We start from the raw sequence: 230,686 nt of genomic DNA, 5'->3' as shown, positions 1-230,686 counted from the left end.
TCGATCATATGTATTTTTTCACCGTCTATAGTTCGGTCTATTCTTTTAGTGATATATGCGAGTTCGCCAGATGCCAGTCTGATTAAACTTGATGGAACAGTCCGTATCCCAAATGCGTTTTCGGCTATTCGCATAGTCACATGTTCGTTTGCAGGCATTTCCGGGTAATGCGTAGACGGCGGTTTTAAAATGTAATTACCACCTAACGCACCAACAACAGTAAGCCTGCCACGCGGACCATTTGCCATGGCATCCTTAACAATCGTCAGTGATAATTTGGGTTGCACGCCTGGAACCGCTATGCTACGTTCTATTACGTTTTTAGCCAGATCTGTCATTTGATCCATGGTATAACTAAACTCCGGTGGTGTTTTGGTTCCAAAAAATTTCAAGCTACACCGTTCATGATAGTCGCTGTCTTCCTGCTCATTAAGCGGCTGGTAGCAATATAAACACTTCCTACTCATATTCTTTCTCCGTTGGTATAACGCTTACGGCTCCGATACAATTCCGGCAGCAGGCTAATAAAAGCCCCATACGGTCATTTGTGTTAATTTTCCAACTGGTTATGGCGATATCTAATAACCAACCTTCAGGTATAAGGCCTTCGAAAAAAGCAAACAACCTTTTGTCAGTATACACCTTGTCACTAACCGGCATAGTAAATGTGATAAACTGCCCGGGGTATGTCTTTATGTATTCGGGCAGGTATCGAAATTCATATAATCCGTCATCGGTTTCGGTCAATTTACCGGCCTCTACTTCTTTATAAAATATGCTCGCCTCTCTCATGGTTGCAAGTTTTTATCTGCCTGTAAAAGTTCCCTGCTATTAATTGGGGCCAGCTCGTGACCAAACATTTTTAGTACTTGATTTGCTTTTTCTAAATTTAAGTTACCCTTACCTTGTTCTATTTTCCTGATGACTGTTAATGCAACACCCGCCTTTAAAGCGAAGTCTTCTTGTGTTAGCCTTGCTTCTTTTCGCTTTTGTTTAACAAAATTCGCTAAAGTCTCCATATTTGATTGGTTATATGTAAATGCATATAGTTAATCAAATATAATATTTTCTATATGCAATTACATATAATTGTTTCATTTTTAACTTAGTTATATGTAATTACATATAATTATTTAGTTTTATTAAATTTATATGCAATTACATATAATTACAAACATCTAAATAAGAGGGCTTAAAGTAGGACTTTTACAAGGATCATGGAGCATAATCTTGGAGGGATCACTTTCAAAAAAATCAGTAAATGTGGGGCTTTTGCCTTATAATTATCTACAATCTGTTGATTTTACATTTTGCAATAATCAATTTAAATACTTAGCTTTAAGTGTCTTATATCAGTGTGGCTTATCTTTTCTTTATTGACAAATATAAATGTTTATTTATGAAAAAGGTTTTGTACTTGCTCTGTTTCCTTATTGCACTTACGGTTACTAATACCGCCACGTCGCAAGGATTTTTTAAGAAGATCAAAGACAAGGTGAATAAAACTGTAGATAAAGCAGTAGATAAGGAAGTAGACAAAAAGGTCGGCATTCCTCCTGAAACCGGATCGGGCAATAGTAACTCCGGCACATCCGGTAACCCCTCCAATAAAGGCGGTGGCGGATTAAGTAATACCACTCCGCCTGATGTAAAAGCGCAAATGACAGAAGCCGAAACGGCCCATGCGGCTAAGAATTACAGCGATGTACGGTATTCGTTACAGCAGGCGCTCATGGGGGTAGAGCTTCAATTGGGTCGGCAGATTCTGAAATCTTTACCCGCTTCGGTAGCCGCTTTAAAAGTAGATACACTACAGGACATAGTAATGAGTACCCAATGGGGCTGGAGTAACCTGAACATTCACCGGGTGTGGAAAAACAACGCCGATAAACAGTTGACAATTACTATTGGAAATGCAGGGATCTATGCAGGTTTAGCTGCTTTATATTTTTCAAATGCCGGTATGATCGAAGCCAATGGCGCTAAACAAAATTTTAAACAAGTAAGAGTTAAAGGCAACAAGGCAATCATTCAATACGAAGACAGTAAGGGATATACATTGATAGTGTCCATTGGCCAAGCTTCCATGATTGTTTGGGAATGTATCAACTTTGCCAACGAGCAGGAAGTGATGACTGCCGCTAATACTTTTGATATTGACGGAATAAAAAAGATGCTTGGGGAACAATAATTTTAATCTCAACATAAAAATTCATGAAGGCTTTTATAACATTAATCGCAGTCATCGCCTTTGTAAGTACTGGCGTTGCACAGGATTTCACTAAAGCAATGAGCACTGCTAAAACTGCCTACGGTGCAGGCAAACTGGAAGATACACATTTTACGCTGCAGCAAGCCATGCAGGAAGTTGACCTGGTAATTGGTAAGGAAGTGCTAAAATTGTTGCCAACTAAAATGGATGCAATGGAAATTATTGCAAGGGAAGATAATGTTGCTTCCAATGTTGGTTACGTTGGCGCTACTATACACCGCTCCTATGAGAAAAGCGGGAGGAAAGCCGATATTTCTATCATTAGTAATTCCCCTTTGGTTGCTATGACGAACACGGTATTAAATACACCTCTTTTAGGTGGAATGATGAGTGATGGTAAGAGCAAAACTGTAAAAGTACAAGGTTATAAAGCAAGGCTTGAAAAGCAGGCAGGTAGCGCAAATGACAAAAATGATTACGAGTTACAAATACCTTTAGGAAGTGCTTTAATTACTTTTAAGGTAGATGATTGCACAGATACACAAATACTGGAATTTGCAGAAACAATTCCGTTGCAAAAGATAGCTAAACTGATTCAATAATGATTTGGCCAGTCCGGTAAAAAACACATTTCTCAAATATAGCCAGCCATTTTTCTTAAAAATTTCAATACAGGTTAGTTCAACCTAAAATAAAGTTATCGGTAAGCAGCTATTAGCCCTCCCAGTGTTTTAACGGCAATTTCAATTTTATTATTCCACAATGGGCAGCAGTTTAACCGAATGTAATGGTGATAGCTATTTGAAGAAGAAAAGATATGGCCCGGGCAAATACCTATTCCTTTACCGAGTGCTTTTTTTTGGAGATCGAATGTATCAACAGCAGTGGGAAGTTCGATCCAGATACTTAAGCCACCCATGGGGACAGCAAGTTTAATCCCCTCTGGAAAGTATGTTGTGATTGCACCAACATATTTGATTACCTGGCCCTGTAGTTCGAGACGCATCCTTCTGATATGTTTATTATATTGCCCGCTTTCGAGATACCTCCCAATTGCATCTTGAAGGACAGCATTTGTAGAGATATTGGATCCGAATTTTAATTTTTCAATTTGCCTATGGTGTTTCGCAGCTGACACCCAACCAATACGAAATCCAGGGGCAAGCGTTTTAGAAAATGAACTACAGTAAAGTACATTGTCATACTTGTCATAGGCTTTTGCGGGAAATCCGTTCAACACCTTAAAATTTAATTCGCCGAGCGTGTCGTCTTCGATTAACGGTATATTTCGTTTGCCTAATAATTCAACAAGCCTGATCTTATTTTCTTCAGGCATGGAGCATCCTGTTGGATTATGGCAACGCGGCATAAAAATACATGCCGCTACCTGATTGGTATCTAAAGCCATCTTCAAATCATCTATGCATAATCCTGTACTCAAATTTACATTAACCTCCAGAGCCTTTAACCCTCTGCTTTCCAGACTTTGAAGGATGCCGTGATAAGTGGGCGATTCAACTGCTACAATATCCCCTCGAACGGTAACTGCGTCTAACGCCAAATTTATGGCCTCCATACCACCGTTGGTTACCATTATTTTTTCTTGTGATAGCGGTGTCGACCATTCAAGTGAAAGCCTGGCAATTTGTTTGAGCAAACGAGGGTGCCCATCTACCAGGGGATATTGAAAATTGTCATTCTTTGTTTCGCCAAGTGATGCCCTGACCGCTTTGTTCAGACTTATTACAGGAAGGAACTCATTAATGGGTGCAAGGATGGAAAAATTAACGATCCCGTTTTCTTTGGCATTTTTCATCATTGCAGCAGCCATCGTGGTGATTTCTACTTTAGCCGGAAGCATCGGACGTGATTTTGTTTCGGGAACTTTCAGCGATGTTCCGAAACAATTGATAATATATCCTGACCGCGGACGGGATACAATAAGCCCCTTGGCTTCAAGCAGCGAGTAAGCTTGGAAAACCGTGTTCAAACTTACCTTTAAGTCTCGCCCAACCTGACGTACTGATGGAACTTTGTCACCGGGCTTAAGTTGAAGGATCCTTATAGTTTCCTCCAGTTTTTCCGAAACCTGCTCATATCGGAAACTTTTACTTGTCACCATAATAAACTACGATTATTAATTGCGGACCAAAAATACGCAAACTGATCTCATTTTTTTTATCAAATCTGAATCTGTTTTCGCATTTGTTTTAACTACATCTTTGCCTTAAATAAAACGATCATGTCAGAAATAAATAGAACAATGAAAGCTTGGCAGCTTCATGCTTTTGGGCTGAATAATTTAAGCTTAGATACAATTGCTATACCAGTTCCAAAAACACACGAAATCTTAATTAAAGTAGGCGCAGTTTCTTTGAACTTTAGGGATAAGGCAATCGTTGATGGAATTTATGAACCTGAAATGATCCCGAAACCACTCATTCCAGTATCAGATGCGGCAGGAACTGTGGTTGCCGTAGGTTCCGATGTTACCAAATTCCAGATCGGTGACCGCGTTATATCTCACTTATATTCTCATTGGATCGATGGTGCTCCGGCTCCTAACGAACCGGACTTTTGCCTTGGTGCTCCTTATCCGGGCGGACTGGCAGAATATATGATCCTTGAAGCTGAATCGGCTGTACTTGCCCCGGCAACAATAACAGATGAAGAAGCCTCAACTTTACCAATTGCTGCCTTAACTGCATGGTTCTCACTTGTTACCTACGGCAATTTAAAAGCAGGTGAAACGGTTGTGATTCAAGGTACAGGTGGCGTTTCCATATTTGGTTTACAGATCGCTCATGCGCTGGGTGCGCGTGTGATATTGACTACAAGCAACGATGCTAAAGGAGATAAAGCGAAAGAATTAGGTGCCGATGAAATCATCAATTATATCACAACCCCTGATTGGGCCAAAGAAGTGCAACGCCTAACAAATGGTAAGGGCGCTGATCAATTATTGGAGGTTGTTGGCGGTGAAGGCTTAAACGATTCCGTGGAGGCTACCAAAGTAACAGGCCAAATAGCAGTGATTGGCTTTTTAGCCGGACAGACCACTAATCTTGACCTGATGCGGGTAATATTTAAGCAAACAAAAATACAGGGTATCGCTGTAGGCCACCTGACCGCATTTGAAGAAATGAACAAAGCGTTTGACACATACAACATTAAACCGGTTATCGAAAAAGTTTATCCGTTTGAACAGGCAATAGAAGCCTACCAGCATTTGGCTAAAGGCGCATTTGGAAAGCTTGTTATAAAAGTATCTTAACTAACATTTTAAATTTATTCGATATGAACGATTCAACAGAAACAAATAAAGCAAATCTCCAAAGAGTGGTTTGCTTCAAATTTAAATACGGTATATCGCCGGAAACAATTCAAGGACATATTGCAGGATTTGACGCTTTAAAGAAAACCATTCCTTATATCTTATCGCATCAGGCTGGCATGACTATTCAAGGCGAATTAAAAGACAAGCCTGAATATGACGTCATGCATTATATGACCTTCCGGAATGAGTACGATATTCAGTTGTATTATGATCATCCGACTCACTTGCAGTTTTTCGAAAAGTATGGTGAGACTTGGGAGAAATTCTTTGTTGTTAATTCTCGGTTAGTTTAAATCAGCAATATAATTTCCCTTAAAAAATCAAAATAATATGTTGAACGTCCGCCTATTTGTTATTCCAAAGTCATATAACGGGCAAAACAGCGAAAAAAACTAATAAGGTGTTCTTTTTTCGAACAGTGTTCTGTATCTTTGTTCTGTATTAATTAACAAGATGTCAATAGCAATCAGAAAAGTCAAGGAAAAAGAGGAGATGCGTAAGCTGATCCTCGATGGTGCCCGAAGAGTTTTTTTGGAAAAAGGCTATGAAATGGCAAGTATCCGCAACATAGCTGAAGCAATTAATTATAGTCCCAGCAGCATCTATTTTTATTTCAAAGAAAAAGGCGAAATATTTCACGAACTGCATGAGGAAGGTTTCAGATTGCTTTTGTCAGAGCTGCAGGCGTTTGAACATAATGAGGATCCATTTGAACGCTTGAAAGCGATGGGCTACGCATTTTTAGACTTTGCCATTAATAACAGGGATTTTTATAACCTGATGTTCATAGTAGATGAACCGCTGAAAAAGAAATCAGAGACCGATCCCTGGCGTATGGGGGTAAAGACACTAAATTATCTCATTGATGTGATAAAAATTTGTATGGAGAATGGCCATTTTAAAGGCATGGATGCCGAAGACCTGGCATTTACATTCCTTTCTTCACTTCATGGCATAAGCGCCCTTTTTTGTAAAGACAGAACGAGCACATTTAAAGGCAAAACCTCAGAGGAGTTGATGAAAAAAGGCTATGAAAATTTAATTTACATGATGGAAAAAATCTGATTTTTTTTAACACATTTTCGAACACTGTTCTATTTTAAATCATTGTTCTTTTTTATGGATAATATGTTCATTACAAATTAGATACCTGGAAACAGGAAAAAATAAGGACTAAATAATCACTAACAAATAATTAAAAAACATAAATAAATAATATCATGAATACTAAAGTTTTGGTTACAGGCGCCACAGGCGCAACAGGAAGCAGCGTTATAGAAAAATTATTGGAGCTGAACATACCGGTCAGAGCGCTGGTTCACAAAATAGATGAGCGTACCGCACATTTAACAGAGCAAGGGGTAGAAATTGTAGAGGGAGATCTTTCAAATTTTAATTCTGTAAGTGCGGCGTTAAAGGGTATTGGCAGCGCTTATTACATGTACCCTATTCAGGTAGATGGGTTGGTAGAAGGAACTGCTTATTTTGCCCAGGCTGCAGTTGATGAGGGTTTAACACATATCGTCAATATGTCGCAGGTTGCTGCCCGTAGGGACGCGAAGAGCAATGCATCTCAAAACCATTGGATAGCAGAAAGAGTGCTTGACCGTACCGGCATTACTGTTACTCACGTACGCCCGACCTTTTTTGCGGAATGGCTGAAATATTTTGCTAAAGAAATTAAGGAAAACAACCGTATTGTGCTTCCATTCGGTGAGGCCCGTTATGCGCCTATTGCAGGGGAAGATTCCGGAAGGGTTATTGCATCTATCCTGGCTAACCCGGAAGGCCACGCCGGTAAAATTTATCCTTTGTACGGTTCTACAGAACTTACCCAATATGAAATAGCCGAAATATTATCTGGGGAACTTGGCCGGAAGATCACCTATGTAGCTGCTGATATTGATAAGTTTGCTGAGTTGATGAAGGCGAGATATACCCCATATTTTATACAGCATGTTGAATCGGTTGCACAGGATAGCCGGGACGGTGTATTCTCCGGAACAAATGATTTTGTAGAAAAAATATCCGGCTCAAAGCCATTGCATATTGTCGACTATATCCGTAAAAATATTGAACTATTTAAATGATCAATTTAAATTCGGAAAAAGCACTTTTGGGCTTTTTGTCAAAAATAAAAGATCATCACAAATTAATTCGAATCAAGCTAACTGGTGCCTTATTTAATCCTGGGCACCAGTTGGTTTTTTCACCCCATAGGTGATCATTTTTTTGACTTTTCCATTCAGCAGTTCGTAGATATCGCAATAATACATATCAAATACCTTTCCGTCACGGTTCTGGCATTGCACTTCGCCGCTTACGGATGCCTGGTCGCCGTCAATCAAAAAGTGATCCTGAGTGCAGGTGATCACTTTGATCTCCGGATTCTTAGAAAAAAAATGGCCGATGTTTTCCTTACCCGATATGACATCATCACCTAACATATGCCACTCCACATCATCGGCCATATATTTTAATATCGTTTCGTCATCATTATCATTAAAAGCTTTAGTGATAGTCTCTATAATTTGCCTGTTTTCCATACCTGTATATTTTAAAGATTCATATACAAATATAGTACTGCCATAAAGTAAACCGGGTGTTATTAAGCGACATTGTACAGGGCTGTAAGCGACAAATTATGCTGATTGCCCGGTCGTCAATCACCTATCTTTATCGGATCATAACAACTTATTGGCTGCTCCATTTTATTTGCATTTTTATTGTTTAAATAAGGCAGATAGTATTGCTGATAAAATTGCTTTTTAGCATCCTTATAATGGCTCACCGCACCAAGCATACTCATTAGCTTAATGTAATACCATGCAAAATCTATCTGAAAGGGTTTAAAACCACTCCTGGCACTCTTTGGAAACAGATGATGATTGTTATGCCACTCGCCGGCTACAATACCCGGCCATAGCTGGTTAATTGATTTGTCTTTTTGGTTATAGTCTGTACCCTCATGCTGTTTCTCTTTACCTTTTGCATGCCCTTCGTAGTTAAACGTACGTACTCCAACTGCCCAAAAGCCGGCGGCGCCAAATAAACTACAAGCCAGCGCATGACCACCTACCAGGTAAAATACCACATACCAGAAAGACCAGTTTAATATCCATGACATAACCGCGCGCCAGGGATTTACATAAGAGCCCCAGTGCTGATATTGCACATAAGTATTTGCTTTAACACCTGTATGTTTCATTAATCGTTTTATCCGGTTGTAATCACCCTCACTTAAATATTTGGCAATCGGCTGGTGGTTAACATCGGCTAAAAAGCAATATAAAAACCCGGCCTGGGCATTATAAGGGTCGCCGGGCTGATCAGATTTGGAATGATGCACATGATGCGATATCACGTAGATCTCTTCGGGGATAACATTTAAAGTGAGATTCTGCGTAACAAAACGCCAGAATTTGTTGGTAAAAGCATAAGCGCCATGCGTGCAATAGCGGTGGTGCCAGATGGTGCCATGTGTGCCCATGATAATCATTCCATAAATAAAGGCCGCCAGTATGGTCCACCAGCTTAAAAAATAAATGATGAAGAGTACAAAAAAAGGAATAAGGCATAAAACTTTTAGCCAACTAAAAAATGGCAACCAGTTTTTACGGTTTGCAATCGGGTTTAATCTCGAGAAAAACTCGGTTAATATTTGTAGTACAGTCGGCTTTATCAAAGCTCCCTGTTCGTCCTTCCAACCATAAGAAGGCGTTTGCAGTACGTAATCTAAAAAGGGCATCGGCTAAAAATTAAAGGTGATGGGCACGTATAAAAATGGGTGATTATTTAAGATCGTTGCCTGTTTGGATTAAAGGCAATGAGGTATTGTATGTTGTTTTTAATGATCGTATCAGTATTCAGGGTGTTTTCAACGTTGGCATGTACAATGGCTGATCTTTTTTTGACCAATCCATACAATTCTGCCAATTGCTCGGGTAAAACTTTTATAGAAACGGTTGGAAAATATTTCTTTTCCATAGCTAATTTTTCATCATTTGTGGCCAGGCTAACCTCCCATGTTTCTTCTGTTTTAAACCAATGTTCTTTGGCGCTATTGCCCAGGTCAAACAAAAACATGCTGGCCTGTAAATCAACTGTCTTTCCGGCCATGTTAGTTGTGTTTTTTATTGGTGGATACAACCTCGGTTTTATATTCCGGGGATTTGCCCGCCTGGTAATCAGATATCTCCTTTTTACCGTTTAGGCTTGGCGTTTTTTTGATGGCTTTACTGCCTTTATCTTTACTCATTGTTTTGTTGTTTAATATCAGTGGCTCATCTGCAAATCCAGGTTTAATTGCCAGTGCGTAAAAGTTAATACGCTTTCCTAAGTTTAATAATTCGCATCCAGTGCATCAGTTTCATAACCGGGTATACCGGATCTATCTCAAACCATTTTTTGCCAAAGTTGGCGCTATTGGGGTGTTTGTGGTGATTGTTTTGAAACAGTTCGCCCAGCATCAGGAAGTCGAAAGGTGTGGTGTTTTTTGATTTATCCTTGTTGTCGAAATTAGTGTAGCCATATTTGTGCCCGCACCAGTTTACAATGGCGCCATGGATAGGTCCCATTAAAAAATGAATAGGCAACAGTAGAAACATCCACCAATGGGCAGCAAAAAATATATAGAAGCAGGTATATGCTGCGCCAAATAACAGTCGGGATAGTATCGAAGACCCCATCCGGTCTATTAACGGCCATTCGGGGTAGTTACCGGCAAAGCGGGCTTCCGGATCTTTTGTTCTTTGCAGATGATCGCCAAATGTTTTAAAGGTAGCTTTTGTCATTTGGAAAATGTCTGTAAAAAAATGTGGCGAGTGCGGGTCCTTTTCCGTGTCGCTATAGGCATGGTGTTCCCGGTGCATTAAGGCATAAGCCCTGGGATTTAAAAATGAAGCGCCTTCAAACAAGTAGGCCATAATGTAAAATACACGTTCCCAGAATTTATTGGTTGTGAACATCCGGTGCGAAGCATAGCGGTGTTGGAAGAAGGTTTGGAAAAACAGGGATAAAAACCAGTGCGCAATAAAGAAAATCAGGATCGGCATAAAAAAAGTATTAATAGCAATTACAATAAAATAGATACATGGTTACCCCTTTAAAGGAATCATGCATTTTAGATGGGGTGGAAACAGATGAAGTGTTGCTCTCTGTGGCCTGAATCTGCCTGATGAGATACAAGCTTGAAATTTAAGATGCGCTTGAGATCAACGGGTAAAATGTTGTGGTATTAAACCAGAAACTGCAGGTACTTTGTAGTATAATTTAAAATACTATAATATAATAACTGATGATTAAACAATTTGTTACGCTGTTTGCAATATTTATTTTGGTATGATTTCAGGCTGGGTGATAACAAAGGATAGGGGGACAGCATCATAGCCTAATCATTTCTTAGATTGTTTAAGAATATTTTAATGACCACTTGTGCACAAAAAGTAACGGTTTGCGAACAAAGATTTAATGGATTACGGTAAATTTCCTGTTAATAATGCACAATTGGATTTCTGGAATAGTTTTATTCTTTAAATTGGCTGGCTGTTAACAAGCAATTATAAATTGCTGTTACCGGCCCAATAATCTAAATTAATATGCTTGTTGTTTTAAATGTAATTTTTGTGGTTTCGTTTTTGGCTTTTGCCTATGTAAACTTGAATGATGTTGACTGGTACTTATGGGTGCCCATATACCTGAGTGCTACCATATGTTGTGGACTGGCCGCCATGGGTAAATTTTATCCGCTTGTTGATATTTTGCTTATAGCCTTTTACCTGGTTTACGCGGTTATACTTTTTTTTCAGAAAGATGGTGTGCGCGACTGGATAACCAAATACAATAAACCCAGCCTGGTAGAAAGCATGCAGGCAACCAAACCATACATTGAAAAAACAAGGGAGTTTTTTGGTTTACTTATTATTGCCGGGGCATTGCTCATTAATTACTTTGCAGTTTAACAAAAAGTTATGGTTACTTACAATACAGAGGAATTAAACGCGGTAATTGCTGACATAACAAAAAATAATATCACTGCTGAGGCCTGGACCTGGCTTAATGCGGATAGTAATACCAGTAGCAATTTGGCTTTAAATACCGCCTTTGCAATTATACCGCGTAAAACGGGCAAAGCAGTTATAAGGGTAGCTCATGAGCAGGAAGAGTTATTAAAATCCATCAGGCCGGGCTTCGCAATCGATAACTGGACCGCCGATAGGCTGAGCAGGGTTTGGTTGTTGATGAGGTATAAGGATGTTGACGAAGGCCATTATTTTAAGGCGATTGAAAACCTTTTTTCGGCAGCCGAAATGAATGAACAGGTTGCATTATACACCGCCCTGCCGGTACTGCAGTACCCTAAATTATGGGTTAAACGCTGTGCCGAGGGGATTAGGAGTAACATAGGTACGGTGCTGGAGGCTATTATGTACAATAATCCTTATCCGGCAGAGAACCTGGAGGAAGCGGCATGGAACCAAATGGTTTTAAAAGCCTTTTTTACAGAAAAACAAGTGAACAAGTTATTCGGTTTGGATAACAGGGCAAACCAGGAGCTTGCCCGTATATTAATTGATTATGCTAAGGAACGCCAGGCAGCCAACCGTAAAGTTGAGGATATGCTTTGGTACATTGTTGGCAAATTTGTTAACGATGAACAATTGGATGGTATGAAGCAAGGGAAGTTTTAGCAGTAATAAATCGTTGATCATAAAAAATAAAAAAAATGTGTTGCAGTCATAATCCAGAAGAGAGAAGTTTACCCGCTGAACAATCAACAGAGGCATTTGATATAGGTGTAATAAAGGGCATGAAGTTTTTTGATCCGCATGTGCACATGACGTCACGCACTACCGATGACTACCAGGCTATGGCCGATGCCGGCATAGTGGCGCTTATAGAGCCTTCCTTTTGGCTGGGCCAGCCGCGTACCGGTGTTGATAGCTTTAAAGATTATTACAGCAGCCTGGTTGGCTGGGAAAGGTTCCGTTCATCGCAATTTGGAATAAAGCATTACTGTACTATAGGGCTTAACTCAAGAGAAGCCAATAACGAACCATTGGCCGAGCAGGTAATGGAAATGCTACCCCTATTTATGTATAAAGATGGTGTGGTTGGTATTGGCGAAATAGGGTTTGACGATCAAACCGCTGCCGAAGAAAAATATTATCGGCTGCAGCTTGAACTGGCTAAGGCAGCCGGCTTACCCGTGCAGGTTCATACCCCGCACCGCGATAAAAAACGCGGAACGCAGCGCAGTATGGATATTGCCATTGAACATGGGCTTGCCCCGGATATGGTAATTATTGACCATAACAACGAGGAAACTGTAAAGGAAGTACTTGACAGGGGCTTTTGGACAGCCTTTACCATTTACCCCTTTACCAAAATGGGCAACCAGCGCATGGTGGAAATTACAAAGCAATATGGCCCCGAAAGGATCATGGTTAATTCTGCCGCCGACTGGGGGATCAGTGATCCGCTGGCGGTACCAAAAACCGCGGCTTTAATGAAGCTTAACGGAATAAGTGATGCAGATATTGAACTGGTTACCTATCGCAACGCCATAACAGCGTTTGCACAAAGCGGGCAAATCAACGAGGCCGATTTTATTGGAACCATTGATCAAAGCGCCAGGTTTGAAGGAAATAGCATCTTACGTGGTGGTCAGCAGCCGCGCATCAATAAGTCTTCAATTATTATCAGCTAAGCGCATTGGAGAAAATAATTGTTTACTTGCGTATGATGAGGCCGGCTAATGTTGTAACCTCGGTTGCCGATGTGCTGGCGGGTGCCGCCATAGCCGGAGCTTTTTCTGAAGTTGCCTACAAAGGGTATTTGCAAAGTGTTTTAATGCTTTGTTTTTCAACAGCTTGCCTGTATGGCGGCGGCATAGTTTTTAATGATGTTTTTGATGCCGATCTGGATAGGGTTGAACGCCCGGAGCGTGCCATACCAAGTGGCAGGGTTAGTTTGCGGCAAGCGGCAATATTTGGTAGTATACTGTTACTTGCGGGTATTATAAGCGCGGGCATGGTTAGCCTGGTATCTGCTTTATTGGCAGCAGCAATCAGCTTTTTTGCGCTGTTGTATAATAAAATAGGTAAGCATCATCCTTTTTTTGGTCCGCTGAACATGGGTTTTTGCCGGGGCTTAAATTTACTTTTAGGGGTGAGCATAATAACAAGCGCACTGCCACAATGGTACTTTTTGGCAATTGTGCCCATTATTTATATCTTTTCAATCACCATGATTAGCCGGGGCGAAGTGCATGGTGGTAGCAAAGGTAATTTATACATCGCGGCGCTTTTATATATTATAGTGGCAGGCTTAATATTCTTCATTTCCTATCGCAATAAAAAGCTGCTTTTATCTGGCATTATCCTGATCCCGTTTTTGCGGATGATATTTACGCCGCTGTTTAAGGCAATTCAGGATCCGATAGGTAAAAATATAGGCAAGGCAGTAAAAGCCGGCGTTATTTCATTGATATTGATGGATGCGGCATGGGCGGCAACATTCAGTACTATTTACGCGGCGCTGATCATAGCCTGTTTACTGCCATTATCTATCTGGCTGGCAAAGATTTTTGCCGTTACGTAATTACATTTATTTAAAAACGTTCTTTAGTTTATACATGAAGCATTTATCCCAATCTTTTACTGTGAAGTTTGAGTACCAGGTTTACTTTACAACCGGTATTTTTAATATAACCAATACCCTTTTTAACGATTTTTTATTGAGCGCCGGCACACCGGCATCATTACGGAAAATACTTTTTGTGGCCGATAAGGGTGTTATAGATGCACATCCAAATTTAATAAACGAAATAAAAAATTACTTTTCCATTTACCCTACAGTTCAACTCATTCCGGATGTTTTAATAGTAACCGGGGGAGAGGATGCTAAAAATGATGTGGCTCACTTTAACCAGGTTGTTGAAGCGGTAAATACTTACGGTATTGACAGGCACTCTTATATAGCGGCTATTGGCGGCGGTTCGGTGCTTGATATGGTGGGTTATGCCGCCGCGGTATCTCATCGCGGCATTAAACATATCCGCATACCCACTACGGTACTATCTCAAAATGATTCGGGCATCGGGGTTAAAAATGGTATTAACTTTTTTTCGAAGAAAAACTTTTTAGGGACATTTATGCCTCCCGTTGCTGTTTTTAATGATGAAAAGTTTTTAGAAACCCTCAGCGACCGCGATTGGCGCTCGGGAATGTCAGAAGCGGTTAAGGTTGCTTTATTGAAAGATGCGGAGTTTTTTAATTGGATAGAGCATAATGCCGGCGCTTTGGTTCAACGCGATAGGGCAACAATGAATTACCTGATCTGGAAGTGCGCGCAACTCCATATGGAGCATATTGCCGGCACAGATCCTTTTGAAAGCGGCTCATCCCGGCCACTTGATTTCGGGCACTGGAGCGCTCATAAACTGGAATACCTGAGCAATTTTGAAGTGCGCCACGGCGAGGCCGTAGCCATGGGCATTGCCCTTGATACCGTTTATTCCGAACTTTCGGGCCGTTTGCCAGCTGCAGATAGCAAAAGAATTGTACAAACTTTGCTAAACCTTGGCTTTGATGTTTCGCACCCCTTGTTGCAGGTTGATAAAGAGGATAGCCCAATATTGGCCGGTTTGGAAGAATTTCGCGAGCATTTAGGTGGCCAGCTAACTATTATGCTTCTTAACTCAATTGGCGAAGGCGAAGAAGTACATGAAATTGATGCCGGTTTATTAAAGCAAGCCGCTAAAAAGCTGGGTGAATTGCAACAACATCAATTGCAATAATCTAATACACTTATGAAACTTACAGCAGGACATTTAAGCTATTGCACCAATATACACGCCGGCGAAAACTGGGCCGATCATTTCAATGCCCTGGAACTTAGCTTTCCGCAAATAAAGGCACAACTATCTCCTGATGCACCCATGGGTATTGGTTTGCGCTTATCTAACATAGCCAGTATCGAACTGCTCCAGGGCGATAACCTGGCCCAATTTAAACAATGGTTACAACTGAACGATGCCTATGTGTTTACCATGAATGGTTTTCCGTATGGCGGGTTTCACAATGTAATAGTTAAAGACCAGGTACATGCCCCCGACTGGACAACCGCCGATAGGCTGGCCTATACGCTAAGGCTTTTTAACATATTAGCGCTTTTACTGCCCCAGGGCATGGATGGTGGTATATCAACTTCGCCTTTAAGCTATAAACATTGGTTTAATAATAAAGAGGCAATGGATGAAGCTAAGCAGGAAGCCACTAAAAATATACTGCAGGTAGCTGCCGAACTCCATTCAATAAAGCAAAAAACAGGTATTAAATTACATTTGGATATTGAGCCCGAGCCTGATGGTGTGTTAGAAACCGGAAGGGAATTTATAGAATGGTTTGAGACCGATCTGTTACCGCAAGGCATCAGCTATTTTCGGGATAATTTTATTATACCGGCTGCAGAAGCGGAAATCCTCATAAAAGAACATGTGAATTTATGCTATGATGTTTGCCATTTTGCAATAGGGTATGAGCCACATGAAGCTATCATTGATGAACTGGCGCAAAAAGGAATAAAAGTAGGCAAGATACAGATCAGTGCCGCCCTCAAGGCCTCATTTGATCACACACCAGGCAATAAGCAGGCAATATTAACTGAATTTAAAAAGTTTAATGAACCCACTTACCTGCACCAGGTTATTGCCCGGCTTGCCGATGGTAATTTGCTGCGATATGCTGATTTGCCCGAAGCATTAATGGCAACAGATGATGCTGAAGAATGGCGCGCCCATTTTCATGTTCCGGTATTTTTGGAAGATTTTGGCCTGTTACAATCCACACAAGCCGACATTGTAAAGGTATTAGGCATCCAAAAAAACAGTCCTTTCACCAATCATCTGGAAGTAGAAACTTATACATGGGGAGTATTGCCGGATGCCATGAGGATCCCGCTTACCCAATCGATAATAAGAGAGCTGGAATGGGTTAAATACGAGTTAACAAATTAAGTGCTGTTATGAATAAAACGGTTGTTATTGATATTGTGGGGTTATCTACCTCGGTAATTGGTGAGCATACGCCTTTTTTAAAAAAGTATATAGCCTCAAAAAATTTAACCACCATTGAACCGCTTTTGCCTGCAGTAACTACTGCGGTACAATCGGCCTATCTTACAGGGACATACCCGGCGGCAAATGGCATAGTGGGTAACGGTTGGTATGATCGTATTGACAGTGAAGTTAAATTCTGGAAACAATCAAACAAGCTGGTTTCCGGAGATAAGATATGGGATAAGGCAAAAAAAGAAGATCCGTCTTTTACCTCATCTATGATGTTTTGGTGGTACAATATGTATTCAACTGCCGATTATTCTGTAACACCAAGGCCAAATTACCTGGCCGATGGCCGAAAGATGCCGGATTGCTATACACACCCTGCCGAATTGCGTGATATTTTGCAGGAAAAATTGGGGCAGTTTCCGCTGTTTCAATTCTGGGGGCCTGGAGCAAACATTAAATCGAGCAAATGGATAGCAGATGCATCTATGTATACCGATGATCTTCACGATCCTACACTTACGCTTATCTATCTTCCGCATTTGGATTACTGCCTTCAAAAGTTTGGACCAGATGAATCAAAAATAGCTAACGAGCTTAAAGAGGTTGACGCTTTGGTGGAGGAGCTGGTTGCATTTTACGAAAAGAAGGGTGCAAGTATTATCCTTTTATCTGAATATGGTATCGCTCCCGTTAATAATCCTATCCATTTAAACCGCTTATTTCGCCAGCATAACTTATTACAGATTAGGGTAGAGCGTGGCCTGGAACTGCTTGATCCGGGAGCCTCAAAGGCATTTGTTGTTGCCGATCATCAGATAGCCCATGTATATATCAATGATCCGGCGGTAACTGAGCAGGTAGAGGCTTTACTAAAAACGGTTCCGGGCATTGAGTTGGTGCTTGATCGTGCTGAACAGGCTGCTTATCATATAGATCATGAACGTGCCGGCGAACTGGTTTTAATGGCAGATGAGCATAGCTGGTTTACCTACTACTTTTGGCTCGACGATGCCAAAGCGCCTGATTATGCCCGCGTAGTTGATATTCATAAAAAGCCGGGTTACGATCCTGTAGAAATGTTTATGACCTCAAAAGCCAGGGCCGGCTACAAGCTGTTGCGTAAAAAAGCCGGCTTTAGGTATGTAATGGATGTTATACCGCTGGATGCCACCCTTATTAAAGGTTCACATGGCCGCATTGGCATTCCTGCTAAATATAAGCCTGTATTGATAACCAATGATAAGGTATTGCAGGATAAGGTTGCCCCGGTTGATGTTTTTAATATTATTTGGAAGCATCTAAAAAACGAATAAACGGAAATTAAGAAACGTTACCGGCTTCTGGTGAAAGTTTAACTTAGGTCCCTGTCAATACAGCGTGTACATCTGCTTTGTATTTGCTTGGATTTTTCTTTAAACGCTATTGGAAATGAGTGTATTTGTGCTTATATTAGTATACCAATTGTAAAGAAACCTTAAAACCGGAGGAGTCACCATGAAGAAGAAAACTGTAATAGTTAATCAGCCTGAGAAGACTGAAACTAATAAATCGGAACTGCTGACCAATCAACATCTTACTCAAAAAACGTATCGCGATCATACTCATTGTGATCACGCATATGGCAGGGTTAATAAATTCCCTTTCGGAAGTAACCACGGGCCATTTTCATTTTAAGGCTATAAATTTTTAGCCACGTACGGGTTCGGGTTGAGGGACGCTTGAACTTATTTAATTTAAGTGCCATGCTTAAAAGTAATGTAAGTATGGACACTTACTATTAGCTGCTACCTTCAGGTAAAAAGCCTTGAAAATAGCCGGGAAAAATTATCAGTGGCCCTCGCATTAAAGTTTAATTAGGTTCTGCAGAACAAAGTATTGACAAATATATTGCCACCAGTGGTGTGCAATCTGAATTGTTTTGGCCCGGACCAAGCTACCTGCAAATTGCAGCTGAGCTTTAGCCGCGCTAAAGGAAGCGCTGTTTTTAATTTTATGTACAGTATTGTTTAGAGATCCTAACTTAATTGGAATCGCTTAGCTGTGCCACATTGAAAATTTCCATTATTTTTTCTGAATACAGAGGCTTGGTAATAAATTCCTTTATCAATGGGTATTTGCTTGCTTTGCTAACATCGTCTTTATGGATCGATGAGGTTAAAAGAAATAGGTTGCTTTTAACTGTAGGGTCAATTTTTAAAAAAGTATACTGATCCAGAAACTCCCACCCATTCATCACCGGCATATTCAAATCAAGAAAAATATAGTCATAGTTAAATTCGGGTTGCTTTGCTTTATTATCCGCTAACAGATCTATGGCAATTTTCCCGTTTAAACAAGAGGTTATATTTGAATTGGTAAAATACCTTTGAATGAATTTAGTTGAAATATAATTGTTCAAAAAGTCATCATCAATTAATAAAACATTTAGTGGGTTAGCAATCATGGCGTTAGGTTTGTGGTTATATTTAATTAAGACGGAAACGGGATATAAACCTAACGAAGTTACTTGTTAAAAAATACCTGCTAAGGGTCAAAAAATACCTGTAGAAGGTATTTAAAAATATCTTATTAGGTAACTAAGTAATAAGGATAGGTCAATTTCTAAAGCTAAAGTTAAACAAAATGTTCACATACATGATTTTTTAAACAATTTAATAAATAATAATTTACCGCAGATTTAATCAATCAAAACATTTTGATTGTTGTTCTAATTAAATGTGCGGTAAATTAAAAAGAGACTTTTGTTTGTTAATGAAGAAACAATCACTTTCCAAACCAATAACTGTAACCTATGGTAACTGTGGCCGCGCCAACTTCATTCTTTCCGTTTTGTGTGCCTTTTTGGATATTCAGAAATCCATAATTGCCACCCCCTTCAATAAATAAGTTACAGGATCCCATACGGTAGTTAAGGCCTATATTACCTTCAATGCCTGTATTGAATTTATGAAGCTGATCTTTTATATCTTCATTATTATCAAAGGATTGCGCGCCTCCTGGCAGGGTCTGTTGCCCGGATGCATCGGTGAAAAATTCGCTTTTGCCGCTGGTAACCTGGTGAGCAGAGACCAGGAGCCCAACAAACGGACCTGCATCAACATAAACACGAAATGGTGATTTTTTAATATTCCATCCAAATTTGGCCAGTAATGGCAGCATCAGGTAGTTTAATTTTGCCTTACTATTGTAATTGGCATAAAGGTAGGGAGGGGCTTGCCCGGGAGGAAACATCGCAGCTAAAGCATCGGGAGTAGTAAACGCCTGAAACCCATTTTTTTTACCTCCCTGCGAAGAATATTCTATCATGGGTTGTATTGAAAAAAGAGTTGAGATTTTATATTCAACAAATATACCTGCGTCCAGCCCTAAGCGCGAACTATAACCAGTATTCAGTGGATTTTGACTACCAGCCCCGCCGGTTAAATTAGGAATACTAATGCCCCCCCGAACACCCAAAGCAAAATTCTGGGCCTTTGCGCAAAAACCAAAAAGCAGGAAACCTGCTACCAAAAAGTAAAAAGTTAAATTTTTCATAAGAGTTTGCTTTAAGTAAAAAAATAACCAGGAACTAAGAGTCTGTCTAAATTTGATTTATTAATTTTTTTACTTCTAATGAAGCCCATATCCACGCGTCATTGCGAGGCACGAAGCAATCCCCACCTTACAGGGGAGGTTTGCAAATCCGATCTGCATAGTTCGGGGATTGCTTCGTGCCTCGCAATGACGGTTGGTTTATTTACTTTTAGACAGCCTGTTAGGTAAATCAGGTTTAAGTACTATTTGATCTATACAAAGCTTAATAATTTTTTCCTGCAAAAAAATGACCGCTATCATGAAGCTGTTATTGCCCCGTCGTGTTTTTTTCGGGTAAATGACCGGTGTTTTCCGGTACCCCATAATTTTGAGGGCTATTCAGATCTGTTATTTATATGCAGATATTTTTAATGGTTCAAAAACAATATCCACACTCTTTCCTTTCATCTTTGACATTAGAGTATCTGAACAGGAAAAATAACCTGAAAATGATTTTATACTTTATAAAGTTACCGTTCGTTAATGTTTCTGATTGATTTTGAAGTTCTTCTGAAAATTTGTTGTCGTTTAATGGTTGTCCGGCTCATGAGTTTTAGTCATACATCATGCTTTCGGGCCGGCCTTCTTCAGAAACAAAACAGAATTATAATTTATTTTAGACATAGTTGAAACTTCACAGTTAAAAAAGATATGGCTAAATGTTACTTTGCTTTAGGTTCATTTTTACTCTTAACTCTTAATTTAATTTGTTACTTATTTTTTGGAATCTCATTATAAAATTAGCTTCGCGGAAGCAGGTTATATCCCCGCTTTTTAAGTTTTCGACTCTTTCCGGGCTAAAAAGAATTATTTATTTATCGTTGCTTTTATCTCCTTTATACAGTGAAGCCCAGCAGCCGGATAGTACTATTGCCGGGAAAAAGCAATTGAATGTACAAACGGTAACAACTGTGAACGGATTGGTTGTTGATGATGTATCTGGCCGGCCACTGCCTTTTGTCGGCGTAAACTTTAATGGCAGCAGGTATGGCTCCAGTACAGATAGGGTGGGGCGATTTATATTGAGTGCCACAGGCTCTTATAGCCGGGTAACATTTTCTTATATGGGCTACCAGTCGGTTACCAAAATTATTAAACCGGGCCAGGTTAATGAATTGCAAATTCGGCTGCATAGCAGTCAAACCCAGTTAAAAGAAGTTTCGGTTGTTTCTGGCAAAAAAAAGAAATACACCAATAAAGGAAACCCAGCCGTTGAACTTATTCAGCAGATTATTGACCATAAGGAGCAGAACCGGATGGAAAGTGCCGACTATCTTCAATATGATCAATATGAAAAGATAGGCTTATCCTTGTTTCATCTCCCACAAAAACTCATCAATAGTCATTTTTTTAGTAAATACAAGTTCATGCTTGATACTACTCAAAAAATAAACGGCCAACAGGAAACTTCCCTTCCGGTTTATTTCAGCGAAAAGCTATTTCAAAACTATTACCGCAAAAATCCATCAAAATCTATAAGGGTATTAAATGCGCAAAAGGAAACCAACATCATCAAATTTGTGGATACCGTTGGGTTGGATACGTACCTTAACCGGCTCTACGGTAATAATATAGATATATACGACAATAATATTTTTATTATCACCAACCAGTTTCTGAGCCCTATTGCTAATCATGCCCCGGAGTTTTATAAGTTTTTTATAACCGATACCATACAAACGGATAAAGGAAAATTAGTGGAGGTCAGTTTTATACCCCGCAATAAAGGTGATCTGCTTTTTGAAGGTAAGTTAATGGTAACCCTGGATGGGCATTATGCTGTTGAAGCTTGTGAGCTTAACGTAAATAAACAGATCAATATCAATTTTATGCGCAGCCTTAAAATTCGCCTGGATTTTGAACAATATCCCGGTGGACGCTATTACCTGAACAAAAGTGATGTAAAAGCAGATTTTGGTATTTTAAAAAATAAGGGAACCGGTGTTTTTGGCGAACGGATGGTGCTTTATGACCACTATAAATTAAATTCACCGCTCCCGGAGGAATTTTACCAGGGTAAAAGTTTGCAAACCGCTGTAAATTCCCAGAAACAAGATACTGCCTACTGGATGAAAAACAGGGCAGATACATTGAGTACACAGCAGAAACAGTTGTATGGGCGTATTAGCAAGCTGGAAAGTATGCCGTCTTTTAAAAGATTATCGTGGATTGCATCAACATTTACAGGAGGATATGGCGATTTTGGCCCGGTACAAATAGGCCCCATAGGCTCTATTTATGCTTTTGATAATGTAGAAGGGGCACGCTTCCAGTTGGGCGGGCGAACTACGCCAAAGTTTAACCGATCCATTTACCTGGAAGGTTTTACAGCCTACGGAACGAGGGATACTAAAGCAAAATTTAATTTAAGCACTTATTTTTCATTAAATCAAACGCCGCCTTATCGTTTCCCTAACGATTATTTTAAAGTTAGCTACCAGTATGATATTGATAAACCAGGAAAGATTTATTCAATAAATAACTCGCAGGCTACGCTCGCCTCATTCCAAACGGGCAAAACGGATTACTGGCTTTATAATAAAATTTTCAGGGTTGATTATGTGAAAGATTTTGAGAATCATTTTTCATATAATGTTACTTTCAAAAACTGGAACCAACAAGCCGCCGGAACCTTGTTATTTGAGGAAAATGATGCAAATAACACCATCATACATGATTTAACCACTACCGAAGTTGGCCTTGGGTTGAGGTATGCGCCTCATGAACAAATTTTACAGGGAACGCAGTCCCGCCATACTATTTATAGCAAATACCCCATTTTTAACTTGCAGATAAACCATGGTTTTGAAGGGCTGCTCAACGGAGCTTACAGTTATAACAATATAAGCGCGAATATTTTTAAACGGTTTTATTTATCACAGTTGGGTTACTCGGATGTTACGCTGCTGGGTAATCTGTTAACCGGCAAGGTGCCATTTCCGCTGCTGAATATCAGTCCGGCCAATCAATCTTTTGGTTATGAACCCGATGCCTATAATAAGATGAATTACCTGGAGTTTGTGAGCGATCATTATGTGGGCTTAAATATTACACACAGTTTTAATGGCTTTTTTCTTAATAAAATACCATTAATAGAGCATTTAAAATGGCGGGAGTTTTTATCATTTAAAGTTTTATACGGGGGCTTGCGTAACGAAAATAATCCCCTTTACTCAAAAAATTTATACAAATTTCCAGTAGGTTCAAATGGTGCAAACGGTACTTATGCCTTAGGCAGCACACCCTATGTGGAAGCGGGAGTTGGTGTTGGAAATATTTTTAAGTTGTTGCGTATAGATGTGATTAAACGGTTTAATTACCTTGATCATTCAGGTATCTCGGCGTATGGCATTAAGTTTAGCATAAATCCTGATTTTTAATCTGTAGCCCGGGTTCTTGAAGCTTCAAATTATATTACAAACAAAATCCCTGCCTCTTTTCGGAGGTAGGGATTTTTGTTTCGATATAAAGGAAGTAAATCAATAATAGTATACATTCTCCTGCGTATGCGCGCTAATCTTTTTTACATCAGTGGCGGCTGCCAATCCCTGTAACCATATGGTATTAATGGTGTTTCTTTTTAATGTAACATCAGTAAGTGTGAATAGTACAGTGGTTGTTCCGGCTTTGCGGATTTCGAACGTATAAGGGGTAGCGCCATCAACAGGGATGAATGCAGAATACTTTTTATAAGTTAAGCCTGTGGCCAGTACTGCACCGCCTTTTATTGCCAGGTCGGCAGCGCCTGCATCGGGGCTCAGATTAATAAATCTTACGGTGGCTTTTCCTTCAGCAGGCCGGCTAACAGAATCGGCTATCAGCAAAAAATCGGGTGTACTCACCTGGTTAGCCAGGAACAGCGAATATAGTTTATCGGCCTTAAGCGTAATTGTGTCGCTTTTTATTTTCTGCTGGCTTCCTCCTACATAGAATGTTGCGGTTCTTTTGCCGGTATAGGCCCTGATGTAATCAAGACTTTCGCCGCTTTTGATAGAGAAGTTGTTTGCCCTGTTCTGATCAAGGTAGAAATCAACAGGCTGGGCATCCGGCGAGGCATTGATGGCAGAGATGAGCGCTACAGGCGGTACCACATAATGGTTGTTGTCATTATTCTTAAGGCATGAGGTTAACAGGCCGCTGAGCAAACACATCATCACGAACATGGCTGCCCCTTGTGTAAAGAATTTTTTCATAGTTGGTTATTATTATTTATTCTACCAATACGGTGAGCAATAGCAAAACGCTACGGCAAATAGTTTTTTTTAATGTTAAAATGTATTTCGGCCCATTTTTATAGGCCACATACTGTACTGCTTTTAACGGGAAAGCCGTGTAAAATAAATTTATATAAAACCAAAGTTTAAACTAAGCGGAGGATAGCCACGGAACAATTTCAATAACTTGAAACAAGTTTTTGGACTTTTTTTTATTTTTTTAACAGGCAGGAGTGGTGATAGATAAATGATAATAATTTAACGTTATATGCTGTAAGATAGCGTATTATCGAACTTGTCTTGCTTTTTACACAACGTGTAATTGCTGCTTTTATTGCCACTACAATACCACTACTTTAATTTAATGTTATGAATTGCGAAAATTTACTCTTTATATTTATAAACCAATTTATAAATAGTAAAAGTGCACCAGGAAATTAGCAGCAGTTATATTCAGCAATTGATTGCGGGCGATGAAGCCGCTTTTGATATGATCTATGAAACATACTGCGGTAAGGTTTACAGGCTGGCATTTAGGTTTTTAAAGGATGCTGCGCAAAGCCAGGAAATTGTGCAGGAATGCTTCATAAACCTTTGGATTAACCGGCAAAAGCTAAATCCGGAAGGAAATATATGGCTGTATTTGTATGTAATTGCTAAAAGGCTATCACTAAATGCACTGAGGCAAATTTGCCAGTCGAGAGAGCTTAGCGAAAAATTAATTGATCATATCACTACCGTACATAATGGTACCGAAGAGGATGTGCTGGTACATGACCTTGAACATTTTACCGAACAGATCATCAATAAACTGCCTAAACAACAGCAACTCATCTTCAGACTAAGCAGGGTAGAGCACCTTACGCATAAAGAGATTGCAGAACAGTTACAGATATCACCAAATACTGTAAAAAATCACATGGTTGAGGCGCTTAAAACTTTAAAATCCCACCTGCAATATTCTGACCTGATCTATTTTTTAGCCCTGTTTTTTTGGGTTTAACAAAAAACGTTGATTATAGCGTTTTTATCAATATGCCGATGATTGCGGCAATACCAATGATATATGGCTCCTGTAATTTTTTGATATAAATAAGGGCCAATACAGCTGCAATTGCGATGAGTACGGTAGGTATATCAATGATTGACCGCAGAGCAATCACAATTACAGAGCCTACCAAAGCTCCAATCACAGCCGCTGTAATCCCATCAACAAAAGCTTTAATGCTGGTATTCTTAGCAATTTTTTTAAAAGATGGCGCTAAGGCAACTGTAAATAGATAACATGGCAGGAAAGTAGCCAATGCAGCAACGCAAGCACCGGGAAAACCCGCAACCAGGTAGCCGATGAAGCCAACGGTAATTACCACCGGGCCCGGTGTGATCATTGCCACGGCAACCGCATCCACAAACTGGTGCTCATTCAACCAACCAAATTCTTTCACCACACCGCCGTGCAGGAAAGGCACAATGGCCAGCCCGCTGCCGAAGACGAAAGCCCCTGCTTTGGCAAAGAACCAGGCAATTTGTTCCAGGGTTTTGCCTTCATATTTCCAAAAGCCCGTGCTGATCATTATACCCGCAGGTAATACCGCAGGTTTTTTGAGCCATTGCGGCGGCGCCTTGATAACCATGTATAAAATGCCGCAAGCGATAAACAAAAGGATCTCTTCCCGCTCGGTAATAACGGTGATAACGATGCCCGCTATATAAAACAGCCACAAAGGCCATTTGGATTTCATAGCAGCCGGCTCAAATTTGCTAATGGATTTTATAGTGAGTTTGTAAGCACTCATCGCGATGATACCAATCACGGCTGCACCAACGCCATAAAACACAGCCTGCATCCAGGGCAGTCCCCCGTAAAGCTGGTAAGCCATCCCTAATAATACTACCATGATAAACGAAGGCAGTACAAAAGCCAGCCCTGTTAACGTGGCGCCTATCAGTCCATAATGTACAAAGCCAATATAGATGCCTAATTGCGCTGCTAAAGGTCCTGGCGCAAGCTGCGCCAATGCCAGGCCCTCCTTGTATTCTTCCTCGGTTAGCCAGCCTTTTTTGTCTACCAGGTCACGCTGCATGTAGCCAACTAAGGCCACCGGACCACCGAACCCCCAGGTGCCGAGCTTTAGGAAGTACTTTGTAATATCCGCCAAAGAATAAGCGGGGCGTAGTTTTATCAATTGTTCTTCCATGTGTGTATTTCCGTTTGTACATATTTAGCCCAGCTATACAGGGCATCATAAATGATCAGCCCATAAGCCAGTTGCTCCTGATCATTTTTAAAGTTGTAGGATAAACCGGCGGAGATGGCCCAAAGGCCGGCTGCCTGTTGTGCCAGGTCAAAGCGGTTGGTGTCTGCGCCCCGAACGATATCTGCCATCTGCAAAAGCGCTGAATCTGTTAAGCCATGTTTTTTGATGATATAGTCAAACGTGCAGCGCTCGCCCTCATGAGAGTATTCCACTCCGGCAATATCGTACGGTATCGCGTTAAGCGATTTTGCCAGTTCGATAACCTGTTCCTTAGGCACAAATAGAAACTCGGCTGATGGGTCGACAAAGTTTTTAATGAGCCAGGGGCAGGCGATACGGTCAATTTTTGGCCGTTCACGGGTGATCCATTTCATAACAATCGGGTTTAAAGGTTCATGGATAATTACATCTTCATACTTTCCATTTTTTTTGCTTGTTTTCCTAAAACATCCAAAGCAGCACGGAAACCTTGCGCCAATGTAGCCGCATTGCCACGGCCATAATAATGCAGGAAAATCATGTGCGGATCATCGCCCAGCATGTGGTTGTGTACTGCAACTACTTCCAGGTTATGCGCCCGTAAGGTTTTGATCACACCATTTACTTCACTTTGCAGCATAGCAATGTCACCGGCAATATGTGCATCATCATGTTTACCAGCGAAAGAGGCCCAGCTATTCAGGCCGATGTTGGTTGTCATTTCCACGCCCATTGCCACAACGTTCAGGTCGGCCCGGCCAATAGTATATTTATAGGTCGGCCCGTTCACCGTGCCGGTATATTTCACAATGGCGTCCAATGCGGGCAGGTCAAAGTTTTCCTTTCCGGTAACCGTTGGCGGTGCTGATGGTGCTGGCTGGTTAGATGGGAAGAGTTTGCTGTCGCGGATGGTATCCGCATATTTTTTAGCCAGTTCAGCCACGCTCCCCATCCCGTGAATATGCATGTAGAATATGCGGGGCTCTTCGTAAAAAAAGTGATTGTGTATGGCGGCTATTTCCAGCCCGTTGGCATGGGCTGCGGAGATCAATGGATTAACTTCCTCCATTTGCAATACCGTATCACTCATCACCATGGCCGATTTTCCATCAATGGTCTTTTTGAATGATACCCAACCACCAAAACCAAAAGGAATTGGTACGGGCTCACCTTTAATTTTCATTTTAAGATCGTTGCGGGGCAATGGAGTGGTGTAAACAGCTTCAGCATCTTTATAGCTACCTTTTTTACCCAAAGCTGTATCAATGGCGGCCATTTCCTCTGCCGTTAAGGCGGGTGTTTTACCCTGCGGCATGGGAAGGGCTTTTAACTGATCAATGGGTAACAGTAAAGCTGCACTGGCAAGTGCGGTAGTTTGTAAAAATTGCCTGCGGTTATTATTTGGTGTTTTCATAGATAGTGGAATTTCATCTATGCAATACTACCAACAAAGCCTTGCTGTAAATAGAATGGATTTAACTATTAGTATTCTTTTTACTTTTTTCGCTGTTTTTTTTATAGAGGGTAGGCGTTTGGCCGGTCTGTTTTTTGAATATGCGGGTAAAATGGCTCTGATCAGAAAAGCCGGTGAGGTAAGCTATCTCGGTTAAGGAGTAATCCGTGCTGCCCATCAGGTGCATGGCTTTTTCAATGCGTAGTTTCCGGATGTATTCTCCAAAAGAAAGGTTTTCGAAGTATTTGGAAAATTCTCTTGATAAATAGGTTGGGTTGATCTCCAGCTCATCGGATACCTGCTGCAGGCTTAAAGCCATATTGGTATCCAGCTGATCCTGTATCATTTCTTTCAGCTCTTTTGCCCATTCAGGCGCTTTTTTAGATTTGTTTTCTTTGATGTATTTATGGTATACCTCCAGCAGCATTTGTTCCACAGGCCCGGCCTGGGTATGTTTCAACTGGTGGAGATGTTTCGCCCAGCTATACAGGCCATCGTAAATGGTCATGCCCAGGTTCAGCAGTTCCTGATCATTTTTAATATTATACGCCAGCCCCGAAAATATCGCTTCCAGCCCCGCTGCCTGTGGGGCAAAGTCATGTCGGTCGGTATCCGCACCGCGAACGATGGTCGCCACCCGGTCAAGCGCGGCATCTTTCAATTGATGTTTTTTGATAAAATAATCAAAAGTGCAATGGTCGTCATAATGCGTGTATTCCACGCCAGGCAAGTCAAAGGGTGTGGCGTTTAACTCGCCGGCCTTTATCAACACCTGGTCAAATGGTACAAAGATGATCTCCGCATCAGCATCAATAAACCTTTTGATTAGCCAGGGGCAGGCGATGCGGTCAATCTTAGGGCGTTCACGGGTGATCCATTTCATTTGTTGTAATTCGAGCTGTAAATGTAATCAAGAACCTTTAGTGTCTCACTAAAAGTAAAAAAACACTGGCATGAAAAGAGAAAATTCGCACGCAATAAAAAAAACTTTATTCTCAACTAGTCCTATGGTAGTTTCTGCGTGTTCTCTACATAATTAACCCCTTCCGGGTTTTGTTATAAACCAATTATATGAACAACAACAGGCTAAAGTATTTGCTGCAGCAATATTTTGATGATACTATAAGTAGGGCTGATTGTACAGAGCTACTCAACTATCTGAAAGAGAACCCTGCCGAAATAGCCGACCTTGTTGATGAAGAATCATTAAAGCTTGATGCTGACCCCGAGTTTAACCAAATACAGGCCCGCAAGGTGTTGGATAATATTAAAACCGACCCAAGGTTTAATCAAGCTCCGCTGGCTGTTAAGCCCAAAACAAAAATAGTAAGTCTGTTTGGTAGCCTGGCAAAAGTTGCGGCGGTAATTGCTGTTTTTACCGCTGTTGGATTTTACTTTATACATAAACACAAGCCCGCTGATAACCAGGTTGCGATAGTGAAGTCGTCAAGAATTTTACCGGGGAGTAATAAGGCGGTATTAACACTGGCCAATGGCAAAGCCATAGTGCTGGATAATAAAGCTAACGGCACGCTTGCAAAAGCCGGCCAGGTTCAGGTAAATAAAGTGGCCAACGGAAAGTTAGTGTATGATGCTTTACCAACTGATGTTAAGGCAAAAGTTATTGATAACGCCTTAGTGTACAATACGCTATCTACCCCGCGCGGCGGCGAATACGAGGTGGTGCTGCCCGATGGCACCCACGTATGGTTAAACTCTGCATCGTCATTAAGCTATCCTGTTGAGTTTGCTGGTAACGAAAGACGGGTTAAGCTAACCGGCGAGGCCTATTTTGAAGTGGCTAAAAATAAAGACAAGCCTTTTTATGTAAACAGCAACAACGTGCAGGTAAGGGTATTGGGTACACATTTCAATATTTCGGCCTATAATGATGATGACGAGCTTAAAGCTACTTTATTGGAAGGATCGGTTCAGGTGAGTAAGAATAATAGCCAGAGTTTGTTAAAGCCCGGTCAGCAGGCAGTGATAAACAATGGCGCCGATATGATCCGGGTTTCGCAAGCCAATATCAACGAGGTAATGGCCTGGAAAAACGGCTATTTCATATTTAATGATGATAACATTGCCACCATACTAAAAAAGGTATCGCGCTGGTATGATGTTGATGTGGAGCAAAAGGGAAATTTTGAAGGGCAGCATTTTGGCGGCACATTTTACCGCACAAAGGGTATTGATGAATTATTGAAAAACCTTGAAAAAATTGGGAAAGTTCACTTTAAGGTCACAGGAAGGAGGGTTACTGCTATGGAATAGTTTTACACTCTCCTTTTCTATACCAGTAATTATCTGCATAAAATAAAAACCAGGAGCGTTCGTACCGCCCCTGGCCTCAGCCGTGTTATGGCTGCGTCAGATAATGAAAATAATTGCAGCGAATACAACCACTTATTAATAAACTGACATTCAAATGTATAAAATTTTTACTGCATTTACTTGCGGCAAACAACGTGGGCGCCTATATAAACCTGTGCTTATCATGAAGCTAACTCTTATTTTGTTAACGGCAACTTTTTTACAGGTAACTGCTGCAACTTACGCGCAGAAAGTTACTATAAAAGTAAAACAGGCTACTTTAAAAGAAGTTTTTGAGGAGATACGGAATCAAACCAATTATGATTTCCTGTATAACTCAGACGATATTAAATTAGCCAAACCCGTTACAATTGATCTTAACAATGTAACCATAAAACAGGCCATGGACGCTTGTATGGGTAAACAGGCTTTAACCTATTCAATTGAGGATAAAACCATACTCATCCAAAAAAAATCAACCAATCAAAACAACAGCAATGCTCCGCCTAAAAAAATAACCGGTAAAATAACCGATAAATTGGGTTTACCTGTACCCGGTGTAACCGTTAAAGAAAAAGGAGGCAAGGCTATTGCGGTAACAGGTACCGACGGTACTTATGCCATTAATGTATCAGATGCCAATGCCACATTAACATTCTCTTTCATTGGGTTTACCACTAAAGAAGTAGCGCTCAACGGCGGTTCGGAACTAAACGTAATACTCGAAGATACCCAGCAGGGGCTTAACGAGGTTGTTGTGGTAGGTTACGGTACGCAAAAAAAGGAATCCATTACCGGTGCTATTTCTACTATCGGCACTAAGGATCTTACGCAATCGCCTGTTGCCAATTTAAGTAATGCTTTGGCTGGTAGGTTATCTGGTTTAACAGCTATCCAAACATCGGGCAAGCCGGGCGATGATAACTCAACCCTGTATATCAGGGGGGTAGGTACTTACACCGGCCAAACTGCCCCATTAATTATGGTTGATGGTATTGTGCGGGATAGTTATAACGATATTGATGCCAACGAAGTAGAAACCATCAGCATACTAAAAGATGCATCGGCTACGGCTGTCTATGGTGTGCGTGGTGCCAACGGTGTAATATTAATTACCACCAAGCGTGGTAAAGAAGGAGCGCCAAAGGTTAGTGCAACTGCCCAAACCGCCATATCGCAGTTTTCAAGGATGCCTAATTTTGTTAACTCCTATCAATATGCTTCCTTGCTGAATGAGCAGAGTTATGAAAATTACTGGATTCAGCATGCTAAAGATGCGGACATCAAAACCTGGAATGATTTTGCCCAAAAAAGGGATGCTAACTGGATTAAAGAGGCTACTATTTATTACTCGCCCGAGGATCTGAAATATTATCAGAACGCGCATACGCCTACTTTAAACGGGCAAACCAATCCTTATTATGACCCTTATGGTCACCCAGACCAGGATTGGAAAAAGCAGATCTTTAAAAATTTCGCGCCTCAAACCCAGTATAATGCCAACATCACCGGCGGTACCGAATCTGTAAAATACTTTGTTTCTTTAGGTTACCTTACCCAGGGCGGTTTATTTAATACCGATTATATGCCTTTCTCTGATGAGATGCAGTTTAAAAAGAAACGCTACAATTTGCGCGGCAACCTGGATTTTGATGTAAACAAAAATTTCAGGATCTCGGTAGATGTAGGTACCCAGTTTGTTACCATCACCGGGATGGATAATGATGGCTACACCTGGGAGAAGCGTATCCTGTGGTCATCTCCGCTTGGGTCGCCGGGAATGATTAATGGCAAATTTGTGGTGCCATTTAGTAACCAAAACGATCAGCTGAACCCCTTATATGCTATTGCCAGCAGCAATAACTATAATATTACCAATAACAGTACACTAAACTCGGCCATCAGGTTAAGCCATAAGCTTGATTTTATTACCGAAGGTTTATCGGTAAATGCCAAAGGAGCTTATGATAGCTATTTCAGCAGCCGTACTGGTGGTGGTTACAAGCCATTGTTGTATGGCGTAAGGGCAAATCCCAATGGCAATAAGCTGGACCCCATCCTGGTACAGCTAAATGATGATACCCCGCCGCAAAGATGGTCTGATTGGAACAATGGTAAATGGCGCAAGGTTTATGGCGAGTTCTCCATTAACTACAACCGCACGTTTGCTAAAAAACACGCGGTAACCGGCCTTTTGCTGTACAATGCCGAGAAAAAATACGACCCGAATTTAGCCTATGATCTTCCTCATGCTTATATGGGTGTGGCCGGCAGGGTTACCTACGCCTATGATAACCGATATTTTGCCGAGTATAACATGGGATATAACGGATCAGAAAACTTCCCCGAAGGTAAACGGTTTGGCTTTTTGCCTGCCTATTCATTAGGCTGGGTAGCCAGTAATGAATCTTTCTTCCCTAAAAACGATTACGTAACCTATTTAAAGGTACGCGGTAGTTTGGGTAAGGTTGGTAATGATAATATAGGCGGCGCCCGTTATTTGTACTTGCCGGATACCTGGCAATATGGACAGGGCTACAACAACGGTGGTGGTTACACCTTTGGTACCCTTAATGATCGTAATACCATCAGCGGCGCTTATGAAAGTGTTATCGGTAACCCTGATGTTACCTGGGAAACCGCTACAAAATCAAACATCGGTTTAGAAGCCCATTTATTTAATGATAGGGTAACCGTTGTTTTTGATCATTACAATGAACACCGTATCAACATCCTCTCCTATAAAGGCACAGTGCCTCAAATTGTACAGGCCACTTTGCCGCCTTATAACCTGGGCGAGGTTAAAAACTGGGGTAACGAGCTTGAATTAACCTACAACAGCACCCCCGGCAAATTTACCTGGTGGGTAAAAGGCAATGCCTCAACCAATAAAAACAAAATCATTTTCAGGGATGAAGCCATTGTGCCGGGCTTAGAGTACCAGGCTGCAACAGGGCGTCCAATTAATCAACCTTTAATGTTACAAGCCAATGGGTTGTATACATCATGGTCAACCCTGTATGCAATTGATGGTAATGGTAACCCGGTGTTATCAAACCCTGTAAGGGCGCTTAACAAAGCGGGCCAGCCTTATGTAAACGCCGCAGGCCAGCCGGTTTATCAAAAAGACCTGGGTTATGCCGGGGCGGCATTGCAACCGGGCGAAGTTCGTTTGGTTGATATTAATGAAGATGGCGTGATCAACGAAAAAGATTATACCAGGACCGGCAAAACAGATATTCCGGAATTAAGCTATGGTCTATCATTTGGCTTTAGCTTTAAGGGATTTGATTTTTCGGCCCTATTACAGGGAGTAGCCGGTGTAGCCAAGTTTGCTAACAGCACCATCCATTTTAATAAACAACAATCGCTTTTTGAGGTAGATGCAAACCGTTTTACCCAGGAACGGTACAATGCCGGCGAGCGGATAGATTTCCCTATCGCAGCATATAACCAGGCAGCTACCTACAATACCTTTTTCCTTAAAAATACTTCCTATACAAGGTTAAAAAACATGGAGATAGGCTACACATTTAAACCCGCCTTTTTAAAACGGGCAGGTATCCGCACGGCACGCCTGTATGTGAACGGAGCCAACCTTTATACCTGGTCGCCAAACAAAATCTGGGGCGATCCCGAGAATTTGGGCTACGTGGGCTACCCGCTTACCAAAACCTACAACATTGGCTTAAATGTTAATTTTTAATTAATTAAAGCGAGAAAAGATGAAAACAAAAAATATAATTATACTGCTTTTTGCATGCTTAATTGGCGGTATACTTTCACCAGGATGTAAAAAGAGTTTTCTTGAAAAACCAAAAGGTGGTTCGGTAACGGTTGATACTATTTTTCATACTAAAAACCAGGCGCAATACGCTGTGGCGCAAATGTACATGCTATGTATCCGGGGCTATTTCCCCGAAACGTATGACGGCTGCCGCCCCGAAGCTATCACAGATCAGCTTTATATTATCCATCCGGCGTATGATTGGGCTTCAAACACTATTGGTACAGGTACCTATATTACCGGTAACATGAGCGCCAACGCTACGTGTGATTATGGCTTCGGTTCCGATAATGGCAACGGCTTTGGCTGGCATTATAAAGGTATCCGCCAGGCCAACCTGGTATTAAAAAATATCAACATGGTTACTGATGCCGATAACAGCTGGAAACAGGATGTAAAAGGGCAGGCTTTATTTTGCCGCGCCATGCAGCACTATGAGTTGTTTAGGTATTACGGAGGCATCCCCATTGTAAATAAACCGTTGGATGGTACAGGTAAAATATCTGTACCCCGTAGTTCGGTGCAATCGGTGGTTGATAGTGTAGTTAAATGGTGCGATCAGGCTGCGGCTTTATTGCCGGCCACACGCCCATCGGCAGATTATGGCCGGATAACAAAACTGGCAGCATTAGCCCTTAAATCAAGAATCCTGTTGTATGCGGCAAGCCCCTTGTATAATACACCGGCCAATCTTAAATCAGAAGTTACCGGAGCCCGTTATGGAGATGGCCGCGATTCTGTATTGGCTTATCCTGCCTATGATCCCGAGCGTTGGAACAAGGCTGCAAAAGCTGCTAAAGATGTGATTGATGCCGCCGGTGCATCGGCAGTATCGCTTTACAACACAGGCAAAGCGGTAACTACCGGCGAAACCTATGCAACAATTGGCGATTATGAATCTGTTTGGAATGTGTTTGCCAACCAGGAACTGATATTGGTAAATACCTCAAACCAGGTACCAAGCGGTAATGCCTGGGGCGATGGATCTGCATGGGGCCAGTACCTGTCATCAAAACTGCGTTTGGCCCAATGGGGGGTTAAAAATAATGTGCCCATTGAGTTTATGCAGCAGTATGAAAAAAAGGATGGTACAAAATGGACACTACCCGCCAGCGGAACCGATTTGCCAGCCGATATTAAGGCGCTTGACCTCGACCCGCGTTTTTACCAAACCATTGCTTATGATGGTATGTACTATAGCAGCCAGAGAGGTACATTGGCCTACTACAAAAAAGGCGATTACAGTACCGATGGTAACCTGGCCAGCAGCGATGCCGGTGTTGATGGGTATGCCATGGAAACCTACAAGTTTGTTGCCCGAGTTGATAACATGAGCGATAATCATTTTGCATGGCCGGTGTTTCGCCTTGCAGAGTTTTATTTAAACTATGCCGAAGCTATCAACGAGTACCAGGGCCCTACAGGTGATGCTACCAACTACCTTAACCTCATCAGGAAAAGAGCCGGAATGCCCGAGAAACATCCCGTTGATGCAGGCGCTTTCAGAGATGCGGTACATAGTGAGCGTACTATTGAATTTGCTTATGAGGGTCACAGGTATAATGATCTTAATCGTTGGTTAAAAGCCAAATCTGTATTAAACGGAACCTTGCATGGCATTGTAACTACAGCCCGTAATGTTGGCGGTACTTTAAAACGTACCTGGCAAACTACCTCGTTTGTTACACGGGTTTTCCCGGCAAGGTACTATTACGTTCCATTCCCTAATGATGAAGTAAGTAAGCGTTACCTGGGTAATGCTAAGGGCTGGGATGGACAAAATCCAGGATGGTAATTGGCTTTTACACATTTTAACTAATGAAAAAAATGAAAAAAGAATATATAAAACTTTTTGCCTGGATTTTTTCATTCTGTAGTTTTTCTGTCGCGAACGCGCAAACTAAGAATGTAATTTCAGCAGATTCCATTAAAACTGATCAGAATAAAACCAACACAGTTGACTATGGATTAAGGACTGAAAAATCATGGAGAAATACGGGCGCTGTTTTTACGCTTAAAGGCGAGGAACTAACCCATATGATGGCCGGTAATTTATTAAATACGCTGCAGGGCGTATTCCGGGTTTAACGGTAGTAACCGGCTCTGGCGAGCCCGGCTATGATAACCCCACACTTTATGTACGCGGGCAAAGTAGCTGGAATGTTGCCGGTAACCAGGTAGTGATTTACCTTGATGGTTTCCAGGTAGATATGGGTGCTATCAGCTCATTGGCGGCATATGAAATTGAATCGGTAACGCTTTTAAAAGATGCCGCCGCTACAGCTATATATGGCTTGCAGGGTGGGGCAGGTGTACTAAGTATCCGCACCAAAAAGGGTGGCAATTTGCCTAAAACCCAGATAACCGTTAACGGCAGGTACGGCATATTAAGCGCGGTACAGTTGCCAACTGTTATGAATGCCTATGATTATACCCGCTTGTACAACCAGGCGTTGCAAAATGATGGCTTTCCAGCTAAGTACAAAAATCCCGACTTGTATAAAGCAACTAATGATCCTTTTCATCCAAACGTGAACTGGTATGATGAAGTGCTAAAAAAGAATTCAACCATACAGGATTATAACTTCTCGTTTCGTGGCGGTAATGATATGGCTAAGTTTTTTGTGTTGATGAACTATACCGATTTTGAAGGTTTATACAAAAACGCCAACGCCATTGATAAGGATTTTGGTACCAATGCACGTTACAACAAAATTAACCTGCGTGCCAATGTGGAATTGCAGCTAAGTAAAAGCTTATCTGTTGAGGCCAACATCACCGGTATAACCGAGGATAAAAATACCCCCGCGGGTTTTACGGCTACATCATTGTTCAACAATCTGTTAGGCTTGCCACCGGCTGCGTTTCCTGTAAAAAACCCTAACGGTACCTGGGGAAACAGCTCGGTTTATAATTTTAACCCTGTTGAACTTTTACAGCAAAATGGTGTTTATAACTCGCATACCCGTAACCTGCAAACCAACTTTGGCTTTGTTGAAAAATTGGATGTAATAACTCCGGGCCTGGCCTTAAACGGATCGTTATCATTCAGCAATCAATACGTTGGTACCTATCAAAAGATTTTTACGGTGCCATCTTATGAAATTGTTAAGGATGCTAATGATATGCCCGTAATGGATGCCGGAAACGTTGTTTACAAAACCATAGGCACAGTTAGCCAGGGGATAATTGATGGAGGCAACCAACACTGGAACAGGAATGCCATTAAAGTTGGGTTTGATTATAACCGCAGCTTTGGCAAAAGTACTTTTAGTGGTATGGTGCTGGCGCAAAGGCAGGGTTATAGCCATGATGGGCTGGTTTACCAGGTTCGTACCCAGGGCCTGTCGGGTAATGTAACTTATGATTATGATCAAAAATACATTGTTGACCTGTCTGCCGCCTACAACGGATCGGCTGATTTTGCCCAGGGGCATCGCTACGGATTTTTCCCGGCAGCAGGTTTAGGCTGGATAGCATCAAAAGAAGATTTCCTGAAGGATAATACCGTGATCAGCTTTTTAAAAGTAAGGGCTTCTTATGGTACTACGGGTAATATCAATGAAAATTTTCGCTTCATAAATGAGCAATGGGCAGTAGGGGCCAATGGCTATATAGTTGGAACCAGCAATACTTATAAAAACGGGATGACCGAAGGTTCGTTTGCTAATATCAATGCGTCATGGGAACAAAAAACAACGCTGAATTTTGGTGTCGATCTGAAACTATGGAAAAAACTATCGGCAACGATTGATGTATTTAGCGAAAAACGCACCGGTATTTTAGAGATCCCATCGGCTGATGTGCCCTACTTTACCGGCTTTAATTTGCAGTATGCCAATACCGGCGAAGTAAAGAATAAAGGTTTTGAAGCGGCGCTTAATTTCAATGATCAGGTTAATTCTTTTCAATATAATTTGGGCGGCTCGGTAGCTTTTGCCCGCAATAAAATATCCAAACGATCAGAAAACGCCCAGCCTTATAATTACCTGTACACCCAGGGTTACAGGCTTGATCAAATGAAAGGCCTGGTTTACAAAGGATTTTACCAGCAATCTGATTTTGATGCCAGCGGTAATTTAAAACAAGGTGTTGTTTCATCTTCATATGCAAATGTGAAACCCGGCGATTTGAAATTTGCCGATCAGGATGGCAACGGTATCATCAATGATTATGATAAAATACCTATGGAATACGCTAAACTACCCGAGATCACTTTAGGTTTTAACCTTGGGTTTAGATACATGGGTTTTGATTTTGATGCCTATTTAGAAGGTGTGCTGCACCGCACGGTAAGCCTGCTTGATGATGCTTATTTGTATACTCATCCTTTTGTAAACAGCAATTCCATTACGCCATTTTCTGCCAATAGCTGGACACCCGAAACGGCAAATACTGCCACAACGCCACGCCTGTCAACATTAAGCAATGCCAATAACAACCAGCAATCTGATTTTTGGTTACGTAACGGTAATTTCTTTAAGCTGCGCAGTATTGAGCTGGGTTATACTTTGCCACGAAAGAGCTTTTTAAAGAAACTTGATGCCATCAGGCTATTTGTAAATGGTACCAACCTCATAACCTGGGATAAAATAGATAACCTGGAGGCCGAACGGCTTTCTATGGGCTATCCTTTAATGAAGGTTGTAAGCTTTGGATTGAGAGTGAAATTGTAATAGTAAACTATTAGTAATTACCAAGAAATGAAAAGAAATCATTATATAATAACCGTGTTGGTGCTGAGCACTCTGCTGTACTCCTGTAAAAAGGATTACCTGGATGTAAAGACGATAAAGGCTGATATTTCTGTAGAAAAACTATATGCCAATTACACTTACGTACAGCAGGTAGTTTGGAATACGTACAGCTACCTGCCGGATGGATTTGCTAATCTTGACCTGGAATCGGCCTCGGATAATGCCGAAAGTACCAATGTGAACTCCAGATCGCAAGCCTTTAATTACGGTATCTGGAACCAGTATAATAACCCGGATGATGTGTGGGCAACTAATTTTAACGGGATAAGGCAGGCTAATGAATACCTTAAAAACAAGGATAAGGTTGATATCTCCTACATTAAAGGCAAGATAACATCAACAGATTCAACGGCTTATTTTAATGCCCGGGATAACGTGAAATTTATGCAGGGGGAAGTGCTTTTTTTGAAAGCTTTCTTTTATTTCGAACTGGTTAAACGCTATGGCGGTATGCCCATACTTGAAGAGCCGCTTGATTACAGTAATAAAAGCAACTGGGATAATATTCCAAGAAATTCTGTTGATCAGTGTATAAAATATATAGCTACTTTATGTGACAAAGCCGGCGCAATAATTCCCGCCGATCTTTCGCCCTATTCATGGTACGATGATGGCCGGGTAACACAAGGCGCCATCAGGGCTTTAAAAGCTAAAGTTTTGCTGTATGGTGCAAGTCCGCTGTTTAAAGATAACGGATCAACCACTACATGGGCACAGGCAGCAAAAGCTGCGCATGATGTTATTGCATTAGGCAAATATCAGCTTGACGGCAGCTACACCAACCTGTTTGGCTCCAATAATGCTGCATCAAAGGAGTTTATTTTTTACCGCCGGTATGGCGCTATAAATTATGTGGAGTATTATAATTTCCCCATTGTTTTTCAAAACAGCGTTGGTAACAGTATTACGCCAAGCCAAAATTTTGTAGATGATTACGAAGTTGTTACCGGTGGTAATGCTGTTCCGTTTGATTGGAATAATCCGACCCATGCTGCAAATCCCTATGCAAGCCGCGATCCGCGTTTTGCCGCAACGGTGGTTTATAACGGTAAATTGTTTAAAGCAACCACCATTGAAACCTTTACCGGTGGCAATAGCGGCCTGCCAAAGCAAAATGCCTCCAAAACAGGCTACTACCTGTCCAAATGGGTAAACCAATCTGTCGATCTTGTAAACGCCACTACAGCTAATCATACGTGGAGCTATTTCAGGTACGGCGAAGTGCTTTTGAACTATGCGGAAGCAATGTACAATGCCTATGGTGCCGATGCTGATCCGGAAGGATATGGTATCACGGCCCTTAAAGCTATCAATATGGTAAGGCAGCGTGCGGCAATGCCCGTAATAACAGCGGTACAATTAAACCAGGCACGTATTGAGCATGAGCGCAATGTGGAGTTAAGTTTTGAAAACAACCGCTTATGGGATGTGCGCCGCTGGAAAAAAGGGGTGGCTTATTTTAACAAACCTGTAAACCGGATAGAGATCACCAACACTGGCGCTACCAATACCTATGTTGTTAAACAATTAGAAAACAGAGTGTTTTACGATAAGATGAACTGGTACCCTATACCGCAAAGCGAAATTGCAAAAACACATTGGGCACAAAATCCGGGCTGGTAATAATATAAACGGATCATTGCATCACCCGGTGCAATGATCCTTCATGATTTGAATTATTAACGTAAAAAATATTTATGAAAACTCATGCATCAACAATACTAAAGTTGTCGGTTTGCTTTATGCTGACAATGGTGTTATCCTGTAAGCAGGAATATCTGCAGGGACCAAAAACTACAGAAACGGTTAAGGTTTATTTGCCGCAAGCAGAAAAACCCAACGGCCTTGTTGCCGCCCTAAACGATTCAAAGCTGGCTGTGGATACAATAGCGCATACCGCTAATTTTGCTATCCCGGTTTACCGGGGCGGAGAATCGGGATTTGATCCCTTAACCGTAGATGTAAGCGTTGATAACAGCAACATCGCCGCTTTGGTTACATCAGGGGCACTACCTGCCAATACCATCCCAATGGACCCAGCCGATTTTACTTTGGCGACAAAGGACTCCGTTGTTTTTGATAATAACATTATGAAAGGCAACATTGTACCCAAAATTAAAATAGCTAACCTGGATAAGTATAGCGGCAAGGTTTTGGCGTTGGGTGTTAAGATCAGTAATTCATCAAAACAGGAAATTAATGCGGATATGAATAAGGTGGTTATCTACTTTGATGCAGATGCACTGATAGACGCGGTAACCCCCAAAACAAACATGGTTGATAAAACCAAATGGAGTATTGTGAAATATGGCGACGGCGTTACCTTTAAAGTGAACGATGATGGCAGTATACTGGCAACAGGTGGCAATTGGGGGCAGCAGGGCGTTATACAAACCTTTGAGGTAAGAGCCAACAAACAGTATAAAATTGATATGCACGTAGCAGGTTCTGGCGCTACCGACTGCTGGTTTGAGGTTTACGTTGGTAAAGCTGCACCCGTGGCCGGCAAGGATTATAGCGACGGCGGAACCCGTATCGCCTTAAACACCTGGAATGGTTGCGGTAAAACGCCTTTTGATGCATTACTGTCATCACTATCATGTGCAGGCACAGGCAATGTTGTTTCGTTCCCAACTGCTGGTACGGTTTACCTGGTTATCCGTTCGGGTGGCTCAAGCCTGGGAACAACAGGCATCAAGCTTACCAGTATCGATTTTAGAAGAGTAAATTAAGGTGATTAGAGATGGAAATCATGTGATTTTGAGTGACAAATTTTCGCGAAATGATGAAGGAGAAATGACTTGAGGAATCTGCCAAGTATACCTCGTGGAATCCCAGACTTACGAAGTTTTTAAAACTTCGTAAGTCTTTCGTCGCTTGTCATTTATTCTTCGGAGGATCGTGGTTTTAAATCCAAAATATTAAACGACTTGAGATCTCTCCATATATCTTGAGATTTAGTTGAATAGTATGTGCGTACTATGAGGCGTCCCCGTAATGAGATACGGGGCGCTTTTTTAGTTTAAGGGGGGCATCATCGGGCTGCGAAATAGTTATGCTATTGAACGCCGGGATTGCTCATAATAAGGCAAAAAAATAGTTTTTTTTCAGGAAAATGAACACTTGTTTTAAACTCTTTTTTCGTTGAAATTTGCTATAAGTAATTTATTTACAGTGTGATAGGTGTTCCAATAGTTTGATTTTTAAAAATAGCTAATTTGTTGATTATCAGTGTGTATAGAGTTTCATCCGTTCCGTTTTTCGGAGGCGTTCCAGTGGAACACTTTTATGCCTGTTACGTCCTGAAAGGTTGATGCTCTGGTTGATTAATTACCTAAACTATCTTCATATTCTCTGCATCCCAATGGATCACCTTGTTTTCAAAATAGCTATCGTTACAGGCTAAACAAGGCGCTGCCGCCCTAAACCCGAATACCGCATCCTCAACAACAGGCTTACCCGTCCTGATGGAATCAAAGAAGTTGGCGAAATGGTCATTTGAGGTATTGTAACCCTCAGGAGCCCTGTAGGTAATGCCGGGGATAGCAGGCGCTTGCTGATCGGCTTGCGAAAAGCGTTTATTATAATCATTAGTTAAAGCTTTCTGTTGCGCTTCGGTAAAGGTTGATAGCGAATCCCAGCCGCCAATGCCGGTGGCTACCGGCATTTTACTTTTGGTGATGGTAAAGCTATCGTCGCCCATAAGGTCCATCACACCTTCCGAGCCTACAATTTTGGTGGTACTATGATCACCCTCACCGCTGATGAAATTAACCCGGAGCGTTACCTGGAAAGCAGGGTGCTCTTTTGTTTCACCATAATGGATCACCGCGCTCATTACATCGGGTACATTACGGCCATCTTTCCAATAAGCCAGATCGCCAATAGAATATATCCTTTCGGGTCCTTTTGAGCCGGTTATAAAATGGATTCCGCTGAGCAGGTGGACAAATAGGTCGCCTGCAACACCAGTACCATATTCGCGATAGTTTCTCCACCTGAAGAAACGTTTGCTATCATAATCATACTTCATTTTGGCGTTTGACTGAAACCGGGCCCAATCCACACTTTGTGGCGACGCATCCAGGGGAATAGTGTATTGCCAGGCACCTAAAGCGCTTTGCCGGTTAAATGAAGCCTCGATAGAATTGATCTTGCCGATAGCGCCCGCATCATATAGCTCTTTAGCCTTTTTATAGGCAATACTGCTTACCCGCTGGCTGCCCACCTGGAAAACCATTTTGGTATCCAGCTGTGCTTTTATTTCGGCAAGGCCCTGGCTTATTTTGTGCACCATGGGCTTTTCGCTGTAAACGGCTTTGCCGCTATGCATGGCATCAATAGCTATCTGGCTATGCCAGTTATCGCTGGTGGCAATAATCACTGCATCCACATCCTTACGGGCCAATATTTCACGATAATCGCCGGTGGTAAAGAGGCTTGATCCGTAAACTTCCTTTGCCCTGTCCAGCCGTCCCTTGTATAAATCGCAGCAGCCAACCAGCTCCACACCGGGAACGCTTAATGCTGCCTGGGTATCATTAAATCCCATAATACCCATACCTATGGTTGCTATGCGGATCTTATCATTTGGTGAGATGCGTTTCTCGGCGCGCAATATTCTAAGTTCATTTTCTTCCCTGGCTGCTAAACTGCTGAGGGATGCGGAAGTTAACAAAACGGAAGTGCCCAGGTGTTTTAGGAATTTTCTGCGATCGGTAGACATAGCTGTAAGTTAAGTTTCAATAATTGGTTATTATGTTGACGGCAAGGCGCGGCCACTAAGGTTTACAGCAGGCAATTTAATAAAGGGAAATGAGAATACCAGTGATTATCAAAAATAAGGTAGGGGATATGGGATGGTTCCGGGAACTTAACTACCGCTGATCAAGTCAACGCTTTTTTAGGAAGCCCTCCATTTAAAGGAGGTATTGTCAATAGCTCTCATGGTGCACAAAACGCCGTTTAAGTGGTCGTACTCATGCTGCAGCAATTCGGAAAGACTGCCGTCCATTATCCATTGCTGTGGCTGCCATTGCTCGTCAAGATAGTTTACGGTTATTTTTTGATGCCTTTTTACTTTAACCAGCAAGTTTGGGAAACTCATGCAATCATCCCATAATTCAAAAAGGTCTGCACTTGGGTCAATAATTTCTGGGTTTATAAACACTACAGGCTTATCAATATTCATATAAATAAGCCTTTTCATTATGCCTAACTGGGGCGCTGCAATGGCCCTGCCAAAATGATATTTATTCCTGATCTGCTCCATCACGTTGTGCATATCAGCAACCCAGTCCTTTACAAACTCAAGCTCTGTTTTTAAAACCGGCGTTGAGGTTTGATACAGACGTTCATCTCCAAGCATTAACAGATCATCCAGTGTTTTCATTTGCTTATTATTAATCAGGGATCCCAGCCACAATTTTAATGAATTTTAACCGAAGCAACACACTCGCAACAGCTATTTGCACCTTCAGCATTAACAAAGCTTCTATAAACAAAACGACCTCTGCAAATTTGCAGAGGTCGTTTTGTTTATCTTAAACCTTTCTCTTTTAAAAACTTCACCAAGGCTGCGGGGTGATCGGTTTGTAAACCTCTCAGCCCTTTGTTCAGTGCCTTGTTCCAATCAGCCGGGCCTTCACCTGCACTTTGAATATCAGGCCAAACCGGGATGTGGTATTTATCGGCCAGTGCAACCATATCATTAGTATATTGATTGTATGAACCGTCAAGTATATCGGGATGGTATTTGTCAATAAAGCTATCCATACCTGCCACAGTTTTAACGCTATCGGGTAAGCTTAGCATTAACGGCATTTGCGGTGCTGCCTTGCGCCAGCCGGTAAACTGAGGCGCACTGTTTATATAAACCAATACCTGCTTTTCCATACCGTATTCTTTTATCACCTGGTAGGCCAGCTCCGGATCGGCCGCTTTAAAATCCAGGTAGATATTGATATTGTTTTTACATAATGAGAGGATCTGTTTAAAGGTTGGAATATGGAAAACTTCCGTAGTACTTGTGTCCTTACTTTTTACCTTTAACTCCAGTAATTGAGCAAGTGTAAAATCGTTAACATTGCCTTTGCCATCAGTCATGCGGTTGATGCTGCCGTCATGCATACTCACCAGTTCACCATCTTTGGTGGTGCGGAGGTCAATCTCCACATAATCGGCTTCGTTTTTGATGGCTTGGCGGTAGGCTTCCAGCGTGTTTTCGGGATATATCACATGATCTCCCCGGTGGGCTGCTACTATAAACTTATGTTTTGATTTTGGGGCAGGGTTTGGGTTGAAAACCCCTGTGCTTAAAATGAAAGCTATGAATGAAATAAATGAAAATTGCATTTGTTTTTAGGTAGATAAAAGGTTTTTAATTAACTATAGTGCCCGATGTTTTTTTTCCTTTTTGCTGTTTGTAATGATCTTCGCGTTCGCGATCCTCATCATCCATCTCGGGGCCCTTTTCAATTTTGCGCCAGTTGATGGTTTTGTTGTAACGGCTCATTGCTTTCTGCGGATCAAATACACGGGTATCGCTCTTTACAAAAGTGTAAGGGGTATAATCAGGCTTGTCAGTAAAGAAATCCTGCAGTAATGATGCGGTAACATCATATTGGTTTACATACGGGACATCAAGGATATTATAAATGGTTTTTAATATCGATCCAAAATTGGCATGCGTATGGCTCACATACCCTTTTTTAACATAAGGCCCGGCCAGCATCAGTATAGAACGGTGCGCATCTACATGGTCAACTCCACCTTGCGGGTCATCCTCTGTAACAATTACCAACATGTTTTTCCAGTACTTGGTACGCGATAAAAAGTGAAGGATGCGGCCAACGGCCAGGTCATTATCAGCCATGTACGATTGCCTGTAGGAATAACCATCCTTGGGCCTAATATCGGCTCCGTGATCATTGGGTACCTGCATGGTAATAAGCGAAGGCATTTTCTTTTTGCCCTTTATCCACATTTTGGTGAATTCACCTTCAAATTGATCCATTCTAAACTGGTCGGGAATGTTGGTGTTAAAGCCCGCGTAATTGTGGCTGGTACGGGTAAATAAGGCCTTTTGCATGGGTACCATAACAAGGTGAGCGGCGCCGGTGTTTAAATCCTGCCAATCTTCGCGAACATGTGCGGTTTCATTAGCTTCGCCAAAATTGTAAAACTCTACATGTTTACGTTCCAAAGCTTCCCATAAACCACCTGTTTCTGCATAATCCTCAGGATCCATGCTTCCGGTTGAACCGGGAAAACGGCGGCCCGGAGCTTTTGAGAAAAGCTTAGCTGTTTTGCTTACGTTTGAATTAGCTTCAACCCATTCGTTAGGGATAACGCCCATCATCCAGTGATGCCCGTGTATGGATGCATCGCTATCGCAATAGTAGTTATCAGAAAACGCAAACTGTTTGGCTGCTTTTATATGGTTTGGTGAAACATCAAGATTTGGGAATTTTACCTTTAAGGCATCTGGTAAAGTATATTCGCAATGCACGCCAAACCGGGCTAAGGTGCTGTCGCCATCGGCATTTTTTAGCTGCCCTAAAACCTCATCATAAGTGCGGTTTTCTTTAGTAATGTAAACGATGTATTTTATTGGGGTAGGTGACGAACCTGGCAATACCGGCAAAGGGTTTTTTGTAACTGCGGATATTGGTTCACTTACAAAAGTATTTCCTATAACCTGCTTAGTGTACGCAGCGAGTTGCGCATCGGTAGGCATGGTCACTTTTTGAAAAGTGCCCAATTGAATATCGCCAATATAGGTACCCTGCGGTGGGGCTACAAAGCCATGCCCGCCATTAGGGCCGGCACCGTAACCGCGACATGATGTTATGTACATTTCGCTTTCATCGGCAGATAATTTTACCCTTGACGTTCCCCAACCCGTAGGGATAAGGCCTCTGGTACTTTTGGTAGGTATATCAATTACCGCCACGGCATTAAAGCCTAAAAGGGCGACATAAAGTGTTTTTTCATCTTTGCTTATGCTGATACCGAAAGGCAATAATCCTCTGAATTTATCAATACGATTATCAACCTTAATCGGGATATCGCCTAACAACTTATGGTTTTTGTAATCAATAATGGTAATATTATCATTGGTGGCATTGGTAACATAGGCGTATTGACTGCCTACAGCTATTGAATTTGGACTTGCGCCACCTGTTACTTCGGCATCCTCCAGCATTTGGCCAATCTGGTGACCGGTTTTAAATTTATCTGTAACCTGGTTGCTGGCCAAATCAATGGTGAAAACACTCATCGCTTCGGGCGATAACGGATCACCAACTCCCGGGATCTTTCTGCCTTCAATTACCGTTCCCTCGCGCGATTCTTTGGTATTATCGCCATAAGGGTGCTGCGATATCATGATTGAATCGGCATTTTGGGGTGTTGCGCCGCTGATGAGCGGGTAGGCATACCTGCCAACGTTGGCAACAAAAGCAGTTTTTTTATCCGGACTTAAAGCCAGGCCAAATGGTTGTCTGCCTGCATTAATTGATGCCGTTATTTTTTTTGTGCCCAGATCAATCCTTACCAAACGGAAGTTACCACGATCAAGTACCAGCAGTTCATTTTTATCGGTATTAAAAAGCAGGTCGGATGTAAAGCTGTCATCATATTCCTTGCCGCCAACATTACCGTTGAGGGATAAGGAATCTGTTTTAACAAACTTTTCGGCATCATAAACAATTACCGCTCCATTATCGCCGCCACTAAGGTATAAGGTTTTTGAATCGGGAGAAAAAGCAACGCCTAAAAATGAGCCATTGGGTAGAGGCGAGACGATTTTTTTACCATAAGCGGGTACCCTGATTCCATTCATGGAGGCAATGTCAATGAGTGTAATAACCCCATTATGCAGGGTTACTGCCTTTTTGCCATCGGGAGAAACAGAGAGGCCAAATGGATCATGTGTAATGCGGATGGTTTTGCCTGCAGGTGTTATAAACCTGCCACTTGGTAAAACAGAGGTGCCGGCGGTATCAATTTTACTATATCGGTTAATACCGGGTACCTGCAAAATATTTACCTGTTTTTGAGCCAACGCAAAATTGCCTGCGCCTAATAACATGAGTAAGGTTAATAGATTACTTTTCATAGGGTACAAATTAATAATTAAAATTATTTAGTTTGGGTAACACTGCCAATTGCATCGCCAACTTCATGACCTGCGGCAGCCTTAAAATCAAATCCAAGCAGGTTGGCTATGGTTTGTGCAAGTTGTTTATGATAAATGGTAGTTGGTGTTTTTATTACGCCTGTTGGTGGAGTATCGGGGCCGATTACAGCAAACCATGTTTGTTCTGAGTTGGGCGTATCGGTGCCGTGGGTGCGCCAGTTTTCTAAAGGTACATCGCCCCGGCCATGGTCACAGGTAATTAGCAAGGTCGTTTTGTCTTTGTACTGCGGGTCGGATTGTATGTACTGCCATAACTGACTTAAAAAGCCATCCTCTTTATGGGCAGATTGCAAATAAAACTTGTAGTTACCTTCATGAGCCAAATCGTCTGTTTCATCAAACCCTAAAACCAGCACACGCGGTTTATATTGTTTCAGATATTCAAAGCCAAATTCAAAGGTTAAAAAATCAAGCCGCTCATCGGGGCCTATAACCTCTGGCACTTTATGTTGAATTTCGTTCAAATATTTTAAACGCTCGCTTGCCTTAGGATCATTAAAATTAGTATAACCCGAGTTTACCATTAAACCGGAACGATTTGCATTAAGTATAAAAGGAAAAAGCTGCCATGAGGAAAATACGGCCACCTGGTTCTTAAATCCTTTTTGCTTGCTCAGGTATTCAAATATGTTAACGTTGGGATTAAATACCTCATCGTTAGAATTTATCTTTACATCCGGGAAACCGGTGAATATTTCGTTATAGCCAGGGTACGAAAAATGATATGGGTTAGCAACCTCATCTTTGTTGCCCTCGTCCCTGTTGCCATAAAGCTGGCCTTCTTGCCCTATAACATTCCAAAAAAATGGAAGCAGCGACTTGCGGCGTTCCTGAGGGGTTGGTGCCCAGAATTTCTTGGTAACACCTCCTTTATCGCTGGTAAATTTTGAATTGATAATGGCCGAATCGGCGCCGCGATAAAGTTCTTGCCAACGAAAGCCATCAAGTGTAACAACTATTATATTTTGAGTTTTATGCTTCTGTGCTAATAAGGTGCTGAACGAGGCACCGAACAATAATAATGCAATAAACTTTTTCATGGTTTTTTTGAGTTAAAAATAAAGGCCCCATTAAAGGAGCCTTTATTGATATTAATATAAAAATGTTTAACTATTTTAAAATGTACATAACACCATTTATATCATCGTTACCACCGTATTGGCTGGCCAATGCTTTGTTATAATTAATAGCATTTGAAGTACGCTCTGATCCCGGATATTGGAAACGTGAAGCTATACGACCGCTGTTACCTGTACCTGGGCCAGTGGTGAAATTTGGCACACCGGTACGGCGGTACGTAAAGTATGACTCCAAACCTGAGTGACGGAACAACGCCAGGTATTTTTGTTGTAATATTTTGGTTAAACCTGCTGCATCGGCAGTATACTTAACGCTCGGTTGTGCATAGTAAGTAGTCCAGTTAACGTTAATTGTATAATTATCATAATTGCTAAGATCAGCAGTGCTTTTTGATCCCGGGCGGTAAAAATAAGCGGTAAATGTACCTGTACCGGTTGGAATTCCATAATAATCAAAAGAAGCCTGGATACCTTTTTTGTAGTAACTCTCTGCATCACCTGTTGCCCAGCCGCGGTTAATACCTTCGGCAATGTTAAACATTAGTTCAGCATAACCTACCTGGATGCTTGGTTCGCCGGTGAAGGTAGAGTAGTAGCGTTTACGGTTAAGGAAAGAATATTTTTGTAAAGCCGCGTTGTTATACATATCACCCAAATCTAAACCCGGATCAGCACCAACAAATGATGAAAATGCAGTTGGGCTTTGGTGTAAATTATCAACCTTATCGCGCTGAGGCTCAGCTGTTACATACACCCTTGGATCCTGTAAGCTTGTTAACAAGCCGATATAGGTAGATGAGGTATTTTGACGGCCGCCGTTTTGACCATAGTTATCAGGTGTTTGCGGATAGTAATTGCTTGGCACAACAAAAATATACTGTAAATTATCAGCTGCACTTTGCATTATAGGATATTTGGTAGGGTTGTTAACTATTGCAGCAAACTGGGCAACAACATCTATGTCGCTTGTTTTTTTGCTTAATTGCACCAGTAACCTTATCCTGAAAGTATTGACAACCTGTTGCCATTTCAATAAATCACCGGAAAAATAAATATCCCCTTTAAGCGGCTCGCTTTTTGATGCAATAAGTGATGCCAGATCGCTATTAGCACTCTCTAACCAGGCTAATGATTGTACCATAACCGCTTTTTGGGTATCATAAGCAGGCGTAAGGTTTTTTAGGCCCTGAAGCGCCTGCGTCATCGGAATATCGCCTTCTTCCATGCTCATTTTACTAAAGAAATAAGCTTTGAAAAATTTAGCAATAGCGCTATATTGATTTAAAGCAGGCTGACCAGCTTTTAAAGCCTGGTCTTCCATAGCTACAACATTTTTAAGGGCGGTGTAATAATTATCGCCGCTACCAAAATCGTAACGATTGTTACCATAATAGTCATAATTGTAGATGTAGTACTGGCAATAAATTTCTTTTGAATTATCAGGAAATTCAACCATGCTGCTTAATATACCTGTAAAAAGTAGTGCCGCAGGAACAGCATTTGGTACGTTTTGGTTAACCGTTAATTCCTGGAAACTCTTTTTACAGCTGGTTACTGTCAGTATCATGAATACCGGCAGTAAATAAATTTTAAATATCTTTTTCATATTCATCTGTAGTTTAGAATGATAAATTTAAGTTGAAGCCGTAGCTGCGTACAGTTGGCGATTGCAATACAGTTTGAGCCTGGGCACCGTTATATTGGTCAAGATCCACATCCTTAAAGCGTTTGTCTTTGTAGAAGTACAACAGGTTACGACCGTAAAGCGATGCAGAGATTTTTTGGATAAAGCTTTTTTGCAACCATGCTTTAGGGAAATCGTAGCTAAACGTTACTTCGCGCAGTTTGGTGAAGGTTTTATCCATCAGGTTTGACTCATCAACATTGTAATATTTACTTACATAATCCTGAACGAATGCCTTTTGCTTATTACCTGAAAACTGTAATGCGCTGTAGTTTAATATGGCACCTGTTTTTGAATCAAGGTTGATAGGAACAGGTTTGTTATCGGCACCAAGGTTTGATACATAAACACCCGGACCAACATAAGTACCGTTGTAACCAGTTACACCAAAGTTTTTCCAATCCTGGTAACGGGCATCACCAAGGGCACCGGTAGCCGTTTCGATATTAGCACCACCGCGCATGGTTTTATTATGCATGTAGTCAATAATAACACCACCTACAGCACCATCAAACTGGAAACCCATGCTAAAGCTTTTGTAACGGATTTTGTTGGCAATACTCCAGTTGTAATTAGCATTTTCGTGACCTAATACCTGGCCACCAACTGAAAGTGGTTTACCTGCCGCGTCATTAATGATCTGGCCATCTTTTGTTCTTAAAAATTTACTGCCGCGCAATATGTCGGTACGGTCGCCTACACTGTAGTAACCCTGGTAGGTACCATTTTGGCCAGGAGGCAATTCTTTAAATACCTCTTTGTTGTTTGCAACGTTTACTAAAATATTCCAGGTAAAGCCACCCATGTTTTTAATTGGAGTACCTTCTAATGATCCTTCATAACCTGAACGTTTGGTTTTTAAAGCGTTTAAGTATAATGTGGTGTAACCAGAAGCAGTTGAGATTGCACTTGGGAAAATCCTCGGCCCGTCAATGTATTGGAACGCGCTACCGCTGAAGCCTAAACGGTTTTGCAGAAATTTAATATCAAAGCCTTCTTCGTAGTTTACACGGGTAGATGTTTTGATATTGGGAGCATACAGGTAATCTGTTGCGTAACCTGCGGCTTGGCTATTGTAAGGCTTATTTATTTGGAATGATGTATTCAATGAATAATCAGGACCGTTGTATGGCGATGTATAAGTAGAGCCATAACCCAGCGGGTTGTTAAATAATGACGCACCTGTGCTGCCACCGAAAGCGGTGATAGAGCTGAAAGGGGCCGGGCCAATTGTTGAGCTTGAAGCATCAGCCTTTACGTTAGCGTATGATCCGCGTAATTTCAAAAATGAAATTACCTCTGGCAACTTAATGTAATCTGAAACCACGGTAGCTACCGATACACTTGGATAAGTGTAAGTAGTTGGCACCTGGAATGCGCTGGTATGGTCGCTACGGTAAGTTGCTGATAACGTTGCATATTTACCAAATGACATATCTAACGAAGCATAGTAGCTAAATACACGCTCAGATGATTGGAAGCTGGTTGCCTGGATTGGGTTTTTTGAGTTGCTGAAAGCATAAACTTCGGGCACGTTCAAATAATCTGTAGATACCCAGCTTGAATTATAGTTCATGGTCCGCAAGTTTGAACCTACTAAGCCCGAAAGATTTAAGAAATTCTTAATGGTATAGTTGTAGTTCAAAATCAACTCGGTGTTGTTATCAAACAAATCACGGCGATCTTCGCGGTAATCTCCCTGGTTACCTTCACGACCGTAAGGGTGAGCAGAGAATGGAAGATCTTCGGTACGTAAAATGTTATAAGTATCAATTTGCGAACGTAACCTTAAATTCAGGTTATCATTAAATTTATAGGTACCACCCAAATAACCGTAAGTGTCATTTTTGTAATGGCCACGGGTCCATTTCTGAGTTAACAGGTAAGGGTTATGGTAGCGCTGATACTCGGCAAATTGCGATTGAACACCAACTTTACCTGGCTGCCAAATGGCTTTGATATCAGGAGCGTTAACATCCCAGTCGGCACCGGTCCATACAGAGATGTTGTAGATAATACTGTTAGGACCGTATTGAACATCAGGGAAATTATCAGTTGACTGCCTGTTGAAATCAATATTACCTTCAAATGTCAATTTCGGAGTTGGCGTAAATGACGCGTAAAAGTTGGCATTTGCAATATTTAAATACTGTGAAGGGATATAGCTGGTTTGGTGTTGTTGTGAAACCGAAAAGCGGGTTGTATAGGTATCGCCAACAACGCCTAATGCAACGTTATTATTGGTTTGCGAACCTACTTTTAAAAAGTTTTTCAGGTTATCCTTGCCACGGGCTAACCAAGGGGTTCCCTGGCGCACACCATTAATAATTGGGCTATCGTATTGTGGGATTAACTGTCCGTTAAAATACGGGCCCCAAACGTCATAGTCACCATCCACACCACCTGGTGCGCCACCTTTACCATCAACAAAGGTATAAAAGGTATTTTCACCTGGCCCGAAAGTGTTTTGAGTACGCGGGAATGCTAAAAAGCCTGAGTTTAATACAGTACTGCTGTTGATATCAACAGTTAAGCCTTTTTTGTTTTTATCACCTTTTTTTGTGGTGATCAGGATAGCGCCATATTGTGCACGGCTACCGTAAAGCGCTGCCGCAGCAGGACCTTTTAGCACGGTATAAGTTTCGATATCATCCGGGCTGATATTATAGGTATCAGTGTTGATTGGAAAACCATCCACAACATATAATGATACCTGGTTACCACGGATCAATACGTTAGGGTTACCCAATAACTCGGCAGATGGACCAACCGATACACCGGCAACCTTACCTATTAAACCTGCAATTGGGTTAGGGTCACGTGCTGTAGTTAAGGCATCACCCTGAACTGTTTGTACAGCGTAACCAACACGCCTGGTTTCCTTTTTAATACCCAAAGCGGTTACAACAACTTCGTTTAATGTTTTGTTGTCGCCGGTTAGGCTTATATTGATCACCGCTTTATCACCAACAACTGCTGATTGTGAAGTGTAACCAATAAATGAAAACGAAAGAGTTTGACCTGCACTTGCAGAAATGATGTAACGGCCTTCAATATCTGTAACCGTTCCTTTATTTTGTTCTTTAATTCTCACACTTACCCCGGGTAATGGTAAATGATTCTCGTCGGTAACTGTACCGCTTATTTTGCTTTGTGCTAATAAAATAGATGGCGCAATACAAAATAACAAAACCGTAATAACGGTTTTTAATTTCTGGTAAAACTTATTCATCTGCTAAAATTTAAGGGTGAAAGATTTGCTTTTTTCATACAGCAATACTAAACTTTGTTTATTATTAGTAAACCAATTTAATATTAAGCTATACTTAAGCTTTTGTTCACCCTGTGTTAAGCAGTGAGTTTTTGTAACGGAAATATCACACGTCCGTTACAAAAACTTAATATGAGGGTTTAAGCGTTAACCTGTTGTAAATGAGTAAGTGCAATAGTTTTTAAATAGGCAATGTTATCAACAGGGACATTCATCTCCTTAGCCATATCATCCCAGTAACGCAATCTGATAATCAGTTCGGCATCCGGACTAAGCTCAAAATCAGCAGCTTCATCAGCAGTCATCACGCCACCCTGGAAATTCAGCGTTGCTTTGCTTGCATCTGATAGCCGGTTATAATACTCCGGGTATTTATAAGTAAGGTACCTTTTGGCAATTACGTGCCCCTGTACCAGGTTGGCTACCCGCTCAGAAAATCCGCGTTCCAGCAAATAGTCGGCTCCAATTTGTTCATGGTCAACATTGCCCATGCCATCCATACTTTCTGCTTCACCGGCTTCGGCACATAAATGACCAATGTCATGAAAAAAGGCAGCCAAAATTACTTCATCGTCATGTCCTTCTGCCTTTGCCAATGCAGCGGCCTGCGACATATGCTCCAGCTGCGAAACCGGTTCGCCTATATAGTCTTCGTCGCCAAATTTTTCATAAAGTGAAAATACCTCTTTCACTACAGCCTGCGGGTCATAAGATGGAAATGTCATATTGTTAGGTTTTTATTGCAAATTAAAGCGATTAAGGTTATGGTATTATTAAATGTTTATGAAATATTTTAAACTCAATCTTTTGATTGGTAATTAAATTAACCCTTTAGTTAAAATTTAACCTTTATTAACAAAAAAATCATTTTGTATAAGATGTGTTATTAATTACTTTGCAAAAGTTTATTAATACTAAACAGGATGGAAGAAGATATACTGATACAGATCAGTAACCGTATAAAAGAACGTAGAAGAGAGAAAAATATAACTGTGCAGGAGTTGGCCGTAAGGGCCAATGTAAGTAAAGGGCTAATATCGCAAATAGAGAATAGTCGTACCGTACCATCACTTATTGTTTTAATAGATATAATTCAGGCGCTTGAAATTGATCTTAACGAGTTTTTTAAAGATATCAGGTCAAAAGATAGTCCGGTGCCGATATTGATAAAACGCAAAAGCGAATACGAACATTTTGAAAAAGAATATGCCGATGGTTTTCATTACCAAAGGATATTTACTCAATCTATAACACAATCAACCGTTGATATTGTAATACTTGAACTGGAGCCTGATGCATCGCGGCCTATGGTTGAAACAGAAGCGTTTGAGTATAAGTATATTTTAAACGGCGAGGTAGAATACCGCTTTAATGACGAAAAAATAATACTTCACCAGGGAGATTCGATGCTGTTTGATGGGCGTATCCCGCATACACCCAAAAACCTGGGTATTACAACAGCAAGTATGCTGGTTATTTATTTTTTTGAGGAAAAGAAATGAATTTGAAAATGACTAACAACAGGATTTGTTAGTTTGCAAAGGCGGGCATTTGTGCGTGCCATAGCTGCAAAATACACAGCAGTCGCCTTGTTTTGGTTTTAACACCACCTTGCAGTTATTACACTGGTAAAAAAACTGACAGGCATCAACCGGCATTTCTTCTTCTGATTTAAAACCACATTCCGGACATGTAATTTCAGAAATCAATGTAACTTGCATTTATAAAGTTAAGTCGTGATTATCAAAATCCAAAGCGATATTTTCAAATCCTCAAATTTTTTTAATTGTATCCCTTAACTAAACCTTAACATAAATTTAGTTTGGTATTAATAAAATAAGTTTAGTATTGCTAAACATTTTATATTTGTTTATGAGTATTAAATTAGTTGTTTTTGATATAGCCGGCACTACGGTAAAGGATGATCATGAAGTGAGTAAAGCCTTCCAGGCTGCAATGAAAAAATCGGGGTATGCGGTTGAAATATCAAAGATAGACCCATTGATGGGTTATGAAAAGACCCTCGCCATCAGAAAAATGTTAGGTGAGCATGAGCCGGATGCAACTATAATAACTGATAAGCTTGTAAGCACTATTCATAAAGAATTTGTGCAGCAAATGATCAATTTTTATCAATACGAACCAGGAATTGAGCCCTTGCCCAATGTAGAGAAAACATTGGCTGCTTTGCGTGCAAATGGTGTATTGGTAGGTATAAATACAGGTTTTTCGCGCGATATAGCTGATACAATAGTTACCCGCCTGCAATGGCGCGAAAAAGGATTGATAGATTACGTGGTAGGATCAGACGAAGTTGAGTTTGGTAGGCCGCATCCATATATGATCCAAAAAATGATGTTGGCAGGAGGGATAACCGATCCATTGGAAGTTGCCAAAGTAGGGGATACAGAAGTTGACGTTCGCGAGGGACAGAACACAGGTTGCAAATATGTAATTGGTGTTACCACTGGCATATTTACACGTGCCGAGCTGGAAAGCTACAATCCTACCCATATTATTGATGATATAGCACAGGTTATTGATATCATAAACCAGTAAGCAATGAGCCCGATTGACGGTTTAAGAGCAAAGGTTGCCAAATGGCCATATTCGCTGCTTTCTGTAATGGCCGCCATTTCGGCGTTTGGCTTGTATACTTCTATGTACGCTTTCCGTAAGGCTTTTGCTGCCGGCACTTTTACCGGGCAGCAATACCTGCATGTTGATTACAAGGTTTGGCTGGTAATTGCCCAGGTAATAGGATACACCTTAAGCAAATTTTACGGTATCCGTTTTATTGCCGAAGTGAACAGCAAAAACAGGGGGCGCTATATTTTAGCGCTTATTGGCTTTGCCTGGCTTGCTTTGCTCGCTTTTGCCTTTGTTCCGGCTCCATGGAATATTGTTTTTCTTTTCCTGAATGGTTTTCCGTTGGGGTTGATATGGGGTTTGGTGTTTGGCTACCTCGAGGGCCGGCGCTCAACGGAGTTCATGGCCGCGGTATTATCTATCAGCCTGATATTTGCATCGGGTTTTGTAAAAACTATTGGCCGCACGCTGCTCACCGTTTTTCATGTGAACGAATATCACATGCCTTTTTTAACAGGTGCTATTTTTATTTTACCCCTGTTATTGTTTGTTTTTTGCATGGAACTGATGCCTGACCCAACTGCCGAAGACAAGCTGTTGCGTGCGGAGCGCAGCCCCATGAATGCTACCGAACGTAAGCAGTTTCTTGTTCGGTTTTTACCCGGTATTATACTCACTATTATTATATACGTACTGCTCACTATTATGCGCGATGTGCGTGATAATTTTGAAGTGGAGATATGGGCCGACTTTGGGGTGAAAAGTAACAGCATATATACCAATATTGATTCTATCATATCCGTTATTGTACTGGTAGGTATGAGTTTGCTGATCCTCGTAAAAAAGAATTTGCGGGCATTTAGCATTATTCACCTGTTTATAATTGGTGGATGTGTATTGGTGGGTGTTTCAACCCTGCTATTTTCTTTAAAAATGATCAGCCCGATAAGTTGGATGACCATGGCGGGGCTTGGTCTTTATATGGGCTATGTTCCTTACAATGTTATCTTTTTTGATAGGATGATAGCTACCTTTAACTACCGCAGTAATGTAGGCTTCATTATGTACATAGCCGATTCTATGGGTTACCTGGGCAGCGTGAGTATCTTGTTTATAAAAGAGTTGGGGCGTCCAAATATTAGCTGGGGTACGTTTTTTAAAGAGGGTGTAATGGTTGTAGCTGTTGTAGGTGGCATTTGCAGCGTGCTGTCGCTGATTTACTTTTTGCAAAGCGCTAAGGGAGGTCAAAATTCAAAAGTCAAAGTTCAAAAGTCAAAAAGTAACACTGAGTTTACAGCTAATGACTTAATGAGTAATAACCCAATAAATGAATAAATCTTTGGCTTTTGCAGCTAACCTTGCTTAGACCAACGAACTAATGAACCATTGAACCAATGAACAAAAATGCTATAGTAATCGGCGCGGGAATAGTAGGCCTTGCAACCGCCCGCGCTCTTGCCATACGTGGTTATAAAGTAACCGTGTTTGAGCGTAATGAACGTGCGGTAGGTGCTTCCATCCGTAACTTTGGGATGGTTTGGCCAATAGGGCAAGCCACCGGACCTATGTTTGAACGTGCCATGTTATCGCGTAGCATCTGGAAAACCATTTGCACCGAAGCCAACATCTGGCGTAATGAAGTTGGCTCATTACACCTGGCTTATCATGATGACGAGTTGCAGGTAATAAAGGAATATGTAGAGGTAAATCAACAACATCGCGATTGTGCTTTGTTAACTCCCGAAGAAGCCATTTCAAAGTCTCCGGCCATTAATACCGATGGATTGAAGGGAGCATTGTGGAGTGGTGAAGAAATGATCATAGAATCGCGGGAAGCAGTTGGTCAGGTAGCAAAATACCTGGCTGATAAATTCGGTGTAGAATTTCATTGGAACACAGCTATCAGCCGTATAGAACATCCTAAAGTATTATCTGGAACCCAAAGCTGGCAGGCTGATGAAATATACGTTTGCAGCGGTGCCGATTTTGAAACCTTATACCCCGAACTTTTTGCTGAAACCAAAATAACTAAATGCAAGCTGCAAATGATGCGTTTGGTTACGCAGCCGGATGAATGGCGTATTGGTCCGTCATTGTGTGGTGGTTTATCTATGATCCATTACCCCGGTTTCCAGGCCGCGGCATCATTGCCTGCTTTGCGTAAACGTTATGAGGAGCAGTATGCGGTTCATTTAAATTGGGGGATCCACGTAATGGTTTCTCAAAACGGTAGTGGTGAGCTTACCATCGGCGATTCGCATGAGTACGGGCTGGTGCATGACCCTTTTGACAAGGCATTTATTAATAATTTAATAACGGAGTACTTACATACTTTTGCCAACTTTAAGGACTGGAACTTATTGCAATCATGGCATGGAATCTACCCCAAAATGACAAACGGCGCAACTGAACTTATTGTGGATGTTGAGCCTGGTGTAACCATCATAAACGGCCTGGGTGGTAACGGAATGACACTTTCATTAGGTTTATGCGAACAGGTGATTGCTAAAAGGAAGGATAATTAGCTGATAGTCCATAGACCATAGTCGATAGTCCATGGACTAAATAAATATTATATTTTCATAAAAAAAAGCCATGGTCCATGGACTATCGACCATGGTCTAAATAAAAACTCATGCGTGATTCAAGGAGAGATTTTCTTAAAAAAGCGGCTTTATTAACAGGAGCGGCTGGCCTTGCCAGCGTTTTGCCCGAATCTATTCAAAAAGCGATGGCTATAAATCCGGCACCGGGCAGCACCTTTATGGATGCGGAGCATATAGTGATCCTGATGCAGGAAAATCGTTCGTTTGATCATACTTACGGTACGCTTAAAGGCGTAAGAGGATATAACGATCCGCGGGCTATTGATCTGCCAAATAAAAATAAGGTATGGTTGCAATCAAATAATAAAGGCGAAACCTATGCACCTTTCCGTTTGGATATTAAAGGTACCAAAGCTACCTGGATGTCGTCGTTACCGCACTCCTGGGCCAACCAGGTTAATGCCCGTAACGATGGTAAATTTGATCAGTGGCTTAATGTAAAACAAAACAGCATTAAAGAGTACCGTCATATGCCTTTAACGCTTGGTTATTATAATCGTGAGGATCTGCCTTTTTACTACGCTCTTGCAGATGCATTTACGGTATGTGACCAGAATTTTTGCTCATCGCTTACCGGCACTAACCCCAACAGGTTATACTTTTGGAGCGGAACTATACGCGCCGAGCAGCATGAAAAATCCCTTGCCCATGTTTGGAATGATGATATGGATTATGGCACACTTAACTGGGCTACTTTTCCCGAGCGTTTAGAGGATCATGATATTTCATGGAAACATTATCAGAATGAGATAGCTATTGATACGGGTTTTGAAGGTGAAGAAGATCCATGGTTATCAAATTTTCAGGATAATCCGCTGGAGTTTTTTGGGCAGTACAATATTAAGCTTTATGATAAACATATAGCTCACCTGCAAAAAAGATCAACCCTGTTGCCTGATGAGATAGCTGATGTTGAAAAGCAAATTGCAGCTTTACCTGCCGGCGATGCACATATTGATCATCTTAAAAAACAGCTTAAACAAAAGAAACGCGATCTGGATAATATCAAAAAAGATATGGCCAGCCTTGATCCTGGTAAATTTGCCAAGCTATCGCAACGCGAAAAAAATCTACATCAAAAAGGTTTTGTTACCAATACCAATGACCCGCATTATCGTACGCTGGTAAATCTTAAGTATGATGATAACGGTACCGAACGCGAATTACTTGTACCCAAAGGTGATGTTTTGCATCAGTTTAGGGATGATGTAAAAAATGGAGCTTTGCCAACCGTTTCCTGGTTGTCGGCACCCGAAAACTTTTCCGATCATCCAAGCGCAGCCTGGTATGGTGCATGGTATGTATCCGAGGTGATGGATATCCTGACCAAAAATCCCGAAGTATGGAAAAAAACAATTTTCATATTAGCCTATGATGAAAACGATGGTTATTTTGACCACGTGCCTCCGTTTACAGCACCTCATCCACATAAAGAAGGAACCGGCAAAGTATCAAAAGGAATTGACACCAGTGTTGAATTTGTAACCCTTGAGCAGGAAAAAGCCCGCGAAAATTTCCCAGAGGTTTATGATCGTGAAAGTGCTATTGGTTTAGGCTATCGTGTGCCATTGGTGATAGCCTCGCCGTGGAGCAGGGGAGGTTGGGTTAACTCAGAAGTATTTGACCATACCTCGACTTTGCAGTTTTTGGAGAATTTTTTAAGCAAAAAGACAGGTAAGAAAGTGGCAGAGCCCAATATCAGCAATTGGCGCCGCACGGTTTGCGGTGATTTGACTACCGTTTTTCGCCCATATAATGGTGAAAAAATAGCTAACCCGGAGTTTGTTGCTAAAGATGCTTTTTACGAAAGTATCCACATGGCTAAGTTTAAAAAACTACCTACTTATAAACTGCTTACAGCCGATGAAATAGCCCTGATCAACAAAGATCCGTATGCGTCTCCTTATATGCCGCAACAGGAAAAAGGCATTAAACCGTCATCAGCTTTGCCGTACCAGCTTTATGCGGATGGTAAGTTAAGTGCCGATAAAAAGTCGTTCGAGATAAAATTTAATGCCAGTAACCATGCATTTGGCGATAAGGCTTTAGGCTCGCCATTTAACGTTTATGCACCGGGTAAATATGCCAGCTTTAAAGATCCACAGCAAATGGAGCCTTTACGTACCTGGGCCTATGCCCTAACTGCCGGGGATAGCCTGACTGACGCATGGCCAATAAATGAGTTTGAAAATGGCGAATACCACCTGCGTGTTTACGGGCCAAATGGTTTTTTCCGGGAGTATAAAGGTAACGCTACCGATCCCCTGGTTGAAGTTGCCTGTGAATATCAGGCTATCGGCGGAAAGCTAAGTGGTAATATCGATCTAAAACTAGCCAATTTAAGCCATGATAAATCTTATACTGTTGAAATTATCGACCATGGTTATAAAACAAACAATCATAAAACTCAATTGAATAAAAAAGGCCAAAATTCGCTGGTGCTTAATCTGGCTAAAAGCCATGGATGGTATGATTTTAGCGTGAAAGTTACCGGTAGTCACACTTTCGAAAAAAGGTATGCAGGCCGTGTTGAAACCGGTAAACACAGCTTTAGCGATCCTTTGATGGGGAAGGTGGTTTAGAAAATTATTTATCTTTTTATCAACCCGGCAGTTTTAATAAAGCTGCCGGGTTTTTTTGTCCCCACAATACTATCAAGTTACGGTTCTACATGCTCCAGGGGAGCAAAAGCTTTGTAGCCAGAATTTGCTTTAAACAAAAAAAGTTTTTTATTTAAAAATAATCTTGTAATTATGCCTATCCAATTCAGAAACCGTTTTACAGTCCATTTATGCTTCCAGGTAAGGAATATCAAATGTGGCCCGATGGTAAATTATTAGATTTACTAAGGCTGGATGACCGTGAGGCATTTGAATTACTGTACAAAAGATATTCGTCCCGTCTATTCCATGCCGCTTATAACCTTTTCAGGGATCGCGATGTTTGCGAAGACCTGGTGCAGGAATTGTTTATTGATCTGTGGACAAAAAGAAATCAACTGAACATTACTTCGTTAGAGGCATACCTTAAAGTCGCTATCAGGAACCGGGTTATATACTATATCCGCACTAAAAAAGCCACACTTGACCTGGATGTTGTTGAAGAACTGATTGAAAAATACACCGCCGACAGCAAATTACTGCAAAGCGACATCAGCCAGCTACTGGAAACCAATGTAGCCCGGCTGCCCGAAAAATGCCGCCAGATATTTACGCTAAGCCGTAAGGAATATTTATCTAACAAAGAGATAGCATCCCGCTTAAATATCTCCATAAAAACTGTCGAAAATCAAATCACCATAGCTTTACGCTATCTACGCACCGGGCTCACTGATTATTTGCCATCAGTTATCGCTTTGCTGATGGTGTATATGGCGAGGTAGTGATAATTCCATCCAATGATATTTAAGAAACTATTGTTTAAATTTGTTTAATCAATATAAGCTTATAGCTCTTATCCAATTTTAAATTTAAATATTGTCGGTCGCCTGTTTATCGCTAACTTCTGTTTAAAAAGCTGAAAATGAAAAAGGTATCGCTATTTTTTGTATTTCCTGTAGTTTTAACAGGGATATGTTTGCTTGCATTCAAGGTACATATTTCATCGGGCGAAAAATCTATAAAAAAGATAACTGCTGTTACCTGTGGATCATCTAATGCTGTTGAGGATATCGATACAACAGCAGGCGGTAAATACATGATAAAACTACCGGGATGGGGTGGGTACAACTACCCGATATCGACCCATAATGATAGTGCCCAATTTTACTTTAACCAGGGTTTAACCATGTATTATAGTTATCATATGAAGGAGGCGCTTGCATCATTCAAAGAGGCTACCCGGTTTGATCCCGCTTCGCCCATGGTTTATTGGGGCCAGGCATTAGCTATGGGGCCTTACTATAATGCAGTTAACCTGTACAAAGTGCCTAAGGGGCTATCCGCCGTTTTAAAGCAGTTAAACGCGAAAGCCGGCAACTCGTCTGAAAAGGAAAGAGCTCTCATCAGGGTTATGAAGCTGCGGTACCCGGTATTGCAGGAACAAACTACACATGATGAAAAGGCTTATGCGCAAAGTATGAGAAAGCTGATATCGGCGTACCCCGAAGACGCTGATATAAAAATGCTGTATATAGATGCCATGATGCTGATACATCCATGGGATTTTTGGACTACCGACGGATTGGCAAAAGAATGGACGCCAGAGTTGGTGGACTTATGTAAAGGTGTATTGAAAACAAAACCCGACAACCCCGCCGCCTTACATTATTATATTCACCTTACGGAGGCATCCCATAATCCCGAAGTGGCTATGGCGAGTGCTGAAGCATTGAAAAGACTTTTTCCGGATGTAGGACATATGGTGCATATGTCAAGCCATCTTTATCAACGAAACGGGCTGTATTTTCAGGGTGTGGACGCCAATGAAAAGGCCAGTAAAAGCGTTAGTTTATATGCCTCTATAGTTAAAAATGTACCCCTTGCCACCTCCGTGCCTCATATATATGCTGTGGAAACGTACTGTGCCTTTAGCGGAGGGATGTATGAAAAGGCGAGAGTAATTGCGCTGCGTTGCCGCAAAAGCATAAAGCCAACTGCCGAAGATAATTATGCCCAATATTTGTATATGATGCCGGTGCTTACGATGGTGCGCCTTGGTAAATGGGATGAAATATTGAAAGACGATAACCCGCCGGATGCCAGCTGGACTTATGCACAAGTACTCAATAGCTTTGCAAAAGGCCTGGCCTATATTTATACCGGCAAGCCAGACTCTGCCGAACGGCAGCTCGCGTTGATCCGTAGTAAAATTGATGCGTCGGTTTTGAAGATAAGAAACATTCCTTTTAATACCCCGTTGGACGGGGCAACTGTAGCGGAGAATATATTGGAGGGCGCAATTTTATTAGCGCAAAACAAGTATGAAAGCGGTATAGCCAGTTTTAACAAAGCCATAGCCGCTGAAGATCGTATGATATACGCCGAGCCTTCTGAATGGCCTATCCCAGCAAGGCAGTTTTTAGGGGCTTATTTATTAAAAAACGATGATAATGTAAAGGCAGAGCAAGTTTACCGTGCCGATTTGGTTCGCAATCCGGGTAATGGCTGGTCGTTGCTGGGTTTATATCAAAGCCTTAAAGCACAAAACCATAAAGAAAAACTTGCTTATTATAAGGCTGGGTTTCTTCGCTCATTTTCACATGCCGACGTGGTGCCAGCTACTTCGGTTTTTATGAATTGAAAGAGGAGGGCAGGTTTGCACTGTTTGTCTAATCGGCTCAGAGCTGAATTATGGCACAGTTTCATATATTTGTTTATAAATGTATAGGAAGATCGTCTGTTATTTTTTAGCGAGCCTGTTTTTAACGGGCAGCGTGATGTTGCCATTAGGCGATTTCTCGTTGATGCGTGATATTCCAAAAATGTATCAGAATTATACAAAGATCACTTCCGGAGAAGAAATGGGGGTGATCGATTTTATCGGCGATTACCTGCTGTACGGCAAGCAGATCTTCGGGCATAACGAACATGATAAAGCGCCGGCGAAGGGATTGGATGTGCAGTTTCAGCACCAGGCCAGTCCGCTCAATGTAGTAGTTAGCCAGTTGCCTTTTACAGTGTTTTTTAATTATTTTTCAATTTTAACTCATCCATCATTTAACCAGGTGTTTTATACTTCCGATTATCGGAACACACTTTTCAGGCCTCCTCTTGCCTGATCATTTTTAGCCAAGGTTTTATCGTACTATTTATTTATCCGCCTGCCATTATTATGTGCAGGCTCAATTCATATCTATGAAATTTTTTTTCATGCTGCTATTCAGTGTGCTTTTATCTCATTGTATCATGGCGCAAAATACATTTAAGGCAAAAGTTGTTAATGATCAAACAAAAATTACTCTAAAAGGCGCAACTGCCACTATCCCTGGGTTAAAACTGACTATAAGTGCAGATACCGCAGGGCTAATTAATATTGCCAATATTCCAAACGGGAGATTTCAGATTGAGATTGCGTATGTGGGCTTTGCTACAAGTACCAAAGTTTATAGTTTCCCGATGCGGGACGCAGATAAGGTTATCGAAGTAAGTCTTGAACCATCAACCGGCGAACTGGCCGAAGTAACAATTCAAACCACCCGGACTAATCAAAACCTAAAAGACGTACCCACGCGGATTGAAGCATTACCTTTGGAAGAACTGGACGAAAAAAGTATCATGAGGCCGGGTGATATTAAAATGCTGCTGGGCGAGGCCACCGGCATTCATGTACAGCAAACTTCGCCTGTAAGTGGCACGGCCAGTTTCCGTATCCAGGGGTTGGATAGCCGTTATACGCAATTGCTACAGGATGGAATGCCGCTTTACACTGGTTTTTCGGGTAATTTAAGTTTGTTACAAATTAGTCCGCTCAATTTAAAACAAGTAGAGTTTATAAAAGGGTCCGCATCAACTTTATATGGCGGCGGTGCAATTGCCGGCCTGGTAAACCTGATCAGTAAAGTACCTGAAAAAGAACCGGAACTTACGTTTTTGTTAAACGGAACGAGTGCCAGGGGCGCAGATGCAAGCGTTTTTTATGGTCAAAAATGGCAGCATTTAGGGACAACAATATTCGGCTCTTATAACTATAATGGAGCTTTTACCCCATCGGATAATAGCTTTACGGCTATCCCGAAAACCAATCGCTTTTCAATAAATCCCAAAGTATTCTTGTATATGGATGATCACAATTCAGGTTGGTTTGCTGTAAACACTACCTATGAAAACCGTTTAGGTGGCGATTTGAAGGTAATAGATGGTAAGGGAGATGATGTTCATCAGTATTTTGAGCAGAATAAAACGTTCCGTTTTTCTACCCAACTGTCATTAACTCACAGGATAGACGAGGAAAGCCGTGTTAATTTTAAGAATACTATAGGCTATTTTGACCGGCAATTGGGCCAACCGGGGTTCGATTTTAAAGCCAGGCAGTTGTCTTCGTTCAGCGAATTAAGTTATGTGCGCAATGGCGAAAAGGCTTCCTGGGTTGCAGGTGCTAACCTGGTAACCGATCATTTTACGGCTGAACCGCCGCAAAGTAATTTGAATTATAATTTGACCACGATAGGTGCGTTTGCACAAAACACCTATAAAGCCGCAAGTTGGTTTTCGCTGGAGACCGGGTTAAGGTTGGACGATAATACACCCGTACCTCATAAACCGGCCAGCGGACTTTTTTTCCTGCCAAGAATAAATGCCTTATTTAAACTGACGGACCGTTTGACCAGCCGCATAGGTGGCGCATTGGGTTATAAAATGCCAAGCTTGTTTAATGATGAAAGTGAACGGGACGGTTATCAGCATATTCAGCCTTTAAATACAGGTAACACACAGGCCGAACAATCTTACGGACTGAACGGCGATCTGAATTACCGTGGGGCATTAGGCGATGAGATATTTGTTAATATTAACCAGCTGGTATTTTACACCAAAGTGGATAAGCCACTGATTTTGCAAAACAATACATTTATGAATGCCGCAGGCCATTTGATTACCAAGGGTGCGGAAACTAATATCAAGTTGGTTATGGATGAACTGGTGTTTTACCTGGGATATACCTACACCGATACCAAACGGTATTTTAACGGGCTAACAGACATTCAGCCCCTGACTCCTAAAAACCAGTTCAGCTTCGATTCGACTTATGAAATTGAGGGCCGTTTCCGTTTTGGAGCCGAGAGCTTTTACACCGGACGTCAATTATTAAGCGACGGTACTACAGGGAGAGGGTATATTACTTTTGGGTTATTGGCCCAAAAAATGTGGAAATACCTGGATGTTTTTATAAACGCTGAAAATTTGACCGACCGGCGTCAAACCAGGTGGGGCGCTATTTATTCGGGTAGTATAACAAGGCCCGATTTCAAGGATATTTATGCGCCCCTGGATGGTGTTGTGGTTAATGCCGGTATCCGCATTAAATTATTAAACAAGTAATTGAAAAAGCCAACCCTTTGCAAAACAGGGTTGGCTTTCAATTAGTTTGTTAAAAGACAAAGAATTTCGAAAAAAATCTAAAAAAAACTTTCAACTTCTTTGGGGGGTAGGGCTGGTTCAATGCATCCTGCATATATAAACCATGAGAAAGTTTAATTTCAGGAAAAAACATATCACCGCTAAGGACCAATCTTTGCAGGAGGAAATTGTAAATCAATATTTTGATAAGCTGGATTTGGGCAATGTGCCCGAAGTAAGCGATCATGGTGTTGAATTTAGAAGCGATGAGATATACAATCGCATAGCTGCCCAAATTGATGGTGGTGGTAAAATTAAGAGCTTTAAAAAGCAATGGCTTGTTGCTGCATCATTGCTTGCCGGTTTATGCTTCTCGGCATACATCTACCGTAATAATATTCTCGATTTAGTTTCTCCAATTGCAAGTAAACAGATAGGGGCTGTTAACGGTAAAATGATAAATATAACGCTTGCCGATGGTACCAAAGTTTGGCTCAATGGCGGCAGTAAGCTAACCTATCCCGAAAAATTCCGTGGCGATAAAAGAGAAATTACACTTGTAGGTGAGGCATTTTTAGATGTAGCTCATGATGCACAAAAATCATTCATAGTACATACCGGTGCAATCCGTACGCAGGTTTTGGGTACAAGTTTTAATGTAAAAGCCTATCCCGAAGATCATGTTGTAAAAGTGGATGTTTTAACCGGTAAAGTAGGTGTTATTGGTGCATCTAATAATGCAAAAAGATCGCAAACCATTTTTCTAACTCCTGCCGAGGAGGTGGTATTTAACACAGATAACAACCTGGCCGTTAAAAAAGAGATGGTTGACGTAAATGCACTTACAGCCTGGAGAAACGGCGAACTGGTATTTAAAAATATGCCACTGCCCGAAGTGTTAAATACTATTGAACACCGCTTCAATGTAAAAATTAATGCCGATTTGAACTTGGTGAGATGTTCTATCTCGGCCAACTTCACCAATGTGTCCCTGGTAAATATCATGAAGATCATGTCAAAGCTGGTGAAAGGTAAAGCTATACAAGAGGGAACCGGCTACCGCCTGAGGGGTAAAGGCTGTTAAAATAAACCAATTTATAAAGTATATAATCAATTATTAACTAACCTAAATTAAAAAAGAATGATGACATAAATACATAAAAAAACCCTGATCAAAGGGATTTGAACAGGGCTGCTTAAAATGCCAGGTTAATAATAAGTGCAACGTTTCGAGGTCCAATTCAGAACAAAGCACTTTAATTTCAAACACTTTAATTATCTCAAATCTATGAATATATCTCTATTTTCAAATGGAGTAGTTCGTTATGTATTAATATTAATGAAATTTACCTCGCTCGCCTGCTTTGTTGTTTGCTTTATGTGCCTGTCGGCCGTTGCAAATGATTCATTTGGCCAGAAATTTTTAGAGGTATCGGTTACGCTAAAGTTTAAAAATGTAAAGCTTACTGATGCTCTTGATAAAATTTCGGCCGATAAACATATAAAATTTGCTTACGCAGATAATGTATTGAAGCCGGATTTCAGGGTGAGCTTGAATGCCAAAAATAAAAGCATCAAAGAGGTGCTTAATGAGGTCTTAACTCCATTTAACCTCAGCTACAAAATTATTGATGATGTAGTTGTTATTGATGAAAAAACCGAACCGGAAAGCAATCCCGGTGGTATACAGAATGCTCGGCCGGTTGCCATTAAAATAACGGGTAAGGTAACCGACGAAAGTAACCTGCCTTTCCCGGGTGTTGGTGTAAAAATAAAGGGAACCACAAATGGCACCATAACCAATATCGATGGAGTATTCACTTTGAATAATGTTGGCAGTGATGATATATTGGTGTTCAGTTTTATAGGCTACACACCCAGGGAAGTGCCTGTAGATAATCAAACTACAATAAATATAAAGCTATCACCAGAGCGTACTTCCTTAAACGAAGTTGTTGTGGTTGGTTACGGTACACAAAAACGCGCTAATATCATTGGCGCAGTTGATCAAATCTCATCAAAAGCAATCGAGGGCAAGCCATCTATCAATTTAACCCAGGCTTTGCAGGGAACATCCCCCAATCTGATCATTCAGCAAAACAACTCCGAGCCAGGAGCCTATGCAAATATCAATATCCGTGGTGTAAGCACGTTAGGTAATAATAGCCCCCTGGTGGTAATTGACGGTATAACCGGAGGCGATATCAATTTGCTTAATCCGCAGGATATTGAAAGCGTATCCATACTGAAAGATGCGGGTAGTGCGGCCATTTACGGCTCGCGCTCTGCAAATGGTGTTATATTGGTTACTACTAAAAAAGGGAAGAAAAATTCAAATACGCAATTGACCTACAATGGGCAGGCCGGTGTGCAGGAACCTCATGTAGGTTACAAGCCGGTGCACAGTTATGAAAACGCCATCCTGAGGAATGAGGCTGTTGTGAACGCCGGTTTACAACCTATCTACAGCCCACAGGACATTCGCAATTTTCAGCAGCAGGGCGATAATCAATGGTTCCTGGATGCTATTTTGAAAAATGCTGTATTACAAAACCACAACCTGGCTTTAACTGGGGGCAATGCCACTTCATCGTACCTGGTGTCGGCAGGGGTTACTGATCAGCGCAGCAATTTAGTAGGACCTGATTATGGTTTGCGTCGCTATAATTATCGAATTAACTTAAGTAGCGAGTATGGTAAGTTAAAGCTTACAAGTATTTTATCATATTCGCGCACCGAAATAAAGGAACACTCCTACAATACATCAACCTTAATAGTTGATGCCGGCAGAACACCCACTTATTACAAAATAAAAGATGACCAGGGCCGGTATTTGACCAATGATGTTTTAACAGAGTTTAACCCGCTGGGAATATTAGAAGCAGGTGGTTACCGCAAGCGGGACAACGATAATATTTTTGGCAATTTAAATGCCGAACTATCCGTAACTAAGGATTTTAAGTTGAAAGGTGTTTTTGGTGGTACGCTATTGGCAAATCACATGTTTGGGAGGGTAATAGAGGTTGATTATTTCCCTAAAGGAACTTATGGTGCAGATAGGAATACTGATGACGAGAACAATAAAAATCTATTCCTCAACACACAGGTATTGGCACAGTATACCAAAACATTCAATAAATCGCATAATGTTGATGTGCTGGTAGGTGTTGCTAACGAATCAACTACTAATCAAAGCAATTACCTGCATCTAAAATATACCGATCCTGAATTGGGTACGCCGGTAACAGGTACAATTATAGATCCATCATCATCGGCAACAAATAATAATACTACCGAAAGTAGTCTTAATTCTGTTTTTGGGCGCGCAACCTATAATTTTCAGAATAAAATTTATGGCGAGTTTGATTTCAGGATAGATGCTTCCTCAAAATTCAATACGCAAAACCGCAATGCTTTTTTCCCATCAGGATCTGTTGGTTACAGGCTTACCGAGGAAAATTTTATGCAGAACTATCGCGATAATTATGGCGATCTGAAATTAAGGGCGTCATACGGTATATTGGGCAATCAAAATGTTGGCGATTACCAATATCAGCGTACTTATGGGCCATTCCAGAATGCGTATGGATTTAATAACTCAGGTGTAGGTGGTACTGAGATCAAATTTGCCAATCCCGATATTCGTTGGGAGCGAGCTGCAACATTGAATATAGGTGTTGATGCCGGGTTCCTGAAAAATACATTGAATATTGCGATTGATTATTTTAATAAAGAGACGAGAGATATTTTATTGCCACCAATAGTGCCTGGTGTTTATGGTGCCCAGGTACCTGATTATAACGCCGGTAAAGTTCAAAACCGCGGTTGGGAACTTACTGTAAATTACCGTTTATCCGGTAAAAACTTCAACCACTCTTTCTCTTTCAACGTGGCCGATACCAAAAACAAAGTATTATATCTTGAAGGTGGCGATCAGATAAAATCGTACGATGAATTGCAGTTGATTAATAAAGTTGGTTTGCCAATTGGCTCATATGTTGGGTTAAAACGCGATGGCTATTTCCAAAACCTGAATGATATTGTTAACGGGCCAAAACCTGCCGGTTTAACTGTTTCGCCAGGTGATAACCGTTACGTGGATGTTAATAAGGATGGTGTAATTGACGATAACGACAGGTTTGTTTTAGGTAACGGTTTTCCCCGTTTAACTTTTGGGTTTACCTATAATGTCACATACAAAAATTTCGATTTTAACCTGTTTATGCAGGGGGTAGGTAAACGTAGCATGTTTGTACGTGGTGAGCAGGTGGAACCATTCCACTTTAATTACTCGCAGGTGATCTATCAGCACCAAATGGATTACTGGACTCCTCAAAATCCTGATGCCCGTTATCCGCGCCTTGCCGCGGCAGGCAGCCAGTCGAATACCAACAACTTCAGGCGGGGATCTGATATGTACATTTTTGACGGCTCATACCTGCGCGTTAAAAACGTGACTTTGGGATATTCATTACCCCAAAGTGTTGCCAAAGCAATAGGTATGCATAAGGTTAGGGCTTATGTGTCAGGTCAAAATATTCTCACTTTCTCAGGTATGAAATTCCTTGACCCTGAATCAACTGAGCTTACCAGTAACGCCAATGTACCACAAGGTGGCGGTGCTAATAGCGGCAGGTCTTACCCTACGCCGATATATTACGGGTTTGGTATTGATGTAACATTATAATTTATTATACATGAAGAAATTAAAAACATATAGAACCGTGTTTTTTATGGCCCTGGTAACTGTTATAGTTTCGGCCTGTAAAAAACTCGATCTGGCACCTGTAAATAAGTTTACCGATGCCAATTTCTGGACAACCACAGCAAAAGCGAGCAGCGTATTAAATACAGCCTATTCGCAAATGTTCCGCAGTGATTATTTCTTTTATAACGAAGGAGCGTCAGATAATGCTTACAATGGTAGGGGAGATGCCAATGGAGTAGCATCGCTTGCCGCAGGAACATATGACGCATCTCTTGGCCGCATAAAAGAGGAGTGGGGTTATCATTATACTGGCATAAAAACCTGTAATATATTCCTGGAGAATGTTGATAAGGTAACCGCTATGGATGCGGGACTTAAAAACAGGATGAAAGCCGAGGCTCGGTTTATTCGTGCTTACCATTACTTTCAGTTGGCTACCTGGTTTGGTGATGTGCCTTTGTTTGATAAGGATATATCCATAAGCGATTCAAAGACCATTGCCCGCACACCAAAAGCGCAGGTAATTGATTTTGTGTTAAAAGAACTTGATGACGCTGCTACTGCACTACCTGTTAACACTGCATATGCCGCTGCGGATAGAGGGCGTATTACAAGGGGGGCCGCCATTGCACTAAAAGCAAGGGTATACCTTTACGATAGCCGTTGGCAGGATGTTGCAAATACCTGCAAATACCTGATCAACGATAATACCAATGGTACTTACAGCCTGTTTCCATCATACGAGGGATTGTTTTTGCCAGAAAACGAGTATAACAGTGAAGTTATTTTTGACTTGGAGTTTGTGCCACTTATTAAAACATACAGCCAGTTTTTTGATTTTGCACCATTGGCAGTTGGTGCCCGCTTAAATGCGCTTGCACCAACCCAGGAACTGGTTGATAGTTACCTGATGACCAATGGGAAAAAGATAGGGGATTCGGGATCTGGGTATAACGAGGACAATCCATACGTAAATCGGGATCCGAGGATGACCAATACGGTGGTTTACAATTTATATCGTTGGAAAATGCCTGATAACTCGATACAGACAATCTATACCAAGCCGGGAGCCGATCCCGGGACGGATAAATTGGATGAGTATGCACCAGGTAAAGTAAGCTCGCCAACAGGTTATTACATCCGCAAATATTACGACCCTACATCTGCCGTAAATTTCCAGTCGGGTTTAAATCTGATTCTGATCCGTTATGCCGATGTACTGCTGATGTACGCCGAGGCTAAAAATGAACTTGGCCAGCTTGATGCCGGAGTATGGGATAAAACTATAAAACCAATCCGCTCACGGGCCGGATTTACTGATCCAGCTGCGCTGAACTTTAGTGGTGCTGCCCAGGTTGATTTACGCAACACCGTTCGTAATGAGCGTCGTGTTGAACTGGCAATGGAAGGACTGCGCATATTTGATATCCGCCGATGGAAAACCGCCGAAGTAGTATTGAATGGCTGGGCACATGGTGCAAGGTTTGGTCCGTTATCTGTCGATAACGGTTATATAAGAGCCAACCTGCGCAGCTTTGATAAAAGCAAAGCGTATTTATGGCCTGTTCCGCGCGATGAGCGAGCCGTTGATCCAAATCTTACACAAAATCCGGGTTGGTAGTTCAATAATTATTTATAAAAACTTATAATCAATTAAGATCATGAAAAAAATTACTTTCTGCCTGATGGCGGGCATATTGGCACTAATAATTGTATCGGGTTGCAAAAAAGATAAAACCCTTCAACATACACAGGTATCGGCAGTAAATAACTTTTTTGCCCCGGCCGATAACAAATTCCTGAAACTTGAACCGGCTTCTGGTTCGGCATCATTTGAATGGGAGCAGGCACAAGCCGAAGATAACGGGCTTGTGATGTACGAAGTTGCTTTTGATAAAGCTGCGGGTGATTTTTCAAAGCCGATATACACCATGCCATCAGATGGTAATGGCTTGTATAATAAACTAACGATCTCATTTAAAGATCTGAACAAAATTGCGGACCTGGCAGGGATTCAACCACAAGAAACCGGCAAAATAAAATGGACGGTAATGTCGTCTAAAGGTATTAACGTTAAAAAAAGCAGCCTGTCGCGCACTGTTGAGGTGCAGCGTGCCGCCGGGTTCAGCGAAATTCCTGCCGATCTGTATTTAACAGGAACGGCTACCGAAGGGGGCGACGACCTGAGCAAAGCAGTGCATTTAAAACAAACATCAACCGGTGTTTTTGAAGCATATACCTCTTTAAAAGTCGGAGTATACCATTTTGCAGAGCGCAATACAGGTACCCCTGCAACTTACTCAAATGACGGTGTTAAATTGTTAAAGGACGGCAGCACTACAGTTACTGGCGATACAAAAGTTGAGAAAATAGTGGTTGACTTCACAACCGCTTCAACATCAATGACACAAATAGTATCAGTAGGTTTATGGTTTGCTGCCGATAATAAAATCTGGTTTAATTTGCCATACGTTGGTAACAGTAGTTGGGAAATTGACAATGCATCCATCGTTTTCCACCAGGAATCATGGGGCAGAGATGAGCGGTACAAGTTTATGTATACCCTTAAAGATGCTGCCGGCGTAACTTCAACGCAGTATTATGGAAGCACCAATTCAGATAATAATGCGGCTACCTCAACCACCGCAGCTTCATATTATTTTATGGTGCCGGTTAACAATTCACAGTATGATTACTGCTTTAAATTTAATCACGCTGCCGATAATGGTAAAGCCAATATTAAGGTTATTTGGAATGCGGATGTGCCTGCGTATACTCATTTAGTTACCGTTAAGTAATAAATAAATTTATCAGTTGTATGCCGGTAGTAATCGGCACACAATTTAAAACACAATTTATGAAGATCATAACTCACAATATAAAGAGCACGGCATGCGCGGCATTAATTCCGCTGATGCTTACCTCGTGTTTAAAGGATAAACCTTTTCCCCTTTACCCCAACAAGCAAACAGCGACGGTTGATTATAAGTTTGCCGCAACCGCCGATTCATTACAGGATAAAACATACAGTACCTATTTATCATCAAACGGAAATTATTTTAAACAGGATAATGCCGGTAACACCAACTATAACTACTGGCCCCAGGCGCATACTCTTGATGTTTTTACCGATGCTTATTTGAGAACCAAAAATGAGGTTTACAAACAACGGATGAAATCGTTGCTTAACGGTACGCGCGTTACTAACGGTAATAAATATCAAAACGAGTATTATGATGATATGGAATGGCTGGCCCTGGCAAGCCTCCGCGCTTACGAAGCCACAAATGATAACGACTACCTGGACGCGGCTAACACATTATGGACCGATATTAAAACCGGCCAAAACAACAACCAGGGTGGTGGTATAGCCTGGCGTAAATCGCAGCTGGATTACAAAAACACGCCCGCCAATGCGCCTGCTGTTATATTTGCCTGCCGCCTTTATGCCCTAAAAAAGAATGATGCAGATCTTACTTTAGCCAAAAATATTTACAACTGGCTCAATGCTACTTTGGTTGATCCGGCAAGTGGTATCATCTGGGATGGTATAAATGGCAATCACGATGGGCTAATCAGCAAAAATAAATTTACCTATAACCAGGGTGTTTACATTGGCGCCGCGTTGGCGCTTTATAAGGTAACTAATAATGCCGACTACCTTGCCGATGCCGTACGTAATGCAACTGCTACTATTAATGATACTGATATATCTCCCGGCGGGTTACTAAAATCAGAAGGGCAGGGCGATGGCGGTTTGTTTAAAGGGATCCTGGTTAGGTACCTTACTTTATTAATTGAAGAACCCGCCGTTAGTACAGCTGATCGCGATGCTTATGTTAAATTTTTGAAATATAACGCGCAAACATTATATACCAAGGGCATTAGTCGCCCAGCGCTTTTTGTAAGTCCTGATTGGAAAAGTCTGCCGTTGGGAACTACCGACCTTACCACCCAATTAAGCGGTGTAATGATGATAGAAGCCGCAGCTGTTTTAAAAGCCGACGGTAAATTTTAAATTTGGAATATCTTCCGGGAGGAGCATATCCCCGGAAGATATTTAATTGATCCATACCTGCCATGAAAAACATCACTCTAACTTTAATTACCTGCCTTATCGTTACCTTAAATGCATGGGCCCAAACTACTGCCGATTATAAAAGCCGAATTACCATCATTAATAAAAATATCTATGATCGGTTTTACGACAAAAAAAGTGGCCTATATTTGGAAACAAATGATTCATTAGCCAACAGAGGAAATCATTCGTTTTTGTGGCCATTGTGCGCATTAGTGCAGGCTGCAAATGAAATGGAAGCAGGCCAACCTTCAAAAAATTATATAGCCCCGGTTATGAAGGCTATTGATCAGTATTATTCTGCTAAACCGCCGGTACCTGGTTACCAGGCTATGGTAACTAAAGAAAAAGTTGATTCCCGTTTTTACGATGATAATGAATGGGTTGCTATCGCTTTAATGGATGCTTACGCCCGTAATCATAAAAAGGAATATCTTAATAAATCCGAAATGATATACCGTTTCCTGTTATCTGGTCATGATAACGTTGGCGGTGGTGGCTTTTATTGGGTTGAGGGAAACAAAAAGGGAAAGAATACCTGTTCAAATGGTCCGGCAGTGTTGGTTGCTTTACAGTTATACCAGGCTACCCATAAAAAGGCCTACCTGGATACCGCGATTGTTACTTACAACTGGACAAAGAAATACCTTTTGTCGCCTAATGGAGTTTATTATGACGCCATAAGAGTGCCATCTATGACGGTCGACTCTGCTTATTATACTTATAATGCTGGGACGATACTACAATCAGGAGTTATATTATATAACATAACCAAAGATAAAAAGTATCTTAACGATGCACATGGTGTAGCCAAGGCTGCGGAAAGATATTTTTACAAAAATGGCAGATTACCCGGTAACTACTGGTTTAATGCGGTATTGTTGCGTGGCTATATAGAACTGTATAAGGTTGATAAAAACAAGGTTCAGCTGCAGTTTATGATTGATGATGCTAACCGCACCTGGGCCGAAGAAAAAGACGATCAAAACTTATTAGGCCCCAAAAAAGCAAAAGCATTAATTGACCAGGCTGCTATGCTGGAGATCTATTCACGGCTGGATAACCTGAAGTTTTAAATTAGTTTGTGGCGAACAGGTTCATTTTTGGTAAAAAATGAACCTGTTTTAATTTTAGGTCCATTTTGTATTTTTCAGGATTTTTTAACTTCTTTCAATTCTCTTACCTCCTGTTGTAAAATAGTCACCTCGCCCTCAAGAACTTTCAACCTTATTTCGTTGACGCGATTTTGAGTTTCCTGGGTAGACCGTACATCTTTTATATCGCCCTTTAGCTGGAAATAAGTAGTCATAACTGATACGACAATACTTATTGTACTAATGATTGTTACCGTAATATTTTTAAGGGTAATTCCCCTTATTTCGTGTTGCTCAAGCGTTGTCATAGCTGTCTAAATAAGTTACTTTCCTTGGTTCGGCGTTTTGTTAAAGTATCACAAACTACTTTTTTACCGGTATGTGGATCCGTGATCTTATTCCAGGCAGAAAAGCTGTCAGCTGCAGCGGCATAATCTTTAACATTGAGATTTTTTAATAAGGTAGATTGTTTTAATGCACCGGTGCCTTCATTGTAAGTAAAGGATACCAGCGCATCGAATTGATTTTGAGTAAGCGGCACCAGTACAAATTTGTTTACTGCGGTTTCGTACTGGCTAAGAGTGATGCTAAAAAGCTCATTTGCCTGTTTTTTGTCAATCGGCTTGTCGGTAACCTTTACAGTATTACCATCAGCATAACTGGTAGATCCGTATCCAATCGTCCAAATACCGGCTACGTCTTTGTATGGGTGTAGTACTAAACCTTCAAACTCTTTAATCAGTTTAGCCCCGTTATTACTTAGTTTCATTGGAGCTTGTATTACCAGGTTCAGTTTGTTTTACCGCAAACTGGGCAACAGCGGCAACGGTAGTGCCAACCGTAGCCATTACGGCTGTGATGGCTACGGGTATAATTCCAATTCCTGTTAATGAAATTGAAAGCGTTACCAATCCTGCACCTAAAATTTGTGCTTTCTTAAAAAATGAGGGCGTATCACTGGTGATACGTTGCCATAACGTGTATTTTTTTCCATGATTTTCATTTTTTTAGCGGTATGAGCCTGGGTGGAATAATGGGCTATACCTTGTTTTAGTGACTTTTGATGTTTTGGGGGCGGGTGTATAAAAAGAAGTTACATATACGCAAGGCTATACGGTGGTTGTTCTCTTTGGCTGTAATCACATAAAGTTATTGAAATGATTATAAGTAAGTAATATTAGTCCTATGTAGTCATAGAGATCAATTAGCGGTATATTAAATGACTTGATTTAAAATATTAAGCTTAATAGTAAATGGGGAGGGTAATTTGATTTTTTTAGTTTTACCCTCTTAGCTCTATAATAAGAACGCGATTTAAAAAGTAAAATGGAATTATTTATTAAGTTGAATCAGGAAAGCCTTATCACTTTTTACCATTTAAATAACAATTAATGTTGCAATACAAAGGCGCGTTAAATCAAATTCAACGTACCTTTAAACATATATAATAGTCGCGTTCAAATAGTTAATTGATTTTTTCTACGCTGAACTGATTCACTTTAAAAACCTTAGCGCTATCAGCTGTATCCCACTTACCTGTCAACCCCAAAGTGCCTGGATAATCGAATAAGCTGGATGAGGTTTTTACAGCTCCCCCGTTATTTAAAGCGCATCTCAAAGGGGCAGCATTATCGCCTATGGAGTAATCAATATAACCCTCAATAATAGCTGAACCAGCTGTACCTATTCCAGTTGTTACTATTTTTATATCCGCGTTAAATTGTAAGTTACTTGCTGACGAGGCTAACGCACTAAGAGTACAAGTTGCAATCGTAACTCCACTGACTGCTATATTTATAGTAAAAGTACCTGGAGTCGCTGGAGTGGAATATACCCCGCCGAACTTGATTACATGGATGTTTCCAACAAGAACGGACCAAGCTGCTAGATTTAAAGACCCGTTACCGGCTGGTATTATGCTTGAAGCTATAGTACTATTAGATAGTGAAGTACTGGTATTATTGCCGTAAAATACTTTTCTTAGATTAGTGCCCGGGATTTTAACAACATTTCCTGTAGACGTTACCGCCAAAAATTGCAAGGAGGATCCACCTGATAAGTCGTTGGGAGGTAGGGTATTAAAAAATAGGCCCTTGCATTTAAGAACTCCGGTTTCATCAATTACAGCTTGAATGCCGGACCCATTTGTAAAAGTCCAAGTACCTGAAATATCGCCAGCGCCCAAAGTCAAGCCGTAATTGGCTGATACTATACTGTTGTTTATTCCACCCCTGATAAACAGTAACTGTTCTGGATACAATAGCGATAAATTAGCAGGAGTATTTTTATTACGCATCCTAATTGCATCAAAAACACTTTCCAAATACAATGGACCATCTTGATAGATCGCGCCAGGTTTTAAATACCTTAAATCAGATGACGCTCTATCGTAAGCGTCAATTTGAGCAATTTGTAATTTGTCACCATCACCCTCATTGGTGGCGATTAAGTCTGCTATTGTCATGTCCGCAATCGACATTTTTAAGTGCGCCCCTGACTGCGCACTGCCATCAGGGCTGGCACTATACCACATATATGTTTTACCCGCAATCTCCAACAAAGTCGGATCAGCTAATTGACCATAGTTAGTACTTACGCCCTCATCTGCCATTACCCGTTCCATTATAGGTACAGTTGGAGCCATAGTCCAGTTGATCATATCTGTAGAATGAAAACGATAAAGGTCTGTGGGTAGCGCCAATCCGGTAGATGGGCCACCATGACACCACATCCAATAAACGCCGGCTATTTTTTTTACATAAGCGCCTCCCCAAGTACGACCACCGACAGCTATAACAGGATTAGTTGCGTAAGGCATCCACGTTATACCATCGGGAGAAGTATAATAACCTAATGAAAATACACCTGATCCTGCTGTTGAATTTGCCTCCAATATCATTTTCCAAGTTGTATCGTCGGTATCGTAAAACACACATATATTTGCTACACTGGCGCTATTCCAAGCACTACCAATACCTTTAGTAATGACGGCTGAATTTGCCAATGTCCAAGCTACACCGTCAGTAGAAGTATAGCGGTCTATTTGCGCCCCTGCCGTCCCCAAAGAAGCATACATGTAGTAATTGCTACCGACTTTAAGAACTGCACTGCGGGCGTGATTAGTTACGCAAATAGCAGTGCTCCTTACCCAATTAATACCGTCTAAGCTTTCGGCATACACTATATTAGGTGTGCCGTAGCCTTGTGTAAACCACAACTTGAACACGCTGCCAGTTACATTGACTAATACCTGTGGGCTACCCTCATACATTACGGTGGCCTCCTGTAAAGTAAGTTCATCTGTGGCCAGAGTTGGCCTTAAAACCGTGCCCTTTTTAAGCCACACGGGTGGCGTTGTTCCACCTCCTCCACCCGATGGAGTTATCCATCCAGTTGCTTGATCAGCATCGCTTGTTTTTGCCAACAGCTGACCTGTACTCCCGCCATTTGGTACACCTATCCCCGTATCGCCTTTGTCTCCCTTTATTCCGATTTCTCCGGTATCGGCCTTTGAATTAACGGCATCAAGAATGTTATTTAATTCGTTGGCTGTTAATTGATCGCCTGTATTTTTGTGTGATACTGTTGTATTTGACATTGATATTTTAGCTTAATATTAGTGATAATGTGTAAGTAAATCCTTCGCCTTCTGCTGGTAATTTATATCTCAACTCCCCCTCCGCCGTTTTGTAAAGCGTATATGCAGCTATACCTCCTGCGAGGGCTGCCGCTTCGTCGGCGTACGTGGGCGCGGCCTGGATGTATGCTGTCATATTGAAGCTACTACCGGCCAGTTCATTTATCTGGGTTTGCAGATTATTGTCGGCCGAGGTTCTTAAACTGGCTTCGTTTGCAATGGCTTCCTCGTCCGTGTTATCCAGCGAAAATCCCGTCGGCCATACTCCGGCTGCTTTCGGCCCAAAAAAGTAATAGGTGGATGTATTGATGTAATAATCCCCATCGGTACCTGTATATAAATTTGATGGGTTGCCTGCGCCGCTTAGGATGGTTTTTCCATTAACACCGGCCGGACCTGTTGCACCTGGTGGACCTGTTGCCCCGGCCGGTCCTGTTTGCATCGAGAAGACCTGGCTCCATACACCTGCCGATTTTTTGTAGAAAATGCCACTTAATGTGTTGATGTAGGTATCATTGTTTTTTCCTGTAATCGAACCTGGATTGACGGTGCCATACAAAACTGTTCCGTCTGCGGCGGTTCCGGTGGGGAAAGTGTAAACTACTGTCCAAACGGTGGAAATTTTTTGTGCTATAGAACCGGCAGCTGTATTGATAAAAATATCGCCATTTTTACCCGATATGTTCTGGGGAAGGGTAGCTCCAAAGGAAATACTGGCACCCACCGGTAATTCCGACCCGATAAACTGTAGCAGTGTGCTAAAAGCAAACTGATAATCGGTGCCACTTTTTACCAGGATGGAATTGTCGGTTGCGCTGATTACGGATACTACAGGTAAATCGCTTATTTTTTTATCTGTCGCCATCAGTTTAAAAATTCGGTTATGGTTAAATTGTAATTATTGTAGCTGCCTGGATAATTGAAATCTGTTTTATCAATTCCCCTAATGCGCGGCCCCGCCTGCCTGCTGCTTTTGTTTTTGGCATTATATCGCCACAGCGGAAAATCTTCTTTATTATCCCACAGAAACTTTTCAACGTCGTTTGCATAGGCGTTGGCTACGCTTCGTTGTTGTTGCACCAATTTTACAATTTCGGGAGATGAAAGCGGATCGCCATTTTCATGGCGTTTAATCACCGGGCCGGTAGCTGTGTAATGTACCGCGTCGTTTTCAATAAAGCGGGCAAAAGTGAAGTAAACCATGGTTGGCGCCAGGCCTTCATACAGCACAATATGTCCGTATTGGTCCAGGTATTCGGTGCCGTTTATCAAATCTTTATAGGCTTGCGGTGCATCGTCTTTTAAGGTGCCATCATCATTAAAATGGGATAAAATATCGTAATACAACGAATGGCCTAAAAATGGTTTCAGATCAAGTTCCTGTGCTTTTTTAATAAATACCTTCAGGCGTTCGGGTTTAATGTTTATAGCAATATCCTCAAATTGCTGAAATGTAGTTTGGTTAATGAGATAGATCATAGCGTGATTTCTTAGCCCCCTCTAAATCTCCCCCAGTAGGGGAGACTTTTGGATGGCGGGTAATTGAAAAGTTTTTAAGCGTTCCTTTTGGGGAGGGTTTAGGGGAGCTGGCCTTTAGCTACACATTGCTTCTGCCTCTGCCTGTTTAAAGCCGTAGGCGTAAATCAGGGTGGCTATTTTGTTTTTCAACGGAATGGCCGAAGCAAGCAGTTCGTTGATGCTCTTGCCCGCTTTTATACCTGCATTATCGTCGGCAGCTATGGCTGGCACGGTTACAATATTCCAATTCGCAGATGGGTTAACAGTGGTATAAAAGTGACTAAATATTTCGGCCAGGGTTTCAAAAAGCTCCAATCTGTCGGGGGCCGTATTGTCATTAAACTCAATGATTGCCTGTTTCTTTTCGCCGCCATTGCTTAAGCCAGATGATTTTTCGGCATTGATGAGTTCTTTTGGTACCGAAAACCCTTTGATGATGCGGGCCTCGACAGATCTTTCTGTTGTTTCAAATAATTTATCGTTATTTTGAATAGGGTAGGCTTTAAACTCTGGTTTAGAGTTTTCGTCTTCGTATTCAATTACAATAATTTTTTGAGCGCTTTTGGCTCCCTGGAAAGCCCCAAGATCTTTCTCCAATTGCGATGGTGTATTTACACCGGCAAATTCATCTGCTTCGGGCCCGCTATTGTCAGCTTCCTCGCGGCGGGCCTGCATAAATAACATAGTTGATGGTAAAAAGCCAGTGGTTACTTCCCGGTTATTAAATATTTTAATGCCTGCTTCTGTTTCAAAGTCTTCCCAAACAGAATCTGCTTCAATTAAAGGGTAGTCGTCAACTTCGGGATTAAAGTATAATAACTGGCCCTTGTATTGATCCCATCCGCCCGCGTCGGTAACCTGTTGCTGAATTACTGCAGAATCAGGATTGTATTTATCCAAAAAAGTGATCTTGCTGCGCATAATATTCTTCCAGGTTTTGCGCCCCCAGTCGTTATAAACCGCAAATTTATCAGCTGTATCCGGGCAATCGGTATCTCCCATCCGGATGTCTTCAAACTTTACATAGTTAACAGATGCTATTTTAAAATTGGCATTATAGTTTACGTGAATACCAAAGCCGGTGAACAGCGCCTTATCAGTTGCCAAGGCTTTTAATAGCCTTGCTAAGGTTAAACCTTTGGCATTAATCACTTGCTTACCCAGGTCTTGTGCCTCGAAACCGTTACCAGCAATAAATTTTGCTCTTTTGTTCCAGCAATCTTTTGCGGTGGGCGAGCCGGCCACCAATTCCAGCATGCGTTGTGGGTAAGCGTTATCGAGGTCGTAATTAAGGATGCCGTATGTTTGGTTGGGCCTTACCAATATTCTTCGCTCAATTTGGGGAAGGTAGGTTTTCATGTTAATTATTGAATTATTGAGTTATTGAATTATTGATTGATAAGACTTTTTAATTATTGAATTATTGAGTTAATGAATTATTGAGTTAGGAAGGTTAGGTTTTGTATTGAGTTATTGAATTAATAACAAGTGATTCAATAATTCAGTCAACCAATAATTCAATAATTATTCATTACGCCGCTACCAGTGCCTCAATAGCGGTAATTGTGCTGGCATATGTTGCCGGGCCAGATTCGGCCGAAATGGAGATAGCACGTGGAGGGTAAGGCTCTTTTAGCTTATCGGGGTTGGTTAATTTCAATTTGTAACCACCATCTAATGTTTCATCAGCGGCATTGCGTTCTGCATCGGTAAGGATCAATCCGTTTACGGCGCCAAATAGTTCAATTGCCGAGTCGCTTGATTTGTAGTTGTTAACCGCTATTGCACGTAACCTGCCATAGCCCATCGCCATTAACTGCGCTTTAACATCAACAGATAAACCAGCTATATTAAAGTCGATTTCCTCGGTAAAGCGTGGTCCAACCTGCGTTTTAGCCAGTTTAGACATAGTATTGAAACTATTATTGGTGCCTTCAAATTTATAGATCTTAGCACTGCCTACAGCCGCTAAACCGGTTATGATCAGCGGATTGGTAACATCATAGGTTAGTGTGATATCATCCTGGTTAAAAATGTAGATCACATCTTCTATCCCCGATGTTATAGGCTCATCTGTACCCAGTTTTAAGCCCGCGTTTATTTTATTGTAAATTGACATGAATTAATTAGTGATTTAATGAATTATTGAATGAGTGATTTTTTAGTATCAAGTAGTTAGTATCAAGTATCAAGATGGGTTGGTTTATTGGCAAGAGTTACTCATCAGATTACCAGATAATAAAATTTTGCTACTTGATACTAATTACTTGATACTGCGTAGCGCTTACGCGCTTAAGTAAAACAGTTCGTTGGCAAATTTGAAGTTCACGGCTGCTTTCATGCGGGCTTTCATGCGTACTACGTTATCGTTGGTATAAGGCTTCATGTAAACGGTGGATAGTTCAGAAGCATCACCCAATAAATCGACCCCTAAAAACAGGTTTGATGAGCGTGCACCAAGAATGGTGTTGGCCTGCCAGTGGTTCATGATCTGCAAAGGGATACCCAGGTAATCCATCTTTTTCATGTCGGTAAAGGCGTTGATAACATTCAATGCTTTATTAGCCTGCGCTTGTGCGTAAGCATAACCCACATGTAACGGGATCTGCAGGTTAAAATCTTCCTGGATACGGTCGGCTGGATCAAGCTGGGCATAAACGCTGCCCAATACCTGCAACACATTACTTACGTTAATGTAGCTGATGGTTGCGGCTGTTGATGTACCTGTAAAAATAGCAGGTTTACGGCTGTTAACTTCGTTGTAATTACGCACCAGTTTAAACGATGTGGAGCTCAGCACCTGGATAAAGTATGATTGACCCTGTACATCGATGCCAGGCGCGCTATTGGTTGTATCCTTGCTGGTGCCGGTTACCGCGGTCACTGTTACCACATCGCCATCAGCTAAGGTAGATGTGTCTGATACTGTTACTACTCCCGATGCATTAATAGCCGTAGTGCTCATAGATGTTGTTGGTTTGCCTAAACCTACCTTGTATACACCTGATGCTGCCGCGATAGTTGGCAATAAACCAGGGAAGGCGGCGCTGAACGTAGCTTCTTTGGTTGAGCCTTTACCCAACCAGTACAAACGTTCGTTGGCTACCTGTATCTTGGTTAAATAGCGCTGGACCATAAAATCGGATAGGTCTACAATGCCTTCGTAATCCATAAACGCGCCTGGTTTAAGGGATTGTGCTTCCCAGCTTTGAGCCAGCTTATCCCATTGTTCCTGTACCATTATGAAACTCAAAAATGCGATCGGTTTTATTATAATTTTTTACAGCAGATTTTAATGCGGTAGAATTATTGTAAATGCTGAGTGCATCGCGCAGGGCACCAGCTTTTAGGTTGGGAATATCCTGGCCTACTATAGTAATAACAAGCTTAGCTGTTTGGCAAGCCAGGCAAAGCAGCACCTGGGTAATGGCGTAGGTTTTGCCAGAACTTGTGCCGCCCTGGTTTACCGTTATATGTGTTTCTGTGTGGTAGTTTTGCCCAAAGAGTATCGAAACTTCAAATTTTGGTGCATCAGGTATCAGGTCATTAGTCATCCTTTTGGTAATTAGGCATTAATAGAGGAGATAAGGGAGAGGTTGTTAAATCTTTACCTCTTTTTCATTTCGGGCAGTATCTGGGCCGGTGGTGGTTATTTCAACTTTAAGTGTATTAGGTGCGCTTACTTGTTTTGCCCCTGGCTTATCATCCCACCCCATGTTTTTAAGTGCGAATATAGCGCCCGTAGGTTTTTCAAAAAGCTGCTGTTCATAAGCGGCTTCAATCTTTAGCCTCGCGTACCTTAACGCTTTGCGGTGTTTTTCTTTTTTTTCATATCGTTCAAAATCTGCTATGCTTTTAAATTCCAGGAAAAGTGCCAGACCACGTAATGTGGGCACTTCCGGTTCACGTAGCCAGCGTTGGTTTAATTTCGTTGTTTCTGTTGATGAGTTAGTCTGTAATTCGCCTTTAACAAATACAAAGTAATCGTTTATCATCTGCATCATCTGTGATGCAGGTGCATACTTAAAAAAAGCTTTCATGTTTTATGTTTAAAATGCCGATTGGCATAAAGTAGAATCAAATGTAGGGAATATATTTGAGATATGCTAATTTTTTTGGTAAAATATACGCGCTAATTGTTAATGGTCAGCACCATGCTACTCAGCAAAACAGTTAGCTGGTTTGAACAATTGCAGATTAAAGAATTTAGAGTGCATCAAAACAAGCTGATGCTTTCAGTATGAATTTCATCCTGAAAGGTACAAAGATCCTTCGATTGCAAAATGTGTGAATACCATTACTAATCAGTTACATAATTTGATTATCTTTAATATACAATATATTAACCAATTAGGAGGTGGTTTGATATGAGAAATCAAAATTCGTTTCCTGTAATCATGTTTTTTCTAATTTTTGGTCTTGGCATTGTATGTGCAAGGATGGCATATGATGCTTCGAGTGCCGCAACAAGCACCATCATTATGGTAAGCGCCTTTGTGGTTGCTTTGCTAATTTCTCTTGCTATCAAGATTGCTAATCCCTGGGAAAGGGGCGTGGTATTACGCCTTGGGCGTTTTCAATCTCTCAGGGGGCCAGGGTTGTTTTTCATTATCCCCATTCTGGATACCATACCCTACTGGATTGATACCCGGGTAATCACGACATCGTTTAAGGCTGAAAAAACCCTTACCAAAGACACGGTACCGGTTGATGTGGTTGCCGTATTATTTTGGAAGGTGCTTGACCCGAAAAAAGCTGCCCTCGAAGTTGCCGATTATATGGGGGCAATTAGTTGGGCCTCGCAAACCGCATTGCGCGATGTTATCGGAAAGACCATGTTATCGGACATGCTTGAGGGACGGGAGAAAATTAGTGGCATACTGCAAAAGATTATTGATGAACGTACAGAGCCATGGGGTATCAATGTCAACTCTGTGGAGATCAAAGACGTTTTGATCCCCGGCGCACTGGAGAACGCCATGTCTATGCAGGCACAGGCAGAAAGAGAACGGCAGGCCAGGGTAATTTTGGGAGACTCTGAGAAACAGGTAGCCGAAAAGTTTGGAGAAGCAGCCCTAACGTACGCAGACAACCCGGTGGCATTACATTTAAGGGCAATGAACATGCTTTACGAAGGTTTGAAACAAAACTCTACTATTGTAATTGTACCCAGTTCGGCAATTGATACCATGCAACTTGGCAGTATGGCAGGATTAACGGCACTGACTATGGGGATTGGCCAGGAAAAAGCAAACAAAGACAAGGCTGCCGGTAAAAAATAAAAGGCAGTTGGCTAACAACGATTTAATATTCGGTATGATTAGTCATGTAGGCGAACATTTATGATGGTTTTAGTAATTATTTTCTTTTTAAAAAGAAAATAATTACATTTGTGTATGAGCAAATCAATTAAAAGGCAGGCAGTAGCAACCGTGGCAGGGCAAACTGCTTCAAGGGCGTATGTGGTGCATGAAAATGCATCAACATTTATTGTGAATGATCTTTTGGTTCCTTATGAAACTTATTTTAAATCGCCGCTGGCTAAGTTGGGGGCTATAAAGCAGGGATTGCGTTCTGCAGCTATTACCGATTTAATACAAGTTACCGGAGCTACCCAAATTGATATTGCCAAATGGCTTGATATTACTGAACCAACACTACGCAAACATATCCAAAGTTCGCGCGAGTTAAACCAGGGGCTTAGCGAGCACATTATTCAACTTTTTGAACTTTTTGATAAAGGGTTGGATACCTTTGGCTCGCTGGATGAGTTTAAAAGCTGGCTTAAGCACTATAATCCCGGCATTGATGCCATACCCTTTGATTTGCTTGATACCCTTACTGGCATCAGTATTGTATTAACTCAGCTTATTCGTATCGATTACGGAGTTTTGGCTTAATATTGGAGAGTGGTTGATTGTGTGAGTGGAGAGTGGTTTAATTGCTCACCCATTTTTAGCACTATCATAACTTGCAAACCAACTAAAGCGAAAAATAATAAAAATCACAAATTCAACCAATCACTAAATCACTAATTAATTTGCGCGTTTACCGTATCAGTCAAACCAAGTATAGTCATGACCGTAAGGGATCCGGAATAGATGGCCGATGGAATTCGCTTGGGCAATATGTAATTTATACCGGCGGATCCCTGGCGCTTTCCTGTCTCGAAAAACTGGTACATTCAGTAGGAACATCTTTATATAGTGGTAATTTTTCGGTTGTAATTATCGAAATTCCAGGTAATCTGCCAATTACCGAAATTACTACGAAGCAACTTATAAAACTTGACGCAAACTGGCATAAGGTAATCAATTACCCCATTACCCAGCAGTTGGGTGATAATTGGCTTGCCAAAATGGAAACCGCGGTTTTAAAAGTGCCATCGGCCATTATCGACCTGGAGTATAATTACCTGCTTAACCCGGCACATCCTGATTTTGATAAGATAAAAATTATCGATGTGAATGTTTTCTCTTTCGATCCACGACTAAAAGCTTAATATGATTGTGGAAGAATTTAATGGAATAATTATTTATAATTGCAATTTTAAACCAATCCTTCGCAAATTGCTCATTATAATGCCCGGCAAAAAAGTACTTCTTTTATGTTTTGTTTTTTCATTGTTCTGCTACACAAAGCTATCCGCGCAAGAAAAAAAATATATCCCTATTGGTCGTTCAAAACTGAAGGATACTGTTATTGCCGCCCCTGCCGATACTGCTTATGAAAAAGATATATTTGATGTTATAAAGGCCGCCTTTGTTAAAGCAGATAAACCGGCCAAGGTTGATTCAATAAGCACAAAGCCGGTATTATCCATTTTGCCGGCTGTTGGTTATACCTTGCAAACATCTTTGGCCGCAACTATTTCGGGTAATATTGCTTTCCGTACCGGCCCTAAAGCGCGGATATCTACTATCACTATAAATCCTGCTTATACTCAAAAAAAACAGGTAATCATTCCCCTGCAATCCAATATTTATACAAAGGATAATCAATACACTTTTATAGGCGATTTTAGATTTTACAAATACCCTCAAAGTACCTTTGGCCTGGGCTCCAATTCAAATATAGCTAACGAAAACCCGTTGGATTATTCCTTTTTTAGGTTTAATGAAACCGTATTGAAACATGTAGGAGGAGATTTTTTTGCTGGCCTGGGATATATTTTTGATGATCGCTGGAACATGGGCGAGAAAGGACAGTTAAATGGCGGCGTATCTGATTATGAAAGATATGGGCCTGTATCACGCGCCATATCCACAGGAGTAACCTTTAACACCTTGTTTGATAGTCGTGATAATTCTATCAATCCTTCGCGCGGGTTTTATGCATCGGCGCAGTACCGGGACAACTTTACCTTTTTAGGCAGCACTGCACCATGGCGATCATTAATTATTGATGTGCGTAAGTATTACCGGTTGCCCGGAAACTCTGATAATATAATTGCCTTTTGGTCATACAATTGGCTGGTACTAAACGGCAGGCCTGCCTATCTTGATTTGCCCGCGACGGGGCATGACCCAAGTTTTACCACCGGCAGGGGGTATATACAGGGAAGATTTAGAGGGGCGCAAATGGTATACCTTGAAAGCGAATATCGTTTTAAAATAACAAGGAATGGATTATTGGGCGGTGTGTTGTTTGTGAACGGGCAGTCGTTTTCGGCTGCGCCGGGTACACGTTTAGAAGCCATACAGCCAGCCTTCGGCCCGGGCTTGCGCGTTAAACTTAATAAAGTATCAAAAACCAATATAGCCATAGATTATGGTTTTGGCAGGGAGGGCTCGAGAGGGTTGTTTATTAATGTGGGTGAGGTGTTTTAATCCCTTTTTGCCTGCTTTTCTCAAAAAACTACAATTTTTAAATAATGCCTTCCTGGTACCTGTTAGCTTCGCAATAACATGGGTTTTTATCCAATCACTAAATAAGCTTTCTTAGCTTTTGTATATCGATTGATTGCGTTTGTTTTTTGAAAATATACTGCGCAATAATCTTTTTGCAGAATTTGTCACTAAGGGGTTAAAAAGTGTTAAATATTTATTAAATTTATTGCATAGATAAACTTTCAGGGTTTTTATTATTAGCTTTAACCATCAATTTACCTATGGGCAATAAAAGGTTTACTAATTGGTTCATTTTATGTGTTTTACTCATTTCGGTGATGGCTTCGTCATGCCAGAAAGATGAGGGAGTAAAAGACATGGGAACCATTAAGCCCGTTGCATCTATTGATAGCGCATCATTAGGTATTATAAATACTCCAGGTAATTTTTTGGCAGGGAAAGGTATACTAAAAATAACCATTGAAGACTCAACCTATACTTTTGATGCTTCAACAGATTCTATAGCGTTTATTAACGTACATAATGGTGATAATAAGTACTTTGGCATTACTGCCATTAATAAGGCACACACCATGAGTTTTGGAATAAGCTCTGAGGGTTTTGCATCGGCAAATGTTAACAGTAAAGTAGCCGGAAGCCAATTTCTTTTTACGGTTGATGAAAAAAAACCTTTGTTACAATATACGTTAACCCAATTTGTTGGGAAAGACGATTCCGGGAAAATTACTTTGGATAAATACAACAAGGATAATATGATAGCCAAAGGCACTTTCTTTACTTTTTTGGCTAAAGATGATAAAGAAAATTCTCCGTTTTATAGGGTTGAAGGTAGTTTTGAACTACAGCTTAAATAAAAAAACGTTTTTAAATCAATAGGAGAGCTATTTTATAAGCTAAAAGTGATTGGGTAATTTCAAGGTAAAAAAGCCGTTGCAACCTGCCTATTTACTTCAATAACTACTAAATACCCTCAATTTTTTGTACCTTTATACAAATTTTAAAGACATTGATGAAAGTATTTATTGCAGGGCTTCCTTTAGAAGTAGATGAGGCCGAATTAACAGCTGTTTTTGGTGACTTTGGGCCGGTTAAATCGCTCAGAATCATTAAAGATCGCGAAACAAAAGAGAGTAAGGGTTTTGGGTTTGTGGAAATGGTGAACGATAACGAAGCGAAGGAAGCGATCAGGTGTATGAACGGTGCAAGTTATTACGGACGCAGGATAACGGTTAATGTAGCCGAAGATAAAGGTCCTGGATTTAACGGCGGTGGCAACAGCGGCGGTGGTAAAGGTGGTTTCAGACGTAACTAACAACATAAAAAAATTATTCTTTTAAGTATAAGCCGGCACTGCCCGGCTTTTTTTATGCTTAAAAATGGGGTTGAGTAGGTTCGGGTTGAGGTCTTGGAGGATAGGTTTCTAAGCATAGATTTTAGCTAACCGGAAAAAAAAAGTAGTATCTCTAATGCGTTTGCCAATGGTTCTCAAATGTATTGTCTTAGGAACACTTACGTCAAATGGGGGGGGGGTATAAGGATACCCGGAACATTCCGTCACTGGTAAATTATCCCGACTGTTGTAGTAAGTATAATTAATCGGTGCAGAGCAACTGTATTAATCTGTTGATTACACAAAGCCATAGAATGGTACATATAATACTAGCCTGATACCTTCGGGCGCGTATTATTATTTAATAGATTTTAAAAAAGGGAAGGCCCAAATTATTGGGATACGTGGTTGTTTTAAAATAGCTTTAATTTTAGTAATAGCACAAGCTGGGTAGGATTCTGTCCATTATAAAATTGGCCATTATATTTAATATAAAATGGCATTATTGGTGATTTGGCAGCTTAATTTTAACAAACCTGGGCAAGGTCTGATGCATTAAATTTACTTAGTAAACAGTCAAGTTCCTCATTGAGTTTATTTAACTGGATTTCGCCGCTTTTAAATGCAGTGATTAGCCCGGCCAGTTCATGGTCAACGTTTAAGCGTTGCAGTCTTTCTAAAGTATTAATTTTATACTCGGCTGCGGTGAGCAGGTATAGTTGACGTACGTCATCGGTATACATCTTATTGCTTACCTTGTTCTCTTGTTGTTTGTTAAACAAAACCAAAATAATAGCGGCAATAATTGCGGCTATTACAAGCGTCATTGCAGGATCCATGTTAGTTATCTCTCAGGGTTTATAATTCAGTTCGGCTCAAAACTTGAAGTATCGGCTGGGGAAATTGGTTTACATAATAAATATAAGCTTTTTTTGATTTAGCGCTTTGGATATTGTGGATAAAATGACACAATGTTAATAATTAATAGATGAAAAAGGGGGAGTAGGCTGTTTGTAGGAGCTATTAATAACCAAAACAATGGTTTTTAATAGCAAATTTAACCTGTGGTTAATGAAGGTTAATCAAGCCGTTTTTCATAACAGTAAAATCTTAATCCCGGCCTGAAACCCAGCCCTATTTCGCCGGCGAAAACATAACCTAATTTGGGAAATAGATTTTGAGTAGCCTGGTTACCTGTGTTGGTATCAATACGCAGGGTTTTTATCCCCCGGCGTATGGCTTCAGATTCGGCCTGTTGCAGCAATGAAGCCGCAATTCCCATTCCCCTGTATTGTGGATCTACAGCAAGCCGGTGAGTAACAATGGCCACTTCGGTAATGTCCCAGCCTACCTGGGCATATTCAGCTTCCTGATCGGTTGTAATGGCTGTAATGCCTGCAATTTGCCCCTCAACATCTGCCACCCAAAGCTTCCCAAGGGTAATATCATCTATAAAAACTTCGGCGTTGGGGTAAGTATTATCCCAGTGGTAATTACCTGAAGTAATCATTATTGGCACCACGCGGGAAATTAGCTGCATGATTTGTGGGATATCATTTATTGTAGCAAGTCTGATCAGCATATTAAAAAAGAAAAATAAATCCTGAATTGATAAAAGCAAATTTAAGCTAATTGAGCTTTAGCAGGAATTTAATTTGGGGTAATTAAAAGAAGAGGGAAGAATGCAAATAGCAGGAAGATAAAGTTTATTTATTTAACTACTGAACGCTGTTTTGATGATATGCGTTTTGTTTGGAGCTGTGCTATTATTAGGCAGAACAAAAAAAGCAACATCGCATAAAAAAGAATATTCTGCAATGCATTGCCAACACTAAGCCGCTGAGTAACGAAATTTATAACGTTGAGTGCCATAGGTTATAGGTTGAGAGTATTTACTGATAAACAACAGTACTTACCAAACTGTTTTAAAAGCTTTTAAAAATTATCAATATTATTTTTTAATAAAAAGAAAGCATGTTCATGATCTATAAATAGTGGGTGTTTTCCCCTTTGTTTCTATATTTACTTTGATTTATAAGTAGTGTGAAATAAATATAAATAATAGATTATGATTCTCGAAGAATTTTTGAAGGAAATTAAGAAAGAATCTGTTGATATTGAGACTTTAACTAAACGTAATTACTACGTTCATCTTGATCGTTTGTTTAAAATGATAGCTTATGATGGCGATAGGCTTGATAAAAAACATAACCTGATGATTGGTGCTTATCTACAATATATCAATAACACCAAACGGAACGACTTTAGGGATGATTTATCCAAAGCCGAGTTGGAGGAGATCATCGAGAGCTTAAAAACAGATATTGATTGTATGATATTTAGAATGGAAAATCCTCCCGGACCCTTAAAGGAAGAGTGATCCGGGCTGATAAGTTATCCTATGCTAATTAATGTGTGTTTGTATAAAAGCTTTCCTTAATGGATCCGGCAGAGGGTACTAATGATTGTGCTTTTTATGGATATCCTTAACCAGGCAAAGTTTCTTTATATCGGCTACATTAATAGTAAAGGGGGCATATTTAATGCGGTTCCCAACCATTTCGGTAGTATTGTCTGAGTGTGCTATTACTTCATCGGTTTTATCGCCGGCAAGCAAACGTTTGTACATCCGGTAATCGCCCCACTCAATATAGTAAACCTCGCCGGGTAATATCTTTTTATCATGAATGATCTTTAGCGCTACCCAGCAACCGTTCTCCAGGTAGGGGTACATGGAGTGCCCCCAAACAGGCAGGGCAAAGTCGCAATCTTCAATGCCTGGAAAGTTCATCCGCCCAACCGGGTGCGAATCATTTATATCATTGTATACTTCTACACCCGATGCGGTGGCTATAATTTCATACATCGGAATCCCCTCCTCTGCTTTATTTATTGTAATATTTTCTTGATTACGTACAGATTTATTTGTATTGATGAACTCTTTGTATTTTTCTTTAAAAATTCTCAATTTTTCTGGATCGATATTTTGCCGGCTCTTTACAATTTCAGTGATGGAACTGGGCGAATTAAAGCCCAAAGCTTCGGCCAGTTGCGCATTGCCTGTAAATGCTTTGCCCTTAAGTTGGCTATAAAGGATAATAAACTCCAGGGTTTCCGGGCGAATGGTTTTTATTTTACCGGGTTTTGATATATCATCCATGATAATAAATATTAAAGATTTTTCTTGAATAATATAAAGATTATTCTTTATATTTGTCCTGTTGATTTTTACTAATGTAATACAAATTTAAGTAAAAACAAATTTATTACATCTAATTTAAAGAAAATAAATACAGAAATACTGTATTAGAATAAATAAAGCCTGACTTAACCAATTAAACTCAAAAGATGCATATAGCTTATTCAGCCATTCAGCACGAAGAACATCATACGGCTCAACATTCGCTTATAACCGGTGATGATACTTGCCAGCATGAACCACTGTTACGCTACCTGGGTTACCAGGCGGCCTGTCAAAAACTTGACGATGAAATTGTTGCTATACAAAAATATATTCCGGGCTGGATGCCTGCTTTCAGGTAGATTGTTAGCGGTGGGCGGTTTGCAGTTTGCAGTTTGCAGTTTGCCGTTGCCAGTTTATAGTAGGCAGTTATCAGTTTGCCGTTGCCAGTTTATAGTAAGGCAGTTTGCAATAGACAGTTATCAGTTTGCCGTTGCCAGTTTATAGTAAGGCAGTTTGCAATAGACAGTTATCAGTTTGCCGTTGCCGGTTTACGGTAAGCGGTCATATCCACGCTAAGATCAATAACCAATAAACTAACGAATAAATAATATAAAGATTACTCAAAAATTAAAAGACCAGCTTTGGTGGATGATCATTTCGGTTGACTATGATTACAGTCGTATTTCTATCGCCGACCACGACATCAACGACGAAACCCTAACCCTTTGGCTGGAAGATAAACAGGATTTCAAAAATTCGCTTGATGAGTGCCTGCAGCTGGACGTTAAAGCCCGCGACTTTGCCAAAATAATTAAAAGTAAAAATCTTAACAGCTACGAGGGGAGTAAGATGCATCCAACCAAAAACTTTGTTTATAAAGCACGCATCGAAATAAATACACCTCTTAAATGGTACCAGGACGATGCTTCAATCATGGAACAGCAATGGGCCCGCGAAGCCACCTTAAAAGCCATACTTACTCAGCTTGTAGAAACGGAAGCTGCAGGGAGTTATGATTGATATATGCCAAATAGCATTTTAAACATAGTTATAGATGCTATGCTATTTGGTTATGAGCTATAGTTGTTATTTGATATCATTAATGGCTTTTTGCAAGAGTATATTAAACTCATTTGGTTTTTCGGCCATAGGGAAATGACCTGTGGTATGGACGATCAGTAGCTGGTAGGGGATATTGTTCTTAACAAAGCCCGTAGTGTCATTCGGCGTATTATCACTATTGATTAGATGGATTTTCATTTTAGCCTCTTTTAGCCTGGCCGCGGTATTAAAGTTGTTATCTTCCATGCTGGCGATGGCAATGGTGCTATCCGTGTGGGTAACATCATTTAGTATACGTTTGCGCAAAGCAGCGTCGGTGGTTTTGTAAAATAGATATTTATTAAAATAATCGGTGGCTACTTTTTTGAAATCCTTTTTTAGTGCATTTATAATCGCATCAAATTCTGCTTTATATTCCGGGGTTTCTGGTCCTGTGCTATATTCTTTAAAATTGTCAATACCTATCAACCCAATAACTTTATCAGATGCATCTATTTTAGCCTGTACTACAATAGCGCCAGACATGGAATGACCGATAAGAATTACGTGTTTTAAATTTAACTGAGTAATTACCGAGGCAACATCTTTCCCGAAGTTGTCAACCGTCCACGAGGTTCTGTTTTTGCCCGATTGGCCAAAGCCGGGCAGGTCTATAGTAACCACCCTGTACCTTTTACTGAAAGCATCAACCTGATTGGTAAAGTAGGTTTTATTGATACACCATCCATGCACAAATAGTAGGGTAGTATCGCCAGTACCGCTATCAGTGTAAGCAATATTAACACCATTGTTTTGTACTTTTAAAGCACCCGGCGACGGTTTTTTGGACGGACTATTACAAGCCGATATTGCAGCTACAGAAATTAAAAACAGAATTAAGGCAGGTATTTTTTTCATTTCAGGATCAGATTATTTATAAATATCTGATCCTGAAATTGTTTTTGCAAATGTTTAACAAAGTAAATATCCCGGCTTAATTGTCTCGCGCAAAAAGAGGTAGTTTGTAAAGAAAATGAACAATAGTTACGCTTAACGTTTTTGTGCGAAAATAGTATTAACCTATTTTACCTTCACGTGCTGTTTTTCCTGCTCCAATTGCTCCACCAGTTCTTCTACTTCGCTTACGGCTTCTGCAGGTTGACTGGCATAGTTAAGCTTGCGGAAACGCCATTGAGCAAATGCAGGTTCCTGGAAACGGTTGATCAGTTTAAAAAATTTGGGGAAGTTGTGCACTTCATCCAATAGCACCCCGGTAACAATTCCGTTGTTATCCAATATCTCGCGGATGGTATATTCTTTATCCCTGGTAATCCAAATTTCAAAGTCACGTCTTATCTCTTCGCTTTTTTCGGGATCTATTTTGTCGTTAATGCAAATTACCTTATCTCCTGGTTTCATAATATTATAAGCGTTTTAAAGAGGCGTTTTATTTTGCATGCCAATTAATTTACTGTAAAGTTCCGCTTTTTTACCCGGAAATTAAAAGTGCAAGTTATAAATTACAATGTTCGAGAGGGGGGGATCGGTTTTAACTTTAGGAGAATAGTATTAAATGTGTGTTAACCTGCTGATAGCATTGTTTAAAACTTATTGTAACCTATCAATAACAGGAGTCGTAATAACTTATACTGTAAACAACTATATGTTAATTTTATGGATTCTTTTTATTTTTTTGTAATCATTGGATCGGTTGTAGTGTTTTTGATATTACAATTTGATAAGCAACAACGCAATAAAGTGAGGAAAACATTACGGCAAACCAATGATGTGGAACCATTACTGATGATGCAAAGCCTGGGGCAAAAACTGGATAGATTGAATAAAGCACTTAGTAATGCTGATGCCAATATAGAGCAGCAATTTCATAAATCAACTGCCGATTACAAAGCTGGCCGTATCAGCATAGATATTTTCAATAAACATCTTAATGAATTACTGTATAGAGCCGAAGAGCGGCAAAAGTAATTTGCATTTTTGAGTATATAAATATGCAAAACGGGTTCCTGTTGATAGGGGCGCTTTATATGATATATCTCAAAAAATCACTAATGAATGAATGCACGACTGCAATAATAAACAATTGAACAAATTGTTTATTATTGCAGTCGTATATGTCGGATGAAGCAATAATAAAACGGTTAAAAGTAATTGTGCAGGAACACGGCGGGCAGCTGGGTTTGGCTGGTGCTATCGGTGTTGATCAGGGCTTTATCAGTAAAGTGATCAATAAAAAGCAGGATATTAGTTATTACCTTATTCGTAAACTGTGCTTTCAGCTTAAATATTCGCCAGAGTGGCTTATTCTTGGCAGTGGCGAAAAAAAAATCAACAAGCCCGAATCGGCCAAGCTAATCACCGAAATACAAATGATGCGTACCGAGGTAGATATCTTGCAAGCCCGTATGCGCGCTTATGAAATTGAGCTGAAAGAACTACGCACACAACTACAAAGCGGAGATAGGAAAGCGGTTTGATTTTCAGACTTTCGGACAAAGGATTTTCAGACTTTTGGACAAAGGATTTTCGGACAAAGGACATAGAAAAGAATATGACTAAAAAAGGTCTGGCTTGTTACGAGCCAGACCTTTTTTAATGATACTCAATATTTTGTCTTTCGTCTGAAAGTCCTTTGTCTTTTGTCCGAAAATCCTTTGTCCAAAAAAACTACTTGCAATATTTTGCAATAGAAGCGGGGGCTTCTTTTGAGCCCAGTTCAAGTGCTTTGTTCATATCTGCACAGGCACCCGCTTTATCGTTAAGTGCTATTTTAGCCAAACCACGTTGTAAATAGGCTCTTGAGTTTTTTGAATTAAGCTGTATGGCCAGGCTGCAATCGGCAACGGCACCGGCGGCATCTTTCAGGTTCACCTTAGCGGCGCCACGGTCGATATAGGTATCGGCATTGTTTGGTTCGGCTTTTAGGGCAGCCGCAAAATCCTCATTAACGCCCTGTATATCTCCCAAATAGCTTTTGGCAATACCACTGTGTGCCAATGCCCTGGCATAAGCAGGGTTAAGGTAAACGGCATTGTGATAATCATCGGCTGCGCCTGCGTAATCTTTTAAAGCCAGTTTAACATCGCCCCTGAATAAAAAAGTTTCATCGTTTGAGAAGATGGAGACAGCTTTATCCAAATCTTTCATCGCTGCTTTATAATTCCCCTGTTTTGATGATAAAAAGCCCCTGTTTTGGTAAGCTAAAGCTGAAGCATCAGAAACAGAATCAATTTTAATGTATGCATTATAATCGGCCATAGCACCTTTGATATCGCCTGCATAGGCTTTTGCCTCGCCGCGGTAAAGGTAAAAATTCGAGTTCGCCGGGTTTATTCCGATAGCCGCTGTAAATAACTGTATACCGTTTGAAGTGTATTTATAAAAGTTGTTTACTTTACCTAAACGGGCGTAGCCATCTTCTTTTTTGGGTGCAATGGATAATAGTTTTTCAAAATCCTTTACCGCGCCCACTTTATCATTCATTTTATCTTTTTCTATAGCGCGGTTTAGGTATGCGTAGGTATAATTAGGGTTTATCTGTATGGCTTTGGTGTAATCATTTATAGCGGCAGTCATATCGCCAAGGTCGCGATGGGTATCACCGAGTACCAGGTAAGCTTCATCACTTTTGCTGTTGATAGCTATAGCCAAAGCCAGATCGGCCATAACACCGGTAGTATCCTTCATGGCCAGTTTTGCCTTGCTGCGACTTATATATGCATTTAAACTTTTAGGATCCAATGATATGGCTGTATCAGCATCAAGTTTAGCACCATGGGCATCCTTCATTGATAGTTTTACATATGAACGGCTTTGGTAAGCCTCAGACGTTCGGTTGCCAAGCGCTATCGACTTATTGAAATCGGCTATTGCTTTATCATACTCCTTTATATTGCTTTCAACCAGGCCGCGATAAAGGTAGGGCTCGCTAAGCTGCGGATGCTGATTAATTGATTTATTAAAGTAATCAAGCGCGCCAAGGCTATCGCCCATATTGTTTTCGGCATTTGCCAGGTATAGGAATACATTTTTAAGTTGGGGATTTAGGGATGCCGCTTTTTTATAATCTTCAACAGCTCCTTTGAAATCCTGGATATTGCCTTTTGAATTTCCGCGATAAAGATAGGCTTCGGCATTTTGTGGATTCATCGTAATAGCCAATGTGTAATCAACAATAGCCCCTTCGTTATCGCCCATGCTTGCTTTTGATCCGGCGCGATACTGGTAAACAGCCGATTTTTGTGGATTTAGTTTGATGGCAATATTATAGTCATCCACAGCGGCGGCATAATTACCTTTATTGTTTTTTGCAAGTCCGCGGTATTCATATATTTCGGCGTTGTTGGGTGCATACTGCAAGGCAATGGTGAAATCCGCAATGGCACCTGCATTATCATTTAAGTTTGATTTTGCGTTACCGCGATAGAGGTACATCTCGCCGGTTTTTGGGCCCAGCGCAATGGCGCGGTTAAAATCTGCAATTGCAGCCTGGTAATCCTGTACGCTGCTTTCGGCGTTTGCTTTATAATAGTAGGCCGTTGTAAAGTCGGATTTAATTGATAACGCTTTGGCATAATCGGCAATCGCCGCTTTGTAATCCTTCAGGTTTCCGTTGGCATTGGCACGATAAAAATAAGCATCGCTATTTTTATCATTTAACTGAATGGCCCGGGTAAAATTATCGATAGCACTTTTATAATCTTTTGCATTAGCACTCGCGTTTCCGTTTTGGATGTAGGTAAATGCTGTTTGTGCAAATGAAGATAACGGAAAGAGGATAAGGAATAAGACTTTTTTCATTTACGGAGTAGCGGTTGATCAAATATCAATAAAAAAAACAATATTGATATAGCAAAGCACATACCGAAAGTTAACGCGCCGGAATTGGGATTAAAACGCCAAACACAAAAAGCTGTAGTAGAAATTTGGGGCACAAGAACCCCAATTGATTCAATACTTTAATCCGGATTGAAGGTTAAGTAATGTTTCTGTTATAGGCTTTAATAATATGATGCCTCGTTTTTTTTATCAGATATATTTTGATTGCGTCTTTTGCCATACGTAATAGCAACTGTGCAAATCAAAATGCAAATGATCAATCCAATTTCGATGCCAAGACGAATTAATGGTATATGGCCCGGGTTACCTGCCAGTAAGATTCCGGCATCCGGAAGCAATAGTCCGGCTAAGGGGAAACAGAAAAACATTCTTAATATTATTAATTTTTCCATAATTATTAACATTTAGTATGATAATGCAAATATAGTGATTGTTTTGTTATTATTTAAATAAATAATAAAATCAGCTATAGTACAAACCACGTAGCATCTTTGTTTGCCCTTTGACTGCTTTTTTTTAATTTAATTTTTAAGGGAAGAATAAATCCCCCTGGCAAATGAGGCTATCATTTAGCCAAATCTATATTACAATTCATTTAAGTAAGTTTTATGAAGTAAGAGAGGTTACTTTCCCCTTGGCATAAAAATGATAATACAGGCACCAGCTACAGCTATTACCGCGCCTATGATATCATATTTATCGGGTTTGAAATCATCTACCCGCCAGGCCCATATTAGTGCCATTAATATAAAAATACCACCATACGCTGCATAAACACGCCCGAAACCCGCCGATTGCCAGGTAGCTATTACACCATAAAGCGCCAGTATAATACCCCCGATAATACCATACCACCAGGGTTTATCCTCCTTAAGCCACAGCCAAACAAGGTAACCTCCGCCAATTTCGCAGAGGCCGGCAAGAACAAAGATTGTTATCGATTTGAGGATATTCATATTTATGATGGCTGATTTTTATAACAGTAATGGTTTAAAAATCAGCAAATGTAATGTATGCTTATATATTTAAAATGTTTCCTGTCTAAATGTTTTCTCTCCGTTAAAACACTGAATTTTCAATGGGTTAAAATACGGGTGTTATTGGGCTTGCAGGTAAGTGGGTTACCCTATAAGTTTGTATAAACATTATTATGGAAGCTTTTGAATTATTAATAGGTGAAAAAACATATAAGATAATCAGAGTAGATACTGGTAAAACTACCTTTAGTGTTTTTAGCCATTCCTCGTTTCATACCATCACCAAAACAAATTTTTACGGTTGGGTAGTTATTGAGCACCGTTTCGGTGATCATCAAATACCATTGCAGCAAATAGGAAAAGGTATAGATGAATACTTAGCTAAAGGTATTGAAGCGCACTTTAATCTATAATTTATTTATAATAATCAATAAACTTAACTGAGATTTTTTATGATTTAACCAATTTGAAAATATTATTTTCTTTTTGAGTATATTATTTGCTTTTTATTTTCGGAAGTTGTAAATTGTACTTATCAAATGGTTAAATATGGAAGAATTGGAAATTTTCAGAATCTCCGCGGTACATATCCGCTGGGCGTTTCGTCCCTTTTAGCCACGTTTACATTGGTTTTTTTTGTTGTTAAGCATGTTTATTTGTACTGCTGGTATTGGTATGGCCAAAAGCAGCAAAAGGCAATAGTATAACAGTAGCCTGATGGTATTGATCATAAGGCAGCTGAAATGCCTGTAATATGCTTACCTGTTTAGCACCCATTTATAAACTTATATTTAATACCCCATGCCTGGTTATATCTTAACCGGGCATTCTTATTTGAATAAATGAGCAATTTTGAGCGTAAAATCCACCAGATAAAAAGGGTAAATTCCGAATGGTGATTCAGTAATACTGCTTGCATTTTTGCAAATCTCCTGTTATACTTTTGAGTAATAAGTTATGTATAGGGGCAATAACTTAGGAGCAGCCGTTTGTAGTAATACAACGGCTGTTTTTTTATTAATAGTGTAACCAATTAAATAAGAAGCTACTGATTGATAGTGATTTTCACGATTTCTGGCTTTGGTTTCCTGCTGTTGTTGCCCTACATTACCTCTCAACCCATATTCTGCCACTTTCATTAAAGTAAAAAGATTTAGTTTTATACAACAATTAGCAAATCAACAAAAATTATGACCACACGTATCTCAAAATTTGCAGCCCAGGCAATTGTGCTTTGTATAATTTGTTTAAGCTTTTATACTGCCGGTGCACAAAACACCAGGCCCTTTAAGGTGATTGCCTTTTATACTGGCCGTAACGATAAAGCGCATATCAGTTTTATGCATGAAGCCAATAAACGCTTCCCCGAGATGGGAAAGAAATACAATTTCACCTACGATTCTACCAAAAACTGGAGCAATATGAACCCGGAGTTTTTGGCTAAATACCAGGTGGTGCTGTTTTTAGATACCCGCCCGGATGATGCCGCTCAACGGGCCGCATTTGAACAATACATGAAAAAAGGGGGTGCCTGGATGGGATTTCATTTTTCGGCATTCGCGCTTACGCCGTCAGATTATCCGCAAAATTGGGATTGGTATCATAATGAGTTCTTGGGTGCTGGTCAGTATGTAAGTAATACCTGGCACCCCACATCGGCTATTTTGCGGGTAGAGGATACTAAGCACCCGGTAACCAAAGGCTTGCCGGCAACATTTAAAACACAACCAAACGAATGGTACCGCTGGGAACATGACCTGCGTAAAAATCCGGATATTGATATATTACTATCTATTGATTCCACCAGTTTTCCACTTGGTAACGGGCCAAAGCCACACGAAATATGGCACAGCGGTTACTACCCGGTAGTGTGGACCAATAAGAAATACCGCATGGTTTATTTTAATATGGGGCACAATGATATGGATTATGATGGTGGCACCAACAGGTCGCTTTCCCAAACATTTGATAGCGATACGCAGAATCAGTTGCTGATAAATGCTCTACTGTGGTTAGGGAGGGGGACAGGAGGTGAAATGATGTTTTAAAAAGTTTTGTCATCCTGGACGCAGTGAAGGACCTATTTGCAGACTGTACAGGGCGAAGAAGCATGGCGAACAACAGATCCTTCACTGCGTTCAGGATGACAAAAAGTTTTTTGCAAAACTCGTCGTGGGTAACGGAAATGAAGCATCTATTGCGCGCCATACAAATCTGAGTTGAATAGTTCGTAAATAGCTGCTCCGCGATACTCGGATTGACATTTTTTTTAATCTAACTATACTTACCTACCTTAGCTTCCTGAACATGCTTCATGAAGAAACTAAAACTGCTATACAGGCATATCCTGTTTTTAGAGAATAAAGAAAATCAACACCTTACTGATATGCTTTGGGAGTTGATCTGCTACTCGCCAAAAATGTTGCCAAGACTACAGCAACAAGTTTTGTTGGATGAAGCAACGCGGTTTAGCCTGGAAGTTGATGATCCGCATTTTAGCAGATCGATATTAAAGTTTAACGGTTTTATTTGGGGTAATGGCAGCCGAAAGGTACTAATTACTCATGGCTGGGGCTCAAAAGCAATCGACTTTGATGAGGTGATAACGGGTTTGAAAACCGTTGAAGATTTACAGATCATAGCTTTTGATGCACCGGGTAATGCCAGTTCGGAAGGGGAACTATCCAACCTGATACTTTTTGTAAAGGCAGCAAAAGCTGTGATCGAAACTTACGGTACTCCGGATGTGCTGATTGGGCACTCGCTTGGTGCCATGGCTAACATAATCGCCATGAACGAATCCGGCGCTAAACCGGCATTGCAGATTAGTATTGCGCCACTCATCAAACTCAAAGAAAACTTTATCGCCACGATGGACTCGGTGGAAGCTCCCGCTTCGGCAAAGGAAAAGTTTTTTGAAGCTTTTGAAACACTGTTTAAGTTAAAAGCATCTGATTTTAACCTTAATGATCTTTATAAAGATAGCCCAGCTATTAAACACTGGCTGGCATTTGACATGGAAGATAAAATTTCGCCGTACAATTATTTGCGGGAGTTTTTAAGCGCTCATCCTGATATTTTAACAAAGGAGTACGTTGGTCTTGGGCATGAGCGGATCATTAAAGACGCAGGAGTTGTAGGGGATATTGTGGGTTTGGTAAAGGAGCTTCGGTAATAAATTATGTGATTGCGAGGTATAAAATCCGGTGAACTCTGAAGGAGGAACGACGTTTTAAAGGTTTGTCATCCTGAACGATAGTGAAGGATCTGTTATTCGCTATGCTTCTTCGCCCTGTAAAGTCTGCGATTAGATCCTTCACTATCGTTCAGGATGACAAAAAGTTTTTTAGCAAAAAACGTCATGGGCAATTGGAGCAATCGTTACGTCACACCACCTCGTCATGAACTCCAGAATAATACTTCAACTCAATTAAATCATGTGGCAACGGTTTGGTATTCCAGCATTGATGAATTGCCAGGGCCGTACCCACAGCTGTAGCCTGGGCCATTGAAGCAGCGTAAACCTCCAATTGCGGAAACGCGAGCGCCAGCAGGTGCATAAATACACTGTTTTTGCTAAATCCGCCATCAACAAATATCCTTTGCACTTTGCATCCTTGCAGTATGTAGTTGGTTGATATGGTTTGTTGGTTAACTATATCTATCATTAATTGATGGTAGGCTTCTATATCAGTACTAAAGTCATTTAAGTTGCGCTGTTCAAAAACAGATTTTTGTAATTCGCCTTCTTGTTTTTGGCTGTGCAACGTAGTTTGTTTATTAAGTTTTGCTATTACCGCAGGGTCATAGTTGATGGTGCGGTAGCCTATCTGGTCCTGGTTAAAATGGGCGGCAATGCGTTTTACCTGTTGTTCATATTCGTAACCGGTGAAAAGTCGTGATGCTTTAACGGGGCCGCCTTTGTATTGCAGGTAGTTAAGGCAATCGTTTTTTAATTCATCAGCAGTAAGCGGTGTTTGGTTAAATGGGTTTAAGCTGATAGACCAGGTGCCGGTTGATATAAGCACAAAAGGCATATTAAAACTCACCAAATAGGGGATAAGCGCCGCAGAACTGTCATGCAAGCCTATGCCCACACAAAAGGTACTTCCGGGGAATACAGAAGGCAATACACTATCGGCGGGTTTTAAGGGCGCCATTTTAGGGAGTATGCCCTCATCACTAACCCAATGGTGGTAATTGTTGGTGCCAAAATCCCAAAGGGCGGTATGGCAGCCGATGCTGGTAAGATCGGTAACCATCTGACCGCTGAGCAGGTAACTCATGTATTGCGGCAAGTGCAGGGCGTATTTAAGCCTTTTAAAAACCCCGGGCTGCTGGTATTTAAGCCGGTAAAGCTGTAAGCCCGAGTTGAGGTTACCCAAAACGGGCGAGGCAGTTTCACGTGCAAACCGGGCTTCATCGCCATAGGTTTCATAAAACTGCCTGCCTAATTCTGGTGGATATGGTTTAAGGTAATTATATAATGGGGTTAGTGGTGTTCCATCTTCATCTACGTAAACAAAACTTGCCCCGTAGGTCGAGAAGTTAACCGCTTTTAAATCAAACTCTTTATGCTTAAAAATTTCGCGCAGCGAATCAAATACCGATAAGCGCAGGCTATCGAGATTTTCACACGGGTCGCCGTCCTCGTCATGGGTTTCCAGGAAGCGGGCCGTCCGTTCAAAAACTATCTTGTAGTTCTCGTCAAACAGGAACAACTTCTTATTGGTTTTGCCAACATCAAAAACAGCTATTACGGGTATTTGCGCCATATTATAATCCGGTTGATACTGCCTTTGCTCCCCGTTCTTTAATCAATTGGTTACGTACCGCCTGTTGCCTGTATAAAGCCAGCGGATCTAATACGCCGCCTGCACGTAAACGTGCCTCAGCCAGTAACGAACGAACATCTGTGCGGTAGGAATGTTGTAATATCTCCTGGGCTTTTACTACGTCATTGTCTTGCTGCGCCTGTTTTAAAGCGGTTACATCAACCAATAAGGCTTGTGCATAAGCTATTTTGATAGCCTCAACAGATTGGATCAAGTCCTCAATTGGGTCTTTCACATTGTGCGATGCATCTATCATCCAGCCTATGGCGGTAGCATGGTTTATTCCGCGTGCATCCATACCTTCTACCAGTTCGTTAAATATCAGGAACAACTGGTATGGGTTTATACTGCCAACGGTAAGGTCATCATCGCCGTATTTAGAATCGTTAAAGTGAAAACCGGCCAGCTTGCCTTCCATCAGCAATAAAGAAACTATTTGCTCAATATTGGTACTACCCAAATGATGACCTAAATCCACCAAAGTTTGTGCTTTGCTGCCTAATTTGGATGACAATAAGTATGATTGCCCCCAATCGCCAATGGTGGTAGAGTAGAAGTTTGGTTCGTAAGGTTTGTATTCTACCCAAACTTTCCAATCGGCAGGTAAGGCTTCATAAATTTCCTGCAGGCTTTCCAGTGTGCGTTCAAAAGCCCCGCGCATGTTTAACTGACCGGGAAAATTTGATCCATCAGATAACCAAACAGACAAAGCTTTTGAATCCAGCTCAACGCCGTATTTGATCACCTCGATGTTGTGGGCAATAGCTTGCTTGCGTACAGCTTTATCTACATGGTGTAATGAGCCGTATTTGTAACTCAGCTCCTGCGATGCCTGGTCCTGGAAGGTATTGGAGTTAACAGCATCAAAGTGCAAACCTAATTGGGCCGCATGCGCTTTAATATCAGCGGCATTTTTGGGGATATCCCATGGAATATGCAACGATATGGAGTTACTGCTCCTGTTTAAAGCGTGGATCAAGCCCACGTCCTCTATTTTTTCTTCCAGACTGCGCGGCTCACCACCGCCCGAAAAACGACCAAAACGGGTACCGCCGGTGCCCAAAGCCCAGCTTGGTATAGCTATATTAAAATCAATTAACTTTTTTAGAATGGTATCCAGGCCGTTTACATCAGCGGCAATAAAGTCAAACTTGCGTTGGTGCGCTGTTTGGTGCTGGTGGTTATATTCTTCGATTATGCTCTTCTCTAATTGCATCGTTATCGGTTTATAATTTTTCAAGAATAATGTCATTGCAAGCGTAGTGATTGAGAACTGCGCAAAGCCTGCCCTGTATAGTTCGCGATTGCTTCGTACCTCGCAATGACATATTTGTAGATCCTAAATATTTCTAAGTCATGCCGAATTTATTCGGCATCCCACATGCTAAGTTTTCAGCATGCTGTAAGTCAGTCCTGTGGGATGCCGAAACAAGTTCGACATGACATTTTGTTTTATTTAAAGTCGTTCGTCCTATGACAAGTTGCAGGATCCAAGACTTACGAAGTTTTAAAAACTTCGTAAGTCTCAAACTCTACCGAGTCATCCCGAATTTATTTCGGGATCCCACATGCTAAGTTTCCAGCATGCTGTAGGCCTGTCCTGTGTTATGCCGAAACAAGTTCGGCATAACATTTTGTTTTATTTAAAGTCCTTTGTCCTTCGTCCGAAAATCCTTCGTCCAAAAATCTATCTCACAAACGCCATCGCTACACCGCCGTCAACATTCAACACGTTGCCGGTTGATTTGTTGAGCAGGCCGCCGGTAAAGGCGAAACAGGCATCCGCAATATCGGCAGGTAAAATGATCTCGTTCAGTAAGGTACGCTTTGCATAGTAAGCAGGCAATTCGGCTACGGTAATACCATAAGCTTTTGCACGACCTTCGGCCCAGCCGCCAGCCCATATATTGCTGTCGCTGATAACGGCATCAGGATTTACCACGTTCACGCGGATACTGTCGGCACCTAACTCAGCAGCATTTAAGCGGCTCAGGTGCAGCTGCGCGGCTTTAGCCGATCCGTAACCGGCATTGTTTGGTCCGCTAACCAGGGCGTTCTTACTTACTATATTGATAATGTCGCCACCGATAGCTTGTTTTTTCATTATAGCGACGGCTGCCTGTGTAACAAAGAACTGGCCCTTTACCAATACATCATAAAGCAGATCCCAATCTTTATCCGTGTGGTCGGCAATTGATTTGGAGATGGATAGGCCGGCGTTATTGATCACAATATCAACCCCACCAAAAGCCAGCGCCGCAGTTTCTAAGGCAGCGTTGATCTGTTCGCTGTTGGTAACATCAAGCACCGCGGTGGTGTATGAATCTTTACCGTATTGTTTTTTAAATTCTTCACCGGCGCTGTCTAAACGTTCGGTATTCATGTCATTTAATATCACTACAGCGCCTTCGTCAACAAATTTTTTGGCGATGGCTTTACCTATGCCACCCGCACTGCCTGTTATAAGGGCAATTTTACCGGATAAGGCTTTAGCTTTTGGCATGCGCTGTAATTTAGCTTCTTCCAATAGCCAGTATTCTATATCAAAAGCCTCCTGGCGCGGTAATGAGGTGTACTCTGATATGGCTTCGGCACCCTTCATTACGTTGATAGCATTAGTATAAAACTCGGCAGCAACACGGGCTGTTTGCTTGTCTTTAGAGAACGAGAACAAGCCAACCCCCGGATACAGGATGATCACCGGGTTTGTATCCCTTATAGCCGGGCTGTTATCGTGTTTACAGGTGTTGTAATAATCGGTATACATTTGGCGGTAAGCTTCAAATGCAGGGGTAAGGCGTTCCTGTAATGCTTTCACATCGCTCAGGTCCTCGCCCGGTTCAAGCTCCAATACCAGCGGACTGATCTTGGTGCGCAAAAAATGATCGGGGCAGCTGGTACCCAATGGTGCCAAACGGCCAAGATCATTGGAATTAATAAACTCCAATACCCGCGCATCATCTGTAAAATGACCAATCATGTGCTTTTGACTTGAGCAAAAACCACGCAGAATAGGAGCAATGGCTGCAGCTTGCTTTTTACGGCCGGCCTCATCAAGGCTATCAATTTTTTGGCCGCCAAAAACAGGGGCCTTTTTGCCATAGTTTTCTTCCAGGTAATCGGCACAGCGCTCAATTACTTCAAGCGTGTTGATGTAGCTTTCGTAGGCGGTATCGCCCCAGGTAAATAACCCATGCGAACCCAACATAATACCACGGATGCCCGGGTTTTCGTCAAGGCATTGTTTTAATTGCAGGCCCAGCTCAAAACCTGGTTTTTTCCATTCTACCCAGCCAATGGTACCGTTAAAAAGTTCCTGGGTTATCTTTTTACCATCTTTAGCTGCCGCGATGGCTATAGCTGCATCAGGATGCAGGTGATCTATATGTTTAAAAGGTAAGAATCCATGTAGCGGGGTATCGATTGATGGCGCTTTGGAGGCCAGGTCATAAATGCAATGGTTAAATAGTTCCACCATTTCGTCTTCATACGCCACGCCGCGATAAACGTTTTTGAGGCTGCGCAGGCGATCTACATAAAGGGCTGCTAAACCGCTTTTTTTAAGGGTGCCTATATCACCGCCCGATCCTTTGATCCACATTACTTCAACATCGCTGCCGGTTAGTGGGTCTTTTGACGTCACTTTACAAGAGGTATTGCCTCCACCGTAGTTGGTTAACCTAAGATCAGCACCCAATAAGTTTGATCGGTATATTAATAATGCTACTTCATCACCGGCAAGCTCGGCTGCTTTTGCATCATCCCACAGGTAGCTTACGTGCTTAAATTGTGTTGTTTTAACAGACATATGTATTTTAATTATTGAATTATTGAGTTATTGAATTATGAATTATCGAATGACTGAAATATTGAATGTTTATTGGTTAACAACTATTGATATAAACTATGCTGAAGCTCAACTCAATAATTCAGTCATTCAATAATTCGGTCATTTTAATGAATTGCCATAGCCTACCACAAGTACTGATAATGTAATTACTAAAATGCCGGCTATTACTGTTGCAAAGGCTTTTTTGCTTACGCCCTTCCATTCTTTAAGTACCAGGCCCCACATGTTGGCTACTAAAATAATGAAGGCCATGTGCAATATCCATGAGCTGGCGCCATTGCCCATTTTGCTTTCGCCCATACCGTAAAAAAAGAACTGCAAAAACCAGGTGGTGCCGGCCAATGCCGCAAACAGGTAGTTTTTAAGCAGCGGCGTTTTTTTATCGGTATAATTATCAAACGTTTTATTACGGATGTTTAGCACCATACACCATATAAAATTGGTGGTTAGCCCGCCCCACAGTATAATAATATAGGTAACATTGTTTTGATACAAAAAGTTACCTTGGTTTGGATGCGCGGCCTGCCAAAGGTGGTTAGCGGTATCGGCCATGGTTTTACCGGCCTCAATCCCAAAGTTGAAACAGGCGCTCAGTATGCCCGATACTATGGCAACCAAAATACCCAGCCCAAAGCGGTAATCCTTATTTTCCTGGGCTATAGTTTTATCGGCAGAGAGTTCTTTTTCTTTCATCATACCGGCCTTGCCGCATATAACAATGCCCACTACGCAAAGCAAAATACCTAATAATACCATTTGGCCCCATTGGTTATGCACCATCATGCTAAAGGTATCTTTACCCGCTTTTGGAAAAAAATCATAGTATACTGATGGTATGAGTGCCCCAAATACAGAGCAAAGCCCAAGTATTATGGTACTACCTAATGAAACCCCCAGGTAGCGTACCCCCAAGCCATAGGTGAGCCCCCCAATGCCCCAGAGCAAACCCATTAAATAAGTCCACCCGATAACGGATGTGGTGGTATGGGTTAGTATATCTGTAAATCCCGGAATTGTTAACCATGCTGCCAGCGGAGGTACAATAAACCAGGAAAAAATGCCGCCTACTATCCAGTAGCTTTCCCAGGCCCATCCTTTAATTTTTTTGTAGGGGATGTAAAAGCTCCCCGAGGCAAAACCGCCGATAAAATGGAAAATAACTCCAAAAATAATTTGCATACAATAGTTGGTTTTAATTGGTAATGCTAATCTATGGATTATATGATTTGGAACTGTCCCTGTCTGTCATGGATTGGGGAGGAAGTTCGGGTTTTGAGTTGCCGGGGATAGCGCGGTAAAGTTCAATAACTTAGTTTAGGGGGAGAAGTTACCTTGCTTATTATTTTGCCTTAAAACAAAATAAGGCTATACCCTTAAATGAATAGATTTATTTAAGGGTATAGCCTTAGCCGCTTTTTAATTTCAGTATCTACCTTTTATTAAAAGGCTGTTCAAAAAAATCATCAACCAGCTTATTAAACTCATCCTTATGTTCAACAAGTGTTGGATGGCCCGAGTTGGGTACTATCCACAGGTATGCTTTAGGTATGTTTTGTGATATAATTACGGTGTGCTCGGTTGGGATCACATCATGGTCGCCACCAATAATAAGGGAGGGGCATTGGATTTTCTTTAGCTCCGAAAGTTTGATGTTGGGCTGAAACCAATCGAGCAGGAAAATCTTCCAGTCGTTTTTTTMTTTGGCGGTTTTCCAAACGGTGTTTTTGTTTTTATTGTACTGTATTTGTTCCTCTTTCCAATACTTAGGAACTATCCCGGTAGAATCGGGCCAGAGGTTTGCGCCTGTTGAGGCCAGTTTTATTACTTTTTTAGGGTGTCGTATGGCCAGTTCAAGCGCGTTGATGCCGCCATCGCTCCAACCTATCACATATGCAGAGTCGATGTGCATTACATCAAGTAAACCTGCAAAATCATCAGCCATCATCTCAAAACTCAGGGAATCGCGCGGGTCAACAGATTTTCCGTGCGCGCGGCTATCAACAGCTATTACTTTATATTTTTTGGCAAAATAGGGAATGTTGTTTTTAAACGCGCTCATCTTATCGCCGTTTCCGTGAATTAGCAGCAGCGGTTTACCGCTGCCATAAGTTTCGGTATATAGTTTTACACCACGTACGTCATAATATTTACCTGCGGCAGCATTATCGCCATAAGGTATTTGTTTTTCCTGGCTGCAGCCGATTTGTGCAAATGTAGTGGATATCAACAGGGTAAATAGTAGTTTCTTTAAATACATAATAACTTATGGTTTGCGGGTTACTTTTAAACAATAAATATAAAATTAAAGGTTCGTAAAAATGGCGTTGCTTTTAGGATTTGCTGTTGTTTTTAAAATTTGTAAAACAATGCATACCTAACTTGCTAACTAATACTACCTTTGCGAAATTTAATTAATCATATATTTAAACCTTGTGCGTCAAACAATATCTTAATTGTACCATTTATAGATAAAATGTTTACAGTACTTATCCTTATATATTATTCATGCCTGCCACTTGCATAAAAAGTACCAATATCCCTGCATTTTTTTGTTTTATACTCTGCTTCTTAGTCGCAAATAGTTCATTTGCGCAACAGACGGATAGCAGCAAACCGCTTGCCGGTCGCTTTAAATTTAAAACGTTAATTATTGATGCAGGGCATGGTGGTAAAGATCCTGGCGCTCATGGCGCTTATTCAAAAGAAAAGAATGTAGCGTTAAGCATCGCAAAAAAACTGCGCGACCTGGTGAATGATGAAATGGCTGGTATTAAAATAGTTATGACCCGCAGTACCGACGTTTTTATTGAACTGCATAAACGTACAGATATAGCCAATAGCAATAACGGGAACTTATTTATATCTATCCATTGCAATTCATCCCCACAAAAAAGAGCTACAGAGCATGGTACTTTATTGCTGGTTTATGGTTTTCACCGTAGCCAGGAACAACGCGAGGCCCTGCGCGAGAACGCGGCCATCTACATAGAAAAGGATTATAAAAATAAGTATAATGGTTACGGCGAAGATAATGTGGTTAACACCATTGTATTGAACGCTTTTCAGCAAAAATACCGCAAGCAGAGTATCCAGTTTGGCGATTTGATAAACCGCGAATTTAAAAAGACCGATGGCCGCCACAGTTATGGTGTAAAAGAGCAGGGCGTGCTGGTGTTGGCACAAAGCGGGATGCCGGCCGTATTGGTAGAGACGGGTTTTATTAATAACCCGGCCGATGAAGATTATCTTAACTCCAACGACGGGCAAAATGCAATTGCGAGGTCCATATTGCGCTCATTGAAGGAGTATCGGGACAACCTGGAGGGGAGATAGGATTGATTAAAGCCTCGTCAATCATTCATATTAACTTCACGTGCTATAATTAAATTATAAGCAGATTATACTTCTCCTGGTATTGACATTTACTTTCAATTATTTTATGACGTTAATGCCGCTCGCGCTCGCTGGCATTAAGCGTATGAAAGCTACCCGGAAACTTAATTTATTGGCTTAAGAAAATCTGATTTAACGCCACTTACCGCCTTATATTATTCCAATTTATCCAAAAAAATATTTATTTAATAATAGTCATTTTGATAAAATATTGAATATTAAAAGCCGTTCCTACTGCTCAACAAACTAACAATCACAATGAAAAAAATCCTGCTTTTAATTCCTGCATTTTTATTGGCTTTTCAAATTTCAAAAGCCCAAACCGAAAAAGGTTCACAAACACTCGGACTCGATTTGGGGTTCAGTCATGCAAGTTCAAATAACTCCTATATTACTCCCGGGGGTGCTGCAGTTTCAAACCTGGACAGCAAACGTACAAGTTTTCTTATTGGTCCTGGTTACAGTTATTTTATAGCTGATAAACTGGATATTGGCACAAATTTGTATTACGCTAGAGGTAATCAAACCGATGCTGTTAATTTGACCACAAGGCAACATTCAACAGAATATAGTGCTAAAGTGTTTTTGCGGAAATATTTTATGTATAACGATAAAATAGGGATACGTACCGGTCCTTATATTGGTTATAACAGGAGTAGTTATAAGTATACATATGATGATCCTGCAAACGCCGGCAGTAATACTAACAGTAAAACAGATAGCTATGCGGCTGGTGTAAACCTTGGTTTGGTATACTACCCATCAAAAAAAGTTGGGGTTGCTGCTACATTGGCTAACCTTAACTACAGTCATTATAAATCTAAAGATACAAACGGCCAGCAAAGTGGGAACGGTGATAGCGTAGATTTTAGGCTAATTTCAAACGATATTGCAATTTCAGTTTTCTATACGTTTGGTAAATAAGTTAAAGATAATTTAATAGTGGATGGGTGTGATGTTACCCATTCATTATTAAATATCAAGCTTTTTAAATTCATCAAACAATATTCCAGATTAACTTGTATTTTTATTGACTAATAACCTATTAAGCTCATTAACCTAATTCTACTTAATCAATTAAAATGGCTTCAATAAATACATCACGCAGAAATTTTATCCGTAATGCTTCTGTAGGTTTTGGCGCGTTGGCGTTGGGGCCGGCATTGTCACAGTTTGCTATGGCTAAACCCGGCAAAAAACTGGGTATTGCTTTGGTTGGTTTAGGGAGTTACAGCGGTGGGCAACTGGCACCGGCCCTCCAAAAAACAAAAAACTGCTACCTGGCAGGTATTGTTACGGGTACGCCATCAAAGGCGGTTGATTGGGCCAAAAAATATAATATCCCCGAGAAAAACATCTATAACTATCAAAATTTTGATACTATTGCCCAAAATCCGGATATAGATATAGTATATGTAGTGCTGCCGGTATCTATGCATAAAGAATATACCATCAGGGCGGCTCAAGCAGGTAAGCATGTTATCTGCGAAAAGCCCATGGCCCTTAATGCAAAGGATTGTGAAGAAATGATAGCCGCCTGTAAAAAGGCTAACCGTTTATTATCTATTGGTTATCGATTACACTTTGAACCTCATACTATTGAGTTGATGCGTTTGGGCCAAAAGCAGATTTTTGGAAAAGTTACCAGTATTGAAACAGGTAATGGCTTTACCTACAATGGCGATCCTAACGCCTGGCGCTTAAAAAAAGCCCTGGCCGGTGGGGGAGGATTAATGGATATGGGAATTTATTCCATCCAGGGTTCTCGTTATACCCTGGGGCAGGAACCTTTGGCTGTAAAAGCTACCCAGGAGAAAACCAGGCCCGATTTTTTTAAAGAGGTTGATGAAACCGTTTTTTGGGAACTGAAATTCCCGGGCGGGCAAAAAGTTAACGGGAAATCCAGCTATAACCATGATTGGGGCTACCTGAAGGTACAGGCCGAGCGTGGTAAGTTTCAGCTTGAACCGGCATACGGGTATGGCGGTATTGACGGCTTTACCAGTAATGGTCCAATGAACTTTCCGCAGATAGTACAACAAGCGGCCCAAATGGATGATTTCGCCAGCTGTGTAACCCGCAATATACAAAGCCGTGTACCGGGCGAGGAAGGCTTAAAAGATATGAGGGTGGTTGATGCCATTTACCGCAGCCTTGACTCCGGGAAGTGGGAAAATATAGGGTAGGTGTATTGCCGAAATTGAATATTTTGGTTAGCTAACGACCTTAATACTATGAGTTTACTCTATAAATACCCACTAAATTAGTAGTGTTTTGTCATACTATTCTAAAAAAAAGATGTTTAAACATTTATTTATAAATAATTCAAATTCTTTACCTACTTTTGAGCCATAGAAAATAAACAAAGCTTAAAAAAATTTAGAACAATGAAAAAAATCTTCATCCTGTTAGCATCAGCATTTTTGTACACTGCTGCATCGGCACAAACAACCTGGACGGTTGACAAGGCACACTCAAACGTTAAATTTACTGTTACACACTTATTGGTAAATGACGTTGACGGTACTTTTAAAACTTATGATGCTACTATAACTTCAACAAAACCAGATTTTAGCGATGCTAAAGTTTCATTTACTGTACAAACAGCTTCTGTAAGTACTGATAACGATCAACGCGATGGTCACTTGAAATCTGCTGATTTCTTTGACGCAGCAAACAAACCAACGCTTACTTTCACAAGCACAGGTATCTCTAAAACATCTGATAAACATTACAAAGTTACCGGTAACCTTACATTAGCAGGTGTTACCAAACCAGCTACATTTGATTTGTGGTACCGCGGTACAATTCAAAACCCAATGAGCAAAGCAGATGATGCAGGTTTCCAGTTAACTGGTACTATCAAACGTGCTGACTTTAATTTCGGTACCAAATTTGGTTCAGCTATGTTAAGCGACGAAGTAACTATTAAAGCTAATGGCGAATTTGCTAAAGCTAAATAATTATAACACACATTAACACTGCGGCGCGCTCATGCAAATGGGGGCGCCGTTTGTTTTTAGTTTAATTTTTATTGCGTTGATACTGCACCTTTAATTCCTGTTTTTGTAAATAGTAAATAATTACACTACAAATACCAATTACCGCTACCAGTGCAGCTGCTATAATAACATGTAAAAGCGGTACTTTGTAATTGGGGTTCATTAATGATTCGGTAACGTTGGGAAGGATGAGTGCAATAAGCGGTAAACAGGTAAATAGCCTTAAAAATCCGAGCTTTTTCATAAACATATTAATATTTAGATTTAGGGAAGCCCCACTGCAGATTATTGATCAATAGTATTGATCGTTAGGTTAAATTGGTTTAGTGACGGCTTACGTTTTCAAATATAGCAGATTAAACACAATAAAAAAACAGCCCTGGTTGGGGCTTACTAAGCATGTATTTTAGCACAAAAATTTTGCTGTTTTGAAGGGAGCAGAAAAAGGTAACCCTTAGTCGGATAGTAATTGCTTTAAAGTATCAAACCAAAGCTGGTTTTTGGTGCCAAAAAAACGATGGTCTACTATGAGGTATATAACATTGATGTTGTCACCTTCTCTGTAGCGTAATCTTAAAGGCTGGCAAAATATTCCATTGTTTTTAACCAATGATCGTTTATATACGTCATCAAACCCCAGGTATATTTGCTCTAATTTATTAAGTGGAATATTTAAGTAATTATAGCCATCAATAACCAGGCTATTATTGGTCAGTATAATTTCACCCTCACGATGGTGAGGCGGAGGTGTTAAGGAGAAAAGAGATCCGGCCTCGTCAATTAAAGTAAGCGATGAGATTTCATAATCATAGCTCCACATGGCCTTGCCAATTTGTAAAATTTGCATTGATGTAATGTAGAATTAATAATCGACAACTGCAATAGCTGCCGGTGTATTAACGTAAGCATAGTATAAATCCATATATTTGATGTGCGAAAATGTTTTTCGTATTATAATTAGTATGGCTACAGAAGTTAAATGCCCCAGTTGTGGTTTTGGTTTTCCGATAGAGGAGGTGATGGCCGAGGAGTATAAAAAGGAGCTCAGGCTTAAAATGCAGGATTATACCCGCCAAAAGGAGGAAGAGTACCGAAAAAAAGATGAGGAATTTTTAAGTAAGGAACGGCAGCAAAAAGCGGAGTTTGAACAACGCCTTAATACCGAAAAAAAACAATTGGAACTTTCGCTTGAGGAAAATCTGCGCAGATCTATCAGCCAGGATTTCGAAAACCAGGTGGTGATGCTGAAGAACTCGGCACAGGAGAGCGAGGAGAAACTGAAATTATCCCGCCAAAAAGAGCTGGAGTTTTTGCAGCGTGAAAAGCAACTTCAATTAAAGGAAGAAGAGTTGGAACTATCTGTGCAGCGCCGGTTACAGGAGCAGCGTAACGAACTGAGCGAACAAATACGTAAGCAGGAGGCCGAACGGCATAGTATAAAAGATACCGAATACCAGCTAAAAGTAAAGGAGCTTGAAAAGCAATTAGACGACCAGAAAAAACTGGCCGAGGAAATGAAGCGGAAGGCTGAGCAGGGCTCCATGCAATTGCAGGGTGAGGTGCAAGAGTTGATATTAGAGGAGTTGCTGCGCAACTATTTCCCGTTTGATTTGATAAGTGAAGTGGGCAAAGGGGTACGCGGTGCCGATTGTGTACAAACGGTACGTAACCAATTTGGGCAGGAGTGCGGCCGCATTATTTACGAAAGTAAACGCACCGCTACATTTGGCGCCGATTGGATAGATAAGCTTAAAAAAGATATGCGCGGCATTGGGGTTGATGTAGCGGTAATAGTTACTCAATGCTATCCAAAAGGTATGGATTGCTTTGGCGAGAAGGATGGTGTTTGGATATGTAGTTTTGATGAGGTAAAAGCGGTATCCTACATCCTGCGCGATGGGATAATTAAGCTATCAAACCTGGTAAAATCGCAGGATAATAAGGGCGATAAAATGCACCTGCTATATGATTACTTAACCAGTAGCGAGTTTTCTGAACAGTGGAAAGCTATTCGCGAAGGGTACATGAGTATGCGCCTGTCTATCCAAAAGGAACGTGATGCTATGGAAAAAATGTGGAAATCGAGGGAGAAACAACTGGATAAGGTTTTACTGAACGCGGCCCATATTAAGGGGAGCATTGAAGGCATTGCCGGCAGCGATACCATACAGCTTAATTTAACCGATGATGAAGATGCCCTGTTGCTTGAATAAGTGTTAGAGTTTCTTTATCTGTGGACCAGGCGAGGGTAATAAGCTGTATTTTAAGAAGTATATTCACAATCTATAAAGTATCATGCTGCAGTTTTTAAAGGAAATCCTTAAACGATAATCGATGCAGGGGATACCAGCTGCCTGATATCCACAAGAAACCAACTTTTCCACAATGCCCTAAAACCGCAGGCAATGCATTAACTTTACCCGATTAACAAAAGGAGTAAACCGCTTGGCTAAAGATACTACCAAAGAAACCCCCTTAATGCAGCAATATAACGCCATAAAGGTGAAGTACCCCGGTGCTTTGCTGCTGTTTCGCGTGGGTGATTTTTACGAAACATTTGGCGAAGATGCCATTAAGGCTGCCGGCATACTGGGCATTGTACTTACCCGCCGCGGCAATGGTGTGGGCACTCATATTGAACTGGCAGGTTTTCCCCATCATTCGCTGGATACCTATTTACCCAAACTGGTACGCGCAGGGCAACGTGTGGCTATCTGTGATCAGCTGGAAGACCCCAAGACTACCAAAACCATTGTTAAACGTGGGGTTACCGAACTGGTAACACCCGGCGTAGCCACTAATGATAATATACTTAACCAAAAGAGTAATAATTACCTGGCATCGCTGCACTTTGAAAAAAATACCATCGGCATTGCCCTTATAGATATTTCAACCGGCGAGTTTCATACGGCACAGGGTAACAGCGATTATATTGATAAGCTGCTGCAAAGTTTTTCACCTTCGGAGGTGATCTACCCCAAAAGCCGTACCCGCGATTTTAAGGAGAGCTACGGCGATAGATTTTATACCTACGCCCTTGATGAATGGCCTTACAGCGGCGATTACGCTACTGAAACGCTGTTAAAACACTTCGGTGTAAAATCGCTCAAAGGTTTTGGCATTGATAAGCTTAACCTTGGTATAATAGCGGCAGGGGTGGCCATTCATTACCTCAATGAAACTGAACACCGTAACCTGCAACATATCTCTGCTATAGGCAGGATTGAAGAAGACAGGTATTTATGGTTGGATAGGTTCAGCGTACGCAACCTGGAACTGGTGGGCTCTACCAATGATAATGCCCTTACCCTGGTTGATGTACTTGATCATACCTGCTCGCCCATGGGCGCCCGTTTACTGCGCCGTTGGATTGTAATGCCGCTTAAGGAGATAAAACCTATCAACGATCGCCTTGGTGTGGTGGAGTACATGATTGAACATGAAGAACTGCGCGAAAATCTGCAAAACAACATTCGCCAGATTGGTGACCTGGAAAGGCTGATCTCCAAGATCGGTTTACAAAAGGCGAACCCACGCGAGGTTTGTCAGCTTAAAAAAGCGTTGATGGCTATTGGTATTATCAAGAAGATTGCCGAAACTTCAAAAAGCCAGCCATTACGCGCAATAGGCGAGCAGCTTAATCCCTGCGTGCTCATTTGCGAAAAAATAGAACGCGAATTGCATCCTGAGCCTCCGGTAATGATTGTGAAAGGTTCTGTGATGAACGAGGGTATTAATGAGGAGCTGGACAGGCTGCGAAAAATAGCTTTTGGAGGTAAGGGTTACCTGCTGGAGATTCAGAAACGTGAAGCCGAAGCTACAGGCATTCCCTCGTTAAAAGTATCGTTCAATAACGTATTTGGCTACTATCTGGAGGTTACGCATAGTCATCGTGATAAAGTGCCTGCCGAGTGGATTCGTAAACAAACACTGGTAAATGCCGAGCGTTATATTACACCCGAGCTAAAAGAATACGAAGAACAAATTTTAGGTGCCGAAGAAAAGATCCTGGTGCTGGAAACACGTTTGTATAATGATCTGCTTTATTCACTTGCAGAGTATATTAAACCGATACAACTAAATGCCCAGCTGATAGCCCGCTTGGATGTGCTGCTTAACTTTGCTACCATAGCCATCAAAAACTATTATGTAAAGCCGGAGATGAATGAAAGCCGTGTGCTGGATATTAAAGGCGGACGTCACCCGGTAATAGAAAAAAACCTGCCGCTGGGTGAAAGTTACATTACTAATGATGTGTTCCTCGATTCGGAAACACAGCAGATCATCATTATTACAGGGCCCAATATGGCGGGTAAATCGGCCTTGTTAAGGCAGACCGGTTTAATTGTTTTAATGGCTCAGATGGGATGTTTTGTACCTGCTAAATCGGCTTCGATTGGGCTGGTAGATAAGATATTTACAAGGGTAGGAGCATCAGATAACCTTTCATCGGGCGAATCGACCTTTATGGTGGAGATGAACGAGACAGCCAGTATCCTAAATAACATATCAGACCGGAGTTTGATTTTGTTGGATGAGATCGGTCGTGGTACATCTACTTATGATGGTATCTCTATTGCCTGGTCTATAGCCGAATATTTGCATAATCACCCTGCTGCCAAGGCTAAAACATTATTTGCTACCCACTATCATGAATTGAATGAGCTAAGCAATACTTTTCATCGTATCAAGAATTTTAATGTATCGGTAAAAGAGGTTGGGCATCAGATCATATTCCTGCGTAAGCTGGTACCGGGTGGAAGTGAGCATAGCTTTGGAATCCACGTAGCCAAATTAGCGGGAATGCCTCAAAAGGTACTAACGCGTGCCAACGAAATATTAAAGAAACTGGAAAACGAACGCACAGGCGGAGAACATATTAAAGAAAGCATCCGTAAGGTGCAAAAACAAGCCGTACAGATGCAGATGTTCTCAATAGATGACCCGGTACTTGTAAAGATTCGTGATACACTGAATAATCTTGACGTAAATACGCTGACACCTGTAGAAGCTTTAATGAAGCTGGATGAGATACAAAGGGTAATAAAAAGTTAGATGTGCTGATAATAAAGCTTTGTCATCCTGAACGATAGTGAAGGATCTATTCTCCACTATGCTTCTTCGCCCTGTGTAGTCTGCGAATAGATCCTTCGTACCTCAGGATGACAAAAGAGTGGAATTTCATCTGCACATCTGAAATCTGCACACCTGCACATCCCTATGTGGATATGTTAAAAACATCCGCCTTATTCACTCGGGCTTAAATTCTATTTTTACTGCATGACCAAACACCGCCTCTTTTTATACTGCATCGTCTTGTTTTTTGTGCCGGTAATTTTAACTTCCTGTCACTCGCGCAAGGCCGCTATGCGAGGGCAGCCAGGCGAAGTTGTTCAGCCTAATGCCGATATAGCATACAAATACGCCGAAATCATGGGCGTAAGTAAAAGCAATATAGAAAACGGCAGATTATATGCTTTTATTGAGCAGTGGATGGGTACTCCCTATAAATTTGGTGGCCTGGATAAGGACGGAGTAGATTGCTCCGGACTTGCTTTTTTGTTAGAGCAACAGGTGTACGGTATCACTATCCCACGCATGACCAGTAAGCAAATCAATGTTATTAAACGTAAATATGAGGATGAATTGAAAGAGGGCGACCTGGTTTTCTTTGATTTTGATGGCAAGCAATTTAGCCATGTGGGTGTTTATCTTCAAAACGGATATGTAGTTCATGCAAGCTCAAGGCGTGGGGTTATCATCGTAAAACTTAGGGATCCTTCTTTATATAAATATTTTTCCAGGGCGGGCTCTATTGATGAAGTGAGCGTGTCGACAAATTAGTGAAAGGTGAAAGGTGAAAGGTGAAAGGTGAAAGGTGAAAGGTGAAAGGTGAAAGGTGAAAGGTGAAAGGTGAAAGGTGAAAGGTGAAAGGTGAAATAAATTGGGGAGGCAATTTAGCTTTTTGTCCTTAATCTTTGGTCTTTGCTCCTCAATCTTCTGGTCTTTGTTCCTTAATCTTCCAGTCTTTACTCTTTTGATGTAACTAATTTATTTCCAGTGTGTCTTTTGGTTATGGATCAGTATTTGTAAGTTTATATTAACTAACTTAACTTGTCATGCCAACTTTTAAATTATGGCTATTTGGTTTGCATAGGCGGTATCTAACGCTTTATGTGCTTGCCGTAATTATGTTTATTTCGGCATGCGGAACTGTCAAGAAAACAGAGCGGCCGGTAGTGAAACCAGATTTTAACAACACCGCAAAATAATATCCATAATACTCAGAAGCTGTCTGAAACGCAACAACACCATGCCATTGCGAGCGCAGCGCGGCAATTGCGAACTGTACAGATCCGCCCAGTATAAGGCCTGCGATTGCTTCGTGCGTATCTATGACGTGTTCGCAAAGAAACTTTTTGTCATCCTGAACCGCAGTGAAGGATCTGTCATTCGCCATGCTTCTTCGCCCTGCACAGTCTGCAAATAGATCCTTCGTTCCTCAGGATGACAAACTTTTCAAACGTCATTTTCCTTTCAGTGTCCCCCGGATAGTAAAACTTCCTATGACAAGTTGTTGAATGTCAGACTTACGAAGTTTTTAAAACTTCGTAAGTCTTTCGCAGCTTGTCATTTCCACCCTTTAGAGTTTTCCGAATTTTCAAACTCACAATAACGGTCTATTTTTTTATTTTTAGATAGCAATAAGAATGTGGTAATTACAAACTACGTTAAAAATGAATATTTTTGCATCGTTATGTCAAATCAAAAAGAAGAATACTCATTCTGGTCAAAGTATAAAAAGTTTGCAGGGAACGAAATTTTGCTATACCTGGTTATGATTATAGGTATCATACTCGGCATCGTCATATTTAGTTATTTTTAATCAACGTAACATTGCTATTATCCGTTTCGCTGATGGCCTGGTAAAAATCCACAAACTCCTGGTACATATCTTTATTGTAGGTGCCATCAATTACCTGCAGCTTACGTTTATATATCAGCTGATCGCCAATCACCACGGCCGATACAGAAAATTTCCCAAAGGGCTTATCAATGGTTACACTTGCCGGTCGCATGTCAACATGGTAACCTTTAGGCAGGGTGTAACTAATTTCATCTTCATCAGTATAGCCCCTGTTAATATAAAAAGCGTTATGCCTGTTATGAACTTCCCTGGGTGCCCCGTCGGTGCGGTTAATGGCATTAGCTAAAAAATCTATCTTACCGTTACTTGCAGATCCATAATCAGGCGCACTTAGTTTTATAATTTCTGTGGCTACAGGGTTAATACTTTTGTCCTGTTTAAATTCAAATTTTTCAATCTCGAGGTTGTTTATCGGATATTCTTTTTGAAGGCTTTTCACCTGGTCTTTTGGCGCTTCCTGGATGATATATTCGCGGTTATCATACTGTGTGCCTTTAAAAGTAGTAAGCATATTCCCTGTTAACATACCATCTGCATCGATGGTGAAGCTGGCTTTACAATGTTGTACGTTATCCTGGGCTGTGTATTTAGGTGTGTGCAGCAGTTTACCGCCTTCGGGTGTGCAGGCTAATACATAACGGTCGTCGGTAAAATCACTTAAAAAACCAAAGGGGATTTGCTGGCTTGTGCATTCCAGAAAAGTGGTATCGTTTTTAAATGGCAGGCATAGTATAACATGGTCAAACTGGTTCATACTGGCAAAATCCTTCAGTGGACCCTGCTTACGTGAACCCGATTTTACGATGCAATAATAGGAGTCGATATTAACGGCATTAAGCAATGACTGAGTATAGTTCACCAGTGCTTTACAGTCGCCGTAATTTTGCTGGTCTACATCGCTTGCCAAAAATGGCTGATAACCGCCAATGCCAACCTGTACACTTATGTAGTGTGTTTTGCCCTGCATGTATTCATAAATTTTTTTGGCTTTCAATTTAGGATCGGTAATACCGTTAGTGATCTCCTTCATCCTTTCGTTTGTTGACAGCGGGAGCGTTGTGCGGCTGGCCAGCAATTTATCATATATCCATTTACCCATCCCATTCCAATCATTAAATGCCCCGGGTACACCCAGGTATTCAAATTTTTCGGGGGCTACTTTTACCCTGCTCAAATATTTATCTTGATTGGGGCTGTATGGCTCTTCCTTTATTGCTTTTAAATTGGTTAACTGCCATGTATAGGTGTTTTCTCCCTGCTTATTGGTACCTGTAACCACACCAACCGGTACATTTAACTCTTTATACCTGATCTTGAAATCGGGTTTACAGCTGAAAGTATAGGTGCTTTTTTGAACGGCTACTCCGGTTGATGAATTAGGTACCCAATCACTGAAATTGAGTGATTGCTTTGATTTTATATCATATTCATAGGCCACAGTGTAAGGATAATCCGATACTGCCGGGTTAAAATGTTTAACCTTGGTATCATCAAAAAGTGTTGACCGGCTTACCGCGTCAACATCCTCAAAGTCGCTTTCAGAAAATTTACCTGTGGGCTTACCAAACTGGTTGTATACTATTCCTTTTATGCCTTTTATAATATTGGCTTTGTCATGAAACACAACTATTTCGGCTTCGTCAGCGCCATTTTTGTTTAATATGGTTATAGCCTGTTTTATATGATAAAAAGTATTATCAAGATCTTTCACCTCAATATTAAGTTCCTCATTACGCACAACCGCGCTGGCATAGGGTAACAAATCCTTTGGTATCAGTGATACATCATAATTTTCCTGTGCGCCGGCGCTTATGTTTAATGCCAGGAATGATAACAGCGTTACAAATACTTTCATTATTTTTTCTTGAAAACCATATCGGCTTTTTGGGTAAGGATAATCTTATTATAAAGCTCTTTTAAGTAAGGGTACTCCTCGGATGTGTAAATAGGTTTGGTAAACTTAGTGATGTTCGAGAATGTAAATGTATTGCCCATACTTTCAAAGCTGCTTGCATACATGCCTCCATTGCCCGGCATTTTAAAAGCTATTGACTGTGGCGGGGTTTCAACAGTATAAGCATCGGGCAGGTGCATATTTAGTATTAACCGGTTATCTGAGGCCATTCCCCAATCAACGGGGTAATCTCTTTCGGCAAGCTTGAATGGATTGGTTGTAATTTTATCCCATAAAAAAGGATTAAACACCAACCGGTTATGGTTCATGTTATCAAACGCATCAATTTCAACTTCAAAGGTTTCTCCAAGCGGCATATCAAGGCTATCAAGGTTTGATATGCTTGATTTAAGGATCTTGAGTTTGGGTAATTTTTCGTCCTGGTTTTCAACATATTCATCAATCGAATTGAACTTTTTAATGGCCTTGCGTTTTAAGTAGCCATCATAACCAGAATAATAGTTGGATATGGTGCCTTTAAGCTTACCATTATCAAGCAAAGTAAGGTCCAGTGATTGTGTTGTTGACTCCTTCTGCAGCCCGCTTAATTCAATCCAGTACGATGGTTTATCTAAACTGATCACCCTGCCTTTATCATTTAGGCATTTGAGCGGTAGTAATCCAAATGATAGTAAGGGATCGGTGGCATCAAGCAGATAACTTTTATCGCCAATATTAACTTTAGCTATTACGTAATTAAAATCATTAATTACCGGGTAAAGCATATTGATATTGCCATTATTACGGGTTGATAAAACTACTACTTCGGTGTTTATATCTGCTGCCCTTAAGGCCGCAGCAAGGGCCAGGTTAATATCGCCAATGGTACCGGTATGTGCTTCATAGGCCTTTTTTATACCGTCGGGACTATAAATGGTGGTAAGATCATTCCATTTAAACCATTTTTGAAGGTAGGCGTAAATTGCTTTGGCTTTTTCCAGGTCATCTGTTTTTCCAGCTATTACAGCAGCAATCCTATCTTTCATCAGCTCCTTACGCTTAAATTGGGATCCGAAGTACTCATTGGTTTTAAGCTGATATTCAATATCTTTCCATGTTTTTGAAACAACAGTTTTTGCACTGGTGTAGGGGTTGGTCCATTCAACCTCATCAAAATATATAGCTGCCAAAAAGTTCTTGGGCGAGGTCATATGGTCCTCTATTACAAAAGCAGGGATATCTTTCATTTCGTACACTATTAACGAACAATCGCATTTGGCGCCGTGAGATGAAAAGCATTCCCGTTCAATCTCCGATGTATTGTTTGAGAGTTTTAAACTTCCGCGCAATATGGCATTAAACGTCCAGAATGCGGGGATATGAACCTCGTACTTTGACCGCGCCTTGGGTATAAAATCCTGAAAATCCCAATTTCTGAATTCGTCAAGGTAAGGTGATATAAGTTTATACCTGAAATCAATTACACAACCTGGCCGCAAAGCTGGTAAAGCAAACTTCACAGTACTTCGGTACTTATGATCCTTTACAGTATATACTTTTTTTGCATCAAATGGTGCACTGCGCATAAGGCCATCATCATCCTGGTAATAAGTAGTGCCAACTATTTCTTCAACTTCTTCTGTAGTTTCATTATTACCGCTATGTTGAATAGGTATCTCGATGGTGCCACTTTCAAGTCCTTTTTTATCAAAGATTTTGATCCGGGCATGATAATTGAAAATTAGTCTTACATGGTCGTCCCCGGTAATATCAATTCTGCTTTTACCAAACTCATTTAAAAATAAGGCATGGGCCGATGTATCTTTTGCGTATTTTTTTAGGCTGAGGTCTTCGGTGGTTACACTTTCTTCAAAATCCTGAGCGATTGCAAAGTGTTGAATACCAATAAATAAAATAGTAATAAGGAGTATTTTTTTCATACAATAATTGCGATAATTAGGATGGTTTTAATTTAATACATAAAACCGAATATTATTTAAATTAAAAAATTTATTCTGCTGATTCTTTTTAAGACATTTGCGACCTTTACAGTATTACTGATTTTTTACCATGAAACTAAAATTAAAACGTCCGCTTGCCTTTTTCGATCTTGAAACTACGGGCACCAATATAGGGGCCGACCGCATAGTTGAGATATCTGTTATTAAGCTGCAGCCTGATGGTAGCGAAGAAGTTAAAACGTGGCGCGTTAATCCTGGTATGCCTATTCCGTTGGAATCATCATTAGTGCATGGCATTTATGACGAGCATATACAGAACGAGCAGCAATTTGGCGCCCTGGGCCAGGCCATTGCCGAATTTATTGGCGATAGCGACCTTGCCGGCTACAATTCCAACAAGTTTGATATTCCTATGCTGATGGAAGAGTTTTTGCGTGCTAACGTTGCATTTACTTTGGATAATCGCCATTTTGTGGATGTACAAAATATATTTCACCAAATGGAGCAGCGCACACTTAAAGCCGCTTACCAGTTTTATTGCGATAAAAAGATAGAGAACGCACACTCGGCCGAGGCTGATACCCGTGCCACCATGGAAGTATTGCTGGCGCAGATTGAGCGCTATGAAAATATGCAATGGGAAGATAAAAAAGGCAATATCACCATTCCGGTTGTGGGCGATGTAGAGGCTTTGCATAAATTTACCAACTTAAGTAAGCCGGTTGATTTTGCAGGCCGCATGGTTTACAACGAGCAGGGCGAAGAAACCATCAACTTTGGCAAGCATAAAGGCAAAAGAGTGGAAGATGTATTAACTGCCGAGCCAAGCTATTATTCATGGATGATGCAGGGCGATTTTCCTTTATATACCAAACGCAAGCTGGAAGAAATTCACGCCCGTTGGAATGCTAAAAGAAATGCGGAACGCCAGGCAAAAAATGCTGCTCAACAGCCTAAACCTGCCGAGCAAACCCAGGCTCCAAAGCCGGAAGCTCCCAAAGCGGATTATCCTAAAAAAGAGTTTCACAAGCCAGATCATACCAAAACTCAATATCCACCCAAGCCATTTAAAAAGAAGGATGAACCTGCTCAACCTGTAAATGATGATATGCTGGCCCAGCTGGCATTGAAATTTAAAAAAGGTTAGTGTTTAATTTAGATATGAGATATGCAAAAAGCCCCTGATGGGGCTTTTTGCATTAATGAAATTGTACTTTCATAAAAAGTCTCATATCTCCTTCAAAAAATCAATATTCCGCTTTAAGCCACCAAATTTGGTACGCTTTACTGCCGAGTTTTTAAATACCTTTTGAAAAACATCCTGGGTCATGTCCTGCCAGTCGGTGGCTTTTAAATTAAGCAAGTCGGGGTGGGGGGTAAATTCCGGTTCAGTGTTTAATACGGAGAAACGGTTCCAGGGGCATACATCCTGGCAAACATCACAACCAAACATCCAGTTATCCATTTTACCTTTAAACTCCGGTGGAATCTCGTTTTTAAGTTCGATGGTGAGGTAAGAGATGCATCTGCTGCCATCAACTACATAAGGGCCTACAATGGCATCAGTAGGGCAGGCATCAATGCAATTGGTACAGGTACCACAATGATCCATAGTGGGGGCTATATCATATTCCAGTTCCAGATCGATGATCAATTCTGCCAAAAAAAAGAAGGAACCGGCTTTTTTGTTTAACAGGTTGGAGTTTTTGCCTATCCAGCCCATGCCAGCCCGTTTGGCCCAAGCCTTATCCAATACCGGTGCCGAATCGACAAATACCCGGCCTCCAACTTCGCCAATCTTCTCGTTAATGAGCTGTAATAATTGTCTCAGTTTGTCTTTTATAACAGTATGGTAATCTATGCCATAGGCATATTTTGATATTTTGGGTGCTGATGGATCAGTTTGTTTATTATCTGTATAGTAGTTAATACCCAATGAGATCACAGATTTTGCACCATCCACCAACAGCCGCGGATCAAGGCGTTTGTCGAAATGGTTTTCCATGTATTGCATTTCGCCATGCATGTTTTTTTTTAACCATGATTCTAACCGGGGGGCTTCTTCTTCAAGAAACTCTGCTTTGGATATACCGCAAAACAAAAAACCAAGCTTTTGGGCTTCGTCTTTAATCAACTGGCTATATAGCGTTCTGTTTTGCATATCTGCCACAAAGATACTATAAATTGAAAGTCAAAAAATAGACGTGTTCTCAGGGGATTTCAGCTTAAAATGATAATATAAGTGTTAAAATGACGTTTTTGTTAATTAATGGTGTGGTTTTTGTAACTATTGATAAAATATACCGTATGTAAATGCTTAAGCACTTAAATTTCCTGCCAAAACATATCTTAGGTTTACACGCTGTTGGAGAAATCACAAATACAGATTATGAAGATGCGTTGAAACCTTTGATCCATGATCATATTAAAGAAAATGGTAAAATAAATTTTCTATTGGTATTGGAAACTCATATAAAAAATTTTGATGCAGGGGCATGGTGCGGCAATATAAGTATTGGCCTTAAGTACTTTACCAAATGGAACAAGTTGGCAATCGTGACAGATCAGCGCGGCGTGCGGGAGTTTAGCCACCTGTTTAAGTATATATTACCAGGTAAATATAAAGGCTACTCCATAGATGAGCTGGACGAAGCTGTTAAGTGGATAGCGGAGAAATGATCAAAGATCCAGCTACTAATTATCAGCCTGCATGAAACACCAGAAGGTGTTTTTTTTTGCTAAAAAATCAAAGTGCCATCATTATCAATAAAGCATTTGATTAATATTCTGCAGCCAATAGGTTCGTTGTTTAAGGTTGCGGGGATAAATGTTCTATCCTCATCATTCAGGGCATCAATATTTACATTAAAAGTTTTGGAGTAGTTGCCACTGTATATACTTACCTTAAAATAGGCCAGCCGCCCACCCGGGCTAACCAGCAATTCAACCACGGCAATGGAAACATCCCTATTAATATCCATTAGGTTTGCCGGTAATTTAAATAGTTTTAAATAAGGGAGGTATCCATAATACCTTCCGCCTGCCTTAACAGGTTTAGTGGTGCGGTCGGTATCGGTAAGTTGTTTATCTACAAAATAACGAAGGTTTGAAGTAGTATCTTCTGGGGCCTCGTACAAGAGATCCTTTTTAGTGTAATCGTAATTTTGCAGCAGATGGCCGTTTGGATCATAAAAATGCCACACACCAGTTTTTATATCTTTATCAAACTGACCGCTCGCTATAGCGATTGATTTGTTATACACGGCCTGGTACAAGCCCTGCCTTGTACTTTTGTCGCTTTTTAGCACATGCAGTTTTTCTGTAATATGATCGTTAATTTTATGGCTACGCTCAACAGTTTCCTGTGAGTAGGCGCTGTTGATACAAAATAGGGAGACAATTAACAGGATAATAGTTTTCAATTGTGATATTGATTTTGGGTAAATATAAAACAGGTTGCCATTAATATCAACCATTTGAAGATAATTGGGTTTGGTTATTGACTATTTAAGTTTGCTAAAGTTTAATCTGTTTTAACTATGTAATACTAATGTTGCATTAATAGCATGGGATGCTTAAACTTGTAAGCACAATTTTTATCACATGACAGCTCTTACAGATCAATCCGATTATAAAACGGTAAGCTTTTCTGAAACTACCATCACGGAACTGATGATCCCCTCTTATTCTAATTTTGGCGGAAAGATCCACGGGGGGATTCTGCTGTCGCTGATGGATAAGGTGGCCTATGTTTGCGCTGCTAAACATGCCGGTAATTATTGTGTAACAGCATCTATTGATACGGTTGATTTTTTGCACCCCGTTGAGGTGGGCGAGCTGGTATCATTAATGGCTTCGGTTAACTACGTTGGTAACACATCGTTGGTAGTGGGTATCAGGGTAATATCAGAAAACATCAAGAACAACTCTGTAAAGCATACAAATACCAGCTATTTTACCATGGTAGCTAAGGATGATGCTAACAAGCCGGCCAAAGTTCCGGGATTGATATTAGAACATCGCGAACAGGTAAGGCGATTTATAGAGGCACGCCGCCGTAAAGAAATCAAACAGAGTTATATGAAAGAAGTTGAGCAAATACAAATGCCTGATAATTATGAGCATTGCATTCAGCTGCTTGTGGGCGAAAGATGCTTAGTGGCTGGGTAACGTCTTTAAGTTATCCGCTAATTTGCAGCAAGTTTTGGGTAACGCCATATTAATAAATTAAGAACTAAGGTTTCCCAACTCCTGTATAAATGAGGCAAATTATTGGCCAGTTATTATTATTGTTACTGTTACCAGGCGGCGTAACTTATGCCCAAAACAAAGTTTCTAAGGTACAACCTGTTAATGCCGCGGCAGAAAGAGCTGGTATTGATAAGTTAAATATAGGAGCAGATGAACTTTATGTAAGTAATCCTGATTCCGCACGACGCATGGCCGAAAAGGCGCTGCTCCGCTCTGAAAAAATAAAATACAATTATGGTATAGGGTATGGGTTTTTAAACCTGGGGCACGTTTATTGGGCACAGTCTTATTATCCTATAAGTTTATTCTACTTAAAATCTGCCTTAACATATATTCCGCAGGATAAGCCACTCTTATTGGCTGAATGCTACAATTCTCTGGGCCGCACTTACCTTGAACTTAAAAATTATAAAGAAGCTAAAAGCAATGTCGATATCTCGGCAAAATATGCTGGTAAGGATGCGCTAATGTTAGGTGAGTTTTATAGCGAACAAGCATTGATCCTGATCAGGATGCAGGATTACAATAATGCAATACCTGCCAGTATGCAGGCATTAACCTATTTTAAGCAGGCTAAAGATGATGGTAATATCAGCATTGTTTATACCCGTCTTGGTTCCATCCATCACTATAAAAAAAATTACCCCAAAGCCATTGCTTACGCGGATACAGCTGTTAGGATGAGTTTTAAAACCGGCAATAAGCGCCTGCGTGCAAAAACCTCCATTGAATTTGCTGTGCTTTATAATGAGCTTAAACAATACGATAAAGCTATAGGGTATGCACAAAAAGGAGCAAGGTTATCTGATAGTTTGGGTTTGATGGAGGGCATATCATCGGCTTACAAAGCAATGGTGGTTAGTTTTGAGCAAAAGCATGATCTTTTAAATGCGCTGACTTATCAAAAGAAATACAGCGCGGCATTGGATAGCTTAAATGTGTACAATAAAAGACATAATACCGAGCTCATACAAAACTATTTCACGTTTAATGCCAGGCTGAATGAGATAGCCGCTATTGAACGAAAGGGTAGGGAGGCAAAAGAAAAAATTCATTTTCAAACTATCATCATCATAACACTGGCAATTTCGCTATTGGTAGTGCTTATTGCTTTATATATCACTTACTACAGTTATAATCAAAAGAAGTTACTGAGCAAATCGCTGTGCAGGCAGCAGGAGGCCCTGATAATTCAGAAAAACCTGATAGAAGAGCAAGCCCTAAACCTGGCTGCAGTAAATAAACTAAAAGATAAACTACTGGCAGTAATAGGGCATGATCTGCGCACACCTTTTGCCAACCTGCGTAATATAATGGGTTTATTTGAAGATGATGATTTAAACCTGGAAGACATGCATGGTTTGATGAAGAAAATGGAACCCGTAATAAAAGGGGCCGAGCTCACCTTATCTAATTTATTGGAATGGGCCGGTAGCCAGATCAGGGGCATCAATATAAGCCCATCAGCTATTAATATTTATGCGATAGGCCAGGAGATGGCGCAAATTTATAGTTACCAGCTGCTTCAAAAAAATATCGAGTTTCAAAACGTGGCTATCACGGGCGATTTTGTAAAGGCCGATGAAAAGCATATTAAGGTTGTAATTGGCAACCTCATAAGCAATGCTATAAAGTTTACAGATGATAATGGCACTGTTAGCTTAAGCAGCCGTGTTGATAAAAATGAACTTATTATCAATATAAACGATACAGGCAAGGGTATTGCCCATGAACAGCAGCTCAAATTATTTGGTTTTAATTCGCACTTTACCGAGAACGGTACCATGGGAGAAGTAGGTACAGGTATTGGCCTGTTTTTATGTAAGGAATTGGTTGAGTTTAATGGCGGTCGGCTATGGGTAACATCAGAGGTAAATAAAGGAAGCACCTTTAGTTTTAGCCTTCCGTTGGCTGGCTAAACAAAAATTATTCCTTTTTTTATTATCTAATTAACATGTTATTGTATCTTAAATAGTAAGTAATACGTATAAAAACTAAAATATATACTTGCTGATAAGTAATTTAATTATTCCGAAAACGTTTTAAGTTTATTGGTGGATTTGGCAAACTCATCTATATCTTTATAAAATGATGAGAATAGTAGTTTTTTACTATCTTGTGACAATCTAATTAACGCCCGATCAATTTAAACTAAACTCCCCTTTTTTTTAATGGCTTTCTTAAACACTGTGCTCGAACCACCTTCGTATGGTTGGACTGATAAGGATGGTAACCTTTCAAAACCTACCAATGCTACAATCGTAAAAGAATTTTTTTCCAGGCTTAATGTATTTGCTGATAAAAAAAACTGGCTTTCATTTTTAAGTTGGTTCCTGGTGCTTTGCCTGGCGCCAATCCTGTTTTTATTCATTTTTAAATATTTTAGTATAACAGGGCTTATTGTAGCTTTTGTTTACAGCATGATCATTATGGGTACCCATGGTACCATATGGCACCACAGGTATTGTACGCACAGTGCTTATACATTCCGCAATAATTTTTGGCGTTTTTTTACGCAAAATCTTACACTTAAAATTATCCCGGAGGAGATCTATGCAGTATCGCACCATGTGCATCATGCTTTATCTGATCAGCCGGGCGACCCGTACAATGCACAGGGTGGTTTTCTGTATTGCTTTTTAGCCGATGTAAATCACCAGCCAATAGCGCGCAACATGAACGAGGCCAGCTACAAAAAATGCGTTAACTTAATGAAGCACGTTGGTGTTACACCAAATACCTACAAACAATATCAAAAGTGGGGTACCATTGCCAATCCGTACCGTACCATCGCGGGTATCATTCTTAACTGGGGATTCTGGTTCGGGGCATTTTACCTGTTGGGTGGCTTCCCGCTGGCTTGTGCTGTATTTGGTTCGGCTGGTGTGTGGGCTGTAGGCGTACGTACATTTAATTATGAAGGTCATGGTAAAGGAGAAGATAAACGCAGGGAAGGTGTTGACCATAACCGGGAGGATATGTCAATAAACCAATTGTGGCCGGGCTATGTTGCAGGCGAATGGCACAATAACCACCACCTATATCCAAAAAGCGCCCGCTCCGGCTTCAAACCACATCAGTTTGATCTGGCCTGGTGTTACATAAAGTTAATGAGTATGTTGGGCGCAGTAAGTTCATATCGTGACTCAAAAAAAGAATTTTTATTAACCTATTTTCCTAAAACACCCATTGTGCAAATAGCGGCGGTTAAATATGCCGAAGTAAAGCCCGTGATGGTGAGAGCAAAGTAAAAAAGACTTCATACCGGTTACTGCCGGGCATTCAAACCGCATGCAAACAACACGCTTTGCTGATGAGGATTGATGAAGTTCGACATAAAATTGGATGAATAGAAAAGGAGCGACACTTAAAAGGTTGCTCCTTTTTTGTTCAATAAGGGCATAAATGTTAAAATAGTATTATTTTAATTACAAACTGAATTTATATCTTAGTGAACCCAATTATAGTGTAACTTAAACACCAAAAACCAATGCGTATTAAAATATTCTGTTTATCAGTTTGCTTGTTGTGCTTTGCGCTTTTTAATCAAGGAGTAAAGGCACAGGACTTGGGTATCTTTGATAGCCAAACAGATGTAGGTGCAGTTAAGCACAAGGGTAGTGCCCAATATGATGCCAAATTGCAGCAATATGAGCTCATCGGTTCAGGGGCAAATATATGGGCTACCCGTGATGATTTTCATTTTGTATGGAAACGCATAAAAGGCGATTTTATACTTCGTACTAATGCCGCGTTTATTGGTAAAGGGGTAGAGCTTCACCGCAAGGTTGGTTTGATGATCCGTACATCGCTCGATTCTAATTCAAAACATATCAACGCTGTGGTACATGGCGATGGATTAACCTCGTTGCAATACCGTAAAACTATTAGCGGGGTTACCGAAGAAAAAAAAGCAAGTATTACCGCCGCCGATGTTATTCAGCTGGAACGTAAAGGCAATGTTTATACCATGTCGGTAGCGCGCAGAGGCGATCTGTTTGTTACCGAAGAAGTAAGTGATCTTGATCTTGGCGATGAGGTTTATGTTGGTATCTTCATCTGCTCGCACAATGCGGATGTTACAGAAAAAGCCACCTTCAGTAACGTGCGGATAGTTACGCCGGCACCGGCTTCATTGGTGCCTTATAAGCAATATCTTGGCAGCAGTATCGAGATACTTGATATCGCAACTCAAAACAGCACTGTTATTTATCAATCGCCGCGCTCATTACAAGCGCCCAATTGGATGAAAGATGGTAAATCGCTTATCTATAACAGTGAGGGTTCGTTATATAAATATGATCTTAAAACCAATAAGCCTGCCGTTTTAAATACCAATCCTGCAAAAAATAACAATAACGATCATGTGCTTTCTTTTGATGGCAAAATGTTAGTTATTAGCAGTGGTGATGGCGGGCCATCTATAGGATATACCGTGCCTTCATCTGGAGGGACCGCTAAAAGAGTAACTGCTTTGGGTCTTGGTGCAAGCTATATGCATGGTTGGTCGCCTGATGGTAAGTATCTTGTATTTTGCGGCGAGCGTAATAAAGAGTTTGATGTATACCGCGTACCTGCTGGCGGCGGCCCCGAAGAAAGGCTGACAACAACTACAGGTTTAGATGATGGTCCGGAATATACCCCCGATGGCAAATACATCTACTTTAACTCGGTACGGAGTGGTTTAATGCAGGTTTGGCGTATGAAAGCCGATGGCAGTGAGCAAACACAGATAACAAATGATGATTATAACAACTGGTTTCCGCATGTATCGCCAGATGGTAAATGGATAGTTTATATTACTTTCCTGAAAAACGAAGTTTCACCAGGCGATCATCCTTTTTATAAGCACGTATTTCTTAGATTGATGCCGATAGATGGTGGCCCATCAAAAGTGGTGGCCTATTTATATGGCGGGCAGGGTACTATCAACACACCATCATGGTCGCCTGATAGTAAGCATATCGCTTTTGTGAGCAACTCAAATCTGCTGTTCCCGGTATTCCCGATAGAAAAGTAGAGGTATATGAGGTTCGGGTTGCGGGTTACGAGGTTCGCGCAATTGAAACCAAATCACCAACCTCGCAACACGAACCACGCAACACAAATCACGAATCACGAACCAAAATAAATCAATATGCAAACCACACGCAGATCATTTTTAAAAACCGGCGCTTTAGCAGTTGCAGGCGCGGCCTTATTACCTGATAGCCTATTTGCCGCGGAAAAGAAACTTCAAAGGGTAGGTGTGCAGCTATATAGCGTGCGCGATGCGATGAAAGTTGATCCAAAGGGGACGCTTAAGAAAATTGCGGATGCTGGCTACTACCACGTAGAGCATGCCAACTATGTCGACCGCAAGTTTTATGGTTATCCTGCAAAGGAATTTAAAAAGATACTGGACGATCTGTCGCTAAAAATGCCGAGTGGGCATACTGTAATGACAGCCCAGCATTGGGATGATTCAAAAAAGGATTTTACTGATGCATGGAAATATACTGTGGAAGATGCCGCCACCATGGGACAGAAATTTGTGATCAGCCCATGGCTTGATGAAAAAGTAAGGACCGATACTGATGCCCTGAAACGTGCCATGGAGCAGTTTAATAAATGCGGCGAGCTATGTCAAAAATCTTCAATGAAATTTGGTTACCATAACCATAACTTCGAGATCAGCACCAAGGTTGGTGATATAACCCTTTATGATTATATCATCCAGAATACTGACCCTGCTTTGGTAGCCCAGCAAATAGATATTGGTAATATGCTGAGCACAGGTGGTCATGCGCTCGATTTTATTATCAAATATCCAGGTCGTTTTGAATCAATGCACGTAAAAGACGAGATAAAAGTACCTGTGCATGATGGGGATGATACCGAAAGCACCATTTTAGGTTCAGGGATATTACCTGTTAAAGAAATAGTGAAAGCAGCCAGCAAAAAGGGCGGAACTTCACTTTTTATCATTGAGCAGGAAGCATACCAGGGCAAAGATCCGGTTGATTGTGTAAAAATTGATTTACAAATCATGAAAAAATGGGGTTATTAATAGTAAAGAAGTAAATTAACCAAAGATTTAATTTTTGCCTCCATTACTTTTAAAACGAAAATTATTAAGTTTGACAATCGTTTATAAACCCAAGCAAACTGATAAGTTAAATTAACCTGTAAACACCACAGGTAATTTAATTAGTATTGCTAAAACAATTTACTAAATATGCACAGGCGTACGGTCATCAAAAATCTGGCTTTAATTATTGGGGGCGCTGCTTTATTACCTGCCTGTATGCAGGAAAAAGGTAAAGCATCCATTGCCCTTAAAAATGTTGAAATCAGTGCGGATCAGGAAAAGCTGATAGGTAATATGGCCGAAACCATTATCCCTAAAACAAACACACCTGGTGCAAAAGATTTAAACCTGCATTTATTTGTATTGAAGATGCTTGATGATTGTTATAAAAAGGCAGACCAGCAGGCGTTTATGAGCGGTATGGCGCAGTTTACAGATGCTGTTAAAAAGAAATACAATAACACATTTGCCGGGCTAAATACTAAGCAGCGCGAAGAAATGCTGTTGAGTATTGAAAAAGATAAAGACCCTAAAAGTATTTCTATACCTGCAGAATTAAAAACGTTTTACGGCATAGTAAAAGGGCAAACCGTAAATGGTTACACCAATTCGCAATATTTTATGACCAAGCAGGTAATTTATGAACTGGTGCCTGGTCGGTATAATGCGCATTTTCCATATAAACAAAAGCAAGCAGTATAAATAATGGCCAATTTAAATATAGATAGCGTAAAGGACAGAACATTTGATGCCATTGTTATAGGTTCGGGTATGAGTGGTGGCTGGGCTGCTAAGGAGTTTACAGATAAAGGCCTTAAAACCCTGATATTGGAGCGGGGCCGCGATGTAAAGCACATTAAGGATTATCCTACAACCAACATGTATCCCTGGGAGTTTGAACACCGCGGCGAAATGCCTATGGCTGTACAGGAAGCCAACCCTATAGTTAACCGCTGCTATGCCTTTGGTGAAGACGCCGCTCATTTTTTTGTAAAAGATAAGGAGCATCCCTATGTTCAGGAAAAGCCATTTGATTGGATCCGAGGGTACCAGGTAGGGGGTAAGTCGCTCCTTTGGGCGCGCCAAACCCAACGCTGGAGCGAATTTGATTTTGAAGGCCCGGCCCGCGATGGTTTCGCGGTTGATTGGCCTATCCGTTATAAAGATATTGCGCCGTGGTACAGCTATGTTGAAAAATTTGCCGGCATCTCTGGTAATAAAGATGGCCTGGCAGAACTTCCCGATGGGGAGTTTTTACCCGCTTTCCCGCTAAATAGCGTCGAGACTTATTTTAGTCAGCACGTAAAAAGAAAATACAGTAATCGCCACGTGATCAGCGCGCGTTGTGCGCATTTGTCAAAACCCAACCAAATTCATTTGGATCAGGGACGTGTACAATGCCAGGAACGTACCCTTTGCCAGCGTGGTTGCCCTTTTGGTGGATATTTTAGCGCCAATGCCTCAACAATACCATGGGCGCTTAAATCCGGCCATTGTACTTTGCGCCCGTTTTCGGTGGTTGAATCTATTATTTACGATGAAAAACTGGGTAAAGCAACCGGCGTGCGCATTGTTGATACAAACACAAAAGAAACAATTGAATATTACGCGCAAATTATTTTTGTAAATGCGGCGGCTTTAAATACTAATTTAGTACTGCTTAATTCCACATCAAACCGCTTCCCCAACGGGTTAGGTAATGATAGCGGAGTATTGGGTAAATATGTGGCTTTCCATAATTATTCGGCACATATTGGCGCCGAGTATGATGGTTTCAAAGAATGGACAACTGATGGCCGTAATCCTGCAGGTGGTGGTTACATTCCGCGATTCCGTAACGTATATAAACAGGAAACCAACTTTTTACGGGGCTATGCATCCGGCTTTAGCGCGTACCGTTATCAACAACGCCCATGGGATGGAGTTGGCAGCAGCCTGAAAGATAATTTAGTTAAGGATAACCTGAGCGGCTGGAAAGTAGGATCGCATATGATGGGCGAAACTATTCCTAAAGAAAGCAACTATGTAGCTCTTGATAAAACGTTGAAAGATCAGTGGGGGATCCCGCAGTTAAAAATCTCTGTTGAGTATGATGATAACGACGAGAAGATGAAGAAGGATTATGTGGAGCAGTTAACGGAGATGTTCACCAGCGCTGGTTTTACCAATATAAAAGCCAGTACAGATAACCGCGCGCCGGGATTGGATATTCATGAAATGGGCGGTGCCCGCATGGGTAATGATCCTAAAACATCGGTGCTTAACAAATGGAACCAGATGCATGCCGTAAAAAATGTGTTTGTAACAGATGGCGCTTGCATGACCTCAACCTCATGCCAAAACCCATCGCTTACTTACATGGCCTTTACGGCCCGGGCGGTTGATTATGCAGTGAGTGAAATGAAAAAGGGAAATATATAGTTTACAGTAGGCCGTTTGCAGTTGGAAGCAGAATAGTTAGCAGTTAGCAAAACGACACTCGGAGAACCGGTAAGTACTTACGTCAACTTACAAGAACTGCTAACAATGAACTGAAAACTGTTAACTGACGACATCGTGTGAAAAAAACACAATGAACCATTTGTAAAATAATTTTTATTCATACATTTAGCGGAGTAACCAATTAATAAACAAAACAACTAATCAATATATTCGTATGTCTGCAAACACTTATGACGCTATAGTCATTGGCTCAGGAATTTCAGGCGGGTGGGCTGCCAAGGAACTAACACAAAAAGGTTTGAAAACCATCATGCTGGAACGCGGCCGCGATATCAAGCATATAAAAGACTATGTAAACGCTAATAAAGATCCCTGGGAATTTCCTCACAGGGGCGGGCGTACGCAAAAAATGATTGAGGATTATCCTGTTTTAAAACGCGATTATCCGCTGAATGAAGTTAATCTTGATTATTGGGCAAGCGATAAAGATAGTCCTTATACCGAAACAAAAAGATTTGACTGGTTTCGCGGTTACCACGTAGGCGGGCGCTCATTAATGTGGGGCAGGCAATCATACCGTTGGGCCGATGTGGATTTTGAAGCCAACTTAAAAGATGGTATCGCTGTTGATTGGCCTATCCGTTATAAGGATGTTGCGCCATGGTATAGCTATGCAGAGAAATTTGCAGGTATATCTGGTAATAAAGATGGCCTTGCCATATTGCCCGATGGCGATTTTATGCCGCCAATGGATATGAACGTTGTTGAAAAAGACGTTGCCAAGCGCTTAAAAGAATATTATAAAGATTTACGCCCTATGATCATTGGCCGTACAGCCAATATCACGGTACCACATAATGATCGTACAAACTGCCAGTATCGTAATAAATGTTGGTTGGGTTGTCCTTTCGGCGCATATTTTAGTACGCAGTCGGCTACTTTACCGGCAGCTATGGCTACAGGTAATTTAACCGTACGCCCATGGTCCATCGTAACTAAAATATTGTACGATAAAGACACTAAAAAAGCAAAAGGAGTAGAGGTATTGGATGCCGAAACTAACCAAACCTATGAGTATTTTGCTAAAGTTGTATTCCTTAACGCTTCAACTATTAACTCGGCCTGGGTTTTAATGAACTCAGCAACTGATGTTTGGGATGGCGGTTTAGGTAGCAGCAGCGGCGAGCTTGGCCATAACCTGATGGATCACCACCTGGGTGTTGGTGCATCTGGGCGCATGGAAGGCTACGAGGATAAATATTATTTCGGCAGGCGTGCAAATGGTTTTTACATTCCACGTTTTGCTAACCTTGGCAATGATAAGCGCGATTTTATTCGTGGCTTTGGTTACCAGGGCGGTGCAAGCCGCGAAGGATGGAGCAGGGATATTGCCGAACTAAATATAGGCGGGCAGTTTAAAGACGCGTTAACCGAACCAGGTTCATGGCAATTAGGTATGGGTGGCTTTGGCGAAACATTGCCTTACCATGATAATAAAGTTACGCTTGATAAAACCAAAAAAGATAAGTGGGGACTGCCTGTTGTAGCTATTGATGCCGAATTGAAGGAAAATGAGTTGAAGATGCGTATTGCTATAGAAAAGGATGCTAGAGAGATATTGGAAGCAGCCGGCGCTAAAGATGTACAAACACACAGCAGCAATCCATACTTAGGCCGTGGTATTCATGAAATGGGTACAGCACGTATGGGCCGCGATCCTAAAACATCGGTACTTAATGAGTGGAACCAGGTTTGGGATGCTAAAAACGTGTTTGTTACTGATGGTTCATGTATGACATCAGCAGCTTGCCAAAACCCATCACTTACCTATATGGCATTAACCGCGCGTGCGGCCGACTATGCTGTTAAAGCTTTAAAGAAAAACGAAATCTAATTCTAATAATTGCAAATACCTATGTCTGAAGAAAAAGATCAAACTACACCCCAACCATCAAGGCGGGATTTTATTAAAAGCAGTACAATAGCCGCTGCAAGTTTCATGATTGTTCCGCGCTTTGTTTTGGGCGGTAAAGGTTATACAGCTCCAAGCGATCGCCTCGTTATTGCTGGTGTTGGAGCAGGTGGTAAAGGCCAAAGCGATATCGCTAACTTTTATAAAAGCGGTAAAGCCGAAATTGGTTTTTTATGTGATGTTGATGATAGAAGGGCTGCCAAATCACGCGCTGATTTCCCTAAGGCAAAGTACTATAAAGATTGGCGCGAGATGTATGATAAAGAACACAAACATTTTGATGCCGTATCTATTTCTACCCCGGATCATAACCACGCGATCATAACTTATCGCGCCATGCAGTTGGGCAAGCACGTTTATGTGCAAAAACCAATGACACATGATATTTGGGAAGCCCGCTTATTAACAGAAGCAGCAAAAAAATATAAAGTGGTTACACAGATGGGTAACCAGGGATCATCAAATGATGGTACCCGTTTGCTATCTGAATGGTATGATGCCGACCTGATTGGTGATGTACATACTGTTTATTGCTGGACAAACAGGCCGGTATGGCCGCAAGGTATACAATGGCCTGCACCACAACCAAATATTCCAAAAGAATTAGATTGGGATCTGTGGTTGGGTACTGCGCCTAAAAAAGATTACGTTGATAAATTAGTGCCGTTTAACTGGCGCGGATGGTGGGATTACGGTACCGGCGCCCTGGGCGATATGGGATGCCACCTTGTGGAAGCGCCTTTTAGAGTATTGGGTATACAATACGCTAAGGATGTACAGGCAAGTGTTGGTAGTGTTTATGTTGATGAGTTTAAAGAAGGTCATTTCCCAGAGAGCTGCCCTCCGTCAAGCCACATTACATTAACCTTCCCTAAAACTGATAAAACTAAGGGAGATGTTACCCTGCACTGGATGGACGGCGGTATCCAACCCGAAAGACCGATAGAGCTTTTACCAAGTGAAAAATTTGGCGGCGAAGAAGGTAACGGAACACTGTTTGTTGGTACAAAAGGAAAAATGTACGCAAGTACTTATTCTGATGCTCCGACACTGTTACCAACAGAGCGTACTAAGGATGCCAAAGCGCCTCAGAAATGGGCGCGTGTACAAGGCGGTGCAAACGGTCACTATGCGCAATGGGTTGAAGGTTGTTTAGCCGGTTACGGTAAAACAGAACTTAGCTCATCGTTTGATAAGGCTGGTCCGCTTACCGAAGCTTTGCTAATGGCAAACCTTGCAGTACGTGGTCATGAACTTAAAGGTGGACGTATCAAATTGGTATGGGATAATTCATTAATGAAGGTTACCAATTTTGAAGATGTTAACCAATACATTAAACGCGAGTACCGTCAGGGATTTGAACTGAAAGCATAATTAATTAGTGAGTTAGTGAAGGAGTGAATTAGTGATTGAAAGGAAAATTAAAAAATCGCTAATTCACTCCTTCGCTAATTCAATAATTTAAAAAAAATCGCTAATTCACTAAACCAATAATTAGAAAAATGAATAGAAGAGATGCAATTACCAGGGTTGGTTTGATACTGGGAGGCACGGTGATAGGCGCCGAGTTTTTCATTTCAGGATGTAAATCAACTTCAAAAAAAGTAAACGAACTGTTTGACGAAGACAACGTTGCTTTTCTGAACGAGGTTGGCGAAACTATTTTGCCAGCTACTTCTTCACCGGGTGCAAAAGCGGCCGATGTAGGCAATTTTATGACTGTAATGGTTCAGGATTGTTATACGCCGGCAGATCAGAAGATCTTTATAAAAGGTATTTCTGATTTGGATGAAGCCAGTAAAAAGAAGTTTGGCAAGAAGTTCATGGAGGCTGATGCAAATCAGCGCACCGAATTACTTACAGCGCTTGACATTGAACAAAAAGCCTATACTAAAACCAAAAAGCCAGAGGATCCTAACCATTATTTCAGGATGATGAAGGAATTAACCCTGTTGGGTTTCTTCACCTCAAAACCCGGTGCAACACAAGCCCTGCGCTATATTGCAGTACCCGGAAAATATGATGGTAATTTGCCATACAAAAAAGGCGATAAAGCCTGGGCAACCTAAAGAATTGGTTTTTGGTTGATTACGTTAATTAGGTGAGTGGTTGTTTTATCGGGTAATTTTTTACCTGATTAACCACTCACCTAATCAGCGTAATCAACCATTCACTTTATAAATTGGTTTTTGGGATTTTTAACCATTCACTTAATCAACCCAATCAACCACTCACTCAAAAAACAATGAAATTAAGATTAGGAATGATTGGCGGCGGGCAGGGCGCGTTTATTGGTGCCGTACATCGTATCGCCGCCCGCATAGATGGTGAATATGAATTGGTTTGTGGTGCTTTTAGCAGTAATGCCGAAAAATCAAAAGCAAGCGGTGTGCTGCTGGGTTTACAAGCCAACCGTGTATACAGTTCATATACCGAACTTATAGAAAAAGAAAAACAACTGCCAGAAGATGAGCGTGTACAGGTAATTAGTATTGTTACACCAAATCATGTGCACTTTGATCCTGCCAAAGCTGCTTTGGAAAATGGCTTCCATGTAATTTTGGATAAACCAATGACCTTTTCTTTGGCCGAAGCCAAAGAGTTGGATAAAGTGGTAAAAGCAAGCGACAGGCTGTTTTGCTTAACGCATACTTATACCGGCTATCCAATGGTGAAGGAAGCCAAACAACTGATAAAAGCAGGTAAGCTGGGCACCATCCGTAAAGTTTATGTGGAGTATCCGCAAGGATGGTTAAGCAGCTTTTTAGAAGGTGATGATAACAAGCAAGCCTCATGGCGTACTGATCCGGGTAAAAGCGGGATAGCAGGTGCTATGGGTGATATAGGTACTCACGCCTTTAATTTGGCTGAGTATGTTACCGGCCTGGAAGTAACACAAATTTGTGCCGATATTAATGTAGTTGTTCCTGGTCGTAAACTTGACGATGACGGCGCTGCATTATTGAAATTCAACAACGGTGCAAGTGGTGTGCTTACTGCTACACAAATTGCTGCCGGCGAAGAAAATAATGTTAAAATAAGGGTTTATGGCGAAAAGGGCGGTCTTGAATGGCACCAAAGCGATGCTAATTCATTAACCCTGATGTATACTGATAAACCTATGGAAGTATGGCGTACAGGCGGTGGTTACACCAGTTCTTTCGCGCAGCATAACGCCCGCACACCGGCGGGTCATCCTGAGGGATACCTGGAGGCATTTGCTAACCTGTACCGCAACTTTGCTTTAACTATTAAAGCTGGTTTAGATGGGCGGGAAGCTACCCCCGAAGAAAAAGATTACCCCGGTATCCAGGAAGGGGTACGTGGTATGGCATTTATTGAAAATGTAATAGCATCTGGTAAATCAGATAAAAAGTGGACTGAATTTTCTATCTAAATAAAAATTATGACTACCATAAAAGGACCTGCAATATTTATAGCACAATTTATTGGTGACACTGCACCATTTAACAGCCTTGATTCCATTTGCGAATGGGCTGCGGGACTGGGCTACAAAGGCGTTCAACTACCAACACTGGATGCCCGTTTTATTGATCTGCAAAAAGCTGCCGAAAGCAAAACTTATGCTGATGAAGTAAAAGGTATAGTTAATAGCCACGGATTAGAGATCACCGAGCTATCAACCCATTTACAGGGCCAGTTAGTAGCGGTAAACCCGGTATATGATACTTTATTTGATGGCTTTGCTCCGGAAGCATTACGTGGCAACCCGGCCGAGAGGCAAAAATGGGCTGTTCAGCAATTGAAATATGCAGCAATCGCCTCAAAGAATTTAGGTTTGGCAGCATCGGTTACCTTTAGTGGTGCGTTGCTTTGGCCAATGCTATACCCATGGCCGCAACGCCCTGCCGGTATAGTTGATACGGCTTTTGAAGAATTGGCTAAACGCTGGGTGCCTATCCTTGATGTTTATGAGGACAACGGTATCGATCTTTGTTACGAAGTTCACGCCGGGGAAGATTTGCATGATGGTATCACTTTTGAAATGTTTTTAGATAAAGTAAAAGGACATAAACGTGCAAACCTGCTGTATGATCCATCGCACTTTATCCTGCAGTGTTTGGATTACTTAGAATATATTGATCTGTATCATGAGCGCATAAAAATGTTCCATGTGAAGGATGCCGAGTTTAATCCTACCGGGAGACAAGGTGTTTATGGTGGTTACCAAAACTGGGTTGACCGCGCCGGGCGTTTCCGCTCACTGGGCGATGGCCAGGTTGACTTTAAAGGAATATTTAGTAAGCTAACGCAATATGATTTCCCTGGATGGGCTGTGTTGGAGTGGGAATGTGCACTTAAACATCCTGAAGACGGCGCCCGCGAAGGAGCTGAATTTATCAAGAACCATATCATCCGGGTTACCGAACGCGCTTTTGACGATTTTGCCGCATCAGGTGCTGATGACGCGCTAAACCGGAAAACGCTGGGGATATAATATTATAATGAAGTCATCCCGAACTTGTTTCGGGATCCCACAGGACAGGCCTGCGATATGCAGGTATTAACCTACACAGGTGGGATGAAACAGGTTCAACATGACAATCAGCGTTACGAAGTTTTAAAACTTCGTAACGCTGATTACTACGTGCAAGATAAAAGATGGGAAAAATACCCTGCATGACAAGTGATTTAACATTGCCAATTAACCAATTATCAAAACCTAAAATAATTTAAATGCAAACTATTAACCGTACACAGCTTTTCAGAGCCAGTTGTTTATCTCTTTTGGTAACTTCCTTGTCATTCGGCATCCGGGCCGGAATACTTGGCGACCTGGGGACAAAATTTGAACTTAACGCATCACAATTAGGAACAATTACAGCAACTGCTTTCTGGGGTTTTCCGCTGGCTGTTGTAATAGGAGGTATTATTGTAGATATTATTGGGATGAAACGTTTGCTTTTGATGGCATTTATTTTTCACCTGGTGGGTATTTTGCTTACCATTTTTGCTACAGGATATTGGACCTTATTTTTCTCAACCCTGGTTATCGGCATAGCAAATGGTACAGTTGAAGCCGCATGTAACCCATTAGTAACCTCATTATATACCGAAAACAAAACAACAAAGCTTAGCCATTTCCATTTATGGTTTCCCGGAGGTATTGTAATAGGTACATTGATTGTTACACTGTTTAAACTAATTGGTCTTAACTGGCAAGTTCAGGTAGGAGTGATGCTGGTACCAACCGCTATATATGGTTATTTGTTCTCGAGGCTTGATTTTCCTGTAACCGAACGTGTTGCAGCAGGTGTGTCAACAGCCGGAATGTATAAGGCAGTTGCTTCGCCATTGTTCATTTTTATGTTTGTTTGCATGTTTGGTACTGCTATAACAGAGTTATTTACCGGGCAATGGATTGATGTTTTGCTAAAGAATGTAACTAATAACGCGTTGCTTTTGCTCACTTTAGAAACAGGTGTTATGGTATTGGGCCGTGCTTTCGCGAAGCCTATACTTAAATTGTTTTCTCCCCAGGTAGTAATTTTAATGTCAACCATTGTGGCTTCCATAGGGCTTTTTATGCTTAGTACTATGACAGGTGATATCATTTTTCTTGCGGCTATCATATTTGGTATGGGGGTTTGTTTCTTTTGGCCTACTATGTTGGGTTTTGTTTCTGAAAATATCCCCAAATCCGGCGCATTAGGTTTAAACCTGATGGGAGGAGCTGGTATGTTCGCGGTATCTATATGGACAATTATTATGGGTAAATACTATGATAGCATTGTAATTTCAAAGCTGCCTGCCGGTTCTGATCCTGCTAAATATTTAACTGCAGCTCCAGGCACAGATATGGCCAAAGCGCTGGAAAGTGCAAAAAGCCTTGCTGGTCCGGATGTACTGCATTTTACACTCGCTATACCTTTGGTGTTGATAGTAGCCTTTACAGGACTTGTATTTTATATGCGTGCAAAGAAAAAAACAGCACCTTTAGCCACAGTAGTAGTATAACAGTCGATTTTTTTAGAATAAAATTGTATTTTTCACGATAATTAACAACACAACTAAAAAACAGTATAATCCCTCAAAATACGCATCAAAACAGGTGGGGTTTTGGCGGGTTATACCAATTAACCAACTAACTATTTATTGAAGTTTTGGCTTCGATAACTTTAAAAAATTAATTCAATGAAAAAGGTATTTTTTATTCTCTGCATCAGTGCGGTAGTTACTGCTTGCGGTGGCAATTCATTAAGTAAAGCTGGCGGCGACAGCACTGCTTCAACAAAAGCAACAACCGCTGATGCAGATACAGTTGTAGCCAAAACAGCTACCGATGCTGCTGGTACTTCTACAGCTTCGGCAGGCGAAAAGTTATTAGCGGCAAATGATTGCGGTACCTGCCATAAGGTAGATACTAAGGTTATTGGCCCTGCTTTCCAGGATATCGCCAAAAAATATGAAGCGTCAGAAGCTAACATCGACATGCTTGCCAAAAAAGTAATAACAGGCGGAAGCGGTAACTGGGGTACTATGGCCATGACTCCACACGCAGCGCTTGCCGAAAGCGATGCAAAAGAATTAGTAAAATACATTCTATCATTAAAAAAATAATCTTAATCAGATTCATCTAACCTAAAAATTATGACCGCTGGAATAAGGGCAAAGCTTTCTACAATGATGTTCCTGGAGTTTTTTATCTGGGGGGCATGGTTTGTAACTATGGGCACCTATTTAACAGTTACGTTAAAAGCCACAGGTACACAAAATGCCGGAGCTTATGCAACACAATCATTAGGAGCCATTATTGCTCCTTTTGTTATTGGGCTTATTGCTGATAAATACTTTTCGGCGCAAAAAATATTAGGTGTTTTACACTTGCTTGGTGCTGCCTCACTTTTTTATGCAACCACCATTGCCAGTTTTGACAAGTTTTATCCTAATATATTATTTTACATGATCATATACATGCCAACACTGGCATTGGTTAACTCGGTTTCATTTAAGCAAATGCAAAACCCAAGTAAGGAGTTTCCTCCTATACGGGTATTTGGTACTGCGGGATGGATAGTTGCCGGTTTAGTTATTGGTTATCTTGGATGGGAAAAATCGGGCTCCCTGGTGCTTACATTTAAAATGGCAGCAGGAGCTTCTTTAATATTGGGCTTGTTGAGTTTTACATTGCCTGATACCCCTCCTGTAAAAAAAGGTCAAAAAACATCTTTTGGAGATATCATCGGCTTGGATTCTATAGGTCTGCTTAAAAACAAGTCATACCTTACATTTTTCCTGGCATCTGTGGCAATCTGTATTCCGCTTGCATTTTACTACAATTTTACTAACCCCTTCTTAAATGAAGTGGGCGTAACAGCTGCTGCTGGTAAACAATCCATGGGGCAAATGTCTGAGCTTTTGTTTATGGCTTTAATGCCTTTGTTTTTTGTAAGGCTGGGCGTTAAGAAAATGCTTGCCGTGGGCATGTTAGCCTGGGTGCTGCGTTATTTATTGTTTGCTTATGGCGATATAGGCGCCAATTACTGGATGCTGATTGCCGGGATTGTGATGCATGGTATTTGTTACGATTTCTTCTTTGTTACCGGTCAAATTTATACGGATAACTTAGCTGGAGAGCGCTTTAAAAGTGCTGCACAGGGATTTATAACCCTGGCAACTTACGGTGTAGGGATGCTTATCGGCTCCTATATTTCTGGGCCGATAGTAGATCATTGGCAAACGTCCGCTACCTCACACAACTGGCAAACTATATGGCTTATTCCCGCAGGTATTGCTGCTGTTGTGTTGATATTTTTCCTTTTGTTATTTAAGGATACTAACGATATAGCTACCAAACCTGGTTTAGATATCCAGGAACCATCTGCGCAAACCGAGATATAAACCACTTATAAATTATGACCTCAAATCAAAACAGACGATCGGCTATAAAAAGTATAGTTACGGGTACTGCCGCAATTACCACGGCAGGCATGTTATCGTCATTTAAATCTGGAGAAAAAGAAATGATTGTTGATACTGCTTTAAAAGGTAATATTAATCATGCCGTATGTCGTTGGTGTTATGGCGATATGTCTGTAGAGCAGCTTTGCGCCGCAGCTAAAGATATCGGTATAAAAGGTATTGATTTGGTTGGCCCGGCAGATTGGCCTACACTTCAAAAATATGGCTTGTTCTCGTCTATGTGTAACGGTGCCGAGATTAACCTCACCGATGGTTTTGGTGACAAAGAGTTTCATGCCCAGTTGCACAAAAACTATAGCGAGATGATTCCTAAAGTTGCTGCTGCAGGTTATAAAAACCTCATCTGTTTTAGCGGAAGCCGCCGTGGTAAGGATAACGAAACCGGTTGGAACAACTGTGTGGAGGGATTAAAACCTATGGTTGAGCTTGCCGAAAAACATAATGTTGTTTTGGTAATGGAGTTGCTGAACAGCAAAATTGATCACAAAGATTACCAGTGCGATAGGGTAGAATGGGGTGCGGAGTTAGCCAAACGGTTAGGTTCAGAGCACTTTAAACTCCTGTTTGATATTTATCATATGCAGATAGATGAGGGTGATGTGATCCGCAACATTCGTCAGTATCATCCCTACATTAATCATTATCATACTGGTGGGGTTCCCGGCCGTAATGAGATTGATGAATCACAAGAGCTTTATTATCCGGCTATTATGAAAGCTATTGTAGAAACAGGGCATAAAGGTTTTGTTGCTCAGGAATTTATTCCCAAGCAAAAAGATAAGGTTGCATCACTCCGTAAAGCGGTACATATTTGCGACGTTTAAACCTTCGGGTCAGAATACACTCAAACAAAGCATAAACCAAAAAGAAATACATGACAACCAGAAGAACATTTTTAGCACAGGCCGGTCTACTTTCGGCGGGTGTGATGTTGGCGCCGTCTTTATTATCGGCAAAAGAAAAAAACGGAGCAGGTCTGCAATTATACAGTCTGCGCGATCAGTTACCTAAAGATGTTAAAGGTGTAATAGGTAAAGTGGCCAAAGCAGGCTATAAAGAAGTTGAAACCTTTGGCTATAATAAAAATACAGGCTACTGGAGTTTGCCAAGCAAGGATTTTGGTCAGCTATTGAAAGATAATGGATTGAGCAGTCCAAGCGGTCACTATGGTTTGGATTCGTATTTTGGCGAAGGTAAAACCGACGACCTTAAAATGTACATGGATGTAGCCAACACCATTGGGCAAACTTATATTATTGTACCATCATTAAACCATAACTTTATTAAAACGGTTGACGACTGTAAAGGCGTTGCTGAAAAAATGAACAAAGCCGCCGAAATTTGTAAGGCAGCTGGTTTAAAATTGGGCTATCATAACCACAATTTTGAGTGGGCGCCGGTTGGCGATACAACTTTTTACGATGTGATACTTAACAATACCGATCCTAAACTGGTAAATATGGAGATGGATCTTTACTGGGTAGTACGTGCAGGACAGGATCCTTTGGCAATTTTTGAAAAGCACCCGGGCCGTTTTACCTTTGTGCATATTAAAGACAGGGATAAAACCAACCCTAACCTGAACACAGAGATTGGCACCGGTGATATCGACTTTAAAGCAATATTGGGCAAAGCTAAACTTGGCGGTGTAAAACACTTTATTGTTGAGCAGGAAAACTACACCAATATTGATCCTTACGTAAGTATTGCTCAAAGTGCTGCATACTTAAAAAACACGCTTCATATTTAATAAAACCAATTATAAAATGAGATATTCAATAATATTAACCACCATTTTAGCCGGAAGTTTCTTTATGGCTAATGCACAAAACGCTAAACCAGAAGATACCGAAATCTGGGAGCCAATTCCAAAAGTTGTTGCTCCGGCTAAAGTATTAGGAGATGCCCCCTCAGACGCTGTTATTTTGTTTGACGGTAAAAACCTTGACGAATGGGTATCTGTTGAAGATCAGACCCCTGCAAAATGGCTTGTTAAAGGAGGTATCCTTACTGTAAACAAAAGCACAGGCAATATTGAAACAAAAAAGAAATTTGCCAATTATCAGTTGCATATTGAGTGGCGCGTACCTGCAAGTATTACCGGTACAGGCCAGGCCCGTGGCAATAGCGGTATCTTCTTAGCCTCATTAGGTAAAGGTGATGCTGGTTATGAGTTACAGGTTTTGGATTCATACAACAACAAAACCTATGTTAATGGTATGGCCGGTAGTTTGTACAAACAAGTTATTCCGTTGGCAAACCCAGGTCGTAAACCAGGTGAGTGGAATGTTTATGATGTAGTTTGGACAGCCCCTGTATTTAATGAGGATGGTACACTAAAATCAGCTGCAAGAGCAACTGTATTTTTCAATGGCGTACTGGTTGAAAACAACTTTGAGCTGCTTGGTCCAACCCAATACATAGGTAAACCATCTTACGAAGGTAAGAAGCACGGTGCAGCACCTATAAAACTACAAGCCCATGGTGACAAAAGCGAGCCGCTTAGTTTCCGTAATATCTGGGTTAGAGAATTGTAAAATAAGTTCTTTTGATATTTAAGGAGCCTGCCAGCGTTAGTTGGCGGGCTTTTTTAATGTTATAAAAGACGAATTGTTATGCCGAAATAGATTGTCTCGGAAAGCTTAATATCGTTACATTCTTTGTGCATTGTCTTTTATCATGATTCTTATCTCCTGACGCTATTTCCTATTATATTTACGAAATTTTAAACCCACATGAAAAAAATATCTATTCGCTTAATTACTTTGCTTTTAAGCTTCCTGTTTTTTGCTTCGAATGTTTCTGCCTCCCCCAAAAGATATTATTACGAGCTCAAAGTTTATCATTTCAAAACCTTTGAACAGGAAAATAGAATAGAACATTATTTAAAAGATGCTTATTTGCCTGCTTTGCACAGGGCCGGGATTGCTAATGTTGGTGTATTTAAGCCGGTAAAACAGGATACCGCCGATAGGCGTATTTACGTTTATACTCCATTTACTTCGTTGGATAAGCTTACCGGTATTGATAAAAAACTACAGGCAGATACCAAGTATTTTACCGATGGAGAGGACTATATGAACGCGGATTATAAGGATGCACCATACACCCGTATAGAAATAATGATATTGCACGCCTTCCCTGGTATGCCTGCCCCGGCGGTACCGCTACTTACCGGAAACAAAGCCGATAGGATATATGAATTGCGGAGTTATGAAAGCGCTACCGAGAAATATAACTTCAACAAGGTGCGTATGTTTAATGATGGTGATGAAATAGGTCTTTTTAAAAGGCTTGGCTTTAACGCGGTTTTTTACTCAGAGGTGGTATCGGGCGCCCATATGCCGAATTTGATGTACATGACTACTTTTAATAATAAGGATGATAGGGATAAGCATTGGGATGCATTTGGCAAAGATGTATATTGGAAAACCTTATCTGCAAAAGCTGAATTTCAGAACAATGTATCACATGTTGATATCACCTTTCTTTACCCGGCAGACTATTCAGACTATTAACGTTCTTTAAATAGAGTTCACGATTTATTTATATGCAGCAAACAGGACAACTGTATGCTGAGAAAGAAATAACACCTGTGTCCAGTTAGGTTTCCTCGCAAACACTATAAAATGTTTACCGAATACAAACAGAACATTTTTTATCAGTTTTAGAAAAGAAAGATGGAATTGCAAGTATTCAGCATTTTTACGCTGGTTTTTTCAATCTGAATTGACAGGATGCCTTGATATGTATGCTATTTTAAAATTTAAAGTGGCAGATTTTCAGTGTTTTATATTTTATGTACTGGGTTTTATCAGCCGATGGGGAGGTTGATGAAAAATTGTTTATTTCTCTGCAAGTTCCGTATAAAAGTTATTGAATCTAACGCTACATTTTTTGAGATGAAATTTTGATGAAAAATTAACATTAAAGGCCTGATTTTTGCTGTGATTTTCTTGTGGGAATTACAAAGAAGATAATGATTGCGGATGATGATCCGGGAATTGTGGATGCGGTAGAGATCATCTTGGATTTTGAAGGTTATGAGGTTTCGTCGACGGTAAATGGAGCTACTGTTTTGGATATGAAAACGGAGTTTCCTGACCTGCTTTTGCTTGATATCTGGATGTCCGGATCAGACGGACGCGATATTTGTCGTGAACTTAAACAACGAGCCGATACCAAAGCTATTCCCATTATTATGATATCTGCCAGCCGCGATATCGAGCGCTCTGCTTACGAAGCTGGTGCCGATGACTTCCTTGCCAAGCCTTTTGAAATTGATGACCTGTTGGGGAAAATAAGGCGGTTGCTGTAAAATTTGATTAGCAGATTAGTATAAAATATTAAAAGCTCATACACTGAGCTAATATATATTCGTGTGTTTTTATTTTAAAGGGAATTTCTCAGATTCCATCACAACAAGTTATTAATCCTTGTCTTTAAAAACAGGACCTGTTATAATTCATCTTAGGACTATAGGTCTTCAGAAGACCTAAAAAAGGCGTGGGCAATGTGCGATTCCTTCCTCGGGGAAGGGGAGGTAGGGGTTAAATCAGGCGTTCAAGTGCCGTTGCCGATGGTTGTCGGCGAAAACCATCCCAGCGATTGCGCGCATCTCAGCCGCAATTCCTCAGTCTCTCAGTCTCCTGTTCATTATCACAAAATCTGTCCGATATCGATCACTTTTTTAAAGCTTTTAATTTATAAGTATCTTATAATTAGATTATTACAATTGGTATGGCTCTTGCAAAACCTTATGCAAATTATATCACAATGGATAAGGAAATTACGCTCGAGGTATCATCGCAAAAAAGAAAAAAAGGAGCGTTGATAACAGTTATAAGCATCACAGTATTGATACTGTTAATAGTTGTACTTCGCGGATTCATCAAATCATCAGTAAAAAAATCTGAGATAACCATGGCTACTGTTGAGGTAGGCAATATAGAAAATACCCTTAACGCTACAGGCGAGGTTTTGCCGGAATTTGAAGAGATTATTACCAGCCCTATAAATGCATCAATAAAAAGCGCGCTGATGGATGCCGGTAATAAAATTAAGCCGGGCCAATCGATACTCACACTTGATAAATCGGCTACGCAAACAGAATTTGATAAACTGAATTTTACGCTGGAATCTAAGCGTAACGAGATTAGCAAGTTAAAGCTCGATCTGGGCAAGAGCTTTTACGATATTCAATCCAATAACGATATCAAACAACTGCGGATCAGCAACCTGGCTGATGCTGTTGAAAATGCCAAACGGTTGTTTAAAGCTGGCGGAGGCACCCGGGAAGGGATTGAACAGGCCGAGCTTAATCTGAAAGTTGCTCAGTTAGAGAAAAAACAACTGGAAAACGAGATCCGGAATAAGCAGCAAACCATGCAGATCGAGATTAAAGAAGCGCAGATAGCGGCCGATATCCAGGTAAATGATATCAACGCATTGCAGCGCAAATTAAACCTGGCTAATGTAGTTGCCACCCGTGCTGGTGTTATCACCTATGTAAATAAAAATATTGGAGCAAATGTGCATGAAGGCGAAACGCTTGCCCGTATTGCCGATCTGGGCAGTTTCAAAGTATCGGGCAGTATATCAGATAATTCTATGGATCAGTTACATAGTGGTATTCCGGTTATTATCCGTATTAACGACAATCAACTGCGCGGCCACGTAACCAATGTATCCCCATCTATACAAAACAGCATTATTTCTTTCGATATCCAGTTAGATGACCGGGCTAACAAACTGCTTCGCCCAAACATGAAAGTGGATGTTTTTTTGGTAACTGCAACGCATAACAAGATCATGCGGGTGGCTAACGGGCCGGCGTTCAAGGGGCCAGCTGTGCAGGATATTTTTGTGGTAAACAACGGCAAGGCGGAGAAGCGCACGGTGCACATCGGCCTCACCAATTTTGATTATGTGGAAATACAGGATGGTGTTAAACCCGGCGATGTGGTGATTACAACAGACATGAGCGAATATAAAAACTCAAAAGAAGTAACGATTACGAATTAATAGCCTCAGCCCAAATGAAACTTTTATACTCCATATTATTGCTAACCATTAGCACAAAGTTATTTGCCGGCGGCAGCAACGATACGCTGCGCTTAACTTTACAGCAAGTGGTTGAAATGGCGAAGGCTAATTCTATAGCTGCCAAGCAAGCTGCCACCGTGCGCGAAACCAAGTATTGGGAATATCGTACCTATAAATCAAATTACCAGCCGCAGCTATCGTTAAGCGGTATCCTGCCTGGTTATACTAAATCCTTTACACAGGTGCAACAGCCCGATGGTACCATCCGATTTCAGCCTATTCATAATGATAACTCATCGCTGGCACTTAACTTTAGTCAGAGTATTACGGCTACAGGAGGTACTATTTATGGCACAACCCAACTGCAACGGTTTGATGATTTCGACAGGCATAATATCCTGTACAATGGGATTCCTTACGGTATCGGTTATACCCAGCCACTCTTCCAGTTTAACAGCCTTAAATGGGACAAAAAAATAGAGCCCTTAAAATATAATGAAAGCAAACAGGCCTATATTGAGGCGCAGGAAAAGATTGCTATAGATGTTGAAGGTTTCTTTTTTGACTTGTTACTGGCCCAGGTTAATTTAAAAATTGCCGAAACTAACTATGTAAATACGCAAAAGATCATGAACATTGCCAACACTAAATTTGAGTTGGGCAAGGTATCAAAAAACGAGATATTGCAATTGCAGCTGGAACAGATCAACGCAAAAAAGGCGGTAGGTACCGCTAAACGCGATATGGAAATTGCTACCCTAAATCTGCGCAGTTATACCGGGCTGGAGGGAGAGGAGAAGATAGTGCTGGCTGTGCCCGAGAACATCAGCCAGATGCAGGTATCATCAGATAAAGTTTTGGCAGAAGCATTTTCTAATCGCTCGGATGCCATTGCGTTTTTAAGGCGTGTTGCCGAAGCTAAAAGGGATGTGGCCAAGGCAAAGGGTCAAAATGGTTTAACTGCTACGCTGAATGCCAACCTGGGCTATTCAAATACGGCAACCAGTATTCCCGGCGTGTATAAAAATCCACAAAACCAGCAGGTGCTGCAGGTACAGTTAGCCGTGCCGATATTGGATTGGGGCCGTTCAAAATCGCGCGCCAAAACAGCATTAGCCAATCAGCAATTTACCGAGTATGCCGTTGAGCAGGATAAGCAAACTTTTAAGCAGCAGATAGTAACCCAGGTATCGCTTTTTAACGTGATGAAAGAGCAGCTGGTATACACCGCCGAGGCTGATAGTATTGCATCCGAGAAATACCAGATAGCCCGCGAACGCTATGTTTTAGGCGATCTGAGCATCACCGACCTCGGCATAGCCTTCCGCGAGAACGACCAGGCCAAACGGGATTATGTAGCTTCGCTCCGCGATTTTTGGGGAGCCTACTATCAGTTGCGCTACCTGTCACTTTACGATTTTGAAACCAACAAAAAAATCACATATCAATAAATAAAAATAAATTCAATAACTCAATATTCAGTCATTCACTAATTAAATAGACCCAAATCACTAATTCACTAACTCAATAAATCACTAATTAAAAAGATATGATCCGTTTACAAAACATTGAAAAAGTGTACCGCACAGACACTATAGAAACTCTGGCCCTTAATAGCATAAGCCTTGATATTGCCAAAGGCGAATTTTTATCCATCATGGGCCCATCCGGCTGTGGTAAAAGTACCTTGTTGAATATTATGGGTCTGCTGGATGCACCGTCAAAAGGGATGATCAAAATTGCCGATAAATCAACCGAAAATCTAAATGATAAGCAGCTGGCGCAGTTCAGGAATAAAACACTGGGCTTTATCTTCCAGAGTTATCACCTCATCAATGATTTGCAGGTATTGGATAACGTGGAGTTGCCGCTGCTATACCGCGATACCACGGCTAAAGAACGCAAAAGACTGGCAACTGAGGCGCTGGAAAAAGTAGGTTTAGCTAACCGTGTTAAACATTTCCCTACCCAGTTATCGGGTGGTCAAAGGCAGCGTGTGGCTATAGCAAGAGCCATTGTGGGCAGGCCGGACATTATTTTGGCCGATGAGCCAACCGGTAACCTGGATAGCGCCATGGGTAACGAGATTATGGAGATCCTGATCAACCTGAACCGTAATGAAGGTACCACCATTGTAATGGTTACACACGATGAAAATATGGCTCACAAAACACACCGTTTGGTGCGCCTGTTTGATGGTTCGCAAGTTCAATAATTAACCGCTTAAATATAATGTTATGCTTAAAAATTATTTTAAAATAGCCATAGCGGTATTGCGCCGAAGAAAGTTCTTCACCTTTATCAGCCTGTTTGGTATCAGCTTTACGCTTACCATACTTATGGTATTAACCGCATTTATAGATAAGGTTATTGGCGATAACTACCCCGATAAAAAAAGGGACAGGTTATTGTACGTCAACCGCATTGAGCAGAAGGGCAAGGATAACATGACCTCGGGCACCTTATCCTACTATTTCCTGAGTCATTATACCGGTATGATGAAAACGCCGGTTAAAGTGGCCATATCATCGGGCTTTAACGGTACCAATACCTATGTAAATAATAAAAAGATAGCTGTAAGCTATAAATATACCAATGCCGAATTTTGGGATGTAATGGATTACGATTTCACAGAAGGTAAGCCATTTAACAAACAAGAGGTAGACAATGCTGATCATGTAGCCATCATATCTGAAGATATGAAGAGACAGTATTTTGGCGATGTTGGCCCGGTTGTGGGCAAATACATCGAGGCGGATAACGTGAATTACCGGGTGTTGGGCGTGGTTAAAAATGTGCCCGTAACCAGTTATATGTTTTTTAGCGATATCTACCTGCCATATACGGTATCAAAAGCCGATTATAAGAGTAAAAGCTATGGCGGCGGCTACATGGGCGTGCTATTGGCGGCCTCGAAAGATGACGTGCCCAAAATGCAGGCCGAATACGAAAACCTGATGAAACGCGTACCGGTTGAAAGTAAAGACTATCAACATTTATACAGCCATGCCAACAGTTTTTTCAGAAGTTATGTTGATACCGGTAATGAGGCTTCCTCTGGTGTATTCATCGTGGTTACAGCTATCAGCATATTTGTATTCATATTTATGCTGTTGCCAACGCTTAACCTGGTAAATATCAATATTACCCGCATTATGGAGCGGTCGTCAGAGATTGGCGTGCGTAAAGCTTTTGGGGCGTCGTCAAAAACGCTGGTTTACCAGTTTATAGTCGAAAACCTGATCCTTACCTTGTTGGGTGGTATCATCGGCACATTGTTATCAGTAATTGCACTTTGGGCCATTAATAATGCCGATCTGATAGCCAACCTGCAGTTAAGCATCAACTTTACGGTATTGTTCATCGCCCTATTGGCATGCCTTATTTTTGGCTTTCTGTCGGGCGTGTATCCGGCCTGGCGCATGTCGAAACTCAATGTGGTTACCGCGCTTAAGGCTCAATAATTTTTCATCATTAAATTCAAAATATTATGTTTAAGCATTTATTTAAACTCATCTGGAACAAAAAGAAACAAAACTTTTTGCTCATGACCGAGATGCTGGTATCCTTTATGGTGCTCTTCGCGGTGTTTACGCTAATGGTTTATTACTATGATAACTACAAAAAGCCTATGGGTTTCAAATACCAGGATGTTTGGGTTATCAATATTAATAACTCGTACCAAACAAAAAATACAGATTCACTCGATCTGTATTACGAAACATTAAGAAAAATCATCAAATCCTTGCCCCAAGTACAAGATTTGAGTTTTGTGAGCGGCAATGTTCCGTTTTCGAACCAGATTAACCAGGGTGGTTTAACTTTTAAAGGTAAACACATTGATCATCTAAATAATTTTACAGCAGAAGACAGTTATAAAGAGACAATGGATTTGGATGTTTTGGAAGGTCGCTGGTATAACAAATCAGACGCCGTATCAAAATATAAACTTGTAGTGATTGATGCCGATTTAAAGGAAGCCACTTTTGGAAAAGAACAGGCCGTAGGTAAGCTTTTGGGTAATGATGACGATAAAAAGAAAATGAAGGTGATAGGAGTGATCCAAACTATAAAACGAAACGGCGACTATGTGAAAGCTGGTCCTGGCCTTTATTTTCGCGCCGATACAGGCTCATTCAGGTGGTTAAGTAAAATACTCGTTAAAGTTAGTCCCGGTGCCGATGCTGCTTTTGAAGGTAAGCTTTACAAAACCATGGCTGGTTACATGAAAAACTCTAATATTGAAATTGAACATTTAACCAATAAATTAAAGGATACCAATTACTTCGCGGTGATCCCAATGATCGTATTATCCATAGTAAGCTGTTTCCTGATCATCAATGTCGCCCTTGGTTTGTTTGGGGTGCTTTGGTACAACATCAATAAACGTAAAGGTGAGATAGGTTTACGCAGGGCGATAGGTGCAACAGGTAACTCGGTATCATCGCAACTGGTCATGGAATCTATGATATTGGCTACGCTTTCGCTCATTATCGGATCGTTTTTTGCCATACAGTTTCCGTTGCTGAACGTGTTTGATCTATCGGCGCATATTTATATTATAGGTATGTTGCTGTCTATCATATTCGTTTACCTGCTGGTACTGGTTTGTTCATTATATCCCGGCAGGCAGGCGGCGGCAATTTATCCGGCAGTTGCTTTACACGAAGAATAATTACGATATTAACCTGCAATTATGATATTGGTTATTGATGATGATATTGCTGTACGTACCTCGCTTTTGTTGCTGCTAAAAAGCGAAGGTTATGATGTGTTAAGTACCGAAGAACCCGCTGAGGCCATTAAGATCATAAAGAAAAAAAGCCCTGAGCTGATCATTCTCGACCTGAATTTCTCTATCGATACTTCGGGCCGGGAGGGGATGGATTTGCTTGAAAAGATAAAACAGGTTAACAGCGCTATTCCGGTGGTGCTGATAACCGGCTGGGGAAGTATCGAACTGGCTGTAAAAGGAATGAAGCTGGGTGCCAATGATTTTATTAATAAGCCATGGAACAACGAGTACCTTTTACAGTCGGTTAAAACCCTGCTTGATCTGCAGGATAAAAAAACGGAGCATCGTACCCGCAAGCAATTGGATAAAACGTACAACTTTCAGCACATTATAGGCGAAGATGCTAAAATGCTGGATATCCTGGAAACCATTGGGCGGGTAGCTACTACCGATGCATCTATCCTCATCATGGGCGAAAGCGGCACGGGTAAAGAATTAATAGCGGAGGCTATTCACCAGAATAGCTTGCGCCGCAACAAGCCATTTATAAAGGTGAACCTGGGCGGCATTTCCACATCTTTGTTTGAGAGCGAGATGTTCGGCCATATCCGGGGAGCTTTTACAGATGCCCGGTTTGATAGGGTGGGCCGTTTTGAAATGGCAAATAAGGGGACTATATTTTTAGATGAGATAGGCGACCTTGATGCCAGCAGCCAGGTGAAACTGCTGCGGGTGTTGCAGGATAGGACCTACGAAATGCTGGGTAGCAGCCGTACCAAAACGCTGGATACCCGGGTGGTTTGTGCCACCAACAAAAACCTTAATGAAATGGTATCGCGCGGTACTTTCAGGGAAGATTTGTTGTATCGTATAAATCTGATTACCGTTTATCTGCCTGCCTTGCGCGAGCGGCCAAAGGATATTCCTTTACTGGTTGATTTTTTTATTAATAATTTAAAAGAGATCTATAACAGGCCAAAATTATCTGTGGCGCCATCGGCCATGAAGTGGCTGCAAACTTTACCTTTACCGGGCAACATAAGGCAGTTGAAAAACCTGGTGGAACGTTCTATACTGGTAAGTAAAAAAGACGAACTTGGTATTGATGATTTTCGCTCGCAACTGGAACTATCGCCGGTAAAAAAAGGGAACATGCAGTTGCCGGGTGTAGGCACTTTAACTTTGGAGGAAGTAGAGGTAGAGATGATAAAGCGTGCCATGGATCACCATAAAAATAAAATAAGCAGAGCCGCGGCGGCCCTGGGGCTTACGCGAAGCGCCCTGTACCGCCGGCTGGACAAATACCAGATACCATACGATGAAGCTGAGGACTAAATATGTTTTATTTGTTGTAATACTGCACCTGCTCATCCTTGTGCTCACCTATTTTATTTTTAACCAAAACAAGATCTTTTTTATTGCTTCAGAGGCGTTTGTGCTTATTTCGGTTGTGGTAGCCGTACAGCTTTATCGGCAGTTAATCAACCCTTTAAAATTATTGATGCAGGGGGTAGAAGCTATAAAGGACAAGGATTTTAATGTTAAATTTTTATCAACCGGCAAACACGAGGTAGATGCGCTGATTGATGTTTATAACCAGATGATGGACGAGCTGAGAACAGAACGCACAAGGCAGGAGCAGCAGCATTTCTTTTTAGAAAAGCTGATCTATACTTCGCCAACGGGCATCATTATATTGGATTTTGATGATCGTATACAGCAGATAAACCCCAAGGCCCTGCAGTTATTGGCTATCGCCGAGGATCAATTGCATGGTACCTCCATACATGAATTGGAGCACCCCTTATTTGAGCAAATGCGTGCATTAAAATCGGGCGAAACCGTGGTAGTAAAGCTGGATGGCGTAAGTTCATTTAAACTGCAGAAATCGCATTTTGTAGACAGAGGGTTTTCTCGCCATTTTATTATGATAGAGGATTTGACGGCCGAAATACTGGCGGCCGAGAAAAAGGTTTATGGCAAGGTGATCAGGATGATGGCGCACGAGGTAAATAACACCATTGGTCCTGTTAATTCCATCATGCAATCGGCTATGAAAACTCACCAGCTTTGGGAGGGCCATGAATTTGATGTGCTGAAAGATGCATTGCAGGTAGCTATGGACCGTAACCAAAACCTCAACTTATTTATGCGCAACTTTGCCGATTTGGTGAAGCTGCCGCCTGCCAATAAACAACCAATGGTACTTCAGAATCTTATCCAGTCTGTAGCCACCTTAATGGACATTAAAGCCAAAGAAAAAGGAGTTAGGTTTGAATTTAACCTACCCGATGATGTGGTAAACATATTGGCCGATGAACAGCAGCTGGAGCAGGCTTTAATTAATATTGTAAAAAACGCCATCGAATCAATTGATGGCGGTGGTTTGGTGAAATTCACGCTTATCCCCAGTGAAAGAAAACTCATCATTACCGATACCGGTAAGGGCATTACCGCCGAACAAAGCACTAATCTTTTTTCACCATTCTTCAGCACCAAAAAAGACGGGCAGGGGATAGGGCTTACCCTAACAAGGGAAATTCTGCTGAATCACGGTTTTGAATTCAGTTTAAAAACTGTTGCCGAGAAGCAAACGGAGTTTGTAGTGTGGTTTAATTAGTTAAATAAGTTATGTCACGAGGGATAAAATGCTGGGACAGCAAAGGATCAATTAATGTTTAAAAAGATTTGTCATCCTGAACGCAGTGAAGGATCTATTATTCGCCATGCTTCTTCGCCCTGTAAAGTCTGCGAATAGATCCTTCACTGCGTTCAGGATGACAAAAGTTTTTTTTGCAAATATGTCATTGCAAGCAATCGCGAACTGTGCATATTCGCCCTGTAATGTTTCGAGGTTGCCGTGCTGCGCTCGTAATGACGATTATGTAAGTAGTTGATTGTTAGTGTTGTTTTGTAGAGACGCATATTTGCGTCTCCCGCGTGAAAATCGGCGATGTAAATCCGCTCTGTATAGCTGGAGACGCAAATATGCGTCTATACGAAAAGCCTCGCCTGCCATAGGTCATCACCATTTTTTTAGGTTTATCCCTGGGGGATTCTCAGCGATGACAATTACTATTTTGTCGCTGCAACCTTATTCTTCTTCCCCCAACTCACATAAGAAACCACCAATATTGCCAAAAATATAAGTGGGGCCACCCGCATAGCAACAGGATCGCCCGAGGCTGAGTGCGCGATAAAGGCGGATATAAATACGATGAATAATCCGGCATAGGCCCATTCTTTTATTTTGGGTAAAACCGGAACAAGAAGTAATAAGGCGGCTATCACTTTGGCAATGGCCAGTTCAATTCTGAAATAATCGGGAAAACCGAGGTGCTTAAATGCCTGTGCCATCTCTGGCTTGGTGAGGTAGGCAAAGGCCGAGTAGGTCATCATTAATGAAATAATAGAAGTAGTAACCCAGTAAGTAATTTTAGTAGCTTTCATGTTTGTATTTTGTTATACAAACTTATGTATCTTTGCTATCAATAAGATACTACTATCCCAAAGGATAGCGGTATCCTTTAGGATAGTTCATCAATATGGAAACACTTACAGATAACCACATTCATACCCCCGAAGCCTGTAACGCCAGTATAAACGCTGTGCGTGATACCCTATATGTGCTGAATGGAAAATGGAAACTGCCATTAATAGTCGCCCTGCAAAATGGCCCCCTGCGGTTTAATGATATTCAGCGGGCATTGGGCGATATCACCCCTAAAATTTTGTCGAAGGAACTACGGGAACTTGAACTGAATGAATTTTTAACCCGCAAAGTTGAATCAACCAGGCCTGTTACCGTTACCTATCAGCTTGCAGAATATAGCCGATCATTAAATAGTGTGATAGATGAGTTAAGGAACTGGGGCATACAGCACCGCGAGCGGATAGTAGCCAGCCGAAAAAAAATGGTATAAAGCTCATGGGCATATTGCATGGTTTTTTTATCCCTTTTACACTTTTAAACCGATTATTAATATAATCATTTTAAATCCCTAAATCCTTTTAGTAATGTTGTATATCCAATTCAAACATCTACTATGCAACGGCGACATTTTATCAAACTTACAACAACTACCGGTGCGGCTATATTATTTAGTCGGCTAACTTATGCAACGTCAACCCAAACAACGGCCATCAATCTGCCCGATGAGGTTTGGGCACAATCCGGCACCGAATGGTTTAAGCTGAAGAATACCAATGGCAGTAAATTCAGTTATAATGATATCGAGGTTACGGTTAAAGCCAATGGAAATGCAAAAGGGGTATATATACAATCGCCAACTCAGCAGCTTAATTCGGTGCGTTTAAAATGGAAACACAATACATCATCATCAGCAAAATATCTGGGCGATCATTGGGAGCGCTCTTATGGCGACCTGCAATGGAAAACCGGTTTTAATGGTGGTAAAAGTCCATGGTATGTAATTATTAATGATGGAAAGCAAACGGCGTGTTTCGGCGTAAAAACGGGCGCTAATAGTATTTGCTGGTGGGGCTTGGGTGCCGATAGTCTCGATCTTAATTTGGATACACATTCGGGCGGTAACGGTGTATTGTTGGGTAATCGTACTTTGCATGCCGCGGATATTGTTACTACCCATGGCTTGCCCGGCGAAACACCTTTCCGTACCGATCATCGGTTTTGCGGTATCATGTGCGAAAAACCGCGCTTACCCAAACAGCCAATTTATGGTATCAATGACTGGTACTTTGCTTATGGCAACAACAATTTCGACCTGATAAAACAAACCACCGCCATGATGAGCGAGCTGGTTACAGATACTAATAACAAGCCATTTTCTGTAATTGATGCAGGCTGGGCTACCTATTCGCCCTTATTACCGGGCGACGGCGGCTGGAATGATGATTTTTCTAAACCCAACGATAAATTTAAAGATATGCACCTGTTGGGCGATGAGATCAAAAAGCTGGGTATGCGCCCCGGTTTGTGGATGCGCCCGCTTTGTGCCCGCCATGATGAAAAAGCAAGTTTACTGGCCCCAAAGATCCCAGGCAGAGACGATCCTAAAAACCCAACCCTCGATCCAACCATCCCCGAAAATATTGAACGCGTTAAACGCAACTTTGATTTTTACAAGCAATGGGGCTATGAGATGGTGAAACATGATTTTAGCACCTATGATATTACCGGCCGCTGGGGCATTGATATGAAGGACAGTATAACTACAGCTGGCTGGAATTTTAACGACAGGAGTAAAACCACTGCCGAGATCATCCTGCATCTGTATCGCTCCATCCGTGAGGCGGCGGGTGATGGTATTTATGTGATTGGTTGTAACACTATGAGTCATTTAAGTGCAGGCATATTTGAAATGTGCCGGATAGGAGACGATACCAGCGGGAATGAATGGGCCCGAACACGCAAAATGGGGGTAAATACATTGGCTTTCCGCTTGCCGCAGCACAATAAATTTTATGCCGTTGACGGGGATTGTGTTGGCCTTACCACAAAAATTGAATGGGCAAGAAACAAACAATGGCTTGAATTATTGGCAGAAAGCGGTGCACCATTATTCGTCTGCGGGCAACCCGAGGCAATGGGCGCCGAACAAAAGGCAGCCGTAAAAAAGGCATTCGCCGCTGCCGCCAAAGTACTACCCTTAGGCGAACCCCTGGATTGGATGGACACCATGCTGCCCGAAAAATGGAAACTGAATGGTAAGGTGGTTGAGTTTAATTGGGCGTAAGGCGTTACTGCATGGTATCGAGTCGACTCACCCCGGCTATGCTACGCTGGGTGACGAGCGAAGCGATGTCGGGGTGAGTCGGTTGCCAGCGTTCAAAGCCAAGTTGTAGAATCCCAGATTTACGAAGTTTTTAAAACTTCGTAAATCTTTTACCTTTTACCTTTTACCTTTTACCTTTTACCTTTTACCTTTTACCTTTTACCTTTTACCTTTTGGTATTTATCCTTCAGATTATCAATGTTTTATTCCTTTCGATTGACATAAATACGGAACGCAATTCCCTCCGTAAACAATGTAATCATTATCTTGTTCCACATTTACTTTGAACAGGACAATTTATCATGAAGAAAATATTGCTATTTATACCCATACTTTTTATACTGTCATGCGGGCATGATCCGGCTCAGCTACAGGAAAATAAGAAGCTTAATAGTCTTGCGGTTGAGTATGTTAGGTTGGGGCTAACTATCGGTCAATATGATGCTGATTTTGTAGATGCCTACTATGGTCCGGATTCGTTAAAGCCGAAGCAAGCGCCTGCAAAAGAGTTTCCGAAGGATAGTTTGCTGGCCAATACCAATGTTTTAATGAATGAGTTGAAAATTATTTCAACTAACTCAGCGGTAGATACCAATAAAATACGCGCAAATTGGCTTATGGATCAGCTGGTAGCATTCAGCAGGCGCATCAGGATTTTTTCTGGCGAGGAAAGGCCCTTTGATGAAGAATCAAAAGAGCTTTTTGGCGTAGTTGCACCTGTTTACACCGAGGATTATTTTAAGTCCCAGGTAAATTTGCTTGATAGTATTTTGCCGGGTAAAGGCCGGGTGAACGACCGTTTTCAAAAACTGGCTAATAAATTCATTATCCCGAAAGATAAACTCGACCCGGTGATTAAGGCTGCTATTGCCGAAGCCCGCAAGCGAACTATGGCCCACTACACTTTACCTGCAGGCGAAGCTTTTACGCTGGAGTATGTAACTAATAAACCATGGAGTGGCTATAACTGGTACAAAGGCAATTATAAAAGCACGGTGCAGATTAATACCGATCTGAAAATTTTTATTGATCGGGCAATTGATGTGGGCAGCCATGAAAGTTACCCCGGTCACCACGTGTACAATATGTTGTTGGAGAAAAATCTGTATCACGATAAAGGTTGGGTAGAAGTATCCATGTACCCACTTTTTAGTCCGCAAAGTTTAGTTGCCGAGGGGAGCGCTAATTACGGTATTGAAGTAGCTTTCCCCGGAGATGAAAAGGTGAAGTTTGCTAAAAACGTATTGCTGCCATTGGCTGGTTTAGATACAGCCGGCATCAACGTGTATTTTAAAGCTCTTGCCATAAAAGGCACACTAAATTATGCCCGTAACGAGGCCGCGAGGGGATTGATTAACAAGACGATGTCGCGCGATAAAGCAACCACTTATCTTACTAAATATTGTTTGATGAATGATGAAACGGCTGCCAAATCCATTAGTTTTATTAAAAAATACCGCAGTTATGTAATCAATTATAACTATGGTTTGGATATGGTAAAAAACTATATAGAAAAAAATGGCGGTACCCCCAAAGACCCTATAAAACGATGGGAACTTTTTGGTAGATTGCTGAGCAATGAGGTAACAACCGAAGAGTTGCTCAAAAAATAAACCGCCATGTTCAAAAAAGTCATCCCTTTTAGTTTAATAGCTATATTAATAGCCTGTACCTGCTATGCTCAAAAAAAGGCAGTCTGGCTTGATTCAGATACAGGTAATGAAATGGATGATCTGTATGCCATCACTTACCTGCTTAAAGATCCGCAGGTAAATGTTGTTGGCCTAAGTTCTGCACATTTCAATAATGCCGATATGCTGGTTGGCGATAAATGGCATTATTACCCCACAAAAAATATCAATACGGTACAACTAAGTCAGGACTTGAATGAGCAGTTACTACAACTTACTTCCAGAACAGATGTGCCTCATCCACTGGGTAGCAGAGGCACTATCGGGCATTCATGGGGAGGTAAAGATCCGGTTATTTCTGCTGCCGAAAAAGGAATTATAGCAGCGGTACACCAACTTAAGGATGGCGAAAAACTGGATGTGCTGTGCATCGGGGCGGCATCAAATATCGCCTCGGCTATTCAGTTAGACACTACCATCATTCCTAAAATAAGGGTATATGTACTGGCCGCACGTTATTTCAGCGACCGCAAGGTTTGGGATAAAAGCGAGTTTAATGTGCGTAACGATTTGAATGCCTTTGACCTGTTGCTTAATTGTAAAGGTTTGGATCTTACCGTTATGCCCATCAATACCGCTATTGCTTTAAGATTTAACCGCACCGTTTGCCGTACTAACCTAAAAGATAAGGGTAAATTGGGCGAACTGTTATATAACCGCTGGGATTTTGTAGAGGCTAAAGACACTTGGGTAATGTGGGATCTGGCCCTCGTAATGGCCTACCTTGATCCTTCAAAAGCCGAAAAAATACAAACAACTGGACCGCCCGAAAACGAGCAGCGTGAAGTATCTGTATATAAAAATATCGATGCAAAAACCATGGAATAGGATTTCTGGACCCGGATGAACCTTTTTGCTGTAAAATAGAATAAACCAATGATGATAAAGAACAGATTTGTAACCGCCTTTTTTTTAGCGGCCGGTATTTATGCGTCATGTAAAAATCCAAAAGCCCACAAGGGGCGGGCAACTTACAGCAACTGGGGTACTTACGCCGGTTCAAAAGAAGGTAATCGTTATTCATCAAATCAGGAGATCAATCTAAGCAACGTTAGCAAGTTAAAAGTAGCGTGGACTTATAGCACAAAGGATAAGGACTCGGCCAACAGAAGCCAGAATCAGTGTAATCCCATCATGGTTGATGGTGTACTGTACGGCACCAGTCCAAAATTGAAATTATTTGCACTGAATGCTGCCACAGGCGAACAAAAATGGCTTTTTGATCCGGCAAAGGCTGATACTACAAACAGCGGCGATCCGATGGCTTATTATAAAGTGAGCCGGGGAGTGATCTACTGGCAAAATAAGGATGGCGGACAGAAACGCCTGTTTTACAGTGTAGGTACTAAAACCTTTGCCATTGATGCTGAGACAGGTACACCAATAATGACGTTTGGCAAAAATGGATATTTAGACCTGACTAAAAACCTCGACCGTGATACCAAATCATTTGTAGCGGGCACTACTCCCGGCGTAGTTTACAAAAACCTGCTGATAGTAGGTACCCGCGTAGCCGAATCTGCCGACGCGGCACCCGGACATATCAGGGCGTATGATGTACTTACAGGAAAGCTAAAATGGATCTTCCATACTATTCCGCATCCGGGCGAAAAGGGTTACGAAACATGGCAGGATACTGCTGCTTATAAAAAGTTTGGCGGAGCCAACAACTGGGCCGGGATGTCATTAGATGAAAAACGAGGTGTTGTTTATATCCCAACCGGATCCATCGGCGGCGATTTTTACGGTGGTTTCCGGAAGGGGCAAAATCTGTTTGCTAATTCGCTACTGGCATTGGATGCCGCTACAGGTAAGCTAAAATGGCATTTCCAGGTGGTCCATCATGATCTGTGGGACCGAGATCTGCCGGCCAATCCAAACCTGGTAACTATTACCCGCGACGGCAAAAAGATTGACGCGGTGGCTCAAATTACCAAACATGGTTATATTTTTATGTTCGATAGGACCAATGGTAAACCCATATTCCCGATAGTGGAAACACCGGTACCTACTAAAGCCTTGCCCGGCGAGGCGCCGTGGCCTACACAGCCAATACCTACCTTACCGCAACCTTTTGCAAGACAAATATTTAACCCCGAGGACGTGACGGACCGCACACCCGAGGTACATAAAGAGATGCTGGATAAATATAACCAGATTAAAAACCGCCTTATGTTTACTCCGCCGGCTAAACAAGGCGGGTGGATTTTTCCCGGCTTTGACGGAGGTGGCGAATGGGGTGGTGCAGCGGTTGACAATGAAACTAAGATCATGTACATCAGTTGCTCCGAAATGCCCTGGGCGCAGGTAATGATCAATGTGCCAAAGGCAACCAATGATAATTCGCTTAAAGGGATGGGACAGGTAGTTTACAATAAAAACTGTATAGGTTGCCATGGACCGGAGTTAAAGGGAAACGGTACATCGTACCCGTCGCTGGTAAATATTGGTGCTAAATTTAAGGAAGATCAATTAAGCCAGATCATCGCCAACGGCCGTAATATGATGCCATCATTTAAACAGCTTGCATCACAGGATAAAAAAGCATTGCTGGCTTTCCTGTTAAAATTGCCAGATGCAAAAGCATCCAAAACATTAGCCAAAGAACCAACAACTGGCCGTACAGCCAGCACTAAAACCGAAAAGAAAGTGGTTGATGAGATCCCCTACACCATGACCGGTTATAACCGGTTTTTGGATAAGGATGGATACCCCGGCATTAAACCACCATGGGGCACCTTGAATGCCGTTGATCTTACCACCGGTAAGCTGCTTTGGAAAGTGCCTGTAGGTGAATACCCTGAGTTGACTAAAAAAGGTATCCCGGTTACAGGTACAGAATTGTATGGTGGTCCGCTTGTTACCAAAGGTGGGTTGGTATTTATAGCCGCCACTAAGGATGAAAAAATCAGGGCATTTGATAAAAAAACAGGTAAAGTAGTATGGGAAGCTCAACTACCTGCGGCAGGTTATGCCACGCCTGCAACTTATGCTATCGGTGGGAAGCAGTATGTAGTTATAGCTTGCGGAGGAGGTAAAATAGGTAGCAAATCCGGAGATGAGTATGTATGTTTTGGGTTGGATGAGTAGTAGATGTTTTAACTAATATCGTGGTGTAGATATTCCGGAGGAGTTTTGCAGATAAGATGGGCCGTAGTAAGCTTTATTACCTTCTGTTGTTATTTTAAACTTAATCAATAACAAAAACATAATGTGCAGTTAAATTCATGTTTATGCTTTACTGGTAAATTTAGGGAAGTAAAAGACCAATGCCCCGCATACCGTTTCCCCGCAGCAATTTTGATGATCTTCGCAATTGTCCCCTGGATAAATTAGAAGAGGATATATCCCGGACGTCCATTCGTTTAAAATTACAAAACAATCCTATAACCGACATGGAACGGGGACGTTACCAGGAGGAACTGGATAAGTTGAGTGTGTTTAAATATATCAGCCAGCTAAGAAAAGGGAAATTAAGCTACGAGGATTTTAGCCAAAAGGTAGAATTGACATCCTGAGCGCGCTCAAAATTTCTCCTCATAAGCCGGCGCCCCGGGTGTTTCCAGCTTAAATTGTTTTACCTGGCCCGGACCTTCAAACTCAAACCTGATGCCAACAATGCGGCCTATGCTGTGTTTTTGCTCAACATCCATTATCTGTTTGTTATTGAGATAAATTTTTAGGCGATGATCTTTAACGCCGCATTTAAGGTTTTGAAATTGGGCAAAATCGCAGCCAAAAGCGCTCAGGTCATGATCTTTTCCGCCTATCCAATATTCACCGGCTAAAACACCCATATCGGCAATGCAGCCCTTGTTTACGATGGGGATTACAATGGCTGCTCCGACTCCTAAAATTGTCAGATCGGCTTTACTACAAATGGATTGCCCGGCGGTTGAGGTGTTACGCAAGGTACATTCAAGTGTAAAATCCCCGGCCTTGATGCCGGGAAATTCGCGCACGTTTGAGAATTTTACCCAGGTATTATTAAAAACACCTGTGCCAAGTTTTTGCTGCATAACGTCTCCGGAAATACCCATGTAACCATGTCCGGTTATTTCGCCGGGCGATAGGTATACAGGCACGGGTAAATGATCAACGATACCTATCCAGCCTTTGGTTTTGATAAATACGGTAGTCTCTTTTTTAATCTGCTTATCCACTATCAGCTTTGCTAAAAAGTAACCGGGATGGTAGTAGATAGATGTATATTGTTTGCCATTTCCGGGCACCCGCTCGCGCCGTTCCGGATCCCATGATTGCTGGATATAAACACTATCCGAATGAAAGGCCGATGCATCGTACTGAAATACTACAGAGTTCGGCAAGCCATCGGATGCATACCTGGCGCTGAATTTAACTGTTGATGCATCGACCATTGTTTTCTTTTTTGTGCCGATAAAATATAAGTATAGTAGGGCAATCAGTAAACCGCTAATGAGCCAAAGATATTTATAGCGGTTTTTTAAAGGTTTTATGACTGGTTTAGCCTCATCTTCTGAGAGTATCTCTACCTGCTCAATTACGCCGTTAACCTGGTGGTGTTGCCTAAAATCACGCCAGCTGGTATAATCAAGGAAGCAGGCCAGTGCGTTGAGGGTAGCCGAGGTAGGGAAGCTTTCATAACGTACTTTTCCCCAGATCCTTTTAAGGGTTGATACGCTTAGCTGCACCCTTGTTTTTTCAAATATCTGCTTGCTCAGCTGTTCAAAATCGTGATTGCTCCAAATACTGCTCTCGCCCCAGTTCAATGTTTGCTCAATCAGCTGTCGGCATAATAAAAGCAATTGTTTTTCTTTTTCCATTGATTTTTTAGATGATGATGCAGTATCTAAAAATGCAAAAAAGGTTTGAACAAATTTGAACAGAATTGAAAAGCTTATAAAAGCTTTATTTTGAGCACAATTTGCAATTTTTGAATAAAGTTAAAATCTAAACTCATGAAGAACAATATTTTGTTTACGCTCTTTTTACTCATCTTTCTTTTTAGCAAAGCCGTTTATGCACAGCAAAATGGGAGCTATGATCTTAACAGCTTATTAAAGCAGCATAAACTGGTGATAACTCCCCGCCAAAGTGTAACCGAACTTACCGACGGCACTAAGCAGGGCCTATCCTGTAATGGCATTGTATGGCTTAAGGAGGTCGGCTTTAAAACCGGGACAATTGATGTTGACCTGAGGGGCAAGGATGTTTTCCAGCAAAGTTTTTTGGGAATTGCTTTTCATGGTGTTGACACCACTACTTACGATATCATTTATTTCAGGCCATTTAATTTCCAGTCGCCGGATACATTGAGGCGAAAGCATACTGTTCAATATATGAGTATGCCCGATTATCCCTGGGACAGGCTGAGAAAAGAACATCCCCTGGTATATGAAAATGCTGTAACCCCATTCCCGGTTGCAACCGCCTGGTTTCATGCGCGTATTGTAGTAAAGGCTGATGAAATTGTTGTTTATGTGGATCATTCTACCAACCCCTCCCTTACAGTTAAAAAGCTCAACAACAGGCAGGATGGCCTCATCGGCTTATGGGCAGACGGATTAACAGGCGACTTTGCCAATCTTGTGATTAAATAAAAATCAATACAAACCTCATTAAGATTTATCATCATGAAAAAGGTATTACTGCTATTTATTCTGCTTGTATCCATTAAGGTATCTGCCCAACAAAAATACCAGGTGTATGATCTTTCTGTTATCAAGCCCAAAGAGTGGATCATCCCCAAAAATGATACACTTGATTATGAATTTGGCGCGTATCAGGGCCAAAAAGCATTGTTGATAAAAAGAAAGATCGACAACTATAAATCAGGTAGCCTGGCTTATCCTAAAAACTTAAACTTTAAGGATGGTATCATTGAGTTCGACCTCGCATTTGCCGGCAAGGGAAATGGTTATATAGGCCTTGCCTTCAGAGTAAAAGATGCCCATCATTACGAAACTGTTTACTTCCGGCCTTTATCATCAGGCACCATCAACGCCATACAATACATGCCCGAAAAGAAATCCGAATTTAACTGGTGGGATTATGAAGCTACAAAATACCAGGCTAAAGCTGTACTGCCGCACAATGGCTGGTTCCATGTAAAAGTGGTGGTTATGGGCAGTAAAATGGAAGTGTATGTGAACCATGCAGCCAAACCATCAATGGTATATACCCCGCTCGATGCATCCTTGAAAAACGGCTCTGTTGGTTACTGGCATGGTAATTCATCATTAGGTGCCTATAAAAATTTGGTGGTGAAGGCGCTTAAATAGCATATTATATTATGCGTTGTTGTGTGGAGGGGTTGGCTCTGGCTGGTGAAATATTTTAGTGGCTATTGAAGCAGATCTTGTTTTTAGGCTGATATTAAATTCTGTTTAAAATCTCAACCAAAATGTGCAACTTTAGCACCAGCCAAATCTATACCTAATGAAATTCAAGATCTTGCCAGCGTTGTTGTGTACCTTATGCTTTACCATGCTAAGCTTTTTAAGCTTAGCCCAGGCCAACTTTAAACCCCAAAAGGAGCTTTTAGCTACTATTAAAAAAAACTTTGCTGATGCAGATGCTCAATATAAAGTGCTGGCAAAGCAGATAGGGCCGGATGAGTTTCCTAAAACCTATCATCCCGATGTAAACAAGCAGGAAAATAGCAATTCGGGCTGGTGGTGTAGCGGCTTTTATCCGGGCAGTTTGTTGTATTTGTACCAGGAGAATAAAGATCAACAACTGTTAACCGAAGCCAACCGCATTATGGGGGTGCTGGCTAAGGAGCAGTTTAATACACATACGCACGATTTGGGTTTTATGATGTATTGCAGCTTTGGCAATGCCAATAAAATTGAGCCGAAACCGGAGTACAGGCAAATATTGGTTAACAGCGCCAAATCTTTATCAACAAGGTTTAATCCTGCGGTGGGATGTATAAAATCATGGGATTCAAAACCGGGCGATTATTTGGTGATTATTGACAATTTGATGAACCTGGAATTGCTGTTTTGGGCTACCCGTGAAACCGGTGATTCCAGCTATTATAAAATAGCGGTTACTCATGCCAACACTACCATGAAAAACCATTATAGGCCCGATTATAGCTCATACCACGTGATTAATTATGATGCCCAAACCGGTGCGGTAAAAGAAAAGAAAACCGCCCAGGGATTTGCCAATGAATCGGCATGGGCCAGGGGGCAGTCATGGGGGCTTTATGGGTATACCGTAATGTACCGCGAAACACATGATAAAAAATACCTTGATCAGGCTCAAAATATAGGTCATTTTATTTTGACTAACCCAAACCTGCCTGCCGATAAAATTCCATATTGGGATTATAATGCCACTAACATCCCTAATGCACTTAAAGACGCTTCGGCAGCCGCTGTTATGGCTTCGGCATTGTTGGAGCTTTGCAGGTACAGCGATGCAAAAAAAGGGCAAGAGTATTTTAACGTAGCTCAAACAATATTAAAAACACTTTCTGCACCGCCTTACAAAGCTGCTGCCGGTACCAATGGTGGTTTTATTTTGCAACACAGCGTAGGCCATTTCCCAGCAGGAACAGAAATTGATGTACCGCTATCTTATGCCGACTATTATTTCATTGAGGCTATGAAAAGATATCAGGCATTCGATAAAAAAAAATAAATTAGCAGCTAAACTAAAACTATGGCATTAGGCAAGGGAAGATTAGAGGCTTTTAGCGATGGCGTTATCGCTATTATTATCACCATAATGGTGTTGGAAATGAAGGTGCCGCACGGCGAAAGCATTGAATCATTAAAACCGCTCATTCCAGTTTTTATGAGTTATGTTTTGAGCTTTATATATGTTGGTATTTACTGGAATAATCATCATCATATGTTGCAGGCCGTTCGCTCTGTTAACGGGGGGATTTTATGGGCCAACCTGTACTTGCTTTTCTGGTTATCATTAATACCGTTTGTTACAAGTTGGATGGGCGAAAATCATTTTGCCAAATGGCCGGTAGCGTGTTACGGATTTGTGCTTATAATGAATAGTTTCGCTTATCTTATTTTGGTGAAAAAGCTTATCCGCCACCATGGTGAGCATTCTTTGATTGCCCAGGCTTTTGGTGAAGATTGGAAAGGGAAAATATCGGTTTGCATTTACGCAATTGCTGTTGGTGTAAGCTTGATAAATACCATAGCCGCCTTTACGTTATATGTGGTTGTTGCAGGCATTTGGTTTATTCCAGATAGGAGGATTGAGAAGGAACTCAATCATCCGGATGCTGAAAACTGATTTAAATCATAAATTATAATTGCCTCAATTTCAGAAATAATGCCATTTATAGATGCTTTATTGTTAAAAAAGTATAAACTATTTCGCAACTTCGTAGTTATAGTAGTGTTTTGCCTGAATTATTTTGCGTTGAAAGTTTAAATTTTAATCGTTATTTGACACTACTATACATTACCTATGTTGGATATTGCTTATGACCATGAGCCCGATTTGCTTTCCAAAGCAAAGAAGCTTCATCATGAAAACGAATTGCTTCTAAAGGTAGCGGCAGGGGATGAGCATGCCTTTCGCTTATTGTTTACAGCGTATCACCAACAGTTGGGGACTCATATTTACCGTATTACCAACTCTGCCGAACTGGCTGAAGAAGTTGTACAGGATGTGTTTTTAAAAATATGGATGACCCGCGAAACCCTCGGTAATATTGAAGATTTTAAGGCCTACCTCTTTGTTATATCAAAAAACTATGCGCTTAATTGCCTTAAAAAACTTGCAAAAGAACGGATACAGATAAAAAACCTGGAACAAAGTAGTATTGGCCTGCTAAACGTAGAGCAAGATCCCGGCATATATTATAATTTATTGGATGAGGCAATTGATCACCTGCCTCCTCAGCAGCAAAAGGTTTATTTACTGAGCAGGCATAATCGCCTCAAATATGCCGAAATTGCCGATCAGCTTAAACTCTCCCGCGAAACGGTAAAGAAATATTTGCAAATAGCTACTACATCTATAACCGATTATGTGCGCACCCACCTGGAGGTTTTTACAGCTATTTTAATAACAATAAAAACTTTTTTATTTTTTTTTAAAAGCTAATACCCCCTTTTTTACCCCTTTTGTTGTCTTGTATGTGAGTTTTACCCCAACTCCATTTGCCAATTTTAAATTATGAACTAACATCTACCTGTATGAGTGCAGTTAATGCGAGGCTTACTTACCTTTTTAATAGTTATTACCATCAAACCGCTACACAAGAGGAGCAGGATGAACTCATGGAGATCATTCACTCATCTGCAAATGATGCGGAAGTAACTGTACTTATTCATGAGGCCTGGGATAACCTCGAAATTGATGGGCCTCTTTTTGATCGTACAAAAAGCATAAATATCTTAAACAGCATTCTTCAAGGTAAATCTGACCATGATAATATTCATCCAATACGTCCGCCGAATAAAAAACCGCTGTGGCTAAAATTGGGAGTTGCCGCTGCCATGATGGTTTTTGTTGGCTTCGGCGCGTATGTATTATTAAGGCAGGACAAGAAGTTAGTTGCAAAAAAAGCTATAGCCAAAGCAAAACAGGCGCATGATGTTTTACCTGGTGGTAATAAGGCAATTTTGACCTTAGCCAATGGCAAAACCATAACACTTGATAGTGCAAAAAATGGTCTTTTAGTTAACGAGGGCGCCGCGCGTATTCATAAAACCCGGGATGGTCAGTTGGTTTACGAAACCGACAAGAATGGTGATAACTCGGCTGCTCCTATGAACACGGTGTCTACGCCAAGAGGCGGCCAGTATCAGCTGGTGCTGGATGATGGAAGTAAGGTATGGTTAAACTCCGCATCATCATTAAGCTTTCCGGCGGTATTCAAAGGCAAAACAAGGGAAGTTGAAATCACTGGCGAAGCTTATTTTGAGGTTGCCAAAAATGCCAAAATGCCATTTAGGGTGAAGGTGAATAATACAGTGGTGGAGGTTTTAGGCACCCATTTTAATATTATGGCTTACAATGATGAAGCGGTAATGAAAACCACCTTGTTAGAAGGCTCGGTAAAAATAAGCAATAGCCAGAATTTCAGTATGCTAAAGCCCGGTCAGCAGGCTCAGCTTAATCAAAACGGACCTATAAAAGTAATTGATAACCCGGATGCAGATGACGCCGTTGCCTGGAAAGAGGGAATCTTTCAGTTCAGGGATGCCGGAATTGAAACAATCATGAGGCAGGCAGCCCGCTGGTACGATGTACAGGTAAGTTTTGCAGGTAAGATGCCGGTAAAAGAATTTACAGGAAGAATATCGCGCAATGTAAAAGCATCAGAATTAATGGGCATGCTTAAATACATGGGTATCAATTATAAAATAGAAGATAAACACATTACGGTGTTGCCGTAACATAAATAACCCCAAATACAATCTACCAATAAACAACCAATTGTTCACATTAAACAACCATATGATGGAAGAAATACAAAAAATAAGTTAATCCAGGGCGGGACTCTATTGGTAAAACGGTTTATCATATATGTGGAAACGTATCATGTATGATATAGAAATTAGCCAAAAAAATACCGGGAAGTATTCGCAGTACTTTCCCGGCTAAATATCTGGGTCCCCAAAATTACAATCCACGAATTGAACGTAAATGTTTAACCCAAACTCTACAAACTTATGAATTTTAATTCTAAGGCCACGCCTTTGGTATGGCCCCAATTATCCAAAATAATTTTAGCTATGAAGCTAACAGTTATTATCATGGTAGCGGTACTTACTAATGTAAGTGCCAAAACCTATAGCCAGGTGGTTACCTTGCATCAAAAAAATGCCTCAGTTGAAAAGATACTCAGATCAATTGAAAAGCAAACCGGTTATCATTTTATGTATGATAAGCAGGATGTGTCAAAAGCCAGTACTATTAATATTGAAGTAGCAGGCGTTCCTTTGGAGCAAGCTCTTGACCAATGTTTTAAAGATCAGCCTTTAACCTACAAAATTTTCCAGGAAACCATTGTGGTTAAAAAGAAAGATATTGTTGTAGCTTCAGTTGCGGATATAAAGGTATCTGGTACGGTATCTGACGAAAAAGGTCCTTTGCCTGGCGTAACCGTTAAAATTAAGGGAACTGACGTTGGTGTTCAAACGGATGCAAGTGGTAAATACACTTTAAATGCACCCGAAAATGCAGCACTAATATTTAGCTTTATTGGTTACACTACACAAGAAGTAGCTGTTGCCGGCAAAACAACGCTGAATGTTTTGTTGGTTGAAGCACCTAAAGCCCTGAGCGAAGTGGTTGTTGTAGGTTATGGTACCCAAAAACGTGTTGATTTAACAGGTTCGGTTGGTAGCGTAGCTGCAAAACAATTACAGGAAAGACCACAAACTAACCTGGAGCAGGAATTATCTGGTAAAATTGCCGGTGTTAATGTTTCAACAAACTCTGGCGCGCCAGGCGGTAACACCAAGATCAGGATCCGTGGATTTAGCTCTATCAATACTAAATCTGATCCATTGTACGTAGTTGACGGTGTTATCTGGACAGAAGGTGGTAATGCGATCAATCCAAATGATATCGAATCGGTTGACGTATTGAAAGACGCGTCATCAACAGCTATTTATGGTACCCGTGGTGCAAACGGTGTTATCCTGGTAACCACCAAACGTGGAAAAAGGGGAGAAGGTACGGTTAGTTACGATGCCTATGTAAGTGTAGGGCATATGGCCAAAGAACTTCCAGTATTAAACTCTAAACAGTTTATGGAAGTTGAAGATCTATCATATGCAAACATTAAAAAATATGACCCGGTAGGTTGGGCAGCTGGAAACTATGCTTCAAGAGATCCAAAACTGCAACGTACTGCGCTTATTGGTAAATTATTTGACCAAAACCTGCAGCCGCTTTACGATGTGGATTGGCAAAAAGCTACAACCCGCAACGCGGTAAGCCAAAACCACAACTTAACATTTACAGGTGGTACAGATAAATTAACCTATGGTTTCTTTTTAAACTATGCTAACGATCAGGGTATTATTTTAAACAGCTATTTAAAACGGTACAACGCCCGCATGACTTTTGATAACCAGATAAAATCGTGGTTAAAAGTTGGTGCTACCTTAAATTACAACACCCAGGATCAGCGTACTGCCGATGATGGTACAGGAGGTAACAACATTCCGCGTATGTTAATTGAAATGGTACCTTTTATTCCTATTAAATATCCTGATGGAACTTACGGTAAACGTACAGATTACCCTAATTTAGAAGGTGGTGATAATCCCGTGGCCCAGGCAAATGAGGTTGAGGCGCTTTATAAAAAACGTATTTTCAGCGGTAATGGCTATGTTGACATAAACATTATACCTGGCTTGGTTTTCCGCAGTACTTTAGGCGTAACAACATCTGCCAATTACAACCCTCACTTTCAAAGCGGTTTAGTAGGAGGTTCTGTTGCAAGCCAAACCAATAGTTCGGCTTCAATTGAAGAGCAAAACAATACATTTTGGCAATGGGAAAATCACGTTACTTATACTAAAACCTTTAACAAGGTGCATAACATTAATGTTGTAGTAGGTACAGAGCAGCAAAATTTCCAGCAAACCGGCTTAGGTGCTTATACAAGCAACCTGTCTGATAATTATTATCAGTATTATAATTTAGGCGCCGGTTCTATCCCTGGCATTCCTTCATCAAATTACGATGCATGGCAAATGCGCTCATACTTTGGTCGTTTAAATTATAATTACGAAGAAAAATATCTTTTAACAGTAACCGGGCGTAGGGATGGTTCATCGCGTTTTGGTGCAAACGTTAAAAATGGTTTCTTCCCTTCTGCAGCTTTCGCATGGCGCGCTTCACAAGAAGATTTCCTGAAGGACAATAAAACAATATCTGACCTTAAATTCAGGTTGAGCTATGGTTTAACCGGTAATTCCGAAATTGGTGAATACCAGTCGCAGGCAAGAATTGGTACAGTTAACTACGTATTTAATGGTGCCCAGGCTATTGGTACGCAATTAGGTTCAATTGGTAACGAGGATTTATCATGGGAAAAAACAGCTGAATATGACCTTGGGTTCTCAGTAGGATTATTCAATAACCGCATTAACATTGAGGCGGATGCTTATTTGAAGAAAACACAAAGTTTACTCCTTAATGCACCATTACCAGAAACAAGTGGTGTAAACAGTGTTTACAAAAACATTGGCCGTTTACAAAACAAAGGTTTGGAGTTAACCATCAATACACAGAACATTAAAACCAAAGATTTTAGCTGGAACACCTCATTCAATATCTCGTTTTTAAAGAATAAGATACTAAGCTTAGGAGCATCAAACGATGATATATTCCTATCGCCAACGTTCCTTTCACAATTTAACCTGATGCGTGTAGGTTTACCTGCTGGTAGCTTTTATGGTTACCAAGTGTTAGGTACATGGAGTACTGCAGAGGCATCTCAAGCTGCTGTATTTAACAAGTTGCCTGGTGACCTGAAAATTCAGGATACCAACCATGATGGCAAAATCACGGCTGATGATAAAGTTATCCTTGGTAAATCAATACCAGATGGCTACGGAACGTTAAGTAACACCTTCCGTTATAAAAACATCGATTTAGGCGTCGATTTGCAATTTAACTGGGGCAACCAGATCATGAACCTAACCCGTCACTCAGGTCAGGATCGTACAGGCCAGGCTAACAGCTATGCCACAGTTTTGAATGCATGGACACCAACCAATCAAAATACCAGCATCGCCGAAGACAGGCCGGCTTATGTATATTACCAAACAGAGATCTACTCTACAAAAGTAGAGAGCGGTAATTTCATCCGTGGCAGATCTGTGACACTTGGTTACACTTTCCCAACTGCTACGATATCTAAAATAAAATTGAGCAGGTTAAGGGTTTATGCGCAGGCGCAAAATTTGTTTGTGATAACCAAGTATACTGGCTATGACCCTGAAGTTTCTACTTACGGTTACGATCCTAAGAATCCTAACAATAACAGCAACTTTAATCAAGGCATCCAGTTTTATGATTATCCAAAACCAAGAACCTTCCTGCTTGGCTTAAATGTTAGTTTCTAATTTCAACGTTAAAACATACAATTATGAAGTTTAACTTAAAAAAATACCGAATTGGTTATTCATTACTGATTCTCACTATATTGGTTAGCAGTTGCAAAAACGAACTTGTTGAAAAAAACAAAGGTGGTTTTGTAAAAAGCAATTATTTTAGCAGTGCAAACCAGGCGCGTATATTTGTTAATGGTATTTATCAAAAGCTTTACCTGTTTCAAAACGGTGATGCATATGGCGAAAGCCCGTTTATCACCATCGAGCTTTTTGCAGGCCACGCTACGTCATTAGGCCAAAGCGTTAACAACAATAACGTTATCAATAACCGTACAGATGCGGTTAACCCGGGTTTTGAGGATGTATGGCAAAATAGCTATGCAGCTATATCAAATGCTAATTTAGCACTCGCCAACATCCCTCCCATATCGCCAATGACTGATGCTGATAAAAAGGCCTTATTGGGCGAGACCTATTTTTTAAGGGCATTCTTCTACTATCACCTGGTAAGGTTATACGGTGATGTGCCATTGCTCACTACTCCGGTAACCCTCAGCAGCCCTAATCTTTATCCTGCACGTACAGCTGCATCTGCTGTGTATGATCAAATCATCAGCGATCTAAAAGCCGCTGAAGTATCTGGCTTGCCAGAGTCGGATAATACAGGTAAGGTTTCTTTAGGTGCTGTACGTACCTTGTTAGCCAGCGTTTATTTAACTACTGCAGGCTTCCCGCTTAAAAAGACAGCAAATTATGCTTTAGCTGCTGCGGAAATTTTGCCAGTTATAAATGGCACCGCGTACACTTTGTTTGATAAGTACGATTACCTGCATGACAATGCACACAAAAATCAGGGCGAATTGATATTTCAATCCAACTACTTAGTGGGTGTGGCTACCAATGCAATTCCTCAATTAACCGTACCATTTAACCTATTGGTTGGCTCATATGGCGATCACCTTGGGGCAATGATTCCTACCAACGCTTTTGTAGCCAGCTACGAGGCCGGAGATTTACGCACCAAAGAAAGGCAGTTTTATTTTTCAAGCTATCCTTCATTTAAAGATGGTTCAATAATAAACTTTGGCGAACACGCCCTTTATAAGTATTTTCACGTAGAGAGTGCAACGGGTAACGGTCAGAGTGATGAAAACTGGACTTTTTTACGCCTGCCCGAAGCTATGTTGATTTACGCGGAAGCTAGCAACGAAGCAGAAGGTGCGCCTAATACCGTCGCTATTGCCCAGCTCAACAAGATAAGAGCACGTGCACAGTTGGCCCCAATTGGCGCTTTAACCCAGGATGCCTTCCGTAAAGAGGTTTGGAAAGAACGCTATCATGAGCTGGCTTATGAAAACAAAGCTTATTTTGACATTCAGCGTACACACCAGGTTTATGATGTGATCAATAATACATTTGGTGATGCTACTGCTACTAAAAATGAGCAAAATGTTACCATGAAAGCCCAATATTACTTATGGCCTATTCCGCAGCGCGAGATAAGCACCAATAGTAAGCTTACCCAAAACACCGGGTGGTAATAATATTTAGTGAATAAGATTGTAAAAGACTGGCATTTACGTGCCAGTCTTTTTATATTTACGGCTGGTTAAACGTTTTACCAAAAAGATCATTTTAAAAGCATGAAGAAAGCCCTGGTACTTATTGCCTCCCTTTTTACCGCTGCAAGTTCATTTGCCCAGCAGGTAAACAAGGTTACCGATCCTGTTGAATACATTAACCCCTTGATGGGAACCGATTCGCATTACGATTTATCGAACGGAAATACTTACCCGGCGATAGCCTTGCCTTGGGGCATGAACTTTTGGACCCCGCAAACCGGGGTTATGGGCGATGGATGGGCTTATACTTATGATGCGCATAAAATACGCGGCTTTAAACAAACGCACCAGCCATCACCCTGGATGAATGATTACGGGCAGTTTGCAATTATGCCGGTTACCAAACATCTAAAAGTTTCTCAAAATGGCCGCGCAAGCTGGTTTTCGCACAAAGCCGAGATAGCCAAGCCATATTACTACAGCGTATATCTTGCCGATCATGATGTAACAACCGAAATTACACCCACAGAAAGAGCAGCCCAGTTCAGGTTCACCTATCCTAAAACCGATAGCTCATTTATAGTGATCGATGCACTGAATAAAGGTTCATATGTAAAGATCATCCCCGGAGAGAAAAAGATTGTAGGTTACTCTACCAAATATGCCCGCGGGCCGTTAAAAAACTTCAAAAACTATTTTGTTATTTATGTAGATAAGGCTATAACCCTTGCACAAACCTACAGTGATACTACATTAAGCGATGGTCTTGAACTGAAAGCCGAACATGCAAGCGCATTGATAGGTTTTAAAACCGCTCATGGCGAAAAGGTGCATTTAAGGGTGGCATCATCATTTATCAGTATAGAACAAGCCGAACTAAATTTAAAAAGAGAAGTAGGTAATGATAGTTTTGATGTTACCAAACAAAAAGCAAAAGATGTTTGGAACAAAACGCTTAATCGCTTAACTGTTGAAGGTGGTACTATTGATCAAACGCGTACTTTTTACTCCTGCCTTTACCGCATGGTTTTCTTCCCAAATAAATTATATGAGATAGATGCCGATAATAAAATTGTGCATTACAGTGCATCAACAGGTAAAGTGTTTCCGGGGTACAAATTTGCGGGTACCGGTTTTTGGGATACCTTCAGAGCATTATATCCATTCCTGAACCTGGTTTATCCTTCTATCAATAAAGAGATGCAGGAAGGGTTGATCAATGATTACAAAGAAGGAGGCTGGTTGCCAGAGTGGTCGAGCCCCGGATATTCTGCTGTAATGATTGGTAATAACTCCGCCTCGGTAGTTTCTGAAGCCTATTTAAAGGGCGGTAAAGGGTACGATATTAATAAACTGTATGAGGCACTGGTTCATGGCGCCAATAACAAGGGGCCTGCAGCCACGGGCAGAGAGGGTGTTGAATATTATAACACACTGGGGTATGTACCTTATGATGTAAAGATCAATGAAAATGCAGCCCGTACCTTGGAGTATGCTTATGACGATTTTACCATTTATAAATTGGGCAAAGCCTTAGGCAAACCAGCCGCCGAAACTGATATTTACAAAAAACGCAGTATGAACTACCGCAATCTTTTCGACCCATCAACAGGGTTAATGCGCGGTAAAAATAAAGATGGCTCATTTGAAACGCCGTTTAGTCCGTTTAAATGGGGCGATGCCTTTACCGAAGGTAACAGCTGGCACTATAGCTGGAGTGTTTTTCATGACATCCAGGGCTTGATTAACCTGATGGGCGGTAAAAAGCAATTTATAACCAAATTGGATTCTGTATTTACCCTGCCGCCAATTTTTGACGACAGTTATTACGGAGAAACTATTCATGAGATCCGCGAAATGCAGATTGTGAACATGGGGCAGTACGCGCATGGTAACCAGCCGATTCAACATATGATTTACCTGTACAATTACGCCGGTGAACCGTGGAAAACGCAGCTGCACGTACGCGATGTAATGAACAAATTGTATAAAGCAACGCCAGATGGTTATTGCGGCGATGAGGATAACGGGCAAACTTCTGCCTGGTATGTTTTCTCGGCAATGGGTTTTTACCCGGTTACCCCTGCCAGCGATCAATATGTATTAGGAGCACCATTATTTAAGAAAATTACGCTTAAGCTGGAAAATGGTAAAACTGTAACCATAAATGCGGCAAATAACAACTATGCCAACAGGTTCATCAATACCATCAATTTTAATGGAAAGCCTTATGATTTGACCTGGTTAAGCCATAAGGAGTTATTAAAAGGTGCTACTATTAATTTCAACATGGCGCCCCAGCCTAATAAAACAAGGGGGATAAAAGACAGTGACGTTCCTTATTCGTTATCGAACGAAAAATAGACGGCCCCCTAACCCCCTGAAGGGGGAACTATGGTGGGTTTAACTTTTAATAAATAAAATAATTAACTATTAATTCCCCCTTTAGGGGGGTAGGGGGCTCATGAACAAACTACTAAAAATAACAATCACATTGGCGGCGTTGCTTAACGTTGCCAATGTTGTTTCTGCGCAAAAAAAGCAAATCTATACCGTGGCCGATGCCCATGCGCATAATGATTATGCCAATAAAAATCCATTTTACGGCGCTTACGATAAAGGTTTTGGATCAATAGAAGCAGACGTGTTTGCTGTTAATGGAAAATTGATGGTGGCACACGCAGAAAAAGATATCAAACCACAGCGTACATTAAAAAATATGTATATCGATCCTTTGGTAAAAAAATTAAAGGTAGATACCGCTAGGCAGTTAAGGCTTCTTATCGACCTAAAAGTAGATTACCACATCCTGATGCCATTAATTATAGAAGAGCTGGAACCATTAATGGACTATGCTGCAGTTAATGGTTTGCCCGGCAGGTTGCACGTAGTAATAACCGGCGGGGTGCCACCTGCTGTTGAGCTTGCTAATTACCCCACCTGGCTAACCTTTGATGTTGATCATTTAACTGGTTTTACTACGCAACAATTACAGCGGATTAGCCTGTTGAGTTATAATTTTACCAAATACAGCAAATGGAAGGGCACAGGCAAGATTCCCACCGTTGAAACTGCCAGATTGCTTGGCGTAATTGATAGCGTGCACAATGCCGGCAAAATGATTCGTTTTTGGGAAACGCCGGATAATAAAACCGCATGGCAGGCCCTTATAGGCTTAGGTGTTGATGTGATAGGTACCGATAAAGTGGAGAAACTGGGCAACTTTTTAAATGACAGGAATAAAAAGAAACTTAATTAGTTAATGCCATTCCTCGCGATATACAAACTTGGGCATTTGCCAATTGTATTTGATAGATAGCAAGCGCAATGCAAGGCCAATGGTGCAAGCAATAACAATGGCAACACCCGCAGGTGCACCTAAATATTCTATACCCAAATACAAGGCCCCTGTAATAATTGATGCACTGGCATAAATTTCCTTGCGGAACAGGAGAGGTACTTCGTTACACAACACATCGCGCAGTACACCGCCGGCGCAGCCTGTTATCATACCGCTTAATAAAATGATGGTAGCAGGCAGGTTTATTTGCTGTGCTATCTGGCAACCGATAATGGTAAATACCACCAGACCCAAAGCATCAAGATATAGGAAAAGTGTTTTCATTTTAGTCATGAGCCTGGCTATTACAGCCGCCAGTATAGCAGCGCCCGCGGTTATCAACAGGTATTCGGGATGCTCCACCCAACTCATGGGGTAATGGTCAAACAAAATATTACGTACAGTACCACCGCCCAATGCGGTAACCCAGGCAATAATACAAACACCTACCCAATCCATATCCCGTCGCCCGGCAGATAGCGCCGCGGTCATGGCTTCGGCAATAATGGCTATGATGTATAAGATGTGCAGCATAGTGAAGTATTAAGGCTTGTTTAACAAATATAGTTATTAGGTTTAATCAAGATACATAGGCCAAAATCCGAATTTATTGTTCCTCTTCTCCGGGGCTTATGGATGACATCCAGTTTCTCCCATTTACAAAGCGGGAAACCACCATAGCAGCTACGGTATCACCTGTGGCGTTTAGCAATGTGGCCATAGGATCAACCAGTGTACCTATGATCATGGCAGGAGGGAGGGCCTCGGGCGGGAAGCCATAGGCCGATATGAACAGCAATTCCCCAATATAGCCGCCGTTGGGGATACCACCTTCTACCAGGCTCACCAAAACCGTCATGGCCAGGGCAATACCGATGGTTTCGGCGCTGTTAAAACTTTTACCAAATAAGGCAAATACTACAGCCATTTTTACAATAGACGAGATGCTTGAACCGTCTTTATGCAGCGTTGCACCCAGCGGGATGGTTACGTTGGCAATAATATCAGATATGCCCATCTTTTTAGCGGCATCAAGGTTGGCCGGTATGGTGGCTATACTGCTGCAGGTACCAACCGCTGTTGCCGATGGAATGATGTTATTGCGCCAGTATCTTTTTACCGCGCCTACGCCACCTGCTATAAATGCGTAAAGACTAAATATCACCACAAAATAAAATGCTCCCACGCCATAATACAAAGCCATGGAACGGGCATACCCACCAAATAACTGCGGACCAAATACGCCAACCTGGTAGGCAAAATAGGCGCCCAAACCAATTGGTCCCAGTTTCATAATAAGGATGAATATATTTTTAAACACCTCGTTGCCGCTATGTAGAAAACGCCCAAAAGCAGCCCCCTTCTCGCCCGAACGCAAGGTGGCAAAGCCTATCAGTACAGAAAATATGATCATAGCCAGCATGCTTTTACGGGATAGCAGCTGGGAAAACTCGCTGGTGGTAAATAGATTGGTTAATTGATCGCCGATTGGCTTTTTAACAATGGCCTCGGTGATAGGGCTGGCCACTAAATGTTGATGTATCGGGAATACCCAGATGGCAATAATAGTTATAACGGCGGCTACAAGTACTGTTGATATAAATACCACTGAAGTAATGCCCAATAATTTGCCCAGTTTATTTGAGGCATCCAGGCCGGCAATAGCAGATGATATAGCAAAGAAAACCAGCGGAACAACCGCTGTAAAGAGTAGGTTGAGAAAAATATCGCCAATGGGTTTAATAGTGTTTACTTTATCACCCAAAAACAAACCGGCGATACTTCCCGCCGTAATGCCTGCTATAAGAAATATAATGCCCTTGTAACTCTTGAACCAACTATTCATGTAGCTAATATAGCCGTTTGCAAAACATTAAAGTATGGCGACTTAAATTTTAAGCAATTTGTCTCTCACATTTTCCATAAGCCACATCGGGGTTGATGTTGCACCGCAAATGCCTACCTGCTCTTTTCCTTTAAACCATGAATTATCAATATCGTCTGGGCTCGAAACAAAATAAGTAGCCGGGTTAGCTTCCTTGCAAGCTGTGAACAGCATTTTTCCGTTAGATGATTTAGAGCCCGAAACAAATAGCACTACATTAAAACGCGAGGCAAAACCTCTCAATTCCTCGTCACGATTAGAAACCTGGCGGCAGATGGTATCTTTGAGATCAACTTTTATACCCCTTGATTCAAGCCTATTTTTTACATGGTATAATTCTGTAGTGCTTTTGGTAGTTTGGCTATATAAAGTTATTTCTGCGGGGAGTGTATGAGCATTAAGTTCGTCATATTTTTCAAATACAATTGCGTGGTTACCGGTTTGTCCAAGCAAACCAATAACTTCTGCATGCCGTTCTTTGCCAAAAATGTATATTTCTTTACCACTGTCATATGATTTTTTGATACGATTTTGAAGTTTGAGTACCACCGGGCAAGAGGCATCCATTAACTTTAAATTGTTATTGAGTGCGATTTGATAAGTTGAAGGAGGTTCACCATGCGCCCTAATCAATACCTCTTCGTTACGTAGTTCATTGAATCTTTCATGATCAATAATAATAAGGCCCAATTGCTGTAAACGCTTTACTTCCTCATCATTATGAACAATATCGCCAAGACAATATAAATAACCTTTCTCGGCAAGGATCTGCTCGGCCATATCAATGGCATATATCACGCCAAAGCAAAAACCTGAATTTTTATCAATACTAACCTGTAAATGCAGCATATTTGATCGATTAATCAAATATACAATATTGTATTAAATTATAAAATTTAGAATGGTATTGAACTATTAAGAATTTTCCTCCGCTAATTTTTGCAGGTCGGTTTTGGAGTGGATGTTTTTATTTTGATAAACATCGTAATGAAAGTCTTCCAGTTTTTGAAGTAAAAATTGTAATGTTAATTTTTCATGCATATTAAGGTTGCCTGTAACTATTTTACCAACATTATTCATATCGTTAAATACTACGTAAAGAAGCTCCCTGCCTTTTTGAGTAATAGTGATGCGCTTGCTGCGTTTATCATTTTCATCATCAGTTTGATCCACCAGTTCGGCGGCAATTAAGCGCCTGATTACTTCTGTTCCTGATGTTTTTTCCTGAATGTTGCGGCTGATAAGTTCGCCCTTTAAAAGGTTATCGTGCGTAAGTAATATGGCCAGGCAGGTAAAGTCTTCTGCCGTTTGCAAAGGTGTTTTATCTAAAGCTTTTTTTATGTAGAATTTTGCATACCGGCTCATGTAAACCACCAATCGCCCTATGGCATTATCAATTTGAAAAGCCAATTGCTGCGCCTCTGGCTCCTGGTCGCCAAATCGTACATCTGAAGAATCTATAGGCTTAACGCTTTCCGTTACATGGTTCAAAAAGAAGCCGGCGAAGTTCTGGAGCGAAAGATCTTTCCCAGGATTTTGGTTTTCAAATTCCTCTATTAAATTCAACATTTGATGGGCCAGCTCGTACGATTTCATATCTTCATTTTACCCGGTATTTAAAATAAGCATATTAAACCAATAATTGGGCCTATTTTAAGTAGCAGTTATTTTAACTTGTAAATATACAATTACGTTTGTTTATTAATAATGTGCAATTATTTTGCCCCTGTTAAGTTTGTTTTTTTAAATTGATAATAAAGGTCCAGATATGTATGATGAAGATTATCAACCGGTTTTAAATCTTTAAAAGTATTAGTGATCTGCATTAAATGGATAGTACTATCGGGTAGGTTTCCTTTCGGTATATCCAACAGGTTAGCAACTTCATCCCCAAGTAGATAGCGCATGAGTTGTACGGTTTCTTTATGGGATAGAGGAGTGATGTTTTCCAGTTTGGAAAAAAAATCTGTTAAAGAGGTTGTCAATGTCTTACCCTGTTCAGATGCTTTAAATTGCCGCGACCTTATAGCTTGTTCAAGATCATAGGCTTCTTTACCATTTGCAGGCAATAATTCAGTTTTAATACCCAATTTATAACCTATAACTTGCCACAAGTGTAAAAATGCCCGCCTGTCGGTTTCGCTGATATTAATACCAAATTTACGCAGTCCCCTCATCACTATTAATGAAAAAGCAAGATTTGTTCCAGCCATATCTTCCTGATTTATTGGACTGCCCCACGCACTATCCCATGTATTGTATTTTAAGGTGTAATACCTTGCTGCCGCATGCATCAACCTTACTTTTAATATAGCTGCAAACGCTCTGCCATTTTGTTCAAAGGCGCCGGGCGCCATAACGGTCCATACAAACTCAGCGGTATCATAAAGGCGTTTGCCGGTATCATTGCGTATCTTATCTGATAAATATAATACCATTGCACCATCCGCTGCAGCATAGCAATAGGGCAGCGATAGTAGCCCAAGTAAATTCATGATCAAAGTAGCATGGCGGGTAAAAAAGGCGGAACCTTTGGCCATCAATTTACTATCTGCCCAAAATGGGAGCTGGCACGTATCTTTAACAAGTTGCTCATCCGCAAAAAGTGATGGTAATGATAATTGCGTGTTGCTATTTAATTCATTTAGCCAATTGTAAAGATCTTTTTTTTGCGTGGCTTCATTAAAAACGCGGGCAATGAACTCGTCGGCAGGTGCATCGCCAACGTGCCGTTGCGACGATAAAAAAGCGTTATCGGCTATCAGTTTATTGATCATCTTATTTTAAATTACCCAAACCGCCATCTACACCCAATACCTGTCCGGTTACCCAGGAACTTTCGTCTGATAATAAGAACGCAATAGCAGATGCAATATCGCCCGGTAGGCCAAATTTCCCCAAAGGATGTCTTTTGGCTGCACTTTCCCGTTTCTCTGGTGTGTTTAATAAATTTTGCGCAAGGCGTGTATCAGTTAATGATGGAGCAACTACGTTAACACGGATCAGCTGCGGTGCAAGTTCGGCGGCAAGTGCTATGGCAAAACCTTCAACACCGCCTTTGGCTGCCGTGATACTGGTGTGATAGCTCATGCCTGTTTTTACGGCAACGGTACTTATCAAAACAATGGATGATGGTGCAGCTTTTAGAGATTTAAGCGCTTGCTGAATAACTCCTGCAGCACCAATAACGTTAAGCCTGTAATCATTTAAAAAATCATCGGTAGTTACGCGTAAAAATGGTTTTAGGGTGATGCTGCCAACACAATAAACTAATCCATGCAATTGATCGGGAAGTTGAGATGCCAACATGCTCATGTCGCCTAAAACATCGAGTGCTATATGATTTATTCCTTGAGGCCAATTATTTGCTGGATTTCTTGATGCATTATAAACTTTTGCGCCAGCCAAAGAAAGTAAATTAATTAACGAGAATCCTATACCTGAACTGCCGCCAACTACTAAAATATTTTTGTTTATAAAATCCATACTCCTCTATTGTATGTAAATATACTAATATTGTAATTATTAATACATTATTGTATTAGTCCTAGATTTTCTACGTTCAGCCGTTCCTGGCAGGGCAATTTATTATATTAGCGGCCTATTTAATTAAAATGCAGATTGATAAGGCGAGGGAATTTATACTGGATAAAATAAAAAGGAAACTCCCTGCCAATTTTTACTACCACAATGTTACACATGCCGAAGATGTTTACACAGCGGCAAAACAAATTGCATTAGGTGAGGAGATAAGCGAAAATGAAACTGTTTTGTTATTAACTGCCGCTTTGTTTCATGATGCTGGTTTTCTGTATGGGCATGATGATCATGAAAATAGTTCCTGTAAAATTGCGCGTGAATACTTGCCGGAATTTGATTATTCGCCTGATGAAATAGCGACGATCTGTGATATTATTATGGCCACTAAACTGCCGCAAAGTCCGCGCAATAAACTGGGTGAAATTATTTGTGATGCCGATTTGGATTATTTAGGCCGGAATGATTTTTTTATACTCAGCAAAAGGTTATTTTCGGAACTTGTAATAACACATCACCTGCAAAATGAACAGGAATGGGATAAACAACAGGTAAGCTTTCTAAGAAGCCATCATTACTTTACCAAAACGGCTGTAGATTTAAGGGCGGCTGCCAAGGAAAAGCACCTGAAAGCAATAATTGAAGCGTTAAATTTAAATAATATACATGTCTAAACCGGAGCATAGTTTACCTGAAATAATTAAGGATGTAGTTACCGTAGTTATTGGGATCTTATTTTGCGGCTTTGCCTTAAAAGGATTTTTGGTCCCCAACCAATTTTTTGATGGTGGGGTAACCGGAATTTCCCTGCTTATTCATGAGCTATATCATATTAATATAGCTTTCGTCATCATTGCAGCCAATATCCCGTTTATCATCATGGGGATGTTCCAGGTAAACCGGGCATTCGCGCTTAAAACCTTTATTTGTGTTATAGGATTGGGCATTTGCCTTCTATATGTGCCTTACCCTGTCATTACATCCGATAAGTTGCTGGTATCTATATTTGGCGGAGTATTTATGGGCTTAGGAGTAGGGCTTTCCATCCGCGGAGGCTGTGCGCTTGATGGTATCGAGATACTGGCTCTTTACACCCTAAAACGCAGCAGCTTTACCATCAGCGAAATTATTTTAGGTATCAATATTATTATCTTTTTAATAGCAGCTTTTGAATTGGGCCTTCCAACCGCATTGTACTCTATATTAACTTATTACACGGCTTCGCGCACTATCAGCTTTGTTATTGATGGTTTAGAGGAATATACTGCAGTAAACATTATATCCGGCCAAAGCGAGATCATCAAAGAAAAGCTGGTAATGGAACTGGGGCGCGGCATTACCATTTATAAAGGGGAACGCGGTTTTTTAAAGGGGAGTTTTGATGTACATCAGCCGGTTGATATCATCTTCACCGTAATAACCCGTTTTGAGGTACGCAGACTAAAAAATCTGGTTCACAGTATTGATCCTAAGGCTTTTGTATTTACCAATAGTATTAAAGAAGCTGCCGGCGGAGTTTTAAAGAAACGCGTAAGGGAACATTGATTTTTGGTGTCAAGTAGTTAGTATCAAGTATCAAGATTTTATGAAGAAGCCACTTCCTGTAGCTATCTTGATACTAACTACTTGCTACTAACTCACTACTTCATAAATCTCCACAGGTTTCAACTTGTTTTTCAGGTTTACTTCCCCAATCTTGTTGAAAGCGAACGATTCTTTTGCTTTTTCATATACCTCATCGGTAACAATGATCTGGTTGGCTTTGGCTACCGATTGCAGGCGTTGGGCCAGGTTAACAGCATCGCCAATTACAGTATAATCCAGTCGTTTTAAGGATGCCGAACCAATATTGCCCGATATCATTTCGCCGGAATTTATACCAATAGAAACCTCGGGCTTAAAAGTTTTATCGCCATAAATTATGGCTTCGGCTGCGTTCATTTTTTCTCTTACGGCCAAAGCAGCGTCAATAGCACGGTCGAGATGGTATTCGCCTCTGAAAACCGCCATAACAGCATCACCCATAAATTTATCAATATGCCCGGTTTGCGCTATAATTTCTTTCACCATCAAATCAAAAAGCTTGTTTATTAAGCCTACAACAGTGTTGGCTGGTACATGCTCTGATATCGCTGTAAAACCACATATATCAATAAATATAACCGTGGCATCAATGGATTCGTTAGATAACAGACTGGCTTCAAACTCCTTATGGGTCATAAAATTCAAAACATTTTCATCCACATACATGCGTAGGATATTGTTCTCTTTTATGGCCTGTAGTGTTTTTTTGAGCTCAATTACATGTAGCAGGGTTTTTTCGATGGTGATATCCAAATCATCAAAATTTACCGGTTTACATACAAAGTCAAAAGCGCCACGGTTCATGGCGGTACGAATATTATCCATATCGCTGTAAGCAGATACCATTACCGCCTTTAGTATAGGATTAGCCTCGGGGAGTTTTGTGAGCAAGGTTAGGCCATCCATTTCGGGCATGTTGATGTCGCTTAGCACAACATCAATATCAGGTTCCTCGGCAAGTTTGACTAATGCTTCAAAACCATTATGGGCAAATACAAAATCGTAAACCTTTTCGCGTATCTTCTTCCTGAATTTTTGTTTTATCAAAAATTCCAGATCCGATTCATCATCAACCACCAGTATCTTGGCCATTATTGTTCTATATGTTTAAGTTTTTCTTTTAAATTATTAAAATCAAGCGGCTTGGTCAAAAAGTCATTCGCGCCTAATTCCATTGATCGTTTGTAATTCTCGTCATCGCCATAGGCAGTTATCATCATCACCACCGGCGGTGGCTTTTCGTAGGTATGCCTTATTCTATCCAAAAGCTCTAAGCCGCTCATGCCCGGCATGTTGATGTCTGATAAGATCAATACCACTTCCGAATGGTTAACAGCCAGGAATGTCATGGCATCTTCTCCGGATTGCGCAAAGTTAAACTCAATTTCTCCACTTTTTATTTCTTTGCGGAAACGTTGTAAAAACAACGGCTGTACATCGGCCTCATCGTCAACAACAAGTATTTTCATAAGTAAATATTATTCCAAAGTTAAATTTTATGTTTATTGTATAGGTTGTTAATAAGAAATGAAATTCTTGCCAATTGTATGCTATTAATTGGCTTTTATATCAGGAATGGTGATAGTAAACCGGGCAAACTCCCCTTCGGCTGTTTCCACTTTCAACTCGCCACCATGCCCTTTGGTAATGATATCGTAGCTCATTGATAGGCCTAACCCTGTTCCCTGCCCTGTGGGTTTGGTGGTAAAGAAAGGCTGATATATTTTATCCAGCACTTTTTGAGGGATGCCGGTACCATTATCGCTTACTGTTATTTCTACGGCGCTTAGGCCTGCAGCGTTTTTAACCTTTTTGGTAACTACACTTACTGTAGGTTCATAACCCGGTATGTTTTGCTTTTTCTTTTCGGCAACAGAATAAAAGGAGTTATTAAAAAGATTGAGCAATACCCGGCCCAGGTCTTGCGGAATAGCCTCTATTTTACCCAGGTTTTCGTCGAAACTGGTTTTCATACCGGCGTTAAACATTTTGTCCTTAGCGCGCAGACCATGGTAGCTTAAGCGCAGGTATTCGTCGGCAAGGGCATTAACATCGGTGGGCTCTTTTTTACCTGTTGTAGTGCGTGAGTGTTGCAGCATCCCTTTTACAATGGCATCGGCACGCTTGCCATGCTGGTTTATTTTGGTAAGGTTTTGGGTAATATCGCTCATGATGTCGTCCGCTTCCTGCTTAACATCATCGGGCAATTTGCTTAATATTTCGTCCTTAAGTTCTTCCAGTAACTCAATACTTACTTCGCTAAAATTATTTACAAAGTTTAGTGGATTTTGAATTTCATGGGCAATACCGGCAGTTAGCTCACCCAGCGATGCCATCTTTTCCTGTTGTACCAGTTGTGCCTGGGTGCTTTTTAGTTCGGCCAGGGCGCCCTGCAATTCTTCTTTCTGATGAGTAAGCTCGGCCGTGCGTTCTTTAACCTGGCTTTCCAGGTTTACTTTCATTGCGGCCATCATGCGGTTTTGCTCTTCCTCATTTCGGCGTTTGGTGCGTTCAACTTCCAGAGCTTTATTTTGCTTACGATTAATAAACCACATAGCACAGGCCCATAAAAAAGCGAAGGCTACGGCGCTTTGAAAAAAGTCCTCAGTGCTTTCAAAAACCTTAGGGAAAAGTTTTTCAAACACATCCGAAATAAAAGATGCTATAGCATAGGGTATTATAGCGTTACTAAGGTTACGGCTACTTTTAAACTCATCTATTGCGTAAGGTAATGCTACCAGCCCGAATATCAGGAGGTGATCAAGCCAAAGAATTAATGTTGTTTTATGAAAAGTAAACCCAAGGCATAACAATGCAACGGCGGCATACATGGCATAAAGCATATATTGGGCTAAATCGGGCCTGGTGCCTTCGGCCTTTATCTTTTTGCGAAGCTGGGTTGCTATTAAAATTGCTATAAGTGGTTCAAATGTAATGCTCATAAAGTATTAGGTGTCACCTGTGATGTTTTGTATGTGTAAAGCAAACAATTTAAAACTAATATTTTATTTGCACTAAACAGAATTTAATAAACATATAGATTATTTATGCGGCCATCTGTTACATTTTAAAACGCTTTATTACGGTAAGATTTGTAAAAGACATATAAACTTTGTAATTATGTATGTACAATTATAAACCATGGAAAATTCAAGAAGAGATTTCATAAAAAAATCAGCCATAGCAACAGCTTTGGTAGCTGCCGGGCCGGTAAATAACAGTTTTGCAATCCTGCATAAGGATTTGCAACCCGACGTTCAAACTATTGGCCATGGCGGGTTTACTTACAAAGGTGATAAGGGATGGGCCAAAATCAGCGTAAACAGTAATCCACTGGCCAACTGCCATGAGATGGTGCAGGACAGCAAGGGCCGGCTGATCATGCTGGGCGATCATACACAAAACAACATCCTTGTATTTGATAAGTCGGGCAAGCTGCTGGATTACTGGGGCACAGCCTTACCGGGCGGGCATGGTTTAACCATCAGTAAGGAAGGCGGCGAAGATTTTCTGCTGCTGACCGATTGCGGCTGGGCGCAGGACAAAACCGGTAATTCCTACGGGCAATCTGGCCAGGTATTGAAAACTACGGTTGATGGCAGGCTGATCTTTGCCATCGGGCACCCGCGCACCATCGGTGTTTATAAGGATAATGAGCCTTTTAAACCCACCGAAACGGCTGTTGCACCCAACGGTGATATTTATGTAGCCGATGGATACGGATCTGATTATATCATTCATTATGATAGCAAGGGGCAGTATATCCGTCATTTTGGTGGGCATAATAATACTAATAAAGATCATAACCTGGTTAACGCGCATGGCATCACGGTTGATAACCGGGATAAGAATAACCCCACACTGATCTGTACCTCCCGCGAGGAAAACTGCTTTAAGGTATTCACCATGGATGGTAAGTTCATCAAACGAATTGATATGCCGGGGATGTATGTTTGCCGGGCGGTAATGAATGATCAAAATATTTATGCCGGTGTTTGCTGGTCCAAAAATGCGGCTGGGCAGCGTTTTGATTATTCGGGCTTTGTAACCGTGCTTGATAAGGATAATAAAGTAGTTTCCAATCCCGGCGGGTCAGCACCTGTATATAAGAATGGCGTTTTACAGCCTACCCTGCAGGCAACGAACCCTGTGTTTCAGCATGGTCATGATGTTTGTGTTGATGAGGATAAAAACGTTTATGTATGCCAGTGGAATGCCTACCATACCGCGCCGGTAAAATTAACGCGTGTATAATTTGATTGGAGGCCTTTGTCAATATCATTGAATAATATGCCAAAATGAATGGATGTCGGTTGATAAATTTTTATAAACTTAGCTGTTTATCAAATTGATTTAAATCGATAAAACGTTTTACTAATTATGTATATTAATACAATTAAACAAAGGCTACTTTCATTTTTATTGTGCGCTTTAATTTTAAGTGCCTCCAACCTAAATGCACAGAGTGTTTCAAAAACGCCGCTCCCCTTATCAGAATTGCAGCAAAAATTTGTAGACCTGCGCTTTGGAATGTTTATCCACTTTAACATTCCAACCTACCAGGACGCTGATTGGCCTGATCCGGAAACACCTGCATCTTTATTTAACCCAACAAAACTGGATTGTGTACAGTGGGCAAAGGCTGCAAAATCAGCAAATATGACTTATGGTTGCCTTACCACAAAGCACCATAGCGGTTTTTGTATCTGGGATACCAAAACTACCGATTATAACGTGATGCATAGCCCGCTGAAAAGGGATGTGGTAAAGGAATACACCAAAGCATTCAGGGATCAGGGTTTAAAGGTGATGTTGTATTATTCAATTTTGGATACGCACCACCGTTTGCGCCCAAACATGATCCAGCCAAAGCATATCGACATGGTTAAAAAGCAAATTACAGAGTTGCTTACCAACTATGGTCAGATTGAAGCACTTATAATCGATGGATGGGATGCCCCATGGTCAAGAATTTCTTATGACGATGTTCCGTTTGAAGAAATTTATAAGCTGGTAAAATCAATACAACCAAACTGCTTATTGATGGATCTTAATGGCGCCAAATACCCGGCCGAAGGTTTATACTATACAGATATTAAAACCTATGAAATGGGTGCTGGTCAGCGGGTATCAAAAGAAACCAACAAAATGCCGGCATTGGCTTGTTTGCCAATTCAAGCCAATTGGTTCTGGAAAACTGATTTTCCTACAACCCCAATACGTGATGTAACCAAGCTGGTAAACGATGTATTGATCCCTCTTAATAATGCCAGCTGTAACTTTATCCTTAATGTGGCGCCAAACAGTGATGGCTTATTTGATGATAACGCACTTGCAGGTTTAAAACAAATAGGGCAGTTATGGAAAAATGAAGGCCCAGTGGCTAAATTGGGCGAAACAGGTCCTCCTATTATATCGCATAACCTGGCTAAACGTGTACCTGCTAATTCAAGCTGGAGCGATGACTCAAATATTATGGATTTTGCCAACGACGATGATTTTGAATCATCATGGCAATCAAACCCAAGGGTAAAAAGTCCATGGTATGAGGTTACCTTAAAACCGGGGCAGCCGTTCAACACCGTGGTGATTTTTGAGCGTAAAGCCAATATTAAAAAATACAAACTTGAGTACCTTGATGGCACTACCTGGAAAACAATTTTTGAGGGCGAAAACCTTAGCCGTGTTAAAGTTAACCGCTTTAACCAGGTGAAGGGAGATAAAGTGCGTATGTCTATCCAAACATATAATGATGCGCCAAGCATTACAGAATTTGGTGTTTATAACGAAACGAAATAGATGTGCAGATGTTCAAATTGCAGATGTGCAGATGTCATGAGTAGTCAAATACTCACCACCTAAAAAAACAATAGCCTCATTTTAAAAAAAAATGAGGCTATTGTTTTATAACCTTTATAACAACTTGCACGTTTGGCTTTCTAAATCTGCATATTTGCACATCTGACATCTGAAATCCGCACATATGCATTTCATCTACCCGGCCTTTTTATTTGCATTACTAACGCTGGCCATTCCTGTCATCATCCATTTATTCAACTTTCGTAAGTTTCAAAAGGTTAATTTCAGCAACGTTCAGTTTTTAAAGGAAATCCAGGAGCAGCAATCGTCCCGTAGAAATTTAAAGGAGCGGCTCATCCTTGCTTCCAGGTTACTGGCATTGGCCTTTTTGGTCTTCGCTTTCGCCCGGCCATTTATTCCCGCCCAAAACTCGGTAAGCGCAGGCAGGCTAAATGCCGTGAGTGTTTTTGTAGATAACTCATACTCCATGCAAACCCTCAACCGGGAGGGCTCCTTACTTGATGATGCCAAACAAAAGGCCAGGGAAATAGCATCCGCCTATAATATAAATGATCGTTTCCAATTGCTTACGCAGGATTTTGAAGGGCGGCACCAACGCTTGCTAAGTCGTGATGAATTTAATGATGCCGTTGACCAGGTAAAGATTAGCCCTCAAAGCCGTACGCTGCAACAGATCATCAGCAGGCAACAGGGTTTATTAAAAATGCAGCCCGGCGCAACAAGATCAGCCTATATCATCTCCGATCTGCAAAAAAACATGGCAGATAAGCCATTAAAAACCGATAGTGGTATTGCCTTTAGTTTAATTCAACTTAAAGCTGGTAACCTGCCTAATGTAGCTGTTGATTCTGTTTGGCTGTTAAGCGCCATCCATCGCCCCGGCGAAAGTGAGAAACTGGTTATTCAGCTACATAACTATGCCGATGAAAAGGCACAGAAAATCCCGCTTAAAGTACTGATCAACGGCGCACAAAAAGCTTTAGGCAGTTATACCATTGCGGCACGATCAAAACAAAACGATACATTGTCCTTTATGGGTCTGCAGGCCGGCTGGCAACAAGGCGAAGTGCAATTGCAGGATAACCCCATCACATTTGATAATAAATTTTACTTTAGTTTTAACGTTGCACAGCAGATGCCCGTTTTGCTGATAGATGGTGGAACCCCTGATCCATATCTTAAGGCTGTTTTTGCGGCGGATCCGTTTTTTAAGGCTCAGCGCACGCCCGACGGTAATGTTGATTACGCCGCATTAAACAGCTACCCATTAATTGTTTTAAGCGATATTAAAGCCATATCTTCCGGATTGGCGCAACAATTAAAAAACTATGTATCCAAAGGTGGTATTTTGATGGTTTTTCCGTCGGCCGATGCCCAATTGACAAATTACCGCTCGTTTCTACAGTCGATGAATGCTGCATACCCCCTGAAACTTATTACCGAAGCAGGTAAAGTATCCGGCCTTAACCGCCAAAGCCCGGTATTTAAAAATGTGTTCGAGAACTTTCCGGCAAGTCCGGATCTGCCCACGGTTAAAAAATATTTTCAGTTAAGTACCTCAGCAGGTAGCCCGGATAACCTGATGACTTTAGCCGGTGGTGATCCTTTCTTAGCCGGATATAGTAGCGGCCGGGGCAAGGTTTACCTATCTGCGGTGCCACTTAATGAAGATTTTAGCAACCTGCCACGCCACGCGCTTTTTGTGCCTGTGTTATTCAGGATCGCTTTATTAAGCGGGCATGATCTGCCGCTGTTTTACACGTTGGGGAAGGAAGAGACTTTAGAGATAGCACCTGTACAGGTCACCGGGAAACAAATACTCAAACTAAGCAAAGGCGATCAAAGCAGCATTCCCGATGTGCGGCAGCAGGAGGGAAGTACGCTGATCTATGTATCAGACCAGTTGCACCAACCCGGAATTTACACTTTAAAAAAGCAGGATAGCACAGTAGCTACGCTGGCTTTTAATGATAACAGGAGCGAATCTGACATGAGTTACCTTAGTCCATCGGTATTAAAAGAAATCATGCCAAAGGCAACCACCTTAATTACAGGTGGTAATGCTTCTTTAAAAGGTATTGTTACCGAAACAAATTTAGGTACACAATTATGGAAACTTTGTATAATTTTGGCATTGATTTTTCTGGCTGCCGAAATTTTGCTCATCAGGTATTTTAAACCCGATATGCAGGCTGTAAAGCAACCGGTTTAATCAACAAAAATCCTTAAAGCAGTGCTAATGAATTTGCTTATCAAATCTGCCACTATCCTTGATCCCGGATCACCCTTTCATCAACAAGTTGCCGATATTTTAATTGAAAACGGCGTTATTACCCGCATTGGCGACGATATTGAAGCCGATGCCGAGCTGGTTGAGGCCGAGGGTAAATATGTATCGCCCGGTTTTTTTGACCTTAATTGCAATATTGGCGAATTAGGGCTGGAAACCAAGGAAGATATGCGTACAGGTACCCAGGCTGCCGCTGCCGGTGGCTTTACTGGCGTGGCAATGATGCCGAATACAGTACCTCCCGTACACTCCAAAGCCGAAATTGAATACCTGCTTAACCGCGCAAAGGGCAACCTGGTAGATGTATATCCGTTGGGTACCATATCGTACAAGCGTGAAGGTAAAGACCTTGCCGAAATGTACGATATGTATTTAAGCGGCGCCAAAGCATTTACTGATGGCAATCGCCCTGTACAGGATGCCGGCCTCATGGAACGTGCCTTGTTGTATGCCCAGGGGTTTGACGCTCTGGTTTTCTCGTACCCTGAGGATACCGCAATTGCGGGAAAAGCAAAGGTGAATGAGGGCGAGATCAGCACGCTGCTGGGTATGAAAGGCATTCCTTCGCTGGCCGAAGAACTGATGATAGCCCGGGACCTTTACCTGGCCGAATACACCGTATCTAAAATACATTTCAGCACTATATCCACCGTTCGCTCTGTCGAGCTTATCAGGGAGGCAAAACGTAAAGGACTGGAAGTTACCTGCGATGTTGCCGCCCACCACCTGGTACTTACTGACGAGGCCCTGCTGGGTTTCGATAGTCAATATAAGGTTAAGCCCCCACTGCGTACCAAAGATGATGTAAAGGCGCTTATAAAAGGCTTAAAGGATGGCACAATTGATGCCATTGTATCGCAACACACCCCACACGAAATTGAGTTTAAAGATGTGGAGTTCGAGGTGGCCGAATATGGTATTACTGGCTTCCAGACAACGTTAGCGCTGGCCCTGCAATCGGGATTACCGGTTGAGCTATTGGTGGAGAAGCTATCCATCAATCCCCGGGAAATTTTAGGCGTAGAGGTAGCCGTTATCGCCGAAGGAGAAAAAGCTAACATCGTGCTTTTTGATGTGGAAGCCACATGGGAATATAATAGCAAAAGCAACCTTTCAAAATCAAAAAACTCTCCCTTTATGGGGCAGAACTTAAAGGGGAAAGTGCTGTTAACTTATAATAATCAACAATTACTTAAATAGAAAAAAATGATTGATCCAAAAATAGAAACAGCCTTCCAGGCAGCCTTAGAGGCTTTTTCTAAATATAATAGCTTTGATGCTGTAGGACTAACCGGTGATTTTGGTGATGTTTTCTCATCAGACGAAGATTTTTTAACCAAGGTAGATGCTTTGGATGCGGTATTTGATAATAACCCCCAGGTTGAGGTACTTAGAGAAGTGTTTTTTGATTTATTGATGATCAACTTCTTTAGTGCCGATGTAAAGAAACTGGAAGAAGATTACCTGGATACCCCGGAGTGGGAAGATATTGAAGAGCAAACGCTTGACCGTGGTACCGAGCTGCTGAACCTGTTATTGTACCTGAATGAGTGCGAAGACGAAGATATTGAGCCCGAGTTGGAAGATTACCTTAAAGAGTTTTTATTGGTTGATGAAGACGAGTTTCAGGATGAATACCGCATTTACGAGCCTGTTATCTCTAACCAGATCCTGATGGAAAGCCCGGTTGAAGAAATTGCTAATGTAGCAAACAGCTTACCTGAGGATTCTGAACTTGCAGAACTGTTTTACCCGATGATGTGCTTTTTCCAGAACGTTGATCCATCACCAGAAGCAAAAGCTATCATAGCCGAAAACGCTTTGGAAAAGGATTTTGATATGGCTGTGTTAGAGATATTGGTTAATTTTCAATAAGCTTTACACCCATTAATTAACGTAACATGAATGAAGAGATTGGTAGAAAGATAAAAAAACAAGGGCTTATTAATGGTTTGGTATTAGGTGGCATATTATCTGTAACAAGCATCCTTTATTTTTACTTTATAATTTTGATTGCAAAATCGGCTGTTTCCATAACCATTGGTTCGGTATTGTTTTCATACGTACTGCCCATTGGGATATCAATTTTATTTTGTAATTATCTTAAAAAGCGGGTGGGTGGTTTTTGGAATTTAAGGCAAGCTACTACAGGCATCTATATTATGTTTTTTGCATCGTACCTCATGGTGTATATCGTAAAAGACCAGTTGTTTGCAAAAGTTATTGAGCCCAATATGGTTCATAAAACAGAAACGGCAATGCTTAATGCACTTAATAAGTTAAAGGAAAGCAGCCCGCAAAATGCAAAAGAAGCAGATTTAAAAATAGCTGAGATGCGTAAGGCATTTGAAGGTGAAAGAAACATCACCATTGGTCAGCAAATTCAGACGTTTGCTGTTAGCATCATATTTTTATTTGTGTTATCAATCATCTTCGCCGCTTTTTATAAGAACGAGGGGCAGGCGCAAAGTCCGCTGGTTGATGGTTCATCGGTATAACATAAGCTTAGCTCATACTTACAGTCCTTTTCTGAAAAGAAAAGGCCTGTTTTTTTTATAAAGATGGCTTAAGTGTATATTGTTCACAGGCTTACATAAATAAACATCTGGTGATATAGCTGATTTATGAAATATTAGTTAATTTAGTTCAATAAACAACCTAAAATCATGACAGCAAAAAAAGCAAGTCCATCACAACCCGCAATCAAGTGGGCATTAATCAGCCTGGTTATGTCAATAATCATAACTTATGCATTCCAGTTTCTTAATGTAGATCCTAATTCATCTGTTAAATACCTTAATTTTCTGCCTTTTATAGCTTTTCTATTTTTAACACAAAAGGAGTACAGGGACAAACTGGATGGTTATTTAACCTTTGGAGAAGGTTTTTTATCGGGTTTTTTATATTCCGTTTTTACCGGCGTATTAACTGCAATATTTACTTATGTGTATTATGCCATATTGAGCCCGGAAATGGTTGAGAAAATGATTTCCTCTACACAAGCTCAACTGGAAGCAAAAAACATGTCGCAGGAACAGATAGATTCGGCCATGAACATCACGCGTAAATATTTCGCGGTGTTCGGCGCTGTAGGAGCTGTTTTCATTTCGGCAATTATAGGAGCTGTTATAGCGCTTATAGGTGCAGCCATATTTAAAAAAGAGCGTTCACCATTTGATGTAGCCGGTTATGATGATTCAACACCAATTGATCCAGCTGTTTAAAGCAAATTAACCTTATAATATTACAGGCCCTTTCTGATAAGATTGGGCCTTTTTGTTAACGCTTTTTTTATTCCCTCCCAACGGGAGGACGGGGGGGCGGCTGCATGCTATCTACAGCAGTATTGAACGCCCGATTTAACCCTTTTTCCGCTGTTTGTGTTCTCACAAACAGCCTGCACGATTAATTTGGTAGCAGCAATTTGTGGGGACACAAACTGCGGGGATAAGGAATATTTGTTAACGGTTTTTTTATTCCCTCCCAACGGGAGGGGTGCGGCTGCAAATGCGCGCAATGGCAGGGAGGGGTTTCGCCGACATGCCATCTACAGCGGTATTGAACGCCTGATTTAACCCTTTTCCTGCTGTTTGTGTCCTCACAAACTGCTTCGCACGATTAATTTGGTAGCAGCAATTTGTGGGGACACAAACTGTGGGGATAAGGAATATTTGTTAACTGTTTTTTTATTCCCTCCCAACGGGAGGGGTGCGGATGCAATGCGCGCAATGGCAGGGAGGGGTTTCGCCGACATGCCATTCGCAGTGGCATTTGAACGCCTGATTTAACCCTTACTTCCGCCTTGCTCGAGGAACGAATCGCACATTGCCCCTGCCTCTTTATATCTTCCGAATACCTATAGACACAGGTGCACAAACTATGGGTAACAAAAACAGCCCGGAGGTAAATCCCCGGGCTGTTTCCATATGCAGAAAGAAGTGCTTACTTCTTCATTACTTGTTTTACAATATCATTACCAAAAACAAATACCATCAAAGTAACCAGTATTACAAACCCAACAATCTGGGCGCGCTCCAGGAACTTATCGCTTAGCGGTTTCCCTTTAATCATCTCGATGATAAGAAATACAGCATGCCCGCCATCAAGCGCCGGGATAGGCAACAGGTTCATCAGGGCCAATACCATTGATAAAAAGCCTACCAGGCTCCAGAAGTGAACCCAATCTATCGTGCTGCCAAACAGGTTGGCAATTGCAACCGGACCGCTTACTGCTTTGTTAAACTTTACATCGCCCTTAAATATTTTACCTAAACCTTTGGCGTTATCGGTAAAAGTGCTGATTGCTCTTGATGCACCTATTGGTAAGGATGCAAAGAAACCATATTTAATGGTTCTTATCTCGGGAAGGTCGTTTTTAGATGGATAGAAACCCAATGTGCCATCATTGCCCAACTGAGCTTTTATCACCATCGGGTTGTTATTTCGCTTTATGGTCAATTCAACCAGCTTTCCTTTGTTTTTTTGAAGCTCGGGTTTTACCTGGTCATAAAAAGCTATAGGAGAGCTATTAATGGCAACAATGCTATCTCCTTTGAGTAATCCCGATTTTCGTGCTGCTCCACCTGGAGATAAGGAATCAACTACAAATTTCATCCTTGGCACACGGCTTATAAATTCTTCAATACCGTTATCGCTCAGGTCATTTAATATGGTGTGCGGTACCGTTACACTTAACGTTTCGATACCACGCTGAACGGTAAAAACCGTATTTTCAAGTAATACCTTAGGGCTGGTAAGGTCATCAAAGCGCTCAACAGCTTTGCCGTTAACCGCAGTGATCTTATCGCCGGCCATTAACCCGATTTTTTTACCAACTACGCCGGGTACAATACCATATTTAGCGCTTGAGTTTGGTATATAGCTTTCGCCGAAACGCATGGTCAGGATCCAGAATATCAGGATACCCAGTATAACGTTTACGGTAACACCGCCAAGCATTACTATTAAACGCTGCCAGGCTGGTTTTGAGCGAAACTCCCAGGGCTGCGGCGGACCGGCCAACTGATCGGTATCCATGGATTCATCTATCATACCGGCAATTTTAACATAACCACCCAAAGGCAGCCAGCCAATACCGTATTCAACACCTTTATATGTAAATTTAAACAGGCTTATGTTCCATGCGTCAAAAAACAGGTAAAATTTCTCTACTTTAATCCCGAAGGCGCGTGCCGCTAAAAAGTGCCCCAGCTCATGCAGGATTATTAAAATTGAAAGGCCCAGTACAAGCTGGCCCACCATGATCACTATACTCATTATTTATATTTATCTATTAGTAGTGTATTGCCTTTAACGGCAATTTTTGTATAAAATTTTGCGCAAAGATGCGTGTTTCTTTGTCAGTATTCAAATAGTCAGTTAAGGTTGGCTGTGCTATATAAGTTATATGTTGCATGCATTCCTCAATAAGGTTGCTCATGGCCAAAAATCCTATACTGTTGTTTAGGAAACCAGCTACAGCTATTTCATTGGCCGCATTAATAATACAAGGCATGTTACCCCCTTGTTTTAAGGCCATGTATGCTAAATTAAGATTGCGGAAAGTATCCAGGTCTGGTTTTTCAAAAGTAAGATTTGGATAATCAGTAAAACTAAAACGTTTAAAATCATTTTGCATGCGGGAAGGGTAGGTAAGCGCATACTGAATAGGCAGCTTCATATCGGGCAAACCCATTTGTGCTTTGATAGATCCATCTTTAAATTGTACCATCGAGTGGATGATTGACTGCGGATGAACTATTACCTCAATCTGATCGGCTTCTATATCAAAAAGCCATTTGGCTTCTATCACTTCCAAGCCCTTATTCATCAGCGAAGCCGAATCAATGGTTATTTTGGCACCCATTACCCAGTTAGGATGTTTAAGAGCATCCTCGCGGCTTACACCGGCCAAAAAATCAAGTCCCCGACCACGGAATGGTCCCCCGGAGGCAGTGATGATCAGCTTTTCGATAGGGTTAGCGCTTTCGCCGGCAAGGCATTGAAATATAGCCGAATGTTCTGAATCAACAGGAAGGATTTTTACACCATATTGTTTGGCGAGTGCGGTTACAATTTCGCCGGCTACAACCAGGGTTTCTTTATTTGCCAGGGCAATATCCTTGCCAGCTTTAATAGCAGCAATGGTAGGTTCCAGTCCGGCAAAGCCAACCATAGCGGTAAGCACTATAGCGATATCAGGATGGGTAACCGTATCTATAATTGCCTGATGACCGGCAAGTACGTTTACAGGCAGGTGAGCCAATGCTTCCTTTACCTGCAGGTATTTACTTTGATCGCATATGATAACATACTCCGGCTCAAATTCAATGGCCTGGCTAATAAGTAAATCGGCATTGGAATGTGCAGTAAGTAAAAAAGCCCTGAACAAATTGCCGTTACCCTTTATAACCTGGAGGGTTTGTGTACCTATACTGCCTGTTGAGCCAAGTATGGCGATGTTTTTTTGTTGATTACTCAATGTAACTTTTAAATATTTCTAAAATCGCCAGTGCTTCATATCTCGCCATGACGTGTTTGTTAACGTAAGTACACTCTAAAGTGGCCTGTCACCCTGAGCCTGTCGAAGGGTCGCGCGCAGAGGCCTTTGCCCACATGCTTCGACAGGCTCAGCATGACAGCCCTTTTTTAAAATGTTATTTCCTTTCCAGGTTTTTGCGAAATTTTACCACTCGCAATAACGTGTTTTCTTATTTGCTAATATACTCATTTAAACCGTCAGCTATTTTTCTGTCGTTTGATAGCCTGGGTACTTTGTTTTGTCCGCCCAGCTTACCTTCCGATCTCATGTAATTGATGAACGCGTCTTTTTGCAGGCCTTGGATGATCAAAGGTTGCAAAATGTTACCTTCAATCAGGTCAAAATAGTAAATATTTTTCTTTTGCAGTGCTTTATCAACTTTTATGGCAAATGCATGAAGGTTGGCAGGTGGCGTGCCAAACTCCACAAACCATTCATGATAGGGCAACTGACCGGCCGGTGGATTAACCTGCGGTGCTACGGTGAACTCAATTACATCAACCGCCTCTTCTCTGGCAACAGTCATCAACGCGTGTTCTACTTCTTCGCCAATTACATGTTCGCCAAAGGCCGAGATATAATGTTTGATACGGCCCGTTACGATGATCTTATATGGGTTTTTGGAAATGAATTTAATAGTATCGCCCAAACTATATCCCCATAAACCGGCGCTGGTATTCATGATGAGGGCATAGTTTTTTTCCAGCTCTACATCCTTAATGTTGATTCGGGTAGGGTGCTCGTTAAAATATTCTTCGGATGGAATAAACTCGTAGAATATGCCTGAGTTAACCAACAGCAACAGCCCGGTTTCTTTCTGCGAATCCTGGAAAGCGATAAAGCCTTCTGATGCGGGATACGTTTCGATAGAATCTATTTTAAAACCAATACTTTCCTCCATCCGGGCGCGGTAAGGCTCATAGTTTACGCCGCCATGCACGTATAACTTAAAGTTTGGGAAGATATCTTTTACCTTTTTGCCTCCTGCTTTTGCCGAAAGCCTATCGAAATACATCTGGCACCAGGGTGGTATGCCGCTGATCAGGCGCATATCCTGGTTATAGGTTTCCTCAACAATGGCATCAACCTTTTGCTCCCAGTCTTCGATACAATTGGTATCATAACTGGGCAGGCGGTTTTTTTGCAGGTAGGCCGGCACATGGTGCGCCACAATGCCTGAGAGCCTGCCGGTAGAAACGCCATTCTTTTCGGCTAATACCGGGCTGCCTTGTAAAAATATCATTTTGCCATCTACAAAATCGGCATTGCCGGTTTCATGGATGTAACTGAGCAGGGCGTTACGGGCAGCTTTGATATGCTGTGGCATGCTCTCTTTGGATATTGGAATGTACTTAACACCCGAGGTAGTGCCCGATGTTTTGGCGAGGTAAGCTGGCTTGCCCGGCCATAGCACGTTTTCTTCTCCTTTTACAACCCTATCAATATAAGGGCGCAGATCCTCATAGTCATGAATGGGTACATTTTTCTTAAAGTCTTCGTAATTGTTGATCTGCGCAAAATTGTGCGCTTTACCAAATGTGGTATCCTTTGCCTGGTAAATGAGTTCGCTGATTGTTTTTTGTTGCAGGGCGGGCGCGTTTTTGCGCAAGTGGTTAAGTTCCCTGTTTACCAGTGCAGCAAACGCTTTGCTCAATACAGATTTTAAACCCATTGTTTAATTGGTTTCGGCAATATCATCATCAACATCCTTGTGGCTGTAAACTAATTTACGGTAGGTTACCATAATTATTACCTGTATAAAAGGAAAAGTTAAAAGCACCCAGCAATAAGAGGCAAGGCGAAATATAAAGTCCCGTTTGCCCTCATCAAGCCCAAATAAACTTATTACAACTACAAGTGGTATAAGGGTTACTACCAAAATAGAAATTATAATAGCAAAAATGCCAAGTGTTTTAAAGAAGTTATCCTTAGTGATTTCGAAGCTTTGTTTTAATGATTCTATTGGGGCCGAGTCATCATCAACAATAAAACAAATGCAAAAAATGCTGCGCAAGCTGATATAAAGAATAAGCAATAATTCCACTACTTCGATGATGCTCGAAATACCTAAAACCCTATCTGCAAAAAAATATATCAATGATAATATGAGGATAAACACACCGGTAATCAATCCTATTATTACAAAGTTGAAAGTCATTTTAAATGAAGGCAATATGTCTTTAAGCTCAAACTCATAATACTGCCTATCCATAAGGGTTAATATGAGTTTATAAAAGCTTAAACCAATGTAACATTGTATAACCAACTGTATAAATATGAAAATGAATTTGGTTACATAATCACCTATCAGAAAAAAGGTTTTGAAAAAATCAACCACCTCATTAATGAACAACGATAGAACGGAGTACACTATAAGTGGAACGAAATTTTTCTTTAAAATATTCCATGCAGTTTTAATGGTTTCTGCAACAGAAAATGAGTGGTACATAGGTGGTTATGATCTGTTAAAAATTACCCGCTTCCAAAAATCCTGCATAAATCCTATTCCGTAGGCCGTAAGTTGAGTGAAGGCAGCTATAATGCTCAAAAATGCGATTTTTGCCGATCTGTTTTTCCACCAAGCGTGAAAAAATATTAACAAAATGATAAGAGCCAGTATAAAGTTCCCTAATTGGGCTATTTGCCAGCCAAGCAGGTTGAAAATGAGGGTGAAAAGAATGAAAAGTGTAAAGGCTGCCGGGAAGAAATGAACTGCCTTTAATTCCCGTGGGAAAAATTTATAAATGTTGATCCGCGCCCGGCCAAAAAAATGTAGTTGCTTAAAAAACTGGATAAAATTGGTTCTCCTTTTATGAAAAACAATAGCATCAGGTATCAGCCCGATCTTGAAACCCATAGAATGAATGCGGATGCTATACTCAATATCCTCGCCAAGGCGTGTTATGATAAAACCGCCCGCCTTTTCCCATACCTGCCTTGATACGCCCATATTAAAGCTGCGCGGGTGAAACTGGCCAATTCCTTTTTTATTACCACGTATGCCGCCGGTAGTAAAAGGGGAGGTCATGGAGTAGCTTATGGCTTTTTGCGTTGGCGTAAATGAAGCGTGTGCGCCATCTGGTCCGCCGTAAGCATCCAGGTAATTTGTGGCTAAAGAGCTGTTCACTATCTCCAGGTAATCGGCGGGGATCAGGCAATCCGAATCGAATATGATAAAGTACTCGCCTTTGGCCCTTTCAAAACCAAAGTTGCGGGTAAAGCCCTGGCCTTCGTTGGCTTTTTTAAAGTACCTAACATCAAGCTTATCGGTAAAACTGTTTACAATAGCCTCTGCATCGTTAACAGAACCATCCTCTATCACCAAAACCTCAAAGTCCCGGTACGTTTGCAGTACAAGGGTATCCAGCAGTTCTTTGATCTCCTGCGGGCGATTATATAGTGGAATGATGATGGAAAAAAACATACTGTTAGATGTGCAAATGCGCAGATTCCAAATGTGCCGTTGAAGCTGCGGATTTTATGATTTTTTTGATCTTAAATTTTGTTTGATTTTTTGATGTGCTCATAAGGTTAATCATTATACAATTTTTCACCCTCACATTAAACAATTCGCATCTGCATATCTGCACATCCGAAATTTGTACATCAAATCGTCTCCTCTACCTGGTAATGATTACGTTCACTTGAATTACGGGAAACCAGTTCGGCAACAAAGCCGGTTAAAAATAGTTGAGAGCCTAAAATTATGGCCACAAGCGCTATGTAGAACATGGGGCTCGAGGTCACATCTCTATATTTTTCGCCATGAGCAATCAGGTAAAGTTTATCGGCGATCATCCAGATAGCTATTACCAACCCGGTAAAAAAGCTCAATGTTCCCAGGGTGCCAAAAAAGTGCATGGGGCGTTTGCCAAACTTACCTACAAAAAATATAGAAAGCAGATCAAGAAAGCCGTTAACAAAACGGCTCATGCCAAATTTTGTCTTGCCGTATTTACGTGCGCGGTGCTCAACTACCTGCTCTCCAATTTTGGTGAAACCTGCCCATTTAGCCAATACAGGTATATAGCGGTGCATTTCGCCATAAACTTCTATATTTTTAACAACGGTGCTCCGATAAGCTTTTAAACCACAGTTAAAATCATGCAAATTATCTATGCCGCTCATTTTCCTGGTGGCGGCGTTAAATAATTTTGTTGGGATAGTTTTGCTGAGCGGGTCGTAACGTTTAGCTTTCCAGCCCGATATCAGATCGTATTTTTCTTCAACAATACGGCGATATAGCTCCGGGATCTCATCCGGGCTGTCCTGCAGGTCGGCATCCATGGTGATTACAACATCCCCACGGGTAGCTGCGAAGCCCATATTTAAAGCAGCGGACTTGCCATAATTACGCCTGAATTTTATCCCTTTTATAAAGGGATTGTTTAGCTTTAGTTTCCTGATCATTTCCCAGGAACCATCCTTACTGCCGTCATCAATCAATATGATCTCATAAGTAAAACGGTTGTCGTCCATTACGCGGCTTATCCAAGAGGTAAGCTCGGGCAATGATTCAATTTCGTCATAAAGCGGTACTACTACTGATATATCCATTTATTCGGGATGGGACGTTGGGCTAAAATAATGTTTGCCCGCAATCATCCGCAAAAATATAAAAAATAGGTAATGGTTTGTATAATGATTTTTAAGGTAGATGATACTGTTGTTATTTAACGTTCTTTAACATCCTAACTATACTATGTAAAGTCTCAATTACGTTAAAAGCACTTGAAAATATTTGTATAACTTGCCCATCACTATAAATAAAACCCTTATGAAATTGAATAAAGCAATTCTCTTTGTGCTTTTGTGTACTTATTCGGCCTTAAGCTATGCGCAAAATGGCGATCAGCAGAGTGCAAAGTACGATCAGCATAAAGTGTTTAACCCTTTATTTTATCCCGAAAAAGGCAACGAATTCAGGAACGCCGGTGGGGCACCCGGCGCAAAGTACTGGCAAAACCGGGCCGATTATAAATTGAATGTTACATTAGATACTGCAAAGCAACGGATTGATGGCACTGTTGTTATCAGTTATACCAATAACAGCCCCGATGCACTAACATTTTTATGGCTGCAGGACGATCAAAATATTTACCGCGAAGATTCAAGGGCCGAGGCTACCAGTAATGTGAGCGGTGGCCGTTTCGCTAACAAAACCTACACCAAGGGCGATGAAATAAAAGCCATCTATATTATCAAAAACGGCAAAACCATAAAGGCTGATTACTTAGTAACTGATACACGCCTGCAGATAAAGCTCAAAGATTCATTAAAAGCGGCGGGCGGTAAGCTGCAGCTAAAAATTGAATATGGTTTTGAGATCCCTAAATATGGTACCGACCGTATGGGCCGCCTGCAAACCAAAAACGGGTGGATTTATGAAATGGCGCAATGGTATCCGCGAATGGAGGTTTATGACGATGTAACCGGATGGAACACCTTGCCATACCTTGGCGCAGGTGAGTTTTACCTGGAGTATGGCAATTTTGATTATACCATTACCGCGCCGGCAAGTTTAGTAATAACCGGATCTGGTGAGTTGCTTAATCCTGCGGAGGTCTATTCGCCGTTAACGGTTACCCGGCTTGCCGCTGCCCGCAATAGCGATAAAACGGTAATGATAAGGGATGAGGCTGATATTTTGCATAATAACGATTACCTTAAAAAGCCAACGCTAACATGGCACTTTGCCTGCAAAAATGCCCGTGATATAGCCTGGGCAGCTTCAAAAGCATTTATATGGGATGCCGCGCGCATTAACCTGCCCAGCGGCAAAAAAGCCCTGGCACAATCGGTGTACCCGGTTGAGGCAAAAGGTAATGATGCCTGGAGCCGGTCGACAGAGTACGTAAAAGCCGCTATTGAACTATATTCAAACCAATGGTTTGAGTATACCTACCCTGTGGCAACCAATGTTGCCGGCACGGTGGGCGGTATGGAGTACCCCGGTATTGTTTTCTGTGGATCTGAAAATAAAGCAGGCAGCTTATGGGAGGTTACCAACCATGAGTTTGGGCACAACTGGTTCCCGATGATTGTAGGCTCCAACGAGCGTAAATATGCCTGGATGGACGAAGGCTTTAACACGTTTTTAAACGATGTGGATACCCGCACGTTTAATAAAGGCGAATATTACCAGGTTACCGATCAGCAAAAAGCAGCGTCGGGTTTGTTTAGTGCCGATGCAGAGCCAATTATGACTATTCCTGATGTATTACAGGAAAACTTTTTGGGCGTAGCCGCCTATGAAAAACCAGCTTTGGGTTTGACGATTTTGCGGGAGCAGATCCTGGGCGAGCAGCGATTTGATTATGCTTTTCGTACTTATATAAAACGCTGGGCCTTTAAACACCCAACGCCCTGGGATTTTTTCCATACCATGGATAATGCCGCCGGCGAAGACCTGAGCTGGTTTTGGAATGAGTGGTTTTTTACCACCTGGAAGCTTGATCAGGGTATTACCGCCATTAACTATCCTAATGGCGATGCCACCAAAGGGGCGTTTATCACCATTGAGAATTTGGAAGAAATGGCTTTGCCTGTTACTATCAGCATAAAAGAAGAAAATGGCAAAACAGCTATAGTAAAACTCCCTGCCGAAATTTGGCAACGTGGCAGTGTATGGACATTCCCTTATAAATCAACCTCGAAAATAACGGTGGCAACTATTGATCCTGATCATAAGCTGCCGGATGTAAATACGGAGAATAATTCCTTTAGTGGTTTGCCTGTACCAAAAGGGGTAACTACCGCGAGCGTTATTAAAAACTACCTGGAGGCCATTGGTGGTGTTGATAAACTGAAAAATATAAAGGACCTGCAAATTTCATCAACGGCAAGTGTGCAGGGTTCTGAAGTGCAAATGGTTACCAGGTATCGTACACCGGGGATGTTTTTTCAGCAAATTACGGTACCATCATACAGTAACCTGGTACTTAGCCATATTTTGGTAAATGATAATAATATAAGTGTACAGCAGGTAAACCATGATGTTCCGTTAGATGACGTGGCAAAAAAACTGGTGAAAGAAAAAAGCAGACCATTCCCCGAACTGGACTACGAAAAGTATGGAAATACCATGGTACTTGATTCAACCCTTAAGGTTGTAAATAATGAGATGGCTTATGAAATTGATGTAAACATTGCCGATGGTGCTGTGATCAGGAATTTTTATGATCAAAAAACCGGGTTGAAAGTGAAGCAGGTAGTGGATGGTCCGGTAAATTCAATCATCGAATGGAGTAATTATGAAGGCATAAACGGCGGGGTGAAGATCCCGTTTGTTATAAAAACAGTTGTGCTGGGCCACCCTGCCGATTTTAAGGTTAAAGAAACCGCGGTGAACAGCAATATGCCGGCGGTATCATTCCAGTAATTATCTCATCAATATTTTTATATTTAGGGCGCCGGTATTTAATAATATCAGCGCCCTTTTTATTTGACTATGAAGAAAATTTTACTTGGATTAATAATGATGTTTTCTATTGGTATAGGTAGGGTGTTTGCCCAAAAAGATACCGTGTTGTTATATATGAAAGACTCTTTTGAAGGTTATAACATATTTAATACCGGGGAAGGTGAGCCGGCTCTGAACAAGGAAGAGGCTACTTTCGTTCGGGTATTAATGTCACCCGTAAGTGGCAATGGACTTTATCGGGTGAACGATTACTATCTTAATGGAAAACTTAAATTCTCCGGGGAATCATTATCACCGACCTGGGATACGCAGCTGGACGGTACATGCGTGGCGTATTTTGAGAACGGACACAAAAAGAAAATTTGTAATTATAATAAAGGTGCGCTAACAGGCGATGTAATGGAATATTTCCCGAACGGTAGGTTAAATACAGTCAAGACGGTAGTCGACAAAGGTGTGATAGGGGCAGATGCAATGCCGCCGATAATCTTAAAACAATGCCTTGATTCATTAGGGAAAATAATGACAGATGAAGGAAACGGAAAGTGGGCAGAATACCACGGATCCAATATCCCATTTGCAGAAGGTATAGTGAAAACAGGTGTTGAAGATGGTGAATGGCGAGGCCGGCTTAATGACACCATCAATTATACCTGTACTTATAGTATGGGGAGTTTAAAGAAAGGTAGCAGTGTTAGCTCAACGGGACAGGTATACCACTTTACACAAATTGCAAGTTTGCCAGAGTTTCCTGGCGGCGTGGAAAAATTCGGCGCTTACATTGGTAAAACGCTTAACTATCCAGCTGATGCCAGAGAAAATGGGGTTCAGGGAAGGGTAATACTTCGGTTCGTTATTCGTAAAGATGGCACATTATCGGACATTAAAGTTGCTCGAACTCTTTATCCGAGTCTGGACCTGGAAGCACTAAAAGCTTTAAAGAAATCACCTAATTGGTTGCCCGGTTATAAATATGGAATCAAAACAGATGTGGTGTACATGATACCAGTAAGCTTTACCATGGTAAACGATAACAGCTCTATCACACCTGCTAACTAATCCAAGCCCAACGCCTTGCTTGTACGCTCGCGTGTAGCTACACTCAAAGCTTCGTCCTTAGCCAGCGATTGCCCATACGATGGAATCATTAGCTTTAGCTTTTCCTGCCATTGGGGTGTTTTGATATGGATTTTAAAGCAACGCTCAATAAGGTGAACCATAATTGGTACCGATGTTGAAGCGCCCGGGGAAGCTCCTAACAATGCTGAAATACTGCCATCTGCGGATGTTACCACTTCGGTACCAAACTCCAGCACGCCGGTATGTTTAGCATCTTTCTTGATCACTTGTACGCGCTGACCGGCAATATCCAATGTCCAGTCTTCGGCTTTAGCCGTTGGCAGGTACTCCTGCAGGGCTTTAAGCCTGTCTGCAGGCGATTGTAATACCTGGCTGATGAGGTATTTGGTTAAAGGCCAGTTATCGCGCCCTACGGCAAGCAGGGGTAGTATATTGTTTGGTTTGATAGTGCAAAAGAGGTCAAGCAATGAACCCTTTTTTAAGAAACGCGTTGAAAAACCTGCATACGGACCGAAAAGTAATTCGCGTTTGCCATCTATCATCCGCGTATCCAGGTGAGGTACAGACATTGGCGGCGAGCCTACTGATGCTTTACCATATACCTTAGCCTCGTGGCGCTTAATAACATCGGGGTTACTACACACCAGCCATTGCCCGCTTACCGGGAAACCGCCAAAACCTTTACTCTCTTGAATGCCTGATTTTTGCAGCAGGGGCAAAGCACCACCACCAGCACCAACAAATACAAATTTGGCATTTAACTTTCTTTTTTCGCCGCCTGTTTTATCTTTTACGGTAACCAGCCAGCTGCCATCTTTATTGCGTTTAAGGTTAGTTACATCATGATTTAGATGCAGGCTAACGCCCTGTTTTTGTTTAAGGTTGTTTATTAAGCTACCGGTTAGGCTACCAAAGTTTACATCGGTACCAATATCCATAAAAGTAGCGGATACCTCTTCCTGCTCATCACGGCCATCCATCACCAGGGGAATCCATTTTTTTATCTGGGTTTTATCCTCAGAGTATTCCATCCCTTTAAAAAAGTGATGTTTGATAAGGGCTTGCTGACGTTTTTTAAGATAATTAACATTATCAGCACCCCAAACAAAGCTCATGTGCGGCACCTTACGGATAAAGCTTTGAGGCGATGCGATGTATTTTTGATCGATAAGATAAGTCCAGAACTCTTTGGTTATCTCAAATTGCTCCGCAATTTTGATGGCTTTTTTAATTTCAACTGTACCATCGGGTAGCTCGGGGGTGTAATTCAGCTCGCAAAAGGCTGAGTGCCCGGTGCCGGCATTATTCATCGGGGCCGAACTTTCTGCGGCGATGACATCCAGGCGTTCAAAAATTTCGATGGTCAAATCTGGTTGTAGCTCCTTCAGCATCATACCCAGTGTAGCGCTCATGATACCTGCGCCTATTAATACTACATCAACCGTTGTGCCCGAAACTTTATCGCTATTAGTCATCTTATTATGATACCCTGTAACAGGTATTTTGAAATTAAATTACACCAGTTATAATCTGATTTTTGCCAAATTGTTATGCTAACAATAGCCCGCCGGCTTTATTTGTGGCAGGGGAAAATTAAATCAGACAATTTTAAGGATTTTTTAAAGAAAACGCGCCCTAATCTGTCCATAAATTGCAATAAAACCATGTTTAAATTTAAACAGGCAAGTTTTTGTACAATTTACCGCAGCTGTATTTATAATTATTTAACACAAAAGGACTAAAAATATGTATTTAATTAATCTACTATTGTGAAATTAAATATGAGTCGGAATAACTTCAAAACCTGTTTTTTTATATGGATGACGGGTGTAATTTTAATAGCCTGTGATCAGCCTAAGGCCAAGCCTGGTCCTATTTCAAAAGATATTTCAAAAACAACGGTGCAGGTGGCGGGTAAAAAGGATAGTGTGTTTAATAACCCGCTAAAGAATTATGGTAATGCTACCGTTGCCGAGCCGTGTGTAAAGTGCCTGTTGCAGGTAATACAGGAAAGTAAAAGCTTTAAAGAAAACACATACAGTTTATCGCCGCAAGATATAAATTACACGGTTAACTGGGTAAAAGCATCTGACCCTGCGTTAAAGCCCGATACCAGCAAGAGCACCAATGCCATCCGCGTTGATTTAAAGAGAATAGAAGATGGGGAGGATAAAATGCTGCTTTCATACGTGTATAATAACGCCGAAGGCACCATGTACCTCATCAATAACCAAAATAAGCTGGAACATGCTGTATCAAACATTACCCCTGAATTACTGAAAAAGATCCGTAACAGTTGCTATTGGGGAGTGGCATCGGGGAAGTAGTTCGCAGTTTGCAGTTTGCAGTTAGCAGTTAGCAGTTTTTTTGAGAGACCAACCACGTTAGTCAAAATTCTGAAAATTCTTTAATTCTGTGAATTCCGGTTCAGAAAATAAGGTAACAAAAAAAGCGATGAGTATGAACCCATCGCTATAATATTTTTGCTGCGAACCGCTAACTAAAAACTGCTAACTGATTACGTGGTATAACCCAGGATCTTCAAGACTTGTTTACTGTTCTGCTCTTCGCCAAAAACTTCAAAGTTGAATGTTTCATCGCGGTTGCGGCGAATAATTACGTGTTTAGGCGATGGCAGCAGGCAATGGTGTATACCACCGTAGCCACTTAGTACTTCCTGGTAGGCGCCTGTGTTAAAAAAGCCCAGGTATTGCACCTTACGGGTTTTAGGCATAAATACACTGTTCATGTGCGCTTCCTGGTTATAGTAATCCTGGCCGTCGCAGGTGATACCGCCAAGGTTCACACGCTCATATTCACTGTCCCAGTTGTTAATTGGCAACAGGATGTATTTTTGGTTTAATGCCCAAACGTCGGGTAGGTTGGTGATGAATGATCCATCAAGCATCAACCACCTTTCACGGTCATTTTGTTGTTTACGGCCTAATACTTTGTATAAAATTCCAGATGCTTCGGCAACGGTATATTTTCCAAATTCGGTAATGATATCCGGTTCCATGGTATCATGCTCGGCGCAGATCTCTTTAATCCGGCTTACAATTTCGTTGATCATGTATTCATAATCAAAATCGAAAACCAATGAATCTTTAAATGGCATACCTCCGCCAATATCAAGCGTATCCAGATGTGGATTTATTTTTTTGAATTTGCAGTAAAGGGTTACATATTTTTCCAGCTCGTTCCAATAGTATGGCGTATCCGAGATACCCGAGTTGATGAAAAAGTGCAACAGTTTTACCTGGAAATTAGGATTATCCTCTATTTTATTATGATAAAAATCGATGATATCTTCCATGCGCACACCTAAACGCGAGGTGTAGAATTGAGAGTCGGGCTGCTCTTCAGCCGCTATACGGATACCCAGGTTACAAGGGGTGTCCATCTCAATCTCATCGTCATAAAGGTTAAATTCTTCCTTATTATCCAATACCGGGATGATGTTTTTAAAACCATCATGCAACATATCAATAATATATGTTTTGTACTGGAAGGTTTTAAAACCATTGCATATTACCGTTACATCCTTGTTTACAGATCCCTTTTTTTCAAGGGCATCAATCATCGGCATATCAAAAGCTGATGATGTTTCCAGGTGAATCTCGTTTTTAAGCGCCTCTTCAACAATATGTTTAAAGTGCGAGCTTTTGGTGCAATAGCAATATTTATAACTGCCGCGATAATTGTTTTTAATAATAGCCTGCTGGAATAGCAGCTTTGCCTGCTGTATCTTTTTAGATATCATAGGCAGATAGGTGAAGCGTAGGGGAGTACCATACGTTTCAATCATCTCCATTAAATTAAGGTCCTGAAAGTATAGTTCATCGTCGATGATCTCAAAACCATCCTGCGGAAAACCCACACTTAAATCAAGAAATTCCTGGTAACTCTGCATCCTTTAAAAATTTGGGGCAAAAATGTGATTTTTAAACGGAATAAACAGCTATTTGTTGGGATAAAATTTATAGTCTGAATGTAATTTGTTTTTGCTTATAGCTAATGGTTCACGGTTGATGGTTCACAGAACCTGAACCTTGACGATGCAAAGCGAAAATTAGCTATAATATATAAACCATTAACTACGAAATAAAGGGTAAATGTACCTCCGCCATCATGCACCTTGCACTGCCACCGCCATTAGTTTCAATGGTATTGATATCGGCATAAACCAATTTGCCATATTTTGCCAGTGTTGCTCTTTGTTCTTCATCTAATGCTTCAAAAGCATTTTTCGACATTACAATCAGCGTTTCGCCTTTATCATTCTTTACCTCCAGCATATTGCCTGCAAACTGGTTCATTTGCTCAAAGCTGATGGTGACAACTTCTTTTTTTGTTAATTTAAGTGACTCTAAAACCACAATATGTTCATGCGGATTTGGAATGCTATCGGTACAGATCACCGCGAATTTGCTGCCTATGCACATTAAAACATTGGTGTGGTAGATAGCCTGGCCATGTTGATCTGCTGCTTCAAAACTGATAGGCTGATAACCGGTTTGTTCGCAAAATAGATCCAAAACTTCTTTATCTGTACGGGGCGACAGGCATGCATAGGCAATTTTGTTTTCTCTATCCAATACCATGCTCCCGGTACCTTCCAAAAACTTATGATCGGCCTCAAAGCGACTCAGGTCAATTACATGGGCAACTTTAAATTTATCTTCCAGGTCGGTTATGATATCTTCCCGGCGTTCCAATCTGCGGTTTTCTGCCTGCATAGGATACAGAAAAACGGTGCCATCATGGTGAAATGATACCCAGTTATTTGGGAAGATAGAATCGGGCGTATAAGGCTGTGGTGTATCGTTCTCTACAGTAACATTCACACCATTATGCTTAAGTGTTTTTACAAAGTGATCAAATTCTGCCAGTGCCTTATCCTGCACAGCCTGCTGGTTGGGATTGCGTTTCTGAAAAGCGTTGCTTTCGGCAGTTTCCTCATTAAAGCCGAAGTTTACCGGCCTTATCATTAATATGTTGCTGGTTGATTGTTGATTAGTCATTGGTTATATTTTTTTTCTGAACCGGAATTTTATTCAGGTTATACTACCTTATCCCTCAAAAGCGGCATGCTCATACAATGGAAACCACCACGTGCCCTGGAAAGTTCTGCCGAAGGCATTAAAATTAAGGTATCAGTTAAAGTTTGCGGATCAAGTTCGCCGGTTTCAAATTTTTGCAGCAGCTCATTCACTTTTATCACCTCAAAGCCTTTTTGTTTAAAGGCTTCAACGGTTTTATCGTTACGGTCATAGCCTAAAACCACGCCCTCTTTTAATGCTAAAAGGTTGCATGAATCTGTCCACTGTTCGCGTGCATCAAATGGGAAAGTGTTATTGCCCGAATAAATGAATTGAGTTTCTGTGGTACTTTCCAAATCTCTTTGACTAATATCAGTCAAAAGATCTTCCAGGCAGTTAAATATTTTTGTTTTTTTATTTTTTCTGAACTGAACTATCTCGGTACGGTCTTTTGATTTTTTATCGGTAAACCATGACATCGGCTCCTGCTCTTCCAATGGTGCTTCGGCAACAGCCAGCGAGCGCAGCAATACCCACGTATTGCGCTTAACCTGGGTGAATACCGTATCAATGTGCATATAATCGCGCTTATGCGGAATTTTTACAATAGTCACCTTTTTTACCACATCATTTTCAAACAGCAACTTAATGGCTTCATTGGCGCCGGTAATGGAGGTACGCTCGCTACAACCTATTAACAAATGCTGCGGACTAACCATCATCACATCGCCACCCTCTAAAGTGGTTTTTCCCTGGTTATCCTCGCCGGGGCGTAAAAAATGCTGGGCTGTTTCGGGAATTTCTAAAATGTTGTTCTGATAATCAGCAAACAATGGGTGATTAAAAAATATATACCTCATGAGCAAGGTTTCGCGGAAACGGGCTTTTTTTGCCGGCTTATTGAGCAGCATAAAATTGTTAACTGCTATCCCTAAATCCCTCGAAAAAATAAGGTTTGGAATAGGGGCGAAGATCATTTCCTCGTTACCTAATGATCCTGATATGAATATTTTAGCCAGTTCAACAGGGTCGGTATCTATGAGCTGCTGCTGCAGGCGATAATTGCAACTTTCAATGGCGCAAACAGATGCCACCAGTTTTTTGCGAATATCTGCCTGTTCTAAAATATCGGCCAATAGGGTTTGTATCTCAATAACGTTGCTTGATGCATGGAAGTTTTCGTTATCAGGCTTAAAAAACAAGCGGTCGTAATCGTTTTCAACCTGGCGGAGTTTGCCTTTTATCTTATCCGGATCTAAAAAATAGAGTAACAGCTTTACATAGTAATCGTACTCGTTGCGGCGCATGGTATCCAGGTGCACAATATCTTCAAACAACCAGTCCTGTGCTTTTGATGGCACAACTTTGCCCAGGCCACTATCGGGGCTATGAATGAGCAGCGTACGCAGAGTGCCAATTTCGGATGTTACATCTATTTTAAAATCAGAATTTTTAAGTGCCATAAACAAGTATATCAAACACAAATCTATCAGAAATTAAATAAGAAAATGTGGTGGCCGCGTAAATTTGAGATAGGGCGATTTAAAATATTCTTATGTTTGGGTATAAACTATACCATGTCGCAAACAACCTCACACTTTTGGAACTGGTTTAAACAGCACCAGGATAAATTAACTCAAATAAACAATCCCAATCTTAGCGAAAATGACCGGGAAGAATTGCTTGACAGTATATTGGAGCAATTGCATCTGTTCTGCGACAAGCTATATTTTGATCTTGGAGGATTACATGGTGAAAGCCAGGAGTTTGTTATAACCGCTGAAGGTGACGTTGATTATTTCGACAAAGTAGAGGAGCTAATTGAAGCCGCGCCCGATCTAAAGGGGTGGTCATTCATCGCGTTTATGCCAGCGCGAGGTTTGGGCGATACTACTGTTTTTGAAGACGTAGAACTTAAACCTTTTGAAATGTGGTTTTTACCGTTGGATAATAAAAACAAGCCAAAGTCTTTAGGCTTTAGAATATGCTTACCTAATTATGAATTGGTGAAAAATAGTAAATGGCTAAAAGCTGCAGTTTACAAAGTTTTGGATACGGCGTTGGGCGAAAAAGTATTCGCAATGGATATTGATTACATCGAAATTAAGGAATTGCCTCACGGTAATCTTGAGGCACAAGGCCTTTAGAGCTTAAAGATTTATCCGCATTTGTTAAATGGAAAAAGAAAAAGCTTGCTGCTTTATAAAGTCTTTCTTCTCCACTTAAATTTATTACAGCCAGTATCCTCAATTTAATTAATTTTGCCGCATGGATTTTATTATTGATGCGGCCGTTAAAGCAATTAAGCACCTGTACCAAACAGATGTAGCACCGGCAGCAATAGGCTTACAGGAAACCCGTAAAGAATTTGAGGGACAAATTACCATAGTTACTTTTCCGTTTACCAAATTCTCCCGCAAAGGACCTGAACAAACAGGTACAGAAATAGGCGAGTATCTGAAGGCTGAATTGAAAGAAGTGGCTGATTTTAATATAGTTAAGGGTTTTTTAAATATTTCGTTAAGCGACGAATATTGGATTGGTCAATTATATAATGAGATACTTCCGGATGATTTCGCGGTAGCAAAACCAAACGGACAAAAGGTAATGGTGGAATATTCATCGCCAAATACCAACAAACCACTGCACCTGGGCCATATCCGCAACAACCTTTTAGGGTTTTCGGTAGCGCAGATATTGGCTGCTGCCGGGTATGATGTTGTTAAGGTTAACCTGGTGAATGATCGTGGTATTCATATCTGTAAATCTATGCTGGCCTGGCAAATGTTTGGCAATGGCGAAACACCTGCATCATCTGGCTTAAAAGGCGATCATTTGGTGGGTAAATATTATGTGTTGTTTGATAAGGAGTTAAAAAAGCAATTGACGCCCATTCTTGAACGCGTTTACGAAAAAAATGATTTGTCTCTATTTAATGATAATCAAAAGGAAAAAATACACGCCCTGCTGATAAGCATTGATAAGCTCAAAGCAAAAAAATATGCTACGCCCGATACTGAAACCAAACTTATTGGCGAATTAACAGATAAAATTAGTGTCGAAGAAGACAAGATAAAGGAGATTGCCAAAAACGTTACCTCATTAATGGTTGAGACTCAGCAAATGCTCCAAAAATGGGAAGCAGGCGATGCGGAAGTTCTCGATTTATGGAAAACCATGAACAGCTGGGTTTATGCCGGCTTTGCGCAAACCTATAAGCAGTTAGGTGTTGATTTTGATAAATACTACTATGAATCAAATACCTATTTATTAGGTAAGGATATTATTGAGGAAGGCCTGCAAAAAGGCGTCTTTTTTAAAAAGCCGGATGGTTCTGTATGGATTGATCTTACTGCCGACGGATTGGATGAGAAATTGGTGTTACGGTCAGATGGTACATCGGTTTATATTACCCAGGATTTGGGTACCGCCCAGTTAAAGTATAATGATTTCCACATGGATAGGTCTATTTATGTGGTGGGTAACGAACAGGATTATCACTTTAAAGTACTATTCCTGATACTTCATAAACTGGGTAAGGCAGGTGCTAATGGCTTGTTCCATTTATCATACGGGATGGTTGATTTGCCATCGGGGAAAATGAAATCCCGTGAGGGAACGGTAGTTGATGCCGATGACCTGATGGACGAAATGGAGACTACGGCAAAAGTGCAAACGGAGGCCATGGGTAAGGTAGACGCGTTTTCTGAAGAAGACAAGCTTGCTTTATACAATACCATTGGTATGGGAGCGCTTAAATATTTCTTACTTAAAGTTGATCCTAAAAAAAGGTTGCTGTTTGATCCTAATGAATCGGTAGATTTTCAGGGGCATACGGGGCCATTTATTCAATATACCCACGCCCGGATTAAATCGGTACTGAGCAGGGCAGCATATCAGCCAAATAAAAATATTGAAATAACAGAACTGGCCGGGGTAGAACGTGATGTGATTGTGTTACTCACCCAATTTCCAACAGTAATCAAAGAGGCCGCCAATGGATATAGCCCGGCAATTATTGCCAACTACGTTTATGAACTGGCCAAAAGCTATAACAAGTTCTATCACGAAAAATCAATATTGCAGGCAGAGGATGAGGTGTTAAAACAATTCCGCCTGCAACTATCCGCGTCATCAGCAAAGGTGATCAGCAAAGCAATGGGTTTGCTTGGTATTGATGTGCCTGAACGAATGTAAGTTTGCAGTTTTCAGTACGCAGTTGGCAGTACGCAGTTAGCAGTTTTCAGTTAGCACGGTTGCCTACTGCTAACTGAAAACTGCATACTACCGCCCACTGAAAACTGCTAACTGAATTTGTCTGCAACTATAAGTGTTTTGCTGCCGACTGTATATTTATAAAAGCCGCTTCCTGTTTTTACGCCACGGTGTCCGGCAGTAACCATGTTAACCAGTAATGGGCAAGGTGCATATTTTTGATTGCCGAAACCATCGTACAAAACCTTTAATATAGCCAGGCAAACATCAAGCCCGATAAAATCGGCCAGTTGAAGGGGACCCATTGGGTGGGCCATGCCTAATTTCATCACGGTATCAATTTCTTCTACACCGGCTACACCCTCGTACAGGGTGTAAATGGCTTCGTTGATCATGGGCATTAATATCCGGTTAGCCACAAAACCAGGATAATCATTTACCTCAACCGGATCTTTATCCAGCGTTTTGGCCAATTGCATAATGGTTTGTGTAACTGCATCGGTTGTAGCGTACCCCTTTATTACTTCTACCAGTTTCATTACAGGTACAGGGTTCATAAAGTGCATCCCTATTACCTGGTCCGGATTTTTGGTTACGGCAGCTATTTCTGTAATAGATATGGATGATGTATTGGAGGCTAAGATCACTTCGTCACCACAAATATCACTAAGCTGTTTAAAAAGTTTAAGTTTTATCTCGCGGTTTTCGGTGGCTGCCTCAATCACCAGGTCAGCATTGGCTGCACCTTCTTTAATATCGGTATAGGTTTTTATCCTGCCTAACGTATCTGCTTTATCCTGCTCATTAATGCTCCCCTTTTTTAACTGGCGATCAAGGTTATTGGCGATGGTTTGTACAGCCTTATCTAATGCTGATGTGTTAATATCAACCAATGATACCTCAAAGCCATGCTGAGCAAAAGTATGGGCAATGCCGTTGCCCATAGTTCCCGAGCCGATAACAGTAATATTTTTCATCGTTTACCAGGTTATGTGATGCTAAATTGAGTTAAATTATTTGCTTCGCCAAGTACGGATTATCCTTTACAAATTAATAAGTGCGGCAGCTTCAATGATTGATTTTTTATGGGGGGTATCATACATTGGGATCTGCCCAAGCTCGGTAATACCGGAGTAGTTAAGTATATAGCTTTTTGAATAAATATCCTCTACGCCGTTAAATATTATACCCATTACCGGGATGTTATATGTTTTAAGGACATGTAATGATAACAGGGTATGGTTAATGCTGCCCAGGTAATTTTGCGACACCAATATCACTTTTGCATTTAACTGTTTGATGAGGTCGATGATTAAAAAATTATCATTAAGGGGTACCATTAATCCTCCGGCACCTTCTATAACTAATTGGTTATCAGTTTGGGGCAGCGTAAAGTTTTGACTGTTGATTGTTACTTTATCAATTGCTGCCGATTTATGGGGCGAGAAAGGCTGCGTTAAACGGTAAGCTTCGGGATGGAATTTTGTAATCTCATTAGATACAAGGCTTTGAACTTTCAGAGTGTCGCTGTCATCCAGATCGCCTGATTGAATGGGTTTCCAATAATCTGCCTTTAGTTTCTCGGTTATAATAGCTGATACGATGGTTTTGCCTATCCCGGTGCCAATACCGGTAATAAATATGGGCTGTTTAACGTGCATTAATAAAGTTGTTTATAGTATTGGTAAGCAAATTTACCTCATTTAAGGTATTAAAACTATGCAGGCATATTCTTATTCGTTCGGCCCCGGCTGCTACTGTGGGGCTTAGTATAGGCCTCACATCCAAACCTGCAGATTGCAAGGTGTTTGCTATTTCACGGGCCTTGTCGTTACTTTTTAAAATAATGCATTGAATTGCACTATCGCTTAAAAGCAGGGGAGTGGTCTCTGAATGGTTAACCTGTTTTTTAAATAGGTGGATGTTGTTTTTTAGACCGGAGATCTCTTCGTTGGCAGTATTCAATAGCTCATAGGCCATTTTTATCGACGCTAAATGATGAAAGGATGGGGCGGTGCTATAAATAAACGGACGGGCGAAATTAATAAGGTAATCCCTGAGTAAGTTATCGCCCAATACAATTGCGCCGTGGCAACCCAGTGCCTTACCAAAAGTGACTATCGAGGCAAATACCCTGTTTTGCAGTCCCTGTTCATTTACCAATCCTTTTTTATATAATCCCACGGCATGGGCTTCATCAACAATTAAATGGGCGCCGTATTTTTCGGTAATGTTTAAAATCTCCTTTAATGGTGATGTGTCACCATTCATAGAGTATATGCTTTCTACAACCACATAGCAGTTGCCTTTAGATAGCTTTAATTTGGCCTCCAGGCTCTCGGCATTATTATGTTTGAAACTATATCGGGTAGCGTAACTTAAGCGCGCTCCGTCAATGGCAGAGGCATGTATCAGTTCGTCGAGTATAATGGTGTCACCGCGTTGGGCTAAAGATGATAATAAACCAAGGTTGGCATCATAGCCGGAATTGAAAAGCAGACCCGCTTCAAAATCATGAAATACTGCTATTTGATATTCAAGCTCCTCTGCGTATTGAAGATTTCCGGAGAGTAACCTGGAGCCCGTGGATCCGTTTAAACTTAGCGGGTGATTTTTAATTTCGGCTTCAATGCGTTCTTTTAAAAATACCGAGCGGGCGAAGCCTAAGTAATCATTAGAGCAAAAATCAACCAGGCTGTTCTCGGGCTTTAAAGTTCTGTATATGCCTGATGATTTTCGTTCATCAAGTTTGCTTTTAAGGTAATCGTTTGCTAATCTCAATGGATATTAAACAATAATTAGTATCGGCGTTTACCTTTCGAGCTTTAAGCATTGGGCTTTTAACTTTTAAACGCTTTATGCAAAAATAAAAAAAGCGGCTTATCGCCGCTTCATTTATCACATTAATTTTGAGAGCCGCTGCTTCCGCCGCCGCCGCCCTGCCTCATCCTGTCCATCATATCTTTTTGAATTTTATCAAAAGCAGTAGCCTGTTCAGGTGTTAAAATGGCTTTAATTTTATCGTTTGTAGCTTTTCTCATTGGCATCATTGCGCTTCTCATGGCATCCCTGTCGCCATTGGCAGCAGTTCTTACACTATCCATTTTAGTTGCCTGTTCTTTATAAACAGCCGTTACTTTGGTAGTTTGATCGTCAGTTAGCTTTAATTGTGTTTGCAGATCCTTAGCCCTTTCTTCGGGGCTTTTTCTCATACCACCACCTTGTGCATGGCTTACTGCTGCAATCCCCATCAGGAAACAGCACATCAACAGAAATTTTTTCATAGCTCTTTTAAATTTAATTTACGTTTTAATCTATGATAAAGATATGCCGTAATGGTTTAAGAAAGCCGATGTAACTTAATTGTTGCTTTGCTGTAAGTTTGATATCGAACGCTGCATCTGGGCCATCATATTAGTAAGGCTTTCCATAGTAGGCTCGGGAGTTGGTTGTGGTAAATGGGTGGATATATAGCCTTTTCCTTTCCATATCTCCAGCACGTCTTCGCCGTTAATTTCGTAAGGTTCGTAAACAGGGTTATCAGATATCAGCTTTAGCTTTTTATTGTCTTTAAATTTGTTGCCAATGCGTTTATACACCACGCCATCATTTTTTGATATCACTATATAGGTTTCGCCGGGTTTAACGTCTGCCCAGTTCTCCAGGTACTCAGCTATAATGATGTCGCCGGATAGGATAGGCAGCATCGAATCTCCTTTTATTTCAAAGGCCCGGTAAGTACCCTGTTTAAACATAGGTAAATAAAACTTAGGCAATTTGGAAACATACTCCGGATCGGCGTAGCCATTTAAATATCCGGCGCTGGCTTTAAGCGGCACCATTTCAATATTTTCGTTATCCTCTTTATCAACAGAGATACTGAGTATGCGCAGGTTAGCC

Annotated in this window: 201 protein-coding genes (2 of these 201 cut by a window edge); 117 read left to right on the top strand and 84 right to left on the bottom strand. The window is 41.1% G+C overall.

Annotated features, from left to right (window positions below):
• The 3 genes in view from AC1D0K_RS12975 to AC1D0K_RS12965 are tightly spaced (each overlapping or abutting the next) and all read right to left on the bottom strand, a layout consistent with a single transcriptional unit that may run on beyond the window.
• Nucleotides 1-467, bottom strand: partial view of a HipA domain-containing protein gene (locus tag AC1D0K_RS12975; protein ID WP_477392399.1) — the 5' end (the start) only. The gene continues 484 nt to the left of window position 1, outside the view; only the first 467 of its 951 coding nucleotides appear in the window; it begins with the start codon at nucleotides 465-467; the stop codon falls past the left edge of the window.
• The gene (locus AC1D0K_RS12970; RefSeq protein ID WP_477392401.1) at nucleotides 460-792 is read right to left on the bottom strand and encodes a HipA N-terminal domain-containing protein; all 333 of its coding nucleotides are present in this window, start codon (nucleotides 790-792) and stop codon (nucleotides 460-462) included. Before AC1D0K_RS12970 ends, AC1D0K_RS12975 begins: the two co-directional genes overlap by 8 nt.
• Nucleotides 789-1,019 (bottom strand): helix-turn-helix domain-containing protein, encoded by a 231-nt coding sequence (locus AC1D0K_RS12965; RefSeq protein ID WP_477392403.1) that lies wholly within the window; start codon nucleotides 1,017-1,019, stop codon nucleotides 789-791. Before AC1D0K_RS12965 ends, AC1D0K_RS12970 begins: the two co-directional genes overlap by 4 nt.
• A 380-nt stretch (nucleotides 1,020-1,399) precedes the next feature.
• On the opposite strand from AC1D0K_RS12965, the gene AC1D0K_RS12960 reads away from it, so the two are divergent.
• Nucleotides 1,400-2,191: a hypothetical protein gene (locus AC1D0K_RS12960; protein ID WP_477392405.1), complete on the top strand. Its 792-nt coding sequence runs from the start codon at nucleotides 1,400-1,402 to the stop codon at nucleotides 2,189-2,191.
• Nucleotides 2,192-2,214: 23 nt separating this feature from the next.
• Entirely contained in the window at nucleotides 2,215-2,814 is a 600-nt protein-coding gene (locus tag AC1D0K_RS12955; protein ID WP_477392407.1) for a hypothetical protein, read from the top strand.
• A gap of 95 nt (nucleotides 2,815-2,909) precedes the next feature.
• Here AC1D0K_RS12955 and AC1D0K_RS12950 read toward each other — a convergent pair whose 3' ends face one another.
• Entirely contained in the window at nucleotides 2,910-4,334 is a 1,425-nt protein-coding gene (locus AC1D0K_RS12950) for an aminotransferase-like domain-containing protein (protein WP_477392409.1), read from the bottom strand.
• Between the two features lie 120 nt (nucleotides 4,335-4,454).
• On the opposite strand from AC1D0K_RS12950, the gene AC1D0K_RS12945 reads away from it, so the two are divergent.
• The 4 genes from AC1D0K_RS12945 (at nucleotide 4,455) to AC1D0K_RS12930 (ending at nucleotide 7,639) form a co-directional block, all read left to right on the top strand.
• The gene (locus tag AC1D0K_RS12945; protein WP_477392411.1) at nucleotides 4,455-5,486 is read left to right on the top strand and encodes a zinc-dependent alcohol dehydrogenase family protein; all 1,032 of its coding nucleotides are present in this window, start codon (nucleotides 4,455-4,457) and stop codon (nucleotides 5,484-5,486) included.
• Between the two features lie 23 nt (nucleotides 5,487-5,509).
• On the top strand, nucleotides 5,510-5,842 hold the full coding sequence (locus tag AC1D0K_RS12940; protein ID WP_477392413.1) for a Dabb family protein: 333 nt from the start codon (nucleotides 5,510-5,512) through the stop codon (nucleotides 5,840-5,842).
• A gap of 160 nt (nucleotides 5,843-6,002) precedes the next feature.
• Nucleotides 6,003-6,614: a TetR/AcrR family transcriptional regulator gene (locus AC1D0K_RS12935; protein ID WP_477392415.1), complete on the top strand. Its 612-nt coding sequence runs from the start codon at nucleotides 6,003-6,005 to the stop codon at nucleotides 6,612-6,614.
• 155 nt (nucleotides 6,615-6,769) lie between these two features.
• Complete coding sequence (locus AC1D0K_RS12930; RefSeq protein WP_477392417.1) at nucleotides 6,770-7,639, top strand: NmrA family NAD(P)-binding protein; 870 nt, start codon at nucleotides 6,770-6,772, stop codon at nucleotides 7,637-7,639.
• A 93-nt stretch (nucleotides 7,640-7,732) separates the two neighbouring features.
• Here AC1D0K_RS12930 and AC1D0K_RS12925 read toward each other — a convergent pair whose 3' ends face one another.
• From AC1D0K_RS12925 to AC1D0K_RS12905, 5 genes are all read right to left on the bottom strand, one after another.
• Nucleotides 7,733-8,095, bottom strand: a complete 363-nt coding sequence (locus AC1D0K_RS12925; protein ID WP_477392419.1) for a nuclear transport factor 2 family protein — start codon at nucleotides 8,093-8,095, stop codon at nucleotides 7,733-7,735.
• Nucleotides 8,096-8,211: 116 nt separating this feature from the next.
• Entirely contained in the window at nucleotides 8,212-9,297 is a 1,086-nt protein-coding gene (locus AC1D0K_RS12920; RefSeq protein ID WP_477392421.1) for a fatty acid desaturase, read from the bottom strand.
• A gap of 47 nt (nucleotides 9,298-9,344) precedes the next feature.
• Nucleotides 9,345-9,668 (bottom strand): hypothetical protein, encoded by a 324-nt coding sequence (locus tag AC1D0K_RS12915; RefSeq protein ID WP_477392423.1) that lies wholly within the window; start codon nucleotides 9,666-9,668, stop codon nucleotides 9,345-9,347.
• A 1-nt stretch (nucleotide 9,669) separates the two neighbouring features.
• Nucleotides 9,670-9,807: a hypothetical protein gene (locus AC1D0K_RS12910; protein WP_477392425.1), complete on the bottom strand. Its 138-nt coding sequence runs from the start codon at nucleotides 9,805-9,807 to the stop codon at nucleotides 9,670-9,672.
• A 64-nt stretch (nucleotides 9,808-9,871) separates the two neighbouring features.
• Nucleotides 9,872-10,603: an acyl-CoA desaturase gene (locus AC1D0K_RS12905; protein WP_477392427.1), complete on the bottom strand. Its 732-nt coding sequence runs from the start codon at nucleotides 10,601-10,603 to the stop codon at nucleotides 9,872-9,874.
• A gap of 543 nt (nucleotides 10,604-11,146) precedes the next feature.
• Here AC1D0K_RS12905 and AC1D0K_RS12900 point away from each other — a divergent pair.
• The 7 genes from AC1D0K_RS12900 to AC1D0K_RS12870 are packed head-to-tail and all read left to right on the top strand — an operon-like array spanning nucleotide 11,147 to nucleotide 17,930.
• Nucleotides 11,147-11,509, top strand: a complete 363-nt coding sequence (locus AC1D0K_RS12900) for a transmembrane 220 family protein (RefSeq protein WP_295711152.1) — start codon at nucleotides 11,147-11,149, stop codon at nucleotides 11,507-11,509.
• A gap of 9 nt (nucleotides 11,510-11,518) precedes the next feature.
• A complete protein-coding gene (locus tag AC1D0K_RS12895; protein ID WP_295711150.1) occupies nucleotides 11,519-12,238 on the top strand; it encodes an EboA domain-containing protein in 720 nt (239 codons plus the stop codon).
• A gap of 35 nt (nucleotides 12,239-12,273) precedes the next feature.
• Nucleotides 12,274-13,257: a TatD family hydrolase gene (locus AC1D0K_RS12890; RefSeq protein ID WP_477392430.1), complete on the top strand. Its 984-nt coding sequence runs from the start codon at nucleotides 12,274-12,276 to the stop codon at nucleotides 13,255-13,257.
• A 5-nt stretch (nucleotides 13,258-13,262) separates the two neighbouring features.
• Nucleotides 13,263-14,150, top strand: a complete 888-nt coding sequence (gene eboC / locus AC1D0K_RS12885) for a UbiA-like protein EboC (RefSeq protein WP_477392432.1) — start codon at nucleotides 13,263-13,265, stop codon at nucleotides 14,148-14,150.
• Between the two features lie 34 nt (nucleotides 14,151-14,184).
• Nucleotides 14,185-15,348, top strand: a complete 1,164-nt coding sequence (locus AC1D0K_RS12880) for a 3-dehydroquinate synthase (RefSeq protein WP_477392434.1) — start codon at nucleotides 14,185-14,187, stop codon at nucleotides 15,346-15,348.
• A gap of 12 nt (nucleotides 15,349-15,360) precedes the next feature.
• Complete coding sequence (gene eboE / locus AC1D0K_RS12875; RefSeq protein ID WP_477392436.1) at nucleotides 15,361-16,566, top strand: metabolite traffic protein EboE; 1,206 nt, start codon at nucleotides 15,361-15,363, stop codon at nucleotides 16,564-16,566.
• Nucleotides 16,567-16,574: 8 nt separating this feature from the next.
• Nucleotides 16,575-17,930 (top strand): alkaline phosphatase family protein, encoded by a 1,356-nt coding sequence (locus AC1D0K_RS12870; protein ID WP_477392438.1) that lies wholly within the window; start codon nucleotides 16,575-16,577, stop codon nucleotides 17,928-17,930.
• Nucleotides 17,931-18,637: 707 nt separating this feature from the next.
• Here the strand turns inward: AC1D0K_RS12870 and AC1D0K_RS12865 are convergent.
• Both AC1D0K_RS12865 and AC1D0K_RS12860 read right to left on the bottom strand, forming a co-directional pair.
• Complete coding sequence (locus AC1D0K_RS12865) at nucleotides 18,638-19,060, bottom strand: response regulator (protein WP_295711139.1); 423 nt, start codon at nucleotides 19,058-19,060, stop codon at nucleotides 18,638-18,640.
• 320 nt (nucleotides 19,061-19,380) lie between these two features.
• Nucleotides 19,381-20,151, bottom strand: coding sequence for a porin family protein (locus tag AC1D0K_RS12860; protein WP_477392441.1), 771 nt, complete (start codon nucleotides 20,149-20,151; stop codon nucleotides 19,381-19,383).
• A gap of 860 nt (nucleotides 20,152-21,011) precedes the next feature.
• Here AC1D0K_RS12860 and AC1D0K_RS12855 point away from each other — a divergent pair.
• On the top strand, nucleotides 21,012-23,570 hold the full coding sequence (locus AC1D0K_RS12855) for a DUF5686 family protein (protein WP_477392443.1): 2,559 nt from the start codon (nucleotides 21,012-21,014) through the stop codon (nucleotides 23,568-23,570).
• Nucleotides 23,571-23,669: 99 nt separating this feature from the next.
• On the opposite strand, the gene AC1D0K_RS12850 is transcribed toward AC1D0K_RS12855, so the two are convergent.
• On the bottom strand, nucleotides 23,670-24,383 hold the full coding sequence (locus AC1D0K_RS12850; RefSeq protein ID WP_477442043.1) for a DUF4397 domain-containing protein: 714 nt from the start codon (nucleotides 24,381-24,383) through the stop codon (nucleotides 23,670-23,672).
• A gap of 445 nt (nucleotides 24,384-24,828) precedes the next feature.
• Between AC1D0K_RS12850 and AC1D0K_RS12845 the strand changes: the two genes are divergently transcribed.
• Nucleotides 24,829-25,407 (top strand): RNA polymerase sigma factor, encoded by a 579-nt coding sequence (locus AC1D0K_RS12845; protein ID WP_477392447.1) that lies wholly within the window; start codon nucleotides 24,829-24,831, stop codon nucleotides 25,405-25,407.
• Between the two features lie 13 nt (nucleotides 25,408-25,420).
• On the opposite strand, the gene AC1D0K_RS12840 is transcribed toward AC1D0K_RS12845, so the two are convergent.
• The 4 genes from AC1D0K_RS12840 to AC1D0K_RS12825 all read right to left on the bottom strand — a co-directional run bounded on the left by AC1D0K_RS12840 (nucleotide 25,421) and on the right by AC1D0K_RS12825 (nucleotide 28,977).
• On the bottom strand, nucleotides 25,421-26,602 hold the full coding sequence (locus tag AC1D0K_RS12840; RefSeq protein WP_477392449.1) for a chromate transporter: 1,182 nt from the start codon (nucleotides 26,600-26,602) through the stop codon (nucleotides 25,421-25,423).
• A complete protein-coding gene (locus AC1D0K_RS12835; RefSeq protein WP_477392451.1) occupies nucleotides 26,587-27,036 on the bottom strand; it encodes a chromate resistance protein ChrB domain-containing protein in 450 nt (149 codons plus the stop codon). Before AC1D0K_RS12835 ends, AC1D0K_RS12840 begins: the two co-directional genes overlap by 16 nt.
• 29 nt (nucleotides 27,037-27,065) lie before the next feature.
• Nucleotides 27,066-28,055 (bottom strand): DUF1259 domain-containing protein, encoded by a 990-nt coding sequence (locus tag AC1D0K_RS12830; protein WP_477392453.1) that lies wholly within the window; start codon nucleotides 28,053-28,055, stop codon nucleotides 27,066-27,068.
• A gap of 61 nt (nucleotides 28,056-28,116) precedes the next feature.
• Nucleotides 28,117-28,977, bottom strand: a complete 861-nt coding sequence (locus tag AC1D0K_RS12825; protein WP_477392455.1) for a chromate resistance protein ChrB domain-containing protein — start codon at nucleotides 28,975-28,977, stop codon at nucleotides 28,117-28,119.
• A gap of 188 nt (nucleotides 28,978-29,165) precedes the next feature.
• Here AC1D0K_RS12825 and AC1D0K_RS12820 point away from each other — a divergent pair, with 188 nt between their 5' ends.
• From AC1D0K_RS12820 to AC1D0K_RS12790, 7 genes are all read left to right on the top strand, one after another.
• Entirely contained in the window at nucleotides 29,166-30,368 is a 1,203-nt protein-coding gene (locus AC1D0K_RS12820) for a FecR family protein (RefSeq protein WP_477392457.1), read from the top strand.
• Nucleotides 30,369-30,591: 223 nt separating this feature from the next.
• Complete coding sequence (locus AC1D0K_RS12815; RefSeq protein ID WP_477392459.1) at nucleotides 30,592-34,113, top strand: TonB-dependent receptor; 3,522 nt, start codon at nucleotides 30,592-30,594, stop codon at nucleotides 34,111-34,113.
• 19 nt (nucleotides 34,114-34,132) lie between these two features.
• Nucleotides 34,133-35,989 (top strand): RagB/SusD family nutrient uptake outer membrane protein, encoded by a 1,857-nt coding sequence (locus AC1D0K_RS12810; protein WP_477392461.1) that lies wholly within the window; start codon nucleotides 34,133-34,135, stop codon nucleotides 35,987-35,989.
• A gap of 32 nt (nucleotides 35,990-36,021) precedes the next feature.
• Nucleotides 36,022-36,282, top strand: a complete 261-nt coding sequence (locus AC1D0K_RS12805) for a hypothetical protein (protein WP_477392463.1) — start codon at nucleotides 36,022-36,024, stop codon at nucleotides 36,280-36,282.
• The gene (locus AC1D0K_RS12800; RefSeq protein WP_477463070.1) at nucleotides 36,249-38,870 is read left to right on the top strand and encodes a SusC/RagA family TonB-linked outer membrane protein; all 2,622 of its coding nucleotides are present in this window, start codon (nucleotides 36,249-36,251) and stop codon (nucleotides 38,868-38,870) included. The genes AC1D0K_RS12805 and AC1D0K_RS12800 overlap by 34 nt, the downstream gene beginning before the upstream one ends.
• A 27-nt stretch (nucleotides 38,871-38,897) precedes the next feature.
• The gene (locus AC1D0K_RS12795; protein ID WP_477392465.1) at nucleotides 38,898-40,574 is read left to right on the top strand and encodes a RagB/SusD family nutrient uptake outer membrane protein; all 1,677 of its coding nucleotides are present in this window, start codon (nucleotides 38,898-38,900) and stop codon (nucleotides 40,572-40,574) included.
• A 74-nt stretch (nucleotides 40,575-40,648) separates the two neighbouring features.
• A complete protein-coding gene (locus tag AC1D0K_RS12790) occupies nucleotides 40,649-41,683 on the top strand; it encodes a DUF1735 domain-containing protein (RefSeq protein ID WP_477442047.1) in 1,035 nt (344 codons plus the stop codon).
• Between the two features lie 602 nt (nucleotides 41,684-42,285).
• Here AC1D0K_RS12790 and AC1D0K_RS12785 read toward each other — a convergent pair.
• From AC1D0K_RS12785 to AC1D0K_RS12750, 8 genes are all read right to left on the bottom strand, one after another.
• On the bottom strand, nucleotides 42,286-43,677 hold the full coding sequence (locus tag AC1D0K_RS12785) for a Gfo/Idh/MocA family protein (RefSeq protein WP_477399128.1): 1,392 nt from the start codon (nucleotides 43,675-43,677) through the stop codon (nucleotides 42,286-42,288).
• 177 nt (nucleotides 43,678-43,854) lie between these two features.
• Nucleotides 43,855-44,343 carry a peptide deformylase gene (locus AC1D0K_RS12780; RefSeq protein WP_477399131.1) on the bottom strand — a complete coding sequence of 163 codons (489 nt, stop codon included), beginning with the start codon at nucleotides 44,341-44,343 and terminating at the stop codon, nucleotides 43,855-43,857.
• A gap of 146 nt (nucleotides 44,344-44,489) precedes the next feature.
• A complete protein-coding gene (locus AC1D0K_RS12775; protein ID WP_477399133.1) occupies nucleotides 44,490-45,305 on the bottom strand; it encodes a glycerophosphodiester phosphodiesterase family protein in 816 nt (271 codons plus the stop codon).
• Between the two features lie 25 nt (nucleotides 45,306-45,330).
• Complete coding sequence (locus AC1D0K_RS12770; protein ID WP_477399135.1) at nucleotides 45,331-48,072, bottom strand: bifunctional YncE family protein/alkaline phosphatase family protein; 2,742 nt, start codon at nucleotides 48,070-48,072, stop codon at nucleotides 45,331-45,333.
• Between the two features lie 23 nt (nucleotides 48,073-48,095).
• On the bottom strand, nucleotides 48,096-49,193 hold the full coding sequence (locus AC1D0K_RS12765; protein WP_477442049.1) for a phosphoglyceromutase: 1,098 nt from the start codon (nucleotides 49,191-49,193) through the stop codon (nucleotides 48,096-48,098).
• Between the two features lie 70 nt (nucleotides 49,194-49,263).
• Complete coding sequence (locus tag AC1D0K_RS12760) at nucleotides 49,264-50,838, bottom strand: SusD/RagB family nutrient-binding outer membrane lipoprotein (protein WP_477442051.1); 1,575 nt, start codon at nucleotides 50,836-50,838, stop codon at nucleotides 49,264-49,266.
• A 13-nt stretch (nucleotides 50,839-50,851) separates the two neighbouring features.
• The gene (locus AC1D0K_RS12755; protein WP_477396036.1) at nucleotides 50,852-54,148 is read right to left on the bottom strand and encodes a SusC/RagA family TonB-linked outer membrane protein; all 3,297 of its coding nucleotides are present in this window, start codon (nucleotides 54,146-54,148) and stop codon (nucleotides 50,852-50,854) included.
• A gap of 179 nt (nucleotides 54,149-54,327) precedes the next feature.
• Nucleotides 54,328-54,912, bottom strand: coding sequence for a phosphonate degradation HD-domain oxygenase (locus AC1D0K_RS12750; RefSeq protein WP_477396038.1), 585 nt, complete (start codon nucleotides 54,910-54,912; stop codon nucleotides 54,328-54,330).
• Nucleotides 54,913-55,110: 198 nt separating this feature from the next.
• On the opposite strand from AC1D0K_RS12750, the gene AC1D0K_RS12745 reads away from it, so the two are divergent.
• Entirely contained in the window at nucleotides 55,111-55,689 is a 579-nt protein-coding gene (locus AC1D0K_RS12745) for a helix-turn-helix domain-containing protein (RefSeq protein WP_295711078.1), read from the top strand.
• Nucleotides 55,690-55,701: 12 nt separating this feature from the next.
• On the opposite strand, the gene AC1D0K_RS12740 is transcribed toward AC1D0K_RS12745, so the two are convergent.
• Entirely contained in the window at nucleotides 55,702-55,908 is a 207-nt protein-coding gene (locus AC1D0K_RS12740; RefSeq protein ID WP_295711279.1) for a GDCCVxC domain-containing (seleno)protein, read from the bottom strand.
• A 151-nt stretch (nucleotides 55,909-56,059) separates the two neighbouring features.
• Here AC1D0K_RS12740 and AC1D0K_RS12735 point away from each other — a divergent pair, with 151 nt between their 5' ends.
• From AC1D0K_RS12735 to AC1D0K_RS12670, 14 genes are all read left to right on the top strand, one after another.
• The gene (locus AC1D0K_RS12735; RefSeq protein WP_295711075.1) at nucleotides 56,060-56,746 is read left to right on the top strand and encodes an HAD hydrolase-like protein; all 687 of its coding nucleotides are present in this window, start codon (nucleotides 56,060-56,062) and stop codon (nucleotides 56,744-56,746) included.
• Between the two features lie 3 nt (nucleotides 56,747-56,749).
• Nucleotides 56,750-58,111 (top strand): DUF5690 family protein, encoded by a 1,362-nt coding sequence (locus AC1D0K_RS12730; RefSeq protein WP_477396042.1) that lies wholly within the window; start codon nucleotides 56,750-56,752, stop codon nucleotides 58,109-58,111.
• A 59-nt stretch (nucleotides 58,112-58,170) separates the two neighbouring features.
• Entirely contained in the window at nucleotides 58,171-59,301 is a 1,131-nt protein-coding gene (locus AC1D0K_RS12725; protein ID WP_477396044.1) for a TIGR03364 family FAD-dependent oxidoreductase, read from the top strand.
• Between the two features lie 110 nt (nucleotides 59,302-59,411).
• Nucleotides 59,412-61,964: a phosphocholine-specific phospholipase C gene (locus tag AC1D0K_RS12720; protein WP_477396046.1), complete on the top strand. Its 2,553-nt coding sequence runs from the start codon at nucleotides 59,412-59,414 to the stop codon at nucleotides 61,962-61,964.
• Between the two features lie 209 nt (nucleotides 61,965-62,173).
• Entirely contained in the window at nucleotides 62,174-62,764 is a 591-nt protein-coding gene (locus AC1D0K_RS12715; RefSeq protein ID WP_295711067.1) for an RNA polymerase sigma-70 factor, read from the top strand.
• A gap of 140 nt (nucleotides 62,765-62,904) precedes the next feature.
• Nucleotides 62,905-64,623: a hypothetical protein gene (locus AC1D0K_RS12710; RefSeq protein ID WP_477396049.1), complete on the top strand. Its 1,719-nt coding sequence runs from the start codon at nucleotides 62,905-62,907 to the stop codon at nucleotides 64,621-64,623.
• A 79-nt stretch (nucleotides 64,624-64,702) separates the two neighbouring features.
• Nucleotides 64,703-65,101 (top strand): hypothetical protein, encoded by a 399-nt coding sequence (locus AC1D0K_RS12705; RefSeq protein WP_477396051.1) that lies wholly within the window; start codon nucleotides 64,703-64,705, stop codon nucleotides 65,099-65,101.
• A 127-nt stretch (nucleotides 65,102-65,228) separates the two neighbouring features.
• Nucleotides 65,229-67,358, top strand: coding sequence for a TonB-dependent receptor (locus AC1D0K_RS12700; protein ID WP_477396053.1), 2,130 nt, complete (start codon nucleotides 65,229-65,231; stop codon nucleotides 67,356-67,358).
• Nucleotides 67,359-67,500: 142 nt separating this feature from the next.
• Complete coding sequence (locus AC1D0K_RS12695; protein WP_477396055.1) at nucleotides 67,501-68,460, top strand: FecR family protein; 960 nt, start codon at nucleotides 67,501-67,503, stop codon at nucleotides 68,458-68,460.
• A 204-nt stretch (nucleotides 68,461-68,664) separates the two neighbouring features.
• Nucleotides 68,665-72,063: a TonB-dependent receptor gene (locus AC1D0K_RS12690; RefSeq protein ID WP_477463066.1), complete on the top strand. Its 3,399-nt coding sequence runs from the start codon at nucleotides 68,665-68,667 to the stop codon at nucleotides 72,061-72,063.
• 10 nt (nucleotides 72,064-72,073) lie between these two features.
• Nucleotides 72,074-73,705 (top strand): RagB/SusD family nutrient uptake outer membrane protein, encoded by a 1,632-nt coding sequence (locus tag AC1D0K_RS12685; protein ID WP_477396059.1) that lies wholly within the window; start codon nucleotides 72,074-72,076, stop codon nucleotides 73,703-73,705.
• Nucleotides 73,706-73,745: 40 nt separating this feature from the next.
• Entirely contained in the window at nucleotides 73,746-74,882 is a 1,137-nt protein-coding gene (locus AC1D0K_RS12680) for a SusE domain-containing protein (RefSeq protein WP_477396061.1), read from the top strand.
• 59 nt (nucleotides 74,883-74,941) lie between these two features.
• A complete protein-coding gene (locus tag AC1D0K_RS12675; protein WP_477396063.1) occupies nucleotides 74,942-76,102 on the top strand; it encodes a glycoside hydrolase family 76 protein in 1,161 nt (386 codons plus the stop codon).
• 62 nt (nucleotides 76,103-76,164) lie between these two features.
• Nucleotides 76,165-77,238 carry a glycoside hydrolase family 76 protein gene (locus tag AC1D0K_RS12670; protein ID WP_477442056.1) on the top strand — a complete coding sequence of 358 codons (1,074 nt, stop codon included), beginning with the start codon at nucleotides 76,165-76,167 and terminating at the stop codon, nucleotides 77,236-77,238.
• Between the two features lie 74 nt (nucleotides 77,239-77,312).
• Here AC1D0K_RS12670 and AC1D0K_RS12665 read toward each other — a convergent pair whose 3' ends face one another.
• From AC1D0K_RS12665 to AC1D0K_RS12615, 11 genes are all read right to left on the bottom strand, one after another.
• A complete protein-coding gene (locus AC1D0K_RS12665; protein ID WP_477397406.1) occupies nucleotides 77,313-77,564 on the bottom strand; it encodes a hypothetical protein in 252 nt (83 codons plus the stop codon).
• Entirely contained in the window at nucleotides 77,561-78,025 is a 465-nt protein-coding gene (locus tag AC1D0K_RS12660; protein WP_477397404.1) for a lysozyme, read from the bottom strand. The genes AC1D0K_RS12665 and AC1D0K_RS12660 overlap by 4 nt, the downstream gene beginning before the upstream one ends.
• Nucleotides 78,012-78,167: a hypothetical protein gene (locus AC1D0K_RS12655; protein ID WP_477397402.1), complete on the bottom strand. Its 156-nt coding sequence runs from the start codon at nucleotides 78,165-78,167 to the stop codon at nucleotides 78,012-78,014. Before AC1D0K_RS12655 ends, AC1D0K_RS12660 begins: the two co-directional genes overlap by 14 nt.
• A gap of 554 nt (nucleotides 78,168-78,721) precedes the next feature.
• A complete protein-coding gene (locus AC1D0K_RS12650) occupies nucleotides 78,722-80,854 on the bottom strand; it encodes a glycoside hydrolase family protein (protein WP_477397400.1) in 2,133 nt (710 codons plus the stop codon).
• A gap of 7 nt (nucleotides 80,855-80,861) precedes the next feature.
• Nucleotides 80,862-81,758 carry a hypothetical protein gene (locus AC1D0K_RS12645; protein WP_477397398.1) on the bottom strand — a complete coding sequence of 299 codons (897 nt, stop codon included), beginning with the start codon at nucleotides 81,756-81,758 and terminating at the stop codon, nucleotides 80,862-80,864.
• Nucleotides 81,758-82,372, bottom strand: coding sequence for a DUF6712 family protein (locus tag AC1D0K_RS12640; RefSeq protein ID WP_477397396.1), 615 nt, complete (start codon nucleotides 82,370-82,372; stop codon nucleotides 81,758-81,760). Before AC1D0K_RS12640 ends, AC1D0K_RS12645 begins: the two co-directional genes overlap by 1 nt.
• A gap of 114 nt (nucleotides 82,373-82,486) precedes the next feature.
• Entirely contained in the window at nucleotides 82,487-83,770 is a 1,284-nt protein-coding gene (locus AC1D0K_RS12635; protein WP_477397394.1) for a hypothetical protein, read from the bottom strand.
• A 172-nt stretch (nucleotides 83,771-83,942) separates the two neighbouring features.
• Nucleotides 83,943-84,530: a hypothetical protein gene (locus AC1D0K_RS12630; RefSeq protein ID WP_477397392.1), complete on the bottom strand. Its 588-nt coding sequence runs from the start codon at nucleotides 84,528-84,530 to the stop codon at nucleotides 83,943-83,945.
• A gap of 165 nt (nucleotides 84,531-84,695) precedes the next feature.
• Nucleotides 84,696-85,664 (bottom strand): hypothetical protein, encoded by a 969-nt coding sequence (locus AC1D0K_RS12625; RefSeq protein WP_477397390.1) that lies wholly within the window; start codon nucleotides 85,662-85,664, stop codon nucleotides 84,696-84,698.
• Nucleotides 85,630-85,965: a hypothetical protein gene (locus AC1D0K_RS12620; protein WP_477397388.1), complete on the bottom strand. Its 336-nt coding sequence runs from the start codon at nucleotides 85,963-85,965 to the stop codon at nucleotides 85,630-85,632. Before AC1D0K_RS12620 ends, AC1D0K_RS12625 begins: the two co-directional genes overlap by 35 nt.
• A 45-nt stretch (nucleotides 85,966-86,010) precedes the next feature.
• Nucleotides 86,011-86,451 carry a hypothetical protein gene (locus AC1D0K_RS12615; RefSeq protein ID WP_477397386.1) on the bottom strand — a complete coding sequence of 147 codons (441 nt, stop codon included), beginning with the start codon at nucleotides 86,449-86,451 and terminating at the stop codon, nucleotides 86,011-86,013.
• 357 nt (nucleotides 86,452-86,808) lie between these two features.
• On the opposite strand from AC1D0K_RS12615, the gene AC1D0K_RS12610 reads away from it, so the two are divergent.
• From AC1D0K_RS12610 to AC1D0K_RS12585, 6 genes are all read left to right on the top strand, one after another.
• The gene (locus AC1D0K_RS12610; protein ID WP_477397384.1) at nucleotides 86,809-87,693 is read left to right on the top strand and encodes a slipin family protein; all 885 of its coding nucleotides are present in this window, start codon (nucleotides 86,809-86,811) and stop codon (nucleotides 87,691-87,693) included.
• 114 nt (nucleotides 87,694-87,807) lie between these two features.
• On the top strand, nucleotides 87,808-88,311 hold the full coding sequence (locus AC1D0K_RS12605) for an antitoxin Xre/MbcA/ParS toxin-binding domain-containing protein (RefSeq protein WP_295710995.1): 504 nt from the start codon (nucleotides 87,808-87,810) through the stop codon (nucleotides 88,309-88,311).
• Nucleotides 88,312-88,451: 140 nt separating this feature from the next.
• On the top strand, nucleotides 88,452-88,913 hold the full coding sequence (locus AC1D0K_RS12600) for an RES family NAD+ phosphorylase (protein WP_477397381.1): 462 nt from the start codon (nucleotides 88,452-88,454) through the stop codon (nucleotides 88,911-88,913).
• Between the two features lie 79 nt (nucleotides 88,914-88,992).
• The gene (locus AC1D0K_RS12595; RefSeq protein WP_477397379.1) at nucleotides 88,993-90,240 is read left to right on the top strand and encodes a BamA/TamA family outer membrane protein; all 1,248 of its coding nucleotides are present in this window, start codon (nucleotides 88,993-88,995) and stop codon (nucleotides 90,238-90,240) included.
• A gap of 281 nt (nucleotides 90,241-90,521) precedes the next feature.
• Entirely contained in the window at nucleotides 90,522-91,115 is a 594-nt protein-coding gene (locus AC1D0K_RS12590) for a hypothetical protein (protein ID WP_477397377.1), read from the top strand.
• A gap of 155 nt (nucleotides 91,116-91,270) precedes the next feature.
• Nucleotides 91,271-91,573 carry an RNA recognition motif domain-containing protein gene (locus AC1D0K_RS12585; protein WP_295710988.1) on the top strand — a complete coding sequence of 101 codons (303 nt, stop codon included), beginning with the start codon at nucleotides 91,271-91,273 and terminating at the stop codon, nucleotides 91,571-91,573.
• A 545-nt stretch (nucleotides 91,574-92,118) separates the two neighbouring features.
• Here AC1D0K_RS12585 and AC1D0K_RS12580 read toward each other — a convergent pair.
• Both AC1D0K_RS12580 and AC1D0K_RS12575 read right to left on the bottom strand, forming a co-directional pair.
• Nucleotides 92,119-92,418, bottom strand: coding sequence for a hypothetical protein (locus AC1D0K_RS12580; RefSeq protein ID WP_477463065.1), 300 nt, complete (start codon nucleotides 92,416-92,418; stop codon nucleotides 92,119-92,121).
• A 251-nt stretch (nucleotides 92,419-92,669) separates the two neighbouring features.
• Nucleotides 92,670-93,173, bottom strand: coding sequence for a GNAT family N-acetyltransferase (locus AC1D0K_RS12575; RefSeq protein WP_477397373.1), 504 nt, complete (start codon nucleotides 93,171-93,173; stop codon nucleotides 92,670-92,672).
• Between the two features lie 486 nt (nucleotides 93,174-93,659).
• Here AC1D0K_RS12575 and AC1D0K_RS12570 point away from each other — a divergent pair, with 486 nt between their 5' ends.
• Nucleotides 93,660-93,971 (top strand): hypothetical protein, encoded by a 312-nt coding sequence (locus AC1D0K_RS12570; protein ID WP_477397371.1) that lies wholly within the window; start codon nucleotides 93,660-93,662, stop codon nucleotides 93,969-93,971.
• Nucleotides 93,972-94,049: 78 nt separating this feature from the next.
• Here AC1D0K_RS12570 and AC1D0K_RS12565 read toward each other — a convergent pair whose 3' ends face one another.
• Nucleotides 94,050-94,751, bottom strand: a complete 702-nt coding sequence (locus tag AC1D0K_RS12565; RefSeq protein ID WP_477397369.1) for a S24 family peptidase — start codon at nucleotides 94,749-94,751, stop codon at nucleotides 94,050-94,052.
• Nucleotides 94,752-94,939: 188 nt separating this feature from the next.
• Between AC1D0K_RS12565 and AC1D0K_RS12560 the strand changes: the two genes are divergently transcribed.
• Both AC1D0K_RS12560 and AC1D0K_RS12555 read left to right on the top strand, forming a co-directional pair.
• Nucleotides 94,940-95,134, top strand: a complete 195-nt coding sequence (locus AC1D0K_RS12560; protein WP_477397367.1) for a hypothetical protein — start codon at nucleotides 94,940-94,942, stop codon at nucleotides 95,132-95,134.
• A gap of 289 nt (nucleotides 95,135-95,423) precedes the next feature.
• Nucleotides 95,424-95,795, top strand: coding sequence for a hypothetical protein (locus AC1D0K_RS12555; protein ID WP_477397365.1), 372 nt, complete (start codon nucleotides 95,424-95,426; stop codon nucleotides 95,793-95,795).
• A 66-nt stretch (nucleotides 95,796-95,861) separates the two neighbouring features.
• Here AC1D0K_RS12555 and AC1D0K_RS12550 read toward each other — a convergent pair whose 3' ends face one another.
• Both AC1D0K_RS12550 and AC1D0K_RS12545 read right to left on the bottom strand, forming a co-directional pair.
• Complete coding sequence (locus tag AC1D0K_RS12550; RefSeq protein ID WP_477397363.1) at nucleotides 95,862-96,734, bottom strand: alpha/beta fold hydrolase; 873 nt, start codon at nucleotides 96,732-96,734, stop codon at nucleotides 95,862-95,864.
• 162 nt (nucleotides 96,735-96,896) lie between these two features.
• Nucleotides 96,897-97,235, bottom strand: coding sequence for a hypothetical protein (locus AC1D0K_RS12545; RefSeq protein WP_477397361.1), 339 nt, complete (start codon nucleotides 97,233-97,235; stop codon nucleotides 96,897-96,899).
• Nucleotides 97,236-97,490: 255 nt separating this feature from the next.
• On the opposite strand from AC1D0K_RS12545, the gene AC1D0K_RS12540 reads away from it, so the two are divergent.
• Both AC1D0K_RS12540 and AC1D0K_RS12535 read left to right on the top strand, forming a co-directional pair.
• Complete coding sequence (locus AC1D0K_RS12540) at nucleotides 97,491-97,802, top strand: hypothetical protein (RefSeq protein WP_477442271.1); 312 nt, start codon at nucleotides 97,491-97,493, stop codon at nucleotides 97,800-97,802.
• 146 nt (nucleotides 97,803-97,948) lie between these two features.
• Nucleotides 97,949-98,311 (top strand): hypothetical protein, encoded by a 363-nt coding sequence (locus AC1D0K_RS12535; RefSeq protein ID WP_477398752.1) that lies wholly within the window; start codon nucleotides 97,949-97,951, stop codon nucleotides 98,309-98,311.
• A 190-nt stretch (nucleotides 98,312-98,501) separates the two neighbouring features.
• Here the strand turns inward: AC1D0K_RS12535 and AC1D0K_RS12530 are convergent, their stop codons facing one another.
• The 3 genes from AC1D0K_RS12530 to AC1D0K_RS12520 form a co-directional block, all read right to left on the bottom strand.
• Nucleotides 98,502-100,634: a tetratricopeptide repeat protein gene (locus AC1D0K_RS12530; RefSeq protein WP_477398754.1), complete on the bottom strand. Its 2,133-nt coding sequence runs from the start codon at nucleotides 100,632-100,634 to the stop codon at nucleotides 98,502-98,504.
• Between the two features lie 200 nt (nucleotides 100,635-100,834).
• Nucleotides 100,835-101,065: a hypothetical protein gene (locus AC1D0K_RS12525; protein ID WP_295710966.1), complete on the bottom strand. Its 231-nt coding sequence runs from the start codon at nucleotides 101,063-101,065 to the stop codon at nucleotides 100,835-100,837.
• Nucleotides 101,066-101,296: 231 nt separating this feature from the next.
• Nucleotides 101,297-101,629 carry a YnfA family protein gene (locus AC1D0K_RS12520; RefSeq protein WP_477398757.1) on the bottom strand — a complete coding sequence of 111 codons (333 nt, stop codon included), beginning with the start codon at nucleotides 101,627-101,629 and terminating at the stop codon, nucleotides 101,297-101,299.
• Nucleotides 101,630-101,823: 194 nt separating this feature from the next.
• On the opposite strand from AC1D0K_RS12520, the gene AC1D0K_RS12515 reads away from it, so the two are divergent.
• Complete coding sequence (locus AC1D0K_RS12515) at nucleotides 101,824-102,063, top strand: hypothetical protein (protein ID WP_295710965.1); 240 nt, start codon at nucleotides 101,824-101,826, stop codon at nucleotides 102,061-102,063.
• Between the two features lie 229 nt (nucleotides 102,064-102,292).
• On the opposite strand, the gene AC1D0K_RS12510 is transcribed toward AC1D0K_RS12515, so the two are convergent.
• Together AC1D0K_RS12510 and AC1D0K_RS12505 are read right to left on the bottom strand one after the other, a co-directional pair.
• Nucleotides 102,293-102,427 carry a hypothetical protein gene (locus AC1D0K_RS12510; protein ID WP_295710962.1) on the bottom strand — a complete coding sequence of 45 codons (135 nt, stop codon included), beginning with the start codon at nucleotides 102,425-102,427 and terminating at the stop codon, nucleotides 102,293-102,295.
• 158 nt (nucleotides 102,428-102,585) lie between these two features.
• The gene (locus AC1D0K_RS12505; protein WP_477398760.1) at nucleotides 102,586-102,789 is read right to left on the bottom strand and encodes a hypothetical protein; all 204 of its coding nucleotides are present in this window, start codon (nucleotides 102,787-102,789) and stop codon (nucleotides 102,586-102,588) included.
• A 51-nt stretch (nucleotides 102,790-102,840) separates the two neighbouring features.
• Between AC1D0K_RS12505 and AC1D0K_RS12500 the strand changes: the two genes are divergently transcribed.
• Both AC1D0K_RS12500 and AC1D0K_RS12495 read left to right on the top strand, forming a co-directional pair.
• Entirely contained in the window at nucleotides 102,841-103,698 is an 858-nt protein-coding gene (locus tag AC1D0K_RS12500; RefSeq protein WP_477398762.1) for a ThuA domain-containing protein, read from the top strand.
• 266 nt (nucleotides 103,699-103,964) lie between these two features.
• Nucleotides 103,965-104,825: an alpha/beta fold hydrolase gene (locus AC1D0K_RS12495; protein ID WP_477398764.1), complete on the top strand. Its 861-nt coding sequence runs from the start codon at nucleotides 103,965-103,967 to the stop codon at nucleotides 104,823-104,825.
• A gap of 211 nt (nucleotides 104,826-105,036) precedes the next feature.
• Here AC1D0K_RS12495 and AC1D0K_RS12490 read toward each other — a convergent pair whose 3' ends face one another.
• The 5 genes from AC1D0K_RS12490 to AC1D0K_RS12470 form a co-directional block, all read right to left on the bottom strand.
• Nucleotides 105,037-106,425 (bottom strand): FGGY-family carbohydrate kinase, encoded by a 1,389-nt coding sequence (locus tag AC1D0K_RS12490; protein ID WP_477398766.1) that lies wholly within the window; start codon nucleotides 106,423-106,425, stop codon nucleotides 105,037-105,039.
• Between the two features lies 1 nt (nucleotide 106,426).
• A complete protein-coding gene (locus AC1D0K_RS12485; protein ID WP_477398768.1) occupies nucleotides 106,427-107,701 on the bottom strand; it encodes a sugar isomerase in 1,275 nt (424 codons plus the stop codon).
• A gap of 471 nt (nucleotides 107,702-108,172) precedes the next feature.
• Nucleotides 108,173-110,293, bottom strand: a complete 2,121-nt coding sequence (locus tag AC1D0K_RS12480) for a bifunctional aldolase/short-chain dehydrogenase (RefSeq protein ID WP_477463064.1) — start codon at nucleotides 110,291-110,293, stop codon at nucleotides 108,173-108,175.
• A gap of 141 nt (nucleotides 110,294-110,434) precedes the next feature.
• The gene (rhaT, locus tag AC1D0K_RS12475; RefSeq protein ID WP_295710948.1) at nucleotides 110,435-111,514 is read right to left on the bottom strand and encodes an L-rhamnose/proton symporter RhaT; all 1,080 of its coding nucleotides are present in this window, start codon (nucleotides 111,512-111,514) and stop codon (nucleotides 110,435-110,437) included.
• A 250-nt stretch (nucleotides 111,515-111,764) separates the two neighbouring features.
• On the bottom strand, nucleotides 111,765-112,592 hold the full coding sequence (locus AC1D0K_RS12470; RefSeq protein ID WP_477463063.1) for an alpha/beta fold hydrolase: 828 nt from the start codon (nucleotides 112,590-112,592) through the stop codon (nucleotides 111,765-111,767).
• A 248-nt stretch (nucleotides 112,593-112,840) separates the two neighbouring features.
• Between AC1D0K_RS12470 and AC1D0K_RS12465 the strand changes: the two genes are divergently transcribed.
• The 4 genes from AC1D0K_RS12465 to AC1D0K_RS12450 all read left to right on the top strand — a co-directional run bounded on the left by AC1D0K_RS12465 (nucleotide 112,841) and on the right by AC1D0K_RS12450 (nucleotide 116,691).
• On the top strand, nucleotides 112,841-113,668 hold the full coding sequence (locus AC1D0K_RS12465) for an N-acetylmuramoyl-L-alanine amidase family protein (protein WP_477399289.1): 828 nt from the start codon (nucleotides 112,841-112,843) through the stop codon (nucleotides 113,666-113,668).
• 318 nt (nucleotides 113,669-113,986) lie between these two features.
• Nucleotides 113,987-114,652 carry a hypothetical protein gene (locus AC1D0K_RS12460; protein ID WP_477399287.1) on the top strand — a complete coding sequence of 222 codons (666 nt, stop codon included), beginning with the start codon at nucleotides 113,987-113,989 and terminating at the stop codon, nucleotides 114,650-114,652.
• A gap of 158 nt (nucleotides 114,653-114,810) precedes the next feature.
• Complete coding sequence (locus tag AC1D0K_RS12455; RefSeq protein WP_477399285.1) at nucleotides 114,811-115,914, top strand: Gfo/Idh/MocA family protein; 1,104 nt, start codon at nucleotides 114,811-114,813, stop codon at nucleotides 115,912-115,914.
• A gap of 201 nt (nucleotides 115,915-116,115) precedes the next feature.
• Complete coding sequence (locus AC1D0K_RS12450) at nucleotides 116,116-116,691, top strand: YceI family protein (RefSeq protein ID WP_477391972.1); 576 nt, start codon at nucleotides 116,116-116,118, stop codon at nucleotides 116,689-116,691.
• Between the two features lie 61 nt (nucleotides 116,692-116,752).
• On the opposite strand, the gene AC1D0K_RS12445 is transcribed toward AC1D0K_RS12450, so the two are convergent.
• Together AC1D0K_RS12445 and AC1D0K_RS12440 are read right to left on the bottom strand one after the other, a co-directional pair.
• Complete coding sequence (locus AC1D0K_RS12445) at nucleotides 116,753-116,974, bottom strand: hypothetical protein (RefSeq protein ID WP_295710941.1); 222 nt, start codon at nucleotides 116,972-116,974, stop codon at nucleotides 116,753-116,755.
• A gap of 210 nt (nucleotides 116,975-117,184) precedes the next feature.
• On the bottom strand, nucleotides 117,185-117,577 hold the full coding sequence (locus AC1D0K_RS12440) for a hypothetical protein (protein ID WP_295710940.1): 393 nt from the start codon (nucleotides 117,575-117,577) through the stop codon (nucleotides 117,185-117,187).
• A gap of 115 nt (nucleotides 117,578-117,692) precedes the next feature.
• Here AC1D0K_RS12440 and AC1D0K_RS12435 point away from each other — a divergent pair, with 115 nt between their 5' ends.
• The 3 genes from AC1D0K_RS12435 (at nucleotide 117,693) to AC1D0K_RS12425 (ending at nucleotide 122,574) form a co-directional block, all read left to right on the top strand.
• A complete protein-coding gene (locus AC1D0K_RS12435; RefSeq protein WP_477391974.1) occupies nucleotides 117,693-118,943 on the top strand; it encodes a DUF2130 domain-containing protein in 1,251 nt (416 codons plus the stop codon).
• Nucleotides 118,944-119,175: 232 nt separating this feature from the next.
• Entirely contained in the window at nucleotides 119,176-121,785 is a 2,610-nt protein-coding gene (gene mutS / locus AC1D0K_RS12430) for a DNA mismatch repair protein MutS (RefSeq protein ID WP_477391975.1), read from the top strand.
• A gap of 225 nt (nucleotides 121,786-122,010) precedes the next feature.
• Complete coding sequence (locus AC1D0K_RS12425) at nucleotides 122,011-122,574, top strand: C40 family peptidase (RefSeq protein ID WP_477391976.1); 564 nt, start codon at nucleotides 122,011-122,013, stop codon at nucleotides 122,572-122,574.
• A 328-nt stretch (nucleotides 122,575-122,902) separates the two neighbouring features.
• Here AC1D0K_RS12425 and AC1D0K_RS12420 read toward each other — a convergent pair whose 3' ends face one another.
• The 3 genes from AC1D0K_RS12420 to AC1D0K_RS12410 all read right to left on the bottom strand — a co-directional run bounded on the left by AC1D0K_RS12420 (nucleotide 122,903) and on the right by AC1D0K_RS12410 (nucleotide 127,492).
• Nucleotides 122,903-123,190 carry a hypothetical protein gene (locus tag AC1D0K_RS12420; RefSeq protein WP_477391977.1) on the bottom strand — a complete coding sequence of 96 codons (288 nt, stop codon included), beginning with the start codon at nucleotides 123,188-123,190 and terminating at the stop codon, nucleotides 122,903-122,905.
• A 412-nt stretch (nucleotides 123,191-123,602) separates the two neighbouring features.
• On the bottom strand, nucleotides 123,603-125,513 hold the full coding sequence (locus AC1D0K_RS12415; protein ID WP_477391978.1) for a DUF3857 domain-containing protein: 1,911 nt from the start codon (nucleotides 125,511-125,513) through the stop codon (nucleotides 123,603-123,605).
• Entirely contained in the window at nucleotides 125,513-127,492 is a 1,980-nt protein-coding gene (locus AC1D0K_RS12410; protein WP_295718144.1) for a transglutaminase domain-containing protein, read from the bottom strand. The genes AC1D0K_RS12415 and AC1D0K_RS12410 overlap by 1 nt, the downstream gene beginning before the upstream one ends.
• A 130-nt stretch (nucleotides 127,493-127,622) precedes the next feature.
• Here AC1D0K_RS12410 and AC1D0K_RS12405 point away from each other — a divergent pair, with 130 nt between their 5' ends.
• Complete coding sequence (locus tag AC1D0K_RS12405) at nucleotides 127,623-128,660, top strand: exonuclease domain-containing protein (RefSeq protein ID WP_477391979.1); 1,038 nt, start codon at nucleotides 127,623-127,625, stop codon at nucleotides 128,658-128,660.
• An 81-nt stretch (nucleotides 128,661-128,741) separates the two neighbouring features.
• Here the strand turns inward: AC1D0K_RS12405 and queG are convergent, their stop codons facing one another.
• Nucleotides 128,742-129,674 (bottom strand): tRNA epoxyqueuosine(34) reductase QueG, encoded by a 933-nt coding sequence (queG, locus tag AC1D0K_RS12400; RefSeq protein ID WP_477391980.1) that lies wholly within the window; start codon nucleotides 129,672-129,674, stop codon nucleotides 128,742-128,744.
• Between the two features lie 152 nt (nucleotides 129,675-129,826).
• On the opposite strand from queG, the gene AC1D0K_RS12395 reads away from it, so the two are divergent.
• Nucleotides 129,827-130,192 carry a SpoIIAA family protein gene (locus tag AC1D0K_RS12395; RefSeq protein WP_295718140.1) on the top strand — a complete coding sequence of 122 codons (366 nt, stop codon included), beginning with the start codon at nucleotides 129,827-129,829 and terminating at the stop codon, nucleotides 130,190-130,192.
• A gap of 59 nt (nucleotides 130,193-130,251) precedes the next feature.
• Here the strand turns inward: AC1D0K_RS12395 and AC1D0K_RS12390 are convergent, their stop codons facing one another.
• Nucleotides 130,252-130,989, bottom strand: a complete 738-nt coding sequence (locus tag AC1D0K_RS12390) for a hypothetical protein (protein WP_477391981.1) — start codon at nucleotides 130,987-130,989, stop codon at nucleotides 130,252-130,254.
• A 127-nt stretch (nucleotides 130,990-131,116) separates the two neighbouring features.
• Here AC1D0K_RS12390 and AC1D0K_RS12385 point away from each other — a divergent pair, with 127 nt between their 5' ends.
• The 27 genes from AC1D0K_RS12385 to AC1D0K_RS12255 all read left to right on the top strand — a co-directional run bounded on the left by AC1D0K_RS12385 (nucleotide 131,117) and on the right by AC1D0K_RS12255 (nucleotide 163,592).
• Entirely contained in the window at nucleotides 131,117-131,683 is a 567-nt protein-coding gene (locus AC1D0K_RS12385) for an acyl-CoA thioesterase (protein ID WP_295718137.1), read from the top strand.
• Nucleotides 131,684-131,772: 89 nt separating this feature from the next.
• A complete protein-coding gene (locus AC1D0K_RS12380) occupies nucleotides 131,773-133,683 on the top strand; it encodes a tetratricopeptide repeat-containing sensor histidine kinase (RefSeq protein ID WP_477463062.1) in 1,911 nt (636 codons plus the stop codon).
• Nucleotides 133,684-133,935: 252 nt separating this feature from the next.
• Nucleotides 133,936-135,015 carry a fatty acid desaturase gene (locus AC1D0K_RS12375; RefSeq protein WP_477391983.1) on the top strand — a complete coding sequence of 360 codons (1,080 nt, stop codon included), beginning with the start codon at nucleotides 133,936-133,938 and terminating at the stop codon, nucleotides 135,013-135,015.
• Nucleotides 135,016-135,254: 239 nt separating this feature from the next.
• Nucleotides 135,255-136,784, top strand: coding sequence for a hypothetical protein (locus AC1D0K_RS12370; RefSeq protein ID WP_477391984.1), 1,530 nt, complete (start codon nucleotides 135,255-135,257; stop codon nucleotides 136,782-136,784).
• 117 nt (nucleotides 136,785-136,901) lie between these two features.
• The gene (locus AC1D0K_RS12365) at nucleotides 136,902-137,813 is read left to right on the top strand and encodes a sugar phosphate isomerase/epimerase family protein (RefSeq protein ID WP_477391985.1); all 912 of its coding nucleotides are present in this window, start codon (nucleotides 136,902-136,904) and stop codon (nucleotides 137,811-137,813) included.
• A 168-nt stretch (nucleotides 137,814-137,981) separates the two neighbouring features.
• Entirely contained in the window at nucleotides 137,982-138,536 is a 555-nt protein-coding gene (locus tag AC1D0K_RS12360; RefSeq protein WP_477391986.1) for a gluconate 2-dehydrogenase subunit 3 family protein, read from the top strand.
• A 3-nt stretch (nucleotides 138,537-138,539) separates the two neighbouring features.
• Nucleotides 138,540-140,255 carry a GMC oxidoreductase gene (locus tag AC1D0K_RS12355; protein ID WP_477391987.1) on the top strand — a complete coding sequence of 572 codons (1,716 nt, stop codon included), beginning with the start codon at nucleotides 138,540-138,542 and terminating at the stop codon, nucleotides 140,253-140,255.
• A 235-nt stretch (nucleotides 140,256-140,490) separates the two neighbouring features.
• Complete coding sequence (locus AC1D0K_RS12350; RefSeq protein WP_477391988.1) at nucleotides 140,491-142,170, top strand: GMC oxidoreductase; 1,680 nt, start codon at nucleotides 140,491-140,493, stop codon at nucleotides 142,168-142,170.
• 21 nt (nucleotides 142,171-142,191) lie between these two features.
• The gene (locus AC1D0K_RS12345; protein ID WP_477391989.1) at nucleotides 142,192-143,622 is read left to right on the top strand and encodes a Gfo/Idh/MocA family protein; all 1,431 of its coding nucleotides are present in this window, start codon (nucleotides 142,192-142,194) and stop codon (nucleotides 143,620-143,622) included.
• 128 nt (nucleotides 143,623-143,750) lie between these two features.
• The gene (locus AC1D0K_RS12340) at nucleotides 143,751-144,317 is read left to right on the top strand and encodes a gluconate 2-dehydrogenase subunit 3 family protein (protein WP_477391990.1); all 567 of its coding nucleotides are present in this window, start codon (nucleotides 143,751-143,753) and stop codon (nucleotides 144,315-144,317) included.
• A 176-nt stretch (nucleotides 144,318-144,493) separates the two neighbouring features.
• Nucleotides 144,494-145,645, top strand: a complete 1,152-nt coding sequence (locus AC1D0K_RS12335; protein ID WP_477391991.1) for a Gfo/Idh/MocA family protein — start codon at nucleotides 144,494-144,496, stop codon at nucleotides 145,643-145,645.
• A 9-nt stretch (nucleotides 145,646-145,654) separates the two neighbouring features.
• Nucleotides 145,655-146,707, top strand: a complete 1,053-nt coding sequence (locus AC1D0K_RS12330; RefSeq protein WP_295718113.1) for a sugar phosphate isomerase/epimerase family protein — start codon at nucleotides 145,655-145,657, stop codon at nucleotides 146,705-146,707.
• 239 nt (nucleotides 146,708-146,946) lie between these two features.
• Nucleotides 146,947-148,227: an MFS transporter gene (locus tag AC1D0K_RS12325; RefSeq protein ID WP_295718111.1), complete on the top strand. Its 1,281-nt coding sequence runs from the start codon at nucleotides 146,947-146,949 to the stop codon at nucleotides 148,225-148,227.
• 177 nt (nucleotides 148,228-148,404) lie between these two features.
• Nucleotides 148,405-148,830: a c-type cytochrome gene (locus AC1D0K_RS12320; RefSeq protein WP_477391992.1), complete on the top strand. Its 426-nt coding sequence runs from the start codon at nucleotides 148,405-148,407 to the stop codon at nucleotides 148,828-148,830.
• Between the two features lie 30 nt (nucleotides 148,831-148,860).
• Complete coding sequence (locus AC1D0K_RS12315) at nucleotides 148,861-150,111, top strand: nucleoside permease (protein WP_477391993.1); 1,251 nt, start codon at nucleotides 148,861-148,863, stop codon at nucleotides 150,109-150,111.
• A 14-nt stretch (nucleotides 150,112-150,125) separates the two neighbouring features.
• Complete coding sequence (locus AC1D0K_RS12310; RefSeq protein ID WP_477391994.1) at nucleotides 150,126-151,016, top strand: hydroxypyruvate isomerase family protein; 891 nt, start codon at nucleotides 150,126-150,128, stop codon at nucleotides 151,014-151,016.
• Nucleotides 151,017-151,066: 50 nt separating this feature from the next.
• Entirely contained in the window at nucleotides 151,067-151,942 is an 876-nt protein-coding gene (locus AC1D0K_RS12305; protein ID WP_477391995.1) for a sugar phosphate isomerase/epimerase family protein, read from the top strand.
• Between the two features lie 16 nt (nucleotides 151,943-151,958).
• A complete protein-coding gene (locus tag AC1D0K_RS12300) occupies nucleotides 151,959-152,729 on the top strand; it encodes a 3-keto-disaccharide hydrolase (RefSeq protein ID WP_477391996.1) in 771 nt (256 codons plus the stop codon).
• A gap of 198 nt (nucleotides 152,730-152,927) precedes the next feature.
• Nucleotides 152,928-153,710: an NIPSNAP family protein gene (locus AC1D0K_RS12295; protein ID WP_477391997.1), complete on the top strand. Its 783-nt coding sequence runs from the start codon at nucleotides 152,928-152,930 to the stop codon at nucleotides 153,708-153,710.
• A gap of 461 nt (nucleotides 153,711-154,171) precedes the next feature.
• Complete coding sequence (locus AC1D0K_RS12290; protein ID WP_477391998.1) at nucleotides 154,172-154,510, top strand: response regulator transcription factor; 339 nt, start codon at nucleotides 154,172-154,174, stop codon at nucleotides 154,508-154,510.
• A gap of 458 nt (nucleotides 154,511-154,968) precedes the next feature.
• The gene (locus AC1D0K_RS12285) at nucleotides 154,969-156,216 is read left to right on the top strand and encodes an efflux RND transporter periplasmic adaptor subunit (protein WP_477391999.1); all 1,248 of its coding nucleotides are present in this window, start codon (nucleotides 154,969-154,971) and stop codon (nucleotides 156,214-156,216) included.
• Between the two features lie 14 nt (nucleotides 156,217-156,230).
• Nucleotides 156,231-157,688 carry a TolC family protein gene (locus tag AC1D0K_RS12280; protein ID WP_477392000.1) on the top strand — a complete coding sequence of 486 codons (1,458 nt, stop codon included), beginning with the start codon at nucleotides 156,231-156,233 and terminating at the stop codon, nucleotides 157,686-157,688.
• 98 nt (nucleotides 157,689-157,786) lie between these two features.
• Nucleotides 157,787-158,452: an ABC transporter ATP-binding protein gene (locus AC1D0K_RS12275; protein WP_477392001.1), complete on the top strand. Its 666-nt coding sequence runs from the start codon at nucleotides 157,787-157,789 to the stop codon at nucleotides 158,450-158,452.
• Between the two features lie 22 nt (nucleotides 158,453-158,474).
• Nucleotides 158,475-159,701 carry an ABC transporter permease gene (locus tag AC1D0K_RS12270; protein WP_295718086.1) on the top strand — a complete coding sequence of 409 codons (1,227 nt, stop codon included), beginning with the start codon at nucleotides 158,475-158,477 and terminating at the stop codon, nucleotides 159,699-159,701.
• 26 nt (nucleotides 159,702-159,727) lie between these two features.
• A complete protein-coding gene (locus AC1D0K_RS12265; protein WP_477392003.1) occupies nucleotides 159,728-160,912 on the top strand; it encodes an ABC transporter permease in 1,185 nt (394 codons plus the stop codon).
• A 21-nt stretch (nucleotides 160,913-160,933) separates the two neighbouring features.
• Nucleotides 160,934-162,307: a sigma-54-dependent transcriptional regulator gene (locus AC1D0K_RS12260; RefSeq protein WP_477392004.1), complete on the top strand. Its 1,374-nt coding sequence runs from the start codon at nucleotides 160,934-160,936 to the stop codon at nucleotides 162,305-162,307.
• Nucleotides 162,291-163,592 (top strand): sensor histidine kinase, encoded by a 1,302-nt coding sequence (locus tag AC1D0K_RS12255; protein WP_477392005.1) that lies wholly within the window; start codon nucleotides 162,291-162,293, stop codon nucleotides 163,590-163,592. The genes AC1D0K_RS12260 and AC1D0K_RS12255 overlap by 17 nt, the downstream gene beginning before the upstream one ends.
• Nucleotides 163,593-164,047: 455 nt before the next feature.
• On the opposite strand, the gene AC1D0K_RS12250 is transcribed toward AC1D0K_RS12255, so the two are convergent.
• Nucleotides 164,048-164,422 (bottom strand): DoxX family protein, encoded by a 375-nt coding sequence (locus tag AC1D0K_RS12250; RefSeq protein ID WP_477392006.1) that lies wholly within the window; start codon nucleotides 164,420-164,422, stop codon nucleotides 164,048-164,050.
• Between the two features lie 95 nt (nucleotides 164,423-164,517).
• Here AC1D0K_RS12250 and AC1D0K_RS12245 point away from each other — a divergent pair, with 95 nt between their 5' ends.
• The 6 genes from AC1D0K_RS12245 to AC1D0K_RS12220 all read left to right on the top strand — a co-directional run bounded on the left by AC1D0K_RS12245 (nucleotide 164,518) and on the right by AC1D0K_RS12220 (nucleotide 171,937).
• Nucleotides 164,518-164,895 carry a winged helix-turn-helix transcriptional regulator gene (locus AC1D0K_RS12245; RefSeq protein ID WP_477392007.1) on the top strand — a complete coding sequence of 126 codons (378 nt, stop codon included), beginning with the start codon at nucleotides 164,518-164,520 and terminating at the stop codon, nucleotides 164,893-164,895.
• Between the two features lie 123 nt (nucleotides 164,896-165,018).
• Entirely contained in the window at nucleotides 165,019-166,689 is a 1,671-nt protein-coding gene (locus AC1D0K_RS12240; RefSeq protein ID WP_477392008.1) for an alpha-amylase family protein, read from the top strand.
• A gap of 341 nt (nucleotides 166,690-167,030) precedes the next feature.
• Complete coding sequence (locus AC1D0K_RS12235; protein WP_477442419.1) at nucleotides 167,031-168,341, top strand: hypothetical protein; 1,311 nt, start codon at nucleotides 167,031-167,033, stop codon at nucleotides 168,339-168,341.
• Nucleotides 168,342-168,347: 6 nt separating this feature from the next.
• Nucleotides 168,348-169,247: a nucleoside hydrolase gene (locus AC1D0K_RS12230; protein ID WP_477392010.1), complete on the top strand. Its 900-nt coding sequence runs from the start codon at nucleotides 168,348-168,350 to the stop codon at nucleotides 169,245-169,247.
• Nucleotides 169,248-169,295: 48 nt separating this feature from the next.
• Complete coding sequence (locus AC1D0K_RS12225; protein WP_477392011.1) at nucleotides 169,296-171,509, top strand: outer membrane protein assembly factor BamB family protein; 2,214 nt, start codon at nucleotides 169,296-169,298, stop codon at nucleotides 171,507-171,509.
• A 179-nt stretch (nucleotides 171,510-171,688) separates the two neighbouring features.
• Nucleotides 171,689-171,937, top strand: a complete 249-nt coding sequence (locus AC1D0K_RS12220; protein WP_477392012.1) for a hypothetical protein — start codon at nucleotides 171,689-171,691, stop codon at nucleotides 171,935-171,937.
• Between the two features lie 6 nt (nucleotides 171,938-171,943).
• On the opposite strand, the gene AC1D0K_RS12215 is transcribed toward AC1D0K_RS12220, so the two are convergent.
• Complete coding sequence (locus AC1D0K_RS12215; protein ID WP_477392013.1) at nucleotides 171,944-173,224, bottom strand: hypothetical protein; 1,281 nt, start codon at nucleotides 173,222-173,224, stop codon at nucleotides 171,944-171,946.
• 135 nt (nucleotides 173,225-173,359) lie between these two features.
• On the opposite strand from AC1D0K_RS12215, the gene AC1D0K_RS12210 reads away from it, so the two are divergent.
• The 10 genes from AC1D0K_RS12210 (at nucleotide 173,360) to AC1D0K_RS12165 (ending at nucleotide 187,288) form a co-directional block, all read left to right on the top strand.
• The gene (locus AC1D0K_RS12210) at nucleotides 173,360-174,001 is read left to right on the top strand and encodes a hypothetical protein (protein ID WP_477392014.1); all 642 of its coding nucleotides are present in this window, start codon (nucleotides 173,360-173,362) and stop codon (nucleotides 173,999-174,001) included.
• A 33-nt stretch (nucleotides 174,002-174,034) separates the two neighbouring features.
• The gene (locus tag AC1D0K_RS12205) at nucleotides 174,035-174,682 is read left to right on the top strand and encodes a LamG domain-containing protein (RefSeq protein WP_477392015.1); all 648 of its coding nucleotides are present in this window, start codon (nucleotides 174,035-174,037) and stop codon (nucleotides 174,680-174,682) included.
• Nucleotides 174,683-174,839: 157 nt separating this feature from the next.
• Nucleotides 174,840-176,054 (top strand): glycoside hydrolase family 88 protein, encoded by a 1,215-nt coding sequence (locus tag AC1D0K_RS12200; protein WP_477392016.1) that lies wholly within the window; start codon nucleotides 174,840-174,842, stop codon nucleotides 176,052-176,054.
• Between the two features lie 21 nt (nucleotides 176,055-176,075).
• Entirely contained in the window at nucleotides 176,076-176,672 is a 597-nt protein-coding gene (locus AC1D0K_RS12195; protein ID WP_295718057.1) for a TMEM175 family protein, read from the top strand.
• Nucleotides 176,673-176,849: 177 nt separating this feature from the next.
• The gene (locus AC1D0K_RS12190; protein WP_477392017.1) at nucleotides 176,850-177,491 is read left to right on the top strand and encodes an RNA polymerase sigma factor; all 642 of its coding nucleotides are present in this window, start codon (nucleotides 176,850-176,852) and stop codon (nucleotides 177,489-177,491) included.
• 92 nt (nucleotides 177,492-177,583) lie between these two features.
• Nucleotides 177,584-178,789: a FecR family protein gene (locus tag AC1D0K_RS12185; protein WP_477392018.1), complete on the top strand. Its 1,206-nt coding sequence runs from the start codon at nucleotides 177,584-177,586 to the stop codon at nucleotides 178,787-178,789.
• Between the two features lie 339 nt (nucleotides 178,790-179,128).
• Nucleotides 179,129-182,479: a TonB-dependent receptor gene (locus AC1D0K_RS12180; protein ID WP_477392019.1), complete on the top strand. Its 3,351-nt coding sequence runs from the start codon at nucleotides 179,129-179,131 to the stop codon at nucleotides 182,477-182,479.
• Nucleotides 182,480-182,502: 23 nt separating this feature from the next.
• Nucleotides 182,503-184,008 (top strand): RagB/SusD family nutrient uptake outer membrane protein, encoded by a 1,506-nt coding sequence (locus AC1D0K_RS12175; protein ID WP_477442414.1) that lies wholly within the window; start codon nucleotides 182,503-182,505, stop codon nucleotides 184,006-184,008.
• A gap of 102 nt (nucleotides 184,009-184,110) precedes the next feature.
• Nucleotides 184,111-186,393 (top strand): GH92 family glycosyl hydrolase, encoded by a 2,283-nt coding sequence (locus tag AC1D0K_RS12170; RefSeq protein WP_477396029.1) that lies wholly within the window; start codon nucleotides 184,111-184,113, stop codon nucleotides 186,391-186,393.
• A gap of 100 nt (nucleotides 186,394-186,493) precedes the next feature.
• Complete coding sequence (locus AC1D0K_RS12165) at nucleotides 186,494-187,288, top strand: PI-PLC domain-containing protein (protein WP_477396027.1); 795 nt, start codon at nucleotides 186,494-186,496, stop codon at nucleotides 187,286-187,288.
• Here the strand turns inward: AC1D0K_RS12165 and AC1D0K_RS12160 are convergent, their stop codons facing one another.
• The 6 genes from AC1D0K_RS12160 to AC1D0K_RS12135 form a co-directional block, all read right to left on the bottom strand.
• Nucleotides 187,289-187,903, bottom strand: coding sequence for a trimeric intracellular cation channel family protein (locus tag AC1D0K_RS12160; protein WP_477396025.1), 615 nt, complete (start codon nucleotides 187,901-187,903; stop codon nucleotides 187,289-187,291). It lies immediately after the preceding gene.
• A gap of 73 nt (nucleotides 187,904-187,976) precedes the next feature.
• Complete coding sequence (locus AC1D0K_RS12155) at nucleotides 187,977-189,215, bottom strand: dicarboxylate/amino acid:cation symporter (protein ID WP_477396023.1); 1,239 nt, start codon at nucleotides 189,213-189,215, stop codon at nucleotides 187,977-187,979.
• 42 nt (nucleotides 189,216-189,257) lie between these two features.
• On the bottom strand, nucleotides 189,258-190,103 hold the full coding sequence (locus AC1D0K_RS12150; protein WP_477396021.1) for a 4-hydroxy-3-methylbut-2-enyl diphosphate reductase: 846 nt from the start codon (nucleotides 190,101-190,103) through the stop codon (nucleotides 189,258-189,260).
• Nucleotides 190,104-190,169: 66 nt separating this feature from the next.
• A complete protein-coding gene (locus AC1D0K_RS12145; RefSeq protein WP_477396018.1) occupies nucleotides 190,170-190,850 on the bottom strand; it encodes a MarR family winged helix-turn-helix transcriptional regulator in 681 nt (226 codons plus the stop codon).
• A gap of 119 nt (nucleotides 190,851-190,969) precedes the next feature.
• Complete coding sequence (locus AC1D0K_RS12140) at nucleotides 190,970-192,031, bottom strand: oxygenase MpaB family protein (RefSeq protein ID WP_477442412.1); 1,062 nt, start codon at nucleotides 192,029-192,031, stop codon at nucleotides 190,970-190,972.
• Nucleotide 192,032: 1 nt separating this feature from the next.
• Nucleotides 192,033-192,740 (bottom strand): SDR family NAD(P)-dependent oxidoreductase, encoded by a 708-nt coding sequence (locus tag AC1D0K_RS12135; protein WP_477396013.1) that lies wholly within the window; start codon nucleotides 192,738-192,740, stop codon nucleotides 192,033-192,035.
• A 128-nt stretch (nucleotides 192,741-192,868) separates the two neighbouring features.
• Here AC1D0K_RS12135 and AC1D0K_RS12130 point away from each other — a divergent pair, with 128 nt between their 5' ends.
• Together AC1D0K_RS12130 and AC1D0K_RS12125 are read left to right on the top strand one after the other, a co-directional pair.
• On the top strand, nucleotides 192,869-193,465 hold the full coding sequence (locus AC1D0K_RS12130) for an HD domain-containing protein (RefSeq protein WP_477396011.1): 597 nt from the start codon (nucleotides 192,869-192,871) through the stop codon (nucleotides 193,463-193,465).
• Nucleotides 193,458-194,336 (top strand): YitT family protein, encoded by an 879-nt coding sequence (locus tag AC1D0K_RS12125; protein WP_295718033.1) that lies wholly within the window; start codon nucleotides 193,458-193,460, stop codon nucleotides 194,334-194,336. The genes AC1D0K_RS12130 and AC1D0K_RS12125 overlap by 8 nt, the downstream gene beginning before the upstream one ends.
• 87 nt (nucleotides 194,337-194,423) lie before the next feature.
• Here the strand turns inward: AC1D0K_RS12125 and AC1D0K_RS12120 are convergent, their stop codons facing one another.
• From AC1D0K_RS12120 to AC1D0K_RS12110, 3 genes are all read right to left on the bottom strand, one after another.
• Nucleotides 194,424-195,467: an adenylate/guanylate cyclase domain-containing protein gene (locus AC1D0K_RS12120; RefSeq protein ID WP_477396008.1), complete on the bottom strand. Its 1,044-nt coding sequence runs from the start codon at nucleotides 195,465-195,467 to the stop codon at nucleotides 194,424-194,426.
• On the bottom strand, nucleotides 195,467-195,844 hold the full coding sequence (locus AC1D0K_RS12115; protein WP_477396006.1) for a response regulator: 378 nt from the start codon (nucleotides 195,842-195,844) through the stop codon (nucleotides 195,467-195,469). The genes AC1D0K_RS12120 and AC1D0K_RS12115 overlap by 1 nt, the downstream gene beginning before the upstream one ends.
• Before the next feature lie 84 nt (nucleotides 195,845-195,928).
• Complete coding sequence (locus tag AC1D0K_RS12110; RefSeq protein WP_295718028.1) at nucleotides 195,929-197,317, bottom strand: ATP-binding protein; 1,389 nt, start codon at nucleotides 197,315-197,317, stop codon at nucleotides 195,929-195,931.
• 199 nt (nucleotides 197,318-197,516) lie between these two features.
• Between AC1D0K_RS12110 and AC1D0K_RS12105 the strand changes: the two genes are divergently transcribed.
• From AC1D0K_RS12105 to AC1D0K_RS12075, 7 genes are all read left to right on the top strand, one after another.
• On the top strand, nucleotides 197,517-198,629 hold the full coding sequence (locus AC1D0K_RS12105; protein ID WP_477396003.1) for a twin-arginine translocation signal domain-containing protein: 1,113 nt from the start codon (nucleotides 197,517-197,519) through the stop codon (nucleotides 198,627-198,629).
• Between the two features lie 126 nt (nucleotides 198,630-198,755).
• Entirely contained in the window at nucleotides 198,756-200,174 is a 1,419-nt protein-coding gene (locus AC1D0K_RS12100; RefSeq protein ID WP_295718023.1) for an alpha-L-fucosidase, read from the top strand.
• 184 nt (nucleotides 200,175-200,358) lie between these two features.
• Nucleotides 200,359-202,407 (top strand): BatA domain-containing protein, encoded by a 2,049-nt coding sequence (locus AC1D0K_RS12095; RefSeq protein WP_477396000.1) that lies wholly within the window; start codon nucleotides 200,359-200,361, stop codon nucleotides 202,405-202,407.
• A 27-nt stretch (nucleotides 202,408-202,434) separates the two neighbouring features.
• Entirely contained in the window at nucleotides 202,435-203,685 is a 1,251-nt protein-coding gene (locus AC1D0K_RS12090) for a dihydroorotase (protein ID WP_477395998.1), read from the top strand.
• A 6-nt stretch (nucleotides 203,686-203,691) separates the two neighbouring features.
• Nucleotides 203,692-204,360, top strand: a complete 669-nt coding sequence (locus tag AC1D0K_RS12085; RefSeq protein ID WP_295718016.1) for a hypothetical protein — start codon at nucleotides 203,692-203,694, stop codon at nucleotides 204,358-204,360.
• Nucleotides 204,361-204,386: 26 nt separating this feature from the next.
• Nucleotides 204,387-204,983, top strand: coding sequence for a DUF4199 domain-containing protein (locus AC1D0K_RS12080; RefSeq protein ID WP_477395996.1), 597 nt, complete (start codon nucleotides 204,387-204,389; stop codon nucleotides 204,981-204,983).
• Between the two features lie 168 nt (nucleotides 204,984-205,151).
• On the top strand, nucleotides 205,152-205,709 hold the full coding sequence (locus AC1D0K_RS12075; RefSeq protein ID WP_477395994.1) for a DUF4199 domain-containing protein: 558 nt from the start codon (nucleotides 205,152-205,154) through the stop codon (nucleotides 205,707-205,709).
• A 718-nt stretch (nucleotides 205,710-206,427) separates the two neighbouring features.
• Here the strand turns inward: AC1D0K_RS12075 and rseP are convergent.
• From rseP to AC1D0K_RS12045, 6 genes are all read right to left on the bottom strand, one after another.
• On the bottom strand, nucleotides 206,428-207,762 hold the full coding sequence (rseP, locus tag AC1D0K_RS12070; protein WP_477395992.1) for an RIP metalloprotease RseP: 1,335 nt from the start codon (nucleotides 207,760-207,762) through the stop codon (nucleotides 206,428-206,430).
• Nucleotides 207,763-207,778: 16 nt separating this feature from the next.
• Complete coding sequence (locus AC1D0K_RS12065; RefSeq protein WP_477395990.1) at nucleotides 207,779-208,966, bottom strand: 1-deoxy-D-xylulose-5-phosphate reductoisomerase; 1,188 nt, start codon at nucleotides 208,964-208,966, stop codon at nucleotides 207,779-207,781.
• Between the two features lie 229 nt (nucleotides 208,967-209,195).
• The gene (locus tag AC1D0K_RS12060; RefSeq protein ID WP_477395988.1) at nucleotides 209,196-210,698 is read right to left on the bottom strand and encodes a GH3 auxin-responsive promoter family protein; all 1,503 of its coding nucleotides are present in this window, start codon (nucleotides 210,696-210,698) and stop codon (nucleotides 209,196-209,198) included.
• A 3-nt stretch (nucleotides 210,699-210,701) separates the two neighbouring features.
• Complete coding sequence (locus AC1D0K_RS12055) at nucleotides 210,702-211,475, bottom strand: glycerophosphoryl diester phosphodiesterase membrane domain-containing protein (protein ID WP_477443347.1); 774 nt, start codon at nucleotides 211,473-211,475, stop codon at nucleotides 210,702-210,704.
• Nucleotides 211,476-211,481: 6 nt separating this feature from the next.
• Nucleotides 211,482-212,450 carry a glycosyltransferase family 2 protein gene (locus AC1D0K_RS12050; protein WP_477399669.1) on the bottom strand — a complete coding sequence of 323 codons (969 nt, stop codon included), beginning with the start codon at nucleotides 212,448-212,450 and terminating at the stop codon, nucleotides 211,482-211,484.
• A gap of 182 nt (nucleotides 212,451-212,632) precedes the next feature.
• Nucleotides 212,633-213,583, bottom strand: coding sequence for a glycosyltransferase family 2 protein (locus AC1D0K_RS12045; RefSeq protein WP_477399671.1), 951 nt, complete (start codon nucleotides 213,581-213,583; stop codon nucleotides 212,633-212,635).
• A 220-nt stretch (nucleotides 213,584-213,803) separates the two neighbouring features.
• Here AC1D0K_RS12045 and AC1D0K_RS12040 point away from each other — a divergent pair, with 220 nt between their 5' ends.
• Complete coding sequence (locus AC1D0K_RS12040) at nucleotides 213,804-216,407, top strand: M1 family metallopeptidase (RefSeq protein WP_477443349.1); 2,604 nt, start codon at nucleotides 213,804-213,806, stop codon at nucleotides 216,405-216,407.
• Nucleotides 216,408-216,503: 96 nt separating this feature from the next.
• Nucleotides 216,504-217,508 carry a TonB family protein gene (locus AC1D0K_RS12035; protein WP_477399515.1) on the top strand — a complete coding sequence of 335 codons (1,005 nt, stop codon included), beginning with the start codon at nucleotides 216,504-216,506 and terminating at the stop codon, nucleotides 217,506-217,508.
• On the opposite strand, the gene AC1D0K_RS12030 is transcribed toward AC1D0K_RS12035, so the two are convergent.
• On the bottom strand, nucleotides 217,505-219,004 hold the full coding sequence (locus AC1D0K_RS12030) for a malate:quinone oxidoreductase (RefSeq protein ID WP_477443351.1): 1,500 nt from the start codon (nucleotides 219,002-219,004) through the stop codon (nucleotides 217,505-217,507). The genes AC1D0K_RS12035 and AC1D0K_RS12030 overlap by 4 nt on opposite strands.
• 306 nt (nucleotides 219,005-219,310) lie before the next feature.
• Between AC1D0K_RS12030 and AC1D0K_RS12025 the strand changes: the two genes are divergently transcribed.
• Complete coding sequence (locus AC1D0K_RS12025; RefSeq protein ID WP_477399519.1) at nucleotides 219,311-219,856, top strand: hypothetical protein; 546 nt, start codon at nucleotides 219,311-219,313, stop codon at nucleotides 219,854-219,856.
• A 191-nt stretch (nucleotides 219,857-220,047) separates the two neighbouring features.
• Here the strand turns inward: AC1D0K_RS12025 and AC1D0K_RS12020 are convergent, their stop codons facing one another.
• The 3 genes from AC1D0K_RS12020 to AC1D0K_RS12010 all read right to left on the bottom strand — a co-directional run bounded on the left by AC1D0K_RS12020 (nucleotide 220,048) and on the right by AC1D0K_RS12010 (nucleotide 224,034).
• The gene (locus AC1D0K_RS12020; RefSeq protein WP_295719791.1) at nucleotides 220,048-221,442 is read right to left on the bottom strand and encodes an arginine decarboxylase; all 1,395 of its coding nucleotides are present in this window, start codon (nucleotides 221,440-221,442) and stop codon (nucleotides 220,048-220,050) included.
• A gap of 184 nt (nucleotides 221,443-221,626) precedes the next feature.
• The gene (gene ctlX / locus AC1D0K_RS12015) at nucleotides 221,627-222,553 is read right to left on the bottom strand and encodes a citrulline utilization hydrolase CtlX (RefSeq protein WP_477463061.1); all 927 of its coding nucleotides are present in this window, start codon (nucleotides 222,551-222,553) and stop codon (nucleotides 221,627-221,629) included.
• Nucleotides 222,554-222,591: 38 nt separating this feature from the next.
• On the bottom strand, nucleotides 222,592-224,034 hold the full coding sequence (locus AC1D0K_RS12010) for an arginine deiminase family protein (protein ID WP_477394005.1): 1,443 nt from the start codon (nucleotides 224,032-224,034) through the stop codon (nucleotides 222,592-222,594).
• A gap of 114 nt (nucleotides 224,035-224,148) precedes the next feature.
• Between AC1D0K_RS12010 and AC1D0K_RS12005 the strand changes: the two genes are divergently transcribed.
• A complete protein-coding gene (locus AC1D0K_RS12005) occupies nucleotides 224,149-224,718 on the top strand; it encodes a hypothetical protein (protein ID WP_477394003.1) in 570 nt (189 codons plus the stop codon).
• A 121-nt stretch (nucleotides 224,719-224,839) separates the two neighbouring features.
• Nucleotides 224,840-226,768, top strand: a complete 1,929-nt coding sequence (gene argS, locus AC1D0K_RS12000; RefSeq protein WP_477394001.1) for an arginine--tRNA ligase — start codon at nucleotides 224,840-224,842, stop codon at nucleotides 226,766-226,768.
• 107 nt (nucleotides 226,769-226,875) lie between these two features.
• Here argS and AC1D0K_RS11995 read toward each other — a convergent pair whose 3' ends face one another.
• The 5 genes from AC1D0K_RS11995 to AC1D0K_RS11975 all read right to left on the bottom strand — a co-directional run.
• Nucleotides 226,876-227,763 carry a 3-hydroxyacyl-CoA dehydrogenase family protein gene (locus tag AC1D0K_RS11995; protein WP_477443413.1) on the bottom strand — a complete coding sequence of 296 codons (888 nt, stop codon included), beginning with the start codon at nucleotides 227,761-227,763 and terminating at the stop codon, nucleotides 226,876-226,878.
• 66 nt (nucleotides 227,764-227,829) lie between these two features.
• A complete protein-coding gene (bioD, locus tag AC1D0K_RS11990) occupies nucleotides 227,830-228,447 on the bottom strand; it encodes a dethiobiotin synthase (RefSeq protein WP_477393997.1) in 618 nt (205 codons plus the stop codon).
• Entirely contained in the window at nucleotides 228,437-229,567 is a 1,131-nt protein-coding gene (locus tag AC1D0K_RS11985; protein WP_477393995.1) for an aminotransferase class I/II-fold pyridoxal phosphate-dependent enzyme, read from the bottom strand. The genes bioD and AC1D0K_RS11985 overlap by 11 nt, the downstream gene beginning before the upstream one ends.
• A gap of 122 nt (nucleotides 229,568-229,689) precedes the next feature.
• The gene (locus AC1D0K_RS11980; RefSeq protein ID WP_295719770.1) at nucleotides 229,690-230,070 is read right to left on the bottom strand and encodes a hypothetical protein; all 381 of its coding nucleotides are present in this window, start codon (nucleotides 230,068-230,070) and stop codon (nucleotides 229,690-229,692) included.
• Between the two features lie 75 nt (nucleotides 230,071-230,145).
• Nucleotides 230,146-230,686 carry the 3' portion of an XRE family transcriptional regulator gene (locus AC1D0K_RS11975; protein WP_477393993.1) on the bottom strand. 236 nt of this gene lie beyond the right edge of the window, so only the last 541 of its 777 coding nucleotides appear in the window; its start codon lies beyond the right edge, outside the window; it ends in the stop codon at nucleotides 230,146-230,148.

It is taken from the genome of Mucilaginibacter sp. P1_A3 (genome assembly GCF_056406855.1).
This window is presented reverse-complemented; position numbering and strand designations above follow the sequence as displayed.

Coding starts and splice junctions, on each gene's coding strand:
- AC1D0K_RS12970 (WP_477392401.1), bottom strand. CDS start 792: ATGAGAGAGGCGAGCATATTTTATAAAGAAGTAGAGGCCGGTAAATTG.
- AC1D0K_RS12965 (WP_477392403.1), bottom strand. CDS start 1,019: ATGGAGACTTTAGCGAATTTTGTTAAACAAAAGCGAAAAGAAGCAAGG.
- AC1D0K_RS12960 (WP_477392405.1), top strand. CDS start 1,400: ATGAAAAAGGTTTTGTACTTGCTCTGTTTCCTTATTGCACTTACGGTT.
- AC1D0K_RS12955 (WP_477392407.1), top strand. CDS start 2,215: ATGAAGGCTTTTATAACATTAATCGCAGTCATCGCCTTTGTAAGTACT.
- AC1D0K_RS12950 (WP_477392409.1), bottom strand. CDS start 4,334: ATGGTGACAAGTAAAAGTTTCCGATATGAGCAGGTTTCGGAAAAACTG.
- AC1D0K_RS12945 (WP_477392411.1), top strand. CDS start 4,455: ATGTCAGAAATAAATAGAACAATGAAAGCTTGGCAGCTTCATGCTTTT.
- AC1D0K_RS12940 (WP_477392413.1), top strand. CDS start 5,510: ATGAACGATTCAACAGAAACAAATAAAGCAAATCTCCAAAGAGTGGTT.
- AC1D0K_RS12935 (WP_477392415.1), top strand. CDS start 6,003: ATGTCAATAGCAATCAGAAAAGTCAAGGAAAAAGAGGAGATGCGTAAG.
- AC1D0K_RS12930 (WP_477392417.1), top strand. CDS start 6,770: ATGAATACTAAAGTTTTGGTTACAGGCGCCACAGGCGCAACAGGAAGC.
- AC1D0K_RS12925 (WP_477392419.1), bottom strand. CDS start 8,095: ATGGAAAACAGGCAAATTATAGAGACTATCACTAAAGCTTTTAATGAT.
- AC1D0K_RS12920 (WP_477392421.1), bottom strand. CDS start 9,297: ATGCCCTTTTTAGATTACGTACTGCAAACGCCTTCTTATGGTTGGAAG.
- AC1D0K_RS12915 (WP_477392423.1), bottom strand. CDS start 9,668: ATGGCCGGAAAGACAGTTGATTTACAGGCCAGCATGTTTTTGTTTGAC.
- AC1D0K_RS12910 (WP_477392425.1), bottom strand. CDS start 9,807: ATGAGTAAAGATAAAGGCAGTAAAGCCATCAAAAAAACGCCAAGCCTA.
- AC1D0K_RS12905 (WP_477392427.1), bottom strand. CDS start 10,603: ATGCCGATCCTGATTTTCTTTATTGCGCACTGGTTTTTATCCCTGTTT.
- AC1D0K_RS12900 (WP_295711152.1), top strand. CDS start 11,147: ATGCTTGTTGTTTTAAATGTAATTTTTGTGGTTTCGTTTTTGGCTTTT.
- AC1D0K_RS12895 (WP_295711150.1), top strand. CDS start 11,519: ATGGTTACTTACAATACAGAGGAATTAAACGCGGTAATTGCTGACATA.
- AC1D0K_RS12890 (WP_477392430.1), top strand. CDS start 12,274: ATGTGTTGCAGTCATAATCCAGAAGAGAGAAGTTTACCCGCTGAACAA.
- AC1D0K_RS12880 (WP_477392434.1), top strand. CDS start 14,185: ATGAAGCATTTATCCCAATCTTTTACTGTGAAGTTTGAGTACCAGGTT.
- eboE (WP_477392436.1), top strand. CDS start 15,361: ATGAAACTTACAGCAGGACATTTAAGCTATTGCACCAATATACACGCC.
- AC1D0K_RS12870 (WP_477392438.1), top strand. CDS start 16,575: ATGAATAAAACGGTTGTTATTGATATTGTGGGGTTATCTACCTCGGTA.
- AC1D0K_RS12865 (WP_295711139.1), bottom strand. CDS start 19,060: ATGATTGCTAACCCACTAAATGTTTTATTAATTGATGATGACTTTTTG.
- AC1D0K_RS12860 (WP_477392441.1), bottom strand. CDS start 20,151: ATGAAAAATTTAACTTTTTACTTTTTGGTAGCAGGTTTCCTGCTTTTT.
- AC1D0K_RS12850 (WP_477442043.1), bottom strand. CDS start 24,383: ATGAAAAAATTCTTTACACAAGGGGCAGCCATGTTCGTGATGATGTGT.
- AC1D0K_RS12840 (WP_477392449.1), bottom strand. CDS start 26,602: ATGGAAGAACAATTGATAAAACTACGCCCCGCTTATTCTTTGGCGGAT.
- AC1D0K_RS12835 (WP_477392451.1), bottom strand. CDS start 27,036: ATGAAATGGATCACCCGTGAACGGCCAAAAATTGACCGTATCGCCTGC.
- AC1D0K_RS12830 (WP_477392453.1), bottom strand. CDS start 28,055: ATGAAAACACCAAATAATAACCGCAGGCAATTTTTACAAACTACCGCA.
- AC1D0K_RS12825 (WP_477392455.1), bottom strand. CDS start 28,977: ATGAAATGGATCACCCGTGAACGCCCTAAGATTGACCGCATCGCCTGC.
- AC1D0K_RS12820 (WP_477392457.1), top strand. CDS start 29,166: ATGAACAACAACAGGCTAAAGTATTTGCTGCAGCAATATTTTGATGAT.
- AC1D0K_RS12815 (WP_477392459.1), top strand. CDS start 30,592: ATGAAGCTAACTCTTATTTTGTTAACGGCAACTTTTTTACAGGTAACT.
- AC1D0K_RS12810 (WP_477392461.1), top strand. CDS start 34,133: ATGAAAACAAAAAATATAATTATACTGCTTTTTGCATGCTTAATTGGC.
- AC1D0K_RS12805 (WP_477392463.1), top strand. CDS start 36,022: ATGAAAAAAGAATATATAAAACTTTTTGCCTGGATTTTTTCATTCTGT.
- AC1D0K_RS12795 (WP_477392465.1), top strand. CDS start 38,898: ATGAAAAGAAATCATTATATAATAACCGTGTTGGTGCTGAGCACTCTG.
- AC1D0K_RS12790 (WP_477442047.1), top strand. CDS start 40,649: ATGAAAACTCATGCATCAACAATACTAAAGTTGTCGGTTTGCTTTATG.
- AC1D0K_RS12785 (WP_477399128.1), bottom strand. CDS start 43,677: ATGTCTACCGATCGCAGAAAATTCCTAAAACACCTGGGCACTTCCGTT.
- AC1D0K_RS12780 (WP_477399131.1), bottom strand. CDS start 44,343: ATGAAAACACTGGATGATCTGTTAATGCTTGGAGATGAACGTCTGTAT.
- AC1D0K_RS12775 (WP_477399133.1), bottom strand. CDS start 45,305: ATGCAATTTTCATTTATTTCATTCATAGCTTTCATTTTAAGCACAGGG.
- AC1D0K_RS12770 (WP_477399135.1), bottom strand. CDS start 48,072: ATGAAAAGTAATCTATTAACCTTACTCATGTTATTAGGCGCAGGCAAT.
- AC1D0K_RS12765 (WP_477442049.1), bottom strand. CDS start 49,193: ATGAAAAAGTTTATTGCATTATTATTGTTCGGTGCCTCGTTCAGCACC.
- AC1D0K_RS12760 (WP_477442051.1), bottom strand. CDS start 50,838: ATGAAAAAGATATTTAAAATTTATTTACTGCCGGTATTCATGATACTG.
- AC1D0K_RS12755 (WP_477396036.1), bottom strand. CDS start 54,148: ATGAATAAGTTTTACCAGAAATTAAAAACCGTTATTACGGTTTTGTTA.
- AC1D0K_RS12750 (WP_477396038.1), bottom strand. CDS start 54,912: ATGACATTTCCATCTTATGACCCGCAGGCTGTAGTGAAAGAGGTATTT.
- AC1D0K_RS12745 (WP_295711078.1), top strand. CDS start 55,111: ATGGAAGAAGATATACTGATACAGATCAGTAACCGTATAAAAGAACGT.
- AC1D0K_RS12740 (WP_295711279.1), bottom strand. CDS start 55,908: ATGCAAGTTACATTGATTTCTGAAATTACATGTCCGGAATGTGGTTTT.
- AC1D0K_RS12735 (WP_295711075.1), top strand. CDS start 56,060: ATGAGTATTAAATTAGTTGTTTTTGATATAGCCGGCACTACGGTAAAG.
- AC1D0K_RS12730 (WP_477396042.1), top strand. CDS start 56,750: ATGAGCCCGATTGACGGTTTAAGAGCAAAGGTTGCCAAATGGCCATAT.
- AC1D0K_RS12725 (WP_477396044.1), top strand. CDS start 58,171: ATGAACAAAAATGCTATAGTAATCGGCGCGGGAATAGTAGGCCTTGCA.
- AC1D0K_RS12720 (WP_477396046.1), top strand. CDS start 59,412: ATGCGTGATTCAAGGAGAGATTTTCTTAAAAAAGCGGCTTTATTAACA.
- AC1D0K_RS12715 (WP_295711067.1), top strand. CDS start 62,174: ATGCTTCCAGGTAAGGAATATCAAATGTGGCCCGATGGTAAATTATTA.
- AC1D0K_RS12710 (WP_477396049.1), top strand. CDS start 62,905: ATGAAAAAGGTATCGCTATTTTTTGTATTTCCTGTAGTTTTAACAGGG.
- AC1D0K_RS12705 (WP_477396051.1), top strand. CDS start 64,703: ATGTATAGGAAGATCGTCTGTTATTTTTTAGCGAGCCTGTTTTTAACG.
- AC1D0K_RS12700 (WP_477396053.1), top strand. CDS start 65,229: ATGGCGCAAAATACATTTAAGGCAAAAGTTGTTAATGATCAAACAAAA.
- AC1D0K_RS12695 (WP_477396055.1), top strand. CDS start 67,501: ATGAGAAAGTTTAATTTCAGGAAAAAACATATCACCGCTAAGGACCAA.
- AC1D0K_RS12690 (WP_477463066.1), top strand. CDS start 68,665: ATGAATATATCTCTATTTTCAAATGGAGTAGTTCGTTATGTATTAATA.
- AC1D0K_RS12685 (WP_477396059.1), top strand. CDS start 72,074: ATGAAGAAATTAAAAACATATAGAACCGTGTTTTTTATGGCCCTGGTA.
- AC1D0K_RS12680 (WP_477396061.1), top strand. CDS start 73,746: ATGAAAAAAATTACTTTCTGCCTGATGGCGGGCATATTGGCACTAATA.
- AC1D0K_RS12675 (WP_477396063.1), top strand. CDS start 74,942: ATGAAGATCATAACTCACAATATAAAGAGCACGGCATGCGCGGCATTA.
- AC1D0K_RS12670 (WP_477442056.1), top strand. CDS start 76,165: ATGAAAAACATCACTCTAACTTTAATTACCTGCCTTATCGTTACCTTA.
- AC1D0K_RS12665 (WP_477397406.1), bottom strand. CDS start 77,564: ATGACAACGCTTGAGCAACACGAAATAAGGGGAATTACCCTTAAAAAT.
- AC1D0K_RS12660 (WP_477397404.1), bottom strand. CDS start 78,025: ATGAAACTAAGTAATAACGGGGCTAAACTGATTAAAGAGTTTGAAGGT.
- AC1D0K_RS12650 (WP_477397400.1), bottom strand. CDS start 80,854: ATGTCAAATACAACAGTATCACACAAAAATACAGGCGATCAATTAACA.
- AC1D0K_RS12645 (WP_477397398.1), bottom strand. CDS start 81,758: ATGGCGACAGATAAAAAAATAAGCGATTTACCTGTAGTATCCGTAATC.
- AC1D0K_RS12640 (WP_477397396.1), bottom strand. CDS start 82,372: ATGATCTATCTCATTAACCAAACTACATTTCAGCAATTTGAGGATATT.
- AC1D0K_RS12635 (WP_477397394.1), bottom strand. CDS start 83,770: ATGAAAACCTACCTTCCCCAAATTGAGCGAAGAATATTGGTAAGGCCC.
- AC1D0K_RS12630 (WP_477397392.1), bottom strand. CDS start 84,530: ATGTCAATTTACAATAAAATAAACGCGGGCTTAAAACTGGGTACAGAT.
- AC1D0K_RS12620 (WP_477397388.1), bottom strand. CDS start 85,965: ATGACTAATGACCTGATACCTGATGCACCAAAATTTGAAGTTTCGATA.
- AC1D0K_RS12615 (WP_477397386.1), bottom strand. CDS start 86,451: ATGAAAGCTTTTTTTAAGTATGCACCTGCATCACAGATGATGCAGATG.
- AC1D0K_RS12610 (WP_477397384.1), top strand. CDS start 86,809: ATGTTTTTTCTAATTTTTGGTCTTGGCATTGTATGTGCAAGGATGGCA.
- AC1D0K_RS12605 (WP_295710995.1), top strand. CDS start 87,808: ATGAGCAAATCAATTAAAAGGCAGGCAGTAGCAACCGTGGCAGGGCAA.
- AC1D0K_RS12595 (WP_477397379.1), top strand. CDS start 88,993: ATGCCCGGCAAAAAAGTACTTCTTTTATGTTTTGTTTTTTCATTGTTC.
- AC1D0K_RS12590 (WP_477397377.1), top strand. CDS start 90,522: ATGGGCAATAAAAGGTTTACTAATTGGTTCATTTTATGTGTTTTACTC.
- AC1D0K_RS12585 (WP_295710988.1), top strand. CDS start 91,271: ATGAAAGTATTTATTGCAGGGCTTCCTTTAGAAGTAGATGAGGCCGAA.
- AC1D0K_RS12580 (WP_477463065.1), bottom strand. CDS start 92,418: ATGACGCTTGTAATAGCCGCAATTATTGCCGCTATTATTTTGGTTTTG.
- AC1D0K_RS12575 (WP_477397373.1), bottom strand. CDS start 93,173: ATGCTGATCAGACTTGCTACAATAAATGATATCCCACAAATCATGCAG.
- AC1D0K_RS12570 (WP_477397371.1), top strand. CDS start 93,660: ATGATTCTCGAAGAATTTTTGAAGGAAATTAAGAAAGAATCTGTTGAT.
- AC1D0K_RS12565 (WP_477397369.1), bottom strand. CDS start 94,751: ATGGATGATATATCAAAACCCGGTAAAATAAAAACCATTCGCCCGGAA.
- AC1D0K_RS12560 (WP_477397367.1), top strand. CDS start 94,940: ATGCATATAGCTTATTCAGCCATTCAGCACGAAGAACATCATACGGCT.
- AC1D0K_RS12555 (WP_477397365.1), top strand. CDS start 95,424: ATGATCATTTCGGTTGACTATGATTACAGTCGTATTTCTATCGCCGAC.
- AC1D0K_RS12550 (WP_477397363.1), bottom strand. CDS start 96,734: ATGAAAAAAATACCTGCCTTAATTCTGTTTTTAATTTCTGTAGCTGCA.
- AC1D0K_RS12545 (WP_477397361.1), bottom strand. CDS start 97,235: ATGAAACCAGGAGATAAGGTAATTTGCATTAACGACAAAATAGATCCC.
- AC1D0K_RS12540 (WP_477442271.1), top strand. CDS start 97,491: ATGGATTCTTTTTATTTTTTTGTAATCATTGGATCGGTTGTAGTGTTT.
- AC1D0K_RS12535 (WP_477398752.1), top strand. CDS start 97,949: ATGTCGGATGAAGCAATAATAAAACGGTTAAAAGTAATTGTGCAGGAA.
- AC1D0K_RS12530 (WP_477398754.1), bottom strand. CDS start 100,634: ATGAAAAAAGTCTTATTCCTTATCCTCTTTCCGTTATCTTCATTTGCA.
- AC1D0K_RS12525 (WP_295710966.1), bottom strand. CDS start 101,065: ATGGAAAAATTAATAATATTAAGAATGTTTTTCTGTTTCCCCTTAGCC.
- AC1D0K_RS12520 (WP_477398757.1), bottom strand. CDS start 101,629: ATGAATATCCTCAAATCGATAACAATCTTTGTTCTTGCCGGCCTCTGC.
- AC1D0K_RS12515 (WP_295710965.1), top strand. CDS start 101,824: ATGGAAGCTTTTGAATTATTAATAGGTGAAAAAACATATAAGATAATC.
- AC1D0K_RS12510 (WP_295710962.1), bottom strand. CDS start 102,427: ATGGGTGCTAAACAGGTAAGCATATTACAGGCATTTCAGCTGCCTTAT.
- AC1D0K_RS12505 (WP_477398760.1), bottom strand. CDS start 102,789: ATGAAAGTGGCAGAATATGGGTTGAGAGGTAATGTAGGGCAACAACAG.
- AC1D0K_RS12500 (WP_477398762.1), top strand. CDS start 102,841: ATGACCACACGTATCTCAAAATTTGCAGCCCAGGCAATTGTGCTTTGT.
- AC1D0K_RS12495 (WP_477398764.1), top strand. CDS start 103,965: ATGAAGAAACTAAAACTGCTATACAGGCATATCCTGTTTTTAGAGAAT.
- AC1D0K_RS12490 (WP_477398766.1), bottom strand. CDS start 106,425: ATGGCGCAAATACCCGTAATAGCTGTTTTTGATGTTGGCAAAACCAAT.
- AC1D0K_RS12485 (WP_477398768.1), bottom strand. CDS start 107,701: ATGCAATTAGAGAAGAGCATAATCGAAGAATATAACCACCAGCACCAA.
- AC1D0K_RS12480 (WP_477463064.1), bottom strand. CDS start 110,293: ATGTCTGTTAAAACAACACAATTTAAGCACGTAAGCTACCTGTGGGAT.
- rhaT (WP_295710948.1), bottom strand. CDS start 111,514: ATGCAAATTATTTTTGGAGTTATTTTCCATTTTATCGGCGGTTTTGCC.
- AC1D0K_RS12465 (WP_477399289.1), top strand. CDS start 112,841: ATGCCTGCCACTTGCATAAAAAGTACCAATATCCCTGCATTTTTTTGT.
- AC1D0K_RS12460 (WP_477399287.1), top strand. CDS start 113,987: ATGAAAAAAATCCTGCTTTTAATTCCTGCATTTTTATTGGCTTTTCAA.
- AC1D0K_RS12455 (WP_477399285.1), top strand. CDS start 114,811: ATGGCTTCAATAAATACATCACGCAGAAATTTTATCCGTAATGCTTCT.
- AC1D0K_RS12450 (WP_477391972.1), top strand. CDS start 116,116: ATGAAAAAAATCTTCATCCTGTTAGCATCAGCATTTTTGTACACTGCT.
- AC1D0K_RS12445 (WP_295710941.1), bottom strand. CDS start 116,974: ATGAAAAAGCTCGGATTTTTAAGGCTATTTACCTGTTTACCGCTTATT.
- AC1D0K_RS12440 (WP_295710940.1), bottom strand. CDS start 117,577: ATGCAAATTTTACAAATTGGCAAGGCCATGTGGAGCTATGATTATGAA.
- AC1D0K_RS12435 (WP_477391974.1), top strand. CDS start 117,693: ATGGCTACAGAAGTTAAATGCCCCAGTTGTGGTTTTGGTTTTCCGATA.
- AC1D0K_RS12425 (WP_477391976.1), top strand. CDS start 122,011: ATGACCAAACACCGCCTCTTTTTATACTGCATCGTCTTGTTTTTTGTG.
- AC1D0K_RS12420 (WP_477391977.1), bottom strand. CDS start 123,190: ATGGCGAATGACAGATCCTTCACTGCGGTTCAGGATGACAAAAAGTTT.
- AC1D0K_RS12415 (WP_477391978.1), bottom strand. CDS start 125,513: ATGAAAGTATTTGTAACGCTGTTATCATTCCTGGCATTAAACATAAGC.
- AC1D0K_RS12410 (WP_295718144.1), bottom strand. CDS start 127,492: ATGAAAAAAATACTCCTTATTACTATTTTATTTATTGGTATTCAACAC.
- AC1D0K_RS12405 (WP_477391979.1), top strand. CDS start 127,623: ATGAAACTAAAATTAAAACGTCCGCTTGCCTTTTTCGATCTTGAAACT.
- queG (WP_477391980.1), bottom strand. CDS start 129,674: ATGCAAAACAGAACGCTATATAGCCAGTTGATTAAAGACGAAGCCCAA.
- AC1D0K_RS12395 (WP_295718140.1), top strand. CDS start 129,827: ATGCTTAAGCACTTAAATTTCCTGCCAAAACATATCTTAGGTTTACAC.
- AC1D0K_RS12390 (WP_477391981.1), bottom strand. CDS start 130,989: ATGGTTGATATTAATGGCAACCTGTTTTATATTTACCCAAAATCAATA.
- AC1D0K_RS12385 (WP_295718137.1), top strand. CDS start 131,117: ATGACAGCTCTTACAGATCAATCCGATTATAAAACGGTAAGCTTTTCT.
- AC1D0K_RS12380 (WP_477463062.1), top strand. CDS start 131,773: ATGAGGCAAATTATTGGCCAGTTATTATTATTGTTACTGTTACCAGGC.
- AC1D0K_RS12375 (WP_477391983.1), top strand. CDS start 133,936: ATGGCTTTCTTAAACACTGTGCTCGAACCACCTTCGTATGGTTGGACT.
- AC1D0K_RS12370 (WP_477391984.1), top strand. CDS start 135,255: ATGCGTATTAAAATATTCTGTTTATCAGTTTGCTTGTTGTGCTTTGCG.
- AC1D0K_RS12365 (WP_477391985.1), top strand. CDS start 136,902: ATGCAAACCACACGCAGATCATTTTTAAAAACCGGCGCTTTAGCAGTT.
- AC1D0K_RS12360 (WP_477391986.1), top strand. CDS start 137,982: ATGCACAGGCGTACGGTCATCAAAAATCTGGCTTTAATTATTGGGGGC.
- AC1D0K_RS12355 (WP_477391987.1), top strand. CDS start 138,540: ATGGCCAATTTAAATATAGATAGCGTAAAGGACAGAACATTTGATGCC.
- AC1D0K_RS12350 (WP_477391988.1), top strand. CDS start 140,491: ATGTCTGCAAACACTTATGACGCTATAGTCATTGGCTCAGGAATTTCA.
- AC1D0K_RS12345 (WP_477391989.1), top strand. CDS start 142,192: ATGTCTGAAGAAAAAGATCAAACTACACCCCAACCATCAAGGCGGGAT.
- AC1D0K_RS12340 (WP_477391990.1), top strand. CDS start 143,751: ATGAATAGAAGAGATGCAATTACCAGGGTTGGTTTGATACTGGGAGGC.
- AC1D0K_RS12335 (WP_477391991.1), top strand. CDS start 144,494: ATGAAATTAAGATTAGGAATGATTGGCGGCGGGCAGGGCGCGTTTATT.
- AC1D0K_RS12330 (WP_295718113.1), top strand. CDS start 145,655: ATGACTACCATAAAAGGACCTGCAATATTTATAGCACAATTTATTGGT.
- AC1D0K_RS12325 (WP_295718111.1), top strand. CDS start 146,947: ATGCAAACTATTAACCGTACACAGCTTTTCAGAGCCAGTTGTTTATCT.
- AC1D0K_RS12320 (WP_477391992.1), top strand. CDS start 148,405: ATGAAAAAGGTATTTTTTATTCTCTGCATCAGTGCGGTAGTTACTGCT.
- AC1D0K_RS12315 (WP_477391993.1), top strand. CDS start 148,861: ATGACCGCTGGAATAAGGGCAAAGCTTTCTACAATGATGTTCCTGGAG.
- AC1D0K_RS12310 (WP_477391994.1), top strand. CDS start 150,126: ATGACCTCAAATCAAAACAGACGATCGGCTATAAAAAGTATAGTTACG.
- AC1D0K_RS12305 (WP_477391995.1), top strand. CDS start 151,067: ATGACAACCAGAAGAACATTTTTAGCACAGGCCGGTCTACTTTCGGCG.
- AC1D0K_RS12300 (WP_477391996.1), top strand. CDS start 151,959: ATGAGATATTCAATAATATTAACCACCATTTTAGCCGGAAGTTTCTTT.
- AC1D0K_RS12295 (WP_477391997.1), top strand. CDS start 152,928: ATGAAAAAAATATCTATTCGCTTAATTACTTTGCTTTTAAGCTTCCTG.
- AC1D0K_RS12290 (WP_477391998.1), top strand. CDS start 154,172: ATGATTGCGGATGATGATCCGGGAATTGTGGATGCGGTAGAGATCATC.
- AC1D0K_RS12285 (WP_477391999.1), top strand. CDS start 154,969: ATGGATAAGGAAATTACGCTCGAGGTATCATCGCAAAAAAGAAAAAAA.
- AC1D0K_RS12280 (WP_477392000.1), top strand. CDS start 156,231: ATGAAACTTTTATACTCCATATTATTGCTAACCATTAGCACAAAGTTA.
- AC1D0K_RS12275 (WP_477392001.1), top strand. CDS start 157,787: ATGATCCGTTTACAAAACATTGAAAAAGTGTACCGCACAGACACTATA.
- AC1D0K_RS12270 (WP_295718086.1), top strand. CDS start 158,475: ATGCTTAAAAATTATTTTAAAATAGCCATAGCGGTATTGCGCCGAAGA.
- AC1D0K_RS12265 (WP_477392003.1), top strand. CDS start 159,728: ATGTTTAAGCATTTATTTAAACTCATCTGGAACAAAAAGAAACAAAAC.
- AC1D0K_RS12260 (WP_477392004.1), top strand. CDS start 160,934: ATGATATTGGTTATTGATGATGATATTGCTGTACGTACCTCGCTTTTG.
- AC1D0K_RS12255 (WP_477392005.1), top strand. CDS start 162,291: ATGAAGCTGAGGACTAAATATGTTTTATTTGTTGTAATACTGCACCTG.
- AC1D0K_RS12250 (WP_477392006.1), bottom strand. CDS start 164,422: ATGAAAGCTACTAAAATTACTTACTGGGTTACTACTTCTATTATTTCA.
- AC1D0K_RS12245 (WP_477392007.1), top strand. CDS start 164,518: ATGGAAACACTTACAGATAACCACATTCATACCCCCGAAGCCTGTAAC.
- AC1D0K_RS12240 (WP_477392008.1), top strand. CDS start 165,019: ATGCAACGGCGACATTTTATCAAACTTACAACAACTACCGGTGCGGCT.
- AC1D0K_RS12235 (WP_477442419.1), top strand. CDS start 167,031: ATGAAGAAAATATTGCTATTTATACCCATACTTTTTATACTGTCATGC.
- AC1D0K_RS12230 (WP_477392010.1), top strand. CDS start 168,348: ATGTTCAAAAAAGTCATCCCTTTTAGTTTAATAGCTATATTAATAGCC.
- AC1D0K_RS12225 (WP_477392011.1), top strand. CDS start 169,296: ATGATGATAAAGAACAGATTTGTAACCGCCTTTTTTTTAGCGGCCGGT.
- AC1D0K_RS12220 (WP_477392012.1), top strand. CDS start 171,689: ATGCCCCGCATACCGTTTCCCCGCAGCAATTTTGATGATCTTCGCAAT.
- AC1D0K_RS12215 (WP_477392013.1), bottom strand. CDS start 173,224: ATGGAAAAAGAAAAACAATTGCTTTTATTATGCCGACAGCTGATTGAG.
- AC1D0K_RS12210 (WP_477392014.1), top strand. CDS start 173,360: ATGAAGAACAATATTTTGTTTACGCTCTTTTTACTCATCTTTCTTTTT.
- AC1D0K_RS12205 (WP_477392015.1), top strand. CDS start 174,035: ATGAAAAAGGTATTACTGCTATTTATTCTGCTTGTATCCATTAAGGTA.
- AC1D0K_RS12200 (WP_477392016.1), top strand. CDS start 174,840: ATGAAATTCAAGATCTTGCCAGCGTTGTTGTGTACCTTATGCTTTACC.
- AC1D0K_RS12195 (WP_295718057.1), top strand. CDS start 176,076: ATGGCATTAGGCAAGGGAAGATTAGAGGCTTTTAGCGATGGCGTTATC.
- AC1D0K_RS12190 (WP_477392017.1), top strand. CDS start 176,850: ATGTTGGATATTGCTTATGACCATGAGCCCGATTTGCTTTCCAAAGCA.
- AC1D0K_RS12185 (WP_477392018.1), top strand. CDS start 177,584: ATGAGTGCAGTTAATGCGAGGCTTACTTACCTTTTTAATAGTTATTAC.
- AC1D0K_RS12180 (WP_477392019.1), top strand. CDS start 179,129: ATGAAGCTAACAGTTATTATCATGGTAGCGGTACTTACTAATGTAAGT.
- AC1D0K_RS12175 (WP_477442414.1), top strand. CDS start 182,503: ATGAAGTTTAACTTAAAAAAATACCGAATTGGTTATTCATTACTGATT.
- AC1D0K_RS12170 (WP_477396029.1), top strand. CDS start 184,111: ATGAAGAAAGCCCTGGTACTTATTGCCTCCCTTTTTACCGCTGCAAGT.
- AC1D0K_RS12165 (WP_477396027.1), top strand. CDS start 186,494: ATGAACAAACTACTAAAAATAACAATCACATTGGCGGCGTTGCTTAAC.
- AC1D0K_RS12160 (WP_477396025.1), bottom strand. CDS start 187,903: ATGCTGCACATCTTATACATCATAGCCATTATTGCCGAAGCCATGACC.
- AC1D0K_RS12155 (WP_477396023.1), bottom strand. CDS start 189,215: ATGAATAGTTGGTTCAAGAGTTACAAGGGCATTATATTTCTTATAGCA.
- AC1D0K_RS12150 (WP_477396021.1), bottom strand. CDS start 190,103: ATGCTGCATTTACAGGTTAGTATTGATAAAAATTCAGGTTTTTGCTTT.
- AC1D0K_RS12145 (WP_477396018.1), bottom strand. CDS start 190,850: ATGAAATCGTACGAGCTGGCCCATCAAATGTTGAATTTAATAGAGGAA.
- AC1D0K_RS12140 (WP_477442412.1), bottom strand. CDS start 192,031: ATGATCAATAAACTGATAGCCGATAACGCTTTTTTATCGTCGCAACGG.
- AC1D0K_RS12135 (WP_477396013.1), bottom strand. CDS start 192,740: ATGGATTTTATAAACAAAAATATTTTAGTAGTTGGCGGCAGTTCAGGT.
- AC1D0K_RS12130 (WP_477396011.1), top strand. CDS start 192,869: ATGCAGATTGATAAGGCGAGGGAATTTATACTGGATAAAATAAAAAGG.
- AC1D0K_RS12125 (WP_295718033.1), top strand. CDS start 193,458: ATGTCTAAACCGGAGCATAGTTTACCTGAAATAATTAAGGATGTAGTT.
- AC1D0K_RS12120 (WP_477396008.1), bottom strand. CDS start 195,467: ATGGCCAAGATACTGGTGGTTGATGATGAATCGGATCTGGAATTTTTG.
- AC1D0K_RS12115 (WP_477396006.1), bottom strand. CDS start 195,844: ATGAAAATACTTGTTGTTGACGATGAGGCCGATGTACAGCCGTTGTTT.
- AC1D0K_RS12110 (WP_295718028.1), bottom strand. CDS start 197,317: ATGAGCATTACATTTGAACCACTTATAGCAATTTTAATAGCAACCCAG.
- AC1D0K_RS12105 (WP_477396003.1), top strand. CDS start 197,517: ATGGAAAATTCAAGAAGAGATTTCATAAAAAAATCAGCCATAGCAACA.
- AC1D0K_RS12100 (WP_295718023.1), top strand. CDS start 198,756: ATGTATATTAATACAATTAAACAAAGGCTACTTTCATTTTTATTGTGC.
- AC1D0K_RS12095 (WP_477396000.1), top strand. CDS start 200,359: ATGCATTTCATCTACCCGGCCTTTTTATTTGCATTACTAACGCTGGCC.
- AC1D0K_RS12090 (WP_477395998.1), top strand. CDS start 202,435: ATGAATTTGCTTATCAAATCTGCCACTATCCTTGATCCCGGATCACCC.
- AC1D0K_RS12085 (WP_295718016.1), top strand. CDS start 203,692: ATGATTGATCCAAAAATAGAAACAGCCTTCCAGGCAGCCTTAGAGGCT.
- AC1D0K_RS12080 (WP_477395996.1), top strand. CDS start 204,387: ATGAATGAAGAGATTGGTAGAAAGATAAAAAAACAAGGGCTTATTAAT.
- AC1D0K_RS12075 (WP_477395994.1), top strand. CDS start 205,152: ATGACAGCAAAAAAAGCAAGTCCATCACAACCCGCAATCAAGTGGGCA.
- rseP (WP_477395992.1), bottom strand. CDS start 207,762: ATGAGTATAGTGATCATGGTGGGCCAGCTTGTACTGGGCCTTTCAATT.
- AC1D0K_RS12060 (WP_477395988.1), bottom strand. CDS start 210,698: ATGGGTTTAAAATCTGTATTGAGCAAAGCGTTTGCTGCACTGGTAAAC.
- AC1D0K_RS12055 (WP_477443347.1), bottom strand. CDS start 211,475: ATGTACCACTCATTTTCTGTTGCAGAAACCATTAAAACTGCATGGAAT.
- AC1D0K_RS12050 (WP_477399669.1), bottom strand. CDS start 212,450: ATGTTTTTTTCCATCATCATTCCACTATATAATCGCCCGCAGGAGATC.
- AC1D0K_RS12045 (WP_477399671.1), bottom strand. CDS start 213,583: ATGGATATATCAGTAGTAGTACCGCTTTATGACGAAATTGAATCATTG.
- AC1D0K_RS12040 (WP_477443349.1), top strand. CDS start 213,804: ATGAAATTGAATAAAGCAATTCTCTTTGTGCTTTTGTGTACTTATTCG.
- AC1D0K_RS12035 (WP_477399515.1), top strand. CDS start 216,504: ATGATGTTTTCTATTGGTATAGGTAGGGTGTTTGCCCAAAAAGATACC.
- AC1D0K_RS12030 (WP_477443351.1), bottom strand. CDS start 219,004: ATGACTAATAGCGATAAAGTTTCGGGCACAACGGTTGATGTAGTATTA.
- AC1D0K_RS12025 (WP_477399519.1), top strand. CDS start 219,311: ATGAGTCGGAATAACTTCAAAACCTGTTTTTTTATATGGATGACGGGT.
- AC1D0K_RS12020 (WP_295719791.1), bottom strand. CDS start 221,442: ATGCAGAGTTACCAGGAATTTCTTGATTTAAGTGTGGGTTTTCCGCAG.
- ctlX (WP_477463061.1), bottom strand. CDS start 222,553: ATGACTAATCAACAATCAACCAGCAACATATTAATGATAAGGCCGGTA.
- AC1D0K_RS12010 (WP_477394005.1), bottom strand. CDS start 224,034: ATGGCACTTAAAAATTCTGATTTTAAAATAGATGTAACATCCGAAATT.
- AC1D0K_RS12005 (WP_477394003.1), top strand. CDS start 224,149: ATGTCGCAAACAACCTCACACTTTTGGAACTGGTTTAAACAGCACCAG.
- argS (WP_477394001.1), top strand. CDS start 224,840: ATGGATTTTATTATTGATGCGGCCGTTAAAGCAATTAAGCACCTGTAC.
- AC1D0K_RS11995 (WP_477443413.1), bottom strand. CDS start 227,763: ATGAAAAATATTACTGTTATCGGCTCGGGAACTATGGGCAACGGCATT.
- bioD (WP_477393997.1), bottom strand. CDS start 228,447: ATGCACGTTAAACAGCCCATATTTATTACCGGTATTGGCACCGGGATA.
- AC1D0K_RS11980 (WP_295719770.1), bottom strand. CDS start 230,070: ATGAAAAAATTTCTGTTGATGTGCTGTTTCCTGATGGGGATTGCAGCA.